General features: G+C 59.9%; 206 protein-coding genes, 5 tRNA genes, 9 pseudogenes and 1 riboswitch (1 of these 221 only partly in view). Of the genes and pseudogenes, 89 read left to right on the top strand and 131 right to left on the bottom strand.

The genetic code is table 11. The features are described from left to right. The 14 genes from purF to leuC all read right to left on the bottom strand — a co-directional run. On the bottom strand, positions 1–934 hold the 5' portion of the coding sequence (gene purF, locus FIV39_RS12520) for an amidophosphoribosyltransferase (protein WP_090406646.1). Its footprint begins 572 nt before the window's first position; the window shows 934 of its 1506 coding nt (coding positions 1–934); its start codon is at positions 932–934; its stop codon lies off the left edge, out of view. A gap of 41 nt (positions 935–975) precedes the next feature. Then, positions 976–1533, bottom strand: a complete 558-nt coding sequence (locus FIV39_RS12515) for a CvpA family protein (RefSeq protein WP_003192538.1) — start codon at positions 1531–1533, stop codon at positions 976–978. 259 nt (positions 1534–1792) lie between these two features. After that, positions 1793–2443, bottom strand: coding sequence for an SPOR domain-containing protein (locus tag FIV39_RS12510; RefSeq protein WP_090406649.1), 651 nt, complete (start codon positions 2441–2443; stop codon positions 1793–1795). Then, positions 2427–3734, bottom strand: a complete 1308-nt coding sequence (gene folC, locus FIV39_RS12505; RefSeq protein ID WP_090406653.1) for a bifunctional tetrahydrofolate synthase/dihydrofolate synthase — start codon at positions 3732–3734, stop codon at positions 2427–2429. The genes FIV39_RS12510 and folC overlap by 17 nt, the downstream gene beginning before the upstream one ends. Continuing rightward, positions 3731–4651 carry an acetyl-CoA carboxylase, carboxyltransferase subunit beta gene (accD, locus tag FIV39_RS12500; protein WP_027604076.1) on the bottom strand — a complete coding sequence of 307 codons (921 nt, stop codon included), beginning with the start codon at positions 4649–4651 and terminating at the stop codon, positions 3731–3733. The genes folC and accD overlap by 4 nt, the downstream gene beginning before the upstream one ends. A 243-nt stretch (positions 4652–4894) precedes the next feature. Next, positions 4895–5527, bottom strand: coding sequence for a phosphoribosylanthranilate isomerase (locus FIV39_RS12495; RefSeq protein WP_090406656.1), 633 nt, complete (start codon positions 5525–5527; stop codon positions 4895–4897). A 64-nt stretch (positions 5528–5591) separates the two neighbouring features. Continuing rightward, positions 5592–6416: a tRNA pseudouridine(38-40) synthase TruA gene (gene truA, locus FIV39_RS12490; protein WP_090406659.1), complete on the bottom strand. Its 825-nt coding sequence runs from the start codon at positions 6414–6416 to the stop codon at positions 5592–5594. Between the two features lie 141 nt (positions 6417–6557). Then, positions 6558–9107, bottom strand: a complete 2550-nt coding sequence (locus FIV39_RS12485) for a FimV/HubP family polar landmark protein (RefSeq protein WP_090406663.1) — start codon at positions 9105–9107, stop codon at positions 6558–6560. A gap of 163 nt (positions 9108–9270) precedes the next feature. Next, on the bottom strand, positions 9271–10281 hold the full coding sequence (locus tag FIV39_RS12480) for an aspartate-semialdehyde dehydrogenase (protein WP_090406666.1): 1011 nt from the start codon (positions 10279–10281) through the stop codon (positions 9271–9273). Between the two features lie 250 nt (positions 10282–10531). Next, positions 10532–11644 (bottom strand): aspartate-semialdehyde dehydrogenase, encoded by a 1113-nt coding sequence (gene asd, locus FIV39_RS12475; RefSeq protein ID WP_027604071.1) that lies wholly within the window; start codon positions 11642–11644, stop codon positions 10532–10534. 64 nt (positions 11645–11708) lie between these two features. Further along, positions 11709–12791 carry a 3-isopropylmalate dehydrogenase gene (gene leuB, locus FIV39_RS12470; RefSeq protein ID WP_017530190.1) on the bottom strand — a complete coding sequence of 361 codons (1083 nt, stop codon included), beginning with the start codon at positions 12789–12791 and terminating at the stop codon, positions 11709–11711. A 52-nt stretch (positions 12792–12843) separates the two neighbouring features. Continuing rightward, positions 12844–13608 carry a class I SAM-dependent methyltransferase gene (locus FIV39_RS12465; RefSeq protein ID WP_090406671.1) on the bottom strand — a complete coding sequence of 255 codons (765 nt, stop codon included), beginning with the start codon at positions 13606–13608 and terminating at the stop codon, positions 12844–12846. A 128-nt stretch (positions 13609–13736) separates the two neighbouring features. Further along, complete coding sequence (leuD, locus tag FIV39_RS12460) at positions 13737–14381, bottom strand: 3-isopropylmalate dehydratase small subunit (RefSeq protein WP_090406674.1); 645 nt, start codon at positions 14379–14381, stop codon at positions 13737–13739. 10 nt (positions 14382–14391) lie between these two features. Beyond that, positions 14392–15810, bottom strand: a complete 1419-nt coding sequence (leuC, locus tag FIV39_RS12455) for a 3-isopropylmalate dehydratase large subunit (RefSeq protein WP_090406677.1) — start codon at positions 15808–15810, stop codon at positions 14392–14394. Between the two features lie 140 nt (positions 15811–15950). Here leuC and FIV39_RS12450 point away from each other — a divergent pair, with 140 nt between their 5' ends. The 3 genes from FIV39_RS12450 (at position 15951) to FIV39_RS33000 (ending at position 20404) form a co-directional block, all read left to right on the top strand. Next, positions 15951–16841 (top strand): LysR family transcriptional regulator, encoded by an 891-nt coding sequence (locus FIV39_RS12450; protein WP_090406680.1) that lies wholly within the window; start codon positions 15951–15953, stop codon positions 16839–16841. 66 nt (positions 16842–16907) lie between these two features. Beyond that, positions 16908–20186, top strand: a complete 3279-nt coding sequence (locus FIV39_RS12445) for an EAL domain-containing protein (protein WP_146371525.1) — start codon at positions 16908–16910, stop codon at positions 20184–20186. Between the two features lie 77 nt (positions 20187–20263). Beyond that, positions 20264–20404, top strand: a complete 141-nt coding sequence (locus FIV39_RS33000; protein WP_159440133.1) for a hypothetical protein — start codon at positions 20264–20266, stop codon at positions 20402–20404. A gap of 412 nt (positions 20405–20816) precedes the next feature. Here FIV39_RS33000 and FIV39_RS12440 read toward each other — a convergent pair whose 3' ends face one another. From FIV39_RS12440 to uvrB, 10 genes are all read right to left on the bottom strand, one after another. Further along, positions 20817–21839 carry a tRNA dihydrouridine synthase gene (locus tag FIV39_RS12440; protein WP_090406686.1) on the bottom strand — a complete coding sequence of 341 codons (1023 nt, stop codon included), beginning with the start codon at positions 21837–21839 and terminating at the stop codon, positions 20817–20819. A gap of 55 nt (positions 21840–21894) precedes the next feature. After that, complete coding sequence (locus tag FIV39_RS12435; protein WP_090406689.1) at positions 21895–22335, bottom strand: acyl-CoA thioesterase; 441 nt, start codon at positions 22333–22335, stop codon at positions 21895–21897. A gap of 39 nt (positions 22336–22374) precedes the next feature. Continuing rightward, a complete protein-coding gene (locus tag FIV39_RS12430) occupies positions 22375–23208 on the bottom strand; it encodes an alpha/beta hydrolase (RefSeq protein ID WP_090406692.1) in 834 nt (277 codons plus the stop codon). Between the two features lie 14 nt (positions 23209–23222). Further along, positions 23223–23762 carry a TetR/AcrR family transcriptional regulator gene (locus FIV39_RS12425; RefSeq protein WP_090406695.1) on the bottom strand — a complete coding sequence of 180 codons (540 nt, stop codon included), beginning with the start codon at positions 23760–23762 and terminating at the stop codon, positions 23223–23225. A gap of 182 nt (positions 23763–23944) precedes the next feature. Beyond that, positions 23945–24020, bottom strand: a tRNA-Glu gene (locus FIV39_RS12420). 79 nt (positions 24021–24099) lie between these two features. Beyond that, positions 24100–24175, bottom strand: a tRNA-Ala gene (locus FIV39_RS12415). A gap of 50 nt (positions 24176–24225) precedes the next feature. Continuing rightward, positions 24226–24301: transfer RNA gene (locus tag FIV39_RS12410), tRNA-Glu, on the bottom strand. Positions 24302–24379: 78 nt separating this feature from the next. Further along, positions 24380–24455 (bottom strand) — tRNA-Ala (locus tag FIV39_RS12405). A 147-nt stretch (positions 24456–24602) separates the two neighbouring features. Further along, entirely contained in the window at positions 24603–26084 is a 1482-nt protein-coding gene (gene gltX, locus FIV39_RS12400; protein WP_090406698.1) for a glutamate--tRNA ligase, read from the bottom strand. A 384-nt stretch (positions 26085–26468) separates the two neighbouring features. Then, complete coding sequence (uvrB, locus tag FIV39_RS12395) at positions 26469–28484, bottom strand: excinuclease ABC subunit UvrB (protein WP_027604059.1); 2016 nt, start codon at positions 28482–28484, stop codon at positions 26469–26471. Positions 28485–28827: 343 nt separating this feature from the next. Here uvrB and FIV39_RS12390 point away from each other — a divergent pair, with 343 nt between their 5' ends. Continuing rightward, positions 28828–30024 (top strand): amino acid aminotransferase, encoded by a 1197-nt coding sequence (locus tag FIV39_RS12390; RefSeq protein ID WP_090406701.1) that lies wholly within the window; start codon positions 28828–28830, stop codon positions 30022–30024. A 111-nt stretch (positions 30025–30135) separates the two neighbouring features. Continuing rightward, on the top strand, positions 30136–30345 hold the full coding sequence (locus tag FIV39_RS12385; RefSeq protein WP_074847327.1) for a hypothetical protein: 210 nt from the start codon (positions 30136–30138) through the stop codon (positions 30343–30345). A 6-nt stretch (positions 30346–30351) separates the two neighbouring features. Here the strand turns inward: FIV39_RS12385 and ptrR are convergent, their stop codons facing one another. Beyond that, a complete protein-coding gene (gene ptrR, locus FIV39_RS12380; protein ID WP_090406704.1) occupies positions 30352–31239 on the bottom strand; it encodes a putrescine utilization regulator PtrR in 888 nt (295 codons plus the stop codon). Between the two features lie 103 nt (positions 31240–31342). On the opposite strand from ptrR, the gene FIV39_RS12375 reads away from it, so the two are divergent. Continuing rightward, positions 31343–32734, top strand: a complete 1392-nt coding sequence (locus FIV39_RS12375; protein WP_090406707.1) for an aldehyde dehydrogenase family protein — start codon at positions 31343–31345, stop codon at positions 32732–32734. Positions 32735–32794: 60 nt separating this feature from the next. Here FIV39_RS12375 and FIV39_RS12370 read toward each other — a convergent pair whose 3' ends face one another. Beyond that, positions 32795–33097 (bottom strand): protealysin inhibitor emfourin, encoded by a 303-nt coding sequence (locus FIV39_RS12370; protein WP_090406709.1) that lies wholly within the window; start codon positions 33095–33097, stop codon positions 32795–32797. 28 nt (positions 33098–33125) lie between these two features. After that, complete coding sequence (locus tag FIV39_RS12365; RefSeq protein ID WP_090406712.1) at positions 33126–34187, bottom strand: M4 family metallopeptidase; 1062 nt, start codon at positions 34185–34187, stop codon at positions 33126–33128. 133 nt (positions 34188–34320) lie between these two features. Between FIV39_RS12365 and FIV39_RS12360 the strand changes: the two genes are divergently transcribed. The 4 genes from FIV39_RS12360 (at position 34321) to FIV39_RS12345 (ending at position 38369) form a co-directional block, all read left to right on the top strand. Further along, positions 34321–35250, top strand: coding sequence for a DNA/RNA non-specific endonuclease (locus tag FIV39_RS12360; protein WP_146371523.1), 930 nt, complete (start codon positions 34321–34323; stop codon positions 35248–35250). Positions 35251–35286: 36 nt separating this feature from the next. Further along, positions 35287–35480: riboswitch (cobalamin riboswitch) on the top strand. Positions 35481–35596: 116 nt separating this feature from the next. Then, entirely contained in the window at positions 35597–36607 is a 1011-nt protein-coding gene (locus FIV39_RS12355) for an ABC transporter substrate-binding protein (protein ID WP_090406718.1), read from the top strand. Continuing rightward, the gene (locus FIV39_RS12350) at positions 36604–37608 is read left to right on the top strand and encodes a FecCD family ABC transporter permease (RefSeq protein ID WP_090406721.1); all 1005 of its coding nucleotides are present in this window, start codon (positions 36604–36606) and stop codon (positions 37606–37608) included. Before FIV39_RS12355 ends, FIV39_RS12350 begins: the two co-directional genes overlap by 4 nt. Then, a complete protein-coding gene (locus FIV39_RS12345; protein WP_090406724.1) occupies positions 37605–38369 on the top strand; it encodes an ABC transporter ATP-binding protein in 765 nt (254 codons plus the stop codon). Before FIV39_RS12350 ends, FIV39_RS12345 begins: the two co-directional genes overlap by 4 nt. A gap of 91 nt (positions 38370–38460) precedes the next feature. On the opposite strand, the gene FIV39_RS33400 is transcribed toward FIV39_RS12345, so the two are convergent. Both FIV39_RS33400 and FIV39_RS12335 read right to left on the bottom strand, forming a co-directional pair. Then, positions 38461–38592: a hypothetical protein gene (locus FIV39_RS33400; protein WP_261384780.1), complete on the bottom strand. Its 132-nt coding sequence runs from the start codon at positions 38590–38592 to the stop codon at positions 38461–38463. Continuing rightward, positions 38589–38813 (bottom strand): hypothetical protein, encoded by a 225-nt coding sequence (locus FIV39_RS12335; protein WP_090406727.1) that lies wholly within the window; start codon positions 38811–38813, stop codon positions 38589–38591. Before FIV39_RS12335 ends, FIV39_RS33400 begins: the two co-directional genes overlap by 4 nt. A gap of 192 nt (positions 38814–39005) precedes the next feature. On the opposite strand from FIV39_RS12335, the gene FIV39_RS12330 reads away from it, so the two are divergent. After that, positions 39006–39464: a DUF6678 family protein gene (locus tag FIV39_RS12330; RefSeq protein WP_244176377.1), complete on the top strand. Its 459-nt coding sequence runs from the start codon at positions 39006–39008 to the stop codon at positions 39462–39464. Here FIV39_RS12330 and FIV39_RS12325 read toward each other — a convergent pair. The 3 genes from FIV39_RS12325 to FIV39_RS12315 all read right to left on the bottom strand — a co-directional run bounded on the left by FIV39_RS12325 (position 39440) and on the right by FIV39_RS12315 (position 41527). Next, the gene (locus FIV39_RS12325; protein WP_090406730.1) at positions 39440–40384 is read right to left on the bottom strand and encodes an alpha/beta hydrolase fold domain-containing protein; all 945 of its coding nucleotides are present in this window, start codon (positions 40382–40384) and stop codon (positions 39440–39442) included. The two genes, FIV39_RS12330 and FIV39_RS12325, sit on opposite strands and share 25 nt — an antisense overlap. Beyond that, complete coding sequence (tspO, locus tag FIV39_RS12320; protein WP_090406732.1) at positions 40384–40824, bottom strand: tryptophan-rich sensory protein TspO; 441 nt, start codon at positions 40822–40824, stop codon at positions 40384–40386. Before tspO ends, FIV39_RS12325 begins: the two co-directional genes overlap by 1 nt. Positions 40825–40957: 133 nt before the next feature. After that, on the bottom strand, positions 40958–41527 hold the full coding sequence (locus FIV39_RS12315; RefSeq protein WP_090406736.1) for a nucleotidyltransferase family protein: 570 nt from the start codon (positions 41525–41527) through the stop codon (positions 40958–40960). A 135-nt stretch (positions 41528–41662) separates the two neighbouring features. Between FIV39_RS12315 and chrA the strand changes: the two genes are divergently transcribed. Both chrA and FIV39_RS12305 read left to right on the top strand, forming a co-directional pair. Continuing rightward, complete coding sequence (gene chrA, locus FIV39_RS12310) at positions 41663–42871, top strand: chromate efflux transporter (protein ID WP_090406739.1); 1209 nt, start codon at positions 41663–41665, stop codon at positions 42869–42871. 365 nt (positions 42872–43236) lie between these two features. After that, positions 43237–43713: a putative adhesin gene (locus FIV39_RS12305; protein WP_143513891.1), complete on the top strand. Its 477-nt coding sequence runs from the start codon at positions 43237–43239 to the stop codon at positions 43711–43713. Here FIV39_RS12305 and FIV39_RS12300 read toward each other — a convergent pair. From FIV39_RS12300 to FIV39_RS12285, 4 genes are all read right to left on the bottom strand, one after another. Beyond that, positions 43710–43943 carry a hypothetical protein gene (locus FIV39_RS12300; RefSeq protein WP_090406742.1) on the bottom strand — a complete coding sequence of 78 codons (234 nt, stop codon included), beginning with the start codon at positions 43941–43943 and terminating at the stop codon, positions 43710–43712. The genes FIV39_RS12305 and FIV39_RS12300 overlap by 4 nt on opposite strands. Positions 43944–44130: 187 nt before the next feature. Further along, on the bottom strand, positions 44131–44523 hold the full coding sequence (locus tag FIV39_RS12295) for a VOC family protein (RefSeq protein ID WP_090406745.1): 393 nt from the start codon (positions 44521–44523) through the stop codon (positions 44131–44133). A gap of 225 nt (positions 44524–44748) precedes the next feature. Next, the gene (locus FIV39_RS12290) at positions 44749–45159 is read right to left on the bottom strand and encodes an ASCH domain-containing protein (protein WP_090406748.1); all 411 of its coding nucleotides are present in this window, start codon (positions 45157–45159) and stop codon (positions 44749–44751) included. A 204-nt stretch (positions 45160–45363) separates the two neighbouring features. Continuing rightward, positions 45364–45819 (bottom strand): hypothetical protein, encoded by a 456-nt coding sequence (locus FIV39_RS12285; RefSeq protein WP_186731515.1) that lies wholly within the window; start codon positions 45817–45819, stop codon positions 45364–45366. A 295-nt stretch (positions 45820–46114) separates the two neighbouring features. On the opposite strand from FIV39_RS12285, the gene FIV39_RS12280 reads away from it, so the two are divergent. Further along, complete coding sequence (locus FIV39_RS12280; protein WP_090406754.1) at positions 46115–47224, top strand: tetratricopeptide repeat protein; 1110 nt, start codon at positions 46115–46117, stop codon at positions 47222–47224. Positions 47225–47337: 113 nt separating this feature from the next. Here FIV39_RS12280 and FIV39_RS12275 read toward each other — a convergent pair whose 3' ends face one another. The 3 genes from FIV39_RS12275 to FIV39_RS12265 all read right to left on the bottom strand — a co-directional run bounded on the left by FIV39_RS12275 (position 47338) and on the right by FIV39_RS12265 (position 49351). Further along, positions 47338–48024: a tetratricopeptide repeat protein gene (locus FIV39_RS12275; RefSeq protein WP_090406756.1), complete on the bottom strand. Its 687-nt coding sequence runs from the start codon at positions 48022–48024 to the stop codon at positions 47338–47340. A gap of 14 nt (positions 48025–48038) precedes the next feature. After that, positions 48039–48710 (bottom strand): hypothetical protein, encoded by a 672-nt coding sequence (locus FIV39_RS12270; RefSeq protein WP_090406759.1) that lies wholly within the window; start codon positions 48708–48710, stop codon positions 48039–48041. 158 nt (positions 48711–48868) lie between these two features. After that, positions 48869–49351: a GNAT family N-acetyltransferase gene (locus FIV39_RS12265; protein WP_090410084.1), complete on the bottom strand. Its 483-nt coding sequence runs from the start codon at positions 49349–49351 to the stop codon at positions 48869–48871. A gap of 244 nt (positions 49352–49595) precedes the next feature. Here FIV39_RS12265 and FIV39_RS12260 point away from each other — a divergent pair, with 244 nt between their 5' ends. The 4 genes from FIV39_RS12260 (at position 49596) to FIV39_RS12245 (ending at position 51484) form a co-directional block, all read left to right on the top strand. Next, the gene (locus tag FIV39_RS12260; protein ID WP_143513892.1) at positions 49596–50072 is read left to right on the top strand and encodes a hypothetical protein; all 477 of its coding nucleotides are present in this window, start codon (positions 49596–49598) and stop codon (positions 50070–50072) included. Positions 50073–50179: 107 nt separating this feature from the next. Beyond that, positions 50180–50551, top strand: a complete 372-nt coding sequence (locus tag FIV39_RS12255; RefSeq protein WP_090406763.1) for a hypothetical protein — start codon at positions 50180–50182, stop codon at positions 50549–50551. A gap of 79 nt (positions 50552–50630) precedes the next feature. Next, positions 50631–51062 (top strand): YeeE/YedE family protein, encoded by a 432-nt coding sequence (locus tag FIV39_RS12250; RefSeq protein WP_090406765.1) that lies wholly within the window; start codon positions 50631–50633, stop codon positions 51060–51062. A 2-nt stretch (positions 51063–51064) separates the two neighbouring features. Beyond that, on the top strand, positions 51065–51484 hold the full coding sequence (locus FIV39_RS12245) for a DUF6691 family protein (RefSeq protein ID WP_090406767.1): 420 nt from the start codon (positions 51065–51067) through the stop codon (positions 51482–51484). A 38-nt stretch (positions 51485–51522) separates the two neighbouring features. Here FIV39_RS12245 and FIV39_RS12240 read toward each other — a convergent pair. After that, positions 51523–52244, bottom strand: a pseudogene (locus FIV39_RS12240) (hypothetical protein). Positions 52245–52386: 142 nt separating this feature from the next. Here FIV39_RS12240 and FIV39_RS12235 point away from each other — a divergent pair. The 3 genes from FIV39_RS12235 (at position 52387) to FIV39_RS12225 (ending at position 54852) form a co-directional block, all read left to right on the top strand. Continuing rightward, positions 52387–52767, top strand: a complete 381-nt coding sequence (locus FIV39_RS12235; RefSeq protein ID WP_090406769.1) for a cupin domain-containing protein — start codon at positions 52387–52389, stop codon at positions 52765–52767. 102 nt (positions 52768–52869) lie between these two features. Beyond that, positions 52870–54126, top strand: coding sequence for a hypothetical protein (locus FIV39_RS12230; protein ID WP_090406771.1), 1257 nt, complete (start codon positions 52870–52872; stop codon positions 54124–54126). Positions 54127–54225: 99 nt separating this feature from the next. Then, positions 54226–54852, top strand: coding sequence for a glutathione S-transferase family protein (locus FIV39_RS12225; RefSeq protein WP_090406773.1), 627 nt, complete (start codon positions 54226–54228; stop codon positions 54850–54852). 202 nt (positions 54853–55054) lie between these two features. Here the strand turns inward: FIV39_RS12225 and FIV39_RS12220 are convergent, their stop codons facing one another. Continuing rightward, the gene (locus FIV39_RS12220) at positions 55055–56797 is read right to left on the bottom strand and encodes an OPT family oligopeptide transporter (protein WP_090406775.1); all 1743 of its coding nucleotides are present in this window, start codon (positions 56795–56797) and stop codon (positions 55055–55057) included. A gap of 441 nt (positions 56798–57238) precedes the next feature. Between FIV39_RS12220 and FIV39_RS12215 the strand changes: the two genes are divergently transcribed. Further along, the gene (locus FIV39_RS12215; protein WP_090406777.1) at positions 57239–58360 is read left to right on the top strand and encodes a lactonase family protein; all 1122 of its coding nucleotides are present in this window, start codon (positions 57239–57241) and stop codon (positions 58358–58360) included. A gap of 114 nt (positions 58361–58474) precedes the next feature. On the opposite strand, the gene FIV39_RS34105 is transcribed toward FIV39_RS12215, so the two are convergent. From FIV39_RS34105 to FIV39_RS33715, 6 genes and pseudogenes are all read right to left on the bottom strand, one after another. After that, positions 58475–60532 (bottom strand): methyl-accepting chemotaxis protein, encoded by a 2058-nt coding sequence (locus tag FIV39_RS34105; protein WP_090406779.1) that lies wholly within the window; start codon positions 60530–60532, stop codon positions 58475–58477. A gap of 337 nt (positions 60533–60869) precedes the next feature. Then, positions 60870–61160 carry a DUF3144 domain-containing protein gene (locus FIV39_RS12205; protein WP_090406782.1) on the bottom strand — a complete coding sequence of 97 codons (291 nt, stop codon included), beginning with the start codon at positions 61158–61160 and terminating at the stop codon, positions 60870–60872. Between the two features lie 90 nt (positions 61161–61250). Then, positions 61251–61796 (bottom strand): ATP phosphoribosyltransferase regulatory subunit, encoded by a 546-nt coding sequence (locus FIV39_RS12200; RefSeq protein WP_090406785.1) that lies wholly within the window; start codon positions 61794–61796, stop codon positions 61251–61253. A 290-nt stretch (positions 61797–62086) separates the two neighbouring features. Then, positions 62087–62782, bottom strand: coding sequence for a tRNA (adenine(22)-N(1))-methyltransferase (locus FIV39_RS12195; protein ID WP_090406788.1), 696 nt, complete (start codon positions 62780–62782; stop codon positions 62087–62089). 13 nt (positions 62783–62795) lie between these two features. Continuing rightward, positions 62796–63506 carry a FadR/GntR family transcriptional regulator gene (locus FIV39_RS12190; protein ID WP_146371521.1) on the bottom strand — a complete coding sequence of 237 codons (711 nt, stop codon included), beginning with the start codon at positions 63504–63506 and terminating at the stop codon, positions 62796–62798. Positions 63507–63567: 61 nt separating this feature from the next. Further along, a pseudogene (locus FIV39_RS33715) lies at positions 63568–63657 on the bottom strand (outer membrane lipoprotein carrier protein LolA); the annotation flags it as partial. A 275-nt stretch (positions 63658–63932) separates the two neighbouring features. Here FIV39_RS33715 and FIV39_RS12185 point away from each other — a divergent pair. Together FIV39_RS12185 and gudD are read left to right on the top strand one after the other, a co-directional pair. Then, positions 63933–65294 (top strand): MFS transporter, encoded by a 1362-nt coding sequence (locus tag FIV39_RS12185; RefSeq protein WP_090406794.1) that lies wholly within the window; start codon positions 63933–63935, stop codon positions 65292–65294. A 19-nt stretch (positions 65295–65313) separates the two neighbouring features. Next, positions 65314–66639 carry a glucarate dehydratase gene (gudD, locus tag FIV39_RS12180; RefSeq protein WP_090406795.1) on the top strand — a complete coding sequence of 442 codons (1326 nt, stop codon included), beginning with the start codon at positions 65314–65316 and terminating at the stop codon, positions 66637–66639. Positions 66640–67123: 484 nt separating this feature from the next. On the opposite strand, the gene FIV39_RS12175 is transcribed toward gudD, so the two are convergent. The 4 genes from FIV39_RS12175 to FIV39_RS12160 all read right to left on the bottom strand — a co-directional run bounded on the left by FIV39_RS12175 (position 67124) and on the right by FIV39_RS12160 (position 69186). Then, entirely contained in the window at positions 67124–67366 is a 243-nt protein-coding gene (locus FIV39_RS12175) for a hypothetical protein (RefSeq protein WP_090406798.1), read from the bottom strand. 12 nt (positions 67367–67378) lie between these two features. Then, positions 67379–67858, bottom strand: coding sequence for a hypothetical protein (locus tag FIV39_RS12170; RefSeq protein WP_090406801.1), 480 nt, complete (start codon positions 67856–67858; stop codon positions 67379–67381). Between the two features lie 139 nt (positions 67859–67997). After that, positions 67998–68504 (bottom strand): peptide-methionine (S)-S-oxide reductase MsrA, encoded by a 507-nt coding sequence (msrA, locus tag FIV39_RS12165; protein WP_003372371.1) that lies wholly within the window; start codon positions 68502–68504, stop codon positions 67998–68000. A gap of 100 nt (positions 68505–68604) precedes the next feature. Continuing rightward, positions 68605–69186 (bottom strand): CGNR zinc finger domain-containing protein, encoded by a 582-nt coding sequence (locus FIV39_RS12160; RefSeq protein WP_090406804.1) that lies wholly within the window; start codon positions 69184–69186, stop codon positions 68605–68607. 96 nt (positions 69187–69282) lie between these two features. On the opposite strand from FIV39_RS12160, the gene FIV39_RS12155 reads away from it, so the two are divergent. Continuing rightward, positions 69283–70218 (top strand): alpha/beta fold hydrolase, encoded by a 936-nt coding sequence (locus FIV39_RS12155; RefSeq protein WP_090406808.1) that lies wholly within the window; start codon positions 69283–69285, stop codon positions 70216–70218. A 444-nt stretch (positions 70219–70662) separates the two neighbouring features. Next, positions 70663–71007, top strand: coding sequence for a DUF6124 family protein (locus FIV39_RS12150; protein WP_090406811.1), 345 nt, complete (start codon positions 70663–70665; stop codon positions 71005–71007). A gap of 140 nt (positions 71008–71147) precedes the next feature. Here the strand turns inward: FIV39_RS12150 and FIV39_RS12145 are convergent, their stop codons facing one another. From FIV39_RS12145 to FIV39_RS12135, 3 genes are all read right to left on the bottom strand, one after another. Continuing rightward, entirely contained in the window at positions 71148–71738 is a 591-nt protein-coding gene (locus FIV39_RS12145; protein ID WP_143513893.1) for a hypothetical protein, read from the bottom strand. A 273-nt stretch (positions 71739–72011) separates the two neighbouring features. Continuing rightward, the gene (locus FIV39_RS12140) at positions 72012–73772 is read right to left on the bottom strand and encodes a zinc ribbon domain-containing protein (RefSeq protein WP_090406814.1); all 1761 of its coding nucleotides are present in this window, start codon (positions 73770–73772) and stop codon (positions 72012–72014) included. 4 nt (positions 73773–73776) lie between these two features. Further along, positions 73777–74490: a hypothetical protein gene (locus tag FIV39_RS12135; RefSeq protein ID WP_090406817.1), complete on the bottom strand. Its 714-nt coding sequence runs from the start codon at positions 74488–74490 to the stop codon at positions 73777–73779. Between the two features lie 516 nt (positions 74491–75006). Between FIV39_RS12135 and FIV39_RS33710 the strand changes: the two genes are divergently transcribed. The 5 genes from FIV39_RS33710 to FIV39_RS12110 all read left to right on the top strand — a co-directional run bounded on the left by FIV39_RS33710 (position 75007) and on the right by FIV39_RS12110 (position 80443). Further along, positions 75007–77028, top strand: coding sequence for a methyl-accepting chemotaxis protein (locus FIV39_RS33710; RefSeq protein WP_090406820.1), 2022 nt, complete (start codon positions 75007–75009; stop codon positions 77026–77028). Positions 77029–77123: 95 nt separating this feature from the next. After that, positions 77124–78164 (top strand): alpha/beta hydrolase family protein, encoded by a 1041-nt coding sequence (locus FIV39_RS12125; protein ID WP_090406823.1) that lies wholly within the window; start codon positions 77124–77126, stop codon positions 78162–78164. Positions 78165–78244: 80 nt separating this feature from the next. Beyond that, positions 78245–78763, top strand: coding sequence for a DUF2569 domain-containing protein (locus FIV39_RS12120; protein WP_090406826.1), 519 nt, complete (start codon positions 78245–78247; stop codon positions 78761–78763). A 211-nt stretch (positions 78764–78974) separates the two neighbouring features. Next, the gene (locus tag FIV39_RS12115; RefSeq protein ID WP_090406829.1) at positions 78975–80201 is read left to right on the top strand and encodes an MFS transporter; all 1227 of its coding nucleotides are present in this window, start codon (positions 78975–78977) and stop codon (positions 80199–80201) included. A gap of 80 nt (positions 80202–80281) precedes the next feature. Next, positions 80282–80443 carry a DUF2986 domain-containing protein gene (locus FIV39_RS12110; protein ID WP_090406832.1) on the top strand — a complete coding sequence of 54 codons (162 nt, stop codon included), beginning with the start codon at positions 80282–80284 and terminating at the stop codon, positions 80441–80443. A gap of 1 nt (position 80444) precedes the next feature. Here FIV39_RS12110 and FIV39_RS12105 read toward each other — a convergent pair whose 3' ends face one another. Then, a complete protein-coding gene (locus tag FIV39_RS12105; RefSeq protein ID WP_090406835.1) occupies positions 80445–81656 on the bottom strand; it encodes a YeeE/YedE family protein in 1212 nt (403 codons plus the stop codon). Between the two features lie 84 nt (positions 81657–81740). Between FIV39_RS12105 and FIV39_RS33905 the strand changes: the two are divergent. The 4 genes and pseudogenes from FIV39_RS33905 to FIV39_RS12085 form a co-directional block, all read left to right on the top strand. Further along, positions 81741–81902 (top strand): annotated as a pseudogene (locus FIV39_RS33905) (MFS transporter); the annotation flags it as partial. Positions 81903–81978: 76 nt separating this feature from the next. Further along, positions 81979–82254 (top strand): metal/formaldehyde-sensitive transcriptional repressor, encoded by a 276-nt coding sequence (locus FIV39_RS12095; protein WP_090406838.1) that lies wholly within the window; start codon positions 81979–81981, stop codon positions 82252–82254. Continuing rightward, the gene (gene dmeF, locus FIV39_RS12090; protein ID WP_090406841.1) at positions 82251–83162 is read left to right on the top strand and encodes a CDF family Co(II)/Ni(II) efflux transporter DmeF; all 912 of its coding nucleotides are present in this window, start codon (positions 82251–82253) and stop codon (positions 83160–83162) included. Before FIV39_RS12095 ends, dmeF begins: the two co-directional genes overlap by 4 nt. 33 nt (positions 83163–83195) lie before the next feature. Next, on the top strand, positions 83196–83375 hold the full coding sequence (locus FIV39_RS12085) for a DUF1289 domain-containing protein (protein ID WP_090406844.1): 180 nt from the start codon (positions 83196–83198) through the stop codon (positions 83373–83375). Positions 83376–83384: 9 nt separating this feature from the next. Here FIV39_RS12085 and FIV39_RS12080 read toward each other — a convergent pair whose 3' ends face one another. After that, on the bottom strand, positions 83385–84182 hold the full coding sequence (locus FIV39_RS12080) for a DNA/RNA non-specific endonuclease (RefSeq protein WP_146371519.1): 798 nt from the start codon (positions 84180–84182) through the stop codon (positions 83385–83387). Between the two features lie 156 nt (positions 84183–84338). On the opposite strand from FIV39_RS12080, the gene FIV39_RS12075 reads away from it, so the two are divergent. Then, positions 84339–85400, top strand: coding sequence for an SDR family oxidoreductase (locus tag FIV39_RS12075; RefSeq protein WP_090406849.1), 1062 nt, complete (start codon positions 84339–84341; stop codon positions 85398–85400). On the opposite strand, the gene FIV39_RS12070 is transcribed toward FIV39_RS12075, so the two are convergent. The 4 genes from FIV39_RS12070 to FIV39_RS12055 form a co-directional block, all read right to left on the bottom strand. Beyond that, positions 85397–86416, bottom strand: coding sequence for a sensor histidine kinase (locus FIV39_RS12070; RefSeq protein WP_090406852.1), 1020 nt, complete (start codon positions 86414–86416; stop codon positions 85397–85399). The two genes, FIV39_RS12075 and FIV39_RS12070, sit on opposite strands and share 4 nt — an antisense overlap. 8 nt (positions 86417–86424) lie before the next feature. Continuing rightward, positions 86425–87894, bottom strand: a complete 1470-nt coding sequence (locus FIV39_RS12065) for an ATPase domain-containing protein (protein WP_090406854.1) — start codon at positions 87892–87894, stop codon at positions 86425–86427. After that, complete coding sequence (locus FIV39_RS12060; RefSeq protein WP_244176384.1) at positions 87891–88223, bottom strand: hypothetical protein; 333 nt, start codon at positions 88221–88223, stop codon at positions 87891–87893. The genes FIV39_RS12065 and FIV39_RS12060 overlap by 4 nt, the downstream gene beginning before the upstream one ends. 163 nt (positions 88224–88386) lie before the next feature. Then, a complete protein-coding gene (locus tag FIV39_RS12055) occupies positions 88387–89598 on the bottom strand; it encodes an MFS transporter (RefSeq protein WP_090406860.1) in 1212 nt (403 codons plus the stop codon). A gap of 122 nt (positions 89599–89720) precedes the next feature. On the opposite strand from FIV39_RS12055, the gene FIV39_RS12050 reads away from it, so the two are divergent. From FIV39_RS12050 to FIV39_RS12035, 4 genes are all read left to right on the top strand, one after another. Next, entirely contained in the window at positions 89721–90362 is a 642-nt protein-coding gene (locus FIV39_RS12050) for a TetR/AcrR family transcriptional regulator (RefSeq protein ID WP_090406863.1), read from the top strand. Positions 90363–90502: 140 nt separating this feature from the next. Next, on the top strand, positions 90503–91024 hold the full coding sequence (locus tag FIV39_RS12045; protein ID WP_090406866.1) for a sigma-70 family RNA polymerase sigma factor: 522 nt from the start codon (positions 90503–90505) through the stop codon (positions 91022–91024). Further along, the gene (locus FIV39_RS12040) at positions 91021–91971 is read left to right on the top strand and encodes a FecR family protein (RefSeq protein ID WP_090406869.1); all 951 of its coding nucleotides are present in this window, start codon (positions 91021–91023) and stop codon (positions 91969–91971) included. The genes FIV39_RS12045 and FIV39_RS12040 overlap by 4 nt, the downstream gene beginning before the upstream one ends. Positions 91972–92046: 75 nt before the next feature. Further along, complete coding sequence (locus tag FIV39_RS12035; protein WP_090406872.1) at positions 92047–94458, top strand: TonB-dependent siderophore receptor; 2412 nt, start codon at positions 92047–92049, stop codon at positions 94456–94458. An 81-nt stretch (positions 94459–94539) separates the two neighbouring features. Here FIV39_RS12035 and FIV39_RS12030 read toward each other — a convergent pair whose 3' ends face one another. From FIV39_RS12030 to FIV39_RS12010, 5 genes and pseudogenes are all read right to left on the bottom strand, one after another. Next, positions 94540–95595: an NAD(P)-dependent oxidoreductase gene (locus FIV39_RS12030; RefSeq protein ID WP_090406875.1), complete on the bottom strand. Its 1056-nt coding sequence runs from the start codon at positions 95593–95595 to the stop codon at positions 94540–94542. Positions 95596–95776: 181 nt separating this feature from the next. Then, positions 95777–96235 (bottom strand): Hsp20 family protein, encoded by a 459-nt coding sequence (locus FIV39_RS12025; protein ID WP_090406878.1) that lies wholly within the window; start codon positions 96233–96235, stop codon positions 95777–95779. 278 nt (positions 96236–96513) lie between these two features. Beyond that, positions 96514–96846: an aspartate/glutamate racemase family protein gene (locus tag FIV39_RS33900; protein ID WP_390620697.1), complete on the bottom strand. Its 333-nt coding sequence runs from the start codon at positions 96844–96846 to the stop codon at positions 96514–96516. Beyond that, positions 96803–96898: pseudogene (locus FIV39_RS33385) on the bottom strand (cation:dicarboxylate symporter family transporter); the annotation flags it as partial. The gene FIV39_RS33900 and the pseudogene FIV39_RS33385, both read right to left, overlap by 44 nt. Positions 96899–97514: 616 nt before the next feature. Beyond that, positions 97515–98264, bottom strand: a pseudogene (locus FIV39_RS12010) (DMT family transporter); the annotation flags it as partial. Between FIV39_RS12010 and FIV39_RS12005 the strand changes: the two are divergent. Beyond that, positions 98264–98419 (top strand): annotated as a pseudogene (locus FIV39_RS12005) (helix-turn-helix domain-containing protein); the annotation flags it as partial. The pseudogenes FIV39_RS12010 and FIV39_RS12005 overlap by 1 nt on opposite strands. A 7-nt stretch (positions 98420–98426) precedes the next feature. Here the strand turns inward: FIV39_RS12005 and FIV39_RS12000 are convergent. Then, a pseudogene (locus tag FIV39_RS12000) lies at positions 98427–98781 on the bottom strand (hypothetical protein); the annotation flags it as partial. 128 nt (positions 98782–98909) lie between these two features. After that, a complete protein-coding gene (locus FIV39_RS11995) occupies positions 98910–99872 on the bottom strand; it encodes an AraC family transcriptional regulator ligand-binding domain-containing protein (RefSeq protein ID WP_090406881.1) in 963 nt (320 codons plus the stop codon). Positions 99873–99939: 67 nt separating this feature from the next. On the opposite strand from FIV39_RS11995, the gene FIV39_RS11990 reads away from it, so the two are divergent. The 3 genes from FIV39_RS11990 (at position 99940) to FIV39_RS11980 (ending at position 102744) form a co-directional block, all read left to right on the top strand. After that, a complete protein-coding gene (locus FIV39_RS11990) occupies positions 99940–100797 on the top strand; it encodes a sterol desaturase family protein (protein WP_090410086.1) in 858 nt (285 codons plus the stop codon). Beyond that, a complete protein-coding gene (locus FIV39_RS11985; RefSeq protein WP_090406884.1) occupies positions 100794–101387 on the top strand; it encodes an NADPH-dependent FMN reductase in 594 nt (197 codons plus the stop codon). Before FIV39_RS11990 ends, FIV39_RS11985 begins: the two co-directional genes overlap by 4 nt. A gap of 550 nt (positions 101388–101937) precedes the next feature. Next, positions 101938–102744, top strand: coding sequence for a DMT family transporter (locus tag FIV39_RS11980; RefSeq protein ID WP_090406886.1), 807 nt, complete (start codon positions 101938–101940; stop codon positions 102742–102744). A gap of 74 nt (positions 102745–102818) precedes the next feature. Here the strand turns inward: FIV39_RS11980 and FIV39_RS11975 are convergent, their stop codons facing one another. The 7 genes from FIV39_RS11975 to FIV39_RS11945 form a co-directional block, all read right to left on the bottom strand. Then, positions 102819–103319: an Imm70 family immunity protein gene (locus tag FIV39_RS11975; RefSeq protein ID WP_090406889.1), complete on the bottom strand. Its 501-nt coding sequence runs from the start codon at positions 103317–103319 to the stop codon at positions 102819–102821. Continuing rightward, on the bottom strand, positions 103316–103543 hold the full coding sequence (locus tag FIV39_RS11970) for a hypothetical protein (RefSeq protein WP_141537443.1): 228 nt from the start codon (positions 103541–103543) through the stop codon (positions 103316–103318). Before FIV39_RS11970 ends, FIV39_RS11975 begins: the two co-directional genes overlap by 4 nt. A 234-nt stretch (positions 103544–103777) precedes the next feature. After that, entirely contained in the window at positions 103778–104053 is a 276-nt protein-coding gene (locus FIV39_RS11965) for a YrhB domain-containing protein (protein WP_090406892.1), read from the bottom strand. Continuing rightward, positions 104053–104439: a toxin glutamine deamidase domain-containing protein gene (locus FIV39_RS11960; RefSeq protein WP_090406895.1), complete on the bottom strand. Its 387-nt coding sequence runs from the start codon at positions 104437–104439 to the stop codon at positions 104053–104055. The genes FIV39_RS11965 and FIV39_RS11960 overlap by 1 nt, the downstream gene beginning before the upstream one ends. A gap of 48 nt (positions 104440–104487) precedes the next feature. Further along, positions 104488–104778: a hypothetical protein gene (locus FIV39_RS11955; RefSeq protein WP_143513894.1), complete on the bottom strand. Its 291-nt coding sequence runs from the start codon at positions 104776–104778 to the stop codon at positions 104488–104490. Next, positions 104753–117136 (bottom strand): hemagglutinin repeat-containing protein, encoded by a 12384-nt coding sequence (locus FIV39_RS11950; protein ID WP_143513895.1) that lies wholly within the window; start codon positions 117134–117136, stop codon positions 104753–104755. Before FIV39_RS11950 ends, FIV39_RS11955 begins: the two co-directional genes overlap by 26 nt. Positions 117137–117169: 33 nt before the next feature. Then, the gene (locus tag FIV39_RS11945) at positions 117170–118891 is read right to left on the bottom strand and encodes a ShlB/FhaC/HecB family hemolysin secretion/activation protein (protein WP_090406900.1); all 1722 of its coding nucleotides are present in this window, start codon (positions 118889–118891) and stop codon (positions 117170–117172) included. Between the two features lie 683 nt (positions 118892–119574). Here FIV39_RS11945 and FIV39_RS11940 point away from each other — a divergent pair. Further along, complete coding sequence (locus tag FIV39_RS11940) at positions 119575–120498, top strand: Abi family protein (protein WP_244176395.1); 924 nt, start codon at positions 119575–119577, stop codon at positions 120496–120498. 238 nt (positions 120499–120736) lie between these two features. Here FIV39_RS11940 and FIV39_RS11930 read toward each other — a convergent pair. From FIV39_RS11930 to FIV39_RS11915, 4 genes and pseudogenes are all read right to left on the bottom strand, one after another. Beyond that, positions 120737–120910: pseudogene (locus FIV39_RS11930) on the bottom strand (DnaB-like helicase N-terminal domain-containing protein); the annotation flags it as partial. Next, positions 120907–121794, bottom strand: a complete 888-nt coding sequence (locus FIV39_RS11925) for a ParA family protein (protein WP_090406910.1) — start codon at positions 121792–121794, stop codon at positions 120907–120909. The gene FIV39_RS11925 and the pseudogene FIV39_RS11930, both read right to left, overlap by 4 nt. Before the next feature lie 122 nt (positions 121795–121916). Further along, positions 121917–121992: transfer RNA gene (locus FIV39_RS11920), tRNA-Asn, on the bottom strand. A gap of 60 nt (positions 121993–122052) precedes the next feature. Continuing rightward, positions 122053–122949, bottom strand: coding sequence for a LysR family transcriptional regulator (locus FIV39_RS11915; RefSeq protein ID WP_090406913.1), 897 nt, complete (start codon positions 122947–122949; stop codon positions 122053–122055). Positions 122950–123049: 100 nt separating this feature from the next. Between FIV39_RS11915 and lldD the strand changes: the two genes are divergently transcribed. After that, on the top strand, positions 123050–124192 hold the full coding sequence (lldD, locus tag FIV39_RS11910; protein ID WP_090406916.1) for an FMN-dependent L-lactate dehydrogenase LldD: 1143 nt from the start codon (positions 123050–123052) through the stop codon (positions 124190–124192). 280 nt (positions 124193–124472) lie between these two features. Beyond that, positions 124473–125399, top strand: a complete 927-nt coding sequence (locus FIV39_RS11905; RefSeq protein ID WP_090406919.1) for a GGDEF domain-containing protein — start codon at positions 124473–124475, stop codon at positions 125397–125399. A 21-nt stretch (positions 125400–125420) separates the two neighbouring features. Here the strand turns inward: FIV39_RS11905 and FIV39_RS11900 are convergent, their stop codons facing one another. The 7 genes from FIV39_RS11900 to FIV39_RS11870 all read right to left on the bottom strand — a co-directional run bounded on the left by FIV39_RS11900 (position 125421) and on the right by FIV39_RS11870 (position 133195). Next, positions 125421–126191 (bottom strand): TenA family transcriptional regulator, encoded by a 771-nt coding sequence (locus tag FIV39_RS11900; protein ID WP_276544338.1) that lies wholly within the window; start codon positions 126189–126191, stop codon positions 125421–125423. A 79-nt stretch (positions 126192–126270) separates the two neighbouring features. Further along, the gene (locus FIV39_RS11895) at positions 126271–128733 is read right to left on the bottom strand and encodes an EAL domain-containing protein (protein WP_090406925.1); all 2463 of its coding nucleotides are present in this window, start codon (positions 128731–128733) and stop codon (positions 126271–126273) included. Between the two features lie 71 nt (positions 128734–128804). After that, positions 128805–130607 carry an ABC transporter ATP-binding protein gene (locus FIV39_RS11890; RefSeq protein WP_090406928.1) on the bottom strand — a complete coding sequence of 601 codons (1803 nt, stop codon included), beginning with the start codon at positions 130605–130607 and terminating at the stop codon, positions 128805–128807. After that, on the bottom strand, positions 130600–131202 hold the full coding sequence (locus FIV39_RS11885; protein ID WP_186731520.1) for a DsbA family protein: 603 nt from the start codon (positions 131200–131202) through the stop codon (positions 130600–130602). The genes FIV39_RS11890 and FIV39_RS11885 overlap by 8 nt, the downstream gene beginning before the upstream one ends. A gap of 36 nt (positions 131203–131238) precedes the next feature. Continuing rightward, positions 131239–132180 carry an oxygen-dependent tRNA uridine(34) hydroxylase TrhO gene (trhO, locus tag FIV39_RS11880; RefSeq protein ID WP_065923916.1) on the bottom strand — a complete coding sequence of 314 codons (942 nt, stop codon included), beginning with the start codon at positions 132178–132180 and terminating at the stop codon, positions 131239–131241. A gap of 196 nt (positions 132181–132376) precedes the next feature. Further along, positions 132377–132670 (bottom strand): BolA family protein, encoded by a 294-nt coding sequence (locus tag FIV39_RS11875; RefSeq protein ID WP_090406934.1) that lies wholly within the window; start codon positions 132668–132670, stop codon positions 132377–132379. Positions 132671–132676: 6 nt separating this feature from the next. Then, on the bottom strand, positions 132677–133195 hold the full coding sequence (locus FIV39_RS11870; protein WP_090406937.1) for a DUF2059 domain-containing protein: 519 nt from the start codon (positions 133193–133195) through the stop codon (positions 132677–132679). 192 nt (positions 133196–133387) lie between these two features. Between FIV39_RS11870 and FIV39_RS11865 the strand changes: the two genes are divergently transcribed. Beyond that, entirely contained in the window at positions 133388–134770 is a 1383-nt protein-coding gene (locus tag FIV39_RS11865) for a class II fumarate hydratase (RefSeq protein WP_090406940.1), read from the top strand. On the opposite strand, the gene FIV39_RS11860 is transcribed toward FIV39_RS11865, so the two are convergent. The 3 genes from FIV39_RS11860 to pap all read right to left on the bottom strand — a co-directional run bounded on the left by FIV39_RS11860 (position 134767) and on the right by pap (position 138971). Further along, the gene (locus tag FIV39_RS11860) at positions 134767–135723 is read right to left on the bottom strand and encodes a DMT family transporter (RefSeq protein WP_090406943.1); all 957 of its coding nucleotides are present in this window, start codon (positions 135721–135723) and stop codon (positions 134767–134769) included. The two genes, FIV39_RS11865 and FIV39_RS11860, sit on opposite strands and share 4 nt — an antisense overlap. 176 nt (positions 135724–135899) lie before the next feature. Continuing rightward, positions 135900–137084: a thiolase family protein gene (locus tag FIV39_RS11855; RefSeq protein ID WP_090406946.1), complete on the bottom strand. Its 1185-nt coding sequence runs from the start codon at positions 137082–137084 to the stop codon at positions 135900–135902. Between the two features lie 372 nt (positions 137085–137456). Beyond that, positions 137457–138971 (bottom strand): polyphosphate:AMP phosphotransferase, encoded by a 1515-nt coding sequence (gene pap, locus FIV39_RS11850; RefSeq protein WP_090406949.1) that lies wholly within the window; start codon positions 138969–138971, stop codon positions 137457–137459. A 141-nt stretch (positions 138972–139112) separates the two neighbouring features. On the opposite strand from pap, the gene mnmC reads away from it, so the two are divergent. From mnmC to FIV39_RS11825, 5 genes are all read left to right on the top strand, one after another. Continuing rightward, positions 139113–141107, top strand: a complete 1995-nt coding sequence (gene mnmC / locus FIV39_RS11845) for a bifunctional tRNA (5-methylaminomethyl-2-thiouridine)(34)-methyltransferase MnmD/FAD-dependent 5-carboxymethylaminomethyl-2-thiouridine(34) oxidoreductase MnmC (protein WP_090406952.1) — start codon at positions 139113–139115, stop codon at positions 141105–141107. 177 nt (positions 141108–141284) lie between these two features. Then, the gene (locus FIV39_RS11840) at positions 141285–143057 is read left to right on the top strand and encodes an N-acetylglutaminylglutamine amidotransferase (RefSeq protein ID WP_090406954.1); all 1773 of its coding nucleotides are present in this window, start codon (positions 141285–141287) and stop codon (positions 143055–143057) included. 3 nt (positions 143058–143060) lie between these two features. After that, positions 143061–144797, top strand: coding sequence for an N-acetylglutaminylglutamine synthetase (ngg, locus tag FIV39_RS11835; RefSeq protein ID WP_090406957.1), 1737 nt, complete (start codon positions 143061–143063; stop codon positions 144795–144797). Positions 144798–144907: 110 nt separating this feature from the next. After that, a complete protein-coding gene (locus tag FIV39_RS11830) occupies positions 144908–146092 on the top strand; it encodes an osmoprotectant NAGGN system M42 family peptidase (RefSeq protein WP_090406959.1) in 1185 nt (394 codons plus the stop codon). Positions 146093–146161: 69 nt separating this feature from the next. Then, positions 146162–146389 carry a YheU family protein gene (locus tag FIV39_RS11825; protein WP_003236706.1) on the top strand — a complete coding sequence of 76 codons (228 nt, stop codon included), beginning with the start codon at positions 146162–146164 and terminating at the stop codon, positions 146387–146389. A 1-nt stretch (position 146390) separates the two neighbouring features. Here the strand turns inward: FIV39_RS11825 and csrA are convergent, their stop codons facing one another. Both csrA and FIV39_RS11815 read right to left on the bottom strand, forming a co-directional pair. Continuing rightward, positions 146391–146588 (bottom strand): carbon storage regulator CsrA, encoded by a 198-nt coding sequence (csrA, locus tag FIV39_RS11820; protein WP_090406962.1) that lies wholly within the window; start codon positions 146586–146588, stop codon positions 146391–146393. Positions 146589–146716: 128 nt separating this feature from the next. After that, positions 146717–147532 (bottom strand): SDR family oxidoreductase, encoded by an 816-nt coding sequence (locus FIV39_RS11815; RefSeq protein ID WP_090406965.1) that lies wholly within the window; start codon positions 147530–147532, stop codon positions 146717–146719. Between the two features lie 329 nt (positions 147533–147861). Here FIV39_RS11815 and FIV39_RS11810 point away from each other — a divergent pair, with 329 nt between their 5' ends. Continuing rightward, a complete protein-coding gene (locus FIV39_RS11810) occupies positions 147862–148014 on the top strand; it encodes a DUF3309 family protein (RefSeq protein ID WP_015885095.1) in 153 nt (50 codons plus the stop codon). Positions 148015–148067: 53 nt separating this feature from the next. Here FIV39_RS11810 and FIV39_RS11805 read toward each other — a convergent pair whose 3' ends face one another. From FIV39_RS11805 to FIV39_RS11785, 5 genes are all read right to left on the bottom strand, one after another. Then, positions 148068–150155, bottom strand: coding sequence for an LTA synthase family protein (locus FIV39_RS11805; protein ID WP_090406967.1), 2088 nt, complete (start codon positions 150153–150155; stop codon positions 148068–148070). Between the two features lie 345 nt (positions 150156–150500). Beyond that, complete coding sequence (locus tag FIV39_RS11800) at positions 150501–150692, bottom strand: PLDc N-terminal domain-containing protein (protein ID WP_090406970.1); 192 nt, start codon at positions 150690–150692, stop codon at positions 150501–150503. Between the two features lie 67 nt (positions 150693–150759). Further along, a complete protein-coding gene (locus FIV39_RS11795; RefSeq protein ID WP_090406973.1) occupies positions 150760–151290 on the bottom strand; it encodes a hypothetical protein in 531 nt (176 codons plus the stop codon). Between the two features lie 41 nt (positions 151291–151331). Further along, positions 151332–151847 carry an ankyrin repeat domain-containing protein gene (locus FIV39_RS11790; protein ID WP_090406976.1) on the bottom strand — a complete coding sequence of 172 codons (516 nt, stop codon included), beginning with the start codon at positions 151845–151847 and terminating at the stop codon, positions 151332–151334. A 96-nt stretch (positions 151848–151943) separates the two neighbouring features. Continuing rightward, positions 151944–153770: a long-chain-acyl-CoA synthetase gene (locus FIV39_RS11785; protein ID WP_090406979.1), complete on the bottom strand. Its 1827-nt coding sequence runs from the start codon at positions 153768–153770 to the stop codon at positions 151944–151946. 396 nt (positions 153771–154166) lie between these two features. Between FIV39_RS11785 and FIV39_RS11780 the strand changes: the two genes are divergently transcribed. Continuing rightward, a complete protein-coding gene (locus FIV39_RS11780; RefSeq protein WP_003172952.1) occupies positions 154167–154445 on the top strand; it encodes a DUF3509 domain-containing protein in 279 nt (92 codons plus the stop codon). Positions 154446–154506: 61 nt separating this feature from the next. Here the strand turns inward: FIV39_RS11780 and FIV39_RS11775 are convergent, their stop codons facing one another. The 4 genes from FIV39_RS11775 to aroC form a co-directional block, all read right to left on the bottom strand. Continuing rightward, positions 154507–154776: a response regulator transcription factor gene (locus FIV39_RS11775; RefSeq protein ID WP_090406982.1), complete on the bottom strand. Its 270-nt coding sequence runs from the start codon at positions 154774–154776 to the stop codon at positions 154507–154509. Between the two features lie 209 nt (positions 154777–154985). After that, positions 154986–155516 (bottom strand): 1,2-dihydroxy-3-keto-5-methylthiopentene dioxygenase, encoded by a 531-nt coding sequence (locus tag FIV39_RS11770; RefSeq protein ID WP_090406985.1) that lies wholly within the window; start codon positions 155514–155516, stop codon positions 154986–154988. Beyond that, positions 155513–156673 carry an MFS transporter gene (locus FIV39_RS11765; RefSeq protein WP_090406988.1) on the bottom strand — a complete coding sequence of 387 codons (1161 nt, stop codon included), beginning with the start codon at positions 156671–156673 and terminating at the stop codon, positions 155513–155515. Before FIV39_RS11765 ends, FIV39_RS11770 begins: the two co-directional genes overlap by 4 nt. 10 nt (positions 156674–156683) lie before the next feature. Continuing rightward, complete coding sequence (gene aroC / locus FIV39_RS11760; RefSeq protein ID WP_027603936.1) at positions 156684–157775, bottom strand: chorismate synthase; 1092 nt, start codon at positions 157773–157775, stop codon at positions 156684–156686. A 143-nt stretch (positions 157776–157918) separates the two neighbouring features. Between aroC and FIV39_RS11755 the strand changes: the two genes are divergently transcribed. Together FIV39_RS11755 and FIV39_RS11750 are read left to right on the top strand one after the other, a co-directional pair. Continuing rightward, positions 157919–158881 (top strand): alpha/beta hydrolase, encoded by a 963-nt coding sequence (locus tag FIV39_RS11755; RefSeq protein WP_090406990.1) that lies wholly within the window; start codon positions 157919–157921, stop codon positions 158879–158881. Positions 158882–158980: 99 nt separating this feature from the next. Then, positions 158981–159790, top strand: a complete 810-nt coding sequence (locus FIV39_RS11750; RefSeq protein ID WP_090406992.1) for a hypothetical protein — start codon at positions 158981–158983, stop codon at positions 159788–159790. A gap of 68 nt (positions 159791–159858) precedes the next feature. On the opposite strand, the gene prmB is transcribed toward FIV39_RS11750, so the two are convergent. Continuing rightward, on the bottom strand, positions 159859–160767 hold the full coding sequence (gene prmB, locus FIV39_RS11745; RefSeq protein ID WP_090406993.1) for a 50S ribosomal protein L3 N(5)-glutamine methyltransferase: 909 nt from the start codon (positions 160765–160767) through the stop codon (positions 159859–159861). Between the two features lie 239 nt (positions 160768–161006). Here prmB and FIV39_RS11740 point away from each other — a divergent pair, with 239 nt between their 5' ends. From FIV39_RS11740 to FIV39_RS11720, 5 genes are all read left to right on the top strand, one after another. Continuing rightward, positions 161007–161597 (top strand): cysteine hydrolase family protein, encoded by a 591-nt coding sequence (locus FIV39_RS11740; protein ID WP_090406996.1) that lies wholly within the window; start codon positions 161007–161009, stop codon positions 161595–161597. Positions 161598–161738: 141 nt separating this feature from the next. Continuing rightward, positions 161739–162059: a hypothetical protein gene (locus tag FIV39_RS11735; RefSeq protein ID WP_090406999.1), complete on the top strand. Its 321-nt coding sequence runs from the start codon at positions 161739–161741 to the stop codon at positions 162057–162059. Between the two features lie 75 nt (positions 162060–162134). Next, complete coding sequence (locus tag FIV39_RS11730; RefSeq protein WP_090407003.1) at positions 162135–162692, top strand: Smr/MutS family protein; 558 nt, start codon at positions 162135–162137, stop codon at positions 162690–162692. 78 nt (positions 162693–162770) lie between these two features. Further along, on the top strand, positions 162771–163316 hold the full coding sequence (folE, locus tag FIV39_RS11725; protein ID WP_003442011.1) for a GTP cyclohydrolase I FolE: 546 nt from the start codon (positions 162771–162773) through the stop codon (positions 163314–163316). Positions 163317–163417: 101 nt separating this feature from the next. Further along, positions 163418–163789 (top strand): glutathione S-transferase N-terminal domain-containing protein, encoded by a 372-nt coding sequence (locus FIV39_RS11720; RefSeq protein ID WP_090407006.1) that lies wholly within the window; start codon positions 163418–163420, stop codon positions 163787–163789. Positions 163790–163838: 49 nt separating this feature from the next. On the opposite strand, the gene FIV39_RS11715 is transcribed toward FIV39_RS11720, so the two are convergent. Genes FIV39_RS11715 through FIV39_RS11705 form a run of 3 tightly spaced genes read right to left on the bottom strand, consistent with a single transcriptional unit; the run spans position 163839 to position 166775 of the window. Beyond that, a complete protein-coding gene (locus FIV39_RS11715) occupies positions 163839–164159 on the bottom strand; it encodes an AtuA-related protein (protein WP_090407010.1) in 321 nt (106 codons plus the stop codon). Further along, entirely contained in the window at positions 164156–165481 is a 1326-nt protein-coding gene (locus tag FIV39_RS11710; RefSeq protein ID WP_090407012.1) for an acyclic terpene utilization AtuA family protein, read from the bottom strand. Before FIV39_RS11710 ends, FIV39_RS11715 begins: the two co-directional genes overlap by 4 nt. A gap of 1 nt (position 165482) precedes the next feature. After that, on the bottom strand, positions 165483–166775 hold the full coding sequence (locus FIV39_RS11705; RefSeq protein WP_016976366.1) for a CitMHS family transporter: 1293 nt from the start codon (positions 166773–166775) through the stop codon (positions 165483–165485). Between the two features lie 130 nt (positions 166776–166905). On the opposite strand from FIV39_RS11705, the gene FIV39_RS11700 reads away from it, so the two are divergent. Then, positions 166906–167802: a LysR family transcriptional regulator gene (locus FIV39_RS11700; protein ID WP_090407015.1), complete on the top strand. Its 897-nt coding sequence runs from the start codon at positions 166906–166908 to the stop codon at positions 167800–167802. Between the two features lie 46 nt (positions 167803–167848). Here FIV39_RS11700 and FIV39_RS11695 read toward each other — a convergent pair whose 3' ends face one another. Both FIV39_RS11695 and FIV39_RS11690 read right to left on the bottom strand, forming a co-directional pair. Further along, positions 167849–168451, bottom strand: a complete 603-nt coding sequence (locus FIV39_RS11695; RefSeq protein WP_090407018.1) for a glutathione S-transferase family protein — start codon at positions 168449–168451, stop codon at positions 167849–167851. 10 nt (positions 168452–168461) lie between these two features. After that, positions 168462–169628 (bottom strand): aminotransferase-like domain-containing protein, encoded by a 1167-nt coding sequence (locus tag FIV39_RS11690; protein WP_090407020.1) that lies wholly within the window; start codon positions 169626–169628, stop codon positions 168462–168464. A gap of 81 nt (positions 169629–169709) precedes the next feature. Here FIV39_RS11690 and FIV39_RS11685 point away from each other — a divergent pair, with 81 nt between their 5' ends. The 3 genes from FIV39_RS11685 to FIV39_RS11675 all read left to right on the top strand — a co-directional run bounded on the left by FIV39_RS11685 (position 169710) and on the right by FIV39_RS11675 (position 172410). After that, on the top strand, positions 169710–170144 hold the full coding sequence (locus FIV39_RS11685; protein WP_090407023.1) for a MarR family winged helix-turn-helix transcriptional regulator: 435 nt from the start codon (positions 169710–169712) through the stop codon (positions 170142–170144). A 213-nt stretch (positions 170145–170357) separates the two neighbouring features. Then, complete coding sequence (locus FIV39_RS11680; protein ID WP_090407027.1) at positions 170358–171704, top strand: NCS2 family permease; 1347 nt, start codon at positions 170358–170360, stop codon at positions 171702–171704. Between the two features lie 64 nt (positions 171705–171768). After that, positions 171769–172410 (top strand): LysE family translocator, encoded by a 642-nt coding sequence (locus FIV39_RS11675; protein WP_090407029.1) that lies wholly within the window; start codon positions 171769–171771, stop codon positions 172408–172410. On the opposite strand, the gene FIV39_RS11670 is transcribed toward FIV39_RS11675, so the two are convergent. Together FIV39_RS11670 and uraH are read right to left on the bottom strand one after the other, a co-directional pair. Beyond that, positions 172385–177646 (bottom strand): dermonecrotic toxin domain-containing protein, encoded by a 5262-nt coding sequence (locus FIV39_RS11670; RefSeq protein ID WP_090407032.1) that lies wholly within the window; start codon positions 177644–177646, stop codon positions 172385–172387. The two genes, FIV39_RS11675 and FIV39_RS11670, sit on opposite strands and share 26 nt — an antisense overlap. Before the next feature lie 155 nt (positions 177647–177801). Further along, complete coding sequence (gene uraH / locus FIV39_RS11665) at positions 177802–178155, bottom strand: hydroxyisourate hydrolase (RefSeq protein WP_090407035.1); 354 nt, start codon at positions 178153–178155, stop codon at positions 177802–177804. A 380-nt stretch (positions 178156–178535) separates the two neighbouring features. Between uraH and puuE the strand changes: the two genes are divergently transcribed. From puuE to FIV39_RS11630, 7 genes are all read left to right on the top strand, one after another. Then, positions 178536–179462 carry an allantoinase PuuE gene (puuE, locus tag FIV39_RS11660; RefSeq protein ID WP_090407038.1) on the top strand — a complete coding sequence of 309 codons (927 nt, stop codon included), beginning with the start codon at positions 178536–178538 and terminating at the stop codon, positions 179460–179462. Then, positions 179459–179974 (top strand): 2-oxo-4-hydroxy-4-carboxy-5-ureidoimidazoline decarboxylase, encoded by a 516-nt coding sequence (gene uraD / locus FIV39_RS11655; protein ID WP_090407041.1) that lies wholly within the window; start codon positions 179459–179461, stop codon positions 179972–179974. The genes puuE and uraD overlap by 4 nt, the downstream gene beginning before the upstream one ends. A gap of 41 nt (positions 179975–180015) precedes the next feature. Then, positions 180016–181011 carry an allantoicase gene (alc, locus tag FIV39_RS11650; RefSeq protein WP_090407044.1) on the top strand — a complete coding sequence of 332 codons (996 nt, stop codon included), beginning with the start codon at positions 180016–180018 and terminating at the stop codon, positions 181009–181011. Between the two features lie 86 nt (positions 181012–181097). Further along, a complete protein-coding gene (locus FIV39_RS11645; protein ID WP_090407047.1) occupies positions 181098–181601 on the top strand; it encodes an ureidoglycolate lyase in 504 nt (167 codons plus the stop codon). Between the two features lie 51 nt (positions 181602–181652). Further along, the gene (locus FIV39_RS11640) at positions 181653–182939 is read left to right on the top strand and encodes a urate hydroxylase PuuD (protein ID WP_090407050.1); all 1287 of its coding nucleotides are present in this window, start codon (positions 181653–181655) and stop codon (positions 182937–182939) included. Between the two features lie 195 nt (positions 182940–183134). Continuing rightward, positions 183135–184484 (top strand): nucleobase:cation symporter-2 family protein, encoded by a 1350-nt coding sequence (locus FIV39_RS11635; RefSeq protein WP_090407053.1) that lies wholly within the window; start codon positions 183135–183137, stop codon positions 184482–184484. Between the two features lie 231 nt (positions 184485–184715). After that, positions 184716–185501, top strand: coding sequence for an outer membrane protein OmpK (locus FIV39_RS11630; RefSeq protein WP_090407057.1), 786 nt, complete (start codon positions 184716–184718; stop codon positions 185499–185501). A gap of 109 nt (positions 185502–185610) precedes the next feature. Here the strand turns inward: FIV39_RS11630 and FIV39_RS11625 are convergent, their stop codons facing one another. Next, complete coding sequence (locus FIV39_RS11625) at positions 185611–186759, bottom strand: patatin-like phospholipase family protein (protein WP_090407060.1); 1149 nt, start codon at positions 186757–186759, stop codon at positions 185611–185613. A 29-nt stretch (positions 186760–186788) separates the two neighbouring features. After that, positions 186789–187724, bottom strand: a complete 936-nt coding sequence (locus tag FIV39_RS11620) for a lipid A biosynthesis lauroyl acyltransferase (RefSeq protein WP_090407063.1) — start codon at positions 187722–187724, stop codon at positions 186789–186791. A 119-nt stretch (positions 187725–187843) separates the two neighbouring features. Between FIV39_RS11620 and minC the strand changes: the two genes are divergently transcribed. The 7 genes from minC (at position 187844) to FIV39_RS11590 (ending at position 194600) form a co-directional block, all read left to right on the top strand. After that, positions 187844–188581, top strand: coding sequence for a septum site-determining protein MinC (gene minC / locus FIV39_RS11615; protein ID WP_090407066.1), 738 nt, complete (start codon positions 187844–187846; stop codon positions 188579–188581). Between the two features lie 200 nt (positions 188582–188781). Next, a complete protein-coding gene (gene minD, locus FIV39_RS11610; RefSeq protein ID WP_065927233.1) occupies positions 188782–189594 on the top strand; it encodes a septum site-determining protein MinD in 813 nt (270 codons plus the stop codon). A gap of 3 nt (positions 189595–189597) precedes the next feature. Then, the gene (minE, locus tag FIV39_RS11605) at positions 189598–189852 is read left to right on the top strand and encodes a cell division topological specificity factor MinE (protein WP_003175252.1); all 255 of its coding nucleotides are present in this window, start codon (positions 189598–189600) and stop codon (positions 189850–189852) included. 96 nt (positions 189853–189948) lie between these two features. Then, positions 189949–190584 (top strand): RluA family pseudouridine synthase, encoded by a 636-nt coding sequence (locus FIV39_RS11600; protein ID WP_090407068.1) that lies wholly within the window; start codon positions 189949–189951, stop codon positions 190582–190584. 122 nt (positions 190585–190706) lie between these two features. Then, complete coding sequence (locus FIV39_RS11595) at positions 190707–191996, top strand: M18 family aminopeptidase (protein ID WP_090407071.1); 1290 nt, start codon at positions 190707–190709, stop codon at positions 191994–191996. A gap of 206 nt (positions 191997–192202) precedes the next feature. Then, positions 192203–192379 carry a hypothetical protein gene (locus tag FIV39_RS32995; RefSeq protein ID WP_010208820.1) on the top strand — a complete coding sequence of 59 codons (177 nt, stop codon included), beginning with the start codon at positions 192203–192205 and terminating at the stop codon, positions 192377–192379. A gap of 52 nt (positions 192380–192431) precedes the next feature. Then, positions 192432–194600, top strand: coding sequence for a mechanosensitive ion channel family protein (locus tag FIV39_RS11590; protein WP_090407073.1), 2169 nt, complete (start codon positions 192432–192434; stop codon positions 194598–194600). A gap of 152 nt (positions 194601–194752) precedes the next feature. Here the strand turns inward: FIV39_RS11590 and FIV39_RS11585 are convergent, their stop codons facing one another. The 6 genes from FIV39_RS11585 to FIV39_RS11560 form a co-directional block, all read right to left on the bottom strand. Beyond that, a complete protein-coding gene (locus tag FIV39_RS11585) occupies positions 194753–194974 on the bottom strand; it encodes an MbtH family protein (protein WP_017527671.1) in 222 nt (73 codons plus the stop codon). A gap of 82 nt (positions 194975–195056) precedes the next feature. Further along, on the bottom strand, positions 195057–196451 hold the full coding sequence (locus FIV39_RS11580; RefSeq protein WP_090407076.1) for an aspartate aminotransferase family protein: 1395 nt from the start codon (positions 196449–196451) through the stop codon (positions 195057–195059). A 219-nt stretch (positions 196452–196670) separates the two neighbouring features. Continuing rightward, entirely contained in the window at positions 196671–197399 is a 729-nt protein-coding gene (locus FIV39_RS11575) for a dienelactone hydrolase family protein (RefSeq protein ID WP_090407079.1), read from the bottom strand. A 111-nt stretch (positions 197400–197510) separates the two neighbouring features. Further along, complete coding sequence (gene htpG, locus FIV39_RS11570) at positions 197511–199415, bottom strand: molecular chaperone HtpG (RefSeq protein WP_090410088.1); 1905 nt, start codon at positions 199413–199415, stop codon at positions 197511–197513. An 89-nt stretch (positions 199416–199504) separates the two neighbouring features. Beyond that, complete coding sequence (locus FIV39_RS11565; RefSeq protein WP_090407082.1) at positions 199505–199957, bottom strand: PaaI family thioesterase; 453 nt, start codon at positions 199955–199957, stop codon at positions 199505–199507. After that, positions 199954–200430, bottom strand: a complete 477-nt coding sequence (locus FIV39_RS11560; RefSeq protein WP_090407085.1) for a PaaI family thioesterase — start codon at positions 200428–200430, stop codon at positions 199954–199956. The genes FIV39_RS11565 and FIV39_RS11560 overlap by 4 nt, the downstream gene beginning before the upstream one ends. Positions 200431–200588: 158 nt before the next feature. Here FIV39_RS11560 and FIV39_RS11555 point away from each other — a divergent pair, with 158 nt between their 5' ends. Further along, complete coding sequence (locus FIV39_RS11555; protein WP_090407089.1) at positions 200589–200840, top strand: hypothetical protein; 252 nt, start codon at positions 200589–200591, stop codon at positions 200838–200840. Between the two features lie 102 nt (positions 200841–200942). Here FIV39_RS11555 and FIV39_RS11550 read toward each other — a convergent pair whose 3' ends face one another. The 11 genes from FIV39_RS11550 to sdhC all read right to left on the bottom strand — a co-directional run bounded on the left by FIV39_RS11550 (position 200943) and on the right by sdhC (position 214933). Next, positions 200943–201680 (bottom strand): DUF599 domain-containing protein, encoded by a 738-nt coding sequence (locus FIV39_RS11550; protein WP_090407092.1) that lies wholly within the window; start codon positions 201678–201680, stop codon positions 200943–200945. A 144-nt stretch (positions 201681–201824) separates the two neighbouring features. Beyond that, the gene (brnQ, locus tag FIV39_RS11545) at positions 201825–203138 is read right to left on the bottom strand and encodes a branched-chain amino acid transport system II carrier protein (RefSeq protein WP_090407095.1); all 1314 of its coding nucleotides are present in this window, start codon (positions 203136–203138) and stop codon (positions 201825–201827) included. A gap of 417 nt (positions 203139–203555) precedes the next feature. Continuing rightward, a complete protein-coding gene (sucD, locus tag FIV39_RS11540; RefSeq protein ID WP_003172813.1) occupies positions 203556–204437 on the bottom strand; it encodes a succinate--CoA ligase subunit alpha in 882 nt (293 codons plus the stop codon). Beyond that, on the bottom strand, positions 204437–205603 hold the full coding sequence (gene sucC / locus FIV39_RS11535) for an ADP-forming succinate--CoA ligase subunit beta (protein ID WP_003233235.1): 1167 nt from the start codon (positions 205601–205603) through the stop codon (positions 204437–204439). The genes sucD and sucC overlap by 1 nt, the downstream gene beginning before the upstream one ends. 204 nt (positions 205604–205807) lie before the next feature. Next, positions 205808–207244 (bottom strand): dihydrolipoyl dehydrogenase, encoded by a 1437-nt coding sequence (lpdA, locus tag FIV39_RS11530; RefSeq protein ID WP_090407097.1) that lies wholly within the window; start codon positions 207242–207244, stop codon positions 205808–205810. Positions 207245–207343: 99 nt separating this feature from the next. Then, positions 207344–208567, bottom strand: a complete 1224-nt coding sequence (gene odhB / locus FIV39_RS11525) for a 2-oxoglutarate dehydrogenase complex dihydrolipoyllysine-residue succinyltransferase (RefSeq protein WP_090407100.1) — start codon at positions 208565–208567, stop codon at positions 207344–207346. A 44-nt stretch (positions 208568–208611) separates the two neighbouring features. Further along, positions 208612–211443, bottom strand: a complete 2832-nt coding sequence (locus FIV39_RS11520; protein ID WP_090407103.1) for a 2-oxoglutarate dehydrogenase E1 component — start codon at positions 211441–211443, stop codon at positions 208612–208614. 261 nt (positions 211444–211704) lie between these two features. Beyond that, on the bottom strand, positions 211705–212409 hold the full coding sequence (locus FIV39_RS11515) for a succinate dehydrogenase iron-sulfur subunit (RefSeq protein ID WP_003172807.1): 705 nt from the start codon (positions 212407–212409) through the stop codon (positions 211705–211707). An 11-nt stretch (positions 212410–212420) separates the two neighbouring features. Next, positions 212421–214193: a succinate dehydrogenase flavoprotein subunit gene (gene sdhA / locus FIV39_RS11510; RefSeq protein ID WP_053130512.1), complete on the bottom strand. Its 1773-nt coding sequence runs from the start codon at positions 214191–214193 to the stop codon at positions 212421–212423. 3 nt (positions 214194–214196) lie between these two features. Then, positions 214197–214565, bottom strand: coding sequence for a succinate dehydrogenase, hydrophobic membrane anchor protein (gene sdhD, locus FIV39_RS11505; RefSeq protein ID WP_090407106.1), 369 nt, complete (start codon positions 214563–214565; stop codon positions 214197–214199). After that, positions 214559–214933, bottom strand: coding sequence for a succinate dehydrogenase, cytochrome b556 subunit (gene sdhC, locus FIV39_RS11500; RefSeq protein ID WP_003172804.1), 375 nt, complete (start codon positions 214931–214933; stop codon positions 214559–214561). Before sdhC ends, sdhD begins: the two co-directional genes overlap by 7 nt. Positions 214934–215298: 365 nt before the next feature. Between sdhC and gltA the strand changes: the two genes are divergently transcribed. After that, entirely contained in the window at positions 215299–216588 is a 1290-nt protein-coding gene (gene gltA / locus FIV39_RS11495; RefSeq protein WP_090407109.1) for a citrate synthase, read from the top strand. 178 nt (positions 216589–216766) lie between these two features. Here gltA and FIV39_RS11490 read toward each other — a convergent pair whose 3' ends face one another. The 3 genes from FIV39_RS11490 to FIV39_RS11480 form a co-directional block, all read right to left on the bottom strand. Continuing rightward, positions 216767–218425, bottom strand: a complete 1659-nt coding sequence (locus tag FIV39_RS11490; protein ID WP_090407113.1) for a cation acetate symporter — start codon at positions 218423–218425, stop codon at positions 216767–216769. Then, positions 218422–218733 (bottom strand): DUF485 domain-containing protein, encoded by a 312-nt coding sequence (locus tag FIV39_RS11485; RefSeq protein WP_024074297.1) that lies wholly within the window; start codon positions 218731–218733, stop codon positions 218422–218424. The genes FIV39_RS11490 and FIV39_RS11485 overlap by 4 nt, the downstream gene beginning before the upstream one ends. Before the next feature lie 262 nt (positions 218734–218995). After that, positions 218996–219847, bottom strand: coding sequence for a glycine betaine ABC transporter substrate-binding protein (locus FIV39_RS11480; protein ID WP_146371517.1), 852 nt, complete (start codon positions 219845–219847; stop codon positions 218996–218998). A 333-nt stretch (positions 219848–220180) separates the two neighbouring features. Here FIV39_RS11480 and FIV39_RS11470 point away from each other — a divergent pair, with 333 nt between their 5' ends. After that, positions 220181–221734 (top strand): glycoside hydrolase family 17 protein, encoded by a 1554-nt coding sequence (locus tag FIV39_RS11470; protein ID WP_090407122.1) that lies wholly within the window; start codon positions 220181–220183, stop codon positions 221732–221734. On the opposite strand, the gene FIV39_RS11465 is transcribed toward FIV39_RS11470, so the two are convergent. Beyond that, entirely contained in the window at positions 221679–222101 is a 423-nt protein-coding gene (locus tag FIV39_RS11465; RefSeq protein ID WP_090407125.1) for a hypothetical protein, read from the bottom strand. The two genes, FIV39_RS11470 and FIV39_RS11465, sit on opposite strands and share 56 nt — an antisense overlap. Positions 222102–222337: 236 nt before the next feature. On the opposite strand from FIV39_RS11465, the gene FIV39_RS11460 reads away from it, so the two are divergent. From FIV39_RS11460 to FIV39_RS11440, 5 genes and pseudogenes are all read left to right on the top strand, one after another. Continuing rightward, positions 222338–223636 carry a serine/threonine protein kinase gene (locus FIV39_RS11460; protein WP_027607050.1) on the top strand — a complete coding sequence of 433 codons (1299 nt, stop codon included), beginning with the start codon at positions 222338–222340 and terminating at the stop codon, positions 223634–223636. Continuing rightward, positions 223629–224417: an MlaA family lipoprotein gene (locus tag FIV39_RS11455; protein ID WP_090407128.1), complete on the top strand. Its 789-nt coding sequence runs from the start codon at positions 223629–223631 to the stop codon at positions 224415–224417. Before FIV39_RS11460 ends, FIV39_RS11455 begins: the two co-directional genes overlap by 8 nt. 401 nt (positions 224418–224818) lie before the next feature. Beyond that, a complete protein-coding gene (locus tag FIV39_RS11450) occupies positions 224819–225907 on the top strand; it encodes a hypothetical protein (RefSeq protein ID WP_143513896.1) in 1089 nt (362 codons plus the stop codon). 73 nt (positions 225908–225980) lie between these two features. Continuing rightward, positions 225981–226205, top strand: a pseudogene (locus FIV39_RS11445) (MlaA family lipoprotein); the annotation flags it as partial. Between the two features lie 316 nt (positions 226206–226521). Next, positions 226522–226950: a hypothetical protein gene (locus FIV39_RS11440; protein WP_090407134.1), complete on the top strand. Its 429-nt coding sequence runs from the start codon at positions 226522–226524 to the stop codon at positions 226948–226950. Between the two features lie 155 nt (positions 226951–227105). Here the strand turns inward: FIV39_RS11440 and FIV39_RS11435 are convergent, their stop codons facing one another. Next, entirely contained in the window at positions 227106–228020 is a 915-nt protein-coding gene (locus tag FIV39_RS11435) for a DUF808 domain-containing protein (RefSeq protein WP_090407137.1), read from the bottom strand. Positions 228021–228311: 291 nt separating this feature from the next. Here FIV39_RS11435 and FIV39_RS11425 point away from each other — a divergent pair, with 291 nt between their 5' ends. Further along, entirely contained in the window at positions 228312–228917 is a 606-nt protein-coding gene (locus FIV39_RS11425; RefSeq protein ID WP_090407140.1) for a TetR/AcrR family transcriptional regulator, read from the top strand. Positions 228918–229257: the final 340 nt, after the last annotated feature.

Below are 229257 nucleotides of genomic sequence, written 5' to 3'. Positions count from 1 at the left end.
CTAACTCCAGCGCAGCGGTACGGCTGGTGTCCGGGATCGGGATCACCACGTCGATATCGTGCTCGGGACGCTCGCGCAGGATCTTGTCGGCCAGCTTCTCACCCATGCGCAGGCGCGCCTTGTACACCGAAACGCCATCGATGATCGAATCCGGACGCGCCAGGTAGACGTGTTCGAAGATGCACGGGGTGAGTTTCGGCGCTACGGCGCACTGACGGGTGTGCAACTTGCCGTCTTCGGTGATGTACACCGCTTCGCCCGGCGCGAGGTCGCGGATCAGGGTAAAGCCCAGCACGTCCAGGGACACGCTTTCGGACGCGATCATGTACTCGACGCCTTCGTCGGTGTGACGCTGGCCGAACACGATCGGGCGAATACCGTGCGGGTCACGGAAGCCGACGATGCCGTAGCCGGTGATCATCGCAACGACGGCATAACCGCCGACGCAACGGTTGTGCACGTCAATCACGGCGGCGAACACGTCTTCTTCGGTCGGCTGCAGCTTGCCGCGCTGGGCCAGCTCGTGGGCGAACACGTTGAGCAGCACTTCCGAGTCGGAGTTGGTGTTGACGTGGCGCAGGTCAGATTCGTAAATCTCCTTGGCCAGTTGTTCAACGTTGGTCAGGTTGCCGTTGTGCGCCAAGGTAATGCCGTAAGGCGAGTTGACGTAGAACGGCTGAGCTTCGGCCGACGTCGAGCTGCCGGCGGTCGGGTAACGCACATGGCCAATGCCCATGTGCCCGACGAGGCGCTGCATATGACGCTGATGGAACACGTCACGTACCAACCCGTTGTCCTTGCGCAGGAATAACCGGCCGTCGTGGCTGGTTACAATACCGGCAGCGTCCTGGCCGCGGTGCTGGAGGACGGTTAGCGCGTCATACAGCGCCTGATTGACGTTCGACTTACCGACGATACCGACGATGCCACACATGCGACGCAACCCCTACTTAATGAATCTTGACTGAACACAACTTACTGCGGCGTTTTGGCCGGCAAGAGGTGTTCCTTGAACGGAAGATCAGCGGGTACGCTGATTCCGCTGGCCAGCCACTGACTGCTCCACCCCAATATGAGGTTCTTGGACCAATCTGCAACTAATAGAAATTTTGGCACGAGTACCGACTCCTGCCACCACGAATCCTGCTGTACCGGCCCCAGGCTCAACAGCCCGACCGCCACGACCACCAGCAACGCGCCACGCGCAGCGCCGAAGGCCATGCCGAGAAATCGATCGGTCCCGGAGAGACCGGTGACACGTATCAACTCGCCAATAAGATAATTGACCATTGCCCCCACCAGCAGCGTGGCGATGAACATGATGGCGCAGCCCGCGATGACGCGAGCCGAAGGTGTTTCGATGTATCCGGCCAGGTAGACCGACAATGAACCCCCGAACATCCAGGCTACGACTCCTGCGATGATCCAGGTCAGCAACGACAGTGCTTCTTTTACGAAGCCGCGGCTTAGACTGATCAAAGCGGAGATGGCGACGATTGCAACGATCGCCCAGTCAACCCAGGTAAATGGCACGTTTGAGCCTGCGGACGGATAAGGCGGCGCATTTTAGCAGAGCGTCGGGCTGTCGGTAAGCTGTGATTGCGGCTGCTTTGCAAATCAATAGTTTGTGGCGAGCCAATCACATTTCAACCTCACCACAAAACCAATGTGGGAGGGGGCTTGCCCCCGATTGCGGCTTATCAATCACTGCATAGTGCTGACTGATCCACCGCTATCGGGAGCAAGCCCCCTCCCACAGTTGGTTGCATCCCAGGCTGAAATCGATGCGGACTCAGCCGCGCTCAGGCTGAAAGCGGGTCACGAAGCCCTTCAGGTTCTGCTGACGGTCCAGCAAGTCCCGCAGCCGGTCGGCCTCGGCACGCTCGATCAGCGGCCCGATAAACACGCGGTTCTTGCCGTCGGCACTACGGATGTAGGCGTTGTAACCCTGGGCACGCAACTTCTTCTGCAAAGCGTCGGCGCCTTCGCGATTGCCCAGGCTGGCCACCTGAATCGACCAACTGATCGGCAAGCCATTCGGATCGATACGGCTCTGCCCCACGTCCGGCTTGCCCGGAGCGGCAGGCTGTGGCGCTACAGGCTTGGGCGCAGGCGCAGGCTTGGCGGCGACAGCCGGAGCAGGTGTCGGCTTGACCACCGGCACGCTTGGCTGCACCGGCATCGACGGCGCCTGCTGCGCAGCCACCTCATCATCGGTCGGCACAGGCTCTTCTTCCGGCAACGCCTGCGGCTCAGGCACTACCACCGGTTGAACCTGCACTTGCGGCACCGCGGGTGCCTGGGGCGCAGCCGGGGCCTCGACAACCACTTGGCGCTGCTCGTCCTGGCGGGAAAACAGCATCGGCAGGAAAATCACCGCCAATGCCACCAGCACCAGGGCTCCAACCATTCGCTGCTTGTATGCGCTATCCAGTAATGCCATGTGCAGCTTCCTCCGTGGAGCGCCGGGCCAACCACTCAAGCGCCTCGGCAACACAATAAAATGATCCGAACAACAGAATTTCGTCCTCGGCCGTCGCCACCGCGCACTGAGCCTCCAGGGCAGCAGTCACGCTTGCATACGACGCCACGGGCGCACCAAGGTTCTGTAACGCGATCTCAAGCTCATGGGCCGGACGGCTACGGGGCGTATCCAACGGCGCTACCGCCCAAGCCTGGACGCTGTCCAGCAACGGCGCAACCACGCCCTCCAGGTCCTTATCGGCGAGCAAACCGAATACAGCCAGGCGACGCCCCACCGGTGGCGTGCGCGCCAGGCGTTTTGCCAGGTATTGCGCCGCATGGGGGTTATGCCCCACATCCAGCAGCAGGTTCAGGCGCTTGCCGTGCCAGTCGAACGCGCGACGGTCCAGGCGCCCCACAACGCGGGTCGCCAGTAAAGTCGCAGCAATCTGCTCCGCATGCCAAGGCAGGTCCAGTAACAGATAGGCTTGCAGCGCGAGCGCGGCGTTCTCCATCGGCAGGTTCAGCAAGGGCAGATCGCGCAGCTCTACAGCCTGCCCACGCGCATCCCGCCCGCGCCACTGCCAGTGCTGATCACCGATCTCAAGATTGAATTCGCGGCCACGCAGGAAGAACGCGCAATCCAGCTCACGCACCTTGTCGAGCAAGGGCTGCGGCGGATCCAGGTCACCACACAGCGCAGGCTTGCCCTGGCGGAAGATCCCGGCCTTTTCATAGGCCACGGACTCGCGGGTATCACCCAGGTAGTCGGCATGGTCCACGCCAATACTGGTGACCAGCGCCAAGTCGGCATCCACCACGTTGACGGTGTCCAGGCGTCCGCCCAGGCCCACTTCCAATACGACCACATCCAGTTGCGCACGCTCGAACAGCCAGAACGCCGCCAGGGTGCCCATTTCGAAGTAAGTCAGGGAAATCTCGCCCCGCCCGGCATCGAGTGCGGCGAAGGCTTCGCAGAGTTGCTCATCAGTGGCTTCGACGCCATTGAGTTGCACCCGCTCGTTGTAACGCAGCAAGTGCGGCGAGCTGTACACGCCTACTTTCAGCCCTTGGGCTTGCAGCAGCGCGGCAACAAAGGCGCAGGTAGAGCCTTTGCCGTTGGTGCCGGTCACCGTGATCACGCGCGGTGCCGGCCGGCCCAACCCAAGGCGGGCCGCTACCTGTTGCGAGCGCTCCAGGCCCATGTCGATGGCGGACGGATGCAACTGCTCAAGGTAGGCGAGCCATTCGCCCAGGGTACGTTGGGTCATAGGTTCGCAGGCACCGGCGGCACAACGATTGGCTCGACTTTAGGCGCGACGTAAACAGGTGTCGGCAGGCCCATCATTTGTGCCAGCAGGCTGCCCAGGCGTGGGCGCAGCTCGCCGCGCGGGATGATCAGGTCGATTGCACCGTGTTCCAGCAGGAACTCGCTGCGCTGGAAGCCTTCCGGCAGCTTTTCGCGCACGGTCTGCTCGATCACACGCGGGCCGGCAAAGCCGATCAGGGCTTTTGGCTCACCGACGATCACGTCACCCAGCATCGCCAGGCTGGCGGAAACGCCGCCGTAGACCGGGTCGGTCAGCACGGAGATGAACGGAATGCCTTCCTCGCGCAGACGCGCCAGCACCGCAGAGGTCTTGGCCATTTGCATCAGGGAGATCAACGCTTCCTGCATGCGCGCACCACCGGAGGCGGCGAAGCAGATCATCGGGCAACGGTTTTCCAGGGCATAGTTGGCGGCGCGCACGAAGCGCTCGCCGACGATGGCACCCATGGAACCGCCCATGAAGGAGAACTCGAACGCCGAGACCACCACCGGCATGCCCAGCAGCTTGCCGCTGACGGAAATCAGCGCGTCCTTCTCACCGGTCTGCTTTTGTGCAGCGGTCAGGCGGTCCTTGTACTTCTTGCCGTCGCGGAACTTGAGACGGTCAACCGGCTCCAGGTCAGCGCCCAGCTCGTTACGGCCGTCGGCGTCGAGGAAGATGTCGATGCGGGCGCGGGCGCCGATACGCATGTGGTGGTTGCACTTGGGGCAAACATCCAGGGTCTTTTCCAGCTCGGGGCGGTACAGCACCGCGTCGCAGGATGGGCACTTGTGCCACAGACCTTCAGGAACCGAGCTTTTCTTCACCTCGGAACGCATGATCGAAGGGATCAGTTTGTCTACTAACCAGTTGCTCATGCTTTCTTTCTCCAGTACCGGTGGCTTGAACACAGCCCCGCGTATGCCCTTGAGCTAAATTCATATGTGGCGATGACGCAGGCTGGACGGGGTCAGACGTTCGACCTGCCATTTCCAGCCTGCATCCTCAGCCTTCCAGACAGCCTGCCAGTGCAGGTTGCCACTTCATTTCCGGGCCTCCCTCAGGCGGCGCCGGGCTGTTTTACACAGTGGTAGTTATGGACGGCGGCAGACTGCCAGCCGTCACATCCCGCCACTGCTGTTGCGCACCGCGTGCATGAATGCGCGAATCTTGCCGTGATCCTTGATGCCCTTGCCTTGCTCCACCCCACCACTGACATCCACGGCATACGGCCGAACCTGTTCGATCGCCGCCCCGACATTCGCGGGATTGAGCCCACCCGCGAGGATGATCGGCTTGCCCAATCCTTCGGGGATCAGCGACCAATCGAACGCTTCGCCGGTCCCACCAGGTACGCCTTCGACATACGTGTCCAGCAGAATGCCCCGCGCGCCGGAATAGGCCGCGCAGGCACCCGCGATGTCGTCGCCCGCCTTGACCCGCAGCGCCTTGATATACGGGCGCTGGTAGCTTTCACATTCATCCGGGGTTTCGTCGCCGTGAAACTGCAGCATATCCAACTGTACGGCATCCAGGATTTCGTTAAGTTCGCAGCGGCTGGCGTTGACGAACAAGCCCACGGTGGTCACGAACGGCGGCAACGCAGCAATGATCGCCCGCGCCTGCAACACATTCACCGCCCGCGGGCTCCTGGCATAAAACACCAAACCGATGGCATCCGCCCCCGCCTCGACTGCCGCCAGCGCGTCTTCTATGCGGGTAATCCCGCAAATCTTGCTGCGAACGGCAGACATGTCGTAGAAACCTCAGGGGTTGGACCGAGAAAGTCCCGGATGGTAACAAAAGCTTTTCCGGGCGTCAGCCGCCAAGTTCGCTGAAACCTGTGAGGAAGTGTGGTCCGATGAAGCGCTCCGGCAGCTCGAACTCGTCGCGGTACTCCACATCCACCAGGTACAGGCCAAACGGATGCGCCGTGACGCCACCCGTGCGGCGGATGCGGCTTTCCAGCACTTCCCTGGCCCACTCCACCGGGCGCTCGCCGGTTCCGATGGTCATCAATACGCCAGCAATGTTGCGCACCATATGGTGCAGGAAGGCGCCGGCGCGGATGTCCAGCACAATCATCTTGCCGTGGCGGGTCACCCGCAGGTGGTGGACTTCCTTGATCGGCGACTTGGCCTGGCACTGGCCGGCGCGGAACGCACTGAAGTCATGCACCCCAACCAGATGCTGCGCAGCCTCGGCCATGCGTTCGGCATCCAGCGGACGATGATTCCAGGTGATTTCTTCGTTGAGGTGCGCGGGACGGATCTGGTCGTTGTAGATCACATAGCGATAACGCCGGGCAATCGCCTTGAAGCGCGCATGAAAGTGCGCAGGCATGACCTTGGCCCAACTGACGCTGACGTCATGGGGCAAATTGATATTGGCGCCCATCACCCATGCCTTCATCGTGCGTTCGGCCTGGGTATCGAAGTGCACCACCTGGCCACAGGCGTGCACGCCGGCATCGGTACGCCCGGCGCACATCAACGACACAGGGGAATCAGCAACTTTCGACAGCGCCTTCTCCAGGGTTTCCTGCACTGTCAGCACACCTGACGCCTGGCGCTGCCAGCCGCGATAGCGCGAGCCTTTGTATTCCACGCCCAAGGCGATGCGGTTAAAGCCAGCGGCCGCCATTTCGGCGGCCGGGTTATCTATATTTGCCAAGAACTGAGAGCCTGATGAGTTGCGCGAAGGCGGCCATTATAAATGCGGCAGCGGCGTGGCGTGCGCTTTTGTTAGGGTTTGCCCGCTCCCACACTGGACGTGCATCAACCTTCAGATCTTGCCGAGCATTTCCTTGGCCTCGCCGCGCTGCGCTTCATCACCTTCGGTGAGCACTTCGGAGAGGATGTCCCGCGCGCCGTCGGCATCCCCCATGTCGATATAGGCCTGGGCGAGGTCGAGCTTGGTAGCGACTTCATTAGTGCCGGAGAGGAAGTCGAACTCCGGCTCATCATCGCCCAGCGCCGCGTCTTCAGCGGTAAAGGAGGGTTCGATGGGCGGATTTTCCAGGCTCTGGGACAGGCGATCCAGCTCGGCATTGACATCGTCCAGCTCCGAAGCGAACGCATCAGGCTTGGCGGCGGTTTCTGGCTCGTCCGCCAGGGACAGGTCGAAATCCTCCGGCAAATCGAAGTCATCCAGGGCCGAAGGGGTCAGGGTCGGCGGCTCGACTGCCGACACATCCTTCATCTGATCCTCAAGACCGGAAAGGAAGTCGTCGTCGGATTGTTCGGACGCCGGGTCATTCAGCTGCAGGTCCAGATCGAAGTCCGACAGGTTTTCCTCGCCGGCCTTGGGCGCCGATTGCTGCTCCAGGAGCGCTGCAAACGTCTGCTCGTCGTCCAGGTTGGCCGGGGATGCCGCTTCCAGGTCATCCAGGCTCAGATCGAAATCGGTGTCGAGTGCATCAGGCGCGGTAGCAGGGGCAGCCGGCTTGTCTTCCAGCAAGTCCTTGACGTACTGAGCGTCAAGGGCCGCTGCCGCAACCGCGGCACTGACGCCCGCCGCCAATACGGCCATCGCGGGAAAGCGCGACTTGAGCTGCTCGACCTGGGCATGGTTCTCACCATTGGCCACCAGTTGACGCTCCTGGGTCACGAAACCGTCCTTGTCGCTTTGCAGGCCGTAGACTTCCATCAGCTTCAAACGCAGGTCGCTGCGCTTGGGCTCGTGCTTGATCGCTTGCTCCAGCACATCGGCCGCTTGGTTCAGATGACCACGGTCGATATGGGACTGGGCTTGCACCAGGGCATCGCTGGCGTTTTGCGGGGCCACGGCAGCGGCCAGCGGCGAGAGCACAGAGGCAACCGTCGGAACCGTCACTCCGGGCGCAACCACTGGAGCAGGTGCCGGGGCGGCTGCCAGCTTGACGTTAGGCGGCGGCACTTCGAGGCCTTCGAAACTGTCCGACGGCAGGTCCTGTTCGATGTTCGGGGTAAATTCCGGCTCTTCAGCCAGCGCCCGCGCCATGCGCAAGTGCTTTTCCTCTTCTCGGCGGGCGTTGCGATGGCGCGCCCACAGCAGCAGGAGCAACAACACCACCAGGCCAGCCGCGCCACCGATAACACCGAGGACAACCGGGTTGGTCAGCAGGTCATTGAACTTGCCTTCCGTGGCATCAGGTGCGGCGACCGGTTTAGCTGCCTCAGGCGCTGGCGGCGTTGGCGCGGCGGCCTGGGCAGCGGGCGCTGCAGGGGTCGCTGCCGGATCGTTTGCCAACTGTGCAGGCATCGCGGCCGTCGCCGGTACGGCCGGGTCAGTTTTTTCTGCCTGCAAACGCGCCAGTTGATCGTTTTTCAGTTGAATCAGCTTTTGCAGTTTATCCAACTGACTTTGCAGATCCGCCGCACGACTCTTGAGTTCTTCGTTATCACGGCGAGTGGTATCCAGTTGCTCCTGGGTCATCGCCAGCTTGTCGCTCAGGGCCTGGCTGTCACCGGCCTTGCCCTTGCCGCCCTTCCTGGCCGCTTCAGCCGAGACCAGGCTCAAATTGTCCTTGGCATTGGTGGTGGACGGTGCGTTGCCGGCCTGACTGCGCTTGGTGGCGTCCAATTGCTGCTGGCCGGCCGCCTGATTGGTGGCCGCGCGCCGCCCTTGGCGCCAGGCGGCATTTTGCGCCGTCACTTCGGCGATTGCTTGAGGCTGCGGCAATGCAGTGCTTTCTACCGTGTCCGGCAGGCGCAGCACCTGGCCGGTTTTCAGTCGGTTGATATTGCTGCCGACAAAGGCGCCGGGGTTGAGTGCCTGGATAGCCAGCATGGTCTGTTGCACCGAGCCACCGTTGCGATACTTCTGCGCAATGTCCCACAAGGTGTCGTGAGGGGTGGTGGTATGCTGCGCCGGCTTGCTCACAGCGGGCGCAGTATTGGCAGGCGCGCTCAAGCGCGGAGCAGGCGCTGCGGTATTCGAAGCAGACTGGTCGAACTTGCTTGGGTCGAGTAACACGCTGTAGTCGCGCATCAAGCGGCCATTGGGCCATTGCACCTGCAGCAGGAAATGTACGTAGGAATCCGGCAACGGCTTGCTGGAGGTGACGCGCACCACGCTGCGACCACTGGGATTGATGACCGGAGTAAACGTCAGGTCATTGAGAAACGCCTGGCGATCGACGCCCGCGTCCACGAACGCCTGGGATGAGGCCAGGCTCGGGGTGATCTCGGACGCCGTGAGGCCACCGACATCGAGCAATTCGATTTCCACCGACAAGGGCTGGTTCAACTTCGACTTGAGGGTCATTTCCCCCAGCTGCAGCGCCTGCGCCATACCGGAGGACAGCGCCGAGGCGGCCGCTATTGCTAACACCAGTTTGCGAACTTGAACCATAGCCTCATCCTTTGTTTGAACACTCCCCGGCCTGCGAGAAGGTTGGTAACCGCTTGCCATAAGGCATGGCGAGCCGATAGGTCACCGACGCGCAACTGTTCCTGCTTGGGGCCAAGCATAGCGCTTGGTTAGAATCAATCTACAAATTGCCGCCAAGTATCTTTTACACAAGGCGTTTTATCAACAACTGCGCCAGTTGCACGGCGTTAAGGGCGGCGCCCTTGCGTACGTTATCTGACGTCAGCCACAGATTTAGTTCAGCCGGGTCGTCCACACCTGCGCGTACCCGACCTACATAAACCACGTCCTGGCCCACGGCATCGCCCACGGCGGTGGGGTAATCACCCTCTTCTACCAGTTCGATACCCGGTGCTGCCTCCAATGCGCGGTTGACGGCGGCAAGATCGACCGCCGCGCGCAATTGCAATGACACAGTCAGGCTATCGCCAAAAAACACCGGGGCTTGAACGCAAGTTGCGGAAATCTTTAGCAAAGGTAATTCCAGTACCGCACGCAGTTCGTGAACCAGGCGCTTTTCCAAGGCTGTATGACCTTGGGCATCGGGTGTGCCGACTTGTGCCAACAGGTTGAAGGCCATTTGCCGATCAAAGAACTTCGGTTCCAGAGGGCGCACGTTCAGAAGCTCTGCGGTCTGACGGGCCAATTCGCTGACGGCTTCGCGGCCTTGCGCAGACACAGCCAGGCTGGCAGTGACGGCGACACGCTGGATATCCAGCAAACCGCGCAACGGCGCCAGTACCACGGCCAGGTTGGTGGCGGACGGGCTCGGGCTGCCGAGCTGGAACGGCTTTTTCAACCCCTTGAGGACGTGGGCATTGGCTTCCGGCACCACCTGAGGTGCCTGCTCGGCGGGCAAGGCTCCCGACAAGTCGATCACTGCGCAACCCGCCGCCGTGGCACGCGGCGCGAAGCTCAGGGTAACCGCCGGTCCTGCCGCGAAGAAAGCCAATTGCGCCTTGCTGAAATCGAATTCGTCGACCTCCTTGACCCGCACGTTTTTGCCGCGAAACGGTACCGAGGCGCCAGCGGAGTTACTGCCCGCCAACAGGTACAGCGTGCCCACCGGGAATTCCAGCTCTTCGAGAATCTGCACCAGGGTTTCACCAACGGTGCCGGTGGCGCCGATCACGGCGATTTCAAAGGTCTGGGTCATGGGAGCTGCCTCGGGCATTGCGGGGGGAGCGGCACTTTACCGGGTGGCTGGGGGTGAGGCAATTAACCTGGGGGCTTGTGGTGTGGCTGATGGCGCTATCGGGGGCAAGCCCCCTCCCACAGTGAACAGCATTTCAACGTTGGAATTCGGTCGAATGTGCGAAGAGGCTTGCCCCCGATAGCGCCCGAAAGAACAACAAAAAACCCGCGCCTGTCACCATAACGCGGGTTTCTCTTATTGCTTCAAGCGATCAACGCTCCAGCAAAATCCGCAACATGCGACGCAGCGGCTCGGCCGCGCCCCACAGCAGTTGGTCGCCGACGGTGAACGCGCCCAGGTACTGGGTCCCCATGTTCAGCTTGCGCAGACGGCCTACCGGTACGTTCAGGGTGCCGGTGACCTTGGTCGGGCTCAGCTCCTGCATGCTGATATCGCGGTTGTTCGGCACCAGCTTGACCCAGGGGTTGTGCTGGCTGATCAGCCCTTCAATGTCAGCGATCGGCACGTCTTTGTTCAGCTTGATGGTCAGCGCCTGGCTGTGGCAGCGCATGGCGCCGATGCGCACGCAGATGCCATCCACCGGGATCGGGCTCTTGAAACGGCCGAGGATCTTGTTGGTCTCGGCCTGGGCCTTCCACTCTTCGCGGCTCTGGCCGTTCGGCAGCTCCTTGTCGATCCACGGGATCAGGCTGCCGGCCAACGGCACGCCGAAGTTCTCGGTCGGGTAGGCATCGCTGCGCATGGCTTCGGCTACACGGCGATCGATGTCGAGGATCGCGCTGGCCGGATCGGCCAGTTGATCGGCGACGGCGGCGTGAGTCGCGCCCATCTGCTTGATCAGCTCACGCATGTTCTGCGCGCCGGCACCGGAAGCTGCCTGGTAGGTCATGGCGCTCATCCACTCGACCAGGCCGGCTTCGAACAAGCCGCCCAGGCCCATCAGCATCAGGCTGACGGTGCAGTTGCCGCCGACGTAGTTCTTGGTCCCGGCATCCAGCTGCTGGTCGATGACCTTGCGGTTGACCGGGTCGAGGATGATCACGGCGTCGTCCTGCATGCGCAGGCTCGAGGCGGCGTCGATCCAGTAACCCTGCCAGCCGGCTTCACGCAGCTTGGGGAAGACTTCGCTGGTGTAGTCGCCACCCTGGCAAGTCAGGATCACGTCGAGGGTTTTCAGCTCTTCAATGCTGTAGGCGTCCTTGAGCGGGGCAATATCCTTGCCCACGGACGGCCCTTGGCCACCTACGTTCGAAGTGGTGAAAAACACCGGCTCAATAAGATCGAAATCCTGCTCTTCCAGCATCCGCTGCATGAGCACGGAACCGACCATACCGCGCCAACCGATCAGACCTACACGTTTCATCGCAACTACACCTTGTTAAAAAGTGGGCCGCCTTGCAGCAATAACTGCAAGCGGGCCCGAGAGATTACAGATTCCGCAGCGCGGCGACTACTGCGTCGCCCATTTCTTGCGTACCGACCTTGGTGCAACCCTGCGACCAGATGTCGCCGGTGCGCAAGCCCTGGTCCAGCACCAGGCTTACGGCCTTCTCGATCGCATCCGCCGCGTCGCTCAGGTTGAAGCTGTAGCGCAGCATCATCGAGACCGACAGGATGGTCGCCAGCGGGTTGGCAATGCCCTGGCCCGCGATGTCCGGCGCCGAGCCGTGGCAAGGCTCGTACATGCCCTTGTTGTTGGTGTCCAGGGACGCCGACGGCAGCATGCCGATGGAACCGGTGAGCATCGAGGCCTGGTCGGACAGGATGTCGCCGAACAGGTTGTCGGTGACGATCACGTCGAACTGCTTCGGTGCACGTACCAGTTGCATGGCGGCGTTGTCGACATACATGTGGCTCAGTTCGACGTCCGGGTAGTCCTTGGCCACTTCTTCGACGATTTCGCGCCACAGCTGGCTGGACGCCAGGACGTTGGCCTTGTCCACCGAGCAGACCTTCTTGCCACGCACACGGGCCATGTCGAAACCGACGCGGGCGATACGGCGGATTTCACTCTCGCTGTACGGCAGGGTGTCGTAGGCCTGGCGCTCACCATTCTCCAACTCACGCACGCCGCGTGGCGAGCCAAAGTAGATACCACCGGTCAGTTCACGCACGATCAGGATGTCCAGGCCCGCCACCACTTCCGGCTTGAGGCTCGACGCGTCGGCCAGTTGCGGGTAGAGGATCGCCGGGCGCAGGTTGCCGAACAGGCCCAGTTGCGCGCGGATTTTCAGCAGGCCGCGCTCAGGGCGGATGTCACGCTCGATCTTGTCCCACTTCGGACCACCCACGGCGCCCAGCAGCACGGCATCGGCGGCGCGGGCGCGGTCCAGGGTTTCGTCGGCCAGGGGCACGCCGTGCTTGTCGATGGCGGCGCCGCCGATCACGTCGTGGCTCAATTCGAAGCCCAGGCTGTACTTGCTGTTGGCGAGTTCCAGGACCTTGACCGCTTCGGCCATGATTTCCGGACCAATACCGTCGCCAGGGAGAATCAGAATCTGCTTGCTCATGGGTTCCTCATTTCATCGAGCGACCTGCCCATGGGCAGGTCGGGAAAATTAATCAGCGTTCGGCCCATACCACCAGCACGTCGGTGCTGAAGGTGCCGTCGGCCTGAATCTCGTAGTAATCGCGCACTTCCTGGCCCATCGCCTGCTGCAGCTCCAGGATCGCGGCGCGCAACGCTTGCGGTGTGCGCATGCGTTCGACCCACGAGGTGTATTCCAGGCGCAGGCGCTGGCGGCTGCTGTTGCGTACATGCAAACCGGCTTCGCTGAGCTGGCGCATCCACTCGGCGGCGGAGTAGTCACGCACGTGGCTGGTGTCGCGCAGCACTTCGACGGTTTGCAGGTAAGTGTCCAACAGCGGGCTGCCCGGTGACAAGACATCCACAAACGCCGCCACGCCGCCCGGCTTGAGCACGCGGCGCACTTCGCGCAGGGCCAGGCCGAGGTCGCTCCAATGGTGCGCCGAATAACGGCTGAACACGAAGTCGAATTCGCCATCGGCGAACGGCAGGCGCTCTGCGGCACCGTGCACGGTGCGAATGTTGTCCAGGCCACGATCCGTTGCAGCGCCAGCCACTACGTCGAGCATCTGCTGGGACAGGTCGTAGGCCACCACTTCCTTGACCAGCGGCGCCACATGGAAACTCACGTGACCGGCACCGCAGCCCAGGTCCAGCAGTCGCGCAGCGCCCTGCCCGGCCAGTTCGGCCTGGAGCAACGCGAATTCAGTGCCTTGGGCGTGCACGGCACTGCTCAGGTAGGCAGACGCCTGTTCGCCGAATTGTTTTTGCACGACTTGGGTGTGGGCGGTGCTGGTCATGGTGTTTCCCCTGGATGTGTGTTGTTAACACTGGCCTCATCGGGGGCAAGCCCCCTCCCACATTTGGAATGCGTTCCCCCTGTGAGAGGGGGCTTGCCCCCGATGGCGGCGGTCCTGCCTACATCAATTTAGGCGTCACGAAACAACCACGGCTGGCTCGCCCGGTGCCTGGCTTCAAACGCGGCAATCGCATCGCCGTCCTGCAGGGTCAGGCCAATATCGTCCAGGCCGTTGATCAGGCAGTGCTTGCGGAAGGCATCCACTTCAAAGTGGTACACCTTGCCGTCCGGGCGGGTCACGGTTTGCGCGGCCAGGTCGATGGTCAGTTGGTAACCCACATCAGCTTCCACCGCCTTGAACAGCTCATCCACTTCCGCATCGCTCAAGATGATCGGCAACAGGCCGTTCTTGAAGCTGTTGTTGAAGAAGATGTCGGCATAGCTCGGCGCGATGATGCTGCGAAAGCCATATTCTTCCAGGGCCCACGGCGCATGCTCGCGGCTGGAGCCGCAACCGAAGTTTTCCCGGGCCAGCAACACGCTGGCACCTTGGTAGCGCTCGGCGTTAAGCACGAAGTCCTTGTTCAGCGGGCGCTTGGAGTTGTCCTGGTAGGCGTAGCCCACGTCCAGGTAGCGCCACTCGTCGAACAGGTTGGGGCCGAAACCGGTGCGCTTGATCGACTTCAAGAACTGCTTGGGAATGATCTGGTCAGTGTCGACGTTGGCGCGGTCCAACGGCGCGACCAAACCGGTGTGTTGGGTAAAAGCTCTCATCGGGTTTTCCTCAGATCAATTCGCGAACGTCGATGAAGCGACCGTTGACGGCAGCGGCGGCGGCCATGGCCGGGCTCACCAGGTGGGTACGGCCACCGGCGCCCTGACGCCCCTCGAAGTTACGGTTGGAGGTCGACGCGCAATGCTCGCCCGACTCCAGGCGGTCCGGGTTCATTGCCAGGCACATCGAGCAGCCCGGCTCACGCCATTCAAAACCGGCCTCAAGGAAGATCTTGTCCAGGCCTTCGGCTTCAGCCTGGGCTTTAACCAGGCCCGAACCTGGCACCACGATGGCCTGCTTGATGGTCGAGGCGACTTTGCGGCCCTTGGCGATCACCGCCGCCGCGCGCAGGTCTTCGATCCGCGAGTTGGTGCAGGAACCGATAAACACGCGATCCAACTGGATGTCGGTGATCGCCTGGTTGGCTTTCAAGCCCATGTACTTCAAGGCGCGCTCGATGGAACCGCGCTTGACCAGGTCGGCCTCCTGCGCCGGGTCCGGCACGTTCTGGTCGACGGCCAGGACCATTTCCGGCGAAGTGCCCCAGCTGACTTGCGGCTTGATCTGGGCAGCGTCGAGCTCTACCACGGTGTCGAACACCGCATCGGCGTCGGACACCAGGTCTTTCCAGGCTTCAACCGCTGCGTCCCAATCGGCGCCCGCCGGTGCGAAAGGACGGCCTTTTACGTATTCAACGGTTTTCTCGTCCGCCGCCACCATGCCGACGCGGGCACCGGCTTCGATGGACATGTTGCAGATGGTCATGCGGCCTTCGATGGACAGGTCGCGAATGGCGCTGCCGGCGAACTCGATGGCATGGCCGTTACCGCCGGCGGTGCCGATCTTGCCGATCACGGCGAGCACGATGTCCTTGGCGGTCACGCCAAACGGCAATTGGCCTTCGACGCGTACCAGCATGTTCTTCATCTTTTTGGCGACCAGGCACTGGGTGGCGAACACGTGTTCCACCTCCGAGGTGCCGATGCCGTGCGCCAGGGCGCCGAACGCGCCGTGGGTGGAGGTGTGGGAGTCGCCGCAGACCACGGTCATGCCCGGCAAGGTCGCGCCCTGCTCCGGGCCGATGACGTGCACGATGCCTTGACGCACGTCATTCATCTTGAATTCGGTGATGCCATATTCATCGCAATAGTCGTCGAGGGTCTGTACCTGCAAACGCGACACGGTGTCGACAATGGCGTCAATCCCGCCCTTGCGCTCCGGGGTGGTCGGTACGTTGTGGTCCGGGGTGGCGATGATCGAGTCGACGCGCCAAGGCTTGCGCCCGGCCAGCCGCAGGCCTTCGAACGCTTGTGGCGAGGTCACTTCATGGATGATGTGACGGTCGATATAGATCAGCGACGAGCCATCGTCGCGCCGTTTCACTTCATGGGAATCCCAAAGCTTGTCGTAAAGCGTTTTGCCGGCCATCAGTCGGTCCTCATCAGCGGTGTTTCTATGCGCCGGGCTTTTCAATAACCCTTTGGCTTGTGAGGCTGATGGTATGGCGCTACATTAAATAACTCAAATTCATATTTTTTATGCTTTGGATTACCAACTGGAATACCACCATGGACCTGGCCAACCTCAATGCCTTTATTGCCATCGCCGAGACCGGCAGCTTCTCCGGCGCCGGCGAACGCCTGCACCTGACCCAACCGGCTATCAGCAAGCGTATTGCTGGCCTGGAACAGCAATTGAAGGTGCGCCTGTTTGATCGCCTGGGCCGTGAAGTCGGCTTGACCGAAGCCGGCCGGGCCTTGCTGCCGCGCGCTTATCAGATTCTCAACGTGCTGGACGACACCCGCCGCGCCCTCACCAACCTCACCGGAGAAGTCAGCGGTCGCCTCACTTTAGCCACCAGCCACCATATTGGCCTGCATCGTCTGCCACCGATCCTGCGCACCTTCACCCGGGAATACCCGAACGTAGCCCTGGACATCCAGTTTCTCGATTCGGAAGTGGCCTACGAAGAAATCCTCCACGGCCGCGCCGAAGTGGCAGTGATCACCCTGGCGCCCGATCCGCATCACCTGGTAAGCGCCACCCCGGTGTGGGACGACCCGCTGGATTTCGTGGTGGCGCCGGAGCACAGCCTCACCGGCAACCGCGACGTCAGCCTGACCGATATTGCCGGCCACCCGGCGGTTTTCCCTGGCGGTAATACCTTTACCCACCATATTGTCAGCCGACTGTTCGAGGCCCAGGGCCTTACGCCGAACATCGCGATGAGTACCAACTACCTGGAAACCATCAAGATGATGGTCTCCATCGGCTTGGCCTGGAGCGTCCTGCCGCGCACCATGCTCGATGATCAGGTGGCGAGTATCGCTTTGCCGGGCATACAACTCAGTCGCCAGCTAGGCTATATCGTGCACACCGAAAGGACGCTGTCGAATGCTGCGCGGGCTTTCATGAGCCTGTTGGATGCACAGGTGGATCTGCCAGTGATACCGGTATGACGCCGTGCGGCCTCGGGTTCTGAGTCAACCCGCGCTGTTTGCCCATCGAGCCAAGGCCCTTTGATAATGCGCAACCCCGTCGACCCTGTGCCACCCCTGCCCCGTATTTACGCCCTGGACCCTCAACAGGCGGAACAACGCTGGGAGAGCGCGCCACAACTGCTGGCAGCCCTTAATGCTGCGCGGCTGGGCGCATGGTGCTGGGAAATCGACACGGGCCGTATCAGCTGGTCACGGGGCACCCAGGCACTGTTCGGCTTCGACCCGCGCCAGCCGCTGCCCAAGGACCTGGATTACCTCGACCTGCTTGCGCCGTCGGATCGATCCAGGGTGGTGCGGGCCTTTCATGCGGTGCTGGCCGGCGAGCCGTTCGAGCAGGCCATGCACCATCACATCCAATGGCCGGACGGCACTCATCACTGGCTGGAGATCAATGGCAGCCTGGCACCGGACAAGGCCGGCCGGCGCCGCATGATCGGCGTGATCCGCGAAACCACGCGCCAGCGCGAGCGGGAGCACGCCCTCAGCCATTCCGAAAAACGCTTCGCCACCTTGTTTCACCTGTGCCCGAACATGGTGCTGTTGACCCGCCAGTCCGACGGCCTGATCAGTGAAGCCAACCAGTATTTCGAGATGCTCTTCGGCTGGCCGGTGGCCGATGCCATCGGCCGCACCACCCTGGACCTGGGCCTGTGGCGGCACCCCGAACAACGCGCGCAACTGGTCCAGGCCACCCAGCGCAAGGGTGAGCCCATCACCATGGAAGTGCAGTTCTGCGCCAGCAACGGCCAGATCCACGATGGCACCCTCAGTGCACAAAAGGTCGAACTGGAGGGCGAGGCTTATTTGCTCAGCACCTTTCTCGACACCACCGAGCGCAAAAACGCCGAAAATGCCCTCAAGGACAGCCAGGAGCGCCTGGACCTGGCCCTGGACTCGGCGCAACTAGGCACCTGGGACTGGCATATCCCCACCGGCTTGCTCTACGGCTCGGCCCGCGCCGCGCAACTGCACGGCCTGCCCCCCGAGCCCTTTCATGAATCCTTCGAGGCGTTTTTCGAGGGCATGCCCACGCAAGAACGCGAGAACATGCGTAACGCCTATCGCACCCTGCGCGAAGGCCCGGCCGGCAATTATCAACTGACTTACCGTGTGCAGCTGGAAGACGGCAGCTCGCGCTACCTGGAAAGCCGCGCCCGCCTCTACCGCGATGAACAAGGGGCGCCGCTGCGCATGGCCGGCACCCTGCTGGACATCACCGACCAGGTGGAGCGCGAACAACGCCTGACCGCCTCCGAAGAAAAGTTCGCCAGCCTGTTCCAGGCCAGCCCCGACCCCATCTGCGTCACCTGCCTGGACAGCGGCGCGTTCATCGAGATCAACCCCGCCTTTACCCAGATCTTTGGCTGGACGGCGGCCGAGGTGATCGACAAGAGCGCCGAGCAGATCGGCCTGTGGGACGAGTCAAGCAAGCGCCTGCAGCGTATCGAACAGGTGATTCGCGATCAGGCGCTGAGCAATGTGGCCATCGTGGTGCACCACAAGAACGGCCAGACCCTGACCTGCATGATTTCCAGCCGACTGATCAAGGTGGGCGACCAGCCGTGCATCGTCACCACGTTGCGCGACATCACCCAGCAACAACGCTCGGAGGCCGCGCTGAAGGCCAGCGAGGAGAAGTTCGCCAAGGCCTTCCATTCCAGCCCTGACGCCATATCCATCACCGAGCGCGATACCGGCCGTTACGTGGAGGTCAACGACGGCTTCTGCCGCCTTACCGGCTATCGCGCCGAAGAAGCCATCGGCCTGACGCTGTACCAGATCGGCATCTGGGCCGATGAAAACCAGCGCGCGGCCTTATTGGCCGAATTGCAGATCAAGGGGCGCATCCATCACCTGGAAATGCTCTGGTGCAACAAGCGCGGCGACGTATTGGCGGTGGAGGTGTCGGTCGAACCGATCACCCTCAATGAAACCCCGTGCCTGCTCCTGACCGCACGGGACGTGAGCCTGCTGAAAAACGCCCAGGCGCAGATTCGTCACCTGGCGTATCACGACCCGCTGACCAACCTGCCTAACCGTGCGCTGCTGATGAATCGCCTGAGCCAACAGATTGCCTTGCTCAAGCGCCATAACCTGCGCGGCGCCCTGCTGTTTCTTGACCTCGACCATTTCAAGCACATCAACGATTCCCTCGGCCACCCGGTGGGCGACACCGTGCTGAAAATCGTCACGGCACGCCTGGAAGCCAGCGTGCGCATGGAGGACACGGTCGCGCGCCTGGGCGGCGACGAATTCGTGGTGCTGCTCAGCGGCCTGGACGGCACGCGCCCGCAAGTCAGCGCCCAGGTGCAGGAACTGGCCGATACCCTGCGCGAATTGCTGTCGGAGCCGATGTTCCTCGATGGCCATCGCCTGCAGGTCACGCCAAGCATCGGCGTGGCATTGATTCCAGACCATGGCACGACCCCGGCCGACCTCCTAAAGCGCGCCGACATCGCGCTGTACCGGGCCAAGGACTCGGGGCGCAACACCACGCAGATGTTCCACAACAGCATGCAAAAAGCCGCCAGCGAGCGCCTGCGCATGGAAACCGACCTGCGCCTGGCCCTGTCACGCGGCGAGTTCAGCGTGCATTACCAACCCCAGGTGGATGCGCGCGGCAACAAGATCGTCGGCGCCGAGGCCCTGGTGCGCTGGCAGCATCCGCAGCTGGGCGCGCAGTCGCCGTCCGAATTCATCAAGGTCCTGGAGGACAGCGGCCTGATCCTCGAAGTCGGTACCTGGATCCTCGATGAGGCCTGCGCCGCCTTTGCACAGCTGATTGCTGAAGGCCTGGTGGACCCGCTGAACTTCAGCCTGTGCGTCAACATCAGCCCCCGGCAGTTTCGTCAGAACGACTTTGTGGAACGGGTGGAGCGCAGCCTCAAGCGGCATCAGCTGCCCTACAACCTGCTGAAGTTGGAAATCACCGAAGGTATCGTGATTCAGAACCTCGACGACACCGTGGCCAAGATGCGCCGCCTGAAAAAGCTCGGCGTCAGTTTTGCCATGGATGACTTCGGCACCGGCTACTCATCGCTGACCTACCTCAAGCGCCTGCCGGTGGATGCGCTGAAAATCGATCAATCGTTTGTGCGGGATGCGACTCATGATCCGAACGATGCGGAAATCATCCGGGCGATTGTGGCCATGGCGAGTAGCTTGAATCTGGAGGTCATTGCCGAAGGGGTGGAAACAGCGGAACAGTTGGCGTTTTTGCAGGGATTGGGCTGCCATTTGTATCAGGGGTATTTGCACAGCAGGCCGCTGCCGCTGGATCAGTTTAAACAACTGCTGGGGTGATTGGCGGCCACCCAATCATGGGCGGGTGGCCGCTTATTCAACAACTAAAAAATATAGAGCGACACGATGGCTTCACCATGCAAGCACATCAGCACTCAGAACAATCCCTTAAACGGGTTGAGATTGCTGAAAAAGCTGGCAATACCGCTAATGGCACTCGTAATCGGTTTGAAGATGTTGCTAAGAGCATTGCCAATACCGCCAAAAAGCTTACTTAGGAAGCCACCCTTTTTTGCAGGCTGTGGCAGAACCGCATTGCAGGACGGTGGGGGGCGGCAGGACCGTCGTGGATGGCAGTGATCGAAATGAATCCTACCGTCAGCCCCCCTTGGCGCTGCCGAGTGCATCGAGTCAAAATTTTGGCTGTATGTCTGATCCGACGGTGTTGGGGGTGAGGAAAGCAGGTTAAAAATGCGATCTAACATGAGTGTTGCTCCTATGAAGTTGGCCAACTTATAAAAAGTAAAACTCCCCTTAACCAAGCCAGTTAATGAAATTTTTACTTACCATCAGTGACCGATAGCTTCTCGGAGGTTCCGGCGCCCCATGTAACAACGAAATACAAACCACAAAAAAGGGCGCCTCATGCGCCTACGTACCCTTGCTCGCGAAAAATCCAAAGACACCGCGTTAAATCAAGATGCCTGCGTTATCGTTGACGTCCTTCGCGAGCAAGCTCGCTCCTACAGAAGGCAAAGCCGCTTCGGGATGAGCCATGCCGAGCAGTCGGCTGACTTGCTGCAGGTCAGTCTCACGACGCATGGCGGTAAACAACTCCACCGCCTCCGGATAATTGCGGGTCAGCATTGCCAGCCACTGCTTCAAACGACCCGGCGCCTGGCGCTCAGTCAACTGCGCCACCGATTGCGTCCAGAACGCCTGAAGCATCGGCTGCATCTGTGCCCAGCTCATCTCCACCACCTCTTCGCCCGCGCGGGCGGCAGCAATTTGCCGGGCGAGATCAGGGCGTGATACCAGGCCGCGGCCCAACATGATGTCCTCGACGCCACTGATTTCGCGGCAACGCCGCCAGTCTTCGACGCTCCAGATATCCCCGTTGGCGAACACCGGCACCTTGACCACCTCCTGCACGCGCGGGATCCACTCCCAATGGGCTGGCGGCTTGTAACCGTCCGTCTTGGTCCGCGCATGCACCACGATATGCGCCGCGCCGCCTTCGGCCAAAGCCGTGGCACACACCAGCGCGCCATCCGGACTGTCGAAGCCCAGGCGCATCTTGGCGGTCACCGGGATATGGGCCGGCACGGCGCGGCGTACGTGTTCGACGATCTGGTTGAGCAGCTCCGGCTCCTTGAGCAGCACCGCACCGCCACGGGATTTATTGACGGTCTTGGCCGGGCAGCCAAAGTTCAGGTCGATCACCTCGGAGCCCAGCTCGCAGGCCAGGGCGGCGTTTTCCGCCAGGCACACCGGGTCGGAGCCAAGCAGTTGCACGCGCAACGGCACGCCGGCCGCAGTGTGGGCACCGTGCAGCAGTTCCGGGGCGAGCTTGTGGAAATACGCCGGGGTGAGCAGGCGGTCGTTGACACGGATGAACTCGGTTACGCACCAGTCGATACCGCCCACGCGGGTCAGCACGTCCCGCAGGATGTTGTCGACCAACCCCTCCATGGGCGCCAAAGCAATTTGCATGGAAAACACTCAACAAAAATCGTGGCGCAGTTTACTGGGTTTCCCACGGCAACCGTTAACCCCCTGTCAGGGCCGGACCATAACCGTCGAGAAACTCCGCCGGCATGCGTTTGGGCTTGCCGGTGGACAGTTCGATGCAGACAAAGGTGGTTTGCGCGCGCAGCAAGGTAGCACCGTCACGCGGGCGTACCAGTTGAAAGCGACGGGTCATTTTCAGGCGCTGGTCCCAGTCGACGATCCAGGTGGCCAGCTGCAGCTCATCGCCTTCGTAGCCCGCCGCCAGGTAATCGATTTCATGGCGCACCACCGCCATGGCGCGGTCCAGGCGACGGTACTCGGTGAGGTCCAGCCCCAGCCCCAGGCGCTGGGAATGGCGCCAGGCGCAGCGTTCCAGCCAGGACACGTACACCGCGTTATTGGCGTGCCCCAGGCCGTCGATGTCTTCAGGGGCGACCTGCAGATCGATGATAAACGGCGTTGCCAAATCCCAGCCCATGCCTTGCTCCCAGTCGATTAATGTCGGCGGGGCAGTGTATCAGGCGGTTTGCCGGTCCTGTAAACGACGACCGGCCAACAGCGTCAGCACACCCTCGATCACTCGGGGGTCGGCCAGCACTTTCTGGTGCCCGCCCTGCTCCAGGCGCAGCAGACGGCTGTCGAACCAGGCGTCGTGGATGGCTTGAGACGCCTTGACCGGAACGAAGGTATCGTCTTCGGCGTGCACGACCAGCCCGGGGATATTCATCTGGTAATGCGCCACATCCAAGTGCTTGAGCGGCATTCCGAACGTCAACTCCACCTCCTGGATAAATGCCGAGCGTGCGCGCGCCGGCAGACCGACCATCGTGGTAAAACCGCGCAGCACATCCAAAAAGCGTGACGGGGCGGCGATGCTCACCAACGCTTCGGTACGCAATCCCAACTGCACCGCCAGCATCGCACTGGCGCCGCCCATGGAATGGCCGATCACAGCGTGCAGCGGCGGTAATTCGGCAGGCGCCTCCAACATGGCTCGGGCGAAGAGCAGCACATGGGCTTCACGCCCCGGCGAGTGGCCATGGGCAGGACCGTCCAGGGCAATCACGGAATAACCGTTGTCTATCAACGCGGTGATCAAGCTGGCGAACTGGGTTGGCCGACCTTCCCAGCCGTGCATCAACAACACCGCAGGGCCTTGGCCCCAGCGCAGCGCCGACAGGCCGAAACGCAAGGTGATGCGTTCCGATTGCGCCAGCAGCGGCAGTTCCCAGTCACGTGGCGGCAGGTCGCGCGGCGTCATGAAGGCACGACGCATCTTGTTGGCGACCGTTTGCGGTGCCAGGTGCCCCAGCGTGCCGTTGAAGCGACGAATCCAGGTTAACGTGCCCATCCCTGCCCCCTCTTCTAACGCACAGCCGACTTGGCAGCGCGTAACACTCGGTCCGACAACTCGCCCGACCCCAGGGCGCGTGCCAATGCCAGCCCACCGATCATCAACGCCATATCAGCCAAGGCTTTGTCGGTGTCTTCGGGACTGGCGGCGAGTTGGGCAGCCATCAGTTCCACATGCTCGTTCAGCGCATCGCGAAAGGCATCCGGCAGCCGCGCCATCTCGCCCACGGTGGCCGGGATCGGGCACGCTTGCGCCGTTGAGTCGCGGTGCTTGCGCGACAGATAAAACGCCGCCACCAGACCTCTGCGCTCCTCTCCCGTAAGCTGTGCATCCATATCGTCGATAGATGCACGCCGCCGCGCCAACAACTGGCTGAACGCCTCCAGCATCAACGCGTCCTTGCTTTCAAAGTGCGCGTAGAAACCACCGACGGTCAGCCCCGCCGCGCCCATGACTTCACCCACGCTCGGCTCAACCGGGCCACGCTGGACCAACGCGGCGCTGGCGGCTTGCAGAATACGTTCGCGGGTTTGCGCTTTTTTATCGTTCATCGTTGCCTCCGTCCTTCATGGGTTGAATATTATTACCATAATAATATTTCGCAAGCGACAGGCATGACCACTGGTCAGAACAGAAGAATGGAATAGAGGAGAGAATTGGCCAAACGCCAGACAAACAAAAGGGCCATTCAATAATTGAATGACCCTTAAAAATCCCGCAGAGCGGGTAATCGTGGCGTCCCCTAGGGGACTCGAACCCCTGTTACCGCCGTGAAAGGGCGGTGTCCTAGGCCACTAGACGAAGGGGACACAAACCTTCTGTACAGCTGATCAGTGCTGAGACCTGATCAATTCAAGGACGGTGTGGCCAGACCTTGAACCTGCAAATTGGTGGAGCTAAACGGGATCGAACCGTTGACCTCTTGCATGCCATGCAAGCGCTCTCCCAGCTGAGCTATAGCCCCGGATTTTTCGCCTCGCGGCGCAGCAGACCTTTCGAACTGCTTGTTGAAACTGGCGTCCCCTAGGGGACTCGAACCCCTGTTACCGCCGTGAAAGGGCGGTGTCCTAGGCCACTAGACGAAGGGGACAAAACCTTCTGTACATCTGATCAGAGCTGAGACCTGATCAATTCAAGGACGGTGTGGCCAGACCTTGAACCTGCAAATTGGTGGAGCTAAACGGGATCGAACCGTTGACCTCTTGCATGCCATGCAAGCGCTCTCCCAGCTGAGCTATAGCCCCTCATCGGTGAGGACGGGGCGAATCTTAATGGCGGTTTGGAAACGTGTCAAATTTATTTTCAACATTTTCCAAAATTTTTTGCCGGGATAACAATCACTTACCGACGAAACCCCGGAAAACCTGGGTTTCGTCGCTGCAATGGACGGCTTAAGCGATAGCGCCCAACAGTTTTTCCCACTCTTTGTTTTCTTTCTTCGATACACCACCAAGCAAATCAAGGGCTTGGCGCAGGCGGAAACGAGTCAGGTCCGGGCCGAGAATTTCCATCGCATCGAGCACCGACACCGAACTGGCCTGCCCGGTGATCGCGGCAAACATCAGCGGCATGGCATCGCGCAATTTCAACTCCAGGGACTCGACCACCGCCTGGATCGTCGCAGTGATCGCGTCCTTCTCCCACTGGCGCAGGCTTTCCAGCTTCCACAGGATCAACTGCATCAGCTGGCGAACCTGGTCGCCCGAGAGTTTCTTCGATTCGAACAGCTTGGCATCCGGGGTGACGCCACCGGCAAAGAAGAAGCTGGCCAACGGTGCGACCTGGCTGAACGTCTCCACCCTGCCCTGCACCAACGGCGCGATCTTCATCATGTATTCAGGGTTCAGCGCCCATTGCTGCACGCGGCTGGCGAACTCTTCCACCGGCAAATCACGCAGCCACTGGCCATTGAGCCACGAGAGTTTCTCGATATCGAAGATCGGCCCGCCCAGGGACACGCGGGACAAGTCAAAGTTATCGACCATTTCCTGCAGCGAGAACTTCTCGCGCTCGTCCGGCATCGACCAGCCCATACGGCCCAGGTAGTTGAGCATCGCTTCGGGCATGAAGCCCATGCGCTCGTAGAACGTCACCGAGGTCGGGTTCTTGCGCTTGGACAGCTTGCTCTTGTCCGGGTTACGCAGCAGCGGCATGTAGCACAGTTGTGGCTGTTCCCAACCGAAGTACTCGTAAAGCAGGATCAGCTTCGGCGCCGATGGCAGCCATTCTTCACCGCGCAATACGTGGGTGATCCCCATCAAGTGGTCGTCGACCACGTTGGCCAGGAAGTACGTCGGCAGGCCGTCGGTCTTCATCAACACCTGCATGTCCATGCGATCCCACGGGATCTCGACGTCACCGCGCAGCATGTCCGGCACCACGCACACGCCTTCGCTCGGCACCTTCATGCGGATCACATGAGGTTCACCAGCGGCCAGGCGCCGGGCCACTTCCTCGGGAGGCAGCAGCAGCGCGCGGCCATCGTAGCGTGGGGTTTCGCCACGGGCCTGTTGCTCGGCGCGCATCTGGTCGAGTTCTTCTGCGGTGCAGAAGCATGGGAACGCATGCCCCATGTCGACCAATTGCTGGGTGTACTGCTTGTAGATGTCGCTACGCTCGCTCTGGCGATATGGACCGTGCGGGCCACCGACGTCCGGGCCTTCGGCCCAGGTAATGCCCAACCAGCGCAAGGCATCGAAAATCTGCTGTTCCGACTCGCGGGTGGAGCGCAGTTGGTCGGTGTCTTCGATCCGCAGGATGAATTCACCGCCGTGCTGCTTGGCAAAGCAGTAGTTGAACAAGGCGATGTAGGCAGTGCCGACGTGGGGATCCCCAGTAGGCGATGGCGCGATGCGCGTGCGGACGGTGGTCATGGCAGGTCTCGAATGGGCGATATAACTGAAATTGAAACAAGGGGCGAATGGTAACAGCATGGGTGATTTCTGGAAAACCGAGGCGCAACCATCGGGGGCAAGCCCCCTCCCACACGTTGACTTGTGAACACCGTCAAATGTGGGAGGGGGCTTGCCCCCGATGAGCATGGGTATCTACACAACTTCAATAGAATAGTGCGCAGCTGTCGAGCCTTGGCGAGGCTGCGTCGGCGGTGTGTCAGACGCGCCGCAAACGCAGCCTCGCCAAGGCTCGGCAGCTGCTACGGATTTGCGCGGTGTTGGATAAGGCGGTATCTACACAGAAGGCTCGCTCAAGTTGTGTAGATACCCATGCCCCGATGAGGCCGGTCCAGCCACCGCAGATCAGACAGCCAGCAACCGCTCACGCAACTTGCCAATCTCATCCCGAGTCTGCGCCGCAGCTTCAAACTCCAGATCCCGCGCCAACTGGTACATCTTCTCTTCCAGCTGGCGGATACGCTTGGTGATCTCACTCGGCGAGCGCAGTTCGTTCTCGTACTTGGCGCTCTCTTCGGCGGCCTTGGCCATGCCCTTGCGCTTCTTGCTGCGCGAGCCCGGCACGGTGGCGCCTTCCATGATGTCGGCAACGTCCTTGAACACGCCTTTGGGCGTAATGCCGTTTTCGAGGTTGAAGGCAATTTGCTTGTCACGACGACGCTGCGTCTCGCCAATTGCCCGTTCCATGGAACCGGTGATGCGATCCGCGTAGAGAATCGCCCGGCCGTTGAGGTTACGCGCCGCACGGCCGATGGTCTGGATCAACGAGCGCTCGGAACGCAGGAAGCCCTCCTTGTCCGCATCGAGAATCGCCACCAACGACACTTCCGGCATGTCCAGGCCTTCGCGCAGCAGGTTGATGCCCACCAGTACATCAAAGGTGCCCAGGCGCAGGTCGCGGATGATCTCCACGCGCTCCACGGTGTCGATGTCCGAGTGCAGGTAGCGCACGCGCACGCCGTGGTCGGCGAGGTAGTCGGTCAAGTCTTCGGACATGCGCTTGGTCAGCGTGGTGACCAGCACCCGCTCTTCCAGCGCCACACGCTTAGTGATTTCCGAAAGCAAGTCGTCAACCTGAGTCAGCGCCGGGCGGATTTCGATTTCCGGGTCGACCAGGCCAGTCGGACGCACCAATTGCTCGATCACACGGCCGGCATGCTCGGCCTCGTAGTTGCCCGGCGTGGCCGACACAAAGATGGTCTGCGGGCTGATGGCTTCCCACTCGTCGAAGCGCATCGGCCGGTTGTCCAGCGCGGACGGCAGACGGAAGCCGTACTCCACCAGGGTTTCCTTACGCGAGCGGTCGCCCTTATACATGGCGCCCACTTGCGGCACGCTGACGTGGGACTCGTCGATCACCAGCAGCGCATCGTCGGGCAGGTAGTCGTAGAGGGTCGGCGGCGGCGCGCCGGACTCACGGCCCGACAGGTAGCGCGAGTAGTTTTCGATACCGTTGCAGTAACCCAGTTCGAGGATCATCTCCAGGTCAAAGCGCGTGCGTTGCTCCAGGCGCTGGGCTTCCACCAGCTTGTTGTTGGCGCGCAAGTACTCCAGGCGTTCGGCCAGCTCGACCTTGATGCCCTCGATGGCGCCCATCAGGGTTTCGCGTGGGGTCACGTAGTGGCTTTTCGGATAGAAGGTGAAGCGCGGCAGCTTGCGGATCACTTCGCCGGTCAACGGGTCAAAGGCCGACAGGCTCTCGACTTCATCGTCAAACAGCTCGATGCGGATCGCTTCCAGGTCGGATTCGGCCGGGTAGATGTCGATCACATCGCCACGCACGCGGAAGGTGGCGCGGGCAAAATCCATGTCGTTGCGGGTGTATTGCAGGCTCGTCAGGCGGCGCAGCAGCTCGCGCTGGTCGAGTTTGTCGCCGCGATCCACGTGCAACACCATCTTCAAATACGTTTCCGGGCTGCCCAGGCCGTAGATGCACGACACCGTGGTGACGATGATCGCGTCCTTGCGCTCCAGCAACGCCTTGGTCGCCGACAGCCGCATCTGCTCGATGTGGTCGTTGATCGACGCATCCTTCTCGATAAAGGTATCGGAAGACGGCACATACGCTTCGGGCTGGTAGTAGTCGTAGTAGGAAACGAAGTACTCCACCGCGTTGTTCGGGAAGAACGCCTTGAACTCGCCGTACAACTGCGCGGCCAGGGTCTTGTTCGGTGCCAGCACCAGCGTCGGGCGGTTGATCTGCGCGATCACGTTGGCGATGCTGAAGGTCTTGCCCGAACCGGTCACCCCGAGCAGCGTCTGGTGCGCCAGGCCGGCCTCGATGCCTTCGACCATCTGGCGAATGGCCTCGGGCTGGTCGCCGGCAGGTTCAAAGCGGGTGACTAGTTGGAAATCCGACATAACGTACCTCTTGAAGTCACCCCAGACTGTAAACCCGTCGGGGACGAAAAAGACCACAACCCGCGAAGTTTCAGAGCGGGTCGTAGGAAAAAACCATGATAGCTGTAGAAGTGGTGGCGAATGTGACGGGTTTCAAGGCAATCGTCCTGTCCGCCGTGGTTAACCGATGTTGCAATAAGACTAACGGTCGGCAAATAAACCGAAAAACTTGGCCGAAAAGCCGTTTCGGTTGTCGCCCTGAGCGGTGATGGCCTCTATACTAGCTCCCCGTTTGTGCACCGCTCTAGTGCATTCGGCTGGAGCGCGACACGTCCCTCCCTTCCCCCATAGAGCTGCCGCAAAAATGAGCCTGTTCTCCGCTGTCGAAATGGCACCACGCGATCCAATCCTGGGCCTCAACGAAGCATTCAACGCCGATACACGAACCACCAAGGTCAACCTTGGCGTGGGCGTTTACTGCAACGAGGAGGGGAAGATTCCACTCTTGCGTGCCGTTGCCGAAGCGGAAGCCATTCGCGTGGCGCAACACGCCGCCCGTGGCTACTTGCCGATCGACGGCATCGCCGCCTACGACAAGGCTGTGCAAACCCTGCTGTTCGGCACCGACTCGCCACTGCTCGAAGCTGGCCGTGTAGTGACCGTGCAAGCCGTTGGCGGCACCGGCGCCCTGAAAATCGGCGCTGACTTCCTCAAGCAGCTGCTGCCCGACGCCGTCGTCGCCATCAGCGACCCGAGCTGGGAAAACCACCGCGCCCTGTTCGAAACCGCCGGCTTCCCGGTGCAGAACTATCGCTACTACGACGCCGCCACCCACGACGTGAACCGCGCCGGCCTGCTCGAAGACCTCAACGCCCTGCCGCCCCAGTCCATCGTCGTGCTGCACGCCTGCTGCCATAACCCGACCGGCGTCGACCTGAGCCCGGCCGACTGGCAACAAGTACTGGAGGTGGTCAAGGCCAAGAACCTGGTGCCGTTCCTCGACATGGCCTACCAGGGCTTTGGCGACGGTATCCACGAAGACGCCGCCGCCGTGCGCCTGTTCGCCGAATCGGGCCTGACCTTCTTTGTCTCCAGTTCGTTCTCCAAGTCGTTCTCCCTGTACGGCGAGCGTGTGGGCGCGCTGTCCATCATTGGCGACTCCAAGGAAGAAAGCGCGCGCATCCTGTCCCAGGTCAAGCGTGTGATCCGCACCAACTACTCCAACCCGCCAACCCACGGCGCAGCGATTGTTGCCGCGGTGCTGAACAGCCCTGAGCTGCGCGCCCAGTGGGAAGCCGAACTGGCCGAAATGCGCCTGCGCATCCGGGGCATGCGTGAGCAGATGGTTGCCGAACTGGCCAAGGCTGCTCCGGGCCACGACTTCAGCTTCGTCGGTCGCCAACGTGGGATGTTCTCCTACTCCGGCCTGACCGTTGAGCAAGTCACCCGCCTGCGCAGCGAGTTTGGTATCTACGCGCTGGATACCGGGCGTATCTGTGTGGCGGCGTTGAACCAGTCGAACATTGCTGCGGTAACAAAGGCGATTGTTCAGGTTCTATAAGCCTGACGGCGTTATACGAAGGGAAGCCGTGGCTTCCCTTTTTAATGCCTGTCGGAAAATACCCTGCTCCCCTAGACTGAGCACCGATTGCCCTTTTGCTGTGAGAGCCCTATGAAAAACGACGACCTGAACCTGCACGCCGATCCCGACGACCAGGAGCACTTCACCCCACGCGCGCCGCAAGCCAAGCGCCAGAAAAGCCTGGTGCTGCAAGTGGCGCTGGGTGTGTTCCTGGGTGGCCTGGCGTTGTGGCTGGTGCAGTTGGGCGCCACGGCGATCATGGCCAAATTGGCCATGGGCACCTTCCAGTTCGGCGGCTGATAGAGATCAAAATGTGGGAGGCGCGGAGTTTTGAAGAGCGCGCTCCTCCAGTAGCTTGACGAAGCTGTTCAAACTCTGCGACACCGTGCCACGCCGCCAGATCAGCCAGGTATGCAGCGTGCGAAAACTGTCCGTCAGCGGCCACACGCTCACCGTGGTAAACCCCGGCATGCTTTCCAGCATGCTGCGTGGCATCAGCGCCAGGCCGGCCCCGGCGCTGACGCAAGCGAGCATGCCGTGGTAGGACTCCATCTCGAAGATCCTCCCCGGTACCGCGCCGTCCTGTGAAAACCAACGCTCGAAATGGTGCCGGTAGGAACAGTTGGAGCGAAAGGTGTAGATGCTCTCCCCATTCACATCCTGCCCTCGCGTGATCGGCGCGTGGTGCAACGGCGCAATCACCACCATCTCCTCCTCGAACACCGCCACGCCTTCCAAGGTGGCATGCAATACCGGCCCATCGACAAACGCCGCCGCCAGCCGTCCCGACAACACCCCCTCGATCATCGTGCCCGAAGGCCCGGTACTCAGGTCCAGTTCGACCTTGGTGTGCTTCTGGTTGTACGCCGCCAGCAGCGCCGGGATACGCACCGCCGCCGTGCTTTCCAGGGAGCCGAGGGCAAACGCGCCCTGGGGCTCCTCCCCTGCCACTGTCGCGCGGGCTTCCTGCACCAGGTCGAGAATGCGCCGCGCGTAGCCGAGGAAATTCCACCCGGCGGGCGACAGGCGCAGGCGACTCTTCTCACGAATGAACAACTCCACGCCCAAATCCTGCTCCAGTTGCTTGATGCGCGTGGTCAGGTTCGACGGCACCCGATGAATCAATTGCGCGGCGGCGCTGATGCTGCCCTGCTCGGCAACGGCCTTGAAGATTTCCAGCTGCACCAGGTCCAAGTCATTCTCCAATCGTGAACGTATCGATCAATATTATTCAGTTTCCAGAAAACATACATCCCCGTAGGCTGAACCCATTCCACACATTCAGCCGGACGGTGCCATGAACGCTATTTCTCACCAGACCCACGCCCTGTCGATCAACCCCGCCACCGGCGAAACAGTCGGCAGCTACCCCTACGAAACCGCGTCGCAACTGGACGCCGCCCTCGACCGCGCCACCGCAGCCTTCCGCACCTGGCGCCGCCAGCCGGTGAGCCAGCGTGCCGAATTGCTACTGGCCCTCGCCGGAGCCCTGCGCGATCAAGCCGAAGAGATGGCGCAGATGATCACCCTGGAAATGGGCAAGCCCATCACCCAGGCGCGTGCCGAAATCGAAAAATGCGCCCAGCTCAGCGAATGGTACGCCGCCCACGGCCCGGCCATGCTGGCCCCGGAACCGACCCTGGTGGACAACGGCAGCGCCCAGATCGAATACCGCCCGCTGGGCCCGATCCTCGCCGTGATGCCGTGGAACTTCCCGGTGTGGCAAGTGCTGCGCGGCGCCGTGCCGACCCTGCTCGCCGGCAACACCTACGTGCTCAAACACGCGCCGAACGTGATGGGCAGTGCGTACCTGATGAAAACAGCGCTGCAAAAAGCCGGTTTCCCTGAAGGCCTGTTCGAAGTCATCAACGTGACCACCGACGGCGTGTCCACCGCCATCGCCGACCCGCGCATCGCCGCCGTCACCCTCACCGGCAGCGTACGCGCCGGCATGGCCATCGGCTCCCAGGCAGGGGCTGCGCTGAAGAAATGCGTGCTGGAACTGGGCGGCTCCGACCCGTTCATCGTGCTCAACGACGCCGACCTCGACGCCGCCGTCCAGGCCGCCGTGATCGGCCGCTTCCAGAACAGCGGCCAGGTGTGCGCCGCCGCCAAGCGCCTGATCATCGAAGCTGGCGTAGTGGACGCCTTCACCGCCAGGTTCGTCGAAGCCAGCCGTGCGCTGGTGATGGGCGACCCGACATCGGCCAACACCTACGTCGGCCCCATGGCACGCTTCGACCTGCGCGACGAGTTGCACGGCCAGGTCCAGGCCACCCTGGAAGAAGGCGCCACCCTGCTGCTGGGTGGGCACAAAATCGCCGGCGCCGCCAACTACTATGAGCCGACCGTACTGGCCGACGTCACCGACCAGATGACCTCGTTCAAACAGGAACTGTTTGGCCCGGTGGCCTCGATCATCACCGCCCGCGACGCCGACCACGCCGTGGCCCTGGCCAATGACAGCGAGTTCGGCCTCACCGCCAGCATCTTCACCAGCGATCCGGCCAAGGCCCGCGACATTGCCAACCAACTGGAAACCGGCGGGATCTTCGTCAATGCGTTCAGCGTGTCCGACCCTCGGGTGGCGTTTGGCGGCGTGAAGAAGAGCGGGTTCGGCCGCGAGTTGTCGCACTTTGGCGTGCGCGAGTTCTGCAATGCCCAGACCGTATGGCTGGATCGCAAATAATTCAAGACAACACAGCACCTGTGGCGAGGGAGCTTGCTCCCGCAGGGCTGCGCAGCAGCCCTAGCGAATATGCCGCCGCACACATTGCACCAGCCCATCCAGCGCCTGTGACTTCACCGGCGCCAGCACGCAGACCGTGTGTTCGCGCTCTCCTTCCGTCACGGTCAGGGTGTAATGCACCTGGCCTGGGTTGCCGGGTTCCGGCGCCGTGCTTTGCGGCAACTGAAAGAAGTCTGATTTCTCGATCAGTTGCCGCAACTCTTGCTGGTCCGGCTCGGGCAGCGTGTCCAATTGCACGGTACGAGGTTTGGCCAGGCCCGGAAAAAACGCCGGTCCGCCGATTTCCTTGATCGAAATTTGCATGGCTGTTCCTCACTGCCCAAGCGTGTTGTTACACAGAAATGCCGACCGCTTTCCAGCCCTCCTTGACCGCCTTCTGCTCATCCTTGTTCACGCCATAAAGTCGCCCGGCGACATCGTAAGTGATGCGCGCGAAACGCAGGAACCCCGAGTTCGGCCGCAACCGTGCATCGCGCAGTGCGTCATACCAGATGCGCCCTGCGCGCTCCCAGGCAAACCCGCCTATCTTCGTCGCCACCTGATAGAACGCATGGTTGGGAATGCCGGAATTGATATGCACGCCGCCATTATCCTCGTAGGTCTGTACAAAATCATCCATATGCCCTGGCTGGGGGTCCTTGCCCAGCAGCTTGTCATCGAACGCCGTACCCGGTGCCTTCATCGAACGCAGGGCGGTGCCTTTGATTTTCTTGGTAAACAGCCCTTTGCCGATCAACCAGTCGGCGTCCTGGGCCTTTTGCTTCAAGGCATATTGCTTGATCAGTGAGCCGAACACGTCCGAGAGCGACTCGTTCAAGGCACCGGACTGATTGAAATACATCAGCTTGGCCTCATCCTCGGTGACACCGTGGGCCAATTCATGGCCAATCACGTCGAGCGCCACTGTGAACCGATTGAATAGCTGCTGATCGCCATCCCCAAACACCATCTGGGTCGAGTTCCAGAACGCATTGTTATAGTTCTGGCCAAAGTGCACGGTGGCGTCCAGCGCCATGCCGGCATCGTCGATGGAGTTGCGATCAAAGACCTGGTCGAAAAAATCGAACGTGGCGCCCAGCCCGTCGTAGGCTTCGTCCACTGCGGCGTCACCACTGGCGGGCTGGCCTTCGCCACGGATCAGCTTGCCAGGCAGGCTGTCGCTGCCCTCGGCGCTGTAGATCGAGCGCCGTTTGTCGGCGCCCATGGCCAGGGCCATATGGGCGGCCCCCCTGGCCGGCACCGCGACCATACGCAGCGAGCGGAAGGTGCTGTCTTTGGCACGGGTACGCAGCGCGATCTCGCGTTGGGCTTTATCACCGTTGCGCGCGATCTGGTCGAGCATATACGGCGGGATCAGGCAAAAAATCGGGTTGCGCTGTTGGCGAACACACATAGGCTGGCTCCTTGTTGGCGTGTGGCGAACGTCCGGGTAACCGTTTCAGGGTAGCCGACGGTGACTGCTTGGCCCAAATTGTCATGAAGCTATGTTGCAGTCGTGTTTATCCAAAGACCGCGAGGAACTACCGATGCCCGCACGTAAAGCCAAAATCGACCTTTCGCACCGCCCAAGACTCGCCGATCTGCGCCCGTTGATCGCGGTCAATCCCAGCCTTTTGGAAGCCCGGGCGGCGACGCCCCGTGTCACCCCCGCCAAGGATCTACAGGACCGACAGGGCTACGCCGAGGATTTTCTCAGCAGCTTCGCGGTGCCCTGGCCCAGCGCCGATGAGGCATTGGCGGATGACGTACAACCGCTGCGGCTGGACTACACTCATTTCTCGGTGACAATGTCACGTTCCCGACGACTGGCGCTCTACGTGGGCGTCAATATCGACGGCGGGCAGCATGTGGAGATTATCCGCAGCAACGACACCTGGGCCTACGATGGTCGCCTGCCGATCAGCGCGCAGGTGGGCGAAGCGCTCTACACCAACAATGGACTGGATCGCGGCCACCTGGTGCGCCGGCAGGACCCGAACTGGGGCGATGAGGCAAAAACAGCCAACATCGACACCTTCCATTTCACCAACTGCTCGCCGCAGATGAGCGGGTTCAACCAAAAGACCTGGCTGGAACTCGAAGACTACATTCTCAACAATACGCAACGCTGGAAAGCCCGGGCAACGGTGTTCAGCGGCCCGGTGTTCGCCGACGACGATCGCCTCTACCGTGGCATCAGAATCCCCAAGGCGTTCTGGAAAGTGGTGGCCTACCTCAGCGACGACGGCAAGCCCTCCGCCAGTGCCTACATGATCGACCAAAGCCGCGAACTGGGTCAGCTCGACCTGATGTTCGGCCAGGTCAGGACCTACCAGCGCAGCGTGATCCAGATAGAACAATTGACCGGCATCCGTTTCGCCAACCTCGCGGACTACGACGGTTTCAGCAACGAAGAGCGCGCCACGGGCACGCGGATTGAAGCGCTGATCCGAGGGCCTGAGGATATTCGTCTTTGATCGGGCGCTCTCCGGGCTGTATCGCCTCGTCCTAATCAACTACCATACCGCGCCGGTTCCCGAACGGGACTAATAGGGAATTCGAAGCGCGGTATCGCGCGTCAATCGAAACTGCCCCCGCAACTGTAGGTGCCGAGCCTGCTCCCCACTGCCACTGGACCGCGTCCGGGAAGGCCGGAGCGTGGCGATGACGCATCAGTCAGGAGACCTGCCGGCCCAGCACAATCACTAACCGGCGGGGTGTCCGGGAAGGACATCCTTGCCTGCCCGTTCGGCAGCGTTCGAGGGCGTATTTCCGAACCGTACCTCCCCTGTTTACACGTACGGTCCACACGGAGATTGCCGCATGCTGCCACGCGTTACCGCCCTGATCGGCGGCCTGGGTTTCTGCGCCCTGGCCCACGCCGCACCCACGCATTACCCGCTGACGCTGGAAAACTGCGGCAGCACCCTCACCTTCCAGCAGGCGCCCGCGCGCAGCGTGACCATCGGCCAGGCCGCCACCGAAATGCTCTATGCCCTCGGCGTGGCTGACCGCGTGGTGGGCACTTCGCTGTGGTTCAACAGCGTGTTGCCGCAGTTCAAGGCCCAGAACGACAGCATCGAGCGCCTTGCCAATAACGAGCCAAGTTTCGAAGCGGTGATCGCCAAGCGCCCGCAACTGGTGGCCGCCGAACTGGAGTGGGTCGTGGGCCCGCAAGGCGTGGTCGGCACCCGCGAGCAGTTTCACGAACTGAAGATCCCCACCTACCTGCTGCCCTCCGACTGCGAAGGCAAGGACAACCTGGTGGGCGCCGACGGCACGCGGCTGGAGCCGTTCCGTATCGAGACGATCTACAAGAGCATCCGCCAGCTGGCACAGATCTTCGATGTACAGGATCGCGGCCAACAACTGAACAACGCGCTCAAAGCGCGGTTGACCAAATCCGTGGCCACCGTACAAAGCAAAGGCCTCAAGCACGCCAGCGCGCTGGTGTGGTTCTCCAGTTCCGAAATGGGCAGCGACCCGTACGTGGCCGGCCACAAAGGCATCCCCGAGTTCATGCTCGAAACCCTCGGCCTGCACAACGTGGTGCAATCCGACGAAGAGTGGCCCGCCGTCGGCTGGGAAACCATCGCCAAGGCCAACCCGACCTTCCTGGTGATCGCCCGCATGGACCGCCGCCGCTACCCCGCCGACGACCATGAAAAGAAACTCGCCTTCCTGCGCAGCGACCCGGTCACGCGCAACATGGACGCCGTGAAAAACAACCGCATCATCATCCTCGACGCCCTGGCGCTGCAGGCCAGCATCCGCATGTTCGATGGCCTTGAACACCTGGCCACGGCCATCGACGGCTACGACCTGCCGCAATGATCCGGACCTTACTCGCCCTGGCGCTATTGCTGATCGCCGTGCTCGCCGGCGTGGCCATCGGCGAAACCGCCATCTCGCCCCAGGTGGTGCTGCAGGTGCTCGCCAACAAACTGTGGGCGGCCGGTTACGTGTTGGACCCGATCGATGAAGGCGTGGTGTGGAACTACCGCCTCACCCGCGCCCTGGTTGCCGCCGCCTGCGGTGCGGGGCTGGCCACCTGCGGGGTGATTTTGCAGTCGTTGCTGCGCAACCCACTGGCCGATCCCTACCTGCTGGGCATCAGCGCCGGCGCTTCGACCGGCGCGGTGCTGGTGGCGCTGATGGGCGTGGGCGGCGGCCTGATTTCACTCTCGGCCGGCGCCTTTGTCGGCGCGATGGCGGCGTTTGCCCTGGTGATCCTGCTGGCGCGGGCCAGTGGTTCGTCCAGCGGCACCGGGCAGATCATCCTCGCGGGCATCGCCGGCTCGCAGCTGTTCAACGCGCTCACGGCGTTCCTGATCACCAAATCAGCCAGCTCCGAACAGGCGCGCGGCATCATGTTCTGGCTGCTGGGCAACCTCAGCGGCGTGCGCTGGCCGTCGGTGTGGCTGGCAGTGCCGGTGGCGGTCACGGGCTTGGCGGTATGCCTGTGGCATCGTCGCGCGTTGGATGCGTTTACCTTCGGTACGGATTCGGCCGCGTCCCTGGGCATCCCGGTGCGCCGCGTGCAGTTCGTGCTGGTGGGTTGCGCGGCGCTGGTGACCGCAGTGATGGTGTCCATCGTCGGTGCCATTGGCTTTGTCGGCCTGGTGATCCCCCACGCGGTGCGCCTGCTGCTCGGCACCGGGCATTCGCGCCTGCTGCCGGCGAGTGCGCTGGGAGGTGCATTGTTTTTGATCGCGGCAGACGTGCTGTCCCGCACCTTGATCAAGGGCCAGGTGATTCCGGTCGGCGTGGTGACGGCCTTGGTGGGCGCGCCGGTGTTTGCGCTGATCCTGATTGGCCGGAGGAATGCGCGATGAGCGTGCTGAGTTGCACCGGCCTGGGCTTCAAGGTGCGTGAGGCCGAGTTGCTGCGTGATATTCACCTGGAGGTTCAGCTGGGTGAAACCCTGGGGATTGTCGGGCCGAATGGCTCCGGCAAATCCACCCTGCTCAAACTGCTCGCCGGGCTGCGCACACCGGCCAGCGGCGACGTGCGCCTGGGCGGCCAACGCCTGGGCGACCTGTCCCGCCGCGCCATCGCACAACAACTGGCGGTGGTGGAACAACAGGCCGACACCGACGACGCCATCCGCGTATTCGACGCTGTGGCCCTGGGCCGTACACCGTGGCTGTCGGCGCTGAGCCCGTGGTCCAGCGAAGACGACGCCATCGTGCGCCAGGCCCTGCACGACGTGGACGCCACCCACCTGAGCCACCGTGCCTGGCGCAGCCTCTCCGGCGGCGAGCGCCAACGCGTGCACATCGCCCGCGCCCTGGCGCAACGGCCACAGATCCTGTTGCTGGATGAGCCGACCAATCACTTGGACATCCAGCATCAACTGGCGATTTTGAAAGGTGTGCAAGGGTTACCCGTGACCACCCTGATCGCCCTGCATGATCTGAACCAGGCGCTGACCTGTGATCGCCTGGCCATACTGGATCGTGGGCGCCTGGTAGCGCTGGGCAAGCCGCTGGACGTGCTGACGCCGCAGCGCTTGCAGGAGACATTCGGGGTGCAGGCGCATTACCTGACGGACCCGTTCGATGGGGCGCAGATACTGCGGTTGCGGCCTAACTGAACAGCACATATCCACTCCCTCAAACCCTTGGCAAATCCAGAAACCAATCGCCCCTGGTAGAAACGGATGGGTGTACATAGGTTGCTTCAAATCACGCCAGGTTCGTCGGCATCCCGGCTGCGCTGAGCATCGGGAAAAGCTCGGCACGGGCCTGCAGGACGAAGATCAGCGTTTCAGGGATGTCGGCTGCGCTGACGGCCTGAATGGTCGGCCTTGGGTTCATACAACCTCAATCTGCGTAATCCCCACCCACTTCGCCTGCTCCAGAATCTCCTCCGGGGTCGCATCCGCAGGGGGCATGATCAGGCCATTCTCCGCATCACCGAAATGCAACTGCAGCAAGTGCAACGCCGCATCATGCAAGGGCAATTCAGGATGCTTGAGTTCGAACACATGGCTACGGGGTTCATCGTTGAACAGGTAGTTCAGGGTGTATGTGCGCATGGTGGGGTCCTTCTATATGGGAGAGGAGCATCGGATAAACCTGACCATGTGATCAGCGTTAAGTTGCCTATCCGCTTACGACGAAGATAATCAGGTAACCCTTTCAGACAATTCCGAGCGGCACAAAAAAGAAAAATCAATATCCTGGATCGCCATCCAATGGCTGGGGCCGCGCAGTGACGTGTCAATCGAATGAGTGAGTCGACAGCGATGAATATGAGTGAGCTACCAGGGCCCGGCGCCCGACAGAATGATAAAAACCGGAAGATCATCCAGGCCACCGTTGCAGCGAGAAACCTGGCAAGCGCGGCGAACAATACCAAGTGGAACGAGCTGATCACCCACTTCCGCCAGCGCAGCGGTTGGCAGCCGTCCTATCGTTCCAAATCCATCACAGGCTATATCTCGGAATGGGACGTGGAGTGGTTTTATCACTTGCCGTTCCCATTTGCTTACGTCGAATGGTTCGACATCGGCTTGTGGCAAGCAGCGCCCTCTTTGGGAGTGCTACTCCCCCAAACATACATTGACCATACCGAAGAAATATCGAAAGTCGTCGCGCAGATTGGGTTCGAGTTTGAAGTGCAAGGCGACGTTCTGAGAATTTGGGGCTACCTTCCAAAATCCTACGAAGACTTTCCGCCTGCATAAGATGAAACATCGATGAGCCGAGTAATCCACTCTCGGCTATAGGCAAGCACGCGTCCCCCCATCGCCACCGGAAAATGAATAAATCCATGGGCCGACTCCGGCAACAGGTGTGCTTCAGCGCTGGGCCACCGCTCAGCAATCAACAGCGTGTCATCCTTGAGCGGGTCCAACTCCCCCACAAACATCAACGCCGGGGGCAAGCCGGTAAGGTCACCATACAACGGCGATAACGGCGGCTGCCGGCGCTCATCATCACTCAGCCCCGGCGTGAGCATGCGCAACGCCTCCACCATCCCCGGTCCATCCAAAAGCAACGTCTCCGGCCCCGCAGCGCGCACGCTCGGTGTGCCGGCCAGGTCATAAACGCCGTAATACAACACCGCGCCGCTTACGCGCTGAAGCAGTTCAGGCCATTGCTTGAGCGCCAGCAGCGTCGCCGCCGCCAGATGCCCACCGGCCGATTCGCCGACGACGATGACCGGCAGGCCGGCAAACTCGTCTGCGCTGAGCAACCAATGCGCGGCGGCCAAACAGTCCGCCATCAGCCCCTCGACCGGCGTATCCACCGCCAACCGATAATCCACCGACACCACCGCCACGTCACACGCCTGCAGCATGCCCAGGTTGAGGTCGTCATCCATCTGCGCATTGCCGATCACCCAGCCGCCGCCGTGGATATCCAGCACTACGCCCTTGGGCTTGCCGCTTGGCCGCAGGATGCGCACGGGGACGTTATCGACAACCCTGCTTTCAGCCGGTGTGGCGCGCTTGATCGTTTGGCTGACGCGCAACAACGCCTGGATCAAACGCGGCGTGATGCGGTTGCGGATCTTGAAGCGCGGCAGCCAGGCGAGCTTCTGATTGAAGCGGCGCATCTGGGCCAGTTCCGCCTCGCTGGCGGGCCAGGGTTGGTGGACCATCAGCGATTATTGCGCAGGATCGAGAAATTCAATGCCGCCGCCACACACAGCCACGCCAGGTACGGGAACAGGATCAGGCCGGTGATCAGGTCCAGGCGCACGGCCAATACCACCATCGCCGCCACGGTGATCCACAGCAACACGATGATCACCATCCCGGCGAGCAGGCGATGCGCGCCGAAAAACACCGGCGTCCATAGGGTGTTCAAGGCAATTTGCGCGGCCCACAACGCCAGCACCATTTGGCTGCCGGGGATCAGGCTCAAGCGATAACCGGCCCAGGCCAGCAGCAGGTAGATGAGCGTCCACGCGACCGGGAACAGCCAATTGGGCGGAGTGAAGCTCGGTTTAACGAGGGACTCGTACCAGGCGCCGGGCTTGAAAATAATGCCGGTACTGGCAGCGGCGGCGCAGGCTAGCAGGAAGATAAAGAAGGTCATCGTCTGTCCTTGGCGGGAGTGGGTTGAACCTTGGACGTGCAGCACCCACGTAAAAGTTCAGCGCAAATCAACTGTAGGAGCGAGCTTGCTCGCGAAAATCGCCAACGATAACGCAGCGCCCCAGCCAAAGCATTCAGGCATCCCCAACCCCTACAATCCTCAGCCAAGGCCAGCGCGCCTGATAACTGCGCGCCTTCTGCTCAAACAACGCCTGCTCCGGATGGAGTGGATTAATCCGCAAAATCCCCAGCTCCACATCCTCCAACCCATACGGCGCGTACACCTCGCCCGTGGCAATCTCCAAGCCGATGCACGTACCGGCCACCAGATAACGATCGACCCCGTCGCGCGCCGAATGCAACTGCGGATAAGGCCGACCAAAGCGCTGAGCGTACCAAAGGTGCACCCGCGCCTGGTTCTTGACCTCGACATTGACGCCCAGGTCTTTGAACAGCTCGTCCGCCGCACGAATCACCGCGTCTTCCGCCTCGTAGGACACGTCGGTATCGAAGTAAAAAACGTAGTAGTCCTTCACGCCCTGATCGGCAGGCAAATTCGCCTGATGGTTCCAAACCGCCTGAAACAGACACCCCGCCGTGAGCATGCACTGGTCCACCCCAAGGTCAGGCAGGCGCGCAGTGATTTCGGCGTTGATGGGGTTGGCCATGGCCAGCTCGAGCAGGGTTTCGACAGTCAATGTCATGCTGACTCCTTCGTCATCGGTACGGTCCTGGGGAGCAACGGTACAACATTGAGCGCTGTCGCTGGCGCCTCTTCTTCACGTCACTAAAATTCGCTAAGGTGCCTCGATGCCCTGCCCTCATCGAGATCGCCCACCTTGGCCCACTCCCCCGCTGATCGCCGCGAAAATCCCTGGTCGGTATTTCTGATTTTCCTGCGCCTGGGGCTTACCTCCTTTGGCGGCCCGATTGCGCACCTGGGTTATTTCCGCGAGGAATTCGTGACACGGCGGCGCTGGCTGAGCGAGCGCAGTTACGCGGATTTGGTCGCACTGTGCCAATTTCTGCCCGGCCCGGCCAGCAGCCAGGTGGGCATCGCGCTCGGCCTGTCGCGCGCGGGCTATGGCGGCGCGTTGGCGGCGTGGCTCGGGTTTACCCTGCCGTCGGCCGTGGTGCTGATTTTGTTGGCGCTGGGCATCGCCCGGCACAGCACCGCCATCCCGCCCGGCGCGCTGCATGGCCTTAAAGTCGTGGCCGTCGCCGTGGTCGCCCAGGCCGTGTGGGGCATGGCGCGCAACCTATGCACCGACGCCCCACGCGTGGCCGTGATGCTGCTCGCCGCCTGCGTGGCCCTGCTGCAAACGTCGGCGTGGGGCCAGGTCGGCGTGATCCTCGTCGCGGGCGTGGCCGGCCTGCTGCTGTTCAAGCCCACACCGCCCACCGCGCACGACGCCCTGCCCGTGACCATCAGCCGCCGCGCCGGGACACTGTGGCTGTCGCTGTTTGTGCTGTTGCTGGCCGGCCTGCCGATCCTCGCCCAGTTGATTCCCAACGCAACCCTGGCCGTGACCGACGCCTTCTATCGCACCGGCTCGCTGGTATTCGGCGGCGGCCATGTGGTGCTGCCCTTGCTGCAAGCCGAAGTCGTGCCCCGCCACTGGGTGAACAACGACGTGTTCCTCGCTGGCTACGGCGCGGCCCAAGCCATGCCGGGCCCGTTGTTCACTTTCGCCGCCTTCCTCGGCGCCTCGCTGAACCAAGCCCCAACCGGCTGGCTCGGCGGACTGCTCTGCCTGCTGGCGATCTTCGTCCCATCGTTTTTATTGGTGATGGGCGCACTGCCTTTCTGGGAAAGCCTGCGCCGCAGCCCCCATACCCAAGCCGCCCTGGTGGGTGTGAACGCAGCGGTCGTCGGCCTGTTGCTGGCGGCGCTGTACCAACCGGTGTGGACCAGCGCCATCTTCACCATCCAGGACTTCGCCCTGGCACTGATTGGCCTGGCGGCGCTGATGCTGTGGAAACTGCCACCGTGGCTGGTGGTTGTAGGAAGCGGCGCGGCGGGATGGTTATTAAGTCTGACGGTGTGAGCCCTGCGGCTCGATCGCCACATCTCGCTGATCGGTTTTGTAGCCAACGGTTTCACCTAATGAGTCCACAAGCTTCATCGACCAGGTATTCCTGACGGATTAGTCCGAGCCAATTAGTGAAATGGACTACCTGCATTGATGTGCAAGTCGGACATAGTCATCACCATGATTTCTACTTTGCTCTGCGAAGAGTTCGGTGGCCACGAAGTCATTTTCGCACTCGGCGCAACGGAAATCGGCTGCATCCCCACGCCCGTCGCGAGTTTTACGAGCGGGGGAAACAAACAAAAAGGCTCTCGCTGAGCAAGCGTTGCCGTACCCGAAGGGGTACTGGGCCTGAAAAGTAAAACGTACAAGGAATATTCATGGCTATTGTATTGTCGGGACATGGGTTGGCATGTGGAGAACACTCACCGCCGTTTGCATTGCCGAAAGGGTTCATCCTTTACTTCTGGACCGCTGATGGCATTCCTATTCGGGATGAAGTGGCTGCCAGGATTGAAGCAGATCCGGACGCGATGAATCTTTTCCAAGCCACAGCCGTCATCTCCAGGGGCGGGTTGGTGAAGAACTACTGGCTGATGGACTCAACCAATCCCCCACTGATGATCCAAACCCCACCATTCCCCCATCATCAAACGGTGCCAGGCGCCGGTGATGCATGGCTGTTAAGTGAGATCATGGCAAGTTATGACGCCAGTGGCTGGGGTGACCTTGTCCATCCGACCCCGGTGCATTGGTGCGCCTGCCGAAGCAATCTACCGTCGCCTCCCATTTGGCAACAGTCACTCAGGCCTCAGCTACCGGCTCCGAATAAACCTGCGTGGAAACGCTCGTTTTAGCCCTTCAACTCACCCGCCCGATTACTCGCCGCGTCGTCATAGGCTACATACAACGACTCGGCGATTTGGCTCTTGATGGCTTTGGTGGATTCCAGACCGAGCACAAAACCTTCAGCCTTGCCGCCAGCGCGGTTGAGTTCTTCATGGGTGGCGGCGCCGGTGATGGCGTCGAGGAGCTTGGCGGCGTGAGGGCCTACGCCTTTGGGGAGGGAGATTTGGTCGATGGTCATTGGGATGCCTTAAAAACTGAGGAACGGCAGCGCATAGAACCGCTCCCGGGGAGGTATGGTAGACCGGTACGGGCACAAAAGGGCCGTTTTCATCCCTAATTCACTTTCCGTCTGCATTGGTGGGCAACCTTGCGCGACCACGAAGTTGCAAATAAATCCATCCCCTTTTAGACACCCTCCACTTGACCTACTCCGGATCGTGGCAACAGACGCAAAGCTTGTTTCCTTCAGGGTCTCGAAAGTACGCACCATAAAAATTCGGGTGGTATTCGGGTCGCAGGCCGGGAGCGCCTTCGCATGTTCCACCCAATGCCAACGCCAAAGCATGGGCGTTGTCTACGGTTTGTCGATTAGGTGCCAGCAGAGCAATCATTTGCCCATGTCCTGGCGTCGCGGATTCGCCGCCGAACGGTTTGCCCACCACAAAAAGAGGGCGTTCAGTCTCCGGGTGTTTCCAGCCAGCCCATGGGCGTTCACGTTCAGTGAACTTGAGATCAAGTCCGAGGATCTGCATGAGCCCTTGATAAAACACAAGTGCTCGACTGAAGTCATTCACTCCGATGAATACATGCGAAATCATTTTTTGTCCTAAACAGAGTAAACCTTCTCGCACCATACCAAGCATTTTCAGGCTGTTTTCAACTACGAGCCTGAAACGTACTCCGTCGGTCGTGGAAGCTGTGTTTACACGCCTGCTCTTCTCACTTATTGCTTGACCTGCGGTCATCGGTAGAGTTTGAAAAGCGTTACACCGCAAGTTTGGAGACGGCCTAAAAACTCGGGACGATTCAGAGCGCTTTGTCTTTTACAATACTTCCACCAACTCAAATTCTTCTGCCACAAGTTCCATAGCCTCGTCGAACGAGCCCTCCCTCTGGAAAAAATCTTTATGACCCTGCATCCAGTAACTGAGGCTGAGATCCCCTTCACCTTCCTTCCTTGCAAGGTCATGATCTACGTCGCAATAACGAATTATACGCATCGACACAACTCTAATTACACATACAGGTTCGCCCTTACTGTTGAGGATGATGCCGTAACCGCCAATAGTGGGGGGCTTATCTTCATGTTTGAATGACGAAAGTGAACTACACGCAGCCGTTTTTATTCCTTTAGCAACAAGTTCAGCCAGCTCATCCGCCATTTCTGGAGCATCTCCAAATGACCATGAAATGGCCCCGGGGTACTTAACTTTTAAATCATCAATGATATTCATAACGAAATCCCGTTAAATCCTGTCATTTGCTACAGCATTAGCACTCATAAATCGTCACGATCAAGGCCGACGCGAAACTCAATGGCTGGAATTCTTTATTCTGGACCAACGTCGTATCTTCGGACCAGGTATTACAAGTAACCTCTTCGGTGTTCCAATTTACAAAAGGCGGTAATCGACCCTAAGCGGACATAACTCCGTGCATTATCGTTTTTCCACAACAACCACATAATCGGAGAAGTCGACATCACCCACCCCGTCGCTACATTCCAACGTCATCGTGCCATCGGTCCCGTGGACGTGAATTCCAGCATTGCCAACCCATGCATTCATACCAAAAGCGCTCTTCCAGACGTTCCAGATTTTTAGAACGTTTCCACCTTTAGAAAACACTTCTATCTCCAAAGCATCGGGACTGGTATCAGACCACAAAACTATTTCGGGACAGCCGTTGCCAGAGCCTTCGACGACGATTTGCCCGCCCATCATCTTTAATGCCAATCCTTGCACTCGACCGTTCGTAGCACCCAATCGACGAACTGAAAAGACGGTTCTGGGCTCTGTGATCTTGATCTCCATGATCGCAACGACAGTTTTTCCATTGAAACTTATGGGCTTCCCTTTGGTGCGCATAAATGTAGAGGAGAGTGTTTCTTCCATTTTTTGATCCCCGGAATCTCTCAGGTGCCTTGCCTCAGTTTGGCCTAGCGAGGTTAGCATCCCTATACCTTAAGGGATTATGAATGGCTGCTTTTGGCCGAAAGCGATCCTGACCTTCACTGCATTTGCCCTGCTGGGCGCGATGTACCATCGCCATCAACGCCTACATGGGCCTGCACATGCGCCGCTGGTTCGCAGCGCCGAACGCGGTTAAACCTGTTGTAGAAAGGCATCTATGCCCCGGCGCGTGAGCATCGCTACACTGCTCACCCACACCTCACGAATGGATTCGAAATTGCGCCGGTTTGTCGTTCCTTTGGTTGCGTTGCTCCTGGGCTATCTGGCCTATCTTTTAATCACGTTCGCTATCACCGTATGGCGCAGTCCGCACAGCGTCACGCTGCTGATGGGTGCGGTCTATGACGAAGGCCTGGTGGTCGATAAAAACCCGGTCAAGGCTGCAGCGTGGTATTTGCGCGCTGCTGAAAACGGCGAACCTGTCGCTGAGTATAAAACCGGCCTTTTCACTTACTACGGGCGCGGCGTAGCGGTGAATCATTCCAAGGGCCTGGAGTGGATCACTCGGTCGGCCGAGCATGGAAACCCGGATGCCCAGTATTTCCTGGGTATTTCCAATATTGCAGGCCAGGATCAACCCAGGAGTTTCTCCCTGGCAGCCATGTGGTTTCAAAAAGCCGCCGAACAAGGACATGCCAGAGCACAAGGAGACCTCGCGAGGCTTTACTACCGAGGTGACGGCGTTGAGGCGAGCGACCAGCAGGCGTTCGCATGGGCAAGCAAGGGCAGTGCTCAAGGAGATGCCGAGTCACTCATACAGCTGGCAACGCTTTACGCACAGGGCAGAGGCGCGCCGGTCGATCTTGAGCGCTCGGTCAAGCTACTTGCTCAGGCGGCCGAGACCGGCAATGCCAAAGCTTACGAAATGATGGGCCTCGCGATGCTCAGTGGTAACGGCACACCCAAGGATGTACCCGCCGCCGTGCAGTGGTATACCCGTGCTGCCGAACAAGGTCGGGCCGATGCGCAGTTCATTCTCGGCTACCTCTACAACAAGGGTGATGAAATACCGGCCGACTACCCGACAGCGAACCGGTGGTTGCTCAAGGCTGCGGCGCAAGGACACGCGTTTGCAACCGCCCTCCTCGCTGTGCAGATGGACACCGGCCGAGGTTTCGAACGTAACAAGCTCAAGGCATGCGGACTTTTGCGCGTAGCATTGAAACGCAAGCTACCGAGAAATGAAGATGACATGCGCGGACAGCTTGAGCACGAAGAAAAGGCCCTTTCACCCAGCCAACTGGCCGAGGTTGCGGCGCTGGAAAACCTCTATTCAACTCCGGAAGGACTCGAACAACTGTTGGCAGATATAACGAACGTGCAGTAAGCAGACGAACGTAAACGACATATCAAACCAAGCCTTCACGATCGAATTGCCTACGCATGCGTCTGAACCCGCCGGCTTATCCAGACAACGTGCCCCCTCAGCAGGTGCTCCAATTACGGCAAGGAAACCTTGTATTCGGCGAGCTTGGCCTTGTGCTCCGCCTGCACGTACTTCTTGTTGACCATCTGCGAGAACTTCATGAAGTCGGCCTTGGCGTCTTCCCTGTTGCCCAAATGGTCGTACGCGATCCCGCGCGCGTAATAGGCCCAGGCATAGTCCGGCTGACGCTGAAGGCCGGTACTGAATGCTTCAGCGGCCTCCCGGTACTGACCCAGGTCTGTCAGTGCGAGGCCAAGATGATAGTAGGTCGGCATATTGAAGCCGGTCCCCTTTCCTGCTTCTCCCATGCCGTTGTCAAGGTTGTACTGCACGAGCTCAAGGGCTTTTTTCGGGTTACCAGCGGCGCGATACATGGCGCTCAAGTCCAGGTAGGCGCGCGGCTCAGGCTTGACCAACAGTTGCATGGATTTCTCCTTGGCGGCCAAGGCTTCGGGAAAGCGCTTGAGGTTGAGGTAGGCGTCGGCCTGCACCGCATAGATCAAACTATGCAGCGAGGCAGGCAGCGTAGCTTTCTGCAGGCACAGATCACCTTCCTGCAGCACCAGAGGGTAGTTTTCGGCTTTGGATGCCTTCAACTGATTAGCGCAGTGGGCAAGGTTGGCTTTTTGCGGGTTCTGCATCCCTGCACAACCTGTGAGGATGACGGAGCAGGCAATCAGTGCGAGCCAGCGAGTCTTCATGATAAGCATCCTTGTCAGTCAAGCAGATGAGCGTTGAGGTCAGGGCGATAGACCTGCAACAGCGGCGCGGTCACGGTGCCTTGCAGCGAGCAGAACACGGTGGTGTGTCCCACGAGCGACGGTGACGTGTCGCCCGCGTCGACCATCAGCACGCGGTCTACGAAACCAAACGGCGTAGCGACGCCAGGGCCGGTCAGCCCTTCGGTGCGCCATTGGCCGATCGGGTCACCGACACGGCGAATTTCGGCGCGAGTAATGGCTTTGCCCTGACTGACAAAGCGTGTGTTATCAACGATCAGTGGCTTGAGCTTTGCGGCCACCTCTTGCGGCGAGCCATCGGCTACAAAACCCCAGAACAGAAAATTGCCGACGTCCTTGATGGTTTGGGCCTGGTTGTAATAGCCGACCATACGCACGCCGTTAACGATCAGGGGCGTTTCGAAGTGTTGGTAAGTGCCACCTTCCTGCAGCGGACTCATGATGGTCGGTGCCTTGACCGAGCCGTAGTCACTCAGGCGCAAGGTGCCTGCTGGCAGACGGGCGTCGCGCAGGCTCTCGAAGAAATGCGCATCGCAACGAGAGAACTCCGTCAGCAGTTGTTCAGGCGTGGTGACGGTCTGGGCCTGGGCTGTGCAGACGGCGCCGAAGGCGAGCAAAGCAACGCCGGAAAAAAGAGAGCGGAACATTAAAATCATCCGTGAAGTGGAAACAAAAGCTGTCGGCCGGTGAGTTGAGAACTTTAGCAATACAGGCTTGCGGGAGAAATCCAGCTTCTCATGTTTTGGCTGAACGCAGGCATGGCGCGAATGTCAGACCCCGGCGTCTCCACGCACGCGCCATCCAACTAGCCCGCCGGCCCCGCCACCGCCCTGTGCGGGCGAACATAATAATTGTCGAACTCACTGCTTTCGACGAATTGGAAGCCGTGGCGGGTATAAAAGCGATTCGACGCGCTTTCTTTAAGAGCCCCCACTTTAATAGGGAGTGCAGCGTTATCCGCCTCTTGGAAAACCTGAATGAGCACTGCCGCGCCGATCCCCGATCCTTGCGCGCTCGGCCTCACATATAAGTGGTCGAGCAGGAATTCATTCGGATGACGCTGAACGGCTACAAAACCCACCCTCTCTCCAGACACCTCAATGTAACGTGTGTCGCGGGCCTCAAAGCCGCTGACAAACCGCTCGCGAGCGCGTGCAGGGTCGAATCGCCCGACGCGCTCCAGACTTTCACGCATGGCTTCAATTCGAAGGGCGACAAGATCGTCCAAGTCGCTTTGTTGAGTTGGGACCAGGACCACCGGGGAATTTTGATTGAGGGTGACAGGCATATTTTGCGCTCTGAACATGGCGGTTCAAACATGACGTCGAGCCACAACCGCGTCAACTGATCGCATCCGCAGCTTGAACCTTTTCTCACTGTCTACACACACCGCATGAGCCTCTCACAGATTCAGCCTGCTGCGATTGAAGCGCGCCGTTATTCCGAATCCATCTGCCGACCTGTCAACATTCACAGTATCCGCCCCGGCTGTCACCGTTCAGAGTAAAGACTACTCAGCCGAGGAATTCACCATGCACATCTCCAGTTCGAGCCTACTGCCCATTCGCGCCGCATCGATGATTTTGCTGTGCTCTGCGGTACTGGTCAGCCTTGCAGCCTGTACATCGAGTTCTAATACCAACACGGCCGGCAGCATGTGCCCGGGCATTGGAAGCATCCAGCAGACCAAAGCGGAAGACGGCTATAGCTACACCGCCATCTCGCCCGGCAGCGGCTGGAGAGGTGAGAACCCCTATGCACAAGAGCACTACCTCAAAGGAATGAAATTCGAGTCGGCCGCTATTCGCACTGCACAAAGCAAAGGCGAGCCCGAATATTATTTCGTAGCCTGTGACTACGAAGGGCCGGAGCAGTTTGCGTTTTTGAGAATGTCTCAGCGCTTCCCTGTACGACCTCGCGCAGTAGGCCCTAATTGGACGGCAGACGACTTCTGCCGAGCAGATTCGGTGCACGGTTGCCAATTCACAATATTCACCGAAGTACCGTGATCGATCTTCGCTGTGAGGTGATACTCCAAGCGAGAAACGGCAGGCTGGGCCTGCCAACTCAGCGCGCGCACTGCTAATCTTGGGCGTTTGGCCCTTGCAGGATCTCCATGCCGCTGACCAACCGCGAAACCGCCCGCCTCGAACGTCGCCTCATCGCCACCCTCATCGACGCCTGCGAAACCGCCAAAACTGAAATCCCCGGCTTCGACTGGCTGACCCACACCGTCGACTACACCACCTTCCCCCAAAGCCTGCGCGTGATCTGGGTGTTCGACAGCCGCGCCAGCAAGGAACACGCCCTCTCAACCGGGGCCGATCAACGCATGCGTGAGCTGACCGCCGCCGCACTGCACGACGCCGACGTGCACGGCGCGTCCATGGAACGCTGCGTACACTTCGACTCCGAAGAAGAATGCCGCCTGCGCCATGACGGCGATTGGCGCCTGCGCCTGGCCAAGGTGCATACGACCAAAGTATGAGTACGCCTCTTCACTCATTGGGTATGTGGATAAGACTATGCTATCGATGCACGTAGTCCCCACACACCCAGGCCCCACCATGACCCTCTCCACCCACTTCACCCCATGGACCGCCCTGCTCGGCGGCGCTCTGATCGGCTTGTCCGCCGGCCTGTTCATCCTGCTCAACGGCCGCATCGCCGGGATCAGCGGCCTGCTTGGCAGCCTGCTCTCCAGGCACGGCGAGGGGCGCGGGGAGAAACTGCTGTTTGTGATCGGGCTGCTGGTCTCACCCTGGATCTGGTCACTGTTCGCCAAGCTGCCTGAGTCATCGTTCCAGGTCAGTGGCTACGGGCTGGTGCTGGCAGGGCTGCTGGTAGGGATCGGCACGCGGTATGGCGCGGGTTGCACCAGCGGGCATGGCATCTGCGGGCTGTCGCGGTGGTCGCTGCGCTCGCTGGTCGCGGTCGGCTGTTTCATGGGCAGCGGGTTCGCCGCTGTCTACTTCATCCGCCACCTGCTGGGAGCCTGAGCATGCGCAAACTCACTGCACTGATGACCGGTTTGATCTTCGGCCTGGGACTGCACCTCAGCGGCATGACCAACCCGGCGAAAGTGCTCGCGTTCCTCGACCTCGCCGGCGATTGGGACCCTTCATTGGCCTTGGTGATGCTCGGCGCCCTGGCGGTGAGCAGCGTGCCCTTTTACTTGGTAAGGAATCGCCAGGTCTCGCTGCTGGGCGCGCCGATCCAGATGCCGACGCAACGCACCATCGACCGCCGCCTCGTGCTGGGCAGCCTGGTGTTCGGCATGGGCTGGGCGATTGCGGGGCTGTGTCCCGGGCCGGCAGTGGCATTGCTGTTGACGGGGCAATGGCAGGTGGTGGTGTTCACGCTGGCGATGGTGGCGGGCATGCTGATTTTTGCAGGGATTGAATCGCGCAGGCGGGGTTGAACAGCCTGCACGGCTTCATTTTTACCCCACACAGTAGGTCAGGCCTGCGCACTGAACCGCTGCACTCCACGCCGCTCATACATCGCCGCTTCCGTCTCTTGCGTCGCCAGCTCGCCTTTGGAGGCCAGTTGATTAATAAAAATCCGATCCCTGGACCCTTTGAAGTCAGACGGGTCGAAGTCTCTTAAGAGCGGCGCCAGATCAATGGTCTTGGCAAAGTTTTCGTTAGTCAGGCTGTAAAAGCCCAGGCCCGACCAGACCGAATCGGCGTCCACCGTGTCGATGGCGGCGTGCGGTAGGCAACGGCTGCGGTTTTCAGGCCAAGGGATTGATTGAGCAAATCCGTCAGCCGCTGGGTATCCGAGCTGCTGAGCTGACTGGCCGAATCCAGCACTTTCAGGCGGCCATCGGCCTCGACGGTGAAGCCGTATTTTTTGCCGGCCAAGTCGGGAGCGGTGGTCGACAGCGCTGACTCGAATGCCTTGAAGGAGGCCTTCAGCGTATTGAGCGCGCCGGTGGAAATTTCGACGAGCCGAGGGTGGTCTGGCGACTGGGTCCGACCGACCCAGGTGTCGACCACCTCCAGCGGCTCCAATGTAGTGCTTGCTGAGCCACTGGGATGGTAGACGGCCGCCGGGGCGGTATTCGCCACCGCTTCTTTCGCGGCATCTGTCAGTGGCCGGGCCACGAGCTTCTGGTCGGAAGGTGTAAGGCTGGTGTTGGCCGGCGGGAGATAGGCAGCGCTAACGGAAAGAGCCATTTTATCGATCCTTGATTGGCGGGTTCATACAGGTTATCGACGGCAAAGGGCCGAGCTTTAAGCGGCCAACGTGCAGGATCGTACAAGCCAAGCGCTTCGTTGCCTCGATAGTCTGGTCCTCTTACCTACCAGAGGATGGATCATGGCTACGTCACAGCACCCGGCACAACCGGTAAACCTCGCGCAAAAGGCGTCGCTCATCAACGAGCAGTGGAGCCCCAGGGTCGTCGCCGAAATGAACGACTACCAGTTCAAGGTGGTGCGCATCGAAGGAGAGTTCATCTGGCATTCACACCCGGAAACCGACGAAGCGTTCCTGGTGCTGGAAGGGACACTGCGTATCGATCTGCCGGAAGGCCCGGTGTCTGTGGCGGCGGGCGAATTGTATGTGGTCCCGCGTGGCGTTGAACATCGGACCGCCGCCGAGGGTGAGGCGAAGCTGATGATGATTGAGCCTCGGGGCATCTTGAATACCGGCCATGAAGGCGGTGAACGCACGGCAACAAACGATCTGTGGATCTGAAAGATTCGCGGGCGTCATAGGGCTCGGTCATTGAACCGAGCCTTTGGCGGGTAATTTCTGGATAATGCTCAGCTCCCGCCCCCGATACGGACATCCCGCTCGATGAAGTTGCCCACCGCCGCCCTACTCTTCGCTTCTGCGCTGCTGCCGTCCATCGCCCACGCCGACGACGCCGCGCTGACCGATACGCTCAAGGCCTTCACCCGCTGCGACGCGACATTCTTCAGCAGCCTGAACAGCCACCGCGACGCCTGGCAGGCCTACGCACCGCTCAAGCAGGAAAAGGATTTCTCGTGGATCGCAGTGGTCAACCGCGCAGACCGCAAGGCCAATGCGGTGCCGGTCAGCGCGCCGCCCATCGCGGGCTTGAAGCTATTGTCGTACGCCGACGAGGCCACCGACCTCGGCAATCTGGGGCTCTACTATTACTGGGGCTTTGTTGTGCAAGGCAATATCGACGAGGTTGCCCAACGCCTTGCTCCGCTGCTCGACCAACCTGCTCGCCTGCAAAAAGGCGACAACGCCTACATCCGCAGTGAACTCAAGGTCGACGACCGCTGGCAGGCCATCAAGCCACGGCCAGGCGTCGCGCCGGGCACCCGTGAGGTCGAGCGCGTGCTGCTGGTAGAGCCGGAAGGCACCGACGGCACGCAGTCGCGCATCAGTTGTTCGTTGCAGGGCGGTGTCGATGCGGCGCTGCTGGCCTGGTTGCGTCCGGACATCGCGCCGGTGGACTACCCGCGCACCGTCGTAGAGCCGAGCATCAACGACGTCGCCGTACCCGCCAGCGTGCTCCAGCGCCTCGACTCGGCCCTGCTGCAGCCGAAGTTCAAGACGTTGAGCTACACCTACCTGTCGAAAAAAAGCGATGGCAGCAACGACACCCCCACCACGGTGACCTTCACGGCGGTGGGTGGCTTGCTGAACAAGAACGAGGTCTACAGCGACACCTTCCATGTCGAGCGCCTGGTGCAGGCGGACCTGATTCAGTTGAAGTCGAAGATGAATGGCGTGGGCGATGGCCAGGTGCTGCTGACCCGCGAAGCCGAGCTGAATATTCCGAGCAGTTGGACGCCAGGCCAGACGCTGAGCGCCAACCTGCATATGGCGAACGTACCTGGCAAACCGACCGATACCCCGCTCGAGACCTCCGTGAGCTGCAAAGTCGGCCAGCGCTTCCCGGCCCGACAGGTGTTTGCCTCGTTGACCGGCGACGCCATCAAGCTTGAGTGCGAACAGGGTGACTACAAGACCTCGCGCGCCTTTATCGAAGACCTGGGCATTGCCCTGACGCTGGAGACGACGTCGAGCAAAATGCGCTCGGCGTATCAATACACGGCGTTCGAGGTGGTGCGTTGATCGAAGGGGCGTTTGCCAAGCAAACGTCCCGCTGATTCAGGGCACTCTAGGTTGCCGCAGCAGTCTGTTCCTACACACCCCACGCCCCGCGGAGTTCCCATGATCATTGTTCATCACCTCAACAACTCACGTTCGCAGCGTATTCTGTGGCTGCTGGAAGAGCTTGGCCTGCCGTACGAGATCAAGCGCTACCAGCGCGACCCGAAAACCAACCTTGCGCCCCCGGAGCTCAAGGCGATCAATGCGCTGGGCAAATCCCCGGTGATTGAAGACGGCGCCAACGTGGTGATTGAGTCCGCCGCCATCGTCGACTACCTGATCCGCCGCCATGGCGATGGCCGCCTGCAACCGGACCCGGCCACTGCCGCCTACGACCAGTACGTGCAATGGCTGCACTTCGCCGAAGGCTCGGCCATGCTGCCGTTGATGCTCAACCTGTACGTCGGGCGCCTGGGCGATGCCGGTGCGCCGCTGCATCCGCGTATCGAATCGGAAGTGGCCAATTACCTCGGTTACCTCAACGAGGCGCTGGGGCACACCCCCTATCTGTTGGGCGATGACCTGAGCGGCGCGGACATCCAGATGAGTTTTATCGGCGAAATCGCCAAGGCCCAGGGCAAGCTGCCGGCGTACCCGCACCTGGCCGCGTGGGTGCAGCGATTCCAGGCACGCCCGGCCTATCGCCAGGCGCTGGAACAGGGTGGGGAGTATGCGTTTGCCAAGTGAGTGATGCGGCGAACCCTTAAACCACCAAGAGCCGGGCCGTTGTGGCGAGCGGGCTTGCCCCGCGTTGGGCTGCGCAGCGGCCCCATTGGCTGCTGCAGCGTTTCTTCAGGAAGTTTGACGTGGCGGTGTTTGGGGCTGCTTCGCAGCCCAACGCGGGGCAAGCCCGCTCGCCACAGGGGAGATACCAGCCTTGGGGGGCAGCTTACCCGTTCCCCATCATCTGCCACAGCGACGCCCCCACGCCGGTGATGCTCTCCCCGGCAATCAACCCCGCCGCAGCGGTAATCGCAAACCGCTCGGTGATGCTCGGCCAGCGGCAGCTCACCAGCCAGGTGAGCACCGCACCCAGCGCCATCATCAGCGACACCGAGGCCGGCAGCACAAACGCCAACCCCAACGCGGCCGCACTCGGCAAGTAGCGGGCACGGTGGACGGGCAACAGGCTGTCGAGTACGCCCAGCAACACCCCCGCCACACCGGCAATAGCAATCGCCCAGCGAATGCTCGCCGACAATGAGTCCAGCCCATGGGTGAGGGTTTGCGCCACGGCTTTCCAGGTCGCGACCGCCGGCGCCGGCCATTCTTCGGTGAGCAGCATCGATTGCGGATCAGGGATCAGCGCCAGGTACGCAAACACCCCGACGATACTGCCAATGAAAATCCCCAGGATCTGCGCGATCACTTGCTTGTGCGGCGTAGCACCAATGGCCTTGCCGACCTTGAAGTCGTTCATCAAGTCGGTGCACTGCCCCGCCGAGCCGCCGGCGGTGTTGGCACTCATCAGGTTGATCGGCACTTGCCCCGGCGCGACGATGCCGAAGCTCAGCTGGGACAACTGCCCGATGGCGCCAATCGGCGGAATACCGGTGGCGCCCACCACGCGGGCGGCGACGGCCGCCAGGCAGATCGCCAGGGGAATGGTCAGCAACGCCATCCACAGGTTGATGCCGAACAACAGCGCCTGCAGGCTCACCACCAATACGATCGACAGCACAAAACCAGCGGCAGGGCCGGCCTTGGGGACGCTCCAGGCTTGCCCGCCGACGGACTTGGTCGAGGTGTACAACGCCCACAGCCGAATGGTCAACGACGCCAGGGTTGAGCACACCATCAGGCTCACGCCCGGCCACAGCAACCACTCCACCAACGCGGCGAATTGCGGGCCGCTGCTGCCGGCCGGCAAGCTCACCAAGCCGTGCGCCAGCAGCCACGGGCCCAGGCCACCCCAGGCGAGCAAGGCGCCCAGCAACAGGGTCAGGCCGACGCGAATGCCGATAATGCCGCCAAAGCCCAGCAGCAACAGCGAAGGGTCGGCGGTAAAGGTCAGGCGCTCCAGCTGGGCACTCGGCGACCAACGCGGGAAGGCCCACACAAAGGTGTCCACCCACTTCACCAACCCGGACAGCAACGCCGCACTGAGCAACACCTTCAAGCGCGTCGCGGCTTCGCGCCCATGGTTGTAGATATGCAGCAGGGTTTCCAGGGTGGCCATGCCTTCGGGGAATTTCAGCGCCTTGTCATTGAGCAACGAAGGCCGCAGGTACCAGGCAATCCAGATGCCCAGGAAACTCACCGAGAACACCCAGGCGATCATCGGCCATGCGTCCAGCTGGTTGCCGGTCAGCAAGGTATAGGCCGGGATCGGCGCCACCAGCCCACCGGAAATAATCGAAGCGGCGGCCGAGGCGACGGTCTGGTTGATATTGCTCTCATGCAACGTCCACGGCAGCTGCTCGGACGAGCGCTTGGCCAGGCCCTGCCAGATCGCATACCCCACCAGCAGGGCAATGATCGACATGTTGAACGACCAACCGATCTTCAACCCGGCGTACACGTTCGAAGGGGTCAGCAGGATACCGAGCACGGTGCCGGTGATGACCGCGCGCAGGCTCAGTTCGCGCTCGACGGGGGTGTGAAGGGGCACGGTTGATGAGGTGGCATGCATGCGGATTCCTTTCGGCAAGGGAACAGGACGACCTAACAAGTGAGCCCTGTCGGGGCTGAAGGTTCCGGGTTTAATGCTTGCCACAGGTGCAGCGCTTTCCCTTAACCGGCTTGGGCCTTGTCCGGCAGCCGCTGCACCCGCGGCGCATCCTCGGGATTGACCACGCCATAGCGGTCCGGGGCAAAAAACGTCCTGTGATGTGCAATCTCTGTCAGCCGCTAAGCTCATCGGCCGCCAGCCAGTACGCGGTGTGCACCCACGGCAGCGGCTCGCCGTCGAAACGTCGGCCGAGCATCAGGTGGGATCCTTACTCATGCAGCGCATCAAGCCCTTGGCGCAGGCAGAGATACAGCGCCCATCACGCCGATAAAACAACCATTGCCGAGACTCGCATACAGTCATACGATGACTGACCACGACCATAACAATAAAGGATCACCCGTGAATAAACCCCTCCTCCTGGCCGCCGCCGTTGTCTGCGGCCTGAGTGCGCACGCCGGCGCCGCCACCTTCGCGTACATCTCCAGCCCCGGTGACGGGCTGATTTCCCAGTACCGACTCGACGAAAGCAACGGCGCCCTGAGCCTGGTCGACCAAGTGACGGCCGGCGACCAGGTCAATCCCATGGCCCTCAGCCCCGACGGCAAGACCTTGTTCGCGGCCTTGCGGGTCAAGCCGTTTCAGGTCCAGGGCTTCAGCATCGACCCGGCGACCGGCCGCCTGACGCCGCAGTCCAAGGCGCCGCTGGCCGAAAGCATGGCGTACCTGGCCACCGACCGCGCCGGGCGCTATTTGCTCGCGGCGTCTTACGGTGCCGACACCCTCAGCGTCCAGCCCATCGACAAGCCCGAGCCCATCCGCACCTACAAGACCGGCCTGCATGCGCACTCGCTGCGCACCGACCCGAGCAATCGCTTTGCCTACGCCGGCAACCTGGGCACGGACCATGTGTTGCAATACCGCTTCGACGCCGCCACCGGCGCGCTCACCCCGATCGGCAGCGGCTACGTGAGCGTACCGGCCAACACCGGGCCTCGGCACCTGGCGTTTTCGGCCAACGGCAAGTACCTGTATGTGGTCGGCGAAATGAGCGGCACCGTCACCGCGTTTGCCATTGATGACAGCACCGGCGCGCTGACCCAGATCGGCGTGGCCAATGGTATTCCTGAGCGGTTGAAACTGGCCCACGGCGAAGTGCGTGACGCGCGCAACAATGACCTTAAAGACGACCCGACGCCGCGCATCTGGGCCGCTGACCTGCGCCTGTCGCCGGACGGCAAGCTGCTGCTGATGAGCGAGCGCACCAGCAGTTCGGTGTCGGCGTTTGCCGTGGATACCGCCACAGGCGGCCTGCGTTTTGTCGACAACTACCCGGTCGAAGAGAAGCAGCCGCGCAATATCGCGTTCTCCCCCAACGGCCATTGGCTGCTGGTGACCGGCGAGAAAAGCGACAAGGTCGGCACCTATGCGGTCAGTGCCGCGGGTGCGTTGAAGCGTGTGGGGGAAGCGGCGTCGGGCAAGGGTGCGCTGTGGATTGAGGTGCTGCATACCTCGGCCAACTGACCTGAACCTGTGGGAGGGGGCTTGCCCGCTCGCCACAGTTACAGTGTTCCTCCTTAACTGACTGGCATTCGGGAAAGCCCCCCCACCGGGTTGGATCTTCAGGGTCTACAGACCTCAGCTCAGGCGAAACCGTGCGGTGTTATCACTCAACGCCTGACTGCCCTTGCTCAAGGTATCCGCAGCCCGATTTACCGCGCGCGCGCCGTCGAGCAGACGCCCGGCGGCCTGGTCGACTTGCTGGATATTGCCGCTCACTTCATCCGCCGTTGCCGCCTGCTCCTCCACCGCCGTGGCGATTTGCGCGAGGGTGTCGGTGACGTTCTGCACCGCGCCGGCAATCTCGCCCAGGCGCGTGCCCAAGCCGGTGACGGACTCGGCATCGGTCAACGCCTGCTCGCACGCGGCGCCCATCAGCGTCACCGCCTGGCTCACCGTGGCGCGCAGGCTGTCGACGGTGCCGGCGATCTGCGCCGTCGACGCCTGGGTGCGTTGCGACAGGCTGCGCACTTCATCGGCGACCACCGCAAAGCCCCGGCCCTGCTCGCCTGCGCGGGCGGCTTCGATGGCTGCGTTGAGCGCCAGCAGGTTGGTCTGCTCGGCGATGCCGCGAATGGTGTCGACCACCGACTGAATCTGCTGCCCTTGCTGGCTGACTTGCTGCAAGGCATCGGCGGTGTCGGTCAGGCGCTGGTTGAGCTGCTGGATGCTGGCGGTGGTGCGCTGGCTGTCGCGGCTGCTGTCTTCGGCGATGCGCCGGGTTTGCTGGGCACTGCCCGAGGCCTGTTCGCAGCTGCGCGCGACGCCCATGGACGTGGCGGCCAGTTGCGTGGCGGCGGCGGCGATCTGGCTGATCTGGTGCTGCTGGTCTTCGACTTCGCTGAGGGTGCTGCCCGATTGCGAATTAAGGGTGAGCACCGCCGAGCCGAGCTGCTGGGTTTCGTGATTGACGCCAAGCAGGCTGGTGCGCAACTGCACCACCGCGACGTTCAGCGCGGTGCTGATGGCCGCGAGTTCGTCGCGGCCCTCTACCGCCACTTCCACACACAGGTTACCGTCGCGCAGGGACTCGGCCAGTGTGGTGATGCCACTGGCGCTGCGACGGATGGACGCTTGCAGACACATGAACAGATAAAGCGCCGCCAGGGCCAACAGGCTGAACGTTGCCGCCATCGGTATGAATTGCGTGTTCGCATGTGCGCGGTAGTAGTCCAGGCGTGCATCCATCGACGTCAGCGACTGAACGCGCAGCGCGCCGAGCGACTCGAGCATGGCGTCGATACTGCGCTCGAAACCGGCCGTATCCAGCTTGATGCTGCCGCCGAACACGCCGTCGTCGAGCACTTTGAGTTCGTTATCCAACAACTGCAGGCTGGTGTCGTATTGCGCCGTCCACGGCTCCATTCCGGCGTACTGCTTGGCCTTGAGCGAAGCCGCAGCCTTGACCAGTTGATCCCGCGCATCGCCGATGCGGCTGCGCAAGTCGCGCATCTGCAAACGACTCTGCAAGGTGAACTGCCCCGAAGAAATCGAGGACTGTCCCACACTGGCCATGCGCCCGATGCGCTCGATCAGGTCGGGCGTTTGCTGGGTGCCCATCTGCATGAGCATGTAGGTTTCCAGCCAGGGGTCGAGGATCAGGCCGGCGTCGAGGGTGATCTGTTCGCGCAGGGCCTGCATCGCCGTCAGCGCGGCGGTGAAGCGGTCGTAGCCATCCGGCCACCAGCCCACGGTGCGCAGGGACGCGGAATCCATGCCCTTGACGGTGGCCTGCAACGCCTCGAAGCGGGCCAGGACATCAGCGCCGGCGTTCTGGGTTTTCAAGGCATCACCGAGGGCTTGCAGGCTTTGCAGGATCAGCGGGAAATTGGCATCCACCTTATCCATCGCCGCCTTCGCCGCCGGCGTGGGGGCATGCAGGATGTCCGCCGCCTTCCAGCGCGCAGCCAGGTTACGTTGGGCGGTCAACTGGCCATCCAGCGCATCCAGGGCCAACAGTTGACGAAGGCCGGACTGCTCAGCGGAAATCACGCTTAACTTGTCGCGATAGTCCTGGCCGATCATCCACAGGCTACCCGCCAGGGGCAGCATGAACAGGAAAAACAGAATCTGGAACTTACGCGCGAAACCGAAACGTCCGAGCAGGCGGATACCAGGTGATAAAAGGCTGTGCATGTCCGACCACTCCCGAAAACAACCCGCCCGGCGCACCGCTGGGCGAAGCCTTGAAATAAATGAAAGCAAAATGCCATGTCATTGATTGGTAAGGCTCTAGCAAGATACGGGCCGCTCACACTCAGCCCCGAAACAGGGCGTTCGCTGCACGAACGCCCCACCTCGCGTGCGCGAAAATGGGGCAAAAGCACTCAGTAGGGACAAGGCCGCTGTCACCGCCGGAGACGACTGACCGAGGCGCGCGCCAGAACGCCCTCAATCACAAGCATCCTATCGGCCGCGCACGGGGAGAACTTGAAGGGCAGGACACGCCGTTGGAAGAAATACCGGCAGCGACCTATTTAGCCTGCATGTACCGGCTGAAATTATTGATGTGATCGTCCAGGTTGTCCTCAAGCATCATCCGGTACTGATCGCAGAAATACGTGAGCATCGCCTCGCGCTCCTCAGCCATCTGCTCGCCGGACTTAAAGTTGCGCGCACAGGCCCAGGCATTGAACCGCGTGGTGCCGAACATCATCGAGGCACTCACCTGGCCGAGGTTCTCGAATGTCTTGAGCTGCTCGTTCGACAGCTCGATATGCGCGTCTGCGCGGTCGTAGAAGGTTTGGTCGGTGGCGTCGGCCATTGCGGGTTCCTGGGTGAGCGAATGAGACGACCATTGGAGCATATCCTGCGGCTGGAGAGCAGGCGCCTCCCTGCGGAGGCGCCTTGAACATCACATCAATGCCAGCACCAGCCGCTCAAGCCCGATGCCGAACCCGGCGCCCTCTCGGTAAGCACCGCCACCTACCACTTGCTGCTGCGCACCCAGTGCGGGGCAGCGTACTTCGAAGCCATTGCCTTCAAGGTAGTAACTCAGCCCACGCTTTACCGCCAGGCTCAACTCATAGTCGAGCCCCAGCGTGTCCAGAAACCCGGAGCAAAGGGCTTGGCTGCGCTGTAGCGCCAGCGCGGGCTCTGGACTGAGAATCTCCAACCCCAACTGGGTAAATTCACGATAGCGACCGGCTTGCGGCCGCTCATACCGATAACACCGTGCCACGTAGAAAAACATCGCCTCAGCCCGCCCGCCGAGCAAGGCTGCATTGCGCTCCTGGAACAGCGCGGTGGCCTCTGGGATCAGGCAACATTGGCGACCCGCCTTATCATCGAAAGCCCACATCTGCCCGATGATTTCACTGCCGCCGGCTTTTTCAATAAACGTGTCCTGGCTCCACAAAGCGGGCACGATAGCTTCTTCAGCTCCCGCTTCGATGAAGATAGCTCCGGAATCGTCCCTCTATCTCACGCATCGTTGCGGCTTCTTTCCCTGTCACGATTCGGGTTCCGCGCAGCATTGTCATGTCTTGAATCTCCATTTTTACAGGCAATAAAAAAGGCGCCATAGGCGCCTTGGTTTGGGTTCATTGAGTGATCAGAGCGTCTGGTCAATCAGTGAGCGCAAGCAACCACGGCACCTTGGGAAAGGTCCGTGAGAGTGATGGCGGTTGCTTTGCGAAAATTTGGTCATGGGCAATCCTTGCACACATGTAGGAATAGTTACAAGCAAGCTCAATTCAACAGCTCAGTAATCCACCGGGCCTGCTGTGCGATCTCTTGCGCCTTATCCTCCGGCACGGCCTGCCGCGCGCGCTCAAAGCTGGCCAGGGTCTTCTGCTTCTGACGCAGCATGCGCTGCCACTTGGCCAGGAACAGCGGGCTGCGTGCCTGCATCTGCACGGGGCCGAAGTACAGCTGTTCGGCGCTGTAGCTCACCGGTGTGGCGCGTTCGGCGACGATGATTTCGTAGTAGAAACGGTTTTCCCGCAACAACTCTTCACTGAGGATGGTGTAACCGTTTTGCATCAACCAGTGACGCAACGGTTGCTCGCCGCCGTTGGGTTGCAGGATCAGGCGTTCGCGGCCGCTGAGGTAGGCCTGGCCGCTGTCGAGGATGTCGCGGATCGTTTCGCCGCCCATGCCGCAGACGCTGATCGCGGTGATCGCGTCTGCCGGTTTTATCGCCGCCAGACCATCGGCGAGGCGCACCGTGACATGCTGCTCCAGGCCGTTCTCACGCACGGTGCGCTCAGCCGCCTGGAACGGTGTGATCGCCACCTCGCCCGCCACGGCCGCCTCTATCACGCCACGGCGCATCAAGGCCACCGGCAGGTAGCCATGGTCCGAGCCGATATCGGCCAGCCGCGCGCCCATCGGCACATTCGCCGCCACGCGCTCCAGGCGCATGGACAAGGTGTGTTCGTTCAACCTGTGTTCCTTTTTATTCGCCGGAAAATCGATCCCGGCTGTTGGTCAGATGCAACACCATCGCCGCCCGCGCCGCGTCCGGGTCCTGGCGTTTGATCGCGTTGAAGATCGCCTCGTGTTCCAGGTTCGCCAGTTGCCCGAGCTTGGCAAAGTCCGCCCCGCCACGCTCGGCGCCTTTCACTTGGGTACGCGGAATCATCGCATTGCCCAGGTGCAGCATGATTTCGGTGAAGAAGCTATTGCCGGTGGCTTCGGCGATCAACTGGTGAAAGCGTTTGTCTTCTTCCACGCAGCTGTCGTTGTTGGCCAGCGAGGCCTGGTAGTCGTCCAGTGCGGCGCGCATGTGGGCAAGCTGCTCGTCGGTCCTGCGCACGGCGGCCAGTGCCACCGCCTGCACTTCCAGGCCCAGGCGCAGCTCGAGCATGTTGCGCACGCTGGCGACGGTGTCCACATGCAGGCGCAAGCCTTGCTGGGCATGTTGCGCGAGCACAAAGGTGCCGATGCCGTGGCGCGTCTCCACCAGCCCCGAGGCTTGCAACTTGGAGAGGGCCTCGCGCACCACGGTACGGCTCACCCCATGTTCGAGCACGATGGTGGATTCGGACGGCAGCTTTTCACCCGGCTTCAACTGCCCAAGCAGGATGCGCTGGGTCAGGGCGTCGAGCACGCCTTGGGCCAGGTTGTTGGAGCGTCTACGGACGGGGGGGGCGTTTTCAATGGGCATAGTTACGAATCCACGGGGTTGGGCAGGAGGGAGCTTAACATCCCACCCCACGGCGTAACCCCACTGTAGGAGCGAGCTTGCTCGCGAAAAACCTGAGGGCGCCGCGTTTATTCAGGATGCCCGCATTATCGTTGACGTTTTTCGCGAGCAAGCTCGCTCCTACAGGTTAGGGCCCGAGTGAAAAAAGCGCCTCACTTGTATGACAACTAACATTTATGACCATCAACACGCCCTCTTCCAAAAGCGCACTCAACCTTCTTTAAACGCCACACAGACCCGCAAAATAACCAAAAACGCACTAAAACCTGGCCCTTATAAACACAAAAACATCATCACCACATTGCGAGCCCCAGAAAAGAACTTGTATGATGTCTATCAACAAGACACGCAAACCCGCATAAAAATAATCAGGGGGAGTTTTGAATTGTGAACAATTCAAGCCATGCATCTGCCGCACCAAACAGTGATTCGGTCCTCGCGCACGCCGTGAGAAAAGTGAAGGGCCATGTGCTCCCACTGTTCGTGATCATGTTCATCCTCAACTACATCGACCGGGTCAATATCGGCTTTGTGCGCACGCACATGGAACATGACCTGGGCATCGGCGCCGCGGCCTATGGGTTTGGCGCCGGGCTGTTCTTCATCGGCTACGCGCTCTTTGAAGTGCCCTCGAACATGCTGCTGCAAAAGGTCGGCGCGCGCATCTGGCTGACCCGCATCATGTTCACCTGGGGCATCGTCGCCACGCTGATGGCGTTCATCCAGAACGAAACCCACTTCTACATCCTTCGCTTCCTACTCGGCGTCGCCGAAGCCGGCTTCTTCCCTGGGGTGATCTACTACTTCACGCGCTGGCTGCCGGGCGTGGAACGCGGTAAAGCCATCGCGATTTTCCTCAGTGGTTCGGCGGTGGCCTCGTTGATCTCCGGCCCGCTGTCAGGTGCACTGTTGCAGATCGAAGGGTTTGGCTTTCACGGCTGGCAATGGATGTTCGCCATCGAAGGCCTGGCCTCGGTGGTGATCGGTTTCTTTGTGTGGTTCTGGCTCGACTCCAAGCCCCACGACGCCAAATGGCTGACCCGCGAAGAACAGGATGTGCTGGTCAACGCCATCGACCAGGAACAACGCGAGCGTGAAGCCGTGGGCGGCGTCAAACCCACCCTCGGCAAGCTGCTCAAGGACCGTCAGATCCTGCTGTTCTGCGCCCTGTACTTCTGCATTCAACTGACGATCTACGCGGCGACGTTCTGGCTGCCGAGCATCATCAAGAAGATGGGTGACCTGAGCGATGTGCAGGTCGGCTTCTTCAACTCGATCCCGTGGCTGATCTCGATCATCGCCATGTACGCCTTCGCGACGCTGTCGGGCAAATTCAAGTTCCAACAGGCCTGGGTTGCGGCGGCGCTGTTGATTGCGGCGGCGGGCATGTTCATGTCCACCACCGGCGGGCCGATCTTCGCGTTCGTGGCGATCTGCTTTGCGGCCATTGGGTTCAAGTCGGCGTCCTCGCTGTTCTGGCCGATCCCACAGGGCTACCTGGATGCGCGTATCGCCGCTGCCGTGATCGCCTTGATCAACTCCATCGGCAACCTGGGTGGCTTCGTCGCGCCGACCACCTTTGGCTTCCTGGAGCAGACCACCGGTTCGATCCAGGGTGGCCTCTACGGTTTGGCCGGCACCTCGGTGCTCGCCGCGATCCTGGTGTTCTTTGCCAAGACCGCCCCCTCCGCCGCCTTGACGTCGCCAGGCGTGACGCCAACCAGCGCCACCGTCAGCAAACCTCTTTGAGCCTATCCAGGAACTTGCCATGAATACTCCCGTCGTCACCCATTTCCAGGTCATCCCCGTCGCCGGCCACGACAGCATGCTGCTCAACCTGAGCGGCGCCCATGGGCCGTTTTTTACCCGCAACATCGTGATTCTCAAGGACAGCTCGGGCAACACCGGCGTCGGTGAAGTGCCCGGTGGCGAACGCATCCGCGAAACCCTGGAAGACGCTCGTAGCCTGGTGATCGGCCAACCCATCGGCCAGTACCAGCGCATCCTCAACCAGATGCGCAGCACCTTTGCCTCACGGGATTCGGCTGGCCGTGGCCTGCAAACCTTCGACCTGCGCATCACCATCCATGCCGTCACCGCCATGGAAGCCGCCCTGCTCGACCTGCTGGGCCAGTTCCTCGAGGTCCCGGTGGCCGCCTTGCTCGGCGAAGGCCAGCAGCGTGATGCGGTGAAAATGCTCGGCTACCTGTTCTACGTCGGCGACCGCAGCGCCACCGACCTGGCTTACCGCAACGAGGCCGACAGCGATGACGAGTGGTTCCGCCTGCGCCATGAAACAGCCCTGACCAGCGAGGCCGTGGTGCGCCTGGCCGAAGCCGCCAAAGCCAAATACGGTTTCAACGACTTCAAGCTCAAGGGCGGCGTATTGAGCGGCGACGCAGAGATCGAAGCCGTCACCGCCCTGGCCGAACGCTTCCCGGATGCACGCATCACCCTCGACCCGAACGGCGCCTGGTCGCTGAAAGAAGCCATCCGCCTGTGCCGCGACCAGCACCTCGTGCTCGCCTACGCAGAAGACCCGTGCGGCGCCGAAAACGGCTACTCGGGCCGCGAAGTCATGGCCGAATTCCGCCGCGCCACCGGCCTGAAAACCGCCACCAACATGATCGCCACCGACTGGCGCGAAATGGGCCACGCGATCCAGCTGCAATCAGTCGACATCCCCCTGGCCGACCCGCACTTCTGGACGATGCAAGGCTCGGTGCGCGTGGCGCAGATGTGCCACGAATGGGGCCTGACCTGGGGCTCGCACTCCAACAACCACTTCGACATTTCCCTGGCCATGTTCACCCAGGTGGCCGCCGCCGCCCCAGGCGACATCACCGCCATCGACACCCACTGGATCTGGCAGGACGGCCAGCGCCTGACCCGCGAACCGCTGAAAATCGAAGGCGGTTACGTGAAAGTGCCGGCCAAGCCCGGCCTGGGCGTGGACATCGACATGGACGCCGTGGCCAAGGCCCACGAACTGTACAAAGGCATGGGCCTCGGCGCGCGGGATGACAGCGTGGCGATGCAGTTCTTGATTCCGGGTTGGAGTTATAACAACAAGCAGCCTTGCCTGGTGCGCTGAGCCCTGTGAAGGCAACGCGGGTCAATGTGGGAGGGGGCTTGCTCCCGATAGCGGTGTATCAGCCAGGCATGTATCGACTGACACTCCGCTATCGGGAGCAAGCCCCCGCCCACAGGGGTCCTTCTTATTTCTCAAAGATTGTGGTCGCTCGATCCTACCGCAGCCTCGCTCAACCACACTTTCCTGCAACACCGATCAAACAACGGCGCTATGTCATGCCGTTGCTTCAACATCCGCGCATCGCCAGAATGTGGAAGAGGGCTTGCCCGCGATGACGGCCGCATAGACGATAGAGATGAAGCCCAAAGAAACGTCCTACGCAGCCGCTTCACTTTGCGTAAAATGCGAGCCGTTCTCGATCAGGAAAACTTAACCCAGGAAGGGTAAGATTTGAAACCGCTTGACACCCACGCGTTAAAACACGCCGACACGGCCGTCACACAACTTAAGTTTAAAAACCAAAATGGTTAATGAGCAGCCCCCTTCAACCAACTCGCTCGAACCGCCGCCGCTTCAGGAACACCCCCACCCCCAGCGCAACCGCAAAGATCGACAGCAACCCCAGGTCCGCCCCCCCTGGGCGGACCTGGCTTGCCGCCACGCAACCGACCGCCCCCGCCGCCACCAGCAGCACCCCCAGCCACTTGCGCAGCAGGTACGGTTTAACAAACCGATCGAGCAGAAAAAACAGCACCAGGGCCAAGATCAGCTGGGTAATGTCAGACATGTGCTTCTCCAGTCAGGTCTTGATGATCAGGGTCGAGGCGCTGCGTTGCGGACCAATGCCGCCGCTGACCTGCGCCTCGATGCTGACCAGCACGTCGCCAGCATGATAGGTGGGCAGGATTTCATTGGCATACATGCGCACACCCGCCCCGACAGGAACACCCACGTAAGGGGAAGCCACAGCAGAAGTGGCGCCAGCGAAGGCACTGGCGGCCAGGTTAGCGATCTTGGTGCGCTGCGCGTTGAGGGCGTCGCCCTGTTGCCGCGTCAGTGGCTTGGAGATGCCGATCATCATCACGCACGGCAGGCTCTTGGCCAGCATCTTGTCGTACACCTCGACGACCTTGCTGTTGACCTCGTAGTGGGCACTTTTCGCCTCGCCAAAATGCAGCTCGCGCAGGCGTCCGCGTTCGCTGTCGGTGAGGGTGATCTGCGAAACGTTGAACACGATCCCGTGATAGCCCATGTAGTGGAACGTCCCTTCGAACTTCATCGCACGCATCCTTTCGAGCCAAAGGCGGGGATTCTCTAGAAGGCGGGCAATGGATTCAAGGCAAAAGAAAGCAAATGAGGAAATGGAGGGGGCAGGCCGGTCTCCCCTGTCGCGACCTTCCCCCAGGCGCTACTCACGCTCACGCCCGCTTGGGCAACTTCCAATTCGGCCGGATGAAGTGGCAGGTATACCCGTTCGGTATCCGCTCCAGATAATCCTGATGCTCCGGCTCCGCCTCCCAAAACTCGCTGGCGGGCTCTATTTGCGTGACCACACGCCCCGGCCACAGCTTGGAGGCATCCACGTCAGCCGCGGTATCTTCGGCAATATCCCTTTGCTGTTCGCTCAGGTAGTAAATCGCCGAACGATAGCTCGGCCCAAGATCATTGCCCTGCCGATTCGGCGTGCTGGGGTCATGGATCTGGAAAAAGAACTCAAGGATCTGCCGATAGGAAATCACCGCCGGGTCAAACACGATTTCAATCGCCTCAGCATGGTTGCCATGGTTGCGATAGGTGGCATTCGGCACATCGCCACCGGTGTAGCCGACGCGCGTGTGCAGTACGCCGGGGTAGCGTCGCAACAGGTCTTGCATGCCCCAGAAGCAGCCGCCGGCGAGGATGGCGGTTTCGGTTGGGTTGGTCATGGTCTGTCCTTGCGGTTAATGGAGACAGGGGTAGTTATGGGGCAATGCTGGGCAATACCAAGTTCAATCAAAGAAAAACTGCCCCCCCCCCCCTATCGACTCAAGGTTTATTCCTGGACCGAAACGCCGCCACCTTCATCCGGTTGCCGCAGGTCGCCATGCTGCACCAGCGACGGCGGTGCGACTTGCTCAGGTCATGGAACAGCAGCACGCAGTCGTGGGCCTCGCACTGCCGGACGAATTCAAACTTATCGTTCGTGACCAAGCCCACCAGCGACTCGGCCACCGGCCCAAGCAGGCTGGCCGGGCTGCTGTCCCGAGGATGCGTGGCAAGCTGAAATGCCTTCTGCTCCTGCGCCCATTCCAGCCTGCTCACCGGGCGCCCCGCTTCAAGCACCTGGTTGATCACCGCGAGATCGACGGGAACGCCTGTCATTGCCGCATTCACCACCGCCCTTGAACTCGCCCGAAGCGTGCGAGCGAGGGCCAGCAGCCCACTCGGCGCCTTCGGGTCAAGCTGCTCGGGCAACAGCCCCGCTTGGGTCAGCCAACTCATGATGCTGTGATCATCGACGAAGCAGTCATGGCGCTGATCACCCACCCCGTACTCGGAGTTGATGAAATCGAGGGCAAGGTTGTCAGCCAGAAAAAGTGCGCCTGAGGCAGTGCTGTTCGGATTCATGGGCAGCCTGTAACCAATAAAATATGTTTGACAGGTTACCAAATCCAGGCATAACCTTCAAACACCAACTTTAACGGTTACATAGGAAGCCACATCATGACCTCATCCAACGCCATGGCCGCTGCAGGACTCACCGCCGCCTTGCTGAGCAGCGGCGCGGCCCATGCAGACAACACAGTGCATTACCGCTACGAGCAGGTCGGCGACGTAAAGGTGTTCTACCGCGAGGCGGGCGACCCCAGCGCGCCGACCGTGTTGCTGCTGCACGGCTTCGCCGCCTCATCCTTTATGTTCCGCGAACTCATGCCCGAACTTGCCGACCGCTACCACGTCATCGCGCCGGACCTGCCGGCATTTGGCTTCACCGAAGCCCCGCCGCGCGGCGAATACGCCTACACCTTCAGCCAACTGGCCAAGACCATCGGCCAGTTCACCGAACAGCTCAAACTCGATAAATACGCACTGATGGTCCACGACTACGGCGCCCCCGTAGGCTGGCGCATGGCCGTCGCCCATCCGGAGCGAGTGACCGCGATCATTTCCCAAAACGGCAACGCCTACGAAGAAGGCCTGGGCGACGGCTGGGCCCCTATCCAACGCTACTGGCACGCCCCGACCCAACAAAACCGTGACGCCCTGCACGACTTCCCCACCCCCGCCTCGATCAAGTGGCAGTACCTGGAAGGCGTGGCCGACAAAAGCTCGGTGTCACCCGATGGCTACACGCTGGAAGGGCTGCAAATATCCCGCCCAGGCAATGCCGACATCCAGCTCGACCTGGTGCTGGACTACGCCTCCAACGTCGCGATGTACCCGGCCTTCCAGTCCTACTTCCGCCAGTACCAGCCACCGCTGCTCGCAGTGTGGGGCAAGAACGACCCGTTCTTCCTGCCGGCCGGCGCCGAGGCGTGGAAGCGCGATATCCCCAAGGCGGATATTCGTTTTTATGACACCGGGCACTTTGCGCTGGAAACCCATGGAAAGGCGATCATTGCGGTTATACGGGCGTTCCTGGACAAGAACCTCCAGTGATTAACGCAACCCTATGTAGGAGCGAGCTTGCTCGCGAAAAATGTCAACGATAACGCAGCGACTCTGGTTTCACGCGGCGCTCCAAGACTCTTCGCACGCCAGCTCGCACCTACCTTGTGGACATGTCCTACAGCAAGCTGCAGCGCCTTGCTCCGTTACCTACAGTTGCGTCAGAATCCGCTGGCTTGTGCGCTTGAGTGGGCGTCTCTAAGGTGGCCCGGTCGCTGACAACTCAGTGATCGGGTTTAGTAGCCCTTGGTCGAATTTCGCTTAGTGCACAAGCTTCATCCACCAGACTTCCCGTCTGTGCTTGATGGCGGCTGTGCGCAGGGCACCTTCGGGTGCGCCGGCTTTGCGGAATTCCCCGGTCTACTAACCTGCGTACAGCTGCCACCCTTTCGTTTAGTAGCGAACCGGTGTCGGCCCTAACAGGGAAATTCCGGTATGTACAAAGTCACGCCCAACCCTCCGAACGGTCCCGACCTGAAACTGAATCAGGCGGCGCATCGTGCGATTGATCACTACCTCAACGCGGGCGCCGAACCGCCAGGGCCGCCTCCTCCACCTTCGACTACGCTGTTCAGTGTTGCTGACGATGTCAGCACTGAAGTGCTGATTGCCAATAGCTATGAGACCTTTTCTTCGGTTACTGCGTTGCTGCTGGACCTGTCGGATGAGCTGACGGGGAAGCAGCGGGATGTGGCGTTGGCGATTCACCAGTTGAGTGAATTGGGGGTTTTATTGGTAGATAAGTTGATGGCGCGGGAGGGGGCTGTGGCTGGCGGCTAAGTACTCGCTATTATCACGCGCGGCAGATCATCGAGTCGTTGCAAGTCCCATGCATCGACTCGGTGATTTTTTTTCCAACAATCTAACTAAGGAGTCGAAGGCGCTCTTGGAGATGCGAGAAAACTCCAATTTTCAAATACTCACCCAAAGAGGAATGGAAACTCTGCCTGGCAGCCATTTCTTAACTTCTTGAAAAGGGCATTGGCTTTCTCTCCTACGCCTTCCTCGTGAGTGGCTAAGTCCAAATAGTAATTTCTATTTTCGTATTTGGCATATATGAGCCAATCGCCAGTAAGACCTCTTGCAGCACGCTCTTCGAATCCGCCAATGACCAATTGATTCACGAGATAGCTCGGCCAGGCGTCAGGATCGTCGCCATGCTGCTTGGCCACCTCATCGAACAGTTTATCTAAATCTCGATTGCCGCCATTGGCCATGCCCCATCGAATGCTAAGATTTTTTACTAAATGTCGCGCGGAGAAAAAATGTTTATGCCAAAAAGGAAAAAGTGGTAACTTTTTAAATTTCTCCTCACACTTAGTTTTCGAGGACGGCCTTATGCCCTCTAAATAGTCAATTTCATCAAGCACGTGGAATGGACTAAATTTTGGATTTGATGAATCTAAAAGCCGACAGGCCAGAGCCAAACTGATTCGATCCGAACAACCTCTACCGCGAACTGCTTCAGTCTTTATTTTAACTAACTGATCTTTATCAAAGCTGACTTTCACGAAACTTTTCTCTGTCATATGACAAAACCTGTTCAAGAGTGGTCTGACCCTGACTACGCTGAGATGAATAACAATATGCAGCCCGTTCAAATAAACTTATCGCCAAACACCTTCAATTCTTAACGGAGAGAGCCGGGACACTTCCAACCCTGAACTACGCATGGTGGTTAAAATACTAATAATACGTATAAAAAAGCTCTATTTTTTAGAATAGAGCTATCTATTTTCGGTTGACAAGCCAATCAAAAAGTCAAGCCTATATCTGAAGAGTTATCAGCCAGAGATAAATTCATCTGCGGCGTTCTTAATAATCCTCGAACGAACATCTTTTATATAAGCGATCGCCATAAGTTCATTTCTTTTGGCTTGAACTACCGCACCTACCGTAGAAAATTTTGGTCGGATTCTATTTTTCAGCCGTTCGCTCACTGAAAGCCCATCGATAGGTTCCTCAAGCAAAGTACTAACTATTGAAACCTCAGTGACCTTATTGCCACAATCGCTACAAAATTTTGCGTTTTGTTGAAGTGGAGAATTACATTCGGAGCATGTTTCAGTCGGCAATAACAGAGAATCCAGATAAATTTTTATTTGTGGATCCGCCGATGAAAACTCACGATAATCAGTCAGACTTAACCTAGCTATAGCATCCGGAGTTTTAGATGTATCAAATCCTTTTTCAGTAGCCATCATTGCTAGATTGATCATATATCGCGGCCCAGTTCCATTTGCAATCTTAACAGTCCCAAGTTGAGACACCATCCCGGAATAACTTAGGATATCTAAAGCCAGCTTTAAATTAGGAGACATATCACGCTGAAGTGTAAAAAACACCGATTGGTATTCGCTTTTTGTCTTTCTATGGTTTTTCGTCCTTACTTCAGGAATAATATAACCTCTAAGCAAATCAAGACCAACTCGGATATGAGATGAATACTTAGGCAATCTCTTAGAAAGGCTTTGATGATAAGGAATCAGCGCTTGGTCAACATAGTTCTGAACAGCCAATCCAACAGAGCGCTCTGAAAGAGCACTATTACCGGATAAGGCGCTGTTCAATATATGCAGCAATGCTCGCGGATTACCGTTCGACAAGTCTATACAAAGATCAAGTTCCGCACCTCTCGGGAATATTTTTTTCCGCAAACTACTTGTTTTCGGTAAGCGCTTTTCAAGAATTGATCGAAAGTGCAATCGATTTTCACGTCGCCCAGACTCGCCTGGATCGAACCGAACCACTGTTAAAACTATTGCGTCCTGACCAACCTCAAAGTTTCGGCCGTAATTAGTTACGGTCGGATAAACTGCTGCTTTGCAAGCGACCATACCTCCGTGCAACAGCTTGAATATTTCAAAAAATATATTCTGTTGAGCAGGGATAAAAGTGTGCGCTGCCTCGTCAAAAAAGAAAACAATTTTATTGAGTGAAAATAGATCCGCTACATCTTTTATTATATTTACTAAAAAGCTGGTATCTTGGGCCTTCGCCAGAAAATCCTCGCCAATCTGCCCAAGAATCTCAGCATGTTCGTTTCTACTAAAAGCGAGTTTCTGAAGCAGATGAATTTTCTCTTCAAGCATTGCTTTAGTTTCGAGTACTGAAGAAACTCCAAAAACTCGCTGGTAAGGGTCTGCCACTCCAGTTTTTGCAATTAAATTTAGTGCAAGCATTTTTTCATGCAAGGCTTCAAGAATCTTTATATTGACCCAGATTTGAAAGGCATCCCGCTCATCCGCTTTTACACCTTCAAGTAATGTGCTGGTTTTAAAATTTACATAGACGCCTAATTTTCTATCAATGGAGAAAGCTACATCTAACTCTATTTCAGCCATGCGAAGCAGCATCGACTTCCCAACACCCCGCGCACCTTCAAGTAGGTTTGCCCCACTTCCTTTTAAAGAATCAATGATGCGTCGCTCGAAATCGCCTAATACTGATACCTGCTTGATTTGGTCATAAAGTAAATCCTCACATCGAGCTGTTTGTAGGAGGTCCTCGCCGCTCAGGTGTGGAGCTAATGTCTGCACGCTCATGGGTTCAAGGCCTTTGAATTTGAGGAAGTATTGAGTGAATTGCCGCTTCAAGCTCTGAAAATCGTCCAAACAGAAGACAAACAACCGCATTCTGCGTTCTAACTATTAGCTCTAAGTGCTCAGCAAGACCATTTGTGATTGTAGAAAATCGTTCTGGTGCTAATGCAGGTAGATCGGCAATCTTACCGTGCACTGTATTACTGAGTATTCTATAAAGCGCTTGAAAGTTTGCCTGATCACAAAAGCAGGCATTTGCCGATGGACCTTTCAATTGTGCCATGTATTCGAGATATCCCGATGAATTCAAATGCGTAACCATAGCTGAGAAGCTTAAATCCTGATCTCGCTTTCTCCAGCCCCAGTATTCATGTGGCATATCCCACATGTATACAGCAGAAAGGCCAAGCTCCAACGCTCTCCTAGTGGACATTCGAGCCGGAACAATAAGCCCAATTGAATTAAGGTACATTGCAATCGCAAAATCGCTGAAAACCTCATCCAATACTTCTGCGCACCCAGACTTATGAGCGTCGTATTTGTTATCATTCAGCAGTGCTAACTTGAATGAACTAATTATTCTAGAGTTAAGATCTATCGAATCTAAAATAGGTGTATTAGGAGTATCAATAGATGATCCTAAGTTTGCACCAAAACTCTCATGAAGTGCGCTAAGGAGCTCTTTTACTGGTTGCCGAGGAGCATGGGATTCTTCTGCCAAAATACATTTCCTTATGAACATACATGGGCCGGTATTGTTGGACACCAGCACACTATTGAAGAACCGCTTGAAAAATGGAAAAACCATAGATTTAGTATTCGCAGATTCACGCCAATACTGATTTTGTAAACGGAACGCTACCAAAATGCCATGACACTGTCTACCACTCGCTCGACAGGGAAAAAACGTACGCTTTTTTTGATAGTAGACACGACAATATGTACAAGACTCAGTTAAACGAAAAATTCGCCGAAAGCGAGTAGATATTCAACCTTTGTCGTATTGGGCCCTAAGCTAGACACTCACTTCAATCACTTATGGGCTGCCATCACGTATGGATTGGCCGGAATCAGTCACTGATGGCGGATCGCAACATGTCAATAACGGGGAAACTCCCCACCACCCGCGTCCATCCGTCGCATCCCCCACCCTCCCCCTCCAGCCCCCACCCAACCTGCCGATAACCCTACTAATCGTACGCCTACCCCTGCCCCCCCACTCGATCGAGTCCACCACATGAACCCACTCTCCCTTCTAATAAAAGCCCGGGCCGATCGTCAAGGCACCGCCACGCTCACCAGCACTGCCAACGACTTGGACGCAGCACTCACCGCCCTGCGCATCACCCCCACCCTGATCACCGGCTTTATCTCGCCGCATCTGGACATCGACGCCATCGCCGCCAAGCTCAAGCGCCGTTTCCCGCACTCCACCATCAGCCTCTGCACCACTTCCGGCGAACTCTGCAATGCGCCCAATTCGCTGTATTGCGCTACCGGTGAGCGCTGGGACCGGATTGTGTTGCAGTTGTTCGACGACAGTCTGATCGCCTCGGCCGAGGTGGTGATGGTGCCGCTGGAGTGTGAGGACATTCGCGGTGGCGGTAAGCGGTTGGGGATGCAGGAGCGGATTGCCAAGTTGGTGGCCAATATCAAGCGGGTGCAGGTGCGTACGTCGATTGATCATCGCGATACGTTGGCGTATGTGGTGTTCGATGGGTTGTCGGCGTCGGAATCGTTTTTTATGGAGGCGCTGTATGAGTCGGGACGGTTTCCATGTTTGTTTGTAGGGGGATCGGCCGGGGGTAAGTCGGATTTCCAGAAGACGCTGATTCATGACGGCCAGCGCAGTTATCAGAACCATGCGCAGATTGTGTTCCTGAAGACGGCGGCGCATGTGCGGTTTGGGGTGTTCAAGAGCCAGAATTTCAAGGCGGCGGATTTGACCTTCAGTGTGCTGACGGCGTCGGTGGAGGACCGCACGATTGACCAGGTGATCGACAGCAGCGGCAATATCAAGAGCATGGTGCAGGCGCTGTGTGATGCGTTCAGTTGCGCGCCGCAGGCGCTGGAGTCGAAGCTGGCGGATTATTCGTTTGCGATTCGGGTGGGCAGTGAGTTGTTTGTGCGTTCAATCGCGCGCATCGATTATGTGCAGCAGATCGTGCAGTTGTATTGCGACGTGGCGCCGGGTGAGGAGTTGGTGATGGTGCGGCGTACGCCGTTGCGGGAGACGACGCGCCTGGACTATGAGCAGTTCCTGCGCGGCAAGGGCGGCCAGCCGGTGGCGGGGATTTTGAATGACTGCATTCTGCGCCGGCTGAACAACGGCGCCGAACTGGGCAGCATGGCCGGCATTTTTGGGGATGTGCCGTTGGCGGGGTTTTCGACCTTTGGGGAGATTTTGGGCTTGAACCTGAACCAGACGCTGACGGCGATTTTCTTCTTTCGGGTGGCCAAGGGTGCGAGTTTCAGTGATGAGTACGTGGACAATTTCATCGCCCATTACGGTGAGTTCAAGGCATTTTTCCTACGGCGCCAGGTGAAGAAGCTGGCGGGGTTGAACCATGTGGTGGTCAAGCAGATTACCGCGTACAAGAACAATGACTTCAGCAACACCCTGAATACCCGTGGGCTGGACCGCAATATCCTGCCGGTGTTCGAAGGCCTGGCCGACTTGGGCCTGGTGCTGGCCCATGCCCAGCGTCAGCAGGAGGACATCGCGTCGCAGCTCAAGCATTACTCGGGTGAGTTGCATGCGTCGATGGATGAACTGGTGGGCACGATTGGCCAGCAGAACACGGTGTCTGCGCAGGCCGGGGCCACGGTGGAGGGGCTGTCCAGCCAGGCGGATGTCGCGGTCGAGGGCGCGCGCACGCTGGCGGGGTCGAGTTTGCGTATCCAGTCGATTGTGCAGGTGATCCAGCAGATCGCCGGGCAGACCAACTTGCTGGCGCTCAACGCCGCGATTGAAGCGGCGCGCGCCGGCGACCTGGGCCGCGGCTTTGCGGTGGTGGCGGACGAGGTGCGCAAGCTGGCGGAAATCACACGTAAGAATGCGGCGGAAATTGGTGTGGATATTGACTTGTTGTCGAGTGAGATCCAGCGGGTGGCCCAGCAGATTGAAGACCAGTCCACCGGAGTGGGCGCGCTGCGGGAGATGCTGGATGTGCTGGAGGCGTCGAGCCGGGCGACGGAGGGTACGGCGCAGCGGACCAAGACCATTGCGGATACGTTGACGGGGTTGACCCATGCGTAGGCGTTAACGGCAGGTAAAAAACGGCGCGGGGCTCATGGCACTGAACGCTGGATTCAGTGCATGATGCGTCGCTCATATCAAGGACGATAACAACCGTGAAAAACGCCCTCGCCGCCCTGCTATTGCTGTGCCTGACCGCTCCCGCCTTCGCTGCCAAAAGCCCCGTCGGTTTCAAGACCGCCACCCTGCCCGATGCGCAAAACAACCGACCACTCGAACTGGTCGTCTGGTACCCCGCCGCCACCACGGCCAAACCCACGCTGATCGCCGACAACGCGGTGTTCATCGGTGCCCTCGCCGTGCCCGACGCACCGCCAGCTGCCGGTGAGCATCCGCTGGTGGTGCTCTCCCACGGTTATGGCGGTAACTGGGGCAAGCTGGTGTGGCTGGCCAGTGCGTTGGCGCATCGGGGCTACATCGTCGCGGCGGTCAATCACCCCGGCACCACCACCAAGGATCGCAACCCGCAAACTGCCGCGCAGTTATGGCAACGCCCGGCCGACCTGAGTCGCGCGATCGACGCGGTGTTGGCTCAGCCGAAGCCCTTTGGCGCGGTCGCGAATGGCCAGATTGCCGCCGTGGGCCATTCCCTTGGCGGCTGGACCGTGCTGGAAATCGCCGGGGCGCGCTTCGATCCGGATCTGTTCAGCCGCGACTGCAACGCCCACCCCAAGCTCGGCGGTTGCATCGGCTATCAGGAGATGAACCCCGCCGGCACGCCAGCCGGCAAGGCCCGGTTGGCCGCTGATTTGAGCGACAAGCGCGTCACCGCCATTGTGTCGTTGGACCTGGGCCTGTCGCGCGGTTTCACCGACGCCAGCCTGGCCGCGCTGCCGGTACCGGCGCTGGTGATTGCGGGGGGCGTGCCGTCGGAGGATATGGACCCGCAGTTGGAGTCCGCCGACATGGTCAAGCGGCTGCCTGAAGCAACGACGAAGTACGTGGAGATCGCCGACGCCACGCATTTCAGCTTTATGTCGATCTGCAAGCCGGGCGGCATGGCGCTGATTGAGGAGAGTTCGCCGGGCGATGGCATGATTTGCCGCGATGGTGAGGGGGCTCGGCCGAGGGCGGTGATTCAGCAGCAGGTGGTGGGGCTGATCAGTGAGTTTTTGCGGCGCTCATTTCGACAGTGAAGCCGGCGTCGACCTTAGAGCCGATGGCGCGCCACGGCTGACTATTTATCGTTTTAACTCCATTGAACGGCGGAGCGAACATGCAAGAAAGTAAACACCCGAAGGGACTTGGCGGTTGGCTGATCGTGGTTGGCTTGGGCCTGTTTATAGCCTTGGCGCGTCTGGGCTATGCCCTTATCGCGGTGTATTACCCGATATTCGCAGATGGCTCGTTCAGCATCCTCACCTCATCCGGCACGACGATGACTAACGCCCTATGGGGCGCGATCCTGATTTCAGAAACCCTCATTAATGCAGTCTTTATCGCGGCCTTTGGTTATTTGGTTTACCTGTTCTTCTGCGAACATTATTTATTCCCCAAGGTTTATATCGTCACGCTCATCGCCTCGGCTATTTACGTTCCACTTGATGCATGGTTCAGCTCGCTTGTTCTGGTGGATGAACCCATATTCGACTACAACACGACCAAGGAAACCGTGCGCGGATTAGTGTCCACCTCGATCTGGGTCCCCTACATACTGTTCTCTAAAAGGGTCAAGGCAACGTTTGTACAACATCGGCCGGTTGCGGCAGAAGCGCCTAGCCCCGTCAGCCTTTGACACGGTGAGCATCGAGCGCCTGCCAGATAACCGGCAGGCTGCCGAAGCGATGCCGCTGAAATACGCAGCCCAACCCCGTCACATCGATAGCACTGATGATTACTATCGAACCGCTCGCCTATAGCGTTGCCGAGCCCGATTCCTATAATCGCCTCCCAATTCTTCCCCCTCGCCTGGCTTCAGGCGACATCCCCCCTTGGAACCCAGCATCATGCCAAGCGCCCTCCAGGCCCCCAGCGGCCGTCCCGAACATAATCAACAAAGCGTCAAACAGCAGTGGTTGGCGATTCTCTCGGTCGCGGTGGGCGCCTTCGCCCTGGTGACCAGTGAGTTTCTGCCGGTGGGCGTACTCAACGACGTCGCCGCCGACCTCGGTATCAGTGCCGGGCACGCCGGGCTGATGGTGACCCTGCCGGGCATCATGGCTGCCCTCGCCGCGCCGTTCCTGTCGGTAAGCATTGGCGCGATGGACCGTCGCTACCTGCTGATCGGCCTGACGTTGATCATGATCATCGCCAACTCGGTCGTGGCCTTTGCCAGTGACTTCAACCTGCTGCTGTTCGGCCGCGTATTGCTGGGCATCAGCATCGGCGGGTTCTGGGCCACGGCCATTGCCCTCAGTGGGCGCCTGGCGCCCAAGGGTGTGGACGTCGCGAAGGCCACTTCGATCATCATGATGGGCGTGACCCTGGCCACCGTGCTCGGTGTGCCCGTCGGCACCTGGCTCAGCGGCTTGATGGGCTGGCGCATGACGTTCCTGGTCACCGCGCTGCTGGGCGTGCCGGTGCTGCTGGCGCAGGTGTTCCTGCTGCCTCGGCTCACGCCGGAGAAGGCCATTCGCATCAGTGACCTGCCAGCGTTGTTTATCAACCCACAGGCGCGGGTCGGGTTGATCGCGGTGCTGTTGATCGGCTTGGCGCACTTTGCGGCCTACACCTATGTCGCGCCGTTCTTCAAATACAGTTCCGGCTTCGATGGGCCGACGATTGGTTCGCTGTTGCTGCTCTTCGGCGTGGCCGGGGTGTTCGGTAATATCTTTGCCGGTTTCGCCGCCAACCGCAGCGTACGTCACACCCTGTTGCTGGTCGCGCTGATGATCGGCACCAGCACCGCGCTGTTCCCCCACTTCGCCACGGGGATGACCGGCGCAGCGATGCTGATCGGGCTGTGGGGCTTCGCCTTCGGCGCCTTCCCGGCCTGTGCCAGTATCTGGATGTTTGTGGTGGCGCCCAAGGATGTCGAACGCGGCATGCCGCTGTTCGTCGCCTTGTTCCAGCTGATCATTGCCTTGGGCTCGTTCTTCGGTGGGCAGATCGTCGACAAGTTGGGCAGTTCAGTGCTGCTGAGCCTGGCCACGGCGCTGGTGGGCTGTGGTTTTGTCACCGTGCTGGTGCTGGGGCGCAACATCAGTAACAGCTTGGCGGCCCAGCCCGGCTAGGCCTGTGCCGCTGCGATGCAGAGACCGGTTGCAGTTTTTAAGCTGGTATCATCCCGGCCTGTCCAACCCGGGTAAACCACATGAATCGCCAGAAAAAACTGCAACAGTTGTTCAAGGCCAAAGCCAAAAAGGCCAGCGCCAAATTGGCACCGAAATCCAAGGATAAATACATCAGCAAGGCGGAACGGGAAAAGCTGGCGACTGAGGCCGCTCAGGCGCCAGACATTTCCCCTGAGCAGTAACTCAGCAACCGCTCAACGCCACGGGCCGACGCTCACCCGCAAAGAAAAACGGCCGCAGGCGCACGCCCACGCCGTTGCCGATAAACGCCGCCACCAGCCACACCCAGCCATGCAGGCTGCCCGAGGCGATGCCGCTGAAATACGCGCCGATGTTGCAGCCATAGGCCAGGCGCGAGCCGTAGCCGAGCAGCAGGCCGCCGATCACCGCCGCCACCAGCGAGCGGGCCGGGATGTTCAGGCTGGGGGCGAAACGGCCGGCCAGGCCCGCAGCCAACAGCGCACCGAGGACGATGCCGATGTCCATGACGCTGGTGATGTCTTCCCACACCGGCGCGGCCAGGGCCTTGGCATTGCCCGGCATTTGCCAGAACGCCCAGCTGGCCACGTCCACACCCAACCCATTTGCCACCTTGGCGCCCCACAGCGCGAACGCCGAGGTAATCCCCCACGGCCGCCCGGCGAGTGCCAGCGTGGCATAGTTGAGCAGCGCCAAACCAATCGCGCCCCACACCAACGGCCATGGCCCACGCAGGAAGCGGCGCAAGCCTTGGTGTTCGCTGGCCACGCCTTCTTCAAGCTGGCCGTGACGGCGCTTTTCCAGGCGCACGGTGACGGTCGCGATGAGCGCAAACATCGCCAGGCTGGCGAGCAACGCCGGCACTACGCCGAAACTCTTGACGATGGACACCGCCGGGAACGCCGGCAACGCGAACCACCAATCCACATGATGCGTGGCGATCAGCGAGCCGCAGATAAAGAACAACAACGTCACCAGCATGCGCGCATTACCGCCGCCCACGGTGAACAGCGTGCCCGAGGCACACCCGCCGCCCAACTGCATGCCGATGCCGAAAATAAATGCACCGAACACCACCGACACCCCGGCCGGCGCCACCAGCCCGACCACCGGTTGCCCAAACAACGTGCCCGCCCCCAGCGCCGGGAAAAACAGCAGCACCGCCAGCGCGAGCATCACCATCTGCGCCCGCAAGCCAGCGCCACGGCGCTCATTGATGAATACGCGCCAGGCGGAGGTAAAGCCGAAGGCCGCGTGGTAAAGGGTCAAGCCCAGTGCGGCGCCGACCACCAGCAACAGCACCTGGCGCGAGCCGACACTGTTTTGCAGGAACAAGGCGCCCAGCACCAGGATGACAAAGGCCACCAACGGCGCGACAGGCTTGCGCGCGGGGGTGATAGGGAGAGAGGTGCTCATGGGGTATCTCGGTTTGTTTGAAGAGGGATTTCGAACGGGCGAGTATAGCCTGTGGGAGTTGTCGAGCTTAAGCGAGGCTCGAGGCAACTCACCACCGAACCCGACACGCGCGGCCGGGTGATCGCCCTGCGTCGGCTGGGTCGCGGACCACCTGGGCCCGCGCTGGGGGGCGGCGCGTTGTCGGGCATCCTGGCAGTGGGTGTTGCGATCTACACCCTGCGGCATCGGTTGGACCGGCCCAAGTAACCCTCGCCCCGGTCATCTTGTATAGGGGGGTGGGGTATGACACCATCCGCCCAACTATAGGTAGGGGGGGTATACCGTGAGCCATATCGCAGCCAATAAAGACAGCCTGATAAAACGGGTTAAACGCATCGCCGGGCAGATTCAGGCGGTGGAGAAAGCCCTGGAGTCGGACGCTGACTGCGCCAAGACCCTGCACCTGGTGGCCGCTACGCGCGGCGCCATCAACGGCTTGATGGAAGAAATCATCGAAGAGCACGCCAGGGCGCACGTGGCAGACCCCTCCCTCAGCGAGGAAGAACGCAACAAGGGCGTCAAAGAACTGCTCGAAGCCATCCGGCGTTACGCCAAATGACGCTCATCACACACCATGCCCACGACCATGTGTTCCTCGGCGCCGCCCACGAAGAGAACGCCAGGCGCACCCTGTGGGTGGTGATGCTGACGGTGGTGATGATGGTGGCGGAAATTGCCGCCGGCTACCTCACTGGCTCCATGGCCCTGCTGGCCGACGGTTTTCATATGGCTACCCATGCAGGTGCCTTGGGCATTGCCGCCGCAGCCTATGCCTATGCCAAACGCCACGCGCGCAGCCCGCGCTACAGCTTCGGCACCGGTAAGGTGGGCGATCTGGGTGGCTTCGCCTCGGCACTGATCCTGGCGCTGGTGGCCCTGGGCATTGGCGTCGAGTCGCTGATCCGCCTGCTTGAACCCACCGAGGTGCAGTTCGGTACCGCGACCCTGATTGCCATCGTGGGCCTGGTGGTGAACATCGTCAGTGCGCTGTTGCTGGGTCACGGCCACAGCCACGGACATGACCACGCCCACGAGCATCACCACCACGGCAACGACAACAACCTGAAATCCGCCTATGTGCATGTGCTCGCCGATGCGCTGACCTCCGTCCTCGCCATCGCCGCTCTACTGGCCGGGCGTTACCTGGGCTGGGTGTGGCTGGACCCGGTGATGGGCATCGTGGGCGCCATCGTGATTGCGCGCTGGGCCTGGAGCCTGATGGGCGCGACCGCCGGCGTGCTGCTGGATCAAACCGATGAGCACGTCGCCGCCGAGATCCGCGAGTTGGTCGAGCAACCCGGCGACGCCAGGATTACCGACCTGCACGTGTGGCGCGTCGGCCCCGACGCCCACGCGGCGATTGTGAGTGTGCTCGGCCAGGCGACCACGGATGCCGAGCGCATTCGCGAGCGCCTCAAGCCGGTGCATGAAGTGAGCCACCTCACCGTTGAGTTTCGTTCGGCGTGAGTGCGCCCCTTTACCCCATCTGCAGGTGACCTCTTGGCTAAAGACATCGAAAACCCCTGCGTTTCAACCTGCCAGCTCAGCGGCGACCTGTGCGTCAGCTGTGGACGCAGCAAGGACGACATCCGCAAGTGGAAACGCATGAAGCGCCCCGAGAAAATGGCCGCCGTGCAACGTGCGACCCAACGCTTGAAGGCGTTGAAAAAAGCCAGGTAAGCCGCGTGCTCAGGAGCGCCCAACCGACCCTGACACCGGAAGATTACCGAGCAATTTGAGCCCGGTGCTTTTCACGAAGGTGTCGTAGTCCATCGGCTTCTGGATACGGGTTTCGGCGTTGGGCAGCACGTAGGCCCAGGCGCGCTGGGAGGATGCGTCGTACACCAGCTTGAACAGGCGCGTGGGCACCCAGACCTTGTTATCGCCGATGGTGCTGTAGCCCGGATCGAACAGCGGCCCGGTGAACACATACACATCACCGCCCGCGCGCACGGCGAACTTGCGCACGTCGGCCTCGACCTTGCTCCAGATCTTGCGGTTGTTGGTAGGGTCTTGGGGCACCATGTTCGACAGCGCAAAGGATTGGGCCATGGCTCGTGCGTTGGGTGCGTCGGCGGCTGGGGCCTGGTGGCCACGGTCCATGGCCGGGTGCTGGCTGCGGTAGTCGCTCAGCTCCGCGCGGCCGCTTTTGGGAATGCGTGGGTCGGCGTAGAACTGGTTGGTGCGCTCCTCGCCTTTGGCATTTTTCAACTGCGCGGCGTTCAGGCGTTCGACCACCACCAGCGGAGTCTTGCTGGTTTGTGAGTAGAGCACCGCAAACGTCTCGGAACACAGCGCCAGCGGCTTCATCGACGCCGGGACGGTAGCCGTCTTGATCGGGGCGGCGGCAGGGAAGAGATCGGCGCAGCCATCGAATGAGGCGCGTTGCTCGGTGGGGGTGTAAGGGTTTGCCAGACTGCGGGCTTCTACAGCGGTAGAAAGCAAAACAAGGGCCGACAGCCCGACTGCGATGGTGCGTAGGTACATGCGTTAAATCTTATGGTGAGGGTAACGGATGAGCGCGAAGGTTCGTGCGGGGCTTATGGACCCTGATTCGTGTGTTTGGTGCCGCGAGCCCCACGGATAAGGTTGAACCTCTCCTACACCTGGAGGCTCAGAACCCTACATCCTCGGGAGAAACCTATGACCCAGACCGCATTAGTCGTGGGCGCCAGCGGCATCGTTGGCAGCGCCATCACCCAGTTACTGCTCGACCAACAGTGGCAGGTCGCCGCGCTGTCTCGTCAGCCCTCGCGGGTGCCAGACGTGATTCCGGTCGCCGCCGACTTGCAGGACCCGGCATCGCTGCAACAAGCCCTGGCCGATCTGAAACCTACCCATGTATTCATCACCACCTGGTCACGCCAGGCCACCGAAGCCGAGAACATCCGCGTCAACGCGGCCATGGTGCGCAACGTGCTGGACGCTGTGCGCCCCGCCGGGAGCGTCCGGCATGTGGCGTTGGTCACCGGCCTGAAGCACTACCTCGGGCCGTTCGAAAACTATGGCAAGGGCAGCCTGCCGCACACCCCGTTCCGCGAAGAGCAAGGCCGCCTGGACGTGGAGAACTTCTACTACGCCCAGGAAGACGAAGTGTTCGCCGCCGCAAAAAAGGACGGCTTCACCTGGAGCGTGCATCGCCCGCACACCGTCACCGGTGTGGCCGTGGGCAATGCGATGAACATGGCGACCACCCTCGCCGTCTATGCCAGTGTCTGCAAACACACCGGACGCCCGTTTGTATTCCCAGGCTCCCGCGTGCAATGGGACAGCCTCACCGACATGACCGATGCGCGGCAACTGGCGCAACAACAGCTGTGGGCGGCCACCACGCCGGCGGCGGCCAACCAGGCGTTCAACATCACCAATGGCGACGTGTTTCGGTGGAAATGGATGTGGGCGCAGATCGCCGATTATTTTGGTCTTGTACCCGCAGAGTTCCCGGCCAAACCCTCGCCGCTTGAGCGCCAGATGGCCGATGACCAGGGTGCCTGGAGCGAGATCGCGGCCAAACACGGGTTGAAAGAAACCGACATCAGTCGCCTGGTCTCGCCCTGGCACACCGACGCCGACCTGGGCCGGCCCATCGAGGTGGTCACGGATATGTCCAAAAGCCGCAAGTTGGGCTTTACCGCCTACCAGGCCAGCGACCAGGCGTTCTTCGAGGTGTTCGACCAACTGCGCGTAGCGCGTTTGATCCCTTAATCCATCAGGGGCAGCGTCACCACAAATTCGCTGCCCTTGCCATGCCCCTCGCTCATGCCCGTCACGCTGCCGCCGTGTGCCTCGACCAGTTCACGCACCACCGTCAAGCCGATGCCCAGGCCGGCGCCGTTGAAGCCGACGGCGTGCACGTCCTGCACATAAGGATCAAAAATAAACGGCAGTGCCTGGGCGGTGACGCCGATGCCGTTGTCGCTGATGCTTATCCTCAGCACCCCGGCCTGCGCGGTACAAGCCACCTTGATGCGCCCGCCGATGGGCGTGTACTTGGCCGCGTTGGCCAGCAGGTTATGCAGAATCTGCGCGAGCCGCCCAGGGTCGCCGTTGATGCTCAAACTGGCGTCGGGAAGCTCGACGTCCAATTGCTGCTGGCGCGTGATCATCACAGGGCTGCAGGCGTCGATCGCGGCATTGAGGATACGCAGCATATCCACCTGACTGCGGTTGATACGCAACTTGCCGGTGCTGGCGCGGGACACATCCAGCAGGTCGTCGACCAGTTGGGAAATATGCTGGACCTGCCCCTCGATCAGCTCACGCATGCGCGGCAACTGGTCGCTCGGCAACCGGACCATACGCTCGGCGATCAGGCTGATCGGCGTCAGCGGGTTGCGCAGTTCATGGGCGACCATGGTGAGGATGTTTTTCTGCTGGCCCAACGCTCGCTCGGCAGTTGCCTGGAGGTCCTGGGCGCTGAGCGCCGCGATCACCAGTTGCGCGTTGGCCTCGCGCAGTTCCTGGTAGAGGTGCTGCTCCTCCAGATGAGGGGCCGCGACGGCGTCCGATTGCGCCAGCAGTATCGCCAGCACTAATTGCTGGTTGGCCTCGATCAGTTGTTCGACGTGCTGGGAATCCACCAGGCGGCTGTTGGCCTCACTCAGCTGTTGCTGCAATGCCGCCAGTACCGCGCGGGCCTCAACCGTTTTCTGGCCAAGCAGGAAGAGTTCATGAGCGGCACTGGCCACTTCACGCTCGTCCTGCCCTTCGCCTTTACTCATGGCTCAGCTCAAACATTTCCGTCTCCTGCCCCTGACGGGTGCAGTGCGGTTGGCCGCCCCCCGAGCAAGCCTTCCTGCTCCGCAAGCCTTTCACCGATCTGCAGGCCATCGTCATTGATGTGGTATTGGCGCAGTTCATCGGAGTGCGCGCTGGCACGCACCTTGACCACGGCCATGATCCTCAGCAGCCGGCTGCGCACCTCGATGTAGCGCTGCACAATGATCGCATCGGTAAGGAACGCCGTGCCGTAAGGGCTGAAACGCAGGTCGGTGTAGCGGTCTTCCAGCTCCGAGGTCATCAATACGCTCACCCCGGCACCGGTCAACGCCGTGACCATGCGCGACAGCGACTCACGGAAGTCCTCGCGAAAGGTCGGCGCCAGGGCCAGCTCGAAGCCCGACAGCGAATCGATGACCACGCGCGTGGCGTTCAAGCGGCGGATCTCGCTGAGCAGCAGCTGGACGATTTCATCAATGGACAAGTCAGGTGCGCGGCTGTCGACCAGGCCGACTTGCCCACTTTGAATCAGGTTGGCCAGGGTGGCGTTCTGTGAGTGGTGGGGGCGCTGCTCGAACACGGCGATAACGCCGGTTTCACCATTGCGCGCGCCCTCGGCGAGGAAGGTCGCCGCCAGGATGCTTTTGCCCGACCCGGAGGGCCCGGCCACCAGCAGCGAATAGCCCTTGGGCAGCCCGCCACCGAGCATTTCGTCGAGGCGTGGCACGCCCATTTTCAGGCGCTGCACCGGCAGCGTCATCGGCGCCTCAGCTGCGTTGAGCGCGGCAGGCGCGAACACCTTGATGCCAGAGCTGGCAATCCGGAAAGTGTGCAGCCCCGGCAATGTCGGCTGGCCACGCATCTTCATGATTTCCATCTTGCGCACCATCGAATTGCGCTCGACGCTCTGGCGCAGCCAGATCAAGCCATCGGCCACGGTGAAGATAGGGTTGGTGTCGGTTTCGGTGAAGTACTCACCGATCAGGAAGGTCGTCGCCTGCCACGTCGTCATCAACATGCCCAGTTGCTGGACGAACTGCGGCAAGTTGTTGTTAGGGTTGTGCTGCGTCTGGCTGGCCAGTACCACCGAGCGGAAGGAGTCGACAAACACCAGCGACGGCGAATGCGCCTCCACCTCGCTGACAATGCGCCGTAGCACTTCGTCCAGGTTGCCGGCCAGCGTGTCGTCGGCCAGGTTGATATAGCGGATCGACTGGTTGATCGCCTCGCTGTCGAAAAAATCGAACTGCTGCTGATAGCGCAGCATCTTCAACGGCGGCTCGCCCAATACCGTGAAAAACAGTGCAGGTCGCTCCGGCGTTGCGAGGGCAAACATCATTTGATGCGCCAGCGTGGTCTTGCCGCAGCCAGGCGGGCCTGCGATCAGGTTGAACGAAAACTCCGGCAATCCTCCGCCCAGCACCTCGTCCAGTCCTGGCACGCCGGTGGCCAGGCGGTTGATAGTTACTTTGGTGCTCATGGCGATTGTTCCTGCGAAGGGGTGTCGCTCAAGGAGGGCTCCCACACGTCGCGCAGCAAACGGGCAGTCAGCGAAGCCCCGATCAGCGTGGTCAGCAATGTGTAGAAAGTGGTCAGCAGTACTTCACCGAAGAACAGCGCATCGGCTTCAGTCTGCTCGATCAATAGGGCTTTGAGATCGCTCAGGTCCGGCGCAGCCTGCACGCGGTCGTAGGTATCGGCCAGGCGCGAATGTGTCAGGACGCTCAGGCGCAGGCTGCGACGCAGCAGCGCCACGGCACCTTGCTGACCGATAATGGGTGTGAGTGCTGCGTCGATATCCTGCAGCATCGAAACGATCGCCTCAGCGATGCTTGCAGGGTCAACGGTAGGGCCAACACGGTGCGCCAGAGAAGCTACGATCTGGCGGCTCTCTTCGCTTAGCGTGGACATGACGGGCTTATATCGGATGAGTTGATACTGATCGTACACCCAATCGCGCTCGACCGAGGGGTTAATGGCCTACTGCCCTATGCGCGGTGCGCCGTCCGGGCCTGAAACCATGGCCACGCGCCGCCCAGGCAATCACCAGCGCCAGCCCGATCAACCCCAGCATCGCCCAGGGAAACGCCGCTACGCCCCAGCGGTCCAGCAACACACCGCCTGCGACGCCGCTGCCGGCAATTGCGCTGTTCCATGCCACCACGTTCAGCGACAACGCCACATCCGCGCCGTCCCCCGCCGCATCTGCCAGGGCGGTTTGCAGCAAGGTTGCGGCACCGCCAAAGCTCAGGCCCCAGACCGCCACGCCGAGGTAGATCACCAGTGGCACATTCCCCAGCACGCCGAATAGCACGCTTACCGCCGCAAACGTCGCCAGGCTCACCAGTACGGTGTTGCGCAATAACGGCTCGACCAATCTGGCCGTGATCCAAATACCCGCCAACGCAGCGATCCCGAAGACCAGCAACACCAGGTCCACGCGCTCGGCCAGGCCCGCCGGCGCCACGAACGGGGCAATGTAGGTGTACAGCATGTTGTGGGCCAGCATCCAACTGATCACCACCGCCAGCACCGGGCGCACGCCCGGCGTGGTCAGCACCTTGCGCAGCGACAGGCGTTGATGGGCGGGTTGCGGCGCGTAGTCCGGGACTTTCACCCGCACCCAGGCGATCAGCCCCATGCTCACCGCCGACATCAGGCCGAACGTGGTGCGCCAGCCCACCAGGCCACCGAGCCAGGTGCCCAACGGCACCCCCAACGACAGCGCAATCGGCGTACCGACCATCGCCAGCGCCAGTGCCTTGCCCTGTTGGTGGGGCGCGACCATGCGCCGCGCGTAACCGGCCAGCAGGCTCCAGGCCAACCCCGCCGCCACCCCGGCAAAGAAGCGCGCCACCAGCGTTACGCCATAGTGGGACGACACTGCAGTGATTGAGTTGAACAGCAGGAAACCGACGATGGTCAGCAGCAGCACATTGCGCCGGCGCCAGCCACGGGTGGCGATGGTCATGGGGATCACCGCCAGCACCGAGCCCAGCGCATACGCGGTGACCATCTGCCCAGCCATCGACGGCGAAATCGCCAGGCCGTCGCTGATCAACGGCAACAGGCCGGCGGGCAGGGTTTCGGTGACGATGCAGATGAAGCCGGTCATGGCCAGGGCAAGCAAGGCGCCGATGGGCAAGCGCTCGGATGCGGCCGATAAAGTGAGTGAGGGGGTCACGGGAAACTCCTTGGGCAAGACTTAGATACTGATCGATATAAATGTTGCGGGCGACCAGGGCACGTTGTCAACGACTTATGTATCGACTAGTATTTATCTCGCTTTCCCACCGGAGACCTGACATGGCACAAATGGGCCGCCCCCGCACCTTCGACCGCGAACACGCCGTGGAACAGGCCATGCACCTGTTCTGGCAGCATGGCTACGACGCCACCTCCCTGGCCCAGCTCAAGGCGGGTTTGGGTGGCGGGATCTCCGCGCCGAGTTTCTACGCGGCATTCGGTTCCAAGGAGGCGTTGTTCGACGAGTGCGTAAAGCGCTACCTGGCGACCTACGCCCAGGTCACCGAATGCCTGTGGGACGAAAGCCTGCCCCCGCGCCAGGCCGTCGAAACCGCGCTGCGCCAATCTGTGCGCATGCAGTGCGAAGACGGGCACCCCAAGGGCTGCATGGTCGCGCTGGGCGTGATGAGTGCGCCCAGCCCGGAAAATGCGCGGGTGGCCGACGGGTTGACCCAGTCGCGCCTGCGCACGCGGGCGGGGATTGTGACGTGTGTGGAGCGCGCGGTTAGGTTGGGCCAGTTGCCGCAGCAGACCCAGCCCGCCGTGATGGCGAGTGTGTTTGACAGTTTTTTGCAGGGGGTTTCGATATTGGCGCGGGACGACGTGCCCCATGCCACCCTCCACGCAGCGATCAGCCAACTCCTGCTGACCTGGGATATTGCCGCCTCGACGGTGCCGCCCCGTAGCAAACCTTCGAAATAACCGGCTTCCATGAGTGGATTACCCATCGGCCGGTCAGCCCAGGCGATATAAATACAACACTCCATGCTGGACACGCTTGCTTTCGCTGATGGCACACCGCTAATCTTGCGAATAATTCTTATCCGCAGACGTATCCTCCCATGTCGGCCAGCGACCTTCCCTTGAACCACGCCGTCCATGCGCTCTACACCGAGCACCATGGCTGGTTGTTCGGCTGGCTGCGCAAAAAGCTGGGTTGCCCCCATAACGCTGCGGATCTTTCCCACGATACGTTTGTGCGAATCCTCACCTCCCGCGACGCCCTCGGTGGCATGCGCGAGCCCCGGGCGTTTCTCACCACAACGGCGCGCCACCTGATCATCGACCGCGCACGCCGGCGTCATCTGGAAGACACCTACCTGCGGGAATTGGCGCTGACCGTCGAGATGATGGAGCAGTGCCAGCAGTCGCCGGAACAGATCCTCGTCACCTTGGAAGCGCTGGAACAAATTGCCTTCGTGCTCGACGGCCTGGCCCTGAATGCACGGCAGGCGTTCCTGTTGTACTTCCTCGAAGGCCTGCGCCAGAGCGAGATCGCCAGCCGCCTGGGGATTTCCGAGCGCATGGTGCGCAAGCACTTGATGAACGCGCTGATGCACTGCAACCACGCCCTGGACGTATGAGCGCCGACCTCGACCAGCAGGCCGCCAACTGGGTGATTCGCCTGAACGAAGGCAACCTCAGTGAGCGCGAGCAACAGCAATTCGAACGCTGGAAAGCCGCCGACCCACAGCACGTGGCCGCGTTTGAACGCTTGCAGGGTTTTGTCGGGCGTTTGCAGGCGTTGCGTCCGCAACAGGCGCCGGTGCAGGCCGCGCTGGAAGCCGCCCGGGTACGTCGGCGCAACCCGGCCGGCCGCGTGCTGCTGGGTGTGCTGCTGGCGTTGCCGGTGGCCCTGGCGCTGCGAACTTACCCGCCCAGTTACTGGCTGGCCGACCAGCGCACCGCCCCGGCGCAATGGCAGCAGGTCAATCTGGAAGACGGCTCGCAATTGACCCTCAGCGGCAACAGCGCCGTCGACCTGACCTTCAACGGCCAGCAGCGCCAGGTGCGCTTGCTGCGCGGCGAAATCCTCGTGCAAGTTGCCCACGATGCGACGCGGCCGTTTACGGTGGTGACCGACGACGGCCAGATGCGCGCCCTCGGCACGCGCTTCACGGTCAAGCGCGAAGCACCGGGCACGCTGCTGAGCATGCTCGAATCGAGCGTCGCCGCCACCGACGCCAGCCAGCATGACGCTGTCCAGGTCAGCGCCGGCGAACAGGCACGCATCACCCCGGACGCAGTCACGCGGCTGGGCAGGATCGACCCGCGCGCCACGGACGACGCCTGGAAGCACCATCAATGGGTGGTGCAGGACCGTCCCTTGCCGGAGGTACTCGACGAACTTGCGCGCCAGTACGGCGGCCACGTGCAGTTTGATCGCCAGCAGCTGACCGACCTGCGCGTTTCGGCGGTGTTGCCGCTGGACAACCCGCGTCGCGCCCTGCAATTGATTGCCGACGCCCTGCCGGTACGCATCCGCGCGTTCAGCCCGTGGTGGTTGCAGGTCGAACGCCTGGAAAAATAGTTTCGCCTGCCGGGTTCCGCTTTTCACGCCTGCCCCGTCAAGGAAGAAAGCACCTCAATAACAGGAATTTCTTCCATGCCACGCCACCTCAAGCGTTCTCCCTTACCCCTCGCCCTGGCGATCAACCTGGCCAGCCTGGCCGTGCTGAATCTAGGGGTGTGCAGCCCGGTGGCGGCGCAGGAAGCGGCGCGTTATGCCATTGCCGCCGGGGCCCTGGGACCTGCGTTGAACCAGTTCGCCCAGCAGGCCCATGTGGCGCTGTTGTTCGACAGCACAACCGTGGCCGGCCTGAACACCAGCGGCCTGCAAGGCGACTTCCCGGTGGCCCAGGGTTTTGCCCAGTTGCTGCGCGGCAGTGGCTTGCAGGCGGTGCAAGGCGCCAATGGCTACGTGCTGGTACCGATCAACACCACAGGTTCCCTGGAACTGAGTCCTACGGCGATCACCGGGCGAATCGAAGAAAGCAGCACCGAGCATGTCAAAGGCTATGTGGCCACGCGCAACCTCAGCGCCACCAAGACCGACACCCCGATCATCGAAACCCCGCAATCGCTGTCGGTGGTCACCAGCGACGAGATCCGCGACCGCCAATCGGAAACCCTGTCACAAACCCTCGACCTGACCCCGGGCTTCACCAGCCAGCCCACCAGTTTCAACCGCACCTCGGACCGCTTCCGCATTCGCGGTTTCGATGTGGAATCGGCCACCGGCGGCTCCCTGCGCGACGGCCTGCGCTTGCAGAACAACTCCTACGACGGCGTGCAGGAACCCTATGGCCTGGAACGGGCCGAAGTGATTCGCGGCGCGGCGTCGGTGCTGTATGGCCAGCTGTCGCCGGGCGGCCTGATCAATACCGTGAGCAAGCGCCCCAGCCAGACGCCCTACCACGAGATCAACCTTCAAGCCGGGCAGAACGACCGCAAGCAACTGTCCGCGGACTTCACCGGCCCGTTGGGCGACAGCGACACCTTGAGCTACCGCCTGACCCTGCTCGATCGCAAGAGCGACACCGCCGCCGACCACATCAACAACGACAAGATCTACGTGGCCCCGGCCCTGACCTGGCGGCCCGATGACGACACCTCGCTGACCCTGCTGTCGTTCTACCAGAAGACCGAAACCGGCTTCTCCGCGCCCCTGCCCTATCAGTTGACCAAAGGCGTAGGCGAAGGCCGGTTCCAGATCGGCCGTCACGACTTTATCGGCGAGCCGGACTACGACGAAATGAACGGCGAGATGTCGGCACTCGGCTATGAGTTCGAACACCGCTTCGATGAACACACGCGTATCAGCAACAAGCTGCGTTACTACCAGTCGGATGTGACGTGGCGTTACCTGCAAGTCAACCTCACCGGCACCAACATCGGCACCGCGCAAACCACCGGCCTGCTGCGGCGCCAATACAGCGACCGCCAGGAACGCTCGCGGGGCCTGGCCAGCGACACCAATATCGAGAGCAAATGGCAGTTCGGCGACTGGCAGCACACCTTCCTGCTCGGCTTCGATGGCTACGACACCAGCTATGACTCGCACAACTTCCGTGGCACCGCTCCGTCGCTGAACCTGGCGACTTACAACTACGGCCAGCCGGTGGTGGTCAACAAGAACCCCGCGACCGACCGTGGCTCGCAGATCGACACCCTGCAAAAAGGCATCTACTTCCAGGACCAGATCAAATTTGATGAGCGTTGGATTTTGCTGTTGGGCGGCCGTCATGACTGGGCCGACCAGGACACCGAACTGTTCCGCAGTTCGGCCAAGAGCAGCCAGAGCGATGAAGCCACCACCTGGCGTGCAGGGCTGGTGTACAAGGCCGACAACGGCCTGGCGCCCTACATCAGCTACAGCGAGTCATTCTTCCCGGTGGCCGGCACCAACAAAGCGGGACAAACATTTGTTCCCACCGAAGGCAAGCAGTATGAAATCGGTATCCGCTATCAACCCGAGGGCAGCGCCACGCTGTTGAGTGCAGCGGTGTACCAGTTGGAGCAGCAAAACGTGCTGAGCCAGGACCGCACCGACCTCAATTTCTCGGTACAAGTCGGCGAAGTGCGCTCCCGTGGGTTCGAGCTGGAAGCCAAGACCGAAGTCACCCCAGACCTCAGCCTGATCGCCTCCTACGCGTACATCGACGCACGCATCACCAAAAGCGATATCGCCAGCGAAATCGGCCAACGCAGCGAAGACACCCCCTACCACCAGGCCGCCCTCTGGGCCGATTACCGCCTGGCTGCGCTCGGCATCCCGCAACTGCGCATCGGCGGCGGCGCCCGCTACAAAGGCACCACCCAGGCCTCCGGCGTGCCGTCATCGATGCCCGCTTATACCCTGTACGACGCCCGCGCCAGCTACGAAATCGACCCGCATTGGGAAGTCGCGCTGAACGCCAATAACGTCACCAACAAGCGCTACACCTACTGCGAATTCGCGATTTGCCGCTATGGCGATGAGCGACAGTTGGTCAGTTCGTTGACGTATCGCTGGTAACGCTCACAGGCACCGGCTCGGTCATGGTCAGCAGCATCAGCAAACAGGCGAACGAGCCGATGGCCATGAACAGGTCGGTGGTTAACCTGCGTCCGCAGCCAGGCTGAGCGAGTGGATCTTGTCGACAATCTGCCGTGAAGCCTTACGGATCGCCGTCGTCGTGTTACCTGCGATATGCGGTGTCAGTTGGGCATTGCCGATGCCTGCCAGTGGCGAGTCAAAACGGTCTTTTTCGTGGACAAAGGTATCGATGGCGACCGCTTTTATATGCCTGGGAAACGCGGTCATGAAGCTTGCCAACTGGGCTTCATCGACGATGCCACCGCGAGCGGTGTTGATCAGTATCGAGCCTTGGCGCATCTGCCTGAACTGGGCAAGGCCGAACAGGCCGTGGGTGAGCGGTGTCAGCGGTACGTGGAGAGAAACCACGTCGGCCTCCCCCAGCAATTGCTCGAGGGTTTGCCGTCGCGCAAGCCCAAGGCTGCGCGCGACCTGCTGCGTAAAACGCTCTGAACCGCAGGCGATGACCTTGATACCGAGCGATCCCGCTTTGCGCGCGACGGCTTGGGCAATGCTGCCGGTGCCGACCAGCCCCAGCGTGAGTTCGCCGAATTCGAGGCCTGGCGCCAAGGTGCCCTTGGCCCAGCGACCGCTGTGCGTTTCGGTGTTGTAGTGGTCCAGGTCCCTGGATAAAAACAACGCCTGGGCGACGACGTATTCGGCCACCGCCGCCGCGTTAGAGCCCGGCGTGTTGAGTACGCTCACGCCACAGCGCTGAGCCTCTTGCCGGTCGATATGGTTAACGCCTGCACCCGCTTGGGCGATGGCGCGCAGCGGCGTTGGCAGGGCCGATGATGCCGCGGCGCGGATCAGTTCGCCCTCAATGGGAATATTCAGGCGCGTCTTGAACACGCTATACCCCCCGGCCTGAGTCACGGCGTCGATGAAAGCTTGCCGGTCGTGGCCATTGATCTCGGTGTACCGGATGCGCTCGCCATAGTGCTTGCGGATACTGGGTTTATCCGTGAAATAGTAGAGATTCAGGGTGACGACCAAGCCCAACTCAAGGAATCGGTCGACTTCCTCGAATAGCAACGGCGGGCCGGGTGCATCCAGTATCAGCGTGGTGAATGCCATGCACGTTGGTCCTCCTGGCAGATAGGGGAGCGGGTTGATGCGCCTTCAAGCATGGAGTTGAACTGACTACATCCGGGCTCGAATAAATCATAGACCTGAACGATACACAGACACAGCACATGACTGTTAATCATTGGGCAGAACAAAGGCGCTCCAAAGAGCGCCTTTATTCATTCCAGCCTTACTGCTCGCTGATGGTTTTCACATCCGCCTTGGCAGCACCGCCAATCGCAATGCGCTTAGGCTTGGCTTCCTCCGGGACCTCCCTGAGCAGGTCGATGCTCAGCAACCCGTTGGCGAGTTGTGCGCCCTGCACTTCGATGTGGTCGACCAGGCGGAACGACAAACGGAACGCGCGTTGGGCGATGCCTTGGTGCAGGTAGGTGATGCCCTCGTTGTGTTCGCGCTTGCCACCGGCGACGGTCAACACGCCTTTTTCCACCTGGATCTCCAGGTCATCTTCCACCAGGCCTGCCGCCGCAATGACGATCCGATAGTGATCTTCACCGTGTTTTTCGACGTTGTGGGGTGGGTAGGTGGTACCGGCCTCGCTGCGAAGCGCCGATTCAAAAAGGTCGTTGAAACGGTCAAAGCCGACGGAATGACGGAACAGTGGGGCCAACGAAAGAGTAGTAGCCATTGCAAAATCTCCTGAGTTTTCTCCAAGTGATTTGAGACGCGACCCGTAGTCGGCATCGCGTAAAACCTAAGTAAGTTCAGGGGAAAAAATTTCAAGCGGTGCCAGCAAAAAATTTATCCGCTGCTGTGATCGCGTGCAGACAGGCTGACGCAGCGGCGCGCAAGAATCGTGGTGGGTCGACCAAGGCGACTCGGTGCGCACCGATCTGAAATGCTTCGCTGTGCGCCAGCACCAATGGCAATTCGGTGCAGCCCAGAATCAACACCCGCGCGCCCAACTCACACAGGTGTTCCGCCGCCAGCAGCAATTGCTCGCGGCACACGCCGTCGGTAAACCTGGCTTTGCAGCGTGCCCGAGGTGGCCAGCAAGCCGACGGCCTGGCCACTGCCGTAGGTGCGCGCGATCCACTCCATGGTCTCGCTGAGCATGTTGACGATGGGCACGCGCAGATGCGCCTGGATGCGTTCGACAAACGCATGGGCGGTGTTGCAGGGAATCGCGATAGCCTGGGCGCCAGCACTTTCCAGGCGTTTGCAGGTGGCGTAGAGCGCCAGGGTCGGGTCGGTTTCAGCGCGCAGCAGTTTCGGATTTCGCCACCACCGCCGTGGCAATGCTGTTGCCGACCACATTGGTGGCGGTGCGCGCCATGTCGAGGAACTGGTCAGCCGTGAAGGCACTGCCAACTGATGCAAGCCCGTACTGGCATCACCAAACGACGAAGGTGGGAGCGCTCACGGGCGATAGCGGCACAGGTGGAAATCTAGGCAACGAAGGGCGTGTTCTTTGCCAGCTCCGCCAGATAACTTAAGCCTCCAACTTCATCGGGTTCCTCCAAGGACTCAAGGACCGTTTAGCCATCACACCTGTTCAATTAGCAACAGCTGCTATCGTGGGTCGATCCCAAGATGCTGCAAGGCAAACCCTGGCAATCCAGGCGCAAGCTCACACAAGGCATGATGATTGGATGCTAACGAACGATGATCGCTCGGAAAATTGAAAATATCTTGCCGGGCAAAATAAAAGACAGAGATGCCAGGCTCTTGATAAACGCCCGCCTATAGCTGACAAGGTTCGCTGAATAGCGACCCCAAAAGAACGATTAGCCGGAGATTCAGCAGCTTTTCTCGACCTTTTTTGTGAGCTGGCACGATCTGCCCGGTCCGGGAAGTTGGCCGCAACGGATATAAACGACTACGCGCAAACGTTGTGGGCCTGCACGTAGCTTATCGATTGGGGGCCACGCAACCATTGTTCACAGACTGTCGTGACACCCCATCCGTCAGATAGCCTCGGGTAAGTTCTGAGCCTTTTCCGGCGGTTTGATTGAGCCGATGTACACCGCGAAGATAGTCAGCAGCGCGCCGGCAATCTGTAGCGAGGAGCTTGCCTTGCCGAGAAAAGCGACGTCGATGAAGTAAGTGATCACCGGTTCGAGTAGCAGGATCAGTCCGGCCAGCCCCAGGCTGATGGCGCCGATCGAACGATTGACCAGCAGCCAACCGACGAATTGCACCAGCACCCCGTAAATCACCAGCATCACTAGGGTTTGTCCGTCCACGATGGCCAGGCTTTCCCCAGTCGCCAGCGCGTATACCAGCAATACCAGCGCTGCCCACAGACTCAAGTTGAGCATCTGCGCAATCTTGTCACCGCCACCATCAGACAGTTGGGTGTTGATCTTCAAGAAGTACACGCAAATGGCATACGCCAGCCCCGACAGCACCCCATACACCACGCCTTTGATCCCGACTCCGCTGGTCATCTCCGGCAGCAGCAACAGGTACAGCCCGACGAAGGCCAGCGAGATGGAAATCAGGAAGTAGATCGAGGGCTTTTCCTTTAACAGGTACAGCCCCAGCAAGGTCATGAAGAACACCTGGCAGTTGGTCAGGATCGAGCCGATGCCCGGGCCAACGATATAGATGCTCTGATGCCACAGCACCAGGTCGATCGCCAGAAATACCCCTGCCAATGCGGTGTAGAGCTGGGCCTTGGCGCTTTTCAGTCGCACTGGCGTCTTGCGCACCGAAAAGAATCGCCCAGGTCCAAAAACTGCTGCGCACCGGCTCCAGTCTCGCAGAAGCGTCATTCACTTGCGGCTTCTTCGATCAAAGCCACATGACCCGGGCCTTCAAAAAAGTAGTCGGCATTACACCGGGCAGTTTTCGCAACAGCAGTGCCTGAGCCTGTAAGTGCCATCCTGGATGTTGATCTTGCCGTAGTGCTCGGCCTCACGTTTTAAACGCGTTAAGTCGGCCAAAATGGCCTCGCGCAGACGCATGCGGGTGGCGCGCGCCAACAGAGCGATGGCCGCGGCACGAGAATGCTGGTCGCTGAGCGTCTCGACGATGGGCATCACGTGTTCGCGATCCTGGCCCATCCTCCGAACGACACCAGCGCACAAACGTCTGCCAGCGATCACCGTGCGCCTTGACAGTCCGAGAATACCCGCCGCCAAACAGATCTTTTAGCGCTTGCGGCCCTGCATAGCTCAGTTGCCGGCCATAGCCAAAATTGCGTCTATTTCGCCTGCCCACCAGTGCCATGATTGAACGCCTAGAGTTGGGTCGAACGTACCGCCGTGGGGTTGGAACCGCACAAGGGAAATTACTGGCGTGGGATGAGGTGATTTGTGAGGTAACGCTGGCGTTCCGAAAAATTCGGGCCCGCCACATTACTGCCTGTCACGCCATCGACTTCGGGCGTGGAGATACGCCGTCAAATCGCTGTAGCCTAGTTGAGCTGCAATCTCCGTTAATGACTCTCCTTGCAATTCAAGATGCAGTTCCAACTCTGCGCGAATCTGATCGAGCAATTGTCTGAAGGTTGTACCTTCCTCTTCCAGTCGTCTCCGTAAGGTCCTTGGCGTCTGGTGCAGCGCCTTCGCCAGATTGTCCAGATTGGGAGTTTCATCTCTCGCTAGAGATCGTCGCGCGCCTTCAGCAACCTTGGCTGACCAACCGCTGAAATTCCGATGCGCGGCGATCCGTCGATCCAGTTCCTGGGTCAATACCTCAAGCATCCCGTGATGACGTGTCTGCATCGGCAGGCTCAAGCTTCGAGCATCGAAATAGAAGCAGTTAATCGGACAGTCAAACTCGACACGGCCCCCAAACCATTGGGTGTATTGCTTGTAATACGACGGACGAGAGTGAGTAAATCTCGCCAGGACCGGCTGCACCTGCTGCCCTGTTCCCCGCCGCAACTGCGCGATGGACATTGCGCCGTAGTGCTCAATGACATAGCGCGCCAGCTCACTGGGCGCATCGACGCACAGCTCGATGCCGACGCCGTTTTCATCATTGAGCAGCTTCACCGTGTCCGTGTCCGACGCAAGCCGCGCGTAAAGGGCCCAAAGTTTCATGGATGATAAAACGTCGGCGCTGTACAAGCACAGATAGGCCAGGACGTGCCAGTCCTGAGGCGTGAATAGCGTGAACAGTTTCAACCCGATCGCCGGATCGATTCGCGCCGCCTCGCGCCAAAGCTGATCCAGCTCGATCAGGCTGTAATCCCTGTTTTCTCTCAAGGCCTGGCTATCCAGGAAACGTTCCAGCACCTGGCCCAGTTTGCCGCGGTGAAAGCGCTGGGGAGAACGATTGACCTGTTCTCTCTCAATTTTGTCCGTTTCGCGCATAGGGACGGCTTACTCGTTGGCTTCTAATGAAATGGCATTGCCCGCAGGGGCCTTAATCGAGAGTGCCATGAATACAATAATGCTCGCCAACAATCCTTCCGTAATAGTGGCCGGGATATTCCTTGCCTTCATCTTGCTGGAACTCGCGTGTTCTTCGCTCCGTCACCCGTCGAGCGGGAAACGTGACGTACTGATCGAAGTCATCGGCTCCGGGATCCTGGTTGCAATCACGTTCCCCAGTGTCATGTGGCTCAGTGGAAAAATCCTGAGCGTGGCTGTTCCGGAAATGAAAGACGCCCTGGCCACCCTTCCTTGGGTCGCAGGGTTCGTGTTGTTTTTAGTACTGGATGACATGACTCAATACTGGTGGCATCGACTGACACATCGGGTCCCGGCACTTTATGCGCTGCACCGCGCTCATCACTCCGCGCCCTACATGAGTGTCCGCATCGTTTATCGAAACAACAGCTTCTACTACATGCTGATGCCCAGCATCTGGCTGTCCGGCATACTGATCTATCTAGGGCTTGCACATATTTACTATGTTTATCTGATCCTAAAGATGACCGTCATCTTCGCAGCGCACAGCAGCGTTGCGTGGGATGACAAACTGTATGGCATCCGTGTGTTGCGCCCTATTGTCTGGGTTATGGAGCGAACGATCTCCACCCCCTCCACTCATTCAGCCCATCACGGCTTGACTGCCGAGGATGGTGTCACGCATTACAAGGGCAACTTCGGCAACCTGTTGTTCTTCTGGGACATCCTGTTCGGAACGGCCAAAATTACCCGCCGGCGTCCGCCCTTATACGGCATCGAACACTTGTCACCGATCAGTTGGAAAGAAGAGTTGTTCTGGCCCGTCGTGCGTTCACGCCGTGTCGCCCCCAAAGCACACAACGCTAAACAGAAGGTGGCGCAATGAGCCGTCATATCGTTCTGCTGTCTGGATCGAATAGATCAAACAGCCAATCACTCAAAGTCGCAAAATATTTGCGCGACCGATTAGAGCAACTTGGTCTTTGTGATTCAGGCGAACTGCTGAACTTGGCTTCTAGTCGGCTACCGCTGTGGCCAGAAGAAGACATTGATGGAATCTGGAGTGTCCAGCAATCCATCCTCAAAAAAGCAACCGCACTGATCGTGATCAGCCCGGAGTGGAATGGCATGGCTTGCCCGGCGCTGAAAAATTTCTTTTTGTACGCAGGACTCGGTGAACTTGGACACAAGCCAGCGCTCCTGGTGGGGGTTTCGGCTGGGCTCGGGGGAGCTTATCCAATTACTGAATTGCGTGCTTCGAGCTACAAAAACAGCCGGATCATGTATTTGCCTGAACAACTCATCATAAGAAATGTTGAATCGATGTTGAATAGCGAAATTCCCTCAGACGAAAATGATATTCGCATCCGCACACGTACCGACTGGGCTTTGCACTTACTTTGTCAATACGATGATGCCTTACGCACGATACGAACTGCAATCAAACACCCACCTGAGTTCTCTACGGGGATGTAAAACTGTCGCACCTCAATGAGTTGAATAAATAAAACCTTGCGCTAATGTGTGCATTTCAACCAAGTCGATGCAAAAACATTAAATATTGAGCCCGCAGAGTGTTGCATCGACGGGTTGATCTAAGTCAAACGGATACGCGGTTGGCATGGTTAAAAGCAACCATCAACGCACCGGCAAATAAGATGCAGCGATTAATTAAGAATGTAATTTTTACAACTCAATCTTAATTAGCTCATGACGCTGGAATAGCTATTTTGCGACAGACAACCGTCGGCCAGAAGCGGTCATTTGCGAACCGGTAAACGTCACCGGCCTGATCACGCAAGGCGTGATGCCCAAACGCACATCCATTTTCGGCAGCAAGAATCGGAGTGCGAGCACATTTCGAACACCCTTACAGTGAGACTCCAAACTTAGAGGAGTCCACCCTGGCTTCCGTATAGCTGGCCTTTTCCCCTTTACCATTCCAACAACTTTTTGGATTGCCCGGCATCAGCTATGCAATTCTCGAGTCATTTTTTTAGTTAACGAACAGCGCCGAAGGCAACCCATGAAATTATCCGATTATGTACGACTACTTGCTCTAGCGGCGATCTGGGGCGCCAGTTTTCTCTTCATGCGCATCTCGGCTCCTGTTCTGGGCGCGTTGCCGACTGCATTTTTCCGCGTGTTGTTAGGCGCCATTGGCTTGGCCGTCATTCTTGCCATTTTAAAAACCGAAATCGACTTCAAAGGTAAGCTAAAGCAGATCACGGTGTTGGGCGTTATCAATTCTGGCATCCCATTTTTGATGTATAGCGTGGCGGCACGGCTATTACCTGCCGGCTATTCAGCAATTTTCAATGCGACCACACCGATGATGGGCGTATTGATCGGTTGGATGTGTTTCAGCGATTCGTTGACATTGAAAAAAGGTATTGGCGTGTTGATCGGGCTCATGGGCATTACGTTGCTGACCGGCACCGGCCCCGTCACACTTTCAATGAACGTGGCCATGGGCGCGTTGGCTTGTTTAGTCGCCACCAGTTGCTACGGTGCAGCAGGATTTATGACTAAACGATGGATAGCAGACAAGGGTGGGCTGGACGCGAAACTCGTAGCTTTTGGCAGTCAGATTGGCGCTACCCTGTTTCTCGTACCGTTTTTCGGAATCTCAACCGCAATAAACCTACCGACGAGTTGGGGTAACCCGGAGGGTTGGATAGCGCTGGTTGCGCTGGGTTTCATCTGCACCGCGTGTGCATACATTCTGTACTTCCGCTTGATAGCGGATATCGGGACGGTGTGGGTGCAAAAGGGGTGCAACCTGAGTGCAGAAAGGATGCAACCTGGGAGCAAAAGGGAAGCAAATAGATAGCAAAAGGGCTGCAAATCGGATGCAAAAACACCGGCGTTAAGCCGGTGCTAAATAAAAAATAGAATTTCTACAGATCAGCGACGCCAGAACGGTAACTCGTCAGAAGCAAGAGAGTTATACAAGTCTTCGGAACGATTCACATCAAAAATATAGTCAGGCGCGTCGGTAAAGCCGATTCTTAAAGGGACGTACTCATTAAACTCTTTATAAAAAACATCTGAACATTCGACAGCATCAAAAATAATTTTGAAGAAGCGAGCAAAAATATCAGCCAGAGTATTACCACTCAAAAGCAAACGAGTATTTTCCTCGTCCACCCCGAAAGCGCTTATATCAAAGCTATCCGCAGGAATGCTATTAAACTCAGCCCTTACACTCTCTAAATCTATCTTTAACTCAGCCAGTTCGTTTTTGCTTAAAGAGCGGCAATAAAGCTTCTCTGTAACCAAGGGATACCTGCTTCCTCTTTTGCCGCCCTCAAGAAAAAACACAACTGACTTAAAAAAACAGTCAACGTCAGAGGCTGGACCTAAGACAGATATTGTCATTGCGGCAAGAACACCTACATTTTTCATTCTGCTTTAAACCTGATGGATGAGGGAGATATTGCCCCATTTGACTTATCAACTATTCCACGAACGATTTGCGCACGCTGCACAGGCGTAACAGCTTGCCCTCGAATATCAATAACGACTTGCTGCTGCATTCCTTGCGGTAAATTTTCAGCTCGCTGGAGGGCTTGCTTGGAAACATTACTAATCAATCCGCTTTGATTTTTTGCGATGTTGTAGTTTTTCACTTCAACACTGCATACGTTACCTACACACCAGTCTGGACGAACACTACCCGAAGTGCCGTAAGGAACTTCTTGTCCATTTTTATAACTGACTTGTGGGCGAGCTCCAGCACCAAGATCAGCGCCGACATCAATTTCAGATTTTTGGGGTGTGGGACGAACAGGTGTCCCAGTAGAGGCAAGATCATCTACCTTTCCAGCAGCGCCACCAGTAGCTTTTGTACCGAAAAACCAATCTTATTTTTTTGACTTACTGATTACATAGTGATCAAGATATTCTTTCAGCGGCTTGGCGGTCCCTAAAACATGAAGCTCTCCAGTTTCCTTATCAATCAGGAATGGTCCGTTTCCAGCCAGTTGAGCCGACAGGATCCCTGTCTCCAAATACTCTTTAGATTGATAGCAAAAAAACCATCCCTCACAGAACTCGCCCTCATGTGTTAGCTGCAAAGCAATCTCAGAATCTTTCAAATATTCCTTAGCTCTTTCCAAAGCGTATTCGTAGGTAATCATTAGTTAGTTCTCAGTAACTGCAATGTCTTAAAATTACTCATATTTGCCGGCTTTCCAGTCTGCCCATCGAGATAACGAATAGCCCCATTCTGATTAACCACGTTGAATACATGGCCTGGCTGACCTGGACCATAGGAGCCAAACACAATCCCACGTGCGCCGTCCCCACCACCAATCATGTGCTGGGTGATGGTTTCGGGTGAAGACACACCGCTAAACTTAGCTCCATATTGCTTCTCCAGCACGGTCAACGGAACACCCTTGGTGGAGTTTATCGGCAATGCAGATGCTGGATTACCTGCCAGTGTTGCATCAGTAGCAATTGAACAATTAACGCAGTTATGAGTTCGCCCAGCGTCTGGATAACCTGGATTGACGTTCTTTATTGAACCGGCAGCTTCGTCCGCAACCCCTGCCGCTTTTGGACCAACTAATTACGATGAAATCAAAACCACTGGAAAATTTAAAACTGTTCCTTCAACATAACCCCAAGATAGGGCATGCAACTTCTTTGATACGCGCGGATCTATTGGCATAAGTAACATCAAGAAAGTCTCCAGCTCTTCACTATACTCTATTCCTTTTATTCCTAAATTATCGTGCAGCCTTCCAGAATACTCACTTTCAATGCCATCATTCGAAAAGACATAAATTATCTCAGAGGTAATATCTGAGTAAACAATTGACTGAACAAAAACCTTACTGTTTATAGACGGAATGACCATTCCACACATCCTTAAACTCTTCAACGCCCATTTTGTACTGCGTACCATTAAAAGGATCTTTAATCAACACCCTGCCAACGTCATCCACTCCATCAACCACGACCCAGTGCCCTACTTTATTTCCAGAATCCCACATCATTGCACTCCAAGAGCCCGTTTTATTGAGTGCATTGAAGCTAGATACATCGACTGCGTTCCCAACCCAACCAGAATCAACTGTATTCAACTTTCTCGCCAAGGAGTTCATGGAAGTAAGCTCGGTTCCAAGATCAACCTGAGAAGTAAGAACACCTCGATCCTTCAACAGCATCTCACCACAGGCAGCACCGCAAGCTGTAGGAGTAGACTGCTTTACCACGTTAGGGCTAGCAATCTCGTCCAAAACATTCCAAGTCCCACCAGCCCCAGCCTGTATTTCTTTTGGACCTTCCGCAATTCTTGCCGCCGCAGCAGCATCCGCTGCCGCAGCCACCTCCTTCGCCGCAAGACTACCAAATCCTCCCACACCTAGCGCAGCACCACCAGCGGTCGCGGCTCCGAAAGGTATCTCAGCAGCTGTTATCCCAAGCTCAGTACAAAGGGCTGGATTCGCCACACACACGGCTAGCAATTCAGGACCGAGTAATACTACTCCAGCGCCTGCCCCTGTAGTTGCCAACGCTCCAACTACAACATTTCCTCCACCCTCCATAACACCTTTGCTGTAGTTGGATCGGCATACGTCCGCTGGCAGTCCGTCGCAACTCTTAGCCACGTATTCGCTATAAAGCTTGTCGGCCAGCAATCTACTACCTAAATCATTATTTTCCGTCGCATTACGCCCCGATTGAGCACCGGCGACTGCTCCCGACAGGCCACCACCCACTGCCGCACCGACAAATCCCGCGGCCAAGGACGAAAGAGCCGAAACTGTCTGCTTTTCCGCTTCGGTAAGATCTGCGTGGTTACGATCAGGGTAGAGCTGCGCCGCAATTAACTCACCGGTCGCTGCACCCGCGCCGCCTGCTGCAGCCGAATTTCCCTGGGCCTTAGCAACTACGGCACCTAGTACCGCCTGAGCCATGATGCGGACGGTGTCATTGCCCTTCGTTGTCTGCTTAATGATGTTCGCCAGGTAAGGCGCGGACGCACCAGCCAGTGCAGAACCGATATCGCCTCCGGCTAATCCCTGCAAGGCTGCAGTCACGGCTTGTGCAGCACGCTGGTAATCACCACCCGTGCCATATTTTTCCATCACCTCCTTATAGACCCGTGCTTCCCGCACCTCCTCCTGGGTAGGATTTTGATTATCCTGACTTGCAAGCTCCTCGCGCGCTGCCTTGTCGGCATTGAGCTCACCCTGAGTACGAACGATGTCCGTCGCTTGAGTACCTATATCGCCAATCAACTGCACCTGACGAAGGCGCTTCTGCTCTTTCTCCTTATCGAAGATTGGGCTGATGCTGTCGTTGGCGTGTTCGACATCGTGGCTAAGGGTCGCCACATCTTGCTGTTGTTTGGCAGGGTCGCGAATATCGAGAGTGCCATTGGAGACGGCCGATGAGGTCATACCACTGGCGCTGCCACTGTGGTTGTAAGCGATCAAAGTACCGCTGGGCATGTTGCTGGTAAAACCGCCACTGCCGTCGCTGGAACTGCTGACGCTGGCACTTTGCATTTGGCTCTTATATTCGGCCTCGTTCTTGATATCACTCCAGCCGAGAGTGCCTGTACTCAGCCGATTCTTATCGGCCTCTGCGGTACTGGCGATGACGCTTCCATCAAGTTGTGTGTGATTAACCACATCAACCTGATAACCACCTTTACCCGCGTATAACCCTGTCTGCTCCTGCACGCTTTGGTATTTGGAGTCAATCTTGGTTTGGCTGACGCTAAGACTGGCTGAGCCACCTGTGCCGATGATCGCGACACTCACGCCGCCACTCACATCAGTTTGCTTAGACTTATAATTGTCGGTGTCTTGAAGGCTCTGCAGTGTCAGATCGCGACCGACACTGGCAGCGATTTTGTCAGCACTGACCTGTGCGCCCTTAAGGGCAGTGTCTCGCCCGCTGACCAGGTTAGCCTGATGTCCTGCGTCCAGCGTGGTTTCAGTCCATGTGGTGCCGGTACCTTTTTCATTACCAGTGCCTTTATTCGCGTTGGCGAAGATACTCAGGCCACCGCCTTGAGGCCCAACCCCCAAACTAATCCCGATTGCGCCACCGCCACTATTGTTTTTGCCATCCAGCTTTTGGCTATTGGCGGCTGCTTCAAGACGGATATCCCGCTCAGCGGCCAGCGAAATGTCGTTGACTGCTTTGAGGCTACTACCTTGAACATGGATATCTCCGTCTACCCCAGGAGTACCGTTACCGACGGCGACAATGCTGAGATTGTTGCCGCTGGTCAGGCTACTGCCTTGGCTAATCGTTTGTTCTTGGGTCTGTTTTGAACTGGACTTCTGCGCACCGAGGGAGATGCTAATACCGACAAACTGCCCGGCGTTGTCAGCAGTCATTCCACCGTTCTGCTGAGCAGCCTGCCAAGCCTGAACGCCAGTTAACCCTGCTTTGATACCTTGCAAGGCGGATACACGGCTGTCGTCTTCCTGCTTGGCTTGCTTGGCCGTTTGATAAGCGGTATCGACCGCACTACCGACAGTTCCGGAGAGTGCCAGCGTCAACCCACCGCTTTTGCTTTTAGAGGTTTGCTCGCTCTTGTTGTTATTTTCGGCCGCTATGATGCTGACGTTTTGGCCAATGAGGTTGATGTCCTTACCTGCAATAACATCAGAACCTTTTATGCTGAGATCTTTACCGGCCTGAATATCGACACTGCCAAGCACGCTGCCGATGGTACTGGCCTTGCTACTTTCAGTAGTGCTGGTCGAGGTATTTTGAAGGCTGGTCGAACCTATGGTGAAACCTATACCACCAGTCCCCAACAGGCCGGATTTTTTACTCGACGTAGAATGGCTTTCTTCGAAGGTTTCCGTCGCCCCGTCAATCACCACATTGCGTCCGGCAATCAAGCTGGTGGCGTTGGTGGAAACTACGTCACTGGCTGTAGTGCCAATGTCCCGACCGGCACGGACGACCACCGTGTCGGCACTGATGGAGGAGCCCTGTTGAGTGATAGAGCTGCTGCTGTCGATGCGTGTCTTCTGGCTGCTGGACAACAAACCGCTGCTGGTCTTGGTTTTGCGGTAGTAGCTGTAATCGCTGTTTTGCGCCGCGTTCAGGTCTAGATCGTTTCCTGCGTACAGGTAAGCTTCCTTCCCGGCACTTACACGACTGGCGCTTACCAATAGATCCTGGTTCGCACTCAAGGCGACGTTGCCTCCGGCTGTCACCGTCGTGGAAACCTGCTGAACATGATCCTCCTGACTCGTCACCTTCTTGGTCTTACCATACGAATGCTGCTCATCCGCCGCCGAAGCCAGGGTCAGATCACCCACCGCACTCATACTCACATCACGCTTGGCAGCAATCTGACTGGCAATCGCGGTGACATCCCGGCCAGCGCTGACCTTCAAGTCTTGCCCTGCATCGACGGTCGAGCCGTATTGGGTAATGGTCTGGTCCGTATGCAAACCACGCACGCCGCTGGTGACTTGTTCAGCAGATACAACGTTGACGTCACGTCCGGCAATGATCGTGGTGTCCGTGCCGCTTTTGAGCACGCCGCCTGTGTTGTTGACGTCTTGCCCAGCCTTGACGGTCAGGCCGTTGGCGGCTTCGATACGGGCGGCGTTATCGACGAAGTCAGTGCGCTCGGTTCGGTAGCCGCTGCTGCTTTCGTGGGTGGTGACGGTGCGTTCGTTGATCACGTCGCGGCCGGCCGTCAGTGAGACGTCGCGGCCGGCGATGACACCGCCCGCTTTGTTGATCAGATTATTGCTGGCCAGCAGGTCGAGGCGATTGCCCGCTTCTACCAGACCACTGTTCACCAGGTCGTTGCCGGCCGTGGCGGAGAGGTTGTTGCTGGCTTTCAACGTGCCGGCGTTGTTCAGGTCCTTACCAGCGATCAGGGTTACGTCACTGCCCTGGATAAGGGCGCCGTTGGCGGCCAGGCGATTGTTGGCGTTGGCCAGGTACAGCACCGGCACCAGCACTTGCTCGCCGTTCACCTCGGCGTTTTCCATCCAGACAATGTCGTGCGTCAGGGCTGCGACTTGCTCGGAGGTCAAGCTGACACCAAGCGACAGGTCGAGCTCCTGTTTGCTGGCGACGGCGTTGTTCATCAGGTACTTGAACAGGCCCTCGTCGGAGGTCTGGCCGTCGATGTAACGCTGGCCGGTTCGGGCGACTACGGCTTGCTGAATCAGACTCTGTTCATAGAAACCGTCACCCAAACGCTTGGCGCTTTGGTCCGGGTCGTAACCGAGGTTGGACAGCAGGTAGTCCGAGCTCATGAACTGCTTGAGGTCGGTGAGCACCGGGTTGGTTTCGATCAGGTATTTCTGCGGTTTGGACTGGCCGCTGCTGGCGGGCAAGCCCTGGACGCGATTAACGGTAAACGCCGTGGAACGACCGGGCAGTGCTGAGCTATCCGCGTCAGCGGCCGGCGTGCTGGCATTGATTGCGCTGGCTCCAGCGCTCACGTTTGGCGTCTGACGATCTGTCGCGGTCAGGTCCACGCTGCTGGCCGAAGCCTGAGCGTTGTTGCCCAGCTGAATGCTGCGGGGCTGAACATTGGGCAGTGCTTGCTGACGCTGGTCCGGGCTGACGGCGCCGCTGCCCATGGTCCAGCTCTGCGCACCGGTGGTCACCGGGGTAGTGCTGCCTTGAGCGCTCAAACGGAACAGGCCGTTTTGCCCGGTGGGCAGCGCGAAGCCCGGCAGGGACAATGGGTTGACTTGCTGCTGTGAGAGGTTAGGCGGCAATTGCTGGTTGAGGCTGATACGCGTGGAGAACGCACTGCCCGCCGCCCCCGTATCGGTGCGCGGGCCGCTGCCTACATAGGTATAACCAGGGCGTACGGCACCGTTACCGATAGTGTTCTGGGCGTTGACGTTGACCGTGCCGCCGGCTTGGATGATCGCCGCGTAGCTCTGGTCGCCGGAAGCCAGTTTGCGGGTGCTGCCCAACCCCACAAGCTCGGATTCGGTCATGCCAATAAAGTTGGCCATCCCACCCTGAAGGCCACTCAGGTTAGCGGCGTTGTAGCCGCTGCTTTGATACCAATACTGGTTCGTGAAGGCATTTGCGGCGCTGTACCAGCCGCCCGCGTTGCTGGTTCGCTCGGACAAGAAGATACGGGTGGTTTCAGTTTCACCGGTTTCAACACCGCTGTTGGTCAGGTTGACCAGCGTGGCGCTCAATTTCCCCGCCGTTGCGATGGTGCTGCTCTGGTTCAGCAGGTCACCACCGTTCAGGGTCAGGTCGCCGCCAGCCGTGATGCTTGAAGCAGCGCTGGCCGCTGTGACCTCAAGTTTCTCGCGCTGGACGATCTCCCAAACGTGGTTCTGTTTTCCGCTACAGTCACCTGCGTTGTACCCTTCGATGCAGGTCACTTCTCCGATTCTGGCGGTGTAGATGCCTGCGTTGTTGAGGGTGAGCACGTCCCGAGAGTTCTGGATGGTGCTCGCTGAGAGGCTCATGCTGCCGTCGCTCTGAATCGACGCGGAATTATTGAGGATGCTGGTGGCCTGGGCGCCTTGGCCGTCACGGTCAATCGTGAGGTTGCCCAAGCTGTAGATGTTGGCGTAATTGTTGTTCAGCGCGTTGACCCGCAGGCCCATGTTGCCGCCACTGAAGATCAGCCCGCGATCGTTGACCAGTGAGCCGGTGGTTACGGTCAGCGCTTGAGCGCTGCCCAGCGTGCCCTGGTTGTTGATACCCCCTGCGTTGACGGTCAGGTTAGTCGCCGACGTCAGGCGACCGACGTTACTCAGTTGGCCTCCGACTGACACCGTAGTGTCCCCGCCGCCAGCGATGCTCGAAGCCGCGTTCAGGCTCACTTGCCCGGCACTCAGTCCGAGTGTCCCGAGGCTACTGAGCCGACCATTGCCCGAGTAAGTGCCACCGAGGTTCAGGGTCAGCGCACCATCACTGGCGATCAGTCCGTCGTTGGTCCAATTGCCACCGCTACCGACGAGGCTGGTGGACGCCAACAGTTGGCCACTGGCGGTCTGGGTGAAGTTATTGACGTTGACGTTCAGGCGCGCGGCCTGGATGACGTTGCTGTTGCTCCAGCTGTCGGCGTTAAGCGTCAGGCCGCCGCGAGTGACGATCGAGCCGCCGGCGCCCGTGACGTTGGCGGTAGAGATGTCGAACGTGCCGTCGCCCACATGCAGCAAGCTGCCGCCAGCATTGAGAAAGCCACCTGCCGCCAGGCTCAGGTTGGTGTTCGCGCTTTCCAGCGTGCCGTTGCGGTTGTCAAACAGCCCGCCTATCTGGAAGTCGGTTTTGCCGCTGCCGCCCAGGGCGCGCAGTTGGCCGGTCTGGTTATCGAGGCTCGCGGCCTTGATTGCCAGGGTGCTGTCGCTTTCGATGATGCCCAGCCGGTTGTTCAGTGCGCCACTGAGGTTGAGGTCGATCTGCTGACCGGCAATCTGGCCATCGTTGTCGCCGCTGTTGTCAAAGTCGCCGCCGGTGACGTTGATCTTGCCTTTGGCGTACAGGCCGCCGTTACGGTTGTCGAAGTTGCCGGTGGTGATGATCGCATCACCGCTTTGCGCCGACACTCGCCCGCCGTAGTTATCGATGCCACCCAAAGCGGTCAGGTTCAAGCGCTGTGCCTGGGTCACGCCGCCTTGACGGTTGTTGTTCAGGTCATAGCCGTTTTTCAGCACGCCGGTTAGCCGTGCAGTGAAGGCCGATTGCAGGCTGGAAAGCACGCCGCCGCGGTTATCGACATTGCCGGCGGAGACGGTCAGGTCGCCGGTCTTGGCGATGATCCGGCCACTCTGGTTATTGATATCTGCGCCCGTGGTGAGGGTCAGCGCCCCCTGACTTTGCAGCGTGCCCTTGCCATTGCTGAGGCCGCTGGCCTGGACTTGCAAGTCACCGCTCTGGCTATAGATCAGGCCGTCTGCGTCGTTCTGCACCACGCCCGGTGTGGTGATCGTCAGCAGATCGTTGGCCGCGACGGTGCCCCGATTACGATTGTCCAGGCCGCCGGTGAGCAGCGTCATCAAGCCTTGGCTGACGAGTTGGCCGCCCTGGTTATCGATTTGCGTCGAACGCTGAACCCGCAACGGGCCGACGCTGGCCAGTTTGCCGTTGGTGTTGGTCAGCACGCCAAGCACGTCGAGGGTCACCGCCGCGTTGCCGACCAGGTTGCCACCGGTGTTATCCAGCGTAGTGCCGGTAAAGCCAAGGTCCTGCTGGGCGTTGACGGTGCCGCCGGCATTCCCCAGCGTCATCGCCTGAATCACCAGCGCCGAACCGCTGTCGATCAGCCCGCCTTGGGTATTGTTCAGCAGGCCGCCGACGGTCAGGGTCTGGTCGCCGCCACTGGAGACCACGCCGCCGTTGCTGTTATCCAGGCTCGCCGCGTTGAGATTGAGGTTTTTGCGGCTGACGATTGCGCCTTCACCGCTATTGAGCACCGCACCACTGACGGCGACGGAAACATCGCCGTCGCGACTCGACAGCGTACCTTTGTTGCGGTTATCAAGACCGTTGCTGGTCAGGTTCAGGCCCTGCCAGCCGGACAGCAAACCACCGAGGTTTTGCACGGCGTCGGCATTCACTGTCAGTACGTTGTTGCTGATCAGTTTCCCACCGGTGTTGTCGAGCGCCCACGCATTCAGACCGAGGCTTTGAGTGCTGGAGATTTCGCCGTTGCGGTTACTCAGGTCGCGTAAGTGCTGAATGCTCAACACGCCCGCCGTGTTAATCAGGCCGCCGCTGTTGTCCAGGTCTGCCGTGGCCGCTCCAAAATCGATGGCAATTGCGCTGCCCAACAGTGAGCCATTCTGATTATTGAGGCCGCGACTGTTGATGGTCAGACCGCTGGTGGCGTTGATCAGGCCGTTATTCTGGTTATTCAGCTGTCCGTCGAGGTTCAGGTCCAGATTGGCACGGCTGGTCAGCGTGCCGCCGCTGTTGTCCAGGCTGGTGGCTTTGACGTCGAGTGCGGCGGCCGCTATCAGGCCTTTGAGGTTGGTCAGCGCCTGATCAACACGCAGGGTTACGCCCTGATTACTCAACAGCTTGCCATTACTGTTGTCCAGGCTGCGAGCCGTCACGTTGAAAGCTTGGGCGCTGGAGATTTCACCGCCATCGTTGTTGATGTCGGTGAGATTTTTGAGCATCAGCAACGGCGCGCTGATCAACCCGTTCTGGTTGTTCAGTTGGCCCTGGTTCATGTCCAGCGTCAGGGCGGTGTTGCTGAACAGTTGACCGCCCTGTTGATCCAGGCCAGTGACGCTGGCGGTCAGGGCGCCGGAGCTGGCGATTCGACCGCTGTCCTGGTTGGTCAGTTGAGTGGTTGTCAGGTCCAGCGTGTCGCCACTGTTCAGCCGCCCGTTGTGGCTGTTATCCAGCCCCCCGGTGTTCACGCTCACGGCGCCTTTGCCGTTGATGCGGCCTTTGTTGCTGTTATCGAGGCTGGCACTGTTGAGCACGAGGCCGGCGTCGGTAACGATCTCACCGCCTTGGTTGAGTACGACGCCCATAGTGGTCAACGTCAGAGGCCCCGCAGCAGACAGGCTGCCGAGGGTGTTGGTCAGGCTGGATGAGGTGACGTCCAACCTACCTTCGGCACTCAGCAGACCTTGGCTGTTGGTCAGATCGCCGGAGAGTCCGGCCTTGAGATTTTTCTGGCTCAACAGCGAACCGCCGCTGTTGTCGAGGTCCTGTCCGATCAACGTCAGGTCAGTCTTGCCCGACAGCAAGCCTTTGGCGCGGTTGATGACATGATCGACTGTCAGTGCCAGCGCGCCCTGCGCAACGACCTGACCGCCATCGCTGTTGTCCAGGCGATTACCTGCCAGGCTAACGTCGGATGCGCTCGACAACTCGCCCCCACGGTTATCGACGGAGCCGACCTTCGAGTTCAGTGCGTTGTTTGCCCCGACCAGGCCACCGTTGCGGTTGTCGAGGCTGGTACCGGTCAGCGTCAGGCCACCGGTTGCAATCAACTGCCCGCCCTGATTATTGAAGTTTGCGACGCTGGTCGTGACATCGGCTTTACCGGCGATCTGGCCACGGCGGTTGTCCACGCTGTCGGCGCTGACCTGCACATTGCCGTCGGCGATCAGGGTGCCATCCTGGTTGACGACCTGACCGTCTACCGTTATCCCGAGGGTGCCGCGGCTGCTGATCAGACCGCCAGTGTTGTCCAGACCGGCGCTGTGCAGGTCCAGGGTCTGAGCGGAAATCAGTCCCTTGACGCTGGTCAGCAACTGTTCGACGCGCAGGGTCAGGCCCTGATTGCTGATCAACTTGCCGTTGCTGTTGTCGAGGTTACGAGCGTCCAGTGCGAATGCCTGTGAACTGGAGATCTCACCGCCCTGGTTGTTGATGTCCTTGAGGTTTTTCAGCATCAGCAACGGTGCGTTGATCAGGCCGTTCTGGTTGTTCAACTGACCCTGATTCAGGTCCAGGCTCAGGGAGGTTTTGCTGAACAGTTGACCGCCCTGCTGATCGAAACCGGTGACACTGGCGGTCAACGCTTTATCGCTGGCGATTCGGCTGGCAACACCGTTGCTCACCTGAGTCGCGCTCAGGTCAAGGGTGTCGCCGCTGATCAATTGCCCGGCTTGGGTGTTGTCGAACGTCCCGGTCGTTACAACCGACGCATTCTTGCCGCTGATCAGGCCTTTTTGGCTGTTATCGATGCTGGCGCTGTTGAGGGTCAGGGTGCTGTCTGTACTGATAGAACCGCCCTGATTCTTCAGGATGCCCACGGTGGTCAGTGCCAAGGCACTGGCACTCGACAGGCTGCCACCAGTGCTATCAAGACTGCCTGCATTGACCGTCAGAGTCCCTTCACTGCTGATCAGACCAGCGACGTTGCTCAGGGCGTTGTCGAGGCGAATATCCAGACCTTGCTGAGTCACAAGGTTGCCACCGCTGTTGTCCAGGCTCTGCCCGATAACCGTCGTTGCGCCTTTGCTGAACAGCTGGCCTTTGGTCTGGTTAATGATCTGTGCCACACGCAGGGCCAGATCGGTGCCGGCGAGGATTTTGCCGCTATCACTGTTGATCAGTTGTGAGCCTTGCAGGCTGACATCGACGGCGCTGGAGATTTCCCCTCCACGGTTGTCGACTGCATCGACGTTGAGTTTCAGCGTTTTTGTGGCGCCTACCAGACCGCCACCACGGTTATCCAGTACCTTGCCGCCCAGGGTCAACGCGCCTTGGGCGACCAGTTCGCCGCCCTGGTTGGTGAACTGCGCAACATTGGCGATCAGGTCAGTTTGGCTGGCAATGCGACCGCCGCTGTTATCAGTGCTCGTGGCCTCCAGGCGCAACGGACCTGTGGCGCTGAACAAGCCGCCACGGTTATCCAGATGCGTACCGTTGAAGTCGATGGCTGCCTGGCTGTTGAGCAGGCCTTGCTGACGGTTATCGAGTTGCCCGACATTCAGTTGCAGGTCATTGGTGGCGCGTACTTTACCGGTGCGGTTGTCCAGCGAATCGCTGCGCAGGGTCAGGCGATCCTTACCGCTCAGGCTGCCATTACGGTTGTCGAGGCCGCCAGTCTGCAGGTCAACCGCGTCTTTGGCGCTGAGGTCGCCGCTTTGATTATCGAACAGGCCCGTGATGCGTGCGGTCAGACTGCCATCGCTGATAAGGCTGCCGTTATGGCTGTTGTCCAGACTGGCGGCAGTGATACTGACGTTCTTGCCGGAGCCCAGCACACCGTTCTGGTTATTCAGGGCGCCTATCAAACCAATGTTCAGTGCAACGTCCCCGGTCACCTGACCATCGCTGTTATCCAGCGAGGAGGCATTCACCGTGTTGTTACCGGCGCTGGAAAACTCGCCATTGTGGTTGTTCAATTGCCCAAGATTGGCGGTCAGGCTGCCTTGGCTGGTGATGACGCCCTGAGTGTTGAACACCTGATTAGCGGCGAGATTCAGCGTACTGCTCCCCAACACCCGACCGTTGTTCTGATTGTCCAGAGTCCCGGCATTGAGGGTGGTGGTTTGTCCGCTTAGCGTGCCACCCTGGTTGGTCAGGGTCTGAGTTGCGTCAACAACCAGGTCACGACTGGCGATGATGTTCTTGCCAGTGTTGTTGACGCTCTGTGCACTGATGCTGACATCGCCCGTGGCATTACGGGTGTTATCGGCATTGACCCCGCCTTCGATGATGCCGTTATTGCGCAACTGGCCACCGCTGGCGAGCGTGATGCGGTCCTTGGCGACAAGGTTGTTCTGACTGCTCAGGTCACCTTGGGTTTTCACATCCAGGGTGGTACCGGCGTAGACCGATCCCTTGGCTTCCAGGCTGTTGGCCGTGACGGTGACTGCACCGGTCGCAGCAGTATCGACAACGCTCAAGTGCCCATTGGCATCAAGCTGAATGTCACCCGCACTGACAGCCATCTTGCCATCGAGTTTCACGCCGACACCGGCTTCGCTACTCACCAGCTTGATCGCCCCGGCATACATCCCACCCAGGGCCGAAGAGTCGATCGCCAGTTGCGGTGCAGTCGTCGGGTCGGCGGCACGCGCGGTGGCCTTGAGCGTCTTGGCGCCAACGTCATTAGCACCGGCAATGATCGTCAGGTTCTTGGCCTGGATCTCAGCATTGAGCTTGGCTGAGCGGGTGATGATTTCGAAGCGGTCGATGTTATTGGCGTTAAGGCCCGCACCTTCGATGGCGACGCTGCCTCCGTCGACTTGGTAACGATTGACCTGGCCGTTTTCGATCACTGCTTTACCGGTGGTCAACGTCGCTTGCGGGGTATTGATAAAACCGCAGCCGTTGCAGCTGATGCCATACGGGTTGGCAACGATCACGTGGGCCGATTGCCCCGCCACTTCGGTGTACCCGCGCAACTGACTCGGGCTGCCGCCGTTAACCTCGTTGAGGATCACGCTGGCTGCTGTACCGTTGAGGTTCTGGTTGCCGAGGATGATCCCGCCCAACTGGGTCGACTGGGTGCGGCTGGTGGCGTTGTTGAGGATGACGCCCTGCTGGCCGACGTTGTAATCCTGGAATTGGTTATGGGACAACCCGCTGCCATTGGGCGCCGCGATATTGACGATGGGTACGCCGTTACCCGCCTGGCCCAGCGTAGTCCCCGGCGCGCTGACCACAATCCCATCCGCCTGCGCCAGCAACGGCTGCCAGAACATCGCGTTGGCCAGCACCAACGCCAAGCCACGCTTGGGCAACCCCAGGAAGTTGGAACGACTTTTCAAGGCCGCAGAAGGTTGGCGCGCGAGGAAGGCGAACTGGCGAACGTCCATGTGATGTCTCGATGCCCAAGGGGCGGTAAAGATTTAAAGGAAGAAATCCAGACGAAAATAGACCGGCGCTTCACGTTCAGTGATCGGTCCCGGGCGTTCCAAAGAATGTGCAAAGGTCACCGTGGCGGCGACGTTCTGGCTGCGTGCAAACAGCTCCAGCGAATTGCTGGTCATGCGTCCGTGTTGTTCGGCGTTATAGCGGTCATGGCTTATCACGCCCTGGTCGTAGCCGAGGCTGGTGCCGTACTCGCTGAACGCCGGCTGCATCCAGGCCCAGGTCACCGGGCGACTCCAGCGCAGGTCGTTGCGCCAGTAGCCGCCACTGTCGCCGGCCAGGCTTTGATCCTTGTAACCGCGAATCGACGACTGCCCGCCGAGGCTCATGCGTTGTGGGCTGAACAGCACGTCTTCGCTGCGCTGGCCGGTCATCAGGCTGCTGAAACTGAACGACTCGCTCCACAGCTTGAACGGGTACAGGTAGCTCACGGTCCCGGTGTATTTGCGGTAGCGCGCATCGGCCTGACCCGGCCGTGGGTTGTGATTGGCCTGGGCGTCGAACGCGCCAATGCCGTCCTGCATGCCCAGGTCGATGTTGAGGAATGAGCCGCCGATACGTCGACCATGGTTGATGCCGAACTGGGCTTCGCTGAGGCGGTTACTGCTCAACGCGAGCTTGCTGTCTTCGATGAAGTTGTTGGTGCGCAGGTAGGCTACGCCAGTGCTGAGGGAGGTTTTGCTCAGGGCATCGCGGTAGATCACGCGATCCAGGCGCAACTGGTGATTTTGGCTGTCGCCCGATTGCTTGAAATTGAACCCGCTGGCCTGGGCCAGCGAGCGGTATTCGGTTTCGCTGTAGCTGTAATTGAGGTTCCACCAGCCGAATGGCAGGCTGTAATTGAGCATCGAATTGCGCGAGGTTTTTTGGTGATCGCTGACCGCATCGTGGCCGCCGCGCAGCGAGAGTTGGTCGGCCAGGCCCAGCGGATTGTCCCAGTCCAGGCTGGCGCCCCACTGCTGCTCACCGGTGCTGCGCTGGCCGCCGTTGTCACGAGACAGGCCGACGCGCCAGGGTTTCTGCGGGGTGTTTTTCACCAGCACTTCGCTTCCGCCTACTTCTTTGCCGGGGGCCAATTCCATCTGCGCCTGGTTGGATGGCAGGCGGTTCAGTTGATCGACCATCTGCTCGATCTCGCGCAGGTTGAGCAGGTCGCCTGGTTTGCCTGGGAAGCTCATAAACAGCTGGCGGTCGGTGATGCCGCTGCCTTCGGCGCCCTTCATCCCTTCCAGTCGGCCCTCGACCACTTGCACCTTAAGGTTGCCGCTGGAGAGATCCTGTTGCGGCAGGTAGGCGCGGCTGGTGACAAGCCCTTTCTCAAGGTAGCGGTCAGTGATGACCTTGAGCAGTTCGTTCAGTTGCGGCACGCCGAGGCATTGGCCGATATAGGGCTTGAGCAGGCTGTCGCGCTCGCCCTCCGACAACGCGTCGGCACCGGTGAGTTCGATGGTTTTGATAGGGAAGCAACGGGGCTCGACGGGAGCTGTCGGCTTTGTAGGAGGTGCGGCCTTGCCGGGCAAGTCCTTGAGCCCTTCGAGCCGGCGTTGTTGCTCTTCGAGGAGGCGATCCTGACGATCACGGATCAGGTCGGTGACGCCAGGCGTGTTCTGCGGGGTAGCGCCTTGAGCCATACCGGGTGCGCCCAAGCAAAACAAAGCGAAAAGAAGGCCGACCCTGGCCCGAAGCACCAAACGCCACATTCCCAGCTCCTATAAATGGCTTTATGCCATCACTTGGCGGCGATCGTGTGATGGCGTTTTGATGGCGTCAATTAAATATTACAAATTGTTTTAGATTGGACACATGATCAGTTTCGGCCTGGAAAACTAAGTTGTTTAACATTAAGCACTTAACAAAAGCCGCGAACATCCAATCCAGGCCGGTACCTGGTAAGGCAATAAGGAGGTAGGTTCGCACCTTTGGCTTGGTCGGCAGTTTTAATGGCAGAAACCCGCTCAATCGTGATTGCGACTATTTGATTGACCTGTTCTTGGACGCGTGCGGCCAGTGATACATACCCCTTCAACCGGCGCGGTCCGAACCTGTACCGGCACTTGAACACCTCCGCCCAGTAGGGCTGAAGCTTCACTCCTCTCCAGCCCACTCAAAATTAATGAAAAGTGACAAATTCATAAATTCACCAAAGCTCTCAGGCTCTGATAGTCCTATACACTCAGCCTACTCACGCACGCTGCCAGTCGATTGACACCGAGACGCTGATAGCCGAAAATCGGACCCAATAGCGCCCGATCCTCTGGGGCTGGCTTGTCCAGCTCTATGTTTGGGCCTTCTTGTTTATGGAACATGGAAGTTGCAACAGCTCTTGCCACCGAAGCCCTTTCGGACTTACCCGGACCTCGTTGCGTTACTGATTGAACGCGGTATGGGCATTACCAACCCAGCCCGTTCGGAACGTAAACTCGCTCAGGTAGGCTACTACCGTCTCAGCGGTTACTGGTTCCCGGCTCGTAATTTTGTACGAGATCACCTGCAGAATGTCGTGCTTTGTGATGTAACCCAAAAGCCCCTTCGACAAAACTCCTTCCTTCCAGATACCACTTTCGACGACGCGTTTAGCCTTTATCTGTTCGATAAAAAACTGCGCCAGTTGATGCTTGATGCCATTGAGCGAATCGAGATCCACGTTCGAACTGTCACTGCCCATGAAGTCGGGTATCACGGGGCATTGGCCTATACCGATCCCAGTTTCATCGTCCCAAAGCAGACCCAAAACTGGGTGGATAGAAGCAAACGGCAACGCAACACCTGGCTAGAGTGGCTCGAACGACAAAACGGTCTAGTTGCCCGCAGCCAAGAGGACTGCATTGAGTGGCATAAACGAAACCGCAAGGCGATTCCATTCTGGGTAGCCATTGAGGCATGGGACTTCGGTACGCTCTCCAAGTACTACGAGATACTCAAAGGCAACCACCAAAACCGTATCGCACAGCGTCTGGGCGTCTCGAACACCAGGACACTCAAGCTTTGGCTACAAGAAATTAACACCCTTCGAAATCGCTGTGCACATCACAGTCGTATTTGGAACCAGGTTTCAGCGAATGCCCTCCCTGACCTTCCTGCAGAGCCATACTTCCAAACGTTGAATTTGGATCACAGCGCACTCACCCGTCTTTATGGACAGATCGCTATCATCTGGTTCCTGGTACGACGCATCGGACCAAGCTCAGACTGGATCCGGCATGTAGCGGATGTCATTGATTCCAAACCGAACCTTCCAGGGTGCCCGTTCGGGTCTCTTGGGCTTCCGTCCGAAGATGGGTTCCCACGGCACTTGTTCGGTATCTGAAATCCTGTCTTCATCGTCCGAAATTCAGCAATAACAAACACTATCAAGCGCCTCATGCGATAGGGCATAGAACGAGGACAGCGACGGCTGACTATCCAGATCGATGAGCAGGGTGCGGATCCCTGCATCGGCGCAAAATCAGCCCAGGTTGACGCTAATAGAATTTTTACTTGGCCAGCCTTTGGTTGAAACGATTGCGGCGACTTTTATGGGACTTACCTCTGAATTGAAGGATCAGAGAAGCGAGCTGCTCAATTGCCTGGTAAATCAGACGGTGATCACGCCTGAAAAAATCGTCCGCAGAGAGGACGTCCGCGATGAGGTCCCATGTGGAGTTGTCGAGCATCAGACCACCGATCACGCCTTGCTCGGCCTCAACCGAATGAGGTGGGGCTAGATCTAGGAGACTCATACCGCAGCTCTCCCCAAGGCCACCCTGTTCGATAACATCGATATGTTCTGACTCAGACGCTCTTCGTTCAGCGCTTCAAATTTCGAACGCCATTCGGGAAAGAGCTCGATTGAGAGGTCTTTGATGATTTTGAATGCTGTGGGTGAACGGCGGTGAGTCGGGAGGCGATACTCCAGTCGGTGTGCAGGAATACCTTCAGTCGCAGCACGACGAAAGCTCACTGCGGCCGGAATCGTGGTCTGGATCATCTGGACCTTCGGATGATCAGCAAAGGTTTCGGTCAGCGTGTGATAGATCAGGTTTGCATCATTGGTTGCATCAAGCTTGTTGATCACGACATTCAACATTGGCGTCTCTGCGCCCAACGCTGCCAACGGCTCAAGATCTCGATAGAGCTGGAGCATTCCACGCTGAAACTCTCGTGCAGTCAGCATATCCGGGGTGATGGGCGAAATAGCCATTTGTGCCCCGAGCAAGGCCATCTCCAACACAATGGAGCGTGCTCCTTGGGTATCGATCAGAATCAGATCAAAGTCCTGCTCGAAAGCCGGCAACAGATTCTTGAGACGAAGGCGCCCGTCAGCAGCATGGAGCAACAAATTTCCCAGCTGATTGAACGGATCATTGGAATGGATCAGTGAGAGATTAGGAATGCAGGTCTGCGAAATGACCTGGTCGGCCCGAGTCTCGTTGTTCGCGATCAGTTGATAGGTTCCACCAGGCGCCTCATGCGATAGCGCATAAAACGACGACAGCGAGGGCTGATTATCCAGATCGATGAGCAGGGTACGGATCCCTGCATCGGCGCAGAACGCGCCCAGATTGACGCCGACCGTGGTTTTACCCGGCCCGCCTTTGGTTGAAACGACTGCAGCGACTTTCATGATATTTACCTCTGAATCGTGGGATTAGAGATGCATTCATGCTGGTCACGCTGTGCGCTTTGATCGCCCCGGAAAAATCCAGGGCAAAAAAAAGCCTGCATCGCTGCAGGCTTTTCCCTATCTGGCTCCACGACCTGGACTCGAACCAGGGACCCAATGATTAACAGTCATTTGCTCTACCAACTGAGCTATCGCGGAATGCGCCGTATGTTACTGATTGAAAAGGAGAAGTCAAGCCTTCCTTGACACTCTGGACGATTAATCCGGATGACCGGTTGAACGTTGCTGCTCCCTAGCCAGCTCCAGCCAGGCTCGCACGGCGGGGGGCAGGTGGGCGGTGGCGCGCCAGGCCAGGGCGATGTGCCAGTCTGTGTGGGGTTCGTCGAGGGGGATCAGGGCGATGCCTGCGTGTTGGTGCTTGTGCGCCAGCATGCGGGGCAGGAAGGCGACGCCGAGGCCGGCGGCGACCAGGTCGACGATGAAGTCGATCTGTCCGCTGCGCGCCGCCACGCGGGGTGTCACGCCTTTGCGCTCGCAGGCGGCCAAGATCTTGGCGTTCAGGGCGAAGCCGGCTTCGAACAGGATGAACGGCGAATCCGCCAGGTCGGCGAAGTCGATGCGTTGACGCTGGGCCAGTGGGTGGCTCCTGGGCAGTACGGCCATCAGCGGTTCGTTGCGCACGGGCTGATAATCGAAGCCTTCGTCAACCGGCAGCAGCAATGCAGCGAGGTCGACCTCCCCCGCTTCCAGGCACTCGCGCAATCTTTTGCTGCCGTATTCGGTGAGTTCGATGTCGATGTCCGGGTAACGACTGCGGTAGGTGGCAAACATCGTCGCAAACAGCACACCACACCCCACCGGTGGCAGGCCGATGCGCAACACGCCGCGTTTGAGACCGCGCAGGTCGTTGATCTCGGCGACCAGGTCATGGTGTTCGGCGAGCAGCACCAGGGCGCGGCGGTAGGCGATCTCACCGGCGGCGGTGAGTTCGTTGCGGTGGCCCAGGCGGTCGAGCAGCGGCATGCCGAGTTCCTCCTCCAGGGTCTTCACCGCCTTGCTTACCGTGGATTGGGTCAAGGCCACCACTTCGGCGGCCTGGGAGAATCCGCCCTGGCGCACCACTTCGACGAACGTGCGCAACGTTCTCAAGTTCATGGGTATTCCTTTAGCGACTGGCTACTAGCGATAAAAGTTGTTTTTATCATGACAGATATTTGCCTATCCTGACCCGCCCAGCCTTGTGGAGACACGCTTAATGATCATCTCGTCCGCCTCCGACTACCGCGCAGCGGCCAAACGCAAGCTGCCGCGCTTTCTGTTCGACTACATCGACGGCGGTGCCTACGCCGAGCACACGATGCGCGCGAACAGTTCGGACCTGGCCGAGATCAGCCTGCGCCAGCGCGTGCTGCGCAATGTCGATAGCCTGAGCCTCAAGACCACGCTGTTCGGTCAGGCCCTGGACATGCCGGTCATCCTCAGCCCGGTCGGCCTGACCGGCATGTATGCGCGGCGTGGCGAAGTGCAGGCGGCGAAGGCGGCGGCGAACAAGGGCATCCCCTTCTGCCTGTCGACGGTGTCGGTATGTTCGATTGAAGAAGTGGCGTCGCAGAGCCCGCAGTCGATCTGGTTCCAGCTGTATGTGCTCAAGGACCGGGGCTTTATGCGCAACGCCCTGGAGCGGGCCCAGGCGGCTGGGGTTACCACCCTGGTGTTCACCGTGGACATGCCCACGCCGGGCGCGCGCTACCGCGATGCCCACTCGGGCATGTCCGGGCCGTTCGCGGCGCAACGGCGCATGCTGCAGGCCGTCACCAAGCCGCAATGGGCATTCGACGTAGGCTTGATGGGCCGCCCCCACGACCTGGGCAATATTTCCAAGTACCTCGGCAAACCCACCCACCTGGAAGATTACATCGGCTGGCTGGCCAATAATTTCGACCCCTCCATCAGTTGGAAAGACCTGGAGTGGATCCGCGAATTCTGGAAAGGCCCGATGATCATCAAGGGCATCCTCGACCCCCAGGATGCCAAGGACGCGGTGAGTTTCGGCGCCGATGGCATCGTGGTTTCCAACCATGGCGGCCGTCAGCTGGACGGTGTGCTGTCCACCGCCAAGGCCTTGCCACCGATTGCGGATGTCGTGGGCGATGACCTGACAGTGCTGGTGGACTCCGGCATCCGTTCCGGGCTGGACGTGGTGCGCATGCTCGCCCTGGGTGCCAAGGCGTGCCTGCTCGGACGCGCCACCGCCTATGCCCTGGCCGCCGATGGCCAGCACGGCGTGGAAAACCTGCTGGACATCTTCGCCAAGGAAATGCGCGTGGCCATGACGCTGACCGGTGTCACCTCCATTGACCAGATTGACTCCACCACCCTGGTGCAAGCTGCCAAATAACTGACGTCATTGCTCAACGACTGTTGTTGAGTTTAAAAACAGTCGTTGATTTATAAGGACTTTTATTAATTCAAACGAAGTGGCATGAATATCGCTCTAACACGCTCAAGCAGGTTAAGCGATGACAAGACGTGCGGCAGGGCCCAGGGGTTATAACCCCTGGCAAAGCGGTTTAAACTGTTTCCAATGTTTTACGGAACTGAAGGAACAGTAAGACGCTTGGCGCTCGCCACTCTCATCGAGCCTGTAAGACAGCTAAGTGCTTAGAGGCCGAACGCTTATGAAAACACCAACCCAGACCAACGCAATTGACTTCGACAGTGCCAAATTGCAACGCCTGGGCTTTGGTCAGCCATTACTCTTACCTCGCCGCCCCACGACCGTCGCGCAACTTCGCCAGCAACTGGGGATGCAATTGCAGACCAGCCTGGAACCGGAGCGCATCCTCGCGGTGTTTTTCCGCGAGATACAGCGCCTGGTGCCCTTGGATGCCCTGCAATATCGCCACGAGACCAGCGACCTGCGCCTGGAGTTTGGCCTGCGCGGCCACCACTCGGTGAGCTACAGCCTGAGCCACGAAGGCGAGCACCTCGGCGAGCTGATCTTTCGCCGCAACCAGCGCCTGCTGGAAGAGGAACTCGGCCAACTCGAATCACTGCTGTCGACCCTGCTCTACCCGATGCGCAACGCCCTGCTCTACCGCGCCGCAACCCGCAGCGCCCTGCGCGACCCGCTGACCGAGACGGGCAACCGCATTGCCATGGACCAGACCCTGCAACGCGAAATCGACATGGCGCGCCGGCACCTGAGCCCGCTCTCCTTGCTGATGCTGGACATCGACCACTTCAAGATCATCAACGATACCCACGGCCATGCGGCGGGCGATAACGTATTGCGCGCCGTCGCAGGGGCGATCAAGGGGCAGTTGCGTAACGTGGACATGGTGTTTCGGTTTGGCGGGGAAGAGTTTCTGATCCTGCTGTCCAACACCGGCCGGGATGCGGCGGCCATGGTCGGTGAACGCCTGCGCCAGGCGGCACAGGCCCAGGATTATTGGGCGGATGAAACACGGATCGAATTGACGGTGAGCCTCGGTTGTTCGACCTTACTGGCCGCCGAGTCGGCCGAAAGCCTGTTGCGCCGGGCCGACAACGCCTTGTACGTGGCCAAGCGCGAAGGCCGTAATCGCCTGGCAATGGCGGGATAAAACCCCGCCATTGCCGTTACATCACGCTTCGCTGGCGACGCGCATCGGGCGCTCACGCACAACAGCGCTCGCAGGTTTGTCTTTCTCCAGACGCATGCAACTTTCCAGGAACAGGTACATGTAGTCGTAGCTCTTGCACACGGCTTGGCGCAGCTCTGCCTGCAGTGCCTTGGTCGGGTTCATCCCGGCCAGGGTGCAGATGATTTCCAGGGCTTCCCAAGGATGGGCGTCGTCGTACTGGGCGTGCATCTTCAGCCACTTCATCGCACGCTTGCGGTCTTCCTCGGGAAAGGCCGCCGCATACACGCCAGTGGAGCACACCACCGCCGACCACTCCCCCGTCGCCCCCTCGATCGCATAGTTGGTCGCGGCAACGGCCACGATCAACGAATCGGCCGAGCTGGTATGCCAGCACCAGTGGCTCAGCGCATGCAACTCCGGCGGCACATTCTGGGCCTGCAGTTCTTCGAGGCTGACGCCATGGGCACGCGCCCAATGGACCCAATAATCCGCGTGGTTCAGCTCCACACGGATATTGCGCATCAGCCAACGTCGCGCCATGTCTTCCCCTGGATGGCGGGCAAATTTGGTCTTGGTGAGGTTCTGTGCCATGTACAAGGCAAACTGTTCCACCACGGGCCAGCCACCGATCAGGTAGTGACGCATGGTCTTGGCGCTGAGCGTGTTGTCACGCATGCGTTGGTACAGTTCGTGTTCGACAACCCGGCGCTTGCTCTCGCTGCAGTCCTGGATCAATTGCTGAGCCCAGGCGGGGTAACTTGAGGCTTCCATAAGCGGGCCGGTTCTGCTGAATGTGTCGATCACTATTAAGGCTCCTTTTTAAGTGTGATTTTACAGACCGGCAAATGTTTCAGCGGAATGTGCCGGGCGCCCTGAATAACAGGGGCTGCGGCCGCACAGGTCGACACTGCAAGCTATCAAAGGTAAACAATTGCGGTCGTTCAATCAGGTAGCCCTGAGCGTAATCCACACCGATGTCGAGCAAAGCCTGTTCGATTTGCGGTGTTTCAACAAATTCGGCAATTGTGCGCTTACCCATGACGTGGCCGATGTGGTTGATCACTTCGACCATCGCGCGGTTAATCGGGTCGTCCAGCATATCCTTTACGAAACTTCCATCGATCTTCAGGAAGTCTACAGGTAAATGTTTCAGGTACGCGAATGAGGACATTCCGGCGCAGAAGTCGTCGAGGGAAAAGTAGCAGCCTAAGGCTTTGAGTTCATTAATAAAGCGAATGGCGCTGCCCAGATTTGCAATAGCGCTTGTCTCTGTTATTTCAAAACAAATCATTTCTGGTGGAATGCTGTAAGCCTCGAATTTCTCACGTAAAAAGCCGAGAAAATCATCATCGCCAATCGTAATACCTGACAGATTGATCGCACACATCGCCATAGGCCGGCCCGGATGCTCGTGCATGCACCGGGCAATGAACTTGAATACGTTTTCCACCACCCAACGGTCCAGGGAGGTCATCAAACCGTAACGCTCGGCCGCCGGGATGAAGCTGTCGGGCAGGATGATCCGACCCGCCTCGTCATGCAGGCGCAGCAGGATTTCAATATGCCCATTGCCGCCGTCGGTATGTCCCAGGGGCGAAATTTCCTGGGCGTACAGGCAAAACCGGTTTTCTTCCAGCGCCATGTGCAAGCGCTGCACCCAGGCCATCTCGCCAAAGCGCAGGGACAGCTCCGAGTCATCGGCGTGGTACACCTGCACACGGTTGCGGCCCTTTTCCTTGGCCATATAGCAGGCCATGTCGGCGGCACGCAGCGAGGTTTCCAGGGTGGTCGGGGTTTGTGAGATGTGCACCAGGCCGATGCTCACGGTGGTCATGAACGGCCGGCCCTTCCACACAAAATGCAGGCTCTGCACGGTGTGGCGCAGGCTCTCGGCGACTTTTTCCGCCACTGCCGCCGGGCAGTTCTCCAGCAGGATGCCGAACTCGTCGCCCCCCAGGCGCGCCAGGGTGTCGCCTTCGCGCAGGTCCGATTGCAGCAGCGCGCAGATATGCCGTAGCAACTCGTCGCCCGCCGCATGGCCGCAGGTGTCGTTGACCAGCTTGAATTGGTCAAGGTCGAGAAACATCAATGCATGTCGACCACCCTGGGACTGCCCTGCCCTGTGCAGCACCTGTTCCAGGCGGTACTCGAACTCGCGACGGTTGGCCAGGCCGGTCAAGGCGTCGTGCGTGGCCTGCCACGACAGGTTGGCGATGTATTGGCGCTCCTGGGTCATATCGTGCAGTACCAGCACTGCACCGCTGACCTTGCCGCCACTGAGGATCGGCGCGCCCACCAGAGTGACGGAGACCGTACTGCCGTCCAGGCGCTGGATGGTTTTCGAATGCTCGCTGCCGCCCTTGAGCTGGCCCTTGACGATGTGTTCGATCAGGGTAAAGCCATCCGGCTGCGCATTGTCATCCAGCAGGTTGAACAGTGCAGCCAGGGGCAGGCCCTGGGCCTGGGCCGAGTTCCAGTGGGTCATCGCCTCGGCTGCCGGGTTCATATAGGTAATGGTCCCATCGACGTCGGTAGTGATCACTCCGTCGCCAATCGACTCCAGGGTGATCTGTGCGCGCTCCTTCTCGGCTTGCAGGGCATTGGCGAACGCATGGCGCTGGGTCAGCAGCTTATGGGTACGCAACAGCGCCAGCGCAATCAGGCCCAGGGCCGTCGCCAGGTTGGTGATCAGCAGTAACCGCAGAATCATGCGCGAGCCTTCGCCCAAGGCGTCGCTGAAGGCTTTGGCGGCAGGGGTCACACCCTCGTTGATGGCGGTGATACGGGCTTTCCACTGCCGAACATCGTTGGGATTGACCCGATCGGCACTGATCGCTCGGTGCATCTCGCGGGCCAGATCGTCCAACTGAACCAGGTAGCCATCGCCCACGGTCCACAGCTCGATGGCTTTTTCCAGGTAGCTGAAATGCCGAAAATTCAGGTACAGCCAGATCACACTGGAAACATCGTCCGGGTGGTTGCCGCCCTTGAGGATGCCCAGGCGCGCGGCCGCCAGGTCAGGGCTGGGACGGTCGAGGGCAATGCGCAGTTCATGGCCGCCCTGAGGCACGGCAATGGCCTGCTGATATTTGAGGTAGGTACTTTCGGCGCGGTTATCGGCATAAAGCGTCAGGTAATAGATCGCGTCCTTCTGGCCCTTGGACCACAAGCTCTCGCCGCCCACATAACCACGCACCGCTGAAAGCACGTAGAGACTGACGCAACCCAACAATGCCTGGAACAGCACGACGGCGATAAAGGGCCAGACAATGCCCAGTAGCCGAGGCGTTCCGAAAGTCCGCTTTTGCTTCATGAAGTCCCTTGCATATGCACTGCTGGAAACGCACGCAAACACCCACTTCCGATAGCACAGCCTAGGCTAAATCAACGTACTTGCTGCAAGTGCCCATAGAGTTTGGCGTAAAGACCGCCATCGGCGATCAATTGCTGATGGTCGCCATCCTCGGCGATATGACCGCCGTCAAACACTAACACTCGATCAGCTTGTTTTACCGCCGACAGACGGTGGGCGATGATCAGTGTAGTACGGCCGCTGAGGAAGCGTGCCAGCGCCTGGTGCAGGTTGTACTCGGTGGCGGCGTCCAGGGCGGAGGTTGCTTCGTCGAGTATTACCACCTTGGGTTCGGCCAGGACCATGCGCGCAATCGCCAGGCGCTGACGTTGGCCGCCGGAAAAGCGCACGCCGGAGCGCCCCACCACACTGTCCAGGCCCTGGGGCAATGCCTTGACGGTAGCCTCCAGCTGGGCGATTTCAAGCGCCTGCCAGCAAGCCTGGTCACTGCGCTCGCGGCCCATGGTCAGGTTGGCGCGCACGGTGTCGTTGAACAGCGCCGGGTGTTGCAGCACCACCGCGACGTGCTCGCGAATGGTCTCCAGGCCAATTTCCTGCTGGGTGGCACCGCCGAAACGGATACTGCCCGCCAGCGGCGTGTACAACCCGAGCAACAGTTGCACCAAGGTACTTTTGCCACCGCCGCTGGCGCCGACAATCGCCACCTTCTCACCGGGCGCGATGGTCAGGTTCAACTGGTCGAGGACCAAGTCTTCACCGTAGCCGAAGTTCAGGCCACGCACTTCGATGCCCACGGTTTCGCGCCCGGTGAACGGGTCTGCACCGCCGGCGTATTGCGGCTCATCGGCGCGCGCCAGCAGTTCGTTGATCCGTGTCAGCGCCCCGCCCGCCGCGTAGTAGGCGTATTGCAGGTTCAGCAGTTGCTCCACCGGGCCGATCATGAACCACAGGTAACTGAACACCGCGAGCATCTGGCCGATGGACAGGTCGGAAAACAACACGGTGAGCATCGCCGCCGCACGGAAGATGTCGATGCCGAACTGGAACAGCAAGCCACTGGCGCGGCTCGACGCGTCGGTTTTCCATTGCGAGTGAATGGCGTAGTCACGCACTTCCTGGGCACGCTGGCCGAGACGCCCAAGGAAAAAGCCCTGGCGGTTACCGGCGCGTACTTCCTGGATGGCGTCGAGGGTTTCGGTCAGGGCCTGGGTAAAGCGCGACGTGCTGTCGTTTTCCAGCTTCTTCAGGTGTTTGACGCGCTTGCCCAACTGCACCGTGGCGTAGATCACCAGCGGGTTGAACAGCAGGATCAGCAACGCCAGCTGCCAATGCATCCACACCAGGATCGCCGAGGTGCCGACCAGGGTCAGCATGGCCACCAGGAAACGGCTGAGGGTTTCGCCGACGAATTTGTCCAGCGTATCCAGGTCGGTGACCAGGTGGGTGGTGACCGTGCCGCTGCCCAGGCTTTCGTATTCGGCCAGGGAGATGCGCTTGAGCCGCTCGATCAGGCGCACGCGAATGCGATACACAATGTCCTTGGCCAAGCGCGCAAACAGTCGCGCCTGCACCACGTTGAACAGCAGTGCGCCGCAACGCAGGGCCAGGGTGATCAGCAGCATCAGGCCGATATAACCGGCGGCTTTCTGCCAGGCAAGAGGCAGCGCGTGGTTCATCACCTTGAGCGCGGCATCGCCGTGGCCCAGCAGCACTTCGTCCACCAGCAACGGCAACAGCAAGGGAATCGGCACGCTGCACAGCGTCGCCAGCACGGCGACGCCATTGGCGATCCACAGGGACTTCTTGTGACGCAGGGCCAGGCGGCGAACTTCCGCCCAGGTCAATCGATCAGTGCGCGGTGGCTGGTCATGCACAGGTTGCTCGCTCCAGCCATCGCCCCAACAACGGTGACAACTCGGACAGCGGCTGATAGCCGTTAGTCAGCAACGCCAACTGGCCGTTACGCTCGGCGAGCAAAGTCGGAAAACCGGCGATGCCCAGGTCCTGGACCCAGGTGAAGTCAGCGGCGGTCGCGGCATGCTGCTCGGCACGGTCGAATTCGCCGGCAAACTCGATGCGCGGGATACCCGCCTCCTCAGCCAACTCCACCAGCACGCTGGCGAGGGTCACGTCGCGGCCCTCGACATAAAACGCGCGCTGGATCAGCCCTAACAACGTCCATGCGCAATCCGGTGCCAGGCTACGCGCGGTGACAATGGCGCGGCAGGCAGGTTCGGTGTCATAGACAAAGCCGTCGGGCAACGCACCATCGCGCTTGAACGGCTGGCCGGTGGCGTCGGTGACCGCCTGCCAGTGCTCAAGGATGTAGCGCCGGGTGGTTGGTTCCAGTGCCGCACCGCTGCCGGTACGCAAGCCGCCCACCACCAGGTGCACGTCCACGCCGGCCGCCTGGGCCTGCTCAACCAGCGCCTGCGCTACCGGGGCAAACCCCCAGCACCAGGAACACATCGGGTCCATAACATAGAGCAGGCGCGCGGACATGGGTCAGGCCTCGGAAGGGGTTTGCTTGTAGTTGAAGCCAATCGGGTGCGGCATATTGCGGGCCTTGGCCAGCTCAATCTGCTTTTGCCGGTCGATCGCGCTGCGACGGGTTTTCTCCGGCAGCTTATCCCAGCAATGAGGGCAACTGATGCCAGCCACATAGTGTTCGGATGCGCGGTCGGAGGCGCTCACCGGTGTGCGGCAGGCATGACATTGATCGTAGTCACCTTCGCTCAGGTCGTGGCGCACAGTGACGCGATTGTCGAACACAAAGCAGTCGCCCTGCCATTTGGTTTCGGCCTGCGGCACCTCTTCGAGGTACTTCAGGATGCCGCCCTTGAGATGGTAGACCTCATCGAAACCTTCGCTGAGCATATAGCTCGACGCCTTCTCGCAACGAATGCCGCCGGTGCAGAACATGGCGACCTTCTTGTGCTTGGCTGGGTCGAAGTTGGCTTTGATATAGTCGGGAAATTCGCGAAAACTGGTGGTTTTCGGGTCGATTGCGCCCTCAAAGGTACCGATCGACACTTCGTAGTCGTTGCGGGTGTCGATCAACAGCACTTCGGGGTCGCTGATCAGCGCGTTCCAGTCCTGCGGGTCGACATAGGTGCCGACTTTTTTGTTCGGGTCGACGCCTTCGACGCCCAGGGTCACGATCTCTTTCTTGAGCTTGACCTTGGTGCGGTAGAACGGCTGCTCATCGCAGTACGACTCTTTGTGGTCGATGTCGTCCATGCGTGGGTCGTTCTTCAGCCAGGCCATCAGGCCATCAATGCCTTCGCGGCTGCCGGAAACGGTGCCGTTGATGCCTTCTTCGGCGATCAGCAAGGTGCCTTTGATGCCGTTGTCGACCATCGCCTGCAGCAAGGGCTCGCGCAGGGCGACGTAATCTTCGAGGGTGACGAACTTATACAGTGCCGCCACGACAATCGGTTGAGTCATGGGTGTTCTCTCCAGGTGGCTACCCTCGTAAGGGGTGGACCGGATTTGGGCAGTTGCGAGTTTTAAGCTGCAAGCTGCAAGTAAAAGCGAAAGCAAAAAAACGCGCCGACTAGGCGGCGCGTGGGGATTCTAACAAAAACGCAGAGGCAAGCGCGCTTCAATCTTGCAGCTTGAAACTTGAAGCTTGCAGCTGCTGTCAGTGCCCTCCGGCGCAGGTCGGCGAGGCCGGGGCTGCGTCGATTTTCGCCCATTCTTCGGGCGTGTAGGTATGCAGCGCCAGCGCATGAAATTCGCTCATCAGGTCACCCAGGGTGGCGTAGACCTTCTGGTGGCGCTTGACGCGGTTAAGCCCCTCGAACTGCTGGCTCACCAGCACAGCCTTGAAGTGGGTCTGCAACCCACGGCTGTGCATATGGCTTTCATCCAGCACGCTCAAGTGGTCCGGGACCAGGGCGGCGAGCGCCGTTTCGATACGCTGTTGCATGGTCATTCCTGCTTACTTCTTCTTGGCCGGTGCAGCGGCTTTTGGCGTCAGCTCGTTGGTCATGTCTTCCAACAGCTTGTTCACCACCGGCACGGCGCTTTCCAGCTTCTGCTGGGTCATCTGGGCCGATTGCTGGGTCAGCTGCGGCATTTTTTCCAGGACTTTCTTGCCCAGTGGCGACTGGTAGAAGGCAACCAGGTCCTTGAGCTCGGATTCACTGAAGGTGGTGGTGTAGAGCTTTACCATGTCCGGCTTCAGTTTCGGCCAGCCGATGGCTTGGTCCAGAGCGGCGTTGGCCTTGGCCTGGTAGCTGTCCAGTACGGACTGCTTGGCGGCAGGCGCCTTGGTCTGTTCGAAACGCTGGGCGAACATTTGCTGCACTTGCATGTACACCGGGGTACCCAGCTTGTCGGCATGGGCCAGGGTAAGGAAGGCTTCGGCACTGGCGTTGTGGCTGGCGGTATCGGCAAAAACCTGGCCGCTGGCGCAAACCAGAGCAACCGCGGTACAGATGGCACGAAGACGAGTCATCGAGTTTCCTTTTCTAGCAGGCGAGGTAAGACCCCAAGGGCGCCCATTCTGCGCCTAAAAAACGCTGCGGCTCAACCCCGAGCCTTACCGGGCGCGGATTGCCGTGAATGAATCCGATGAAAAGTCTTTTAGGGAACCCCCCAGGCTGATCAGGGCCTAAACTGCGCAAACGAACCTGAAGGAGTGTGCCCGATGAGCCGTATCGAAACCGACAGCCTGGGAGAAGTGGAAGTCCCGGATGACGCTTACTGGGGCGCCCAGACCCAACGTTCGCTGGTGAACTTCGCCATCGGCGAGCAGCGCATGCCCCTGGCGGTACTGCACGCGCTGGCCCTGATCAAGAAGGCCGCCGCCCGGGTCAACGACCGCAACGGCGACCTGCCCGCCGACATCGCCCGCCTGATCGAACAAGCCGCCGACGAAGTGCTCGATGGTCAACATGATGACCAGTTCCCCCTGGTCGTCTGGCAAACCGGCAGCGGCACCCAGAGCAACATGAACGCCAACGAGGTCATCGCCGGCCGTGCCAACGAGCTGTCGGGCAAGCCCCGTGGCGGCAAAAGCCCGGTTCACCCCAACGATCACGTCAACCGCTCCCAAAGCTCCAACGACTGCTTCCCCACCGCCATGAGCATTGCGGCGGTGCAAGCGGTGCACAAGCAGTTGTTGCCGGCGATCAACACGCTGTCCGGCGGCCTCGCGGAATTGTCGGCGCGGCATGCAAAGCTGGTGAAAACGGGCCGCACCCACATGATGGACGCCACGCCGATCACCTTCGGCCAGGAACTCTCGGCGTTTATCGCCCAGCTCGATTACGCCGAACGCGCGATCCGCAGCGCCCTGCCCCAGGTGTGCGAGCTGGCCCAGGGTGGCACCGCCGTGGGCACCGGGCTCAATGCACCCCATGGCTTCAGCGAGGCGATCGCCTCGGAATTGGCAGCCTTATCGGGCCTGCCCTTCGTCACCGCACCGAACAAATTCGCCGCGCTGGCCGGCCATGAACCGATCGTGACCCTGCACGGCGCCCTGAAAACCCTGGCCGTGGCCCTGATGAAAATCGCCAACGACCTGCGTCTGCTGGGCTCCGGCCCGCGTGCCGGCCTTGCGGAGGTGAAACTGCCGGCCAATGAGCCAGGCAGCTCGATCATGCCCGGCAAGGTCAACCCGACCCAATGCGAGGCGCTGTCGATGCTGGCCTGCCAGGTGCTGGGCAATGACGTGACCATCGGCATTGCGGCGAGCCAAGGGCATCTGCAGTTGAACGTGTACAAGCCGGTAATCATCCACAACCTGCTGGAATCGATCCGCCTGCTGGCCGATGGCTGCAATAACTTCCAGGAGCACTGCATCGCCGGCCTCGAACCCGACGCCGCGAAAATGGCTGAGCACCTGGAGCGCGGGCTGATGCTGGTCACGGCACTCAACCCGCACATCGGCTATGACAAGTCGGCAGAGATCGCCAAGAAGGCCTACGCCGAAGGCTTGACCCTTCGGGAAGCCGCGCTGGACCTGGGCTACCTCACGGATGAAGAATTCGACCAGTGGGTACGCCCGGAAAACATGCTGGGCACCTAAGACGCCATACGCAGCCGCCGGGCCTTGAGCCCGGCGAGCAACGACGGCGCCAGCGCGACCGCCGCCGACCCCATGACCACCACCAACGCGCCGAAATATCCCAGGGCATTGATCTCTTCGGCCTGCACATAGCTGGGCCACAGCCACGCCGCCAATGCCACCGCCACAAAGGTCACCAACGGCGTCAGTGCCAGGGTCGCGCTCACCCGGGAGGCTTCCCAGTGGGCCAGGGCTTCGGCAAATGCGCCGTAGGCCACCAGTGTGTTCATGCAACACGCCAGCAACAGCCAGCCTTGCAGCGGGCTCAGTTGCAGGGCCTCCAGCGGATGCGCCCAAGGCGTCAGCAGCACGGCGCACGACAGGTAGATCACCATCATCACTTGCAGCGAATTCCAGACGGTCAGCAACTGCTTCTGGCCCAAGGCATAGAACACCCAGATCGAAGTCGCGAGCAGGATCGTCAGCACGCCGGCGGTATAAGCGCCGAGGGATGTCAACAGCTCCTCCAGGCGTTGGTTGAAGAACAGACCAAAGCCGACGATCAGCACCACCAGGCCCACGCTCTGCCCGACGCTGAAACGCTCCTTGAACACAAACACACTGGCGATCATCAGGAAGATCGGGCCCATCTGTACCACCAACTGCGCGGTGCCGGGGCTGAGCAGTTTCAGGCCCACCAGGTACAACACGTAGTTGCCCACCAAGCCGCACACCGCCATCGCCACCAGCCAGCCGCCCTTGGGGCCGAGCACTTTACGACTGGGCAGGCGCTGGGTCGCGGCGAGGTACACGAACAGGCAACTGCCGGCCACTATCAGGCGAAACCAGGTGACGGTGATCGGGTCCATCACCTGCAACACTTGCTTGAGCTTGATCGGCAGAATGCCCCAGAGAAACGCGGTCAGCAGGGTCAGGAAAAAACCGTAGACCCAGCGGCCGGAAGAGATGTGCATGAGTGCCCCAAAAAAATGCCAGAGGTGGAGGAGCGGCCATTCTAGGGGCAAGTGGACGAATTGGGATATGGCGCTGCTTACCTGTGGGAGGGGGCTTGCCCCCGATAGCGGTGGTTCAGTTAAAGAAACTTGACTGACACACCGCTATCGGGGGCAAGCCCCCTCCCACATTTTGTTTAGCGTACGGCTTCGAACAGTCCCGTGGCGCCCATGCCGCCGCCCACGCACATGGTGACGATGCCATAGCGCAAATTACGTCGCTGCAACTCGCGCACAAGGTGCCCGACCTGGCGCGAGCCGGTCATGCCGAACGGGTGGCCGATGGAAATCGAGCCGCCGTTGACGTTGTACCTGGCGTTGTCGATTTCCAGGCGATTGCGCGCATACAGGCACTGCGAAGCAAATGCCTCGTTGAGTTCCCACAGGTCGATGTCCGCCACCTGCAAGCCCCGCGCCTTGAGCAGCTTGGGCACCGAGAAGACCGGGCCGATGCCCATCTCATCCGGCTCGCAACCGGCCACGGTGAATCCACGGAAAAACGCCTTGGGCTTGAGCCCCAGCTCCAGGGCTTTCTCCAGGCTCATCACCAGGGTCATCGAGGCGCCATCGGAGAGCTGCGACGAGTTACCCGCCGTCACCGAGCCGTCTTCGGCGAACACCGGTTTCAAACCGGACAGGCTGGCCAACGTGGTGTCCGGGCGGTTGCAGTCATCGCGATCAACGACGCCCTCGAGGATTTGTACGGCACCCGTGTTCTTGTCCTCGACCTTGTACTTGACCGCCATCGGCACGATTTCATCATCAAACAAGCCATCCGCCTGGGCCTGGGCCGTGCGTTGCTGGCTTTGCAGGGCGTAAAGGTCCTGCTCTTCGCGGCTGACGTTATAGCGGCGGGCGACGATCTCGGCGGTCTGGCCCATGGGGAAGTAGATGCCCGGCACCTGTTCCTTGAGCAGCGGGTTGATCAGGTTATCGGTGTTAACGCTTTTCATGGTCAGGCTGATGGATTCGACGCCGCCGGCAACGATGATCTCGCTGCAGCCCGAAGCGATCTGGTTGGCGGCAATCGCAATCGCCTGCAAACCCGACGAGCAGAACCGGTTGAGGGTCATGCCCGCCGTACCAGTCCCCAGTTGCGACAGCACTGCCACGTTGCGCCCGATGTTGTAGCCCTGGGCGCCTTCATTGGAACCCGCGCCGACGATGCAATCTTCGACGCTGGCCGGATCGATGCCATTTCGGCTCAACAGCGCGTTGACGCAATGCGCCGCCATGTCATCCGGGCGGGTCTGGTTGAACTTGCCGCGAAAGGATTTGGCCAGGCCGGTTCGCACGCTGTCGACGATCACTACTTCACGCATGGGCTACCTCGATCTTGTCGTTGTGGGGAGATGGATCGAGGATAGATCCAGCCCTGCCCCACCGCGATGATCATTCACCTGGCGTATACAAAAGCATGGTGACGAACATAAACCTGTGGCTGGCCGGCTTGTTGTGGCGAGCGGGCCTGTTGTGGCGAGCAGGCTTGCCCTGCGTTGGGCTGCGAAGCGGCCCCAAAACCAGCCAATAAGGTCTGCCTGAAAGAACGCGGCGCCTTGGTCAGGGCCGCTTCGCGCCCCAACGCAGGGCAAGCCTGCTCACCACAACAAGCCTGCTCACCACAACAAGCCCACTTGCCACAACAAGCCCGCTCGCCACAGAGAGCTGCATCCTGGACAACACCAGGCCAGTGGTTATTTCTTTTTCTTCTTGTCGTGCTTGTCGGACTTGGCGAACGCTTCCTCCAAGGCAAGGTTGAGGGTGCGCAGCACCTTGACCCGCGCCCAGCGTTTGTCATTGGCCTCCACCAGCGTCCACGGCGAGACCTCGGTGCTGGTTCGGTCGACCATATCGCCCACGGCGGCGCGGTAGTCGTCCCATTTTTCGCGGTTGCGCCAGTCGTCTTCGGTGATCTTGAAGCGTTTGAAGGGGATTTCTTCGCGGGCCTGGAAGCGTTCCAGTTGGGTCTGCTTGTCGATGGCCAGCCAGAACTTGACCACGATCACACCGGCGTCACGCAGTTGCTCTTCAAAGTCATTGATCTCGCCATAGGCGCGCATCCAGTCTGCCGGGGTACAGAAGCCCTCGATGCGCTCCACCAGCACGCGGCCGTACCACGAACGGTCGAACACGGTGAATTTGCCCCGCGCCGGGATCTTCTGCCAGAACCTCCACAGGTACGGCTGGGCGCGCTCATCCTCGGTGGGCGCGGCAATCGGCACGATGTGGTACTGGCGTGGGTCGAGCGCCGCCGCCACACGTCGAATCGCCCCGCCCTTGCCCGCCGCGTCGTTACCTTCAAATACCGTCACCAGCGCGTGCTTGCGCATGCGCTTGTCACGCATCAGGCCCGAAAAGCGCGCCTGTTCGGTAATCAGTTGTTCTTCGTAGTCGTCCTTGTCCAGGCTCAAGGTCATCTCGAGGCTGTTGAGCAGGCTCATCTGGTCGATGGCCGAGGGCAACGGTGCAGGATTCATGCCGCTGGCCTTGCCCTTGGGCAGCTTCAGGGCATTCTGCAGGCCTTCGAGCAGGATCTTGCCCACGGTGAGGCTGCGGTAGTTGGCGTCGACACCTTCGATCACATGCCAAGGTGCGTAATCGCGGCTGGTGCGACGCAGGATGCGCTCGCCGAAATGCACGAACTTGTCGTAGGTCTCGGACTGCTGCCAGTCCAGCGGGCTGATGCGCCAGCTGTGCAATGGGTCGTCGGCCAAGGCCTTGAGCCGCGCCTTCATTTGCTTCTTGGACAGGTGGAACCAGAACTTGAAGATCAGCGCGCCTTCATCGCAGAACATCTTCTCCAGGCGCTCGGCTCCGGCGATGGCCTGGTCGAGCCGCGCGTCCTTGATCTCGCCGTGTACCCGGCCTTGCAGCATCTGGCTGTACCAGTTGCCGAAAAAGATGCCCATGCGGCCTTTGGCAGGCAGTTGGCGCCAATAACGCCAGGCCGGGGGGCGGGCCAGTTCTTCGTCGGTCTGCTGGTCGAAGGTGCGCACCTCGATCAGGCGCGGGTCCATCCATTCATTCAGCAGTTTGACCGTCTCACCTTTGCCGGCGCCTTCAATGCCGTTGATCAGGATGATCACCGGGAAGCGCTTTTGCTGTTGCAGCTCATACTGCACCTCCAGCAAGGCTTCGCGCACGGCCGGCACTTCGGCCTCAAAGGTGTCTTTGTCGATGGCGTGACCGATTTCGGCAGATTCGAACATGGGCGGCTCCGTTCCAGAATTCAGCAAGACTAGCGGATTGGGCAACGCGGCGTGCCAGGAAATTCCACTGCCGCTTGCCATGGATCAATGACGCGCCTGTTGATCGGCTAGAATGGCCGCCTTGCCTTTACCGAGCCGCCCATGAATCCCGTAACCCACGCCCAGCTCGACTGGGATGACCAAGGTCGCCCGCACTCGCGGGTCTTCGACGATGTGTACTTCTCCGATAAGTCGGGCCTTGAAGAAACCCGCTACGTGTTCCTCGAACAGAACCGTTTGCAGGAGCGCTTCGCCGCCTTGCCGGCAGGCGGGCGACTGGTGATCGGCGAGACCGGCTTCGGCACCGGCTTGAATTTTCTCTGCGCCTGGCAGCTGTTCGAGCAACACGCCGTGGCCGGTGCGCGCCTGCACTTTGTCAGCGTGGAGAAATACCCGCTGAGCCACGCCGACCTGCAGCGCGCCCTCGCCCTCTGGCCAGAGCTGCAAGCGTTCGCCGAGCCCTTGCTGGCTCAGTACATCGCCATCCACCAGGGCTTCCAACGCCTGGTCCTGGACAACGGCCGGGTCACCCTGACCTTGCTGATCGGCGACGCCCTTGAACAACTGCCACAGCTCGATGCGCAGATCGACGCGTGGTTTCTCGACGGTTTCGCCCCGGCAAAAAACCCCGACATGTGGACCGCCGAGCTGTTCGCTGAACTGGCGCGCCTGGCCGCACCGGGCTCGACCATCAGCACCTTCACCAGCACCGGCTGGGTTCGTCGCCTGATCAACGCGGCCGGCTTCAAGATGAAGCGCACCCCGGGCATCGGCCACAAGTGGGAAATCCTGCGCGGGGAGTTTCTCGGTTGGCCGGCTGAAACGCCTGCGCCGCCAGACTCCAAACCTTGGTTTGCGCGCCCACCCGTACACAACGGCGAGCGTCGTGCCCTGGTGATCGGCGGCGGCCTCGCCGGCTGTGCCAGCGCGGCCAGCCTGGCGGCGCGCGGCTGGCAGGTCAGCCTGCTGGAGCGCCATGACGGCCTGGCGCAAGAGGCTTCGGGCAACCCACAAGGCGTGCTGTACCTCAAGCTCTCGGCCCACGGCACGGCCTTGTCCCAGATGATCGTCAGCGGGTTCGGGCATACCCGGCGCCTGCTGGAGCACCTGCAACGCGGTGTGGATTGGGACGCTTGTGGCGTGCTGCAACTGGGGTTCAATGCCAAGGAGGCCGAACGCCAGGCGCAACTGGCCGAGGCGTTCGCGCCGGCGTTGCTGCAGTTGCTGGACCGCGACCAAGCCCAGATTCGCGCCGGGGTGGGCCTGGAACATGGCGGGTTGTTTTTCCCCGAGGGCGGCTGGGTGCATCCGCCCGCCCTGTGCCAGTGGCAGGCAAGCCAGCCAGGCATCGAGGTGCACGCCCACCATGATGTGCTGGAACTGCGCAAAGTCGGCGCTCAATGGCAGGCCTGGGACGGTGATCGCCTGCTGGCCAGCGCCCCCGTGGTGGTGCTGGCCGGCGCGGCCGAGGTCAAGCGCTTTGCCGCCAGCGCCGAGCTTCCCCTCAAGCGTATTCGTGGGCAGATCACCCGCTTGCCCCAGACCGGCGACAGCCAGGCCCTGGCCACCGTGGTGTGTGCCGAAGGCTATGTGGCGCCGGCTCGCCTGGGCGAGCACACACTGGGGGCCAGTTTTGATTTCAAGAGCGATGACCTCACCCCCACCGCCGCCGAGCACGCCGGTAACCTGGCGCTGCTGGAGGAAATCTCCCCGGACCTGACCCGACGCCTGCACGCTGCCACCCTGCCCCCGGACGCACTGGAAGGCCGCGCCGCCTTTCGCTGCACCAGCCCGGACTATTTACCGATCGTCGGGCCACTGGCGGATACCCCGGCGTTCGCCCAGGCCTATGATGCGCTGCGTAAAGATGCCCGCCACACGCCACAGGCCGCCTGCCCATGGCTGGAGGGCCTGTACGTCAACAGCGGTCACGGCTCACGGGGCCTGATTACCGCGCCACTGTCCGGCGAGTTGCTGGCGGCGTGGCTGGACAATGAACCGCTGCCGTTGCCGCGCAGTGTGGCCGAGGCCTGTCACCCGAACCGCTTTGCGGTGCGCGCGCTGATTCGCAGTAACGTCGCAAAAGCCGCCCAATAGGCGCCGCCTCAACCCACCGGAGGCCGCTCGCAGGGGAGCCGCAACCGGGGGCGGCGGTTTGCCATATAACTTATTGATCTAAAACTCCGCGTATAGCCTCGGGTCAGTCCCTAGGTACCCGCCGTTTCGGCGCGTGCCTTTCTATCCCTCCCCAACGGAAAAACCGGTAAGGAACCTATGTGCGGATTAGCTGGCGAGTTACGGTTCGATCTTCAACCTGCGGACCTCGCAGCGGTGGAGCGAATTACCCATCACTTGGCACCACGCGGGCCTGACGCGTGGGGCTTCCATGCCCAAGGGCCGATTGCCCTGGGCCATCGACGCCTGAAAATCATGGACCTGTCGGACGGTTCCGCCCAACCGATGGTCGATGCCCAACTGGGCCTGTCCCTGGCGTTCAACGGCGCGATCTACAACTTCCCGGAATTGCGCCAGGAGCTTGAAGCCCTGGGTTACGCCTTCTATTCCGGCGGCGATACCGAAGTGCTGCTCAAGGGTTACCACGCCTGGGGCGAAGCGCTGCTGCCCAAGCTCAACGGCATGTTTGCCTTCGCCATCTGGGAGCGCGATGCCCAGCGCCTGTTCATCGCCCGTGACCGTCTCGGCGTGAAGCCGTTGTACCTGTCGCGCACCGGCCAGCGCCTGCGTTTTGCTTCGGCCCTGCCGGCGCTACTCAAGGGCGGTGACATCAACCCGATCCTCGACCCGGTGGCGCTGAATCACTACCTCAACTTCCATGCGGTGGTGCCGGCACCGCGCACCCTGCTGGCGGGCATTGAAAAACTGCCGCCGGCCACTTGGATGCGCATCGATGCCGAAGGCAACACCGAGCAGAAAACCTGGTGGACCCTGCCCTACGGCCCCCATGAGGACGAGCGCAATCTCACCCTCGAAGACTGGACCGACCGCGTGCTCGACAGCACCCGCGAAGCCGTGGCGATTCGTCAACGGGCTGCCGTGGATGTCGGTGTGCTGCTCTCCGGCGGCGTCGATTCGAGCATGCTCGTCGGCCTGCTGCGTGAAGTCGGCGTACAGGACCTGTCGACCTTCTCCATCGGCTTTGAAGACGCCGGTGGCGAGCGTGGCGACGAGTTCCAGTATTCGGACCTGATCGCCAAGCACTACGGCACCCGTCACCACCAACTGCGCATTGCCGAAAGCGAGATTATCGAACAGCTGCCGGCGGCGTTCCGCGCCATGAGCGAGCCGATGGTCAGCCATGACTGCATTGCCTTTTACCTGCTGTCGCGGGAAGTGGCCAAGCATTGCAAGGTGGTACAGAGCGGCCAGGGCGCTGACGAGTTGTTCGCCGGTTACCACTGGTACCCGCAGGTCGATGGCGCCAGCGACCCGTATGCCGCGTACCGCGATGCCTTCTTCGACCGCAGCTACGACGACTACGCCGCGACTGTCGCGCCGAAATGGCTGACCGCCAACGACGCCGCCGGTGACTTCGTGCGCGAGCATTTTGCGATGCCCGGCGCGGACGCCGCCGTGGACAAGGCCCTGCGCCTGGACAGCACGGTGATGCTGGTGGATGACCCGGTCAAACGCGTCGACAACATGACCATGGCCTGGGGCCTGGAAGCCCGCACGCCGTTCCTTGACTACCGTCTGGTGGAATTGTCGGCCCGCGTGCCGGGCAAATTCAAATTGCCCGACGGTGGCAAGCAAGTGTTGAAAGAAGCCGCACGCCGGGTCATCCCGAGCGAAGTCATCGACCGCAAGAAAGGCTACTTCCCGGTGCCGGGCCTCAAGCATTTACAGGGCGACACCCTGAACTGGGTGCGCGAACTGCTGCTGGACCCGAGCCAGGATCGCGGCCTGTTCAACCCGGCCATGCTCGACCGCCTGCTCACCGACCCGCAGGGCCAATTGACCCCGCTGCGCGGCTCGAAGCTGTGGCAACTGGCAGCGCTGAACCTGTGGCTCAGCGAACAAGGAATCTGATTGATGAAACCCCATGCAGCGGCTTACAGCCAACGCTTGTTGAAGGGCCAGGCGCCAACCTACGAGCGCCTGCAAGCGCGCCTGGCCGAAGATGGCAGCCCGCTGGCCGCCGAGCCGATCGCAGTGCATTGCGGCTGGGGCCGGTTGTTGATCGGCCACACCTTCCCCGACCCGGCCAGCCTGGCCCAGGAACTGCTCAACGAACAGCCCGGCGAGCGCGACATCGCGCTGTACGTGGCCGCCCCCCAGCAGATCCTCGGGATCGATCCGCAGCAGCTGTTCCTCGACCCGTCCGACACGCTGCGCCTGTGGTTCAGCGAGTATCGCCCCTCCACCCGTGTGTTTCGCGGTTTCCGCATTCGCCGGGTGCAGGGCGAGGCCGATTGGCTGGCGGTCAACCAGTTGTATCAAAGCCGCGGCATGTTGCCGGTCGATGCCGAACGCCTGACACCGCGCCATGAAGGCGGCCCGGTGTACTGGCTGGCCGAGGACGAAGACAGCGGCGCGGTGATCGGCAGCGTAATGGGCCTGAACCATCAAAAGGCCTTCCACGACCCGGAAAACGGCTGCAGCCTGTGGTGCCTGGCGGTCGACCCGCAGTGCACGCGGCCCGGCGTCGGTGAAGTGCTGGTACGCCATCTGGTGGAGCACTTCATGAGCCGTGGCCTGAGTTATCTGGACCTGTCGGTGCTGCACGATAACCGCCAGGCCAAGAGCCTCTACGCCAAGCTCGGTTTCCGTGCGCTGACCACCTTTGCGATCAAGCGCAAGAACGGTATCAACCAGCCGCTGTTCCTCGGCCCCGGCCCGCAGGCGGGGTTCAACCCCTATGCGCGAATCATCGTCGAAGAGGCCCACCGCCGTGGGATTGATGTGCAGGTGGATGACGCCGACGCCGGCTTGTTCACCCTCAGCCATGGCGGGCGCCGCGTGCGTTGCCGCGAATCGTTGAGCGACCTGACCAGCGCGATCAGCATGACCCTGTGCCAGGACAAAAGCCTCACGCACAAGGTGTTGAAAGCGGCCGGTTTAAACTTGCCGTCGCAGCAACTGGCGGGCAGTGCCGACGACAACCTGGAGTTCCTCGACGAACACCAGCGCATCGTGGTCAAGCCGCTGGATGGCGAGCAAGGCCAGGGGGTGGCGGTGGATTTGCAGAGCATCGAAGAGGTGCAGCAGGCGATTGAAGCGGCGCGGCAGTTCGACAGCCGCGTGTTGCTCGAAAGCTTCCACGAAGGCCTGGACCTGCGCATCCTGGTGATCGGTTTCGAGGTGGTGGCCGCCGCAATCCGCCGCCCCGCCGAAGTGACCGGTGATGGCCAGCATTCCATCGGCGCGCTGATCGAAGCCCAGAGCCGGCGACGCCAGGCGGCTACCGACGGAGAGAGCAAAATCCCCGTGGATGCCGAAACCGAGCGCACCCTGGCCGCCGCCGGCTACGACTACAGCAGCATCCTGCCCCGTGGCAAGACGCTCGCCGTACGCCGTACCGCCAACCTGCACACCGGCGGTTGCCTGGAAGACGTCACGGCGATCCTCCACCCCACGCTGGTGGACGCCGCCGTGCGTGCTGCCCGCGCCCTGGACATCCCGATGGTGGGCCTGGACCTGATGGTGCCCGCCGCCGATCAACCCGAATACGTGTTTATCGAAGCCAACGAGCGGGCCGGCCTGGCCAACCATGAACCGCAGCCGACGGCGGAGAAGTTTGTGGACCTGTTATTCCCCCACAGTGGATAGCCTCAAGTTACAAGCTGCAAGCCTCAAGCGTAGAGCAATGCTGGCAAGCCTCAGATACCGCTTTTAACTTAAAGCTTGCAGCTCAAAGCTTGCAACTAAAGGAAACCTTTATGAGCCGAACCATCCCCGAGCCGGATCTCAACTACCTGCAAAAAGTGCTGCTGGAAATGCTCGCCATTCCCAGCCCCACCGGGTTTACCGACACCATCGTGCGCTACGTCGCCGAGCGCCTGGAAGAACTCGGCATCCCGTTTGAAATGACCCGGCGCGGGACCATTCGCGCCACCCTCAAGGGCCAGAAAAACAGCCCCGACCGCGCGGTGTCCGCGCACCTGGACACCATCGGCGCCGCCGTGCGCGCGATCAAGGACAATGGCCGCCTGACCCTCGCCCCGGTTGGCTGCTGGTCAAGCCGCTTTGCCGAAGGCAGCCGCGTCAGCCTGTTCACCGACAACGGGGTGATCCGTGGCAGCGTGTTGCCCTTGATGGCCTCCGGGCACGCGTTCAACACCGCCGTGGATGAAATGCCGGTGAGCTGGGACCACGTGGAATTGCGCCTGGACGCCTATTGCGCCACCCGCGCCGATTGCGATTCCCTCGGGATCGGCATCGGTGACTACGTGGCGTTCGACCCGTTGCCCGAGTTCACCGAAAGCGGGCATATCAGTGCACGCCACCTGGACGACAAAGCCGGCGTCGCCGCCCTGTTGGCTGCGCTCAAGGCCATCATCGACAGCGGCGAACCGTTGCTGATCGACTGCCACCCGCTGTTCACCATCACCGAAGAAACCGGCAGCGGCGCAGCGGCGGCACTGCCTTGGGATGTGAGTGAGTTTGTCGGCATCGACATTGCCCCGGTCGCCCCCGGCCAGCACTCCAGCGAGCATGCGGTCAGCGTAGCGATGCAGGATTCCGGCGGGCCGTATGACTATCACCTCTCACGCCACTTGCTGCGTCTGGCCTCGGATAACGACTTGCCCGTGCGCCGCGACCTGTTCCGCTATTACTTCAGCGATGCTCACTCGGCGGTGACCGCCGGCCACGACATCCGCACGGCGCTGCTGGCGTTCGGTTGCGATGCGACCCATGGCTATGAGCGCACCCACATCGACAGCCTGGCCGCGCTGAGCCGCCTGCTGGGCGCGTATATCCTCAGCCCGCCGGTGTTCGCCAGTGACGCCCAACCGGCCCAGGGTTCATTGGATCGGTTCAGCCATCAGATCGAGCACGAAACGCAGATGGAGAGCGACACGCGCGTGCCGTCGGTGGACAGCCTGGTCGGGCAGAAGTCCTGACGCTGGCAACAGCTGGTAACTGGAACCCCGGCGCAGTAGCATCGCCGGGATCCATCACCTGAGGCTTGTATGCTGATTCCCTACGACGCACTTGAAGTCGACACCCTGACCCGCCTTATCGAAGACTTCGTGACCCGCGACGGCACCGACAATGGCGACGACACGCCCCTGGAAACCCGCGTACTGCGCGTACGCCAGGCGCTGACCAAGGGCCAGGCGCTGATCGTGTTCGACCCGGACAGCGAGCAGTGCCAGTTGATGCTCAAGCACGATGTGCCCAAGCATCTGTTCGACTGACTCAGGGGTTGGTGGCGGGCTGGGATTGCGTGGCTTGACGCTCGAGGATCTTCTGGTAGACCTCGGCGCGGTGGACATGCACCCCGACGGGCGCGGCAACCCCGAATTTCACTTGGTTACCGTTCAGCTCAAGAATGTGCACGGTGATGTCATCACCGATGGAGATGATTTCGCCTACGGCGCGGCTTAAGACCAGCATGGCGGTTGTCCCTTATTGACTAACAGGACCCCGACCATGCGCGCTGGGTGTGGGCGCAGCAATGCCTCGCGGCAAAATCAGGCAATGCCTACCTATGCAGGTAAATTGCCTGACAGACTACTGCGTGATCAGCCTTTAACAGCCTGTGCCTTGGCGCGCATCTTGTCGGCCATGGTGGTCATTTCGTCATAGAGCAACTGCGGGTTCTTCTGCTTCAATGCCCACGCCATCCGCCCTTGCTCATGGGGCAGGATCATGAATTCGCCCTGCGCCACACGCTGGTAGATGTAGTCGGCAATGTCCGCCGCCGAGATCGGCGAGCTCTCGAGCAACTTGCCCACCTGGGCCTTCATGGCCGGCGTCGGCCCACGGAACGAATCCAGCAGGTTGGTCTGGAAGAACGACGGGCACACCACATGCACCCCGACTTCCTGCTGCTTGAGCTCCACCAGCAAACTCTCCGACAGCGCCACCACACCGGCCTTCGCCACGTTGTAGTTGCTCATGGCCGGCCCTTGCATCAGTGCCGCCATCGAGGCGATGTTGATGATGCGGCCCTTGCTCTTTTCCAGCAGCGGCAGGAACGCCTTGCAGCCCTTGACCACGCCCATCAGGTTGATTGCGATCTGCCAGTCCCAGTCCTCCAGGGACAGCTCGGCGAAGAAGCCACCCGAGGCCACACCGGCATTGTTGACGATCACATCGATGCCGCCGAGCTTCACTTCGCAGGCCTGGGCAAACGCGGTGAGCTGGCTGTAGTCACGCACGTCGCAGCGCTGGATAAAGCCATCGCCACCGGCCTCGCGCACTAACTTGAGGGTTTCCTGCAAGCCTGGCTCGCTGACGTCCGACAAGGCCAACTGCCAACCCTCGCGGGCCCAGCGCAGAGCGATTTCACGACCCAGGCCGGACCCGGCGCCAGTGATCATCATGCGATTTTGCATAGGAAGTAGCCTTGTGGTTCACAGAAGAAGTGATCGGCAGTGTAGCGAAGGTTTTTCCTGCACCCACGCACCATCAGAGTGATGAATGCCGCAGGCAAACCGTGGGCCGGGTCGGATCCCTGCCCTTAGCCTAAGTTCAATGTTTTTCAACTAATAAGCAGTAAGTGCGGGTGAATTAAAAGAAATAAGCGACTGATCGAAATGCTTTAAAAAAACATGGAATTTTCTGCGAAGCGGCAGAGTCGGAGTTGTTAAGGCGTCTGTAATTAACTCTGCAGGCCTATCGTTAAACAACCGGTCTTTGCAGAAAGACAATAAGGAAAAAAACCATGAGCCTGATTCTGATCATTATCTTGATCCTCCTGCTGGTCGGCGGCCTGCCGGTATTCCCGCACTCGCGCAACTGGGGCTATGGCCCGTCGGGTATCCTGGGTGTCGTGCTGGTTGTCCTGCTGGTGCTGTTGTTACTCGGCCGGATATAAAATCCGCACAAAAAAAAGAGGCCTGTTAAGGCCTCTTTTTTATTGCCGGTTAGTTAGTCCGGTTTGCCGTTAATCACACCGGCGGTGTTATCCAGCAGGCTCTTGGTCGCCGTTTGCAGGAACGACTCAAGTTTCTGCTTCAATGCCGCCTCGTCCGGCGATTCGGCAATCACTTTACCGGTCGGGTTGGCGCCCAATTCGTATTCCCACAACTTCGGTGGCATTTCCTTGGGCAGTACCAGGATACGGTCTGCGGTAACCAAGGCCACGGTCTGGTCGCTGCCCGAGGGTTTGATCACGCCGAAGCCCTTGTCGCCTTCCGGCAGGTTCAGCAGGTCACGGCCCCAGCATTGGTGCAGGGTGTCGCCACCCAGGCGGCCCATGATGGTCGGCACGATGTCGATCTGGGTGCCCACGGTGTGGTCACGCTCGCCGAACTTCTCCTGCATGCCCGGTGCAATCATCAGCATCGGTACGTTGAAGCGGCCCAGGTCCATCTCGGTGATCTGCTGTTCGTTGCCGAAGCCGTGGTCGCCGACGATCACGAACAGGGTTTCCTTGAAGTACGGCTCCTTGCGGGCCTTTTCAAAGAACTGGCCCAGGGCCCAGTCGGAGTAACGCATGGCCGTCAAATGCTCGTTGAGGCTGCCACGGTCGGTGACTTTCTCGACCGGCAATGGCGTCGGCAGTGCGTACGGCGTGTGGTTGGACAGGGTTTGCAGCAGCGCGTAGAACGGCTTGCCGCCTTCACGGGCCTTCAACTCTTCCAGGCCACGGTTGAACATGTCCTGGTCGGACACGCCCCACGTCGGGTCGGAGAACACCGGGTCGACGAAGTCGTTGCGGCCGATGAAGTTGGTCATGCCCTGGTTGCTGAAGAAGCCCGACTGGTTGTCCCAGGCAAAGTCGCCGTTGTAGACATACACGTCGTTGAAATCCCGGGCGCTGAGCAACTGCGGCAGGCCTGACAGCTTGTGGCTGCCTTCCGGGGTCTGCATCAGGTATTCAAAGCCCGGCAGGTTCGGGAAGCAGGCCATGGTGGCGAACATACCCTGGTGGGTGTGGGTGCCGTTGGAGAAGAAACGATCAAACAGCAGGCCTTCCTTGGACAGTTTGTCGAAGTACGGCGTGATGTTGCCGGGACGACCCAGGGCGCCTACCGAGTGACCGGCGAAGCTTTCCATCAGGATGACCACGACATTCTTGATCGGCAGGGTCTTCTCGGCCGGCGGCATGTAGTCACGGCGCACGGCGGCGATGTCGGTATCGACCAGTTTCTCTTGCGGCAGCACCAGCATGTCACGCACGGTCTGGGTGGCCAGCGGCTGGGCCAGGGTGGCCTTCCAGATGTTGGAGCGGTCTTCACCGAACCGGGCCTTGGCCGCCGCGACCAGCGACAAGGTGCCATTGAGACCCAATTGGTTGGCGAAGTTCGAATCGGTGGTATAGACATCCCCCCAACGCAGCGGTGGCCCTTGGCGCAGGGTGCCACGGGCGGCAACCACGGCGACCAGCAGGCACACCACGAACACCGCGATGCGGCTGTACCACGGCGCCACCTGGCGGGTACCGATGCTGCCACCACTGAACGGGCCGCGTGGGCGCGTGGCGCGGTCGGCGCCCTTGAACGCCATGCTCAGGATCAACGTGCCCACGGCCCAGGCCAGCAGGTAGCGCACCACCGGGAAACCGTACCAGAGCATGCTCATCACGGTTTTCGGGTCTTCCTTCACATACTGGAAGACCAAGCCGTTGAGGCGCTGGTGGAACTCGCGGTAGAAGTCCATCTCCATCAAGCCCAGGAACAGGGCGATGCTGGACGCAATGGTCAGCCAGAAGCGGAAGAACCCACGCGCGGCCATGGCCCGTACGCTGAACAGTGCCAGCAGCAACGGGATGATCAGGTACACCACCAGGCGTATGTCAAAACGCAGGCCGTTGGCGAACGCTTCAAGGAAGGTCGAGGCCGGCGTGTCGAGGATCATCTCGCGGTTGTAAGCCAGCAGCGCCACGCGCAGCAGGGAGAACATCACCATCATGACCAGTGCGCAGAGCAGCGTGTACGCCAGATGGGATTTGACGGTCGGTTGCAGCAGGCGATTAGAAGCTCGCTGCTGACTCAGGGCGTCCGGGTTTGCCATGTCGTTTCAGGACCCATTGGAAGTTTAAGTGACGAAGTATTGCAGTGGCGCGAATGGTGCCCGATCAATGCCATCAAGGCTATTAATTACTGAACGAGCACTGCTGCCCCGCCGTTGAAAACACCTGAGGCAGGGCCTTGGCAAGGAGATATAGCCGGCGGATTGTCTTGGATAAGATGTGAAAATTTCGTGCAGCGAATATTTCGACACACAAAATGCAGCGAAGAAATGAGCAAGTACCGTAGCAGCTGCCGAGCCTTGGCGAGGCTGCGTGTGCGGTGTGTCGGATACACCGCACACGCAGCCTCGCCAAGGCTCGGCAGCTGCTACGAAGAGGGTGTGGGGTCAGATCCGCACGTTACCGCGTGGCCCGGCGATGGCCCAGATGATCAGGCCCAGCAACGGCAGCAACAGGATCAACAGAATCCACAAGACCTTGGCGCCCGTGCTCGCGCCGCTTTTGAACACGTTGATGATCGCCCAGATGTCCAGCGCCAGGATGATCAACCCGATCAGGCTGTTAAAAGTGGAACCCATGGTGTCGCTCCTAAGTGAGGGCATGCCCTTGTAGGATAGCCAGCCCTGGTCGGGGTTCCGTTTTATTTCAGACGTGCACGGCGACCTTCAGCGCTTCCAGGGACGGCTCGGCCTTGATGCCGACGTCGGCGCACAACGCCAGCACGCGCGGCAGGTCATTACCGAACACCAGCACGGCCTGGATCTCGTCATCCAGCGGCTGGCTGAAATTGAGCAGCACATAGCCGCCGTCTTCCGGGCTCAGTGCACTCATCTGGATCTGGATACGGTTCAACGCGGTGAGGTCTTCAGTCTTGGCCAGTTGCTTGGGCTTGAGGTTGAACGCAACCCCAGGGCCGAAAGACGCGACGATCTGCGCAAACAGGTCGCCATAGGTATCGGCCTGGAACAGCACGGTGTCCGGCAGGCTGCCGACCACCACCCACTCCCCCAGCGGGATGGGAAAGCTGTCGTCGTAGTTGATGTCCGGGTTGGCCGTCAGGAATGCCGCCGGATCGGCGTAGGCCTGGGCGGCTTCCTCGGCGATGCGCGCCACCTCGTCTTCGCCCATGACCCCGGCGCTGATTTTGCTGATAAGTTCGACGAGGGCGGTTTTCATGGGGTGATCCTGTAGCGGGCTGGTTTTTGAGGGCGCACAGCCTACACCAGTTTCTCCAGTTGCGCCGCCGTGTCCTTCGCCCCCATGGTCTGCGCCGCCGCCAGCGCAGTCGCGCCCTGAGCATCGGTGGCCTTGGGGTTGGCGCCTTGGCTGAGCAGGTAGTCGACCATGTCGACACGGTTGAACATGGCGGCCATCATCAGCGCGGTACGACCGTCGGACGAAGCGGCCTCGATCGGCGTGCCGCCTTCAATCAACGCCTTGACCACGGGCAAGTTGCCCTTGAACGCGGCGCCGGCGATCGGCAGTTGGTTCTTGTCATTGGCGATCAGCGGGTCGGCCTTGAACTCCAACAGCACTTTTACCGCCTCGGCATGGCCGTGGTAGGCAGAAAGCATCAGCAAGGTATCGCCGTTGTGGTTGCGAAAGTTGGCCGGCAAGCCTTTGGCCAGCAGCGCGGCGAGCATGGCGGCGTCGCCTTTGCGCGCCACGTCGAAGACCTGCTCGGCAAATTCGGCGGCTTCGTCTTCGGTCATTTGTTTGGCTTGGTCTGACATGTGGGGGCTCCTTGTCTGGTGCTTTATAGGCCGCCAGTGTCGCGAGGGAGTTCCCCCCTGTCATGCCCTTTTTACCAAAAGCGGCCATAGACAGAATCAATAGCGGAACTGGCCACCTTGGATCTGCGCCAACAGTTGCCCGGTGACCGGCACATAGCAGTCCGAACCCGGCAACCAGGCATACACCGGGTCGTTGCCGGCTTTGTCCGGGTCAAAGGCTTCTTCCTTGAGCTTGACCTTCTGGTACTTAAAGGTACCGGTGGTTTCCATCTTGACCTTGATCCGCAGGAAGAGCGGCACCGCATAGTGCGGCAACTGGCCGTGGGCGAATTGCAGCAACTCGCGCATGTCCAGTGAAGCCAGGGATTCACTCGGAGTGATGGCGACCATGCCCGCGCGGCCGTTAGTGTTTTCGATCTCGACGCCATAGGCCACCACTTCGGCGATCTGCGGGTGTTGCAGCAGGACGTTTTCGACCTCGGTGGTGGAGACGTTTTCACCTTTCCAGCGGTAGGTATCCCCGAGGCGATCCACAAACTGCGCATGACCAAAGCCAATGCTGCGCAACAAATCGCCGGTATTGAAGTAACGGTCACCTTTTTCAAACACGTCGGTGAGTACCACCCTGCGATTCTTTTCCGGGTCGGTGTAGCCGTCGAAGGGCGATTTTTCATCGATCCTGGCCAGCAACAGGCCCTGCCCGCCCGTGGGGACTTTGCGCATAAAGCCATTGCTGCCCCGCAGCGGCTCGCCGTTGTCATGGGCGTAGTCCACCAGTGCCCAGTGCTGCAGGCAGAAGCCGATGGTGTTGTCGAAATTCAATACGTTGGTAAAACCGATATTGCCGTCACTGGCCGCGTACAGCTCGCAGATATGCTCCACGCCATAACGCGCCTTGAACTGCGCCCACACGCCGGGACGCAGGCCATTGCCGACCATCTTGGTCACGCGGTTATCGCGGTCGTGGTCGCCGGGTGGCTGGTCGAGCAAGTAACGACACAATTCACCGACATAGCCGAGGGTGGTCGCCTTGAATCTGCGCGCATCGTCCCAGAACTGGCTGGCGCTGAACTTGCGGCGAATGGCGAAGCCCGACGCCCCTACAATCGCCGAGCCCCAACACACACAGAGCCCGGTGGCGTGGTACAGCGGCAAGGTGCAATACAGGACGTCGTCCGGGCCCATGTCCAGCGCGATGCTGCCGAAGCTGACGGCGGTTTTGGTCCAGCGGCCATGTTTCATGATCCCGGCCTTGGGCAGGCCGGTGGTGCCGGAGGTGTAGATATAGAAGCAAGGATCGTTGAAGAAGATCTGCGCGGTGCTGGCCGGGTTGTCCACCGGGCATTCGGCGCTCGCCGCCAACAGGTCGAGATAACCCTGCGGCACTCCGCTGGACGGCTGATCGGCAACGAACCAGGTTCGATCAGCCGCGATGGCCACCTGATCGCGCACCGCGTCATAGGTGGCGACCAATTCCGCACCGACAATAATGGCTACCGGGCTCACCAGGTTCAGGCTGTGCACCAGCGCCGCCTGGGTTTGCGCGGTATTGAGCATTGCGCAGATGCCCCCCAGCTTGGCCACGGCCAGCACGTTCAAGAGTAATTCGGGGCGATTTTCGATAAACAGCGCCACCACGTCACCCTTGCCGATGCCTTGGGCTTGCAAGTGATGGGCAATACGGTTGGCGCGCTGGTTGGCGTCGATGTAGCTGAGCACCTGGTCGCCGTACAGCAACGCATTGCCGTCGGGGTTGCGCAAGGTGGCTTGCTCAAAGTGCCAGCCCAACCCGCAAGGCTGCGCGGGGTCGGTGACATTGGCGGCTCGCATGCCACGCACTACGCGAGGCAAGGCGCGGACGATGGCCGGCACCTTACTCAGCAGCTTGCCCCAGGTAATCATGTCGTTGTGCGGGTGGCTCATGGAGGAACGTCCTTTTTTCTTATTCTTCGTCTGATCCAAAAGCACCGATACCTCCGTAAGCGGAAGGCCGAATGCATTGCAGGAAAATACGTCAGCCGTTCTTCGGCTGTACACGCGGGATTTGAAAAGTTTTGTATCCCAACCGGCATGCCCTCAAAAAAGGAATTTAGCTGAGCAAAAACAGTCTTTAGGGATATCGGGGCGTCCATCCCACTGCGTTGAGTAGCGCAAAATGCAGGATGCATGATGGCCATTCATGCAAATTGCACGAAACCGAAAATCTACGAATTTCTCAACTCATTGATTTATAAGAGTATTTATATAAATCCTGAGCTGGCACAATCACTGCACCTATCACTCCATGCTTGCCAACTTGAGCCAACGGAGCTGATAGACATGAGCCTGATCCAAGATAAATTCGCTTCAGTATTCTCCAACTACGACGTCACCACTCAGCCACGCCCTGACGGCGGCATCCTGTTGACCCTGCGCAACAGTGAAGGCAAACAGGTCAAGCGTTCGATCTCTTACCAGCAGTTGCACACCGCCGATCAATTGACCTGGGTGATCAGCGCGATTCGCCGCGACCTGGCTGAACAAGCCAGTGAACTGCCGCAAATTTCGATGTTGCAAAGCCAGAACCGCTTTGCCCTGCCGACCTATCACTCGGCGTAAATACCGCAGGCAAAAAAGGCCGCGGCGCTCAACAGCGTCGCGGCCTTTTTATGTCTGCGTGTCACCACAGCCCTTGGCGCGCCGCCTCATTCATCGCCTGCACACGGTTAGTGACTTCCAATTTGCCGTAGATATTGCGCAGGTGAAATTTGACCGTGGCTTCGGACGTGGCACGAATCTGGCTGATTTCCCAGACAGTCTTGCCCTCCGAGGCCCAGCGTAAGATCTCCAATTCCGCTGGGGTCAAGGGCTTACCGGACAGGCTTAGGCGTCTCCTGACGGCATTGGGTACGAAACACGGCGGCGGACACGACTCCTCTGGGCCACTCATTACATCTCTCCTTTTATTGGCTGATGCCCTACCACCATTCGGATTTCTCCTATTGACAGGCGGTACAAACACTGGCACCGCAGAGAGTTACATAACGAATGGTTTCAGTGCGCACTGTCCTGGATAAACAGCTAAACCCTACGCGTAACTAAGCTTCTTCCCACAACAACTTCCAACTCGCCGGGGTTGAAGATTTCAATTATCTGAGTTCAATCGTCCAACCCTGGGAAATGGCTGGCAACATCGTCGCCGGTGAATGCCGGCACACACCCCTGCACGGTGTTGAACAAGTGCAGCATGACCAGGTGGGGGTTCTCGCCCATATCAAACCAGTGCGCGATGCCAGCCGGAATCACCAGCAGGTCGTTTTTCTCACAACGCACAGCGTACACATAGTCGCCAATGTGCAGCGAGAACAGGCCTTGGCCGGCGATGAAAAAACGCGCGTCGTCTTCGCTATAACGGCGCTCATCGAGGAACCGGGCACGCAATTGGGCTTTCTGCGGGTGCTCGCTCGTGACACTCAACACCGCCACCGCACCGTAGCCGAGTGCATCGATCTGCGGCTGATAGGCGGCAATCATTTCAACGTCGCTGGCGCCCCTCTCGATCAGCCCAGGCTGCCAGCGCTCGAACCGCACACCATGCTCGGCCAGGGTGGCGGCGATGTCGTCGACATGGGTCAGGACCTTGTTCGGGGTATCCGGTGAAGCGACGGGGTAGACGGCGACATAACTCATTGAGGGGTTCCTTGGTTCTGCTCTTGCAATCGAAAACCGATGATAACGGCAGCGGCCAGGGCTGCGACGCTGGCAAGACTAAAGGTGAAGGTCGGCCCCAGCAGGTTCCAGCTGTAGCCGGAATACAGCGCGCCCAGCGCACCGCCGGTGCCGGCCAAGGCAGCGTACAGCGCCTGGCCCTGGCCTTGTTGTTTATCACCAAAGCTGCGCTGCACAAAGGCAATCGCCGCCGCGTGAAAGCTGCCGAACGTGGCAGCGTGCATGACCTGCGCCAGCAACAGCACCCACAGGAGCTCGGCAAATGAACCCAGCAGCAACCAGCGCAGCGCCGCCAGCAGGAAACTGGCCAGCAGCACCCGGCGTACCGAAAAACGCGTGAGGATGCGGCTCATGCCCAGGAACATCAGCACTTCCGCCACCACTCCCAGGGCCCACAGCATACCGATCAAACCACGGCTGTAGCCGAGGTGTTCCAGGTGCAGGGTCAGGAAGGTGTAATACGGGCCATGGCTCATTTGCATCAGCGCCACACAGACGTAAAACGCCAGTACGCCGGGACTGCGCAGTTGTTTGAGGAACCCGTCACCGGCCAGGCGATTGCCGTGGCTGGCGGGCTGCGCATTCGGCACCCACAGGCTGGCACCGATGATGCCAGCCATGATCACCACGACCACCACCGGGTAAATATCCAGGCTCAGCCAGTCGAACAGGCGACCCATTATCACCACGGTGAGGATAAAACCGATGGAGCCCCACAGGCGTACCTGGCTATAGCGCGAGGTCTGGTTTTGCAGATGAGCCAGGGTGATCACTTCAAACTGCGGCAGCACCGCGTGCCAGAAGAACGCATGCAGGGCCATTACCAGGGCCAGCCAGGCGTAGGTATGGCTGACGAAGATCAACGAAAAACTCAGCAGGGTGCACACCGCGCCGAAGCGCACGATGGCCAGGCGCCGGCCGGTGTAGTCGCCCAGCCAGCCCCACAGGTTGGGGGCCACGCAGCGCATCAGCATGGGAATGGCCACCAGCTCGCCGATGCGCGCGCTGGAGAACCCCAGGTGATCGAAGTACAGCGCCAGGAACGGCGCCGTCGCCCCAAGCAGGGCGAAGTAGAACAGGTAGAAGCTGGAGAGGCGCCAGTATGGGAGGGCTGTCACCGCCGAGCCGTCACAGCTGGCCCAGCACCGGGGTACTCACGCGCACATCGGCATTTTGCCCGCGATTGCGCAGCAAGTGATCCATCAACACGATAGCCATCATCGCTTCGGCAATCGGCGTGGCACGGATGCCCACGCAGGGGTCGTGACGGCCCTTGGTGATCACGTCCACCGGGTTGCCGTGCACATCGATCGAACGGCCCGGCGTGGTGATGCTCGACGTGGCCTTGAGTGCCAGGTGCGCAACAATCGGCTGGCCGGAGGAAATACCGCCGAGGATGCCGCCCGCGTTGTTGCTGAGGAAGCCTTCCGGCGTCAGTTCATCGCGGTGCTCGGTGCCGCGCTGGGAGACGCAGGCGAAACCGGCGCCGATTTCCACGCCTTTCACCGCATTGATGCTCATCAGCGCGTGGGCCAGTTCGGCGTCAAGGCGGTCGAAGATCGGCTCACCCAGGCCCGGCTTGACGCCTTCGGCCACCACGGTGATCTTGGCGCCGACCGAATCCTGGTCGCGGCGCAACTGGTCCATATAGGCTTCCAGCTCCGGGACCTTGTCGGGGTCAGGGCAGAAAAAGGCGTTATCTTCCACGCTGTCCCAGGTCTTGAACGGGATTTCGATCGGGCCCAACTGGCTCATGTAGCCACGGATGACGATGCCCTGGGTCGCCAGGTATTTCTTGGCGATGGCCCCGGCCGCCACGCGCATCGCGGTCTCGCGGGCCGAGCTGCGGCCGCCGCCCCGGTAGTCGCGTTCGCCGTATTTGTGGTGGTAGGTGTAGTCGGCGTGGGCCGGGCGGAACAGATCCTTGATCGCCGAGTAGTCCTTGGACTTCTGGTCGGTGTTACGAATCAACAGGCCGATGGCGCACCCGGTGGTGCGACCTTCGAACACCCCGGAGAGGATCTCGACTTCGTCGGGCTCCTGGCGCTGGGTGGTGTGACGGCTGGTGCCGGGCTTGCGGCGGTCGAGGTCACGCTGCAGGTCTTCCAGGGACAGCTCGAGGCCAGGCGGGCAGCCGTCGACAATGGCGACCAACGCCGGGCCATGGCTTTCGCCCGCGGTGGTGACAGTGAACAGCTTGCCGAAGGTATTGCCGGACATGCAGGGCGCTCCGTGAAATCAGTTGAATCAAGTCAACCGTAATAACTTAAGGCGGCCAGTATACGCAGGCTAACCGACTAGTTCATCCTCGAAACCTTACCGGTAGACCTTGGTCCAACCGGCACCCTCCTGATGATGGCGCGATGATGCTGCGAGTTCTTCTGTTTACCCTGACCCTGTTTACCGCCGTGGCCCATGCCGCCTCCCCTGTCGTCCTGCAACGCCCGATCAGCCTGGACACCGGCAGCGGCGAGCTGTTCGGTTCGCTGTTGCTGCCCCAGTCCGACAAACCAGTGCCCGTGGTGTTGATCATCGCCGGCTCCGGCCCCACCGACCGCAACGGCAACAGCGCCGACGGCGCACGCAATGACAGCCTCAAGCGCCTGGCCTGGGTGCTGGCCCGGCACAACATCGCCAGCGTGCGCTACGACAAGCGCGGTGTGGCCGCCAGCCTGGCCGCCACGCCCGACGAACGCAACCTGACCCTCGACGCCTACGTGGCCGATGCGGTGGCCTGGGGCAAATTGCTCAAGGCCGACAAACGCATGGGCCCGCTGATCGTGCTGGGCCACAGCGAAGGCGCGCTGGTGGCCGCACTGGCCGCACCACAGCTCGACCCGGCCGGGGTGATCTCCCTGTCCGGCAGCGCCCGCCCGGTCGATCAGGTAATCCGCCAGCAACTGGCCGATCACCTGCCCCCTGCCCTGCTGCTGCGCAGCAATGAAATCCTTGATCACCTCAAGGCCGGCCAGGTGGATGCCGATGTGCCTGGACCATTGGAGGGCATTTTCCGACCCAGCGTGCAGCCTTATCTGATCAGCCTGTTTCGCGTCGACCCTTCAGCGGCCTTTGCGAAACTGCGCATGCCGGCGTTGATCATCCAGGGCACCAACGATATTCAGGTAGGTGTCGGCGACGCCCAGCAACTTAAAAGGGCCAAGCCCGATGCCGAGCTGACGGTGATCGAAGGCATGAACCACGTGATGCGCATCGTGCCCAACGACGTAAAGCAACAATTGGCCTCCTACAATGCCCCACAATTGCCTCTGGCCGCTGAGTTGGGCAGCCGGCTGGTGCGTTTTATCGACGGACTTCAACCCCGTTAACCGACAATTTGCCTCCAGTCCTGCAGAAAGCGGCCGATAAGCCCAGAGTCGACAGCAAAAAGACTGCCGACTTGCAGGGCTTGGACAGGATCACACCGCATGACAACCACTGAAGCAACACCGGAACCGACCGCCGACACCCCGGCTGAAAAAACCGAGGCCATCGACACGGCGGCTCCCCTGCCGTGGGCGGACGTTCAGGCCGAGCATTTCAAGATGCTGCGCCTGGCCCCGCTGGCCACCGACCGTGCCACCGGCCTGCGGCCGCTACGGTTCGTGCAATTCGGCTATGCCGAGCGTCATGACAAACACCACAGCCTGTTGCGCATGGTCATCCAGTTGCCGGGGCAGCGGGTTCGCCGTGAGCAGAACCATCTGGACATCTGGGTGGATCACGATAAACACCGCGTGCACTTCGGCCCAGGCAACAGCCTGGAAATCGAACCGGCCAACCGTGGCCTCGGTCGCTTCCTGGTGGCCCAAGCCGCTGCGTGGGCGAAAAAGAAATGGTCGCACTACCGCGTCGACGGTGTGGACCTGGCCAACAAGGATGCACTCAACGAAGCCACACGCCTGCGCCGCGATCACTTCCTGCGCGTCCAGGGTTTCGACGTGGCCTACGCCGATGTGCAGCACCTCAAAGGCAACGTGCAGCCAGGCAAGGTCAGCGGCGTGCTGGATAGCTGGAACACCGAGAAGGTGCAGTTCGTGGAGATCCTTGAAGCCGCGCAGATGCTGCAACAGGCCGAGCACAACCTGCTGGAGCAGGAAGTGAAGCTGCGCAAGGAAGAAGAAAAGGTCACCAAGTTCAAGCGTGAGGACAGCGGGTTGCGGTTTACCATCACCTGCCTGGTGGCGTTTACCGTGTTTCAGGCGGGGTTGTTGATCTGGATTGCCACGCACCGGTAGCCGGCTGGAATGCAATCAAAATGTGGGAGGTGGTAAGCCCCCTCCCATATTTTCTACTGTAAGGCTGGTTAAACCCGAGCGGCGAAGATTGCCTGATGTTCCCGGCACTGCTCAGCCGTGAGCATGAACACCCCATGCCCACCCCGCTGGAATTCCAGCCAGGCGAAGTCCACTTCCGGGTACAGCGCGTCAACATGTACCTGGCTGTTGCCCACCTCAACGATCAGCAAACCTTTCTCGGTCAGGTGGTCCGCCGCCTCAGCCAGCATGCGCCGCACCAGGTTCAAGCCATCGTCGCCGCAGGCCAGGCCCAGTTCCGGCTCGTGCTGGTATTCGTCCGGCATATCGGCAAAGTCTTCGGCATCCACGTACGGCGGGTTGGACACGATCAGGTCAAACCGCTGGCCCGGCAGGCCATCGAAGCCATCGCCCTGCACGGTGTACACACGTTCGTCGACACCATGGCGCTCAATGTTCTGGTTGGCCACTTCCAGGGCTTCGAAGGACAAGTCGCCGAGTACCACTTCGGCGTCCTGGAACTCGTAGGCGCAGGCAATGCCGATGCAGCCGGAGCCGGTGCACAGGTCGAGGATGCGCGCTGGCGGCTGGGCCAGCCACGGCTCGAAGCGGTTTTCGATCAACTCACCGATGGGTGAACGCGGGATCAGCACGCGCTCGTCAACGATAAACGACATGCCGCAGAACCACGCTTCCTTCAACAGGTACGCCGTCGGCACCCGCTCATGAATACGGCGATGCAACAAACGCTGTACGTGAGAGATTTCCTCTTCTTCCAAGTTGCAATCTAGGTAGCTGTCGGCAATTTCCCACGGCAGGTGCAAGGCGCCAAGCACCAATTGCCGGGCTTCGTCCCAGGCATTGTCGGTGCCATGGCCAAAAAACAGGTCTTCCCCATGGAAACGGCTGACAGCCCAACGGATGTGGTCGCGCAAAGTGCGCAGGCGGGATGTGATCACGGGGGCAGACTCCTGGAAAAAACGACTGGCGATTCTAACAGCCTTCGCCTGTACCGACGATGTACGAAAACCTGTCGCCGTACGTCGGATTTCATTCAAATCGCCATCATTCGGTTAAACATCGCCGCCACTTGACATGGCTGCACGCCAGCAACGGCGTACCTTACGATAGTAGCGATTCACAGAACCGCTCAGCCAGTGGACAATGGCGCAAAAGCCCCCCTCACAGGAGCCCCAGAATGTCCGTTCCAAAGACGATGTTTCAACTCAGCGGTCGTGGTTACGCAGCTGCCAACCTTAGCCATGCGACCCTCGTGATCATCGACGCCCAGAAGGAATACCTCAACGGTCCACTCGCCCTCTCGGGCATGGACGCAGCGGTCGGCAATATCAAGCAACTGGTCGCCGCCGCACGCAACGCCGGGCGCCCGATCGTGCACGTGCGCCACCTGGGCACAGTGGGCGGCCTGTTTGACCCGCAGGGCGAGCGCGGTGAATTCATCCCCGGCCTCGAGCCTGAAGGTGACGAAACCATCATCGGCAAGCTGCTGCCCAGCGCCTTCCACGGCACCGGCCTGGAAAAACACCTGCAAGACCTCGGCTCCCTCGACCTGATCGTCTGCGGTTTCATGAGCCACTCCAGTGTCAGCACCACCGTGCGCGCGGCCAAGAACCTGGGCTTTCGCTGCACCCTGGTGGAAGACGCCTGCGCCACCCGCGACCTGCCTTACAAGGGCGGCATCCTGAGCGCCGAGCATGTGCAGCAGACCGAAATGGCCATCATGGCCGATAACTTCGCCACCCTTGCCCTGACCAAAGACCTGATCTGATCGTCCGTCTGATGAGCGGCACGGCGTGTTTATGCCTCCGCTCATCCGCAAATGCCTGTCATTTGCTGCAATTACCTCTGGCACAGGAACAACCTGTGTAACTTCCGGTCGAAGGGCCGATACCCTGGAGGAAAGGTCGGAATGAAGATATCCGATGGTTTTGACGCTCGTCGCTTGCGCCCCAAGGGGCCAAGCAACTGGCGTCTGCGCCTGGTGGCCGGCATGGCCGCGCTGCTGGCGATAGTAGGTTTGCTGTTGACCGGCGCTGGTGGCGCCGGTTTGTTTGGTCACTCGCCGGCCCTTGGCGAACTGAATGCCAGCCCTGGCGGTTCGGCCATCCTGGCGGTGGTCGGACTGTTGGTGCTGTGGCTGGGTGTATGGTTGTGGCGTCGCAGCCGTCGGAAGATGCGCCAGCCGTTGTCACTGAACATCGCCTCGCACCTGATGAAAAAGCACGACTGATGGCGCTTGGATAGCGTTTCCTACGCCCTGGCCGCCGCGATTTAGGTAAACTGCCCGCCCTTCGCGGAGGCTGACATGCAAGACGACGATTTTTCCCTGTTCAAGAACGAGCTGCGCGGCGTCAAGCCGATCAAGCACGACCGCGCCGACACTGGCAAACCCAAGGCCGACCGGGCGCAGATCGCCAAGTTGCGCCAGGCCGCGACCGTGCGCACCGACGCCACCACCGTGGATGGCCTGTCGGACCAGTTCGTCATCGACGTCGGCCCTGAAGACGAACTGATGTGGGCCCGCGACGGCGTGCAGGAAAGCCAGATGCGCAAGCTCAAGGTCGGCCAGATCCCGTTCGAAGGCAGCCTCGACCTGCACGGCATGAACGTGGAAAAAGCCCGGGAAACCCTGTGGGCCTTCCTCGCCGAAGCCACCAAGTTCGAAATCCGCTGCGTGCGCGTCACCCACGGCAAGGCCGTGCGGCTGGATGGCAAGAAGCCCATGATCAAGAGTCACGTCAACACCTGGCTGCGCCAGCATGCCCAGGTGCTCGGCTTTACCTCGTGCCAGGCCCGTCACGGTGGGGCGGGTGCGGTGTATGTGATGCTCAAGCGCACGATGCTGGAAGGGCGCGACGAGTAACAAGTGCCATCGTCAGGCTTGCAGCGATGTGTCGGCCACCGTAACCTTGCGCTTTGCGAAAATCCCACAGGTAGTTTCATGTCCCTGGAACAGAATTACACCGCGATCCTCGGCCAACTCGGCGAGGACGTCTCCCGCGAGGGCCTGCTTGACACGCCTAAGCGTGCCGCCAAGGCGATGCAGTACCTTTGCCGCGGCTATGAACAGACACTCGAAGAAGTCACCAACGGTGCCTTGTTCAGCTCCGACAACAGCGAAATGGTGCTGGTCAAGGACATCGAGCTGTACTCGTTGTGCGAGCACCACCTGCTGCCGTTTATCGGCAAGGCGCATGTGGCGTATATCCCGAGTGGCAAAGTGCTGGGCCTGTCGAAGGTCGCGCGGATTGTCGACATGTATGCGCGCCGCCTGCAGATCCAGGAAAACCTCAGCCGCCAGATCGCCGACGCCGTGATGCAAGTGACCGGCGCACTGGGCGTGGCCGTGGTGATCGAAGCCAAGCACATGTGCATGATGATGCGCGGTGTGGAGAAACAGAATTCGTCGATGATCACGTCGGTGATGCTGGGTGAGTTCCGCGAAAACGCGGCCACCCGCAGCGAATTTCTCAGCCTGATCAAGTAACAGGCTGCGTAGGAAAAGACCGGCGCTCATCGTCGGTTTTTTTTCGCCTGCAGAATTAAGGTAAGCTGCGGCCCCTTCTTCATGGGCAAGAGGTTTCAGCCATGTTCGTCAAAGCACTTCGAGTGGGCCTCGGCCACGTCATCATCGCCGGCGACTTCATTACCCGCCCGCGCAAAAAGCAGCGCCCTGCCGAACAACAGGCGCAGGTGAACGCCGCGGCCAAGGACCTGACCCTGTATCAATTCCACGCCTGCCCGTTCTGCGTGAAGACCCGCCGCACCCTGCACCGCCTGAATGTGCCGGTGGCGCTGAAGGATGCGAAGAACAACGAGCAGGACCGCCAGACCCTGCTGGAGCAAGGCGGCAAGATCAAGGTGCCGTGCCTGCGAATCGAAGAGCATGGCCAGACCACCTGGATGTATGACTCCAAAGTGATCATCGATTACCTGGACAAGCGTTTCGCGGCGGTCTGACAGACCTGCTGAGATCCAATGTGGGAGAGGGCTTGCCCCTTTCCCACATTCAGTTCGGTGTGGGCAAATCCAGCGCCAGTAATGCAGAGCCCAGGCACTTGCCATGCGCATCCAATGCCAGCGAGCGCGTTACGCCGCCGCGCAATATCCCCGGCAGTACGAAGTTCAGCGCTTGCACATTCGGCAGTTCATAGCGCCGCACGGGGGCCGCACCCGGCTCCAGCAGGACGGCAAAAAAGGTGGCCACGCGCTCCGCGGTAAGCTGTTCACACAACAGCCGATAATCCTCGGCCCGGTAAGCAATAATCGAAATGTTCGACGTGTCGCCCTTATCGCCGGTACGGGAATGGGCCAGCGTGTGCAGTTTCATGCTTCGATCCTCGGGTTGACCGCGTCACGGGGCAGCAGCAACGACGCCACCGCCACCACCTGCCGCACGCTCTTGCTCGCACCGCCGCCGCCGGACGGGCCGTTGGTGTAGAGGGTTTCCACTTCATTGCCGACCCGCACTGCTTCGCTGCGTTCTTCACAGCGGGCAGCCACGCGCAGGCGCACTTCCCAGGGCTCTACGCTGCTGCGTGGACCGTGCAGCGAGTCCATGCCGATCAGTTCGGCGCGTAGGTCCTGCATCTTCACCCCCATCAGTTCCAAACGCTTGAGTACGACATCCCGCGCCAGCTGCGCCCGTGCGACCGCGCCGGGACCGCCGTAGGACATCTGCCCTTCGCCAATCCAGCCATCCAGATAACCAACGCTCACCTTCAACTGTTCGGGCCGTGCGCGGCCATCGGCACCTTGAGCGCGCACCCGATCAACGCCCTCCTCGGCGAACCCCACCTGGGAGAAATCGGCGGTCACGTCCGGGGTGAGGTACGCCGCGGGATCATGTACTTCGTAGATCAGTTGTTCAGTGCAGGTGGCGCGGCTGACCCGCCCCCCGGAGCCCGCAACCTTGGTGATCACGGCCTCACCGTCGGCATCGATCTCGGCCAAGGGGAAACCCAGTCGCGCCAAATCGTCCACGTCCTTGAAACCGGGGTCGGCAAAATAACCGCCGCTGACCTGCCCGGCACATTCAAGCAAGTGCCCGACCAACGTGCCGCGCCCCAGGCGCTGCCAGTCGTCCGCCGCCCAGCCGAACTCAAACATCTGCGGCGCCAGGAACAGCGACGGGTCGGCCACGCGCCCGGTGATCACCACATCGGCATCGGCGCGCAGGGCGTGCAAAATGCCATCGACGCCGAGGTAGGCATTCGCGGAAACCAGGCGCTTGCCGAGTGAACCCACGGTCTGGCCGTTATCCAGCAATTGCTCGGGCCGCAAGGCCACCAAAACATCATCGCCCACCACGGCCACGACCTTGAGGTGCAGGCCCAGCGCCGTGGCGATACGGCGTACTTCGACGGCCGCCGACACCGGATTGGCCGCGCCCATATTGGTGATTACCCGCAGGCGGCGGCGTCCTTCCTGGCGGCCGACGTAAGGCAACACACGCTGCATGCGCTCACTGAGCAGCGGGTCATAACCACCCTGCGGGTCGCTGATTCGCGCCTGTTGCGCCAAGGCGATGGTGCGTTCGGCCAGGCACTCGAACACCAGGTAATCCAGGTCGCCCAGTTCGGCCAGTTCCACGGCAGGTTCGATGCGGTCGCCGGAATAGCCGGCGCCGGAACCGATGCGCAAGGTTTTCATCTCAAATCACTCCCAGGAGCAACGCAGTCAGGGTCATCAACACCGACGCAGCAAACAGAAAGGGGATGGTGAAGCGCTGGTGATCGGCCAATTCGATCTTGCACAGGCCCACCAACAGGAAGGTCGCGGGGGTCAGCGGGCTGACCGGGAAGCCGGTGGTGTGTACGCCCAGCAACGACGCCTGGGCCACTTGCAGCGGGTCGACGCCCAGCGCCTTGCCGACTTCGGCAATCACCGGCATCACGCCGAAATAGTAGGAGTCGGGGTCGAACAACATGCTCAGTGGCATGGAAATGAAGCCCACCACTGCTGGGATCAGCTTGCCGTGGCCCGCCGGAATCTGCGCTACCGCCACTTCAGCGATGGCCTTGAGCATGCCGGTGCCTTGCATGATGCCGGTGAACACCCCAGCGGCGAGCAGGATACTGGCCATGGTCAGGGCGGTTTTCGCATGGGCATCGATGCGGGCGCGCTGGGCGTCCACGTTCGGGTAGTTGATGCACAACGCCACCACGGTGCCGAGCATGAACATCACCACCGGATCGACCCAGCCGGCGATCATCACCACCATGACCAGCACGGTCAGGATCAGGTTGACCCAGAACAGGCGTGGGCGGCGTAGCTTGATGTCGTCGTCGCTGAGTACCCGTTGTGGCACTGCATCCACGGTGGAGCCGGCGCCCAGGCCCAGGCGTTTTTCTTCACGCCGGCCGAGCCACCAGGCGCAGGCAAAGACAAAGATCAGGCCGACGATCTGCACCGGGATCAGCGGCTGGAACAGGTCCGCCACCGGTACATGCAAAGCCGCCGAAGAGCGCAGCACCGGGCCGGTCCAGGGTAGGAAGTTTACCCCCGCCGCCATTGCGCAGACACAGGCGAGGATGCGTTTATCGATGCCCAGCCGTGTGTACAACGGCAGCATCGCCGGCACCGTTACCAGAAAGGTCACCGCGCCGGAGCCGTCCAGATGCACCAGCAGCGCGAGGGTCGCGGTACCGACCACAATCCGTGTAGGACGTGTCCCTACCGTGCGCAGGATGCGATCAATGATGGGGTCGAGCATCCCGGCATCGGTCATGATCCCGAAAAACAGGATCGCGAACACAAACATGCCCACCACAGGGGCCACGTTCTTGATGCCGGTAATGATGAAGGCACTGGTTTGCAGGCCGAACCCACCAAGCAGCGCGGCGATGATCGGCAAGGCGATCAGGGCCACCAGTGGCGAGAGGCGTTTGCTCATGACGGCAGCGAGCAGGCACAGGATGGTAATGACACCCAGGGTAGCGAGCATGGGTTACTCCAGAGCGGCCTTGGTGGCCGGTTATTGTTTTCCCTGGAGTATTGGAAGCGGGTTAGTCTTTGTAAATTGGAATGTTCAGCCAGTCATATTCGTAAAAACAAAACGCTCGAGAAAAACAACAATGAAAAATTCGATCCAGCATATTCAAGCGTTCCTGGCGGTGGCCCGTACCGGCAGCTTTACCAAGGCCGCCAATGAGCTGCATCTTTCGCCCTCGGCGCTCACCGTGCAGGTGCAACAATTGGAAGACTGGCTCGGCGTCGCCCTGCTCGACCGCAGCCCCCGCCATGTGAGCATCACCGCCGCCGGCCAGGAAGCCCGTGGCCCGATGGAAAAACTGCTGCTGGACCTGGACAACATCGTCACCGGCTCCCGCGACCTCGCGGCCTTGCGCCGTGGCGTGGTCACCATCGCGGCCCTGCCCTCGGTCTGCGCCGGCGCCCTGCCCCCGGCCCTGCGCCTGTTTCGCGAGCGTTTTGCCGGGATCGAAGTGCGTTTGCAAGACCTGGTGGCCCACCGTATTCATGCCCAGGTGCGCGCAGGCGAAGTGGATTTTGGTATTGGTGTACGGGCGCGGCTAAGCCATGGCCTGGAGTTCGTGCCGGTCCTGAATGATCGATTGTGTGCCTTTGTGCCGCTGGATCACCCCCTCGCCCACCATCGCCAATTGACCCTGGAGCAACTCGCGGACCAGCCGATCATCCTCACCGGTCGCGACAGCAGCGTGCGTGAGCAGGTGGATGCACTGTTTGATGAAACGCGGCTGACGATGAATGCCGGGATGGAGGCCAACTACATGTCGACGGTGCTGGCGTTGGTGCGCCAGGGCCTGGGGATCAGTGTGCTGCCGGAGTCGGCGGCGGACAGCCTGGCGGGGTTGAAGCGCATCGACATTGACCATCCTGGGGTGAACCGGGAGATCGGGTTGATCAGTCGCAGCGGCATGGGCCTGAGCCCGGCAGCGCAGCGTTGTTTTGACCTGTTGAACGATGAATTATCTGACACGACATCGAGCTGAATGTGGGACAGGGATTGCCCCCTTCCCACATTTTTGACCGCATCAATCAGTCGATCATCGGCACATGCTTGGGATGACTGGCCACGCGCTGCAACCACGCCTGCACCGCCGGGTAAGGCGCCAGGTCAAAACCACCTTCATGGGCCACATGGGTGTAGGCATACAGCGCAATATCGGCAATCGAATACTGGTCGCCCACCAGGTACGGCGTGGCCTGCAACTGACGTTCCATCACCCGCAGGGCCTTGTAACCGCCCTTGTGGGTGGTCTTGTATTCTTCCAGGCGATCTTCCGGCATGTTCAGGTAGAACTGGATAAACCGCGCCACCGCAATATATGGCTCGTGGCTGTACTGCTCGAAGAACTGCCATTGCAGCACTTGCGTGCGCAGGCGTGGCTCGGTGGGCAGGAATTCGCTGCCATCGGCAAGGAAGTTGAGGATCGCGTTGGACTCCCACAGGCAGGTGCCGTCTTCGAGTTCCAGCACCGGGATCTTACCGTTGGGGTTCTTGGCCAGGAACTCAGGGGTCGCGGTGTCGCCGTTGAGGATGTCGATATCCACCCATTGATACGGGATGCCCAGCAGGTTGAGCATCAATTTGACCTTGTAGCAGTTGCCCGACTTGTAATCGCCATAAACCTTGTACATGGGGCTCCCCTTATGCCGCTTGCGCGTGCTGTGCTTGACGGACCACCGCGGCCAGGCGTTTGAGCCCTTCGTCCAGGCGGGCCGGGTCGATATGGCTGAAATTGAGTCGCAGTGAGCCTAAATGCTGGTCCGGCTCGGAAAAGAACGGTTCACCGGGCATGAACGCGACGTCCTGATCGAGCGCAGGTGCCAACAAGGTGCGGGTGTCGAGCGGCTGTTTCAAGGTCAGCCAGAAGAATAATCCGCCTTGGGGCACTTGCCAGTCGGCCAAATCGGCGAAGTGATGCGCCAGTGCAGCCTGGAACGCGTCACGGCGCCCGCGGTAAAAGCTGCGCAGTTCCTCCAGGTGCTGCTGGTATTTCTGCGTGCCGATCCACTGCATGGCCTGCCACTGGCCGACGCGATTGGTGTGCAGGTCCGCCGATTGCTTGAGCTTGAGCAAGTGCGGGAACAGGTCGGGGCTGGCAATCAGGTACCCCACGCGCAGACCGGGCAGCAAGGTCTTGGAGACCGTGCCGGTGTAGATCCAGCTGGCTTTTTTCAGGCGGCCGACGATGGGCTGCGCGCTGCCGCCATCGAACGTCAGCTCACGGTAGGGTTCGTCTTCGATCAGGGTCACGCCGAACTCATCGAGCAAGGCGGCGACGGCCTCGCGCTTGGCTTCGCTGTAGCGCACGGCCGAAGGGTTCTGGAACGTCGGGATCAGGTAGATGAACGCCGGGCGATAGCGCTCGAGGTTGGCGCGCAGGCTGGTGACGTTGGGGCCGTCTGCCTCCAGTTGCACGGTGAGGCAATCGGCGCCGAACAGCTGGAAGATCTGCAGTGCGGCGAGGTAAGTCGGGCCTTCCAGCAGGATCTTGGTGCCTTTGTCGATATACAGCTTGGCCGCCAGGTCCAGGGTTTGCTGGGAACCGCTGACCACCAGCACCTGGCTGGCCTGGCACGGCACACCCAACGCGCGCGCCTCGGCGGCGAGCAGTTCACGCAGCTGCGGCTCGCCTTCGCTCATGCCGTATTGGCCGATGTTCAGCGGCATGTCATTCCAGTCCAGCGCGGGCAGCATGGCTTCGGCCGGCAGGCCACCGGCGAACGACATCACTTCCGGGCGCTGGGCGGCCGCGAGGATTTCACGGATCAAGGAGCTTTTGAGGCGAGTAACACGTTCAGAGAAGGCCATAAGGTCACCGCTAGCGAAGCCTGTGGGAAATACGTCAAACTGGTTGACCGAAATTACGACAGCTTGAGTGGATACGTCAATATGCTTGACCTTAAAAACCAAAGCAGCCAGCAACAAGCCATGGAAGCGTTTTTCTTCGGCTACCAGGCATTCACTGCCAAAGCCGACGAAATGCTCGAACGCCGAGGCCTGAGCCGAGTGCACCAGCGCATTGTGTTTTTTATCGCGCGCTACCCGGCCTTGAGCGTCAAGGAACTGCTGGAATTGCTCGGCGTGAGCAAGCAGGCGCTGAACATGCCGCTGCGCCAATTGCAGGAAATGCACCTGGTGGACAGCGTTGCGTCCGAGACCGACAAGCGCAAACGCCTGCTGGAATTGACCGAGGAAGGCCTGCGTTTCGAGCAGTCACTGCGCCGTGAACAGGTGAAGTTGTTGCAGCGCGCGTTCAGCGAAGCGGGCGAAGAAGCGGTAAACGGCTGGCTCGCAGTGAACCAGGCGCTTGCAGGCCAGCCCTGACCCCCCTGGAGTTGGCCCGCTCGCAACAAAAGCGCTCGAGCTTTGCCTTTCATCCTTTTCACGCAGAAAATAGAAAACATTATTTGCTTTCTTTGTATACAAAAGCATAATTCGCTTCGTGCGAGTTCCTGACCTATCAGTCAACAAAACCCGCCAGTACCTCACAGCGCCCCGCGCTGGACATAACAATAAAATGCTTGAGGAGTACTCGCTGTGGATAGCCGCAAATCCGAAGCCCCGACGCTGGACCTTGCACCCTCACAGAACGGCTGGCTGGAACGCCTGTTCAAACTGCGCCTGCATGGCACCACAGTGAAGACCGAGCTGCTTGCCGGCCTCACCACCTTCATCACTATGGCCTACATCATCTTCGTCAACCCCAACATCATGGCCGACGCCGGCATCGACCACGGTGCGGCGTTCGTCGCCACCTGCATCGCCGCCGCACTGGGTTGCCTGTTGATGGGCCTGTACGCGAACTGGCCGGTGGGCCTCGCGCCGGGCATGGGCCTGAACGCTTTTTTTACCTACACCGTGGTCGGCACCATGGGCTACACCTGGCAGACGGCGCTCGGCGCGGTGTTTATCTCGGGCGTGCTGTTCATGGGCCTGACGCTCTCGCGCGTGCGTGAATGGCTGCTCAACAGCATCCCGGTAAGCCTGCGCCATGCCATGGGCGCCGGTGTCGGCCTGTTTCTCGGGGTGATCGGCCTGAAGACCGCCGGCATCATCGTCGACAGCCCGGCCACGCTGATCAAGCTCGGTTCACTGCACGAGCCGGCGCCGCTGCTGGCGGCGGTGTGTTTCCTGCTGATTGCGATCCTCAGCTATCACCGGGTGTTCGGCGCGATCCTCATCAGCATCATTGCCGTGACCCTCGCCGGCTGGGGCCTGGGCCTGGTGCACTACAACGGGATTCTCGCCACGCCACCGAGCCTGGCACCGACCTGGATGGCGATGGATGTGAAAGGTGTGTTCAATATCAGTATGATCAGCGTGGTATTTGCCTTCCTGTTTGTACACATGTTTGACACTGCAGGTACACTGATGGGCGTTGCGCAACGCGCCGGGCTGGTCAACGCCGATGGCAAGATCGATAACCTGTCCCGCGCCCTGAAGGCCGACAGCGCTTCGAGTGTGTTGGGTGCCATGGTCGGCGTACCGCCGGTGACCAGCTATGTGGAAAGCGCTGCGGGTGTCGCCGCCGGTGGCCGCACCGGGCTGACGGCCGTGACCGTGGGTATCCTGTTTGTGGCGGCGATGTTTTTCGCACCGCTGGCGGGCATGATCCCGGCCTATGCCACCGCGGGTGCGCTGATTTACGTGGCGATGCTGATGATGGCGAGCATGGCCCATATCAATTGGGATGAAGCCACCGACAGCATTCCGGCGATTGTCACTGCAATCATGATGCCCTTGACCTTCTCGGTCGCCGACGGCATTGCCCTGGGGTTTATCACCTACGTGGCGCTCAAGGCGGGTACGGGCAAGTACCGCGAGATTTCCGTGAGTTTGTGGGTGTTGTGCGCGATTTTCATCGCCAAGTTTATGTTCCTGTAAGCAGGAACCGGCCGAAAACCGCCTCACCCTCGGGTGGGGCTTTTGCATGAAGGGAGAACTGTAAATGAACCTGGAAACCTGGCTGTTGTTCAGCGGCGCTGCTTTGGTGGTGATCCTGATTCCCGGCCCGCTGTCGCTGTTGATGATCAGCAACAGCCTCAACTACGGCCTGCGCCGTTCATACCCGGCGTTTCTCGGCGGCGTGTTTGCCTCGATCTGCCTGCTGAGCGCTTCGGCCCTGGGCCTGGGCGCCCTGCTGTTGGCATCGGAGCAATTGTTCAGTGCCTTGAAGATTGTCGGCGCGCTGTACCTGTTTTACCTCGCCTGGCAGAGCTGGCAGCAATCTCGCCAACCTGCCCATGGCGCCGAAGTGCCACAAACGCCGCCGGTACCACGCTTTCGCGCATTGTTTGGGCGGGCCTTTGTACTGGGCGCGAGCAACCCCAAAGATATTCTATTTTTTGCCGCCTTCCTGCCGCAATTCCTCAGCAGTCAACAGCCGTTCCTGCCCCAACTGCTGATCATGATCGCCACCTGGACCGTTCTCGACCTGCTGTGCAAGCTGGCCTACGGCCTGAGCGCCCATGGTGCGGCGCGTTATCTGCGCAGCGGAAGGGGCCAGAGCTGGTTCAACCGGATCAGTGCCGGGTTATTCAGTGGCGCCGGGGTTCTATCGTTGCTCAAGGCGCGAGGGGGCTCACTTTGACGAAATAAACAGTGGGAGGGAGCATGCCCTTTTTCGGCCAGTGGATACCTGCCACGATCCGGGTCAAACGCTGTTCTCGCATCGCACTTCTAACTCCCGTAAAGGCAAGTGAATCGGGATTTTTCTTGATTGCGTAGTTCAACCACTCATCCGTAAACCGCCTCATCAACTTGATGCTCCCGTGCTCAATCCAATGGTAAGACACGTAATAGAGTTTGTTTGAGTTGGGATGCGTAGCAATCAACTCATGACTAAGGGCATTAGCGCGCTTTACTTGCACGTCCTGGCAGTTGAAGCCTTGCTGCTCCAGCACCGTCCTGACTTGAGCACGCTGAGCGGTATTTCTCGCGGCAAGGACCTGCGAACCACCGGGTTTGAGCGTCGGGTCCAATGCGACAGACGGCCTGAAGTCGACGCGAGTGAAACCGGGTGCCTTGCCTTCGTAACCGACGAAAACATTGGGCTTCACTTTGACGGCCCTCAACATTTGCAGCACCTCATCCGTCTGCCCAAGGCTGCCGGCAGCGGCGGGCAACCAGTTGTCCAGCGTCGCACGGATATTCAGCAGATGACTGGCCGTAACTGGGCGGGAAGCGTCTGCCAACTCAATCATCCTTACGACTAAAAATCTGCGGCTGTGGGTCGTCATGGTGGGGAAAGCCGTGCCCACAGAGTGCTCCAACGACCTGTGGAACAGCGGCGCATGGAGTTGCCACTCGCCGGTTGGGCCGCGCGACACCGGGATAGGCTGCTCAAGACGAGCGGCAGCGGTGCTTGTCCAACGCTCAATATCAACGTGCGCCTTTGAGACCAGCGGCTCATCCCTGGCGATAAAAGCAATCTTGTCCAATGGCGCCTGATCACCCTGGTAGAGCAACCGGTAATGCCCGGCCCCTGACTCTGTCGCAGTGTCATACCATGAGCCCACATAGATAGCGTCGTAGCTGAATCCTGGAGGCGCTATGTGTACACGGGATACCCCGTGCGCCGAAGGCGCCGCGATCTGGCCCTCGGGTGCGTGAGTGCGCCAACTGAACCAATCGGTACCCGACACGGATGACTGATAAATTCGACTTTCCGTAGCACTACGGACAGTGGGTGGCCGCCAGTCCACCGGCTCGACCGATGCTCGCCACGGATGCAGTACCCCAGAACTTGGACCGGCCACTGGCGCATCCGCCCCCAACAGCACTTCCCTGGTCACAAGCACTTCCCTGTTCACAGAAGTATTCAAAATCAATTCATCCTCGCCCGGCGCCTCCTTGTTCTTCAGGCGAAAAGACCGTTCGTTGTCTCGTCGGTAAATGGGGATGTGGTGCGTATCATCTACGGTGAAGTACTCGCCGCCCTTCACGTAGATACCCTTTTCGCCCGGCCCTTTCAACGCAACGGCGTCCTGCGGTACACCCTCGGTCCTGAAACGCTCCAGGGGCTTGAGCCGGGAAATCGTTGATGGCGGCTTGGGCACATCGAAAACCCGGCCAACCTGCGAGACTGCCGCACGATGGATCCGATTCAGGCCGGTGCCTATCGAACCTATCCTCGGGCGAACCAATGTCCCGCTCTTGGGTTTGGGACCCGGTACAAAGTTCAGCAAAAGCTCCACCGCCAAAAAAATCGTACCAAACGCCACGTCCACCGCATCACGAGGATCACCACTGCGGTGATAACGTCGCGAGGTGAGCAGCAACTCATACAGTTGGTTACCTAAATCAAAAAGTGGTGAGCCGATAGACAACAACGCTCGCGTGCGAGTATCTCGCTCTTCCTTCCGGCGCTGTTCCCGGTACTTATCCAAGACCTTGTTGGAGTTACTGTTTGCCTGCGCTTGACGTTGCAGCTCAAACATCCAAGCCCGATACAACAGGGCCCCGGCATCGCAATGTGAGGTAGGCACCAGCGCTAACCAGTTCAGCGGGTCACTGGCAATCTGCTCAAGGGTCTGCTTTTCAATCTCATCGACATGTGCCGTGGGCACCAGGTGTTTGATCTTGAAAGAACGAACGAACTCAACGCCCCGCCAGATCCCCTGCAACATGTGAAAGCCGGGGATTAGCGAGAGGGGATTGAATAGAGGCTCTTCGAATGTTTCGCCAGGATGATGAGTGATGGCCTCGAACGCCCAACCGGGTGCGACCTGCCGAGCCAATGCCGTGACGTTACCGGGCAATGAGCCGATGCGATTGAGGTGCTCCCGAGCGTGTTGCAGACTGACGTGTTCGCTGATGCTCCTGGCATCCGGAGCGGCGGGCCAGTAGACCAGGCAGTGCTGGGAAAGCAGGTCATGAAACACCAGGATTCCGGCCATGTAGCGATCATGCTGGAGGGTATGGCCCACCAGATGAACCACATACAACTGCACTTGATGGCCATGCTTATTCAAGTCTTGAGGGGTGCGTGCCGCCATTGCCGTATTGAATAGGCTCTGTGCACTCTCCGTCAGCCCCTGCTGCACCGCCGAATAGAGATTAGCCTCGGTACCTGCCTGTAAAACCCGCGTCAACAGTTCAGGCACACGTGTGTCGCTTAGCCGGCGCCTACCGACGTCGGCAGGGTAAAACACACTGCTGATCAGCGCCTCATAACGCCCGCCGATATCCAGCGCAGACACCATACTGATCAAGTATTGGGGGGGCAGTTGCTGTTTCCAGGCCGGTTTCAGGTACTCGGCGTACTTGAAACGCCACCGTGTCGGCTTTATCTGCGGGTCCAAATTATGCAGTGCCAGTTGCAGCAGGCTGAAGCGCGTACGCTCATCGCTTGGTGTCAGGATCTCCTTGCGATCCCCCACCGTACAGGCACTTTCCCAACCACAGAACCTGCCACTGACTTGGTCAGGCATCTCGATAAAGGGCGTGTCGATGTCCAGTTGCGGGTACAGGCCGTCCTCGCGCAAGCGGGCAATCAAGAGCTCGCGGGCGAAGGTCGGCAGATCCGGCAAACGCTGTTCCAGGCGGTCTTCAAACGCTAAGGCACTGCCCAGATAGCGACCTTGCAAATACTTGAAACGCTTACGCTGGCCCCCCGTCGCATCGGTGATCCAGGCCGGCATTCTTTGCTTCGCGGCCGCCGCTTTTCGCACCACATCGAAATCAGTCCGCGCTTGAACCAGAGCATCATTGGCTGGCGCGCTCAGGTGTTCATCCAGCTCGACCGCCAATAGCAGCCGGCTCAGTAACGCATTATCGGTTTCACTGAAAATACTCGCGCCGCCATCAATGCTGCGATGCACAAGAATGTAGCTCTTGAGGAGCCTTTTGACGGCAAGCATCACAGGGTTCCCCTCAATCGGTTCGTAGCGCACTGCCAGGGTTTGGCAGGCTACATGCTCACGCACGGCCTTGCGTTTTTGCCGCGTGACATAGCGCCATAGCACCGACTCATCGCGGCTGCCAAGGCTGGCCTGGATGCCAAGGGTCAACGCGCCGAGACTGCCGAAGGTGACCACGCCGCCCTCACGCCCGAGCACACACAACACAACGGGCACCCGCCGACTGTGATCACTTACCGCCGCCGCAAGCGTGACCGCAAACACACTGTGCAGGGGGTGGTAGGTGTCGGCATCGGGCTCAGCCCCCACCAGCACCGATAACACGCGCGTTTCACTGCCCTGGCGTTTACTGGCTAGCGGCTTGTCCAGTACGTCTATCATCAGATCCAGATAGGTTTTGCTGAGCAACTTGAGTTGGTGTTGCAACTGGATTTCACCGCGCAACCTGTCGATCCATACGCGGATAAGCGCGGTCACATGCCTAGGTTTACCGGTAGGCCGCGCCGCCCAAAATGCCACGTCGAAGAGTTGCAACTGCGCATCCTGTATCAACGTGCGCAAGGCAGCCGCCTGGACCTTGAGCTGATCCTCCAGCGCCACAAACTCTCGAAACGCTTGAGTATCCGCACCGGGATCCTGTGGATTGAGGAGAGTCATCAGCGCTCGTTCATAACGCTTGACCTGTTGCCGCGCTGTGTTCAAAGCCAGCCCCGGAGCCGTGCTGGCAAAGATAATTTCGTGGCGTCGCCGATGCTGATCCCATTCCAGCAATTCACGGCGGATACTCCCCAACCGGGCCCTGCCTACCCAATGTTTACGGGTGCCCTGGATGTAGGCGAGAAAACGCGCCGCATTCATCACTGAAGGCTCGCGCCTGCCAGAAAAAACCTGCGCGAGGTTGATCGACAACGCACAGGCCAACTCATTTTCCCATTGCCCATCCAGCACCGCCTGGGCGCTGATCGCCAACGCGTCGTCCCTCAATGCCAAACCGCGAACACTCGCCAGGCCAGTGGCGGCGGCGTCCTCAGCAGGCCGGCATACCTCATGCCGACGCCGCAGTGGCAGGCACTGCCACAGGTCGTCGAACAAGGCGCTATTGATCAGCGCCACCAGCCCACATTGCAACTGCTCGAAAGACGGGTACTCGTAGTAGTTGCGGTGCACACCCGGTAGATACATCACATGGGGCATACCCGCCGGGTCGCCCTCACGATAAATGTGCAGTGCGCCGGGGATCGGGGTCAGTCGCGTCTGCGCTCCTGGCCACATGACCTTGCACACCTGGAGGCTGGCCCATTGCTCGCCCGCGCGCCGACGAGCCTCAGCCGTCGGTGCATCCACCAGCGCCTGCACCATGACCAGTCCCGCACTCGACAGCTCGCCCAGTTGCCGCGCGACAAAGGCCTGGTCGGCGAACAGATGCTTGTACAACTCAACCCAGCGCTCGTTGCGTGTCAGCCAGGAGCCAGGAACCAGCGCCTGCCAGTAATCACTCTGCGCACGGGCGAGCCGCTCAAACAGATTGAGCGCAACGACCCGTTGCAACGCCTCCAGGGGGGTAAAGGGTACGCGGCGGGCTGGATCGTCCTTGAGGCTGAGCGCCGTGAATTGATTGACGTTGATCGACACGGAAGGCAGGACCAGCAGCCGCAACGTGCGGTCGGTCAAACTGTCGACTTTTTGCGCCGCGGCCGGCGGTTTGGGCTCGGTAAACAGCACGTTGTTCGGGTCCAGCCCAAAGGCCTTATGCAGCTCGGCGCGAATCACCCGCAGGACCTTGGGCGCGCCTGAGATCAGGCGGGACAGCCACTTTTGCGAATCGGCACAGCGCAGGTCGGCAATCGCCAGCCGATTGATCAGAAGGCTGGGAGGGTGGCTGGCGTTGATCCGTTGCGTCAGCTGGGTACGCATGGCCTGCAACTCATCGTCGTCGGGCACATCGGGGTCGTCAGGTAAGGTCACGGCGGTATCTTCATAAAGGAAAACACCTAGCCTATGCAGCGCTGACACGGATGAGGCGTTAGATAGTTGAACGCTGCCGTGAGCAAAAAAAAGCCCGCAGTGTGGGCGGGCGAAAAACCAACGAAGAGCTTGGGGGTGTGAAACGAGGTGACGCCTCAGCTACCGCGATAGGTGGAGTAGCTGTAAGGCGAAATCAGCAGGGGCACATGGTAATGCTCCTGTTCGGCGCTGATGCCGAAGCGCAGCACCACGACATCCAGGAAGGCCGGCTCCGGCAACTGCACGCCACGGGCGCGGTAATAGTCACCGGCGCTGAATTGCAGTTGGTACACGCCACTGCGGTAGGCATCGCCTTGCAACAGCGGTGCGTCGCAGCGGCCGTCGCTGTTGGTCACGGCGGTGCTCACAAGCTCAAGCTGTGCGCCTTCGACGCGGTACAGCTCAACCAGGATAGCGCTGCCGGGGCAGCCGTGGGCGGCGTCCAGTACGTGTGTGGTCAGTCGTCCCATGGGGCGGGGCTCCCTTGCATGAAGTGAAATAGGCTGCACCTTTACGGGGCGTGAAAAAGCCGTGGACGCAACGATTAAGACACTTTTAATAAAAATTGTACACAATAAAAATCACAAAGTTTTGCACGCCCTTCGGCACCTCGATCATCCGCACGATTTCCCAGCAAGCCTTGCTTTTAAAAGACCTTTTGTCCGTTTACTGACCAACTGGGCAAGTTTCTTGCAGCGTTAAGCGGTGGCAACCGCGCGGAAAAAATGCGGAAATACAGGCTTACAAAGTGATCATCAAGTTGTATACAATCAGCCCATCGCTGTGACGCCACCCAGTCTTTCCGCTGGCCGCCACACACTTGCTACCACGAACAAGAAGGAAGACTGCAGTGAGCGCTGACTACCCACGCGACCTGATCGGTTACGGCAGTAACCCTCCTCACCCCCACTGGCCGGGCAACGCGCGCATCGCGCTGTCTTTCGTACTCAACTACGAAGAAGGCGGCGAGCGCAACATTTTGCATGGTGACAAAGAGTCCGAAGCCTTCCTCTCGGAAATGGTCTCGGCCCAGCCGCTGCAAGGCGAGCGCAACATGAGCATGGAGTCGCTGTACGAATACGGCAGCCGTGCCGGCGTGTGGCGCATCCTCAAGCTGTTCAAGGAATTCGACATTCCGCTGACCATCTTCGCCGTGGCCATGGCGGCCCAGCGCCACCCGGATGTGATCCGCGCCATGGTCGACGCCGGCCACGAGATCTGCAGCCACGGCTATCGCTGGATCGACTACCAATACATGGACGAGGCCCAGGAGCGCGAGCACATGCTCGAAGCCATCCGCATCCTCACCGAACTGACCGGTGAGCGCCCGTTGGGCTGGTACACCGGGCGCACCGGCCCCAACACGCGGCGGCTGGTGATGGAGGAAGGCGGCTTCCTGTACGACTGCGACACCTACGACGACGACCTGCCCTACTGGGAACCCAACACCCCCAACGGCAAGCCGCACCTGGTAATCCCCTACACCCTGGACACCAACGACATGCGCTTCACCCAGGTGCAGGGGTTCAACAAGGGCGATGACTTTTTCGAGTACCTCAAGGACGCCTTTGACGTGCTGTATGCCGAAGGCGCCGAGGCACCGAAGATGCTTTCCATCGGCCTGCATTGCCGTCTTATCGGCCGCCCCGCGCGCCTCGCCGCCCTCAAGCGCTTTATCGAATACGCCAAAGGCCATGACCAGGTGTGGTTCACCCGCCGCGTCGACATCGCCCGCCACTGGCATGACGTACACCCTTTTCAGGGTGCGGCCAAATGACTGCTTTCCAAACCCTGAAGCCCTCGACCTTGAGCCGCGACGCCTTCGTCCAGGCCTTCGCCGACATCTACGAACATTCGCCATGGGTGGCAGAAAAGGCCTATGACCTGGGCCAGGACGCCTCGATCGACCAGATCGAAACCCTGCATCAACGCATGAGCGACATCCTGTTAAGCGCCGATCACGCCAGTCAGCTGGCATTGATCAACGCTCACCCGGACCTGGCGGGCAAAGCTGCCGTCCAGGGCCAACTCACCCAAGCCAGCACCGATGAGCAAGCGGGCGCGGGGATTCACCAATGCACGGCCGAAGAGTTCGCACGCTTCACCGAGCTGAACGATGCCTACAAGGCCAAGTTCAAGTTTCCCTTCATCATGGCGGTAAAAGGCAGCAACCGGCACCAGATTCTCGCCGCGTTCGAAACGCGCATTCACCACTCGGTAGACACCGAGTTCAACTGCGCGCTGGCCGAGATCAACAAGATCGCGTTGTTTCGTTTACTGACCCTCTAAACGACCATCCCCAGCCACTCTATTTAAGGCAGACAAGAAGAATGAAAGCGCAACCCGTACCTTTCGAGAAGTTCGTCAACCTGGCCGACGCCCGCCTGGGCACCAAGATCATCTCCGTGACGGATGACTGGTTCGCCGACGCCAACCGCCTGTTCCAGCCGACCCCGGCCGTGTGGAAGGAGGGCGTTTTCGATGACAACGGCAAGTGGATGGACGGCTGGGAGTCGCGCCGCAAGCGCTTCGAAGGCTACGACAGCGCAGTGATCCGCCTGGGCGTACCGGGCTCGATCAAAGGCGTGGACATCGACACTTCATTCTTCACCGGCAACTACCCGCCGTCGGCGTCCCTGGAAGCCTGCTTCCTGGCCTCGGGCGAGCCTGACGACAACACCCAATGGGTAGAAGTCCTGTCGGCCGTCGAGTTGCAAGGCAACAGCCACCATTACCACGAGATCAGCAACGACCAGGCGTTCAGCCACCTGCGCTTCAACATCTACCCGGATGGCGGCGTGGCCCGCCTGCGTGTATACGGCGTGCCGTTCCGCGACTGGTCGGCAGTGGGCGACAACGAACAGATCGACCTGGCGGCAGCACTGAACGGTGGCCGCGCACTGGCGTGTTCCGATGAACACTTCGGCCGCATGAGCAACATTCTCAACCCAGGCCGTGGCGTCAACATGGGTGATGGCTGGGAAACCGCCCGTCGTCGCACGCCAGGCAATGACTGGGTGATCGTCGCCCTGGGCCACCCCGGCGAAATCGAGAAGATCATCGTCGACACCCTGCACTTCAAGGGCAACTACCCGGACACCTGCTCGATCCAGGGCGCCTTCGTGAAGGGCGGTACCGACAGCCAGATCGAAACCCAATCGCTGTTCTGGCGCGAACTGCTGCCGGCGCAGAAACTGGAAATGCACGCAGAACATACGTTTGCCGAGCAAATCAAGGCGCTGGGCCCGATCACCCATATCCGCCTGAACGTGTTCCCGGATGGCGGTGTGAGCCGCCTGCGTGTACTGGGTAAAGTTTCGAAGTAAGCAGTGAACCCCTTTGGCGAGCGGGCTTGCCCCGCTCGCCACATGAACTGAATGACACAACACAGAATCCGGATAAGAAGACAGCCATGCGCACACTGATGATCGAACCCCTGACCAAAGAAGCCTTCGCCCCTTTCGGAGACGTTATCGAAACCGAGGGCAGCGATCACTTCATGATCAACAACGGGTCGACCATGCGCTTTCACAAGCTGGCAACGGTAGAAACCGCACAGCCTGAAGACAACGCGATCATCAGCATCTTCCGCGCAGACGCGCTGGATATGCCGCTGACCGTGTGCATGCTGGAGAGACACCCGCTGGGCAGCCAGGCGTTCATTCCGCTGCTCGGCAACCCCTTTCTGATCGTGGTCGCGCCACTTGGCGATGCACCTGTATCAGGCTTGGTCCGCGCCTTCGTCACCAACGGCAGGCAGGGCATTAATTACCATCGCGGCGTCTGGCACCACCCGGTGCTGACGATCGAAAAGCGGGATGACTTCCTGGTGGTTGATCGCAGTGGCACAGGCAATAACTGCGATGAGCATTTTTTCAAAGAGGATGAGCGGTTGATCCTCGCCCCCCACCAATAAGAGAAGGCCGGATCACCCGACAACAAGGGTGACAGGCGAGAGGTAAAGACTGTGGAAGCACATCTGTTGGAATGGCTGAACCTCAGCGTGCGCTGGGTTCACATGATCACTGGCGTCGCCTGGATCGGCGCTTCGTTCTACTTCGTCTGGCTGGAAAACAACCTCAACCGCGTCAACCCCAAGGACGGCCTGTCCGGTGACTTGTGGGCGATCCACGGTGGCGGTATCTACCACCTGGAAAAATACAAACTGGCCCCGCCGACCATGCCGGACAACCTGCACTGGTTCAAATGGGAAGCCTATTTCACCTGGATGTCGGGCGTTGCGCTGCTGTGCGTGGTGTTCTACCTCAACCCGACGCTGTACCTGCTCGCGCCCGGCAGTAGTCTCAGTGGCAGCGAAGGTGTATTGCTGGGCATCGGCTCACTGTTCGCCGGCTGGTTCATCTACTCCTTCCTCTGCGACTCGGCCCTGGGCAAACGCCCTGCCCTGCTCGGCTTGATCCTGTTCGTGCTGTTGATTGCCGCCGCGTACGGCTTCAGCAAAGTGTTCAGCGGCCGGGGTGCGTACCTGCACGTGGGTGCGGTGATCGGCACCATCATGGTCGGTAACGTGTTCCGCATCATCATGCCGGCGCAGCGCGCGCTGGTGGCGGCGATCGCCGAGAACCGCACGCCCGACCCGACCCTGCCGGCCAAGGGTCTGCTGCGTTCACGGCACAACAACTACTTCACCCTGCCGGTACTGTTCATCATGATCAGCAACCACTTCCCGAGCACCTACGGCAGCCAATACAACTGGCTGATCCTGGCCGGGATCGCGGTGGCGGCGGTGTTGGTGCGGCACTACTTCAACACTCGGCATAACAGCCAGAAGTATGCGTGGACCTTGCCGGTGGGTGCGTTGGCCATGATTTGCCTGGCGTATGTGACCGGGCCCAAGCCGGCCGAACCGATTGCCAAGGCACCTGCGGCCATCGAGTACCAACCGTTGCCGGAAACCGCCTTGGGCGGTGGCTTGAAACCCGCCGCGCCTGCTGCGACCGAACCTGCTGCAGCTGCGCCTGCCCAGGCGACGATTGATTTCGACAAGGTCCACGGGGTGATCCAGGAACGCTGCGCCGTGTGCCATTCGGCCAAGCCCACCAGCCCGCTGTTCAGCACCGCGCCGGCCGGCGTGATGTTCGACACTCCGGCGCAGATCCAGCAACAGGCGGCGCGTATCCAGGCGCAGGCCGTGGCGAGCCAGATCATGCCGCTGGGCAACATCACCCAGATGACCCAGCAGGAACGGGACTTGATTGGCACCTGGATCAATCAGGGGGCGCGTACCAACTAACAGATTCACATAGTTCCAATGTGGAAAGGGGCTTGCCCCCGATTGCTGTAGTTCAGTCAATGATGTTGTGAATGACACTCCGCTATCGGGGGCAAGCCCCCTCCCACATTTGAACATGCAGTGTTTTGAAGATTGAGTTGCACCCGGCAATTGAATGCCAAACAACACAAAAATAAAAAAGATCCGAGGTGTTGCATGACCGAGTTAGTCGAACCGCAGATTCCTGCCGCGCCCGCCATGGTGCGGCTGCCCCTCTTGCAACTGATTCTGGTAGGCCTGCAACACGTCTTGCTGATGTACGGCGGCGCCGTCGCCGTCCCCCTGATCATTGGCCAGGCCGCGGGCCTGAGCCGTGAAGAAATCGCTTTTCTGATCAACGCCGACCTGCTGGTAGCCGGTATCGCCACCCTGGTGCAGTCCTTCGGCATAGGCCCGGTGGGCATCCGCATGCCGGTGATGATGGGCGCCAGTTTCGCCGCCGTCGGCAGTATGGTCGCCATGGCGGGCATGCCCGGTATCGGCTTGCAGGGCATCTTCGGCGCCACCATCGCCGCCGGGTTCTTCGGCATGCTGATCGCGCCGTTCATGTCCAAGGTCGTGCGCTTCTTCCCGCCGTTGGTGACCGGCACCGTGATCACCGCCATCGGCCTGTCGCTGTTCCCGGTGGCCGTGAACTGGGCCGGTGGCGGCAGCGCGGCGGCCACCTTCGGCTCACCGATTTACCTGGCGATTGCCGCCCTGGTACTGGCCACCATCCTGCTGATCAACCGCTTCATGCACGGTTTCTGGGTGAATATCTCAGTGCTGATTGGCATGGGCCTGGGTTACGCCTTGTGCGGCGCCATCGGCATGGTCGACCTCAGCGGCCTGGCCCAGGCACCGTGGGTACAAGTGGTGACGCCGCTGCACTTCGGCATGCCGACGTTCGAGTTGGCGCCGATCCTGTCGATGTGCCTGGTGGTGGTGATCATCTTTGTCGAATCCACCGGGATGTTCCTTGCGCTGGGCAAGATCACCGGCCAGGACGTCACGCCGAAAATGCTGCGCCGTGGCTTGCTGTGTGATGCCGGTGCATCGTTCTTCGCCGGTTTCTTCAACACCTTCACGCACTCCTCCTTCGCGCAGAACATCGGCCTGGTGCAGATGACCGGCGTGCGTTGCCGCTCAGTGACAATCATGGCCGGTGCCTTTCTGATTGTGCTCAGTCTGTTGCCCAAGGCCGCGTACCTGGTGGCGTCGATTCCTCCGGCGGTGCTCGGTGGTGCGGCGATTGCCATGTTCGGCATGGTGGCGGCCACCGGCATCAAGATCCTCCAGGAAGCCGACATCGCCGACCGTCGCAATCAGTTACTGGTGGCAGTGAGCATCGGCATGGGCCTGATCCCGGTAGTACGCCCGGAGTTCTTCGCACAGTTGCCACTGTGGATGAGCCCGATCACCCACAGCGGCATCGCCATGGCAACCCTCAGCGCGCTATCGCTGAATATCCTGTTCAACATCCTCGGCGGTGCTGAACGCCCTGTAGTCGGCCCCGCACACACCTGACGCATGCCCCATTGTCGCCCTGTGCGCGCTGTAACGGCGCACTTGAGCCCTGACGTGGGAGCCAGTATTCTCCGCGCCCGCTTGAATCGACGGTTGTTTACCGCCTTGGCGCGGGTCTTGCTGTAGCAATAAAGCTGACCATTCAGACCACTTTTATTACCACCCAAAGGCGCCGCACCAGAGCGTCTGCGTAGAAGAAAAACCATAAAACTTTAACTCGGGAGCAACCGAATGAAACCTATGTTCAAAGGCCTGATGCTGGCGGGATCCCTGCTGGCCGGCGGCCAGGCCGTGGCCGGTGACTTGTTGCAGTGGCAGAACAACAGCCTGACGTATCTGTGGGGCAAGAGCTTTACCGTCAACCCACAGATCCAGCAAACCGTCACATTCGAACATGCCGATGCCTGGAAGTACGGCGACAACTTCGTCTTCGTCGACCGCATCTTTTACAACGGCAAGGAAGACGGCAACGTCGGCCCCAGTACGTATTACGGCGAGATCAGCCCGCGACTGTCGTTCGGTAAGATTTTTGACCAGGACCTGTCCTTCGGCCCGATCAAGGATGTGTTGCTGGCCTTCACCTATGAGTTCGGCGAGGGCGATAACGAGTCGTACCTGCTCGGCCCTGGCTTTGACCTGAACGTCCCGGGCTTCGACTACTTCCAGCTGAACTTCTACCAGCGCCAGACCGAAGGCAATCGCCCGGGTGACGGTGTGTGGCAGATCACCCCGGTATGGGCGTACACCCTCCCCGTGGGCAACTCCGACATCCTGATCGACGGCTTTATGGATTGGGTGGTGGACAACGACAAGAACGCCCGTGGCACTTACCACGCCAACCTGCACTTCAACCCGCAGGTCAAATACGACCTGGGCAAGGCGCTGCATTGGGGCGACAAGCAGTTGTATGTGGGGTTTGAATACGACTACTGGAAGAACAAGTACGGGATCGAGGATTCGGGCGCGTTCAAGACGAACCAGGACACGGCGAGCTTCCTGGTCAAGTATCACTTCTAAAAGCCACTGCAAGACAAATGTGGGAGGGGGCTTGCTCCCGATAGCGAAGTGTCAGTCACTCTATTTGTTGACTGACACACTGCTATCGGGAGCAAGCCCCCTCCCACATTCAGATAGTCGGCAGGCCCAGGAACCGGGTGATCTCTTCACGCTTGGCCAGCGCATCTTTCCTGCCCAACTCGATCAACTCGCTGCAATACCCCGCCTCGAACAACAAGTAACTCAACACCCCCGCCCCGCTCGTCTTGGTCGCCCCCGGCCCACGCAGGAACAACCGCAACGCCGCCGGCAATTCCTGCCGATGCCTTGCCGCGATTTCGTCGATCGGCTGGCTTGGCGCAATCACCAGCACTTCCACCGGTGCCAGGCCACGGGCCGCGCTGTCGGCGGGCTGGTGATGGCTGAACTGGTTCAGACGCTCCAGCAGTTCGATATCGCTTTCCAGGCTGTCGATGAACGTGCTGTTGAGCATATGCCCACCGATCTGGGCCAGGGTCGGTTCCTGCCCGGTGTAGGTACGTTGCACCGCCGGCTCATTGCCTCGTGGGTTGCCGCTGACGCCCACCACCAGCACGCGGGTCGCCCCCAGGTGCAGCGCCGGGCTGATGGGCGCGGATTGGCGCACCGCGCCGTCACCGAAATATTCCTGGTCGAGTTTCACCGGGGCAAACAGCAAGGGGATCGCCGAACTGGCCAGCAGGTGTTCAACCGTCAGTTGCGTCGGTACGCCGATACGTCGATGGCGCAACCAGGCGTCGATGGTGCCGCCGCCTTGATAGAAGGTCACCGCCTGCCCGGATTCGTAGCCGAAGGCCGTCACCGCCACGGCGTGCAGATGCTTGTGGCGGATAGCTTCGTCGATGCCATCGAGGTTCAACCGCTCGAGCAGCAGGTCGCGCAACGGTGAGCTATTGAGCAACGCCACCGGCACCTGGGCGCCGATGCCCAGCAGGCTGTGGATAAGGAAGCGGCTCGCCTGGCGGATCACCCCAGGCCAATCACTGCGCAACACCAGATGGCTGCGAAAGCCCTGCCAGAAGGCCGTAAGGCGCCCGATAGCGGCAGTGAAGTCCATGGCGCCGCTGGCCAGGGTCACCGCATTGATCGCGCCGGCAGAGGTGCCGACGATCACCGGAAAGGGGTTGGGTGCCCCTGGCGGCAACAGCTCGGCAATCGCCGCCAATACCCCCACCTGATACGCCGCTCGCGCCCCACCGCCGGAAAGAATCAAGCCTGTAACCGGTTCAGCTGGGCGCATTGCGTCACTCCATAGGGGGGAAGTCGGTCTTAGCGACGGCGTTTTTCGTACAGCTTGGGTTCGCCCGGGGGCCGGCTCTTGAAGCGGCGGTGGGTCCACAGGTATTGCTCGGGGCACTCGCGCACCGAAGCTTCGACCCACTGGTTGATACGCAGGCAGTCGACCTCATCGCTTTCGCCCGGGAAGTCGGTCAACGGCGGGTGGATCACCAGGCGGTAACCGCTGCCGTCCGCCAGGCGCTGCTGGGTGAACGGCACCACCAGCGCCTTGCCCAGCTTGGCGAACTTGCTGGTAGCGGGCACGGTGGCGGCCTGGATGCCGAACAGCGGCACGAAGATACTCTGCTTGGCGCCGTAGTCCTGGTCCGGCGCATACCAGATGGCGCGACCGGCGCGCAGCAGTTTGAGCATACCGCGCACGTCTTCGCGCTCGACCGCCAGGGAATCGAGGTTATGCCGCTCGCGGCCACGGCGCTGGATAAAGTCGAACAGCGGGTTGCCGTGCTCGCGGTACATGCCATCGATGGTGTGCTTCTGCCCCAGCAAGGCCGCGCCGATTTCCAGGGTGGTGAAGTGCAGGGCCATGAGGATCACGCCCTTGCCATCCAGTTGGGCCTGCTTGAGGTGCTCCAGGCCTTCGACATGGGCCAGGCGCGCCAGGCGCTGGCGCGACCACCACCAGCTCATGGCCATTTCAAAGAAGGCGATGCCGGTGGAGGCAAAGTTTTCCTTGAGCAGCTTCTTGCGCTCTGCGGCGGATTTTTCCGGGAAGCACAGTTCCAGGTTGCGTGCGGCGATGCGGCGACGTTCACCGGCCACTCGGTACATGCCCGCACCCAGCAGGCGACCAATGGTCAGCAGCGCGCGGTACGGCAGTTGGGTGACCAGCCACAGCAGGCCGAGTCCCAGCCATAACAGCCAAAAGCGCGGGTGAAAAAATACAGCTCGAAAACGCGGGCGATCCATTACAGATTCCGGGAAAGACAGGGCCGCGCATTCTACAACGGTTCGACTCGGCTTGCGGCCAGTGAGTGTTCTCGTTATAAGTCTCGACACTTTTCGTGACAAGCCGCTTTTTGCCGACCATGAGCCAAACCGAACCGCTAGACCAAGATCCCGTGTTCCAGCTGAAAGGCAGCATGCTCGCCATCACCGTGCTGGAACTGGCCCGCAACGACCTCGACGCCCTGGACCGCCAGCTCGCCGCCAAGGTTGCCCTGGCGCCAAACTTCTTCAACAACGCCCCGCTGGTACTGGCCCTGGATAAACTGCCGGCCGGCCAAGGCGTCATCGACCTGCCCGGCCTGATGCGTGTGTGCCGCTCCCATGGCCTGCGGACCCTGGCGATTCGCGCCAGCCGTATCGAAGACATTGCCGCAGCCATCGCCATTGAACTGCCAGTACTGCCGCCGTCTGGCGCGCGTGAGCGTCCACTGGAACCTTTGGTCGGAGAGGTGGCGAAAAAACCGGAAAAACCACCGGAACCTACGATCAAGCCTACAAAGATAATCACCACGCCCGTACGCGGCGGGCAGCAGATTTACGCCCAGGGCGGCGACCTGGTGGTGATCGCCTCGGTCAGTCCCGGCGCGGAACTTCTCGCCGATGGCAACATCCATGTATACGGCCCGATGCGCGGACGTGCCCTCGCCGGCATCAAGGGTGATACCAAGGCCCGCATTTTTTGCCAGCAATTGACCGCTGAGCTAGTGTCCATCGCAGGCCAGTACAAGGTTTCAGAAGATTTGCGCCGTGATCCGCTGTGGGGGGCCGCGGTGCAGGTCAGCCTGTCGGGCGATGTGTTGAACATCATCCGTCTTTAACGGATACTGCCGCATTTTCCAAGCATCTCTAGACTCTGATAGCACAGCGAAACTGGCATTACTTGCGTAGGAATACATGAAGGTTGGCGTTTTTCCTGCGAAAACCCGTCTTTTTCCTACAAAGGCTGTCCGCCTGCGGCGAGTTCCAAGAGATGTTTTTCAGGGACTGAAAAGTCCTTTTTCCTTAGGGGTGAAACACCTTGGCCAAGATTCTCGTGGTTACATCCGGCAAGGGTGGTGTGGGTAAGACCACCACCAGCGCCGCTATCGGTACCGGCCTCGCTTTGCGCGGCCACAAGACAGTCATCGTCGACTTCGACGTCGGTTTGCGTAACCTCGACCTGATCATGGGCTGCGAACGCCGCGTGGTGTACGACTTCGTCAACGTGGTCAACGGCGAAGCCAACCTGCAGCAGGCCCTGATCAAGGACAAGCGCCTTGAGAACCTGTACGTACTGGCCGCCAGCCAGACCCGCGACAAAGATGCGCTGACCAAAGAAGGCGTAGGCAAGGTTCTTGCCGAACTGAAGGAAACCTTCGAATTCGTGGTGTGCGACTCCCCGGCCGGTATCGAAACCGGTGCTCACCTGGCGATGTACTTCGCCGATGAAGCCATCGTGGTGACCAACCCGGAAGTGTCGTCGGTACGCGACTCGGACCGCATGCTCGGCCTGTTGGCCAGCAAGTCCAAGCGCGCCGAGGAAGGCCAGGACCCGATCAAGGAACACCTGTTGCTCACCCGCTACAACCCTGAGCGCGTCAGCAACGGCGAAATGCTCGGTGTTGAAGACGTCAAGGACATCCTCGCAGTGACCCTGCTGGGCGTGATCCCGGAATCCCAGGCGGTGCTGAAGGCTTCCAACCAGGGCGTCCCGGTGATTCTTGACGACCAGAGCGACGCCGGCCAGGCGTACAGCGATGCGGTTGATCGCTTGCTGGGCAAGACCGTGGAACATCGCTTCCTCGATGTTAAGAAGAAGGGATTCTTCGAGCGTATCTTTGGAGGCAACTAAACAATGAAATTTCTCGACTTCTTTCGCGCCAACAAAAAGCCAAGCACCGCGTCGGTCGCGAAAGAGCGTCTACAGATCATCGTGGCGCACGAACGCGGCCAACGCAGCACCCCGGACTACCTGCCCGCCTTGCAGAAGGAACTGGTGGAGGTGATCCGCAAGTACGTCAATATCGGCAACGATGACGTGCATGTCGCCCTGGAAAATGACGGCAGCTGCTCGATCCTGGAACTCAATATCACCCTGCCTGATCGTTGATCGAACAGGCGGCCGCCACGGCGGCTCGGTCACCTTGATTCCCTTACGGGAACCGGGTGGTCGAGCCGCCGTTGGCGTTTGTTACGAGGCTGTTTAATGCCGCTGTCCACTATTCATATCCTGCATCAGGACGACGCTGTCCTGGTGGTGAACAAGCCGACCCTGTTGCTCTCGGTGCCTGGCCGCGCCGACGACAACAAGGACTGCCTGATCACCCGCCTGCAGGAAAACGGCTACCCCGAAGCCCGCATCGTCCATCGCCTGGACTGGGAAACGTCAGGGATCATCCTGCTGGCCCGGGACGCCGATACCCATCGCGAACTGTCCCGCCAGTTTCACGACCGTGAAACCGAAAAGGCCTACACCGCTTTGGCCTGGGGCCAGCCGGAACTGGACAGCGGCAGCATCGACCTGCCCTTGCGCTACGACCCGCCGACCAAACCCCGCCACGTGGTGGACCACGAGTTCGGCAAGCACGCGCTGACCTTCTGGAAAGTCCTGGAACGTTGTGGCGAGTGGTGCCGCGTCGAGCTGACGCCGATCACCGGGCGCTCACACCAGTTGCGTGTGCATATGTTGTCCATCGGCCATCCGTTGCTGGGTGATGGTTTGTATGCCCACGAACAGGCCCTGGCTGCGTGGCCGCGCCTGTGCCTGCACGCGAGCATGCTGAGCTTCACTCATCCGCAAAGCGGTGAGCGCTTGCGCTTTGAGTGCCCTGCACCGTTCTAAAGCTGCAAATGCATTCAAATGTGGGAGGGGGCAAGCCCCTCCCACATTTAGTTCTGCATCAGTTCTCGCCACCGAGTTAAACCAATACGGTAAACTCCGCGCATTGCTGTCTGGAGCTATTTATGCGCGAAGCGTTGAATCAAGGCCTGATCGATTTCCTCAAGGCCTCCCCTACTCCTTTTCATGCCACAGCCGCCCTGGCCCAGCGCCTGGAAGCGGCCGGTTTCCAGCGCCTCGACGAGCGCGAAACCTGGACCACCGAAGCCAGCGGTCGCTACTACGTGACCCGCAACGACTCCTCGATCATCGCCTTCAAGCTCGGCCGCCACTCGCCGCTGCAAGGCGGGATTCGCCTGGTCGGCGCCCATACCGACAGCCCGTGCCTGCGGGTCAAGCCCCAGCCTGAGCTGCAACGCCAGGGCTTCTGGCAACTCGGCGTGGAAGTCTACGGTGGCGCGCTGCTGGCGCCGTGGTTCGACCGCGACCTGTCCCTGGCCGGCCGCGTCACCTTCCGCCGTGACGGCAAGGTCGAAAGCCAGCTGATCGACTTCAAGCTGCCCATCGCCATCATTCCCAACCTGGCCATTCACTTGAACCGTGAAGCCAACCAGGGCTGGGCGATCAATGCCCAGACCGAGTTGCCGCCGATCCTCGCGCAATTTGCCGGTGATGAGCGCGTGGACTTCCGTGCCGTGCTCACCGAACAACTGGCCCGCGAACATGGGTTGAACGCCGATGTGGTGCTCGACTACGAGTTGAGCTTCTACGACACCCAGGGCGCCGCCGTGATCGGCCTCAATGGCGACTTCATCGCCGGCGCGCGCCTCGACAACCTGCTGTCGTGCTACGCCGGCCTGCAAGCCCTGCTCACCAGTGAGACCGACGAAACCTGCGTGCTGGTGTGCAACGACCACGAAGAAGTCGGTTCCTGCTCGGCCTGCGGTGCCGATGGCCCGATGCTGGAACAGACCCTGCGTCGCCTGCTGCCTGAAGGCGATGAATTCGTACGCACCATCCAGAAATCCCTGCTGGTGTCGGCCGACAATGCCCACGGCGTACACCCCAACTACGCCGACAAGCACGACGCCAACCACGGCCCCAAGCTCAATGCCGGCCCGGTGATCAAGGTCAACAGCAACCAGCGCTACGCCACCAACAGCGAAACCGCCGGGTTCTTCCGCCACTTGTGCATGGCCGAAGAAGTACCGGTGCAGAGCTTCGTGGTGCGCAGCGACATGGGCTGCGGCTCGACCATCGGCCCGATCACCGCCAGCCACCTCGGTGTGCGTACGGTTGACATTGGTTTGCCAACGTTTGCCATGCACTCCATTCGCGAACTGTGCGGCAGCCATGACCTGGCGCATTTGGTGAAGGTGTTGGGCGCGTTCTACGCCAGCCACGACCTGCCCTGATCCAAAGGCTGAATACAGCCAGAAATGTGGGAGGGGGCTTGCCCCCGATGCGGTGGGTCAGCTAAAAACAAGCTGACTGACAGACCGCTATCGAGGGCAAGCCCCCTCCCACATTTGGTTTTACGTACACCTGATCTATATCACCTGCATTTCCCGCAATCCGACCTAGACTTGTCAGTATTCCCACCCCGACAAGGCCGTCGCCCATGATCTCCATGTCCTCTTTCCACGCCATGCTTATCCCTATTCTGATCGGCATGATCATGCTCGCGGTCGGCTTCAATTTTCGCGACAAGCCCCTGGGCGTGTTCGGCATGTGGATCGGTATGCTGCTGATCCTGGGCACCGTGGTGTACAAGATCCTCGCCAAACTGGCCGAATGACGATTGCCCTCGTACACTCGCTCAACCCGTCGTTTTCAAGGTTGACCGCCTCGTGCTTTCCCGTCTATTTGCCCTGCCCTGCTGTTTCCTGATCGCCCTGCTCACGCTGCTGCCGCTCACACCCGCCCAAGCGGTGGGCTTGCCTGGGCTGCTGGGCAGTACCAGCAAGACCCAGCCCCAGGCCGAAGTGCCGTTGGGGCAGTCGCTGGACGAGGTGATCAAGACCCTGGAAAACGACCAGCAACGCACGCAGTTGCTGAGCGACTTGAAGAAGCTGCGCGCCGCCACCCAGAAAGCCCAGCCCGTCGCCGAGCAAGGTGTGCTCGGGCTGATCGGCAGCACGCTATCAGGCCTGGAGCAGCAGTTCTCCGGCGCCGACAGCCCGCTGGGTCGCTGGTCGAATGAAATCGACCTGGCCAAGGATGAGTTCAGTGCGTTGATGCTGCCGGCCAGCGAGTGGGTGCCGATCATTTTCGGCTTTGCGGTGATCCTTGCGGTGTGGAGCCTGCTGGCTGCCGCATTGATCTGGTTGAGCCACCGGGTACGCGAGCGCTTCGGCCTGCCCGAGGAGTTGCCGCAACACCCGCGGACCTGGGACATGCTGCGCTTCGCCCTGCGCAAACTGGGGCCCTGGCTGATCGCGCTGGTGATCACCGTTTACCTGAGCTACGCCCTGCCCTCGTCCCTGGGCAAATCCTTGGCGATGGTGCTGGCTTACGCCTTGGTGGTCGGCACCTGTTTCTCGGCGATCTGTGTGATTGCCTTCTCGGTGCTCGACGGCCCGCACCGCCACCGTGCCCTGTATATCCTGCGCCACCAGGCCTTCCGCCCGCTGTGGTGGATCGGCAGCTTCGCCGCCTTTGGCGAAGCCTTGAGTGATCCACGGTTGGTAATCGCGCTCGGCCAGCACCTGGCCCACACGGCAGCGACCATCGCCAATGTGATGGCCGCGCTGTCCACTGGCGTGTTTATCCTGCGTTTCCGTCGGCCGATCGCCCACCTGATCCGCAACCAGCCCCTATCACGCCGCCTGACCCGTCGCGCCCTCAGCGACACAATCGAGATCATCGGCACGTTCTGGTACATCCCGGCCCTGCTGTTGGTGGGTATCTCGCTGTTCGCCACCTTCGTCTCCGCCGGAGACACCAGCACCGCCCTGCGCCAGTCGCTGTTGTGCACGGTGTTGCTGGTGTTATGCATGGTGATCAACGGCCTGGTGCGTCGCCATGCGCTCAAGCCGCAACGTGGGCACAAGCGCCATGCGCTGTACTCCGAACGCCTGAAAAGCTTTGTCTACACCCTCGCCCATCTGGTGGTGTGGCTGGTGTTTATCGAACTGGGGCTGCGGGTCTGGGGCCTGTCGCTGATTCGCTTTACCGAAGGCGATGGCCATGAAGTCAGCGTCAAGCTGTTTGGCCTGGGCGGCACGCTGCTGTTTGCGTGGCTGATCTGGATTCTCAGCGACACCGCGATCCATCACGCCCTCACCCGCTCGCGCAAAGGTCTGGCCAATGCCCGCGCGCAAACCATGATGCCGCTGATCCGCAACGTGCTGTTCGTGACCATTTTTATCATCGCCGCCATCGTCGCCCTGGCGAACATGGGCATGAACGTCACGCCACTGTTGGCCGGTGCCGGTGTGATCGGCCTGGCAATCGGTTTTGGTGCGCAATCACTGGTGGCGGACCTGATCACCGGCCTGTTCATCATCATCGAAGACTCCCTGGCGATTGATGACTACGTGGACGTCGGCGGCCACCTCGGTACCGTCGAAGGCCTGACCATCCGCACCGTGCGCCTGCGCGACATTGACGGCATCGTGCACACTATCCCGTTCAGCGAGATCAAGAGCATCAAGAACTACTCGCGGGAGTTCGGCTACGCAATCTTCCGAGTGGCCATCCCCTACAACATGGAAATCGACGACGCGATCAAGCTGATGCGCGATGTCGGCCAAAAAATGCGCAACGACCCGCTGCAACGCCGCAATATCTGGTCGCCGCTGGAGATTCAGGGGGTGGAAAGTTTCGAGTCGGGCAGTGCGATCCTGCGCGCGCGATTCAAGACGGCGCCGATCAAACAGTGGGAAGTGTCGCGGGCGTTCAACTTGTCGCTCAAACGTCATCTGGACGAAGCCGGGCTGGACCTGGCGACGCCGCGCTTGAGTGTGCAGGTGGTGACGGGGGCTGCGGGTGGGTTGGAGAAGGGCAAGAACGCCTAGGCAATGTGTTATTGCGTAAATACCGTCTTACCCAACACCGCGCAAATCCGCAGCTGTCGAGCCCCGGCGAGGCTGCGTCGGCCGCGACTTGATCCTGAATCGGCAGTGCGCCTGACGCAGCCTCGCTTGCGCTCGGCAGCTGCTACCGACCATTAGGCCAGTGCAGCGCCGTCCATCTTCTGGCGCAGGCTCAACGGACGCATATCGGTCCAGGTTTCTTCGATGTAGGCCAGGCACTCTTTCTTCAGGCCGCTCTTGCCCACGGTGCGCCAGCCTTCCGGCACGGCCTTGTAGTCGGGCCAGATGGAATACTGTTCTTCATGGTTGACCACTACCTGAAACAGGATGTCGTCGCGGTCAAATACTGAGGTCATTGCTGTTCTCCATCGTTCAAAGGCTGGCTGCGCACCACGCGCAGTGCTGATATTGGTAGAAACGTACCAACACGCTGAAAAATTAGAGGCTCGCGACAGCTGCCGCCAGGGCGCGCCCGAAAATCTCGGCCACGCGGTCGATTTCAGCGGCGGTGATCACCAGTGGCGGCAGGAAACGCACCACGCTGCCATGCCGCCCGCCCAGCTCGAGGATCAGGCCGCGCTTGAGGCATTCGCGCTGTACCAGCGGTGCCAGCTGGCGATGCACTGGCGGGTGGCCCTGAATATCCGGGGTGCCGTCCGGGTCCACCAGTTCAACGCCGAGCATCAGCCCGCGCCCGCGAATATCCCCCAGGTGCGGATAGTCACGCTGCAGGATGCGCAGGTGTTCGCCGAGGCGCTCGCCCATGGCCGTCGCATGGCCGGCCAGGTCGTGCTGCTTGAGGTAGCGCATCACCGCCGAACCCGCCGCCATGGCCATCTGATTGCCACGGAACGTCCCGGCATGGGCGCCCGGCAGCCAGGTGTCGAGCCAGTCGCGATACACCACCACCGCCAACGGCAGGCTGCCGCCGATGGCCTTGGACATCACCACCACATCCGGAATGATGCCGGCGTGTTCGAAGGCAAACATCTTGCCGGTACGAGCGAAACCGCTCTGGATCTCATCGACGATCAAGGCCACACCCGCCTGCTCGGTGATGCGCCGCAGGCCGCGCAGCCAGTCGAGATCGGCCGGGATCACCCCGCCCTCGCCCTGCACCACTTCGACAATCACCGCCGCCGGCAGCAACACCCCGGCTTCCGGGTCGTTGAGCAGGTTTTCCAGGTAATGCAGGTTGACCCGCACACCTTCTGCACCGCCGAGACCGAACGGGCAACGGTAGTCATAGGGAAATGGCAAAAACTGCACGCCATTACCGAGCAAGGCACCCAAGGGTTTTTTCGGCCCCAGGCTGCCCATCAGGCTCAACGCGCCCTGGCTCATGCCGTGATAACCGCCCTGGAACGACAGCACCGTACTGCGCCCCGTGGCGGTGCGCACCAGCTTCAACGCCGCTTCCACGGCATCGGTACCGGTGGGGCCGCAGAACTGGATCCTGGCTTCCCGCGCCAGTTCCGCCGGCAGCAGGCCGAACAGGTCCTGCACGAACTGGTCCTTGACCGGCGTGGTCAGGTCCAGGGTATGCAACGGTAATTCGTCGTTCAGCACTTGCTGGATGGCCTGGATCACGACCGGGTGGTTGTGCCCCAACGCCAGGGTGCCGGCGCCGGCCAGGCAATCAATGAAACTGCGGCCTTCCACATCTTCCACGTAGATCCCCTTGGCGCGCTTGAGCGCCAGGGGGATGCGCCGTGGGTAACTGCGGGCGTTGGACTCCTGCTGGCGCTGGCGGGCCAGCAGCGGGCTTTCGTCGAACTGATAAAGCGTTTCATGCACCTGGGTATCTTCGATACGGCTGGTAGCGACTGACATCTCTCGATCCCTCAATACGCGGATGATGGTGACCAAACTGCCGATCCGTTGGCGTCTGGCCCAAGGGCATGCGCACGGATTTCCTGTTATGGAAACGCACCAGCTTCAAGCGGATTTAGGGGCTGATGTCGGTAACTGATGTATGAAGATCCAAATGTGGGAGGGGCGGTGCGACGATTCGACTTGCCCCCCAATGAGGCCGGAACAGACGCTGAAGATTTAGCCCTTGAACACTTCATCCAACAAGTTATGCATCGACCGGAAGGCCCGTGCAGCAGTCTTCGCGTCATACATCATCTTGCCTGGCACATTGGCATCCGGGTCGGTGAAGGAATGCACCGCACCGCCGTAGCTCAGCAATTGCCAATCCACGCCGGCCGCGTTCATTTCATCTTCGAACGCCGGCAGTTGCTCTTTCGGCACCAGCGGGTCGGAAGCCCCGTGCAGCACCAGCACTGAACCCTGGATGTTTTTCGCATCTGCCGGATTCGGCGTATCCAGGGTGCCGTGGAACGATACGGCAGCCTTCAACGGCGCACCGGTACGCGCCAGTTCCAGGGAGCAGCAACCGCCGAAGCAGAAACCAAAGGTGGCCAGCTTCGAGGTATCCACCGCCGCTTCGGTCTGGCCCTGCAGTTGCTCAAGAGCAGCCTGCATGCGCTTGTTCAGCAACGGGCGATCATTCTTCAACGGCATCATTGCCGCACCGGCTTCATCGCCATTCGACGGGCGCACGGTTTGCCCGTAGAGGTCGGCGATCAGCACCACGTAGCCCTTGGCGGCAACGCTCTTGGCGATCTCTTCGGCACCCGCACTTACACCCATCCAGTTCGGCGCCATCAGCAGGCCGGGCAGTGGGTTCTTCTGGCTGGCATCGAACGCCAGGCGGCTTTCATAAGACTGGCCATCAATCTGATAGACCACGGAACGCACAGTGACTTGGCTCATCATTTACTCCAGTTGAAGATCAGTAGAACGGAAATGGGCTGTAGGAGCGAGGGGGACGCCTAGTTCCTACAAACAAAAAAACCCGCCGAAGCGGGTTTTTCTACAACGGTGTCAGATCGACAGTTCAACCAACAGCTTGTTCAGTCGGCGCACGTAGGCGGCCGGGTCTTTCAGGCTGTCGCCAGCGGCCAGGGCCGCCTGGTCGAAGAGGATGTGCGACAGGTCGCCAAACCGCTCTTCGCTCTGCTCGCCGTCGAGTTTCTCGATCAGCGGGTGAGCCGGGTTGAATTCGAAGATCGGCTTGGAGTCCGGGACCTTCTGGCCACTGGCTTCGAGGATCTGGCGCATCTGCATGCCCAGGTCCTGCTCACCGATGGCCAGGATCGCCGGGGAATCGGTCAGACGGTGCGAAACCCGCACTTCGCTGACGGCATCGCCCAGGGATGCCTTGATCCGCTCAACCAGGCCTTCTTTGGCCTTGGCGACTTCTTCGGCTTCTTTCTTCTCTTCTTCGGAGTCCAGGTTACCCAGGTCCAGGTCACCACGGGCCACGTCGACGAAGGATTTGCCGTCAAACTCGTTGAGGTAGCTCATCAGCCACTCATCGATACGGTCGGTCAGCAGCAGCACTTCGATGCCTTTCTTGCGGAAGACTTCCAGGTGCGGGCTGTTCTTGACCTGTGCGTAGGTTTCGCCGGTCAGGTAGTAAATCTTGTCCTGGCCTTCCTTGGCACGTGCCAGGTACTCGGCCAGGGAAACGACCTGTTCGCCGTCTTCACCCAAGGTGGAAGCGAAACGCAGCAGGCCGGCGATTTTTTCCTTGTTGGCGAAATCTTCTGCCGGGCCTTCTTTCATGACCTGGCCGAAGTTTTTCCAGAAGCCCTTGTATTGCTCAGGCTCGTTCTTCGCCAGTTTCTCCAGCATGTCGAGTACGCGCTTGGTCAGCGCCGACTTCATGGAGTCGATAATCGGGTCTTTTTGCAGGATTTCCCGCGACACGTTCAGCGACAGGTCATTGGAGTCGACCACGCCCTTGATAAAGCGCAGGTACAGCGGCAGGAAGGACTCCGCCTGGTCCATCACGAACACGCGCTGCACGTACAGCTTCAGGCCTTTCGGCGCTTCACGCTGGTACAGGTCGAACGGCGCACGGGCCGGCACGTAGAGCAGAGAGCTGTATTCCAGCTTGCCTTCGACCTTGTTGTGGCTCCAGCTCAGCGGGTTTTCGTAGTCGTGACCGATGTGCTTGTAGAACTCCTGGTATTCCTCGTCCTTGATTTCGGTACGCGGACGGGTCCACAGGGCGCTGGCGCGGTTGACGGTTTCCCATTCCTCGGCAGGCTTCTCTTCACCTTCGACGGCCGCTTGTTCTTTCGGCAGCTCGATCGGCAAGGCGATATGGTCGGAGTACTTCTTGATGATATTGCGCAGGCGCCAGCCATCGGCGAACTCGTCTTCACCGGATTTGAGGTGCAGGACGATGCGGGTGCCACGATCAGCCTTTTCGATGGTGGCGATTTCGAATTCGCCCTCACCTTTGGAAGACCAGTGCACGCCTTCGCTGGCGTCTAGGCCGGCACGACGGCTGAACACTTCAACCTTGTCGGCTACGATGAAGGCCGAGTAGAAGCCCACGCCGAACTGGCCGATCAGGTGCGAATCTTTCTTCTGGTCGCCAGACAGGTTTTTCATGAAGTCGGCGGTGCCGGATTTGGCGATGGTCCCCAGGTGGGTGATCGCATCGTCACGGCTCATGCCGATACCGTTATCTTCGAGCGTGACGGTATTGGCGTCTTTGTCGAAGCTCACACGGATTTTCAGTTCCGCGCCACCTTCCAGCAGTTCAGGCTTGGACAGGGCTTCGAAACGTAATTTGTCGACAGCGTCAGAGGCGTTCGAGATCAATTCGCGAAGGAAGATTTCCTTGTTGGAATACAGCGAATGGATCATGAGGTGCAGCAGTTGCTTCACCTCGGTCTGGAAGCCCAGGGTTTCCTTTTGAGTTTCCACACTCATGGTCATCAAACTCCAATTGGATGGCAGTGGCCGCGCCCTTGAGGGTTGGCGGCGGGTTGTCATCAAAGTTGGGGGCTAAGACCAGGATTTCAAGGGCGGCTGCCTTCCTCGATCTTGAAATGCGCACGGGCGGTGGCAATCGGTTCGGCGGCGGTGCTTTGCCAGGCGGTGATCGCCACATTCGCCACCCGTCGGCCCTGGCGCCACACCTGGCATTTGGCGTAAGTGTCGCGAAACTGGCCGGCGCGCAGGTAATCAAGCGAAAAATCGATGATTTTCGGGATGCCCGGCGCTCCGGTAAACACCAGCAGGTGCAACGCCGCTGCCAACTCCATAAAGCCGGCAATCACCCCGCCATGAAGCGCCGGCAATATAGGGTTACCAATATTGTCCTTGTGGGCCGGCAGGCGAAACAGCAACTCATCCCCCAACCGGGTGCATTCGATACCGATCAGTTTGGCGTAAGGGATCAGGTCCAGCAGGGCCTCGTAGTTGCCTCGCTGGTGGGCTTGTTCCAGGCGGGTCTTGAATCGATGTGTCATGCCTGCTCTCCCTTGATGGCGCTACCCAACCCTTGTGTACCTTTGAGGCGCTTGCCCATGCGCATGAAGGTGCCCACCACATGGGCGATGGGTTGTTGCGGGTCGTCCTGGTAGGCAACACCACGGGTGAAGATCACGTCGGTCGTCACACGGTAGCACTGGGCGAAGCCATACACCGGCTTATGCGGCTCGGCGGGATGCATATAGTCGACGCGCAGATCCAGGGTCGGGCACACCTCGAACTCCGGCAGGACACACAGGGTGGCCATACCGCAGGCAGTGTCCATTAAAGAGGTCAAAGCGCCACCATGGATCACACCGGTCTGGGGATCACCCACCAGGTGTGCGGCGTAAGGCATGACCAAGGTGATGCCCTCCTCGCTGGCATGATGAGCGGCAATACCCAGCACCTGGCAATGGCGCAAGGCCGAGACAAAGCGCTTCGCGCGCTCTAACAAGGGATTTTCGGTCATTCGTTGCAGACTCTTATTAGTGTTGATGTGCGAAATAGACGGTACCGGCGAAAGTTCCTTTGAAGCCGTTGTTTATATATCTGTGGAATAAAAGGAACTAATGCTGAACCCCTACGCTCGAAAGGCCAGTAGATATCTTCACTAAGGAGAAACACCCCATGCGTAAGACTTTAGCTATTTCCATGATGTTGGCCGCTGCCCTCGGTCTCGCTGCTTGCGACAAAAAATCCGAAGACAAAGCCCAAGACGCCGCAGCGCACTCTGAGCAAGCTCAAAAAGACATGGCGAAAGCTCAGGATAAAGTGAACGACGCTGCGAAAGAAAACGCCGATGCTGCCAAAGCTCAGGCTGAATCGAACGACGCCGCCGCAAAAGAAGCAGCACCTGCTACCCCTGCCACCGGTTCTTGATACCGCGGCATGAAATAGCTTCGCTGCAAAAAGAAAGCCCGCTTAAATAGCGGGCTTTACTTTGTCTGCTTTTTTATTCGCCGCGTTAGTGCCCGGATCGGACTAAGCCGCCTCTTTGGCGGGTTCCGATACCGGCGTATCAGTCTGTGTATACACCATCACTTGCAGTACATCGGAATGAAACTCCCGACGGTACAGCACCAACACTACCCCGCTGCTCATCAACATGAACAACCAAGGGCTGACGAACCAAGCCAGCATGGTCATGCCGAAATAATAAGCACGCAGGCCAAAGTTGAACTGGTTGGCGGCCATGGAGATCACACGCGCCGCACGCAGGGCAAACGCCTTGCGTTCCTGCTCCGACACATGCCGCTCACCGATCATCGGCGCCGACCCTACCAGCACCGCTGCAAAGTTGTACTGGCGCATGCACCAACTGAAGGTAAAGAAGGCATAGACGAAGACCAGCGCCAGGCACAGCAGCTTGATCTCCGACATGCCCTGGGAGGCCTGCTGCACCATGGGGATGTCCGCCAGCAATGACACTGCCCGCTCGGAGGCACCCAACACCGTAAGAATGCCGGCGAGGATGATCAAGGTGCTGGAGGCGAAGAATGAGGCATTACGCTCCAGGTTGCCGATCACGCTGGCGTCAGCAATCCGGTTGTCACGCAGCAACATGCGGCGCATCCAGTCCTCGCGATACAAATGCAGCACGCTGGCCAGGCACGCGGTGTCCCGCGCCTTCCAGGTGGCATAACGGGTGTAGCCGCCCCAGCACAGGATGAACCAGAGGGCAGCGAGCAGGTGGATCTGATTGGCTTCGACGAACGACATGCGGGTCCTTGCAGAAATAAGATTGAAAAACTTTTTCGCGTCTGTTCGACGTTAGCGCAAAGAAAAAGACACTGCCCGCCGCTCAAAAAAAATGCCCCATATCGATTGATACGGGGCATTTCTGCACTGCATGAAACCTGCCTGTTACGCGGTGACTTCGCTGCGCTTACCCAGCATACGATCAATCACAACCGCCACAACCAGCGTCATCACCGAAGGCACCAGCCAGGCCAGGCCTTGCTCGCTCAGCGGCAGGTTCGCCAGCTGCGAAGGCATCCAGCCCGCCAGGCCGGCGCCCTTGAGCGCGTCGATGCAGCCAAAAATGAACGACATCAGCATCACCGGTCCGACGATACGGCCCTGCTCCTGCCAGAAGTCTTTGCAGAAGCTCAAGGCCACCAGCACGATGCACGGCGGGTAGATCGCGGTGAGTACCGGGATCGAGAACGCAATCAGCTTGGTCAAGCCCAGGTTCGACACGAACAGCGAGAACAGCGCCAGGATCACTACCAGGGTCTTGTAGGACAGCGGCAGGATTTTGCTGAAGTACTCGGCGCAAGCACAGGTCAGGCCGACCGCGGTGACCAGGCACGCGAGCGAAATCAACACCGCCAGGAAACCACTGCCCAGGGAACCGAAGGTGTGTTGCACATAGGCATGCAATACAGCCGCGCCATTGGCAGCGCCGGCAGCGACTTCATGGCTGCCCGCCCCAAGGCGGAACAGACTGATGTACACCAGCGCCAAACCTACACCGGCAATCAACCCGGCGATGATCGCGTAACGGGTGATCAGCTTGGGCGACTCGACACCACGGGAACGGATCGCGTTGACGATCACAATGCCAAACACCAGCGCACCCAGGGTATCCATGGTCAGGTAACCATTGATAAAGCCCTGGGAGAACGGTGCGGCGACGTATTCCGGGGTGGCGACACCCACCTCACCGGCCGGCAGTGCAAACGCGGCAATGCCGAGGATGGCCAGCGCGATGATCTTCAGGGGCGCCAGGAAGCGACCCACGGTGTCCAGCAGTCGGCCTGGGTACAGGGAGACAAAGAACACCACCAGGAAATACACCGAGCTGTAGAGAAACAACGCCAGCGGGCTTTCGCCAGTCAGCGGTGCCAGGCCCACTTCAAAAGACACGGTCGCCGTACGCGGGGTGGCGAACAGCGGCCCTACCGCCAGATACGCCGCCGCCGCGAGCAGGCCACCGGCGATCTTGCCGATCGGGCTGCTCAACGCGTCCATACCGCCGCCGACCTTGGCCAGGGCGATCACGGTGACCACCGGCAGGCCGACGGCGGTGATCAGGAAGCCCAGCGCCGCCATCCAGACATGAGGCCCGGACTGCAAACCAACGATAGGCGGGAAGATGATGTTGCCGGCGCCCACGAACAGGGCGAAGGTCATGAAGCCCAACGCCAGGATGTCCTGGCTTTTCAACACTTTCATTTGAGGAAATACCACACTACTGAATCGGAATTTAGAGAGGGATTCCCTATGGATGAGGGAAATGCTGCCGGCCCTTATGGGCACCGACCGGTCTAGCGCGCAGCTTCCTTTTGGGAGGCGGACGCATAAAGAGGCGGCTAGGGTACAGAATTAGCCTGACAAACGCACTGTTGCGGGGCGTACTGTCCGATAAGCGACATCTGAATGTCGCGTTTTCATACTTAATTTGGCAATACAAACAAAATTGTGGGAGGGGGCTTGCCCCCGATTGCGGTGCGTCAGTCACACATTAGCTGGCTGACACACTGCAATCGGGGGCAAGCCCCCTCCCACATTGAGCTTTCACTCACTTTCAGAATGCACAAAGGCCACCCGAAGGTGGCCTTTGTGTGGTGAAGCGTCAGCTAAGCGCGAGGCTTACTTGACAGCCCAACCGGTCAGCTCAGCCAAGGCCTTGCCGATGTCTGCCAGCGAACGCACGGTTTTAACGCCTGCGTCTTGCAGTGCAGCGAATTTCTCGTCTGCAGTGCCTTTGCCGCCAGAGATGATTGCGCCAGCATGGCCCATGCGCTTGCCCGCAGGGGCAGTCACACCAGCGATGTAGGAAACAACCGGCTTGGTCACGTGTGCCTTGATGTAGGCAGCCGCTTCTTCTTCAGCCGAACCGCCGATCTCACCGATCATCACGATCGCTTCGGTCTTCGGGTCTTCCTGGAACAGTTTCAGGATGTCGATGAAGTTGGAGCCTGGGATCGGGTCACCGCCGATGCCGACGCAAGTCGACTGACCGAAACCGGCGTCAGTAGTTTGCTTCACAGCTTCGTAGGTCAGGGTGCCGGAACGGGAAACGATACCGACTTTACCTGGCAAGTGAATGTGACCTGGCATGATGCCGATCTTGCATTCGCCTGGAGTGATCACGCCTGGGCAGTTAGGGCCGATCAGGACTACGCCCAGCTCGTCGCACTTAACTTTAGCGTCGAGCATGTCCAGGGTAGGAATGCCTTCGGTGATGCAAACGATCAGCTTGATGCCGCCGAATGCTGCTTCCAGGATCGAGTCCTTGCAGAAAGGAGCTGGAACGTAGATCACGCTGGCGGTGGCGCCAGTGGCAGCTACAGCATCTTTCACGGTGTTGAACACTGGCAGGCCCAGGTGCTCGGTGCCGCCTTTGCCCGGAGTTACGCCGCCAACCATCTTGGTGCCGTATTCGATGGCTTGCTGGGTGTGGAAACTACCTTGCGAACCGGTAATACCCTGGCAGATAACTTTGGTGTCTTTATTGATCAGGACGCTCATTATTTGCCCTCCGCAGCTTTGACAACTTGTTGAGCAGCGTCGGTCAGGCTGGTAGCCGCGATGATGTTCAAACCGCTTTCTGCCAGTACTTTAGCGCCCAGTTCAGCGTTGTTGCCTTCAAGGCGAACAACAACCGGGATTTTAACGCCGACTTCTTTCACTGCACCGATGATGCCTTCGGCAATCATGTCGCAACGAACGATGCCGCCGAAGATGTTGACCAGTACTGCAGCGACGTTGGAGTCGGACAGGATGATCTTGAAGGCTTCGGTTACGCGTTCTTTGGTAGCACCACCGCCTACGTCGAGGAAGTTGGCTGGTTTGCCGCCATGCAGGTTGACGATGTCCATGGTACCCATGGCCAGGCCAGCACCGTTGACCATGCAACCGATGTTACCTTCCAGGGCTACGTAGTTCAGTTCGAACTTGGCAGCGTGCGCTTCGCGCGGATCGTCTTGCGACGGATCGTGGAAAGTCTTCAGCTTAGGCTGACGGTACATGGCGTTGGCGTCGATGTTGATCTTGGCGTCGAGGCAATGCAGATCGCCGTCAGCCTTGATCACCAGCGGGTTCACTTCCAGCAGGGCCAGATCGTGATCCTGGAACAGCTTGGCCAGACCTACGAAGATCTTGGCGAACTGGGCAACTTGCTTGCCTTCCAGACCCAGCTGGAAAGCCAGCTCGCGACCCTGGAATGGCTGAGCGCCAACCAGTGGATCGATAGTGGCTTTCAGAATTTTTTCTGGGGTTTCGTGAGCGATCTTCTCGATGTCCACGCCACCTTCGGTGGAAGCCATGAACACGATGCGACGGCTCGAACGGTCAACGACAGCGCCCAGGTACAGCTCTTTAGCGATATCAGTGCACGATTCAACCAGGATCTTGGTGACTGGCTGGCCATTGGCATCAGTCTGGTAAGTCACCAGACGCTTGCCCAGCCACTGCTGTGCGAAGGCCTTGGCGTCTTCTTTGCTGCGAACCAGCTTAACGCCGCCCGCTTTACCGCGACCACCAGCGTGGACCTGGGCTTTGACAACCCACTCGGTGCCGCCGATTTTGTCGCAAGCTTCTGCTGCTGCTTCCGGGGTGTCTACTGCGTAGCCCTTGGAAACTGGCAGGCCGTATTCAGCGAACAGCTGCTTACCCTGATACTCGTGAAGATTCATGCTTTTTACCGTCTTCGTTAGGTACTGCGCATTCGGCGCTGCGCTCATTATGAGTGCCGCGCCACCTGTGACTGCCGCTTGCGCAACTTGCGGGGCTCAAGGCCCGTAAAGCTGCGCAAGACTGCGTCCAGCGGATATTCCGCGGTGAGTCTTGCGCGCAAGGCTCACGACGGGCAACTCCGCCGTGGTTTCTTATTATCTCGCTTAGCGCTTCTTCTTGTTGGCGATGTGGATGGCATGGCCATTCACTGCCAACGCGGCTTCGTGCAGCGCTTCGGACAGGGTCGGATGGGAGAAGACCATCATGCCGATGTCCTCGGCACTGGTGCCGAATTCCATACCGATCGCGCCCTGCTGAACCAGTTCTGCTGCGCCTGGGCCAATCACGTGGACGCCCAATACGCGGTCAGTCTTGGCATCAGCGATGACTTTGACAAAACCACCGGTGTCGTTGGCTGCCATGGCACGGCCAGAAGCGGCAAACGGGAAGGTGCCGACGTTAACTTCAACGCCTTCAGCTTTCAACTGCTGTTCGTTCTTGCCGACCCATGCAATTTCCGGGTGGGTGTAGATAACCGATGGGACCAGGTCGTAGTTCATCTGGGTTTTGTGGCCCTTGATGCGCTCGACAACCATGATGCCTTCTTCGGAAGCTTTGTGCGCGAGCATCATGCCGCGAACCACGTCGCCAATGGCGTAGACGCCAGGAACAGTGGTAGCGCAGTGATCGTCAACGTGGATGAAGCCACGCTCGTCGATGTTCACGCCGCTGTCGGAAGCCAGCAGGTCGGTGGTCACTGGACGGCGACCAACGGCTACGATCAGCTTGTCGAAAGTGATGGTCTGTTCGCCATCCTTGTCGGTGTAGGTCACGACGACTTCTTCGCCGTTAACCTTCGAGCCGGTCACGCGAGCGCCCAGCTTGATGTCCAGACCTTGTTTGGTCAGGGTTTTCAGCGCTTCCTTGGACACTGCGGTGTCGGCAGCCAGCAGGAACGTGTCCAGGGCTTCCAGCACGGTCACTTCGGAACCCAGGCGGGACCAGACCGAACCCAGCTCCAGGCCGATCACGCCAGCGCCGATCACGCCCAGGCGCTTAGGCACAGCCTGGAATTCCAGGGCGCCGGTCGAATCAACGATCACGTTCTGGTCAACCGGAGCCGGTGGAATGTCGATTGGACGTGAACCTGGGGCCAGGATCACGTTCTCGGCTTCGATGATTTCTACCGAACCGTCCGGCTTGGTGATTTCAACTTTCTTGCCGGCCAGCAGTTTGCCGTGGCCTTGCAGGGAAGTCACGCCGTTGGCCTTGAACAAGGTCGCAACGCCGGAAGTCAGGCCTTTAACGATGTTGGCTTTACGGCCGACCATTGCTGGCACGTCCATGGTCACGCCAGCATGGTTGATGCCGTGGATCGCGAAGCCGTCTTGGGCTTCGTGGAATTTCCAGGAGCTGTCCAGCAGCGCCTTGGAAGGAATGCAACCAACGTTCAGGCAAGTACCGCCCAGTGCCAGTTTGCCTTCCTTGTCGGTGTATTTTTCGATGCAAGCAGTCGAGAGGCCCAGTTGTGCGGCCTTGATGGCGGCAACGTAGCCGCCAGGACCTGCACCAATCACTACGACGTCAAATTTCTGTGTCATGAAAATAGATCCTCTATTAGCTTCAAGCGTCAAGCTTCAAGCTGCAAGCCAAACTGCATTTACTTGCAGCTTGCAGCTCGCAACTTGAAGCTGCTCCAATCAAATATCCAGGAGCAAGCGAGCCGGGTCTTCCAGCAGGTTCTTGATGGTCACCAGGAAAGTCACGGCTTCTTTACCATCGATCAGGCGGTGATCGTACGACAGCGCCAGGTACATCATTGGGCGGATCACGACTTGGCCGTTGATGGCCATCGGACGCTGGATGATGTTGTGCATGCCCAGGATCGCGGCTTGTGGCGGGTTAACGATCGGAGTCGACATCATCGAACCGAAGGTACCACCGTTGGTGATAGTGAAGGTACCACCGGTCATCTCGTCGATGGTCAGCTTGCCGTCACGGGCTTTCTTGCCGAAGCCGGCGATGCCGCCTTCGATTTCGGCCAGGCTCATCAGCTCGGCGTTACGCAGGACCGGAACCACCAGGCCACGGTCGCTGGACACGGCAACGCCGACGTCTGCGTAGCCATGGTAAACGATGTCGCCGCCGTCGATGGAGGCGTTGACTGCCGGGAAGCGTTTCAGCGCTTCGGTGGCCGCTTTCACGAAGAACGACATGAAGCCCAGGCGCACGCCGTTGTGGGACTTCTCGAACAGATCCTTGTACTTCGAACGCAGGGCCATGACTTCGGTCATGTCGACTTCGTTGAACGTGGTCAGCATCGCCATGTTCGACTGTGCTTCAACCAGACGCTTGGCCACGGTGGCGCGAACGCGGGTCATCGGTACACGCTTCTCGGTGCGGTCGCCGGCAGCGAACACAGGAGCAGAGGCAGCCGGGGCAGCAGCCTTGGCAGGCGCAGCAGCCGGAGCGTTTTTCTTGGCTTCAACAGCAGCAACCACATCTTCCTTGGTCACACGGCCGTCTTTGCCGGTGCCCTTGATGGAAGCCAGGTTGATGCCGTTTTCTTCCGCCAACTGGCGAGCAGCCGGTGCAGCGATTGGATCTTCGCCACCCGCAGCCGGAGCGGCAGCAGGCGCCGAGGCAGCGGCCGGTGCAGCAGCGGCAGCAGGAGCAGCGGCAGCGCTGCCCTCTTCGATCGAGCCCAGTACCTGGTTCGACAGAACGGTAGCGCCTTCTTCGGCAACGATTGCGCCCAGCACGCCGTCAGCTTCGGCCAACACTTCCAACACGACTTTGTCGGTCTCGATGTCGACGATCAGGTCGTCACGCTTGACGGCCTCACCTGGTTTCTTGTGCCAGGTGGCAACGGTGCCATCGGCAACCGATTCCGGGAATGACGGGGCTTTGATTTCGATAGCCATTATCTGTGGGTCCTTAAAATTCGGTTTCAGTCAGCGCGAAGGCGTTAAACAGTGAAAGCATCTTGCAGCAGTTTTTCCTGCTGCTCGGCGTGCATCGACGCATAACCACACGCAGGTGCAGCGGAAGCATCACGGCCGGCGTACTCCAGGCCCAGGGCCTTGTTGTGGTTACCGATGCTGCGACGCAGGTGATGCTGGCTGCTGTACCACGCGCCCTGGTTCATCGGTTCTTCCTGACACCACACCACATTGGTGAGGTTGGTGTAAGGCGCGATGATCTCCATGAGGTCATCTTCCGGGAACGGGTAAAGCTGCTCGATACGCACGATGGCGATGTCTTCGCGGCCTTCGGCACGGCGTTTTTCCAGCAGGTCGTAGTAGACCTTGCCGCTGCACAGGATCAGGCGAGTGACCTTGGCCGCATCCAGCGTATCGATCTCTGGGATCACGGTCTGGAACGAACCGTCCGCCAGATCTTCCAGGGTCGAGATGGCCAATTTGTGACGCAGCAGCGATTTCGGGGTCAGCACTACCAGCGGCTTGCGCAGCGGGCGGATTACCTGGCGACGCAGCAAGTGGTAGATCTGCGCCGGGGTGGTTGGCACGCACACCTGGATGTTGTGCTCGGCGCACAGCTGCAGGTAACGCTCCAGACGGGCCGAGGAGTGCTCCGGACCCTGACCTTCATAACCGTGTGGCAGCAGCATGGTCAGACCGCACAGACGGCCCCACTTGTGCTCGCCGCTGGTGATGAACTGGTCGATCACCACCTGGGCACCGTTGGCGAAGTCGCCGAACTGGGCTTCCCAGATCACCAGCGCCTGCGGCGTGGTGGTCGAGTAACCGTATTCGAACGCCAGTACGGCTTCTTCGGACAGGAACGAATCGTACAAGTCGAAACGCGGCTGGCCTTCGTACAGGTTCTGCAACGGGATGTAGGTGCCCGCGTCTTTCTGGTTGTGCAATACCGCATGACGGTGCGAGAACGTACCACGGCCGATGTCCTGGCCGGTCATGCGGATCGGGTGACCTTCGAACGCCAGGGTCGCGTACGCCATGGTTTCGGCGTAACCCCAGTTGATCGGCAGGCCGCCGGCTTGCATCTTCTGACGGTCTTCGTAGATTTTCGCAACCTGGCGCTGCACCACGAAGCCATCCGGGATTTCCAGCAGCTTGGCGGACAGTTCCTGCAGGGTCTTCAGATCGAACGAGGTGTCGTGACGCGCCGTCCAGGTGTGACCCAGGTACGGACGCCAGTCAACGAACAGCTCTTTGTTCGGCTCCTTGACCAGGCTTTTTACTACATGCAGACCATTGTCCAGCGCGTTGCGGTATTCATCGATTTTCGCCTGAACACGTGCATCGTCAACGATACCGGCCTTGGTCAGGCTTTCGGCATACAGCTCACGGGTGGTGCGCTGCTTGGTGATCTGCTGGTACATCAACGGCTGGGTGCCGCTTGGTTCGTCGGCTTCGTTGTGACCGCGACGGCGGTAGCAAACCAGGTCGATCACCACGTCACGCTTGAACTGCATGCGGTAGTCGACAGCCAGTTGGGTCACGAACAGCACGGCTTCCGGATCATCGCCATTCACATGGAGGATCGGCGCCTGGATCATCTTGGCAACGTCGGTGGCGTACTCGGTGGAACGCGCGTCCAACGGGTTGCTGATGGTGAAACCAACCTGGTTGTTGATGACGATGTGAACGGTACCGCCAGTCTTGAAGCCGCGGGTCTGCGACATCTGGAACGTTTCCAGGACCACGCCTTGACCGGCGAATGCCGCGTCACCGTGGATGGAAATCGGCAGGACTTTTTCACCGGTGGTGTCGTTACGACGATCCTGGCGAGCACGGACCGAACCCTCGACCACTGGAGAAACGATTTCCAGGTGGGATGGGTTGAAGGCCATGGCCAGGTGAACTTCACCGCCGGTGGTCATCACGTTGGACGAGAAGCCCTGGTGGTATTTAACGTCACCGGAACCCAGCTCGACCTTCTTCTTGCCTTCGAACTCGTCGAACAGCTCACGCGGGTTCTTGCCGAAGGTGTTGACCAACACGTTCAGGCGACCACGGTGGGCCATGCCGATCACGATTTCCTTGGTGCCGTAGGAGCCGGAACGCTGGATCAGCTCGTCGAGCATCGGAATCAGGCTCTCGCCGCCTTCCAGGCCGAAACGCTTGGTGCCCGGGTATTTGGTACCCAGGTATTTTTCCAGGCCCTCGGCTGCGGTCACGCGCTCAAGCAGGTGGCTGCGCACGTCGGCGGACAACACCGGACGGCCACGCACGCCTTCCAGGCGATGCTGGAACCAGTGGCGTTGCTCGGAATCGGTGATGTGCGTGAACTCAGCGCCGATGGTGCGGCAATATGTCTGCTGCAACGCTTCGTGAATTTCGCGTAGGCTCGCTTCCTCTTTGCCGATGAACAGGTCGCCGGCACGGAAGGTCGTATCAAGATCGGCATTGGTCAAGCCGTAATGATTGATCGACAGGTCAGCAGGTGCAGGACGCTGCCAGAGCCCCAGCGGGTCAAGCTGGGCCGCCTGGTGGCCACGCATCCGGTAGGCCTGGATCAGTCGCAGTACTTCAACTTGCTTCTTCTCGTGCTCACTGCTCACGCTTGCGGCGGAAACCGGCTGGGCGCGGCGCTGGTTCTTTGCCAGCAGCACGAACTGATCGCGAATTGTTGCATGCGATACATCGGTGGCAGCGTTGCCGTCTGAAGACAACGTCTGAAATTTGGTGCGCCATTCTTCTGGCACAGCGTTAGGGTCGTGCAGGTAGAGCTCATAAAGCTCTTCCACATAGGCAGCGTTACCACCTGAAAGATAGCCGCTGTTCCACATGCGCTGCATCACGCTTTCTTGCATGCTTGGTCACCCTCGATTTGGGGACACCACCGGCGAAAACACCGAGTTTGCTTGCAAAAGGCCAAGTGCAGCGACCAAAACAAGCCACTTAGGATCACGCTGATAGTTCGGGTACCAACCCGAATGCCCCTGCTTGTCTCATTTCTTCAAAATAAGAGCCGCGGCTTTGTAAGTCGCTGCTCAAGTTAAAACTACGGCGCCGGTTGAAGCCTGCGCCGCAGCATTTACGGGCACAACGGTCCTGCCTTGTTACAACGTCAGTTACACGCCGCTTTGCAGCAACATGTTACGGATGTGACCAATGGCCTTAGTCGGGTTCAGGCCTTTGGGACATACGTTGACGCAGTTCATGATCCCGCGGCAGCGGAATACGCTGAACGGGTCATCCAGCGAAGCCAGGCGCTCGGACGTCTTGGTGTCACGGCTGTCTGCCAGGAAGCGATACGCTTGCAGCAGGGCAGCTGGACCCAGGAACTTGTCCGGGTTCCACCAAAAGGACGGGCACGAGGTCGAGCAGCAAGCGCACAGGATGCACTCGTACAGACCGTCGAGCTTTTCACGCTCTTCAGGGGACTGCAGACGCTCGATGGCCGGAGCCGGCGTGTCGTTCTGCAGGAACGGCTTAACTTTCTCGTATTGCTTGTAGAAGATGCTCATATCGACGACCAGGTCACGGATAACCGGCAAACCTGGCAGGGGACGAACGATCAGCTTGTTGCCTTTAACAACGGCGGACAGCGGCGTGATGCACGCCAGGCCGTTTTTGCCGTTGATGTTCATGCCGTCGGAACCGCACACACCTTCACGGCAAGAGCGACGATAGGAGAAACCTTCGTCCTGCTCTTTGATCAGTGCCAATACATCCAGCACCATCAGGTCTTTACCACCGGTATCGACCTGGAACTCCTGCATGAACGGCGCAGCGTCCTGATCAGGGTTGTAGCGATAAACACTGACTTTCAACATGGCAGCCACCCTTAGTAAGTCCGAATCTTCGGTTCAAACGTCGGAACCGTCTTCGGCGAGAAGTTCACGGCACGCTTGGTTACGCGCTTGTCACCCGGGAAGTACAGGGTGTGGCACAACCAGTTTTCGTCATCGCGATCTTCAAAGTCTTCACGAGCGTGTGCACCACGGGATTCTTTACGAACCTCGGCGGCGATTGCGGTCGCTTCAGCCACTTCCAGCAGGTTTTGCAATTCAAGGGCTTCGATACGAGCGGTGTTGAACGCCTGGCTCTTATCGTTGATCTTGACGTTGGCGATGCGCTTGCGCAGATCGGCCAGCTGGGCAATACCCTTCTGCATGTATTCGCCGGTACGGAATACACCGAAGTAGTTCTGCATGCAGTTCTGCAGCTCGCGACGCAGGGTTGCCACGTCTTCGCCATCGGTACGCTCGTTCAGAGCGTTCAGACGCGCCAGGGCGGCCTCGATGTTGGCGTCGGTGGCGTCATCGTATTCGATGCCGTCGGTCAGGGCTTTTTCCAGGTGCAGGCCAGCCGCGCGGCCGAATACCACCAGGTCGAGCAGCGAGTTGCCGCCCAGACGGTTGGCACCGTGTACCGATACGCAAGCCACTTCGCCTACCGCGAACAGACCGTGGATGATCTCGTCCACGCCGTCGGCGTTCTGGGTGATCGCCTGTCCATGAATGTTGGTCGGAACACCGCCCATCATGTAGTGGCAGGTTGGAACAACCGGAACCGGAGCAACCACTGGGTCAACGTGGGCAAAGGTCTTGGACAGTTCGCAGATACCCGGCAGGCGGCTGTGCAGTACTTCTTCACCCAGGTGATCGAGCTTCAGCAGTACGTGGTCGCCATTCGGGCCACAGCCGTTACCGGCGATGATTTCCTTAACCATCGAACGGGCAACAACGTCACGACCTGCCAGGTCTTTCGCGTTTGGAGCATAACGCTCCATGAAACGCTCGCCGTGCTTGTTGATCAGGTAACCACCTTCACCACGGCAACCTTCGGTGACCAGTACACCGGCGCCGGCGATGCCGGTCGGGTGGAACTGCCACATTTCGATGTCTTGCACCGGCACGCCGGCGCGCAGGGCCATGCCGACGCCGTCACCGGTGTTGATCAGGGCATTGGTGGTCGACGCGTAGATACGACCTGCACCGCCAGTCGCCAGAACAGTAGCCTTGGCGCGGATGTAGGTGGTTTCACCGGTTTCGATGCAGATGGCGATCACACCGACGAACTCGCCTTGTGCGTTCTTAACCAGGTCAACCGCGTAGTACTCATTGAGGAACGTGGTGCCGGCTTTCAGGTTGCCCTGATACAGAGTGTGCAGCAGCGCGTGACCGGTACGGTCGGACGCGGCGCAGGTACGGGCAGCCTGCCCGCCTTTACCGTAATCCTTCGACTGGCCGCCGAATGGGCGCTGGTAGATACGACCTTGTTCGGTACGGGAGAACGGCAGACCCATGTGGTCCAGCTCGAACACCGCGGCCGGACCTTCCTGACACATGTATTCGATAGCGTCCTGGTCACCGATGTAGTCGGACCCCTTGACGGTATCGTACATGTGCCAGCGCCAGTCATCGTTCGGGTCGGCGGACGCGATGGCGCAGGTGATGCCACCCTGGGCCGATACAGTGTGGGAGCGCGTCGGGAACACCTTGGTGATCACGGCAGTCTTGTGACCGCCCTGGGCCAGCTGCAGCGCTGCGCGCATGCCTGCACCGCCGCCACCAATGATGATGGCGTCGAAGGAAATAGTTGGAATGTTAGCCATGAATCAGATACCCCAAAGAATCTGCACACCCCAGACGAAGTAAGCGAACATCGCGACGCCGCATACTGCCTGGAAGAGGAAACGGACTGCGGTCGCGGACTTGCCCAGCGCCATCGGCGTCAGGTAGTCAGTCGCGATGGTCCACATGCCGACCCAGGCGTGAGCACCCAGGGCTACAAGGGCCAGCAGGCTGAAGATTCGCATCGCATTGTGGGAAAACAGCCCGTGCCATTGCTCGTAGCCAATGCCCGGGTTTGCGATGAGGTATCCGATCAGGAAAATGAAATAAGCCGCGAGAACGACCGCAGACACACGCTGTGCCATCCAGTCATAGAGGCCCGAACGCGATAGGTTCGTAACGCTGGTTACCATATCCAAACTCCTGCCAGAACGATCAGCACCACGGAAATGGCGATGATGATTTTCGAGCCCAGGCGGCCGCCTTCCAGCGTCTCACCGATGCCCATATCCATGATCAAGTGGCGCACACCGGCTACCAGGTGATACAGCAGAGCGGACAGGAGGCCCCATGCTACGAACTTGGCCAGCGGGCTGGTCAAGCATGCCTTCACCTCGGCGTATCCTTCCTCGGAACCCAGGGATTTGCTCAATGCATAAAGCATGATGCCCAAGCCCAGGAACAGGATGATGCCGGAAACACGGTGCAGGAACGACGTAACGCCGGTGATGGGGAGTTTGATGGTCCTTAGGTCTAGGTTTACAGGTCGTTGGCTATTCACGGCTTTTTTTCACACTGAAGAGCCCCTAACAATCAGGGCAAAGTTGTTGGGGAGTGCGACTGGTCAGGTAAGCACCACCCAGGGAGTGCGACCCCCAATGAAAGCAAGCCCAAAAGCCCTTGGCGGTCGGTGGCCGAGTATAGACAGTTAGGTTACTAATGACAACGCGCGCTCCTCACCCTAATAGCGGATTGCGCTGGCGGGATAAAAGGCGTAAATGGCAGGCAATTTCGAGGAAAAAGTACGGTTAAAGCCTTCTGGGGCAAGACTTTAGGCAAATTGACATCTGAATTTATCTCACTATAGTGGTGCGGGCCCTGCGTGGGGGGTCTGTCTGATGATTTGAAGCATAAATAGGAGGCCACATGGCTGACAAAAAAGCGCAGTTGATCATCGAGGGCGCAGCCCCCGTCGAGCTGCCCATTTTAACCGGCACCGTTGGTCCCGATGTTATCGACGTACGGGGCCTGACGGCCACGGGCCGTTTCACTTTCGACCCAGGCTTCATGTCGACCGCCTCTTGCGAGTCGAAGATCACCTATATCGACGGCGACAATGGCATCCTGCTGCACCGCGGCTACCCGATCGAACAACTGGCTGAACAGTCGGACTACCTGGAAACCTGCTACCTGCTGCTAAATGGCGAACTGCCAACAGCCGAGCAAAAAGCCCAGTTCGTCAGCACCGTGAAGAACCACACCATGGTTCACGAGCAGTTGAAGACCTTCTTCAACGGCTTCCGTCGCGACGCCCACCCGATGGCCGTCATGTGCGGCGTGGTTGGTGCCCTGTCGGCCTTCTATCACGACTCCCTCGACATCAATAACCCGCAGCATCGCGAAATTTCCGCGATCCGCCTGGTTGCCAAGATGCCGACCTTGGCCGCAATGGTTTACAAGTACTCCATGGGCCAACCCATGATGTACCCGCGCAACGACCTGACGTACGCGGAAAACTTCCTGCACATGATGTTCAACACCCCGTGCGAGATCAAACCGATCAGCCCGGTGCTGGCCAAGGCAATGGACCGGATCTTCATCCTCCACGCCGACCACGAGCAAAACGCCTCGACGTCTACCGTGCGTCTGGCAGGCTCTTCGGGTGCCAACCCGTTCGCCTGTATCGCCGCCGGTATCGCCGCACTGTGGGGCCCTGCCCACGGCGGTGCGAACGAAGCCGTATTGACCATGCTCGATGAAATCGGCGATGTGTCCAACATCGACAAGTTCATCGCCAAGGCCAAGGACAAGAACGATCCGTTCAAGTTGATGGGCTTCGGTCACCGGGTCTACAAGAACCGCGACCCGCGCGCCACCGTCATGAAGCAGACCTGCGACGAAGTGTTGAAGGAACTGGGCATCAAGAACGATCCGCAACTCGAACTGGCCATGCGCCTGGAAGAGATCGCCCTGACCGACCCGTACTTCATCGAACGCTCGCTGTACCCGAACGTCGACTTCTACTCGGGGATCATCCTCAAGGCGATCGGCATTCCAACCAGCATGTTCACCGTGATCTTCGCCCTGGCGCGGACCGTGGGCTGGATCTCCCACTGGAAAGAAATGCTCTCCAGCCCGTACAAGATTGGCCGTCCGCGCCAGCTGTACACCGGCTACGAGTCGCGTGACATTACCAAGCTGGAAGATCGGCACTAAATCCCAGCCAAATAAAACGGCCTCTTTATGAGGCCGTTTTTTTTGGCTGGGATTTAGTGAGCTGCAAGCTTCAAGCTATTAGCTACAAGCAAAAAAATACCCCTGCCTCACGACAGGGGTATTTCTCTACACAACACTGCTTCTAACTTGCAGCTTGTAGCTTAAAGCTTGCAACTCCTCAATGATTCACCGCCCCACTTGCCCCCAGGCCAGTCTGCGAACGCACAAACTGCGGGAAGTACAGCGCACGCTCTTTCTCTGCCGCCGCCGACTTGTCGGTGATGGAGAAGAACCAGATGCCGACGAACGCGATGATCATCGAGAACAGCGCCGGGTACTCGTACGGGAAGATGGCTTTTTCGTGATGCAGGATCGAGACCCAGATGGTCGGACCCAGGATCATCAGGCCAACGGCACTGACCAAGCCCAACCAGCCGCCAATCATCGCGCCACGGGTGGTGAGGTTTTTCCAGTACATGGAAAGCAGCAGTACCGGGAAGTTACAGCTGGCGGCAATCGAGAACGCCAGGCCGACCATGAACGCGATGTTCTGGCTTTCGAACAGGATACCCAGGCCGATTGCCAGCACTGCTAGGGCGATGGTGGTGATCTTCGATACGCGAATCTCATCCTTCTCGTTGGCCTTGCCTTTCTTGATCACGCTGGCGTACAGGTCATGGGACACCGCCGAAGCACCCGCCAGGGTCAAACCGGCAACCACTGCCAGGATGGTGGCGAAGGCCACAGCCGAGATGAAGCCCAGGAAGATACTGCCGCCCACCGCGTTGGCCAGGTGCACCGCCGCCATGTTGTTACCGCCCAGCAAGGCACCTGCAGCATCCTTGAACGCCGGGTTGGTACTGACCAGCAGGATCGCGCCGAAGCCGATGATAAAGGTCAGGATATAGAAGTAGCCGATGAAGCCAGTGGCATACAGCACGCTCTTACGCGCTTCCTTGGCGTCGCTTACGGTGAAGAAGCGCATCAGGATGTGCGGCAGGCCGGCGGTACCGAACATCAGTGCCAGGCCCAGGGAGAACGCGGAGATCGGGTCTTTCACCAGGCCGCCGGGGCTCATGATCGCTTCACCTTTAGGGTGAACCTTGATCGCCTCGGAGAACAGCATGTTGAAATCGAAGTTGACGTGCTTCATCACCATCAGCGCCATGAACGAGGCACCGGACAGCAACAGCACTGCCTTGATGATCTGCACCCAGGTGGTCGCCAGCATGCCGCCGAACAGCACGTACATGCACATCAGGATCCCGACCAGGATCACCGCCACATGGTAGTCGAGGCCGAACAGCAGCTGGATCAGCTTGCCCGCACCTACCATTTGCGCGATCAGGTAGAACGCCACCACCACCAGGGAACCACAGGCCGACAGGCTGCGGATCTGGGTTTGCCCGAGGCGATAGGACGCCACGTCGGCAAAGGTGTACTTGCCCAGGTTACGCAGGCGCTCGGCGATCAGGAACAGAATGATCGGCCAGCCCACCAGGAAGCCGATCGAGTAGATCAGGCCGTCGTAGCCAGAGGTGAACACCAGCGCGGAAATACCCAGGAAGGACGCGGCCGACATGTAGTCGCCGGCAATCGCCAGGCCATTCTGGAAACCGGTGATCTTGCCGCCGGCCGCATAATAGTCGGCCGCCGACTTGTTGCGCTTGGACGCCCAGTAGGTGATGCACAACGTCGCGCCGACAAAGGCCACGAACATCAGGATCGCTGCGATATTCAGCGGTTGTTTGTGCACTTCACCGGTCAATGCATCCGCGGCCCAAACAGCGGGCGCGAAGACCGAAGCGCCGAATACAGCCAATAGACGACGGATCATTGCGCAGCCTCCTTGAGAATCGCATTGTTCAGGTCGTCGAATTCGCCGTTGGCGCGTCGCACATAGATGCCGGTGAGGACAAAGGCCGAGACAATCAGCCCGACCCCGATGGGGATGCCCCAGGTGATGGATGAGCCGGGGCTGAGTTTAGCCCCCAGTATTTGTGGCCCGTAGGCGATCAACAGGATGAATCCGGAGTACAGCCCGAGCATGATCGCCGAGAGAATCCAGGCGAACCTTTCCCTTTTTCTCACCAGCTCCTTGAAACGCGGGCTGTTTTGAATCGAGAGGTAAATGCTGTCGTTCATTGTTTTTATCCTCGCAGCACAGCTTTTTTATTATTGGAACGTATCCACTGTATGCGGCTGCGGAACAGGTTCCAGACGACCTTAGTAGTAGAGGGAGTGTAGCGAGGGATTGAGAGGGCGCAGAAACATTTACGGGTGACGAAAATAATGTGGGAGGGGGCTTGCTCCCGATGGCAGTGAGTCAGCTACAGATAAGCTGACTGACACTCCGCTATCGGCGGCAAGCCCCCTCCCACAGGGGTTGTATCAAGGCATTGGGGCGTTATTTACCGATCCACTCGGCTACACGCTCAGGGTGCTTGGCAACCCAGTCCTTGGCGGCCGCATCAGGCTTGGCACCTTCCTGGATAGCCAGCATGACTTCGCCGATTTCGTCCTTGGAGGCCCACTGGAATTTCTTCAGGAAGGCCGCGACTTCCGGCGCTTTCTTCTCCAGGCCCTTGCTGCCGATGCTGTTGACGGTTTCAGCAGCACCATAAATCCCTTTTGGATCGTCCAGGAAACGCAGTTTCCACTTGGCGAACATCCAGTGTGGCACCCAGCCGGTGACCGCAATGGATTCCTGTTTGTCTTCGGCGCGGGTCAGTTCGGCGATCATGGCGGCGCCCGAACTGGCTTGCAGCTTGTAATCGAGACCGTACTGCTTGATGGCTTCGTCGGTCTTGAGCATTACGCCTGAACCGGCGTCGATGCCGACGATCTTGTTCTTGAAGGTGGTATCGGTCTTGAGGTCTTCGATGGACTTGGCCTTGACGTACTCCGGCACGATCAAGCCGATCTTCGCATCCTTGAAGTTGGGGCCGTAGTCGACCACCTTGTCCTTGTTCTTGGCCCAGTACTCACCGTGGGTCACGGGCAGCCAGGCGGAAAGCATGGCATCGAGCTTGCCGGTGGCCACGCCCTGCCACATGATCCCGGTGGCGACCGCTTGCAGTTTCACGTCATAACCGAGCTTGGCCTTGATCACCTCTGCCGCCACGTGCGTGGTGGCAACGCTGTCGGACCAACCATCTACATAACCGATGCTCAGGGTTTTGCTGTCGGCGCTGGCCAGTGTGGAGCTCATCGCAACTACCAGAGTGGCAGCTGCGCCCAAGAGTCGTCGCATCTTCATCGTACTTCCCCGAAAGTGCTGCGCCCGGCGGATGCCGAGCGACGTCAACCTGTTGTTATGTGGTGCGCCGCGCCCCCTTCACGCGCATCGATCCGGCTGCTGCGACATCAGTGGAGTGCTGACACGTCGATCATCAACCTGCCGGGGCCTTCGACCTGCTCTGTCAGCGACCTCATGCAAGCAAGAAACGACATCACATCGCCAGCAGGACTTTTTGTAGGACTTAACCCCACAATCCCGCCTGAACTTTGCATGTCAAAATTATGCAGCCCCACTGGGATAGCGCAAATCCGGGTAAGATGCGCGCCTTTGCTCCCCCAGATTAAGCCGACCATGCCCGCGACTGCCCGCTTCCCTGCCCTGCCCTATTGCCTCGCTTTGATCCTCGGCCTGCTGGCCCTGACTGGTTACTGGTATGGCCTCGGCCGGCCGGTGGTGCTGCCGGATGTCGCCAGTGCCTGCCACAAGCTGCAATGCGCGTCGTACACACCGTTCGACAAGGACCAATCGCCCTTCGACCAACCCTTCAAACTGCGCCCCGAGCGCATGGACGCCGACCTGGCCCTGCTGGCTACCCGCTTCGAATGCATTCGCACCTACTCCATGACCGGCCTGGAAGCCTTGCCGGGCCTGGCGCGCAAGCATGGGTTGAAGGTGATGGCAGGTGCCTGGGTCAGCAGTGACCCAGTGACAACCGAAAAGGAGATCGACGAGCTGATCGCCTCGGCCAACGCCAACCCCGACGTGATCACCTCGGTGATCGTCGGCAACGAAGCCCTGCTGCGCAAGGAAGTCACCGCCAAACAGCTGGTGACGCTGATCCACACAGTCAAAAGCCAGATCAAGCAACCGGTCACCTATGCCGACGTCTGGGAGTTCTGGCTGCAGCACCCGGAAATCGCCCCGGCGGTGGACTCCCTGACCATCCACCTGCTGCCTTACTGGGAAGATGACCCCTCCGGCATCGACCAGGCCCTCAAGCATGTGGGCGATGTACGCCAGACCTTTGGCAACAAATTCGCGCCCAAGGACATATTGATCGGCGAGACCGGCTGGCCCAGCGAAGGCCGCCAGCGCGAAACCGCGGTGCCGAGCCGGGTCAACGAAGCCAAGTTCATGCGTGGTTTCGTGGCCATGGCCGAAGCCAATGGCTGGCACTACAACCTGATCGAAGCGTTTGACCAGCCGTGGAAGCGCGCCAGTGAAGGCGCAGTAGGGGGTTACTGGGGCTTGTTCGATGCCGATCGCCAGGACAAGGGCATCCTCGCCGGTCCCGTCACCAACGTGCCGTACTGGCCGTTGTGGCTGGGGGTGGGCGGGATCATCCTGCTGGGCACGTTGGTGCTCGGTGGTCGCGTTCGCAGCACTCGCGCCGCGCTGACCCTGCCACTGCTGGGTGCAGTGGCTGCCTGCTCCATCGGCACCTGGGCCGAACTGACGCGTGTGACTGCGCGCTTCAACGATGAGTGGGTGTGGGCCGGTTTACTGGTGGCGCTGAACCTGCTGGTGCTGACTCACGCGGCCCTGGCCCTGAGTGCCCGTGAAGGCTGGCGCGAACGGGCGTTCATCTGGCTGGAACAACGTGCAGGCTGGCTGGTGGCAATCGCCGGGTTCGCGGGTGCGGTGATGATGCTCGCACTGGTGTTTGACCCACGCTACCGCAGCTTCCCGAGCGCGGCACTGCTGCTGCCGGCCTTGGTGTACCTGGTTCGCCCGGTGACCGGGCCGCGCCGGGAGATCGCGCTGCTGACCTTTATTATCGGTGCCGGCATTGCGCCGCAGTTGTACCGAGAAGGCTTGCTGAACCAACAGGCTTGGGGTTGGGCGCTGGTCAGCGTGTTGATGGTGGTGGCTTTGTGGCGGTGCTTGCGGATGCGCAGGACTTGAGACCGCCCCGCGGCTGCCTGACCAACCGCAACCCCGCAATCACTACCGCAAACACCGCAAACGTGGTGTTGTACAACGCCAGCGCAGGAAACCCAAACACCAGCCCCAGCACCGCCAAGCCCCAGCCCGCGCGACCCGGCACGAAAAACCCCAGCACCGAAGTCACCAGCGCGGCCCAGCCCAGCACCTTGAAGTGAATCATCAAGCCCAGGTTCGAACGCACCTGGCATTCCCAGCGGCTGGCCTCGTCGGCACAGATGCCGACCCACTGGCCATCTTCCATAAAGCCGTAACGTGCGCCATAACTGGCAGCCAGCCATAACGGCAGGGCAATAAGCAGCAGAATCAACGGCAAGCGGCGGGACATGGAGCACTCCGATAGGCAAAAACGGCGCTCAGCTTAATGCGCCAGTGGCCGTTAGCAAGGTGCATACACACAATTAGTGTTCACTAATGCATGGCAAAGTGTATCGTCTCGCTACTATTACCCCGATTCCGACGTTATTTTCCGACTTTTCGTGCCGAAGGCTGGCACTTCGGTGGCAACGCGGTGGTCATAGCCTGCGAACTTCATTAAGCACGTTTCCTCTTAGGGATTAAGTCATGCTCCGTTCCTTGCGCTGTGCTGCTCTACTGGGCAGCCTTTTTTTGAGTGCGTCAGCACTGGCCGTCGATATCGACCAAGCCAGCTATGGCTACCCTTTGACCAACCCGTTCGAAGCGACCATCGCCACCACACCGCCTGACCTTCGGCCTACATTGCCGACCGATGACGAGATCAACCAGTCCGACTACACCCTGAATATGCGCCCCGAGCGCGAGTTCAGCCTGCCGGACAATTTCTGGGCGGTGAAGAAGCTCACTTACCGCATCGCCAAGCAAGACCGCGCCGCGCCGCTGATCTTCCTGATCGCGGGCACCGGTGCACGGTTTGACAGCAGCATCAACGAATACCTGAAAAAACTGTACTACCAGGCCGGCTACCACGTGGTGCAACTGTCGTCTCCGACCAGCTTCGACTTCATCGCCTCAGCGTCGCGCTTCGCCACCCCCGGCATCAGCCAGGAAGACGCCGAAGACATGTACCGCGTGATGCAGGCCGTGCGCGCACAGAATGCCTCGCTGCCGGTGACCGACTTCTACCTCACCGGCTACAGCCTCGGTGCGCTGGATGCGGCGTTTGTCAGCAAGCTCGACGAGACCCGCCGCAGCTTCAACTTCAAGAAAGTGCTGCTGCTCAACCCGCCGGTCAATCTCTACACCTCGATCACCAACCTCGACAAGCTGGTACAAACCGAGGTCAAGGGCATCAACAACACCACCACGTTCTATGAACTGGTGTTGAACAAGCTGACCCGTTACTTCCAGCAAAAGGGCTACATCGACCTCAACGACGCCCTGCTCTACGACTTCCAGCAATCCAAGCAGCACCTGACCAACGAACAGATGGCCATGCTGATCGGCACCTCGTTCCGCTTCTCGGCGGCCGACATCGCCTTTACTTCGGACCTGATCAACCGCCGTGGCCTGATCATCCCGCCGAAGTACCCGATCAGCGAAGGCACCAGCCTTACGCCGTTCCTCAAGCGTGCGCTGCAATGCGACTTCGATTGCTACCTCACCGAACAAGTGATCCCGATGTGGCGCGCCCGCTCCGACGGCGGCAGCCTGCTGCAACTGGTCGACCAGGTGAGCCTGTACGCCCTCAAAGACTACCTGCATGCGAGCCCGAAAATCGCGGTCATGCACAACGCCGACGACGTGATCCTCGGCCCGGGCGACCTCGGTTTCCTGCGTAAAACCTTCGGCGATCGCTTGACCGTCTACCCGCTGGGCGGCCATTGCGGCAACCTCAATTACCGCGTCAACGCCGACGCCATGCTGGAGTTCTTCCGTGGCTAAATATCTTCTGCTGCTCGCCGCCCTGATGTGTGCGGGCGTAGCCCATGCCGACAACAGCAAGGCTCACGCCCCTGTGGTGATGGACTCCGATGGTTTCAAGGAGCCGTTGAGCAAACTCAAGTTCAACCCGGGCCTGGACCAGCGCGAATTCGAACGCTCCTCCGTCAACGCCCTCAACGTGTATGACCCGCTCGAATCGTGGAACCGCCGCGTGTACCACTTCAACTACCGCTTTGACCAATGGGTGTTCCTGCCGGTGGTCGACGGTTACCGCTACGTCACGCCAAGCTTCCTGCGCACCGGGGTGAGCAACTTCTTCAACAACCTGGGCGACGTGCCCAACCTGTTGAACAGCCTGCTGCAACTCAAGGGCCACCGTTCCCTGGAAACCACCGGGCGCCTGCTGCTCAACACCACCGTCGGTATCGCCGGCCTGTGGGACCCGGCGACCGCCATGGGCCTGCCGCGCCAGAGCGAAGACTTCGGCCAGACCCTGGGCTTCTACGGCGTGCCCGGTGGCGCCTACGTGGTGTTGCCGATCTTCGGCCCATCGAACCTGCGCGACACCGGCGGTTTGCTGGTGGACTACACCGCCGAGTCGCAGATCAACTTCCTGAACGTCTCCGAAGTCAGCTCCAACCACCCGGAAATCTGGGCCCTGCGCGCGGTGGACAAGCGCTACCAGACCAGCTTCCGTTATGGCCAGATGAACTCGCCGTTCGAGTATGAGAAGGTGCGGTATATCTATACCGAGTCGCGCAAGTTGCAGATCGCGGAATAATTCCGCCAAGCCTACCAAAGGCCATCGACGCGCTCGATGGCCTTTTTTTTAACTATCAATTAAGTTCATACACACGTGCCATTGAAAGTCAGACACGCCTGCCGACAAAACCGGACGAAAACAGGCTGATTCGCCGATACCCAACTCAGCGACCCAGTGAAATGTATATAGAGCGCAAGTGACAACAGCGCACTGAATCAATACATACCGAAATTATTGATGTAAATAAAGCTATGCGACTACCTGACTCAACCCCCACAACAATAGACCTGCGAACTCAACCCTCATACCAGCACATTTGAAACCAATGGAAATATACACTCAAGGAACCCACACGCCACCAACACCACTTACATCAAGCCAAGCAGGGATACGCTCAGGGGCTAAAAAAGGATACCTCTATGGACATCAGATCATTCTTCACATCTCAATTCTTTAATCAAACAACCCCCCCTCCAACCCTCAAGACAAATAACAGTACCTCTAAACCACTACACCCTGATCATCAGCCAATTGCACAGCATGTGAGCCACGCAACTCACCAACCCGCCCCTCTAAAAGGCCCGGACAGCGCAGAACGCCCAACCGCGGCAACTGGGCGGCCAAAAGGAGATCACCGAACAGCGGAAGAGATCATCAATGCCAATCCCACTCTTCAGAACCTGGAGATGAGCGATAGCATTTATAGGCAAGGCCCAGAGCACAGGCCTCTTCCCGACGCCTACAAACAAGGCATTTATAAACACACTGGTGACTGGACGGTGGCGAATAAAGATCCGGAGTCCCGCGCCAACGCGGCCTACAATGCCGCTCGCCTGTTCAACTTTATTGACTCCAGAGACGCGCACGCCGCACTCGCGAGTCAGCACAACGACGGTTTTCTAAGCGGTTTTTCAGGTTCTGAACAATTAGTGCCGTACCAGAAGTTGAACCCTTACGAAAAAAGCCAGCCACCCTTTCGCGCCCCCTCCATCCGGCCGGACTCCGAACACGCGCTGATCGCGAAATTTATCGAGCATGGCTACTCTAGTCTCGAGTTCAAAGGCGAGCAGCAGATACACCAAAGGCCCACCCACGCAACCGGGCGTCCTCGTGGGGATCAACGAAGTGCTGAGGACATCATCAAAGACAACCCGCTTTTTGTCGCAGCAGATAATATAGTTAATTCATTCGTTCTTGACGGAGACTCTCTTCAGAATCTCCAAAAGCACACAGGAGATTGGACTAAAAACAACAAAGACCCTGAGGCCCGAGCAGATGCGGCCTACAACCTGGCGTATATAGCCAACTACATTGACCACTTAAGCATAACCCCAACAACTGTTGACCCACAGAATCCAAACTTTAACAACGGAAATGTTTGGCATAAAGGCAACCCCTCATTTGCTAAACCAGCCTTGCTTGAACTCGTCCTACTGAACGGCCACAAGGAGCTAATCAATCCCCCTCCCCATTTTTATTCGTCACATGCCAACCTCGCCTTTGACTGAACACCAAAGGCTGTTAACCAACGAAACCACTACCAAGGCCACTGCTCCCTGGAAACCACCGGGGCGCCTGCCGCTCAACACCAACGGCGGTTTGCTGGTGGACTACACCGCCGAGTCGCAGATCAACTTCCTGAACGTCTCCGAAGTCAGCTCCAACCACCCGGAAATCTGGGCCCTGCGCGCGGTGGACAAGCGCTACCAGACCAGCTTCCGTTATGGCCAGATGAACTCGCCGTTCGAGTATGAGAAGGTGCGCTACATCTACACCGAATCGCGCAAGTTGCAGATTGCCGAGTAGCCATCTCCAGCAGCATTCAAAGGCCATCCAGGCAATCTGGATGGCCTTTTTTTTCGCACAACAGACTCAAGCATCTCCCACACAGTGCGCGCACTTCGCCTGGGAACTATCCGAGAAAAAAACTCAATACTAAGAGCGTGCCTATCAGGTTCAGTTAATGCCTGAAGCACCTGACGATCACCTACCAGAAAACATCCCATCAGACGCTCTATTTTAAAGGCCGACACAGATGCTGTTATCCAGCCCTCCAGCAACAAACTCAAACGTGGGAACGATTCCTACGACTACGTCCACACATCAGAACGAAGTAAAGCACATGCCCCCAACCCAAAATACCGGGAGGGACGAGGGTGACTATCGTAGCCACCACGACTTCTACAAAGAGCCTCTTTTTACTTCGATTTTTGGCACTAGCACCACGCCCTCCGTGCTCACTCAAGCCCAACTTCAGGATTTTTTCATCAAAGTCGGCGGTGTGCCCCAGCATGATCTGCATAAACTCACGCCCTACGACCGCGCTAACATCGCAGCCAATGCCCTGCGGGTACTTACATACATTGATAGCACCGCACATGCTTTTTCGACGCCCAACAACGACCGCATAGACACTGGTTTTAAAACCCCGTCCGCGCGCAACTCTTCAACGCCGAACAACGGCCAGATGCATCTTTGGAATTCCGAAGCGAGCATGCTTGTGCGCTTCATCGAACAAGGCTATCCAGGGCTGCAACCCGGTCCAAGATAAGCAGCGCTACGCTGATGCTGACGGCCCTATGGCGTCCTGAACGCAATACTGGCCGCCTCCATAAAAATTATTCCGATAACGTCGGAATAATTTTTATGTATCCAAACTCGGTAAATCGCTGGAACGGGGAGCGCGCGTGACTATGAATGCCACGCCTAGCTTTTGGTGCGCTGCCATACCGTGCGAACCAGCGACACCATCATCAACACCAGCCCCCCGGCGACAATCCCCGCCATGGCGTTCAGCAAGGTCGGCATCAACCAAGCGATGCCGCCGGCGCCCTGGCTCACGCTCTCAATCCAGTGATGCACCACCGGTACGCCATGGGTGAGGATGCCGCCGCCGACCATGAACATGGCCGCCGTGCCGATCACCGACAGGCTCTTCATCATGTACGGTGCCGCACGCAGGATAGCGCCACCAACACTGCGCGCGATCCGGCCGGGCTTCTGGGTGAGCCATAGGCCCAGGTCATCGAGCTTGACGATACCGGCCACCAGGCCGTAGACGCCGATGGTCATGACAATGGCGATGCCCGACAGCACGATCACCTGCTGCATCAGTTGCGCATCAGCCACGATGCCGAGGGTGATGGCAATGATTTCGGCCGAGAGGATGAAGTCGGTGCGGATCGCGCCTTTGATCTTGTCCTTTTCGAAGGCCACCAGATCAACCGCCGGGTCGGCCACGGCTTCGACCAATTGCGTGTGTTCGGCCTGGTCTTCAGCCTTGCTGTGCAGGAATTTATGCGCGAGCTTCTCGAAGCCTTCGAAACACAGGTACGCACCGCCGAGCATCAACAAGGGCGTCACCGCCCAGGGAGCAAAGGCGCTGATCAACAGCGCCGTCGGCACCAGGATCAGCTTATTAACAAACGAGCCCTTGGCCACCGCCCACACCACGGGAATTTCCCGCTCGGCGCGCACACCGGAAACTTGCTGGGCGTTAAGCGCCAGGTCGTCACCCAGCACGCCGGAGGTCTTCTTCGCGGCCACTTTTGTCATCAGGGCAACGTCATCGAGTACCGCGGCGATATCATCAATCAACACCAACAAGCTGCTTCCTGCCATGAATCGGACATCCGTAAGGGGGAGATAGGGCGAGCATAACGTGGCGCAAAGCTTTGCGGGCACATTGTTGAGGCCCGCGGATGGCCGGTGCTACCATGCGCAACCGCCTGTCCTGGCAAGGAAACCTCCCGTGCTCAGTTTCATAGATACGTTTCTCTTTTGGCGAGTGGCTGTTGTCGTCAGGCAAGGAGCCGCGACGACTCATAGCTCGCTATGGGGAGGAGCGGCGACGCAGAATGGCGGCAATAGACGCCGTCAAAAAGAAACAGTATCTGTGAGACTGAGCACTTTATGAGCACCATTCGCGAGCGCAACAAAGAAAAGATCCTGCGGGCGGCGAGCGAGGAGTTTGCCGACAAGGGCTTCGCCGCGACCAAAACCAGCGACATCGCCGCCAAGGCCGGGCTGCCCAAGCCCAACGTCTATTACTATTTCAAGTCCAAGGACAACCTCTACCGCGAGGTGCTCGAAAGCATTATCGAGCCGATCCTGGCGGCTTCCACGCCGTTCAATCCCGAGGGTGAGCCTTCGGTAGTGCTGAGCAATTACATCCGCTCGAAAATCCGCATCTCCCGCGACCTGCCCTTCGCTTCCAAGGTGTTCGCCAGCGAAATCATGCATGGCGCGCCGCACCTGAGTGCCGATCAGGTCGAACAACTCAACGCCCAGGCCAAGCACAATATCGACTGCATCCAGAGCTGGGTGGATCGCGGGTTGATCGCGGCGATCGACCCCAATCACCTGATGTTCAGCATCTGGGCGGCGACGCAGACGTATGCGGATTTCGACTGGCAGATTTCGGCGGTGACCGGCAAGGCCAAGCTGGATGAGGCCGATTATGAAGCGGCGGCGCAGACGATTATTCGGTTGGTGCTCAAGGGCTGTGAACCCGACTGACACACTGAGGTGCCCCCGATGAGCATAAGTATCTACACAACTTCAGTAGGATAACGCGCAGCTGTCGAGCCTTGGCGAGGCTGCGTTTGCGGCGCGTCTGACACACCGCCGACGCAGCCTCGCCAAGGCTCGACAGCTGCGAATGCCAACCCCATCAAGGCCTCCCCCCGTAGCAGCTGCCGAGCGCAAGCGAGGCTGCGTCAGACGCACTACCGACTCAAGCTCGAGCCGCGGCCAACGCAGCCTCGCCGGGGCTCGGCAGCTGCTACGAATGCCAACCCCATCAAGGCCTCCCCCCGTAGCAGCTGCCGAGCGCAAGCGAGGCTGCGTCAGACGCGCT

The organism is Pseudomonas grimontii, from assembly GCF_007858185.1.
In the GTDB taxonomy this organism is placed as follows: Bacteria; Pseudomonadota; Gammaproteobacteria; order Pseudomonadales; family Pseudomonadaceae; genus Aquipseudomonas; species Aquipseudomonas grimontii.
The sequence above is the reverse complement of the archived record's forward strand: the minus strand, read 5'-3'. Positions and strand labels throughout refer to the sequence as shown.

Excerpts from the sequence above, each read along its gene's own strand:
- FIV39_RS11865 (WP_090406940.1), top strand. The coding sequence starts at position 133,388 with ATGAGCCGTATCGAAACCGACAGCCTGGGAGAAGTGGAAGTCCCGGAT.
- FIV39_RS12345 (WP_090406724.1), top strand. The coding sequence starts at position 37,605 with ATGAGCGTGCTGAGTTGCACCGGCCTGGGCTTCAAGGTGCGTGAGGCC.
- FIV39_RS11485 (WP_024074297.1), bottom strand. The coding sequence starts at position 218,733 with ATGAACGACAGCATTTACCTCTCGATTCAAAACAGCCCGCGTTTCAAG.
- FIV39_RS12335 (WP_090406727.1), bottom strand. The coding sequence starts at position 38,813 with ATGCGCACATACACCCTGAACTACCTGTTCAACGATGAACCCCGTAGC.
- ngg (WP_090406957.1), top strand. The coding sequence starts at position 143,061 with ATGAAACCCCATGCAGCGGCTTACAGCCAACGCTTGTTGAAGGGCCAG.
- FIV39_RS11720 (WP_090407006.1), top strand. The coding sequence starts at position 163,418 with ATGTTCGTCAAAGCACTTCGAGTGGGCCTCGGCCACGTCATCATCGCC.
- FIV39_RS11855 (WP_090406946.1), bottom strand. The coding sequence starts at position 137,084 with ATGCGTGAAGTAGTGATCGTCGACAGCGTGCGAACCGGCCTGGCCAAA.
- FIV39_RS12220 (WP_090406775.1), bottom strand. The coding sequence starts at position 56,797 with ATGCATGCCACCTCATCAACCGTGCCCCTTCACACCCCCGTCGAGCGC.
- sdhD (WP_090407106.1), bottom strand. The coding sequence starts at position 214,565 with ATGGTAACCAGCGTTACGAACCTATCGCGTTCGGGCCTCTATGACTGG.
- FIV39_RS11940 (WP_244176395.1), top strand. The coding sequence starts at position 119,575 with ATGGGCATTACCAACCCAGCCCGTTCGGAACGTAAACTCGCTCAGGTA.
- FIV39_RS12225 (WP_090406773.1), top strand. The coding sequence starts at position 54,226 with ATGATCATTGTTCATCACCTCAACAACTCACGTTCGCAGCGTATTCTG.
- FIV39_RS12360 (WP_146371523.1), top strand. The coding sequence starts at position 34,321 with ATGCCCGCACGTAAAGCCAAAATCGACCTTTCGCACCGCCCAAGACTC.
- FIV39_RS11435 (WP_090407137.1), bottom strand. The coding sequence starts at position 228,020 with ATGGCAGGAAGCAGCTTGTTGGTGTTGATTGATGATATCGCCGCGGTA.
- FIV39_RS12230 (WP_090406771.1), top strand. The coding sequence starts at position 52,870 with ATGAAGTTGCCCACCGCCGCCCTACTCTTCGCTTCTGCGCTGCTGCCG.
- FIV39_RS11425 (WP_090407140.1), top strand. The coding sequence starts at position 228,312 with ATGAGCACCATTCGCGAGCGCAACAAAGAAAAGATCCTGCGGGCGGCG.
- FIV39_RS11740 (WP_090406996.1), top strand. The coding sequence starts at position 161,007 with ATGTCCGTTCCAAAGACGATGTTTCAACTCAGCGGTCGTGGTTACGCA.
- FIV39_RS11565 (WP_090407082.1), bottom strand. The coding sequence starts at position 199,957 with ATGACACATCGATTCAAGACCCGCCTGGAACAAGCCCACCAGCGAGGC.
- FIV39_RS12050 (WP_090406863.1), top strand. The coding sequence starts at position 89,721 with ATGGCACAAATGGGCCGCCCCCGCACCTTCGACCGCGAACACGCCGTG.
- FIV39_RS11620 (WP_090407063.1), bottom strand. The coding sequence starts at position 187,724 with ATGGATCGCCCGCGTTTTCGAGCTGTATTTTTTCACCCGCGCTTTTGG.
- FIV39_RS11710 (WP_090407012.1), bottom strand. The coding sequence starts at position 165,481 with ATGAAAACCTTGCGCATCGGTTCCGGCGCCGGCTATTCCGGCGACCGC.
- FIV39_RS12495 (WP_090406656.1), bottom strand. The coding sequence starts at position 5,527 with ATGTCTGCCGTTCGCAGCAAGATTTGCGGGATTACCCGCATAGAAGAC.
- FIV39_RS11830 (WP_090406959.1), top strand. The coding sequence starts at position 144,908 with ATGAGCCGAACCATCCCCGAGCCGGATCTCAACTACCTGCAAAAAGTG.
- FIV39_RS11885 (WP_186731520.1), bottom strand. The coding sequence starts at position 131,202 with ATGTGTTCCTGGTGCTGGGGGTTTGCCCCGGTAGCGCAGGCGCTGGTT.
- FIV39_RS11800 (WP_090406970.1), bottom strand. The coding sequence starts at position 150,692 with ATGGGTTCCACTTTTAACAGCCTGATCGGGTTGATCATCCTGGCGCTG.
- truA (WP_090406659.1), bottom strand. The coding sequence starts at position 6,416 with ATGGCGGCCGCTGGCTTTAACCGCATCGCCTTGGGCGTGGAATACAAA.
- FIV39_RS12285 (WP_186731515.1), bottom strand. The coding sequence starts at position 45,819 with ATGGAAGAAACACTCTCCTCTACATTTATGCGCACCAAAGGGAAGCCC.
- FIV39_RS11975 (WP_090406889.1), bottom strand. The coding sequence starts at position 103,319 with ATGAAAAATGTAGGTGTTCTTGCCGCAATGACAATATCTGTCTTAGGT.
- lldD (WP_090406916.1), top strand. The coding sequence starts at position 123,050 with ATGATCATCTCGTCCGCCTCCGACTACCGCGCAGCGGCCAAACGCAAG.
- FIV39_RS11450 (WP_143513896.1), top strand. The coding sequence starts at position 224,819 with ATGGACATCAGATCATTCTTCACATCTCAATTCTTTAATCAAACAACC.
- FIV39_RS12290 (WP_090406748.1), bottom strand. The coding sequence starts at position 45,159 with ATGAATATCATTGATGATTTAAAAGTTAAGTACCCCGGGGCCATTTCA.
- FIV39_RS11985 (WP_090406884.1), top strand. The coding sequence starts at position 100,794 with ATGAGCCGTCATATCGTTCTGCTGTCTGGATCGAATAGATCAAACAGC.
- FIV39_RS11735 (WP_090406999.1), top strand. The coding sequence starts at position 161,739 with ATGAAGATATCCGATGGTTTTGACGCTCGTCGCTTGCGCCCCAAGGGG.
- folC (WP_090406653.1), bottom strand. The coding sequence starts at position 3,734 with ATGACCCAACGTACCCTGGGCGAATGGCTCGCCTACCTTGAGCAGTTG.
- FIV39_RS12255 (WP_090406763.1), top strand. The coding sequence starts at position 50,180 with ATGCCGCTGACCAACCGCGAAACCGCCCGCCTCGAACGTCGCCTCATC.
- FIV39_RS11990 (WP_090410086.1), top strand. The coding sequence starts at position 99,940 with ATGAATACAATAATGCTCGCCAACAATCCTTCCGTAATAGTGGCCGGG.
- FIV39_RS11770 (WP_090406985.1), bottom strand. The coding sequence starts at position 155,516 with ATGAGTTATGTCGCCGTCTACCCCGTCGCTTCACCGGATACCCCGAAC.
- FIV39_RS12390 (WP_090406701.1), top strand. The coding sequence starts at position 28,828 with ATGAGCCTGTTCTCCGCTGTCGAAATGGCACCACGCGATCCAATCCTG.
- FIV39_RS11805 (WP_090406967.1), bottom strand. The coding sequence starts at position 150,155 with ATGGCAAACCCGGACGCCCTGAGTCAGCAGCGAGCTTCTAATCGCCTG.
- FIV39_RS12245 (WP_090406767.1), top strand. The coding sequence starts at position 51,065 with ATGCGCAAACTCACTGCACTGATGACCGGTTTGATCTTCGGCCTGGGA.
- FIV39_RS12110 (WP_090406832.1), top strand. The coding sequence starts at position 80,282 with ATGAATCGCCAGAAAAAACTGCAACAGTTGTTCAAGGCCAAAGCCAAA.
- FIV39_RS12510 (WP_090406649.1), bottom strand. The coding sequence starts at position 2,443 with ATGGCATTACTGGATAGCGCATACAAGCAGCGAATGGTTGGAGCCCTG.
- FIV39_RS11480 (WP_146371517.1), bottom strand. The coding sequence starts at position 219,847 with ATGAAGATGCGACGACTCTTGGGCGCAGCTGCCACTCTGGTAGTTGCG.
- odhB (WP_090407100.1), bottom strand. The coding sequence starts at position 208,567 with ATGGCTATCGAAATCAAAGCCCCGTCATTCCCGGAATCGGTTGCCGAT.
- FIV39_RS11925 (WP_090406910.1), bottom strand. The coding sequence starts at position 121,794 with ATGAAAGTCGCTGCAGTCGTTTCAACCAAAGGCGGGCCGGGTAAAACC.
- dmeF (WP_090406841.1), top strand. The coding sequence starts at position 82,251 with ATGACGCTCATCACACACCATGCCCACGACCATGTGTTCCTCGGCGCC.
- FIV39_RS12040 (WP_090406869.1), top strand. The coding sequence starts at position 91,021 with ATGAGCGCCGACCTCGACCAGCAGGCCGCCAACTGGGTGATTCGCCTG.
- FIV39_RS12435 (WP_090406689.1), bottom strand. The coding sequence starts at position 22,335 with ATGGGCTGGGATTTGGCAACGCCGTTTATCATCGATCTGCAGGTCGCC.
- FIV39_RS33400 (WP_261384780.1), bottom strand. The coding sequence starts at position 38,592 with ATGAACCCAAGGCCGACCATTCAGGCCGTCAGCGCAGCCGACATCCCT.
- FIV39_RS11560 (WP_090407085.1), bottom strand. The coding sequence starts at position 200,430 with ATGACCGAAAATCCCTTGTTAGAGCGCGCGAAGCGCTTTGTCTCGGCC.
- FIV39_RS12235 (WP_090406769.1), top strand. The coding sequence starts at position 52,387 with ATGGCTACGTCACAGCACCCGGCACAACCGGTAAACCTCGCGCAAAAG.
- FIV39_RS12045 (WP_090406866.1), top strand. The coding sequence starts at position 90,503 with ATGTCGGCCAGCGACCTTCCCTTGAACCACGCCGTCCATGCGCTCTAC.
- FIV39_RS11785 (WP_090406979.1), bottom strand. The coding sequence starts at position 153,770 with ATGAGCCACCCGCACAACGACATGATTACCTGGGGCAAGCTGCTGAGT.
- FIV39_RS11635 (WP_090407053.1), top strand. The coding sequence starts at position 183,135 with ATGACCGAGTTAGTCGAACCGCAGATTCCTGCCGCGCCCGCCATGGTG.
- FIV39_RS11600 (WP_090407068.1), top strand. The coding sequence starts at position 189,949 with ATGCCGCTGTCCACTATTCATATCCTGCATCAGGACGACGCTGTCCTG.
- FIV39_RS33710 (WP_090406820.1), top strand. The coding sequence starts at position 75,007 with ATGAACCCACTCTCCCTTCTAATAAAAGCCCGGGCCGATCGTCAAGGC.
- FIV39_RS12105 (WP_090406835.1), bottom strand. The coding sequence starts at position 81,656 with ATGAGCACCTCTCTCCCTATCACCCCCGCGCGCAAGCCTGTCGCGCCG.
- FIV39_RS11685 (WP_090407023.1), top strand. The coding sequence starts at position 169,710 with ATGCTTGACCTTAAAAACCAAAGCAGCCAGCAACAAGCCATGGAAGCG.
- sdhA (WP_053130512.1), bottom strand. The coding sequence starts at position 214,193 with ATGGCTAACATTCCAACTATTTCCTTCGACGCCATCATCATTGGTGGC.
- FIV39_RS12365 (WP_090406712.1), bottom strand. The coding sequence starts at position 34,187 with ATGTGTGTTCGCCAACAGCGCAACCCGATTTTTTGCCTGATCCCGCCG.
- FIV39_RS11460 (WP_027607050.1), top strand. The coding sequence starts at position 222,338 with ATGCTCCGTTCCTTGCGCTGTGCTGCTCTACTGGGCAGCCTTTTTTTG.
- FIV39_RS12190 (WP_146371521.1), bottom strand. The coding sequence starts at position 63,506 with ATGCCCATTGAAAACGCCCCCCCCGTCCGTAGACGCTCCAACAACCTG.
- minC (WP_090407066.1), top strand. The coding sequence starts at position 187,844 with ATGAGCCAAACCGAACCGCTAGACCAAGATCCCGTGTTCCAGCTGAAA.
- FIV39_RS11730 (WP_090407003.1), top strand. The coding sequence starts at position 162,135 with ATGCAAGACGACGATTTTTCCCTGTTCAAGAACGAGCTGCGCGGCGTC.
- FIV39_RS12205 (WP_090406782.1), bottom strand. The coding sequence starts at position 61,160 with ATGGCCGACGCCACCGACCAAACCTTCTACGACCGCGCAGACGCGCAT.
- FIV39_RS12445 (WP_146371525.1), top strand. The coding sequence starts at position 16,908 with ATGCGCAACCCCGTCGACCCTGTGCCACCCCTGCCCCGTATTTACGCC.
- sucC (WP_003233235.1), bottom strand. The coding sequence starts at position 205,603 with ATGAATCTTCACGAGTATCAGGGTAAGCAGCTGTTCGCTGAATACGGC.
- uvrB (WP_027604059.1), bottom strand. The coding sequence starts at position 28,484 with ATGTCGGATTTCCAACTAGTCACCCGCTTTGAACCTGCCGGCGACCAG.
- FIV39_RS12030 (WP_090406875.1), bottom strand. The coding sequence starts at position 95,595 with ATGGCATTCACCACGCTGATACTGGATGCACCCGGCCCGCCGTTGCTA.
- FIV39_RS11780 (WP_003172952.1), top strand. The coding sequence starts at position 154,167 with ATGAGCCTGATCCAAGATAAATTCGCTTCAGTATTCTCCAACTACGAC.
- FIV39_RS12175 (WP_090406798.1), bottom strand. The coding sequence starts at position 67,366 with ATGTCTGACATTACCCAGCTGATCTTGGCCCTGGTGCTGTTTTTTCTG.
- sucD (WP_003172813.1), bottom strand. The coding sequence starts at position 204,437 with ATGAGCGTCCTGATCAATAAAGACACCAAAGTTATCTGCCAGGGTATT.
- FIV39_RS12300 (WP_090406742.1), bottom strand. The coding sequence starts at position 43,943 with ATGACCATCGACCAAATCTCCCTCCCCAAAGGCGTAGGCCCTCACGCC.
- FIV39_RS11690 (WP_090407020.1), bottom strand. The coding sequence starts at position 169,628 with ATGGCCTTCTCTGAACGTGTTACTCGCCTCAAAAGCTCCTTGATCCGT.
- FIV39_RS11905 (WP_090406919.1), top strand. The coding sequence starts at position 124,473 with ATGAAAACACCAACCCAGACCAACGCAATTGACTTCGACAGTGCCAAA.
- FIV39_RS11840 (WP_090406954.1), top strand. The coding sequence starts at position 141,285 with ATGTGCGGATTAGCTGGCGAGTTACGGTTCGATCTTCAACCTGCGGAC.
- htpG (WP_090410088.1), bottom strand. The coding sequence starts at position 199,415 with ATGAGTGTGGAAACTCAAAAGGAAACCCTGGGCTTCCAGACCGAGGTG.
- FIV39_RS11520 (WP_090407103.1), bottom strand. The coding sequence starts at position 211,443 with ATGCAAGAAAGCGTGATGCAGCGCATGTGGAACAGCGGCTATCTTTCA.
- FIV39_RS32995 (WP_010208820.1), top strand. The coding sequence starts at position 192,203 with ATGATCTCCATGTCCTCTTTCCACGCCATGCTTATCCCTATTCTGATC.
- FIV39_RS12025 (WP_090406878.1), bottom strand. The coding sequence starts at position 96,235 with ATGGCTACTACTCTTTCGTTGGCCCCACTGTTCCGTCATTCCGTCGGC.
- FIV39_RS11675 (WP_090407029.1), top strand. The coding sequence starts at position 171,769 with ATGAACCTGGAAACCTGGCTGTTGTTCAGCGGCGCTGCTTTGGTGGTG.
- FIV39_RS11630 (WP_090407057.1), top strand. The coding sequence starts at position 184,716 with ATGAAACCTATGTTCAAAGGCCTGATGCTGGCGGGATCCCTGCTGGCC.
- FIV39_RS12355 (WP_090406718.1), top strand. The coding sequence starts at position 35,597 with ATGCTGCCACGCGTTACCGCCCTGATCGGCGGCCTGGGTTTCTGCGCC.
- gltX (WP_090406698.1), bottom strand. The coding sequence starts at position 26,084 with ATGACCACCGTCCGCACGCGCATCGCGCCATCGCCTACTGGGGATCCC.
- FIV39_RS11825 (WP_003236706.1), top strand. The coding sequence starts at position 146,162 with ATGCTGATTCCCTACGACGCACTTGAAGTCGACACCCTGACCCGCCTT.
- FIV39_RS12465 (WP_090406671.1), bottom strand. The coding sequence starts at position 13,608 with ATGACCAGCACCGCCCACACCCAAGTCGTGCAAAAACAATTCGGCGAA.
- FIV39_RS12170 (WP_090406801.1), bottom strand. The coding sequence starts at position 67,858 with ATGAAGTTCGAAGGGACGTTCCACTACATGGGCTATCACGGGATCGTG.
- FIV39_RS12450 (WP_090406680.1), top strand. The coding sequence starts at position 15,951 with ATGGACCTGGCCAACCTCAATGCCTTTATTGCCATCGCCGAGACCGGC.
- FIV39_RS12315 (WP_090406736.1), bottom strand. The coding sequence starts at position 41,527 with ATGACATTGACTGTCGAAACCCTGCTCGAGCTGGCCATGGCCAACCCC.
- FIV39_RS12275 (WP_090406756.1), bottom strand. The coding sequence starts at position 48,024 with ATGAAGACTCGCTGGCTCGCACTGATTGCCTGCTCCGTCATCCTCACA.
- FIV39_RS11795 (WP_090406973.1), bottom strand. The coding sequence starts at position 151,290 with ATGAAAACCGCCCTCGTCGAACTTATCAGCAAAATCAGCGCCGGGGTC.
- FIV39_RS12370 (WP_090406709.1), bottom strand. The coding sequence starts at position 33,097 with ATGCAAATTTCGATCAAGGAAATCGGCGGACCGGCGTTTTTTCCGGGC.
- FIV39_RS12160 (WP_090406804.1), bottom strand. The coding sequence starts at position 69,186 with ATGAATCCGAACAGCACTGCCTCAGGCGCACTTTTTCTGGCTGACAAC.
- FIV39_RS12330 (WP_244176377.1), top strand. The coding sequence starts at position 39,006 with ATGAGTGAGTCGACAGCGATGAATATGAGTGAGCTACCAGGGCCCGGC.
- alc (WP_090407044.1), top strand. The coding sequence starts at position 180,016 with ATGAAAGCGCAACCCGTACCTTTCGAGAAGTTCGTCAACCTGGCCGAC.
- leuB (WP_017530190.1), bottom strand. The coding sequence starts at position 12,791 with ATGAGCAAGCAGATTCTGATTCTCCCTGGCGACGGTATTGGTCCGGAA.
- FIV39_RS11580 (WP_090407076.1), bottom strand. The coding sequence starts at position 196,451 with ATGTCAGTCGCTACCAGCCGTATCGAAGATACCCAGGTGCATGAAACG.
- FIV39_RS12325 (WP_090406730.1), bottom strand. The coding sequence starts at position 40,384 with ATGGTCCACCAACCCTGGCCCGCCAGCGAGGCGGAACTGGCCCAGATG.
- FIV39_RS11515 (WP_003172807.1), bottom strand. The coding sequence starts at position 212,409 with ATGTTGAAAGTCAGTGTTTATCGCTACAACCCTGATCAGGACGCTGCG.
- FIV39_RS11870 (WP_090406937.1), bottom strand. The coding sequence starts at position 133,195 with ATGACTCGTCTTCGTGCCATCTGTACCGCGGTTGCTCTGGTTTGCGCC.
- aroC (WP_027603936.1), bottom strand. The coding sequence starts at position 157,775 with ATGTCCGGCAATACCTTCGGCAAGCTGTTCACTGTCACCACCGCGGGC.
- minE (WP_003175252.1), top strand. The coding sequence starts at position 189,598 with ATGAAATTTCTCGACTTCTTTCGCGCCAACAAAAAGCCAAGCACCGCG.
- FIV39_RS12350 (WP_090406721.1), top strand. The coding sequence starts at position 36,604 with ATGATCCGGACCTTACTCGCCCTGGCGCTATTGCTGATCGCCGTGCTC.
- lpdA (WP_090407097.1), bottom strand. The coding sequence starts at position 207,244 with ATGACACAGAAATTTGACGTCGTAGTGATTGGTGCAGGTCCTGGCGGC.
- csrA (WP_090406962.1), bottom strand. The coding sequence starts at position 146,588 with ATGCTGGTCTTAAGCCGCGCCGTAGGCGAAATCATCTCCATCGGTGAT.
- FIV39_RS11705 (WP_016976366.1), bottom strand. The coding sequence starts at position 166,775 with ATGCTCGCTACCCTGGGTGTCATTACCATCCTGTGCCTGCTCGCTGCC.
- FIV39_RS11645 (WP_090407047.1), top strand. The coding sequence starts at position 181,098 with ATGCGCACACTGATGATCGAACCCCTGACCAAAGAAGCCTTCGCCCCT.
- FIV39_RS12075 (WP_090406849.1), top strand. The coding sequence starts at position 84,339 with ATGACCCAGACCGCATTAGTCGTGGGCGCCAGCGGCATCGTTGGCAGC.
- FIV39_RS11895 (WP_090406925.1), bottom strand. The coding sequence starts at position 128,733 with ATGAAGCAAAAGCGGACTTTCGGAACGCCTCGGCTACTGGGCATTGTC.
- gltA (WP_090407109.1), top strand. The coding sequence starts at position 215,299 with ATGGCTGACAAAAAAGCGCAGTTGATCATCGAGGGCGCAGCCCCCGTC.
- FIV39_RS12295 (WP_090406745.1), bottom strand. The coding sequence starts at position 44,523 with ATGATTTCGCATGTATTCATCGGAGTGAATGACTTCAGTCGAGCACTT.
- msrA (WP_003372371.1), bottom strand. The coding sequence starts at position 68,504 with ATGACCAACCCAACCGAAACCGCCATCCTCGCCGGCGGCTGCTTCTGG.
- FIV39_RS11555 (WP_090407089.1), top strand. The coding sequence starts at position 200,589 with ATGCGTAAGACTTTAGCTATTTCCATGATGTTGGCCGCTGCCCTCGGT.
- FIV39_RS12250 (WP_090406765.1), top strand. The coding sequence starts at position 50,631 with ATGACCCTCTCCACCCACTTCACCCCATGGACCGCCCTGCTCGGCGGC.
- FIV39_RS11625 (WP_090407060.1), bottom strand. The coding sequence starts at position 186,759 with ATGCGCCCAGCTGAACCGGTTACAGGCTTGATTCTTTCCGGCGGTGGG.
- FIV39_RS11715 (WP_090407010.1), bottom strand. The coding sequence starts at position 164,159 with ATGAAACTGCACACGCTGGCCCATTCCCGTACCGGCGATAAGGGCGAC.
- FIV39_RS12155 (WP_090406808.1), top strand. The coding sequence starts at position 69,283 with ATGACCTCATCCAACGCCATGGCCGCTGCAGGACTCACCGCCGCCTTG.
- folE (WP_003442011.1), top strand. The coding sequence starts at position 162,771 with ATGTCCCTGGAACAGAATTACACCGCGATCCTCGGCCAACTCGGCGAG.
- FIV39_RS11775 (WP_090406982.1), bottom strand. The coding sequence starts at position 154,776 with ATGAGTGGCCCAGAGGAGTCGTGTCCGCCGCCGTGTTTCGTACCCAAT.
- FIV39_RS12480 (WP_090406666.1), bottom strand. The coding sequence starts at position 10,281 with ATGACCCAGACCTTTGAAATCGCCGTGATCGGCGCCACCGGCACCGTT.
- FIV39_RS11860 (WP_090406943.1), bottom strand. The coding sequence starts at position 135,723 with ATGCACATCTCTTCCGGCCGCTGGGTCTACGGTTTTTTCCTGACCCTG.
- leuC (WP_090406677.1), bottom strand. The coding sequence starts at position 15,810 with ATGGCCGGCAAAACGCTTTACGACAAGCTTTGGGATTCCCATGAAGTG.
- FIV39_RS12115 (WP_090406829.1), top strand. The coding sequence starts at position 78,975 with ATGCCAAGCGCCCTCCAGGCCCCCAGCGGCCGTCCCGAACATAATCAA.
- FIV39_RS11575 (WP_090407079.1), bottom strand. The coding sequence starts at position 197,399 with ATGAGCCAAGTCACTGTGCGTTCCGTGGTCTATCAGATTGATGGCCAG.
- gudD (WP_090406795.1), top strand. The coding sequence starts at position 65,314 with ATGAATACTCCCGTCGTCACCCATTTCCAGGTCATCCCCGTCGCCGGC.
- uraH (WP_090407035.1), bottom strand. The coding sequence starts at position 178,155 with ATGGGACGACTGACCACACACGTACTGGACGCCGCCCACGGCTGCCCC.
- FIV39_RS33000 (WP_159440133.1), top strand. The coding sequence starts at position 20,264 with ATGCAAGCACATCAGCACTCAGAACAATCCCTTAAACGGGTTGAGATT.
- FIV39_RS12265 (WP_090410084.1), bottom strand. The coding sequence starts at position 49,351 with ATGCCTGTCACCCTCAATCAAAATTCCCCGGTGGTCCTGGTCCCAACT.
- FIV39_RS12485 (WP_090406663.1), bottom strand. The coding sequence starts at position 9,107 with ATGGTTCAAGTTCGCAAACTGGTGTTAGCAATAGCGGCCGCCTCGGCG.
- FIV39_RS11470 (WP_090407122.1), top strand. The coding sequence starts at position 220,181 with ATGCCCGCGACTGCCCGCTTCCCTGCCCTGCCCTATTGCCTCGCTTTG.
- FIV39_RS12430 (WP_090406692.1), bottom strand. The coding sequence starts at position 23,208 with ATGGGCACGTTAACCTGGATTCGTCGCTTCAACGGCACGCTGGGGCAC.
- FIV39_RS12375 (WP_090406707.1), top strand. The coding sequence starts at position 31,343 with ATGAACGCTATTTCTCACCAGACCCACGCCCTGTCGATCAACCCCGCC.
- FIV39_RS12120 (WP_090406826.1), top strand. The coding sequence starts at position 78,245 with ATGCAAGAAAGTAAACACCCGAAGGGACTTGGCGGTTGGCTGATCGTG.
- FIV39_RS11750 (WP_090406992.1), top strand. The coding sequence starts at position 158,981 with ATGACAACCACTGAAGCAACACCGGAACCGACCGCCGACACCCCGGCT.
- FIV39_RS12140 (WP_090406814.1), bottom strand. The coding sequence starts at position 73,772 with ATGAGCGTGCAGACATTAGCTCCACACCTGAGCGGCGAGGACCTCCTA.
- FIV39_RS12070 (WP_090406852.1), bottom strand. The coding sequence starts at position 86,416 with ATGAGTAAAGGCGAAGGGCAGGACGAGCGTGAAGTGGCCAGTGCCGCT.
- FIV39_RS12385 (WP_074847327.1), top strand. The coding sequence starts at position 30,136 with ATGAAAAACGACGACCTGAACCTGCACGCCGATCCCGACGACCAGGAG.
- FIV39_RS34105 (WP_090406779.1), bottom strand. The coding sequence starts at position 60,532 with ATGCACAGCCTTTTATCACCTGGTATCCGCCTGCTCGGACGTTTCGGT.
- FIV39_RS12080 (WP_146371519.1), bottom strand. The coding sequence starts at position 84,182 with ATGTACCTACGCACCATCGCAGTCGGGCTGTCGGCCCTTGTTTTGCTT.
- FIV39_RS11900 (WP_276544338.1), bottom strand. The coding sequence starts at position 126,191 with ATGGAAGCCTCAAGTTACCCCGCCTGGGCTCAGCAATTGATCCAGGAC.
- leuD (WP_090406674.1), bottom strand. The coding sequence starts at position 14,381 with ATGAGAGCTTTTACCCAACACACCGGTTTGGTCGCGCCGTTGGACCGC.
- mnmC (WP_090406952.1), top strand. The coding sequence starts at position 139,113 with ATGAATCCCGTAACCCACGCCCAGCTCGACTGGGATGACCAAGGTCGC.
- FIV39_RS11440 (WP_090407134.1), top strand. The coding sequence starts at position 226,522 with ATGCCCCCAACCCAAAATACCGGGAGGGACGAGGGTGACTATCGTAGC.
- FIV39_RS11790 (WP_090406976.1), bottom strand. The coding sequence starts at position 151,847 with ATGTCAGACCAAGCCAAACAAATGACCGAAGACGAAGCCGCCGAATTT.
- FIV39_RS12150 (WP_090406811.1), top strand. The coding sequence starts at position 70,663 with ATGTACAAAGTCACGCCCAACCCTCCGAACGGTCCCGACCTGAAACTG.
- asd (WP_027604071.1), bottom strand. The coding sequence starts at position 11,644 with ATGAAACGTGTAGGTCTGATCGGTTGGCGCGGTATGGTCGGTTCCGTG.
- FIV39_RS11950 (WP_143513895.1), bottom strand. The coding sequence starts at position 117,136 with ATGGACGTTCGCCAGTTCGCCTTCCTCGCGCGCCAACCTTCTGCGGCC.
- uraD (WP_090407041.1), top strand. The coding sequence starts at position 179,459 with ATGACTGCTTTCCAAACCCTGAAGCCCTCGACCTTGAGCCGCGACGCC.
- tspO (WP_090406732.1), bottom strand. The coding sequence starts at position 40,824 with ATGACCTTCTTTATCTTCCTGCTAGCCTGCGCCGCCGCTGCCAGTACC.
- FIV39_RS11550 (WP_090407092.1), bottom strand. The coding sequence starts at position 201,680 with ATGTCGTTCGTCGAAGCCAATCAGATCCACCTGCTCGCTGCCCTCTGG.
- FIV39_RS11755 (WP_090406990.1), top strand. The coding sequence starts at position 157,919 with ATGATGCTGCGAGTTCTTCTGTTTACCCTGACCCTGTTTACCGCCGTG.
- FIV39_RS11595 (WP_090407071.1), top strand. The coding sequence starts at position 190,707 with ATGCGCGAAGCGTTGAATCAAGGCCTGATCGATTTCCTCAAGGCCTCC.
- FIV39_RS12065 (WP_090406854.1), bottom strand. The coding sequence starts at position 87,894 with ATGAGCACCAAAGTAACTATCAACCGCCTGGCCACCGGCGTGCCAGGA.
- FIV39_RS11695 (WP_090407018.1), bottom strand. The coding sequence starts at position 168,451 with ATGTACAAGGTTTATGGCGATTACAAGTCGGGCAACTGCTACAAGGTC.
- accD (WP_027604076.1), bottom strand. The coding sequence starts at position 4,651 with ATGAGCAACTGGTTAGTAGACAAACTGATCCCTTCGATCATGCGTTCC.
- FIV39_RS12260 (WP_143513892.1), top strand. The coding sequence starts at position 49,596 with ATGCACATCTCCAGTTCGAGCCTACTGCCCATTCGCGCCGCATCGATG.
- FIV39_RS11980 (WP_090406886.1), top strand. The coding sequence starts at position 101,938 with ATGAAATTATCCGATTATGTACGACTACTTGCTCTAGCGGCGATCTGG.
- FIV39_RS12425 (WP_090406695.1), bottom strand. The coding sequence starts at position 23,762 with ATGAACGATAAAAAAGCGCAAACCCGCGAACGTATTCTGCAAGCCGCC.
- FIV39_RS11995 (WP_090406881.1), bottom strand. The coding sequence starts at position 99,872 with ATGCGCGAAACGGACAAAATTGAGAGAGAACAGGTCAATCGTTCTCCC.
- pap (WP_090406949.1), bottom strand. The coding sequence starts at position 138,971 with ATGTTCGAATCTGCCGAAATCGGTCACGCCATCGACAAAGACACCTTT.
- FIV39_RS11490 (WP_090407113.1), bottom strand. The coding sequence starts at position 218,425 with ATGATCCGTCGTCTATTGGCTGTATTCGGCGCTTCGGTCTTCGCGCCC.
- FIV39_RS11810 (WP_015885095.1), top strand. The coding sequence starts at position 147,862 with ATGAGCCTGATTCTGATCATTATCTTGATCCTCCTGCTGGTCGGCGGC.
- trhO (WP_065923916.1), bottom strand. The coding sequence starts at position 132,180 with ATGACTCAACCGATTGTCGTGGCGGCACTGTATAAGTTCGTCACCCTC.
- FIV39_RS12035 (WP_090406872.1), top strand. The coding sequence starts at position 92,047 with ATGCCACGCCACCTCAAGCGTTCTCCCTTACCCCTCGCCCTGGCGATC.
- FIV39_RS12060 (WP_244176384.1), bottom strand. The coding sequence starts at position 88,223 with ATGCTGCAGGATATCGACGCAGCACTCACACCCATTATCGGTCAGCAA.
- FIV39_RS11585 (WP_017527671.1), bottom strand. The coding sequence starts at position 194,974 with ATGACCTCAGTATTTGACCGCGACGACATCCTGTTTCAGGTAGTGGTC.
- FIV39_RS12440 (WP_090406686.1), bottom strand. The coding sequence starts at position 21,839 with ATGCAAATTGCTTTGGCGCCCATGGAGGGGTTGGTCGACAACATCCTG.
- FIV39_RS11945 (WP_090406900.1), bottom strand. The coding sequence starts at position 118,891 with ATGTGGCGTTTGGTGCTTCGGGCCAGGGTCGGCCTTCTTTTCGCTTTG.
- FIV39_RS11875 (WP_090406934.1), bottom strand. The coding sequence starts at position 132,670 with ATGACCATGCAACAGCGTATCGAAACGGCGCTCGCCGCCCTGGTCCCG.
- FIV39_RS11965 (WP_090406892.1), bottom strand. The coding sequence starts at position 104,053 with ATGATTACCTACGAATACGCTTTGGAAAGAGCTAAGGAATATTTGAAA.
- FIV39_RS11465 (WP_090407125.1), bottom strand. The coding sequence starts at position 222,101 with ATGTCCCGCCGCTTGCCGTTGATTCTGCTGCTTATTGCCCTGCCGTTA.
- FIV39_RS12270 (WP_090406759.1), bottom strand. The coding sequence starts at position 48,710 with ATGTTCCGCTCTCTTTTTTCCGGCGTTGCTTTGCTCGCCTTCGGCGCC.
- FIV39_RS11955 (WP_143513894.1), bottom strand. The coding sequence starts at position 104,778 with ATGGTCATTCCGTCTATAAACAGTAAGGTTTTTGTTCAGTCAATTGTT.
- FIV39_RS11700 (WP_090407015.1), top strand. The coding sequence starts at position 166,906 with ATGAAAAATTCGATCCAGCATATTCAAGCGTTCCTGGCGGTGGCCCGT.
- FIV39_RS11915 (WP_090406913.1), bottom strand. The coding sequence starts at position 122,949 with ATGAACTTGAGAACGTTGCGCACGTTCGTCGAAGTGGTGCGCCAGGGC.
- FIV39_RS12305 (WP_143513891.1), top strand. The coding sequence starts at position 43,237 with ATGGCTATTGTATTGTCGGGACATGGGTTGGCATGTGGAGAACACTCA.
- FIV39_RS11815 (WP_090406965.1), bottom strand. The coding sequence starts at position 147,532 with ATGCAAAATCGCATGATGATCACTGGCGCCGGGTCCGGCCTGGGTCGT.
- brnQ (WP_090407095.1), bottom strand. The coding sequence starts at position 203,138 with ATGAAAGTGTTGAAAAGCCAGGACATCCTGGCGTTGGGCTTCATGACC.